The sequence below is a fragment of the Streptomyces sp. Wb2n-11 genome (assembly GCF_001049855.1).
Classification (GTDB): domain Bacteria; phylum Actinomycetota; class Actinomycetes; order Streptomycetales; family Streptomycetaceae; genus Streptomyces; species Streptomyces altiplanensis.
Genome location: NZ_CVPB01000001.1, coordinates 6,788,132 through 7,018,817 on the forward strand (window position 1 = coordinate 6,788,132; position 230,686 = coordinate 7,018,817).

At 71.8% G+C, this 230,686-nt stretch carries 191 protein-coding genes and 12 pseudogenes (2 of these 203 cut by a window edge); 115 read left to right on the forward strand and 88 right to left on the reverse strand.

All coding sequences use genetic code 11. The features are described 5' to 3' along the window. The 3 genes in view from BN1555_RS30990 to BN1555_RS31000 are tightly spaced (each overlapping or abutting the next) and all read right to left on the reverse strand, a layout consistent with a single transcriptional unit that may run on beyond the window. Positions 1-676, reverse strand: partial view of an ATP-grasp domain-containing protein gene (locus tag BN1555_RS30990; RefSeq protein ID WP_093802460.1) — the 5' portion only. Its footprint begins 527 nt before the window's first position; the window shows 676 of its 1,203 coding nt (coding positions 1-676); the start codon lies at positions 674-676; its stop codon lies off the left edge, out of view. Next, entirely contained in the window at positions 673-2,133 is a 1,461-nt protein-coding gene (locus BN1555_RS30995; protein ID WP_093802461.1) for a lyase family protein, read from the reverse strand. The genes BN1555_RS30990 and BN1555_RS30995 overlap by 4 nt, the downstream gene beginning before the upstream one ends. Then, entirely contained in the window at positions 2,130-3,197 is a 1,068-nt protein-coding gene (locus tag BN1555_RS31000) for a cysteine synthase family protein (protein ID WP_093802463.1), read from the reverse strand. The genes BN1555_RS30995 and BN1555_RS31000 overlap by 4 nt, the downstream gene beginning before the upstream one ends. 112 nt (positions 3,198-3,309) lie before the next feature. On the opposite strand from BN1555_RS31000, the gene BN1555_RS39220 reads away from it, so the two are divergent. The 14 genes and pseudogenes from BN1555_RS39220 to BN1555_RS31070 all read left to right on the forward strand — a co-directional run bounded on the left by BN1555_RS39220 (position 3,310) and on the right by BN1555_RS31070 (position 33,072). Then, positions 3,310-3,573, forward strand: coding sequence for an acyl carrier protein (locus BN1555_RS39220; protein ID WP_176710186.1), 264 nt, complete (start codon positions 3,310-3,312; stop codon positions 3,571-3,573). Further along, positions 3,570-4,523: a chlorinating enzyme gene (locus BN1555_RS31010; protein WP_093802465.1), complete on the forward strand. Its 954-nt coding sequence runs from the start codon at positions 3,570-3,572 to the stop codon at positions 4,521-4,523. The genes BN1555_RS39220 and BN1555_RS31010 overlap by 4 nt, the downstream gene beginning before the upstream one ends. A 69-nt stretch (positions 4,524-4,592) precedes the next feature. Beyond that, positions 4,593-5,450 (forward strand): alpha/beta fold hydrolase, encoded by an 858-nt coding sequence (locus BN1555_RS31015; protein WP_093802466.1) that lies wholly within the window; start codon positions 4,593-4,595, stop codon positions 5,448-5,450. 37 nt (positions 5,451-5,487) lie between these two features. Further along, positions 5,488-8,022 (forward strand): annotated as a pseudogene (locus tag BN1555_RS31020) (SDR family NAD(P)-dependent oxidoreductase); the annotation flags it as partial. Positions 8,023-8,024: 2 nt separating this feature from the next. Next, a complete protein-coding gene (locus tag BN1555_RS40825) occupies positions 8,025-9,656 on the forward strand; it encodes a beta-ketoacyl [acyl carrier protein] synthase domain-containing protein (protein ID WP_093802468.1) in 1,632 nt (543 codons plus the stop codon). After that, a complete protein-coding gene (locus tag BN1555_RS40830) occupies positions 9,656-27,220 on the forward strand; it encodes an SDR family NAD(P)-dependent oxidoreductase (protein ID WP_093802469.1) in 17,565 nt (5,854 codons plus the stop codon). Before BN1555_RS40825 ends, BN1555_RS40830 begins: the two co-directional genes overlap by 1 nt. After that, the gene (locus BN1555_RS31035; protein WP_093802470.1) at positions 27,217-28,116 is read left to right on the forward strand and encodes an LnmK family bifunctional acyltransferase/decarboxylase; all 900 of its coding nucleotides are present in this window, start codon (positions 27,217-27,219) and stop codon (positions 28,114-28,116) included. The genes BN1555_RS40830 and BN1555_RS31035 overlap by 4 nt, the downstream gene beginning before the upstream one ends. Beyond that, positions 28,113-28,373 (forward strand): acyl carrier protein, encoded by a 261-nt coding sequence (locus BN1555_RS31040; protein WP_093802471.1) that lies wholly within the window; start codon positions 28,113-28,115, stop codon positions 28,371-28,373. The genes BN1555_RS31035 and BN1555_RS31040 overlap by 4 nt, the downstream gene beginning before the upstream one ends. A gap of 1 nt (position 28,374) precedes the next feature. Then, the gene (locus tag BN1555_RS31045) at positions 28,375-29,595 is read left to right on the forward strand and encodes a hydroxymethylglutaryl-CoA synthase family protein (RefSeq protein WP_093802472.1); all 1,221 of its coding nucleotides are present in this window, start codon (positions 28,375-28,377) and stop codon (positions 29,593-29,595) included. 23 nt (positions 29,596-29,618) lie between these two features. Then, positions 29,619-29,858 (forward strand): phosphopantetheine-binding protein, encoded by a 240-nt coding sequence (locus BN1555_RS31050; protein ID WP_093803772.1) that lies wholly within the window; start codon positions 29,619-29,621, stop codon positions 29,856-29,858. Continuing rightward, positions 29,855-31,114 carry a beta-ketoacyl synthase N-terminal-like domain-containing protein gene (locus BN1555_RS31055; RefSeq protein ID WP_093802473.1) on the forward strand — a complete coding sequence of 420 codons (1,260 nt, stop codon included), beginning with the start codon at positions 29,855-29,857 and terminating at the stop codon, positions 31,112-31,114. The genes BN1555_RS31050 and BN1555_RS31055 overlap by 4 nt, the downstream gene beginning before the upstream one ends. 13 nt (positions 31,115-31,127) lie before the next feature. Then, entirely contained in the window at positions 31,128-31,928 is an 801-nt protein-coding gene (locus BN1555_RS31060) for a thioesterase II family protein (RefSeq protein WP_093802474.1), read from the forward strand. Between the two features lie 41 nt (positions 31,929-31,969). Then, positions 31,970-32,608: a YbhB/YbcL family Raf kinase inhibitor-like protein gene (locus BN1555_RS31065; RefSeq protein WP_093802476.1), complete on the forward strand. Its 639-nt coding sequence runs from the start codon at positions 31,970-31,972 to the stop codon at positions 32,606-32,608. An 80-nt stretch (positions 32,609-32,688) separates the two neighbouring features. Continuing rightward, a complete protein-coding gene (locus tag BN1555_RS31070; protein ID WP_093802477.1) occupies positions 32,689-33,072 on the forward strand; it encodes a DUF3224 domain-containing protein in 384 nt (127 codons plus the stop codon). A gap of 74 nt (positions 33,073-33,146) precedes the next feature. Here BN1555_RS31070 and BN1555_RS31075 read toward each other — a convergent pair whose 3' ends face one another. From BN1555_RS31075 to BN1555_RS31110, 8 genes are all read right to left on the reverse strand, one after another. Beyond that, positions 33,147-33,821, reverse strand: coding sequence for a 4'-phosphopantetheinyl transferase family protein (locus tag BN1555_RS31075; RefSeq protein WP_255306276.1), 675 nt, complete (start codon positions 33,819-33,821; stop codon positions 33,147-33,149). A 31-nt stretch (positions 33,822-33,852) separates the two neighbouring features. Continuing rightward, positions 33,853-34,638, reverse strand: a complete 786-nt coding sequence (locus BN1555_RS31080; RefSeq protein WP_093802478.1) for an enoyl-CoA hydratase-related protein — start codon at positions 34,636-34,638, stop codon at positions 33,853-33,855. 3 nt (positions 34,639-34,641) lie between these two features. Next, entirely contained in the window at positions 34,642-35,874 is a 1,233-nt protein-coding gene (locus BN1555_RS31085) for a hydroxymethylglutaryl-CoA synthase family protein (RefSeq protein ID WP_093802479.1), read from the reverse strand. Positions 35,875-36,113: 239 nt separating this feature from the next. Beyond that, complete coding sequence (locus BN1555_RS31090) at positions 36,114-37,442, reverse strand: cation:proton antiporter (protein WP_093802480.1); 1,329 nt, start codon at positions 37,440-37,442, stop codon at positions 36,114-36,116. Between the two features lie 2 nt (positions 37,443-37,444). Next, positions 37,445-38,161, reverse strand: a complete 717-nt coding sequence (locus BN1555_RS31095; RefSeq protein ID WP_093803775.1) for a Crp/Fnr family transcriptional regulator — start codon at positions 38,159-38,161, stop codon at positions 37,445-37,447. A gap of 517 nt (positions 38,162-38,678) precedes the next feature. After that, complete coding sequence (locus tag BN1555_RS31100) at positions 38,679-39,083, reverse strand: DUF3224 domain-containing protein (RefSeq protein ID WP_093802482.1); 405 nt, start codon at positions 39,081-39,083, stop codon at positions 38,679-38,681. 49 nt (positions 39,084-39,132) lie between these two features. After that, positions 39,133-40,077: a DUF6039 family protein gene (locus tag BN1555_RS31105; RefSeq protein WP_093802483.1), complete on the reverse strand. Its 945-nt coding sequence runs from the start codon at positions 40,075-40,077 to the stop codon at positions 39,133-39,135. Next, a complete protein-coding gene (locus tag BN1555_RS31110) occupies positions 40,074-41,642 on the reverse strand; it encodes a class I adenylate-forming enzyme family protein (RefSeq protein WP_093802484.1) in 1,569 nt (522 codons plus the stop codon). The genes BN1555_RS31105 and BN1555_RS31110 overlap by 4 nt, the downstream gene beginning before the upstream one ends. Before the next feature lie 166 nt (positions 41,643-41,808). On the opposite strand from BN1555_RS31110, the gene BN1555_RS31115 reads away from it, so the two are divergent. Next, positions 41,809-42,519 (forward strand): PIG-L deacetylase family protein, encoded by a 711-nt coding sequence (locus BN1555_RS31115; protein ID WP_093802485.1) that lies wholly within the window; start codon positions 41,809-41,811, stop codon positions 42,517-42,519. Positions 42,520-42,649: 130 nt separating this feature from the next. On the opposite strand, the pseudogene BN1555_RS31120 reads toward BN1555_RS31115, so the two are convergent. The 3 genes and pseudogenes from BN1555_RS31120 to BN1555_RS31130 all read right to left on the reverse strand — a co-directional run. Next, a pseudogene (locus BN1555_RS31120) lies at positions 42,650-43,486 on the reverse strand (DUF6039 family protein); the annotation flags it as partial. Positions 43,487-43,547: 61 nt separating this feature from the next. Beyond that, complete coding sequence (locus BN1555_RS31125) at positions 43,548-43,829, reverse strand: acyl carrier protein (protein WP_093802487.1); 282 nt, start codon at positions 43,827-43,829, stop codon at positions 43,548-43,550. Position 43,830: 1 nt separating this feature from the next. Beyond that, positions 43,831-44,661 (reverse strand): hypothetical protein, encoded by an 831-nt coding sequence (locus BN1555_RS31130; RefSeq protein ID WP_093802488.1) that lies wholly within the window; start codon positions 44,659-44,661, stop codon positions 43,831-43,833. Positions 44,662-44,925: 264 nt separating this feature from the next. Between BN1555_RS31130 and BN1555_RS31135 the strand changes: the two genes are divergently transcribed. From BN1555_RS31135 to BN1555_RS31150, 4 genes are all read left to right on the forward strand, one after another. After that, positions 44,926-46,428, forward strand: coding sequence for a class I adenylate-forming enzyme family protein (locus BN1555_RS31135; RefSeq protein ID WP_093802489.1), 1,503 nt, complete (start codon positions 44,926-44,928; stop codon positions 46,426-46,428). Positions 46,429-46,433: 5 nt separating this feature from the next. After that, positions 46,434-47,837, forward strand: a complete 1,404-nt coding sequence (glyA, locus tag BN1555_RS31140) for a serine hydroxymethyltransferase (RefSeq protein ID WP_255306277.1) — start codon at positions 46,434-46,436, stop codon at positions 47,835-47,837. 193 nt (positions 47,838-48,030) lie between these two features. Continuing rightward, entirely contained in the window at positions 48,031-50,319 is a 2,289-nt protein-coding gene (locus BN1555_RS31145; RefSeq protein WP_093802491.1) for a non-ribosomal peptide synthetase, read from the forward strand. A gap of 52 nt (positions 50,320-50,371) precedes the next feature. Further along, the gene (locus tag BN1555_RS31150) at positions 50,372-50,761 is read left to right on the forward strand and encodes a DUF427 domain-containing protein (RefSeq protein WP_255306278.1); all 390 of its coding nucleotides are present in this window, start codon (positions 50,372-50,374) and stop codon (positions 50,759-50,761) included. 63 nt (positions 50,762-50,824) lie between these two features. Here BN1555_RS31150 and BN1555_RS31155 read toward each other — a convergent pair whose 3' ends face one another. After that, the gene (locus BN1555_RS31155; RefSeq protein ID WP_093802493.1) at positions 50,825-51,919 is read right to left on the reverse strand and encodes a DNA glycosylase AlkZ-like family protein; all 1,095 of its coding nucleotides are present in this window, start codon (positions 51,917-51,919) and stop codon (positions 50,825-50,827) included. Positions 51,920-52,021: 102 nt separating this feature from the next. Further along, positions 52,022-54,952, reverse strand: a complete 2,931-nt coding sequence (locus tag BN1555_RS31160; protein ID WP_093802494.1) for a DHA2 family efflux MFS transporter permease subunit — start codon at positions 54,950-54,952, stop codon at positions 52,022-52,024. 154 nt (positions 54,953-55,106) lie between these two features. Here BN1555_RS31160 and BN1555_RS31165 point away from each other — a divergent pair, with 154 nt between their 5' ends. After that, complete coding sequence (locus tag BN1555_RS31165; RefSeq protein WP_093802495.1) at positions 55,107-56,291, forward strand: NAD(P)/FAD-dependent oxidoreductase; 1,185 nt, start codon at positions 55,107-55,109, stop codon at positions 56,289-56,291. A gap of 119 nt (positions 56,292-56,410) precedes the next feature. Here the strand turns inward: BN1555_RS31165 and BN1555_RS31170 are convergent, their stop codons facing one another. Further along, positions 56,411-57,346 carry an alpha/beta fold hydrolase gene (locus tag BN1555_RS31170; protein ID WP_093802496.1) on the reverse strand — a complete coding sequence of 312 codons (936 nt, stop codon included), beginning with the start codon at positions 57,344-57,346 and terminating at the stop codon, positions 56,411-56,413. Between the two features lie 107 nt (positions 57,347-57,453). Between BN1555_RS31170 and BN1555_RS31175 the strand changes: the two genes are divergently transcribed. The 4 genes and pseudogenes from BN1555_RS31175 (at position 57,454) to BN1555_RS31190 (ending at position 60,880) form a co-directional block, all read left to right on the forward strand. Further along, positions 57,454-58,155 (forward strand): TetR/AcrR family transcriptional regulator, encoded by a 702-nt coding sequence (locus BN1555_RS31175; RefSeq protein WP_093802498.1) that lies wholly within the window; start codon positions 57,454-57,456, stop codon positions 58,153-58,155. A 315-nt stretch (positions 58,156-58,470) separates the two neighbouring features. Continuing rightward, a pseudogene (locus BN1555_RS31180) lies at positions 58,471-59,184 on the forward strand (ATP-binding protein); the annotation flags it as partial. Between the two features lie 210 nt (positions 59,185-59,394). Beyond that, a pseudogene (locus BN1555_RS31185) lies at positions 59,395-60,144 on the forward strand (alginate lyase family protein); the annotation flags it as partial. A 106-nt stretch (positions 60,145-60,250) separates the two neighbouring features. Beyond that, positions 60,251-60,880: a hypothetical protein gene (locus BN1555_RS31190; RefSeq protein WP_093802500.1), complete on the forward strand. Its 630-nt coding sequence runs from the start codon at positions 60,251-60,253 to the stop codon at positions 60,878-60,880. 28 nt (positions 60,881-60,908) lie between these two features. Here BN1555_RS31190 and BN1555_RS31195 read toward each other — a convergent pair whose 3' ends face one another. From BN1555_RS31195 to BN1555_RS31240, 10 genes are all read right to left on the reverse strand, one after another. Next, complete coding sequence (locus BN1555_RS31195; RefSeq protein WP_093802501.1) at positions 60,909-62,165, reverse strand: sulfate adenylyltransferase subunit 1; 1,257 nt, start codon at positions 62,163-62,165, stop codon at positions 60,909-60,911. A 2-nt stretch (positions 62,166-62,167) separates the two neighbouring features. Beyond that, on the reverse strand, positions 62,168-63,106 hold the full coding sequence (gene cysD / locus BN1555_RS31200) for a sulfate adenylyltransferase subunit CysD (protein WP_093798425.1): 939 nt from the start codon (positions 63,104-63,106) through the stop codon (positions 62,168-62,170). Further along, positions 63,106-63,666, reverse strand: coding sequence for an adenylyl-sulfate kinase (cysC, locus tag BN1555_RS31205; protein ID WP_093802502.1), 561 nt, complete (start codon positions 63,664-63,666; stop codon positions 63,106-63,108). The genes cysD and cysC overlap by 1 nt, the downstream gene beginning before the upstream one ends. 52 nt (positions 63,667-63,718) lie before the next feature. Beyond that, positions 63,719-65,083, reverse strand: coding sequence for an MFS transporter (locus BN1555_RS31210; RefSeq protein WP_093802503.1), 1,365 nt, complete (start codon positions 65,081-65,083; stop codon positions 63,719-63,721). 17 nt (positions 65,084-65,100) lie between these two features. Next, positions 65,101-65,895 (reverse strand): class I SAM-dependent methyltransferase, encoded by a 795-nt coding sequence (locus tag BN1555_RS31215; RefSeq protein WP_093802504.1) that lies wholly within the window; start codon positions 65,893-65,895, stop codon positions 65,101-65,103. 122 nt (positions 65,896-66,017) lie between these two features. Then, a complete protein-coding gene (locus tag BN1555_RS31220) occupies positions 66,018-67,166 on the reverse strand; it encodes a hypothetical protein (protein ID WP_093802505.1) in 1,149 nt (382 codons plus the stop codon). A 32-nt stretch (positions 67,167-67,198) separates the two neighbouring features. Then, positions 67,199-67,930 carry an SDR family NAD(P)-dependent oxidoreductase gene (locus tag BN1555_RS31225; RefSeq protein WP_218058214.1) on the reverse strand — a complete coding sequence of 244 codons (732 nt, stop codon included), beginning with the start codon at positions 67,928-67,930 and terminating at the stop codon, positions 67,199-67,201. Beyond that, positions 67,927-68,679, reverse strand: a complete 753-nt coding sequence (locus BN1555_RS31230) for a sulfotransferase-like domain-containing protein (RefSeq protein ID WP_093802506.1) — start codon at positions 68,677-68,679, stop codon at positions 67,927-67,929. The genes BN1555_RS31225 and BN1555_RS31230 overlap by 4 nt, the downstream gene beginning before the upstream one ends. Before the next feature lie 52 nt (positions 68,680-68,731). Further along, positions 68,732-69,958: a transaldolase family protein gene (locus BN1555_RS31235; RefSeq protein WP_093802507.1), complete on the reverse strand. Its 1,227-nt coding sequence runs from the start codon at positions 69,956-69,958 to the stop codon at positions 68,732-68,734. A gap of 48 nt (positions 69,959-70,006) precedes the next feature. After that, the gene (locus BN1555_RS31240) at positions 70,007-70,687 is read right to left on the reverse strand and encodes an HAD-IA family hydrolase (RefSeq protein ID WP_176710187.1); all 681 of its coding nucleotides are present in this window, start codon (positions 70,685-70,687) and stop codon (positions 70,007-70,009) included. Positions 70,688-71,007: 320 nt separating this feature from the next. Here BN1555_RS31240 and BN1555_RS31245 point away from each other — a divergent pair, with 320 nt between their 5' ends. The 6 genes from BN1555_RS31245 (at position 71,008) to BN1555_RS31275 (ending at position 77,843) form a co-directional block, all read left to right on the forward strand. Further along, positions 71,008-71,832: an AfsR/SARP family transcriptional regulator gene (locus tag BN1555_RS31245; protein ID WP_093802509.1), complete on the forward strand. Its 825-nt coding sequence runs from the start codon at positions 71,008-71,010 to the stop codon at positions 71,830-71,832. 37 nt (positions 71,833-71,869) lie between these two features. Further along, positions 71,870-73,258, forward strand: coding sequence for an MFS transporter (locus BN1555_RS31250; protein ID WP_093802510.1), 1,389 nt, complete (start codon positions 71,870-71,872; stop codon positions 73,256-73,258). An 11-nt stretch (positions 73,259-73,269) separates the two neighbouring features. After that, positions 73,270-74,493: a methionine adenosyltransferase gene (gene metK / locus BN1555_RS31255; protein ID WP_093802511.1), complete on the forward strand. Its 1,224-nt coding sequence runs from the start codon at positions 73,270-73,272 to the stop codon at positions 74,491-74,493. A 45-nt stretch (positions 74,494-74,538) separates the two neighbouring features. Next, entirely contained in the window at positions 74,539-75,435 is an 897-nt protein-coding gene (gene metF / locus BN1555_RS31260) for a methylenetetrahydrofolate reductase [NAD(P)H] (RefSeq protein WP_093802512.1), read from the forward strand. Positions 75,436-75,545: 110 nt separating this feature from the next. Then, entirely contained in the window at positions 75,546-76,529 is a 984-nt protein-coding gene (locus BN1555_RS31265) for a carbohydrate kinase family protein (RefSeq protein ID WP_093802513.1), read from the forward strand. Positions 76,530-76,727: 198 nt separating this feature from the next. Beyond that, entirely contained in the window at positions 76,728-77,843 is a 1,116-nt protein-coding gene (locus BN1555_RS31275) for a transaldolase family protein (RefSeq protein ID WP_093802515.1), read from the forward strand. Positions 77,844-77,920: 77 nt separating this feature from the next. Here BN1555_RS31275 and pabB read toward each other — a convergent pair whose 3' ends face one another. Then, on the reverse strand, positions 77,921-80,125 hold the full coding sequence (gene pabB, locus BN1555_RS31280; RefSeq protein WP_093802516.1) for an aminodeoxychorismate synthase component I: 2,205 nt from the start codon (positions 80,123-80,125) through the stop codon (positions 77,921-77,923). A 48-nt stretch (positions 80,126-80,173) separates the two neighbouring features. Then, entirely contained in the window at positions 80,174-81,001 is an 828-nt protein-coding gene (locus tag BN1555_RS31285) for a methyltransferase domain-containing protein (protein ID WP_093802517.1), read from the reverse strand. Positions 81,002-81,285: 284 nt separating this feature from the next. On the opposite strand from BN1555_RS31285, the gene BN1555_RS31290 reads away from it, so the two are divergent. Further along, the gene (locus BN1555_RS31290; RefSeq protein WP_255306279.1) at positions 81,286-83,241 is read left to right on the forward strand and encodes a helix-turn-helix domain-containing protein; all 1,956 of its coding nucleotides are present in this window, start codon (positions 81,286-81,288) and stop codon (positions 83,239-83,241) included. On the opposite strand, the gene BN1555_RS31295 is transcribed toward BN1555_RS31290, so the two are convergent. The 3 genes from BN1555_RS31295 to BN1555_RS31305 all read right to left on the reverse strand — a co-directional run bounded on the left by BN1555_RS31295 (position 83,181) and on the right by BN1555_RS31305 (position 86,361). Beyond that, positions 83,181-84,407 (reverse strand): IS701 family transposase, encoded by a 1,227-nt coding sequence (locus BN1555_RS31295; protein WP_093802518.1) that lies wholly within the window; start codon positions 84,405-84,407, stop codon positions 83,181-83,183. The genes BN1555_RS31290 and BN1555_RS31295 overlap by 61 nt on opposite strands. A 262-nt stretch (positions 84,408-84,669) precedes the next feature. Then, positions 84,670-85,503 carry an alpha/beta fold hydrolase gene (locus BN1555_RS31300; protein ID WP_093802519.1) on the reverse strand — a complete coding sequence of 278 codons (834 nt, stop codon included), beginning with the start codon at positions 85,501-85,503 and terminating at the stop codon, positions 84,670-84,672. Between the two features lie 246 nt (positions 85,504-85,749). Then, positions 85,750-86,361, reverse strand: coding sequence for a CGNR zinc finger domain-containing protein (locus tag BN1555_RS31305; protein WP_255306280.1), 612 nt, complete (start codon positions 86,359-86,361; stop codon positions 85,750-85,752). Between the two features lie 153 nt (positions 86,362-86,514). On the opposite strand from BN1555_RS31305, the gene BN1555_RS31310 reads away from it, so the two are divergent. The 4 genes from BN1555_RS31310 (at position 86,515) to BN1555_RS31325 (ending at position 91,734) form a co-directional block, all read left to right on the forward strand. Then, a complete protein-coding gene (locus BN1555_RS31310; RefSeq protein ID WP_093802521.1) occupies positions 86,515-86,721 on the forward strand; it encodes a hypothetical protein in 207 nt (68 codons plus the stop codon). A 69-nt stretch (positions 86,722-86,790) separates the two neighbouring features. Beyond that, a complete protein-coding gene (locus BN1555_RS31315; protein ID WP_093802522.1) occupies positions 86,791-87,279 on the forward strand; it encodes a hypothetical protein in 489 nt (162 codons plus the stop codon). Positions 87,280-87,656: 377 nt separating this feature from the next. Continuing rightward, on the forward strand, positions 87,657-89,069 hold the full coding sequence (locus BN1555_RS31320; protein ID WP_093802524.1) for a DEAD/DEAH box helicase: 1,413 nt from the start codon (positions 87,657-87,659) through the stop codon (positions 89,067-89,069). A gap of 1,099 nt (positions 89,070-90,168) precedes the next feature. Further along, a complete protein-coding gene (locus tag BN1555_RS31325; RefSeq protein WP_093802525.1) occupies positions 90,169-91,734 on the forward strand; it encodes a pectate lyase family protein in 1,566 nt (521 codons plus the stop codon). Positions 91,735-91,901: 167 nt separating this feature from the next. Here the strand turns inward: BN1555_RS31325 and BN1555_RS31330 are convergent, their stop codons facing one another. Next, positions 91,902-94,301 (reverse strand): ATP-binding cassette domain-containing protein, encoded by a 2,400-nt coding sequence (locus BN1555_RS31330; protein WP_093802526.1) that lies wholly within the window; start codon positions 94,299-94,301, stop codon positions 91,902-91,904. A 271-nt stretch (positions 94,302-94,572) separates the two neighbouring features. Continuing rightward, on the reverse strand, positions 94,573-94,983 hold the full coding sequence (locus BN1555_RS31335; protein ID WP_093802527.1) for a VOC family protein: 411 nt from the start codon (positions 94,981-94,983) through the stop codon (positions 94,573-94,575). Between the two features lie 502 nt (positions 94,984-95,485). Here BN1555_RS31335 and BN1555_RS31340 point away from each other — a divergent pair. The 3 genes from BN1555_RS31340 to BN1555_RS31350 all read left to right on the forward strand — a co-directional run bounded on the left by BN1555_RS31340 (position 95,486) and on the right by BN1555_RS31350 (position 97,074). Further along, positions 95,486-95,743, forward strand: a complete 258-nt coding sequence (locus tag BN1555_RS31340) for a hypothetical protein (RefSeq protein ID WP_141662920.1) — start codon at positions 95,486-95,488, stop codon at positions 95,741-95,743. After that, positions 95,740-96,216: a hypothetical protein gene (locus BN1555_RS31345; protein WP_093802529.1), complete on the forward strand. Its 477-nt coding sequence runs from the start codon at positions 95,740-95,742 to the stop codon at positions 96,214-96,216. Before BN1555_RS31340 ends, BN1555_RS31345 begins: the two co-directional genes overlap by 4 nt. A gap of 93 nt (positions 96,217-96,309) precedes the next feature. Then, complete coding sequence (locus tag BN1555_RS31350) at positions 96,310-97,074, forward strand: hypothetical protein (protein WP_141662921.1); 765 nt, start codon at positions 96,310-96,312, stop codon at positions 97,072-97,074. Here the strand turns inward: BN1555_RS31350 and BN1555_RS31355 are convergent. After that, entirely contained in the window at positions 97,047-98,003 is a 957-nt protein-coding gene (locus tag BN1555_RS31355; protein ID WP_093802531.1) for a GlxA family transcriptional regulator, read from the reverse strand. The two genes, BN1555_RS31350 and BN1555_RS31355, sit on opposite strands and share 28 nt — an antisense overlap. Positions 98,004-98,113: 110 nt before the next feature. Between BN1555_RS31355 and BN1555_RS31360 the strand changes: the two genes are divergently transcribed. Further along, complete coding sequence (locus BN1555_RS31360) at positions 98,114-99,046, forward strand: NADP-dependent oxidoreductase (protein ID WP_093803778.1); 933 nt, start codon at positions 98,114-98,116, stop codon at positions 99,044-99,046. A gap of 230 nt (positions 99,047-99,276) precedes the next feature. Here BN1555_RS31360 and BN1555_RS31365 read toward each other — a convergent pair. Beyond that, a pseudogene (locus BN1555_RS31365) lies at positions 99,277-101,834 on the reverse strand (GH32 C-terminal domain-containing protein). Positions 101,835-101,978: 144 nt separating this feature from the next. After that, positions 101,979-102,941 (reverse strand): carbohydrate kinase family protein, encoded by a 963-nt coding sequence (locus BN1555_RS31370; protein WP_093802532.1) that lies wholly within the window; start codon positions 102,939-102,941, stop codon positions 101,979-101,981. A gap of 279 nt (positions 102,942-103,220) precedes the next feature. Here BN1555_RS31370 and BN1555_RS31375 point away from each other — a divergent pair, with 279 nt between their 5' ends. From BN1555_RS31375 to BN1555_RS31400, 6 genes and pseudogenes are all read left to right on the forward strand, one after another. Further along, positions 103,221-104,234: a sugar ABC transporter substrate-binding protein gene (locus tag BN1555_RS31375; RefSeq protein WP_093802533.1), complete on the forward strand. Its 1,014-nt coding sequence runs from the start codon at positions 103,221-103,223 to the stop codon at positions 104,232-104,234. Between the two features lie 100 nt (positions 104,235-104,334). After that, a complete protein-coding gene (locus tag BN1555_RS31380; protein ID WP_093802534.1) occupies positions 104,335-105,330 on the forward strand; it encodes an ABC transporter permease in 996 nt (331 codons plus the stop codon). Further along, positions 105,327-106,163 (forward strand): ATP-binding cassette domain-containing protein, encoded by an 837-nt coding sequence (locus BN1555_RS31385; RefSeq protein ID WP_093802535.1) that lies wholly within the window; start codon positions 105,327-105,329, stop codon positions 106,161-106,163. The genes BN1555_RS31380 and BN1555_RS31385 overlap by 4 nt, the downstream gene beginning before the upstream one ends. 74 nt (positions 106,164-106,237) lie before the next feature. Then, positions 106,238-107,281, forward strand: a complete 1,044-nt coding sequence (locus BN1555_RS31390) for a LacI family DNA-binding transcriptional regulator (RefSeq protein ID WP_093802536.1) — start codon at positions 106,238-106,240, stop codon at positions 107,279-107,281. Between the two features lie 209 nt (positions 107,282-107,490). Further along, positions 107,491-107,619: pseudogene (locus BN1555_RS40835) on the forward strand (sensor histidine kinase); the annotation flags it as partial. Positions 107,620-107,763: 144 nt separating this feature from the next. Continuing rightward, positions 107,764-108,108, forward strand: a complete 345-nt coding sequence (locus tag BN1555_RS31400) for an STAS domain-containing protein (protein WP_093802538.1) — start codon at positions 107,764-107,766, stop codon at positions 108,106-108,108. A 55-nt stretch (positions 108,109-108,163) separates the two neighbouring features. On the opposite strand, the gene BN1555_RS31405 is transcribed toward BN1555_RS31400, so the two are convergent. Then, complete coding sequence (locus tag BN1555_RS31405) at positions 108,164-109,735, reverse strand: ArnT family glycosyltransferase (protein WP_255306281.1); 1,572 nt, start codon at positions 109,733-109,735, stop codon at positions 108,164-108,166. A gap of 199 nt (positions 109,736-109,934) precedes the next feature. Between BN1555_RS31405 and BN1555_RS31410 the strand changes: the two genes are divergently transcribed. Further along, on the forward strand, positions 109,935-110,780 hold the full coding sequence (locus BN1555_RS31410) for a class I SAM-dependent methyltransferase (RefSeq protein WP_093802539.1): 846 nt from the start codon (positions 109,935-109,937) through the stop codon (positions 110,778-110,780). A gap of 17 nt (positions 110,781-110,797) precedes the next feature. Here the strand turns inward: BN1555_RS31410 and BN1555_RS31415 are convergent, their stop codons facing one another. From BN1555_RS31415 to BN1555_RS31435, 5 genes are all read right to left on the reverse strand, one after another. Continuing rightward, positions 110,798-111,190, reverse strand: coding sequence for an ATP-binding protein (locus tag BN1555_RS31415; protein ID WP_093803779.1), 393 nt, complete (start codon positions 111,188-111,190; stop codon positions 110,798-110,800). Between the two features lie 179 nt (positions 111,191-111,369). After that, positions 111,370-112,248 (reverse strand): RNA polymerase sigma factor SigF, encoded by an 879-nt coding sequence (locus BN1555_RS31420; protein WP_093802540.1) that lies wholly within the window; start codon positions 112,246-112,248, stop codon positions 111,370-111,372. Positions 112,249-112,699: 451 nt separating this feature from the next. Further along, entirely contained in the window at positions 112,700-113,356 is a 657-nt protein-coding gene (locus BN1555_RS31425; protein WP_093802541.1) for a lytic polysaccharide monooxygenase auxiliary activity family 9 protein, read from the reverse strand. Positions 113,357-113,439: 83 nt separating this feature from the next. After that, a complete protein-coding gene (locus tag BN1555_RS31430; RefSeq protein WP_093802542.1) occupies positions 113,440-113,874 on the reverse strand; it encodes a DoxX family protein in 435 nt (144 codons plus the stop codon). Positions 113,875-113,978: 104 nt separating this feature from the next. Continuing rightward, on the reverse strand, positions 113,979-116,327 hold the full coding sequence (locus tag BN1555_RS31435) for a family 49 glycosyl hydrolase (RefSeq protein WP_093802543.1): 2,349 nt from the start codon (positions 116,325-116,327) through the stop codon (positions 113,979-113,981). Between the two features lie 745 nt (positions 116,328-117,072). Between BN1555_RS31435 and BN1555_RS31440 the strand changes: the two genes are divergently transcribed. From BN1555_RS31440 to BN1555_RS31485, 11 genes are all read left to right on the forward strand, one after another. Then, positions 117,073-118,254 carry an ROK family transcriptional regulator gene (locus BN1555_RS31440; RefSeq protein ID WP_093802545.1) on the forward strand — a complete coding sequence of 394 codons (1,182 nt, stop codon included), beginning with the start codon at positions 117,073-117,075 and terminating at the stop codon, positions 118,252-118,254. 55 nt (positions 118,255-118,309) lie between these two features. Beyond that, on the forward strand, positions 118,310-120,046 hold the full coding sequence (locus BN1555_RS31445; RefSeq protein ID WP_093802546.1) for an alpha-glucosidase: 1,737 nt from the start codon (positions 118,310-118,312) through the stop codon (positions 120,044-120,046). A gap of 78 nt (positions 120,047-120,124) precedes the next feature. Further along, complete coding sequence (locus tag BN1555_RS31450; RefSeq protein WP_093802547.1) at positions 120,125-121,441, forward strand: ABC transporter substrate-binding protein; 1,317 nt, start codon at positions 120,125-120,127, stop codon at positions 121,439-121,441. A gap of 86 nt (positions 121,442-121,527) precedes the next feature. Further along, positions 121,528-122,421 carry a carbohydrate ABC transporter permease gene (locus BN1555_RS31455; RefSeq protein WP_255306282.1) on the forward strand — a complete coding sequence of 298 codons (894 nt, stop codon included), beginning with the start codon at positions 121,528-121,530 and terminating at the stop codon, positions 122,419-122,421. A 2-nt stretch (positions 122,422-122,423) separates the two neighbouring features. Next, positions 122,424-123,347, forward strand: a complete 924-nt coding sequence (locus BN1555_RS31460; RefSeq protein WP_093802548.1) for a carbohydrate ABC transporter permease — start codon at positions 122,424-122,426, stop codon at positions 123,345-123,347. Positions 123,348-123,633: 286 nt separating this feature from the next. Further along, positions 123,634-124,014, forward strand: coding sequence for a DUF4234 domain-containing protein (locus tag BN1555_RS31465; RefSeq protein WP_176710190.1), 381 nt, complete (start codon positions 123,634-123,636; stop codon positions 124,012-124,014). Between the two features lie 314 nt (positions 124,015-124,328). Further along, a complete protein-coding gene (locus BN1555_RS31470) occupies positions 124,329-124,919 on the forward strand; it encodes a MerR family transcriptional regulator (protein WP_255306283.1) in 591 nt (196 codons plus the stop codon). Next, a complete protein-coding gene (locus tag BN1555_RS40840; RefSeq protein ID WP_255306284.1) occupies positions 124,916-125,089 on the forward strand; it encodes a hypothetical protein in 174 nt (57 codons plus the stop codon). The genes BN1555_RS31470 and BN1555_RS40840 overlap by 4 nt, the downstream gene beginning before the upstream one ends. A 174-nt stretch (positions 125,090-125,263) precedes the next feature. Next, positions 125,264-125,872 carry a DUF6230 family protein gene (locus BN1555_RS31475; RefSeq protein ID WP_093802550.1) on the forward strand — a complete coding sequence of 203 codons (609 nt, stop codon included), beginning with the start codon at positions 125,264-125,266 and terminating at the stop codon, positions 125,870-125,872. Further along, the gene (locus tag BN1555_RS31480; protein WP_093802551.1) at positions 125,863-126,324 is read left to right on the forward strand and encodes a DUF6114 domain-containing protein; all 462 of its coding nucleotides are present in this window, start codon (positions 125,863-125,865) and stop codon (positions 126,322-126,324) included. The genes BN1555_RS31475 and BN1555_RS31480 overlap by 10 nt, the downstream gene beginning before the upstream one ends. After that, entirely contained in the window at positions 126,321-126,977 is a 657-nt protein-coding gene (locus BN1555_RS31485) for a hypothetical protein (protein WP_093802552.1), read from the forward strand. The genes BN1555_RS31480 and BN1555_RS31485 overlap by 4 nt, the downstream gene beginning before the upstream one ends. Here BN1555_RS31485 and BN1555_RS31490 read toward each other — a convergent pair. Continuing rightward, entirely contained in the window at positions 126,923-127,438 is a 516-nt protein-coding gene (locus BN1555_RS31490) for a hypothetical protein (protein WP_093802553.1), read from the reverse strand. The two genes, BN1555_RS31485 and BN1555_RS31490, sit on opposite strands and share 55 nt — an antisense overlap. A 349-nt stretch (positions 127,439-127,787) precedes the next feature. Here BN1555_RS31490 and BN1555_RS31495 point away from each other — a divergent pair, with 349 nt between their 5' ends. The 4 genes from BN1555_RS31495 (at position 127,788) to BN1555_RS31510 (ending at position 131,844) form a co-directional block, all read left to right on the forward strand. Next, the gene (locus BN1555_RS31495) at positions 127,788-128,981 is read left to right on the forward strand and encodes an amidohydrolase (RefSeq protein WP_093802554.1); all 1,194 of its coding nucleotides are present in this window, start codon (positions 127,788-127,790) and stop codon (positions 128,979-128,981) included. 134 nt (positions 128,982-129,115) lie between these two features. Then, entirely contained in the window at positions 129,116-130,582 is a 1,467-nt protein-coding gene (locus tag BN1555_RS31500; protein ID WP_093802555.1) for an aminotransferase class I/II-fold pyridoxal phosphate-dependent enzyme, read from the forward strand. Positions 130,583-130,718: 136 nt separating this feature from the next. Then, on the forward strand, positions 130,719-131,042 hold the full coding sequence (locus BN1555_RS31505) for a DUF5133 domain-containing protein (RefSeq protein ID WP_255306285.1): 324 nt from the start codon (positions 130,719-130,721) through the stop codon (positions 131,040-131,042). 385 nt (positions 131,043-131,427) lie between these two features. Beyond that, positions 131,428-131,844, forward strand: a complete 417-nt coding sequence (locus BN1555_RS31510) for a CBS domain-containing protein (RefSeq protein WP_093802556.1) — start codon at positions 131,428-131,430, stop codon at positions 131,842-131,844. Between the two features lie 104 nt (positions 131,845-131,948). Here the strand turns inward: BN1555_RS31510 and BN1555_RS31515 are convergent, their stop codons facing one another. Continuing rightward, the gene (locus tag BN1555_RS31515) at positions 131,949-132,449 is read right to left on the reverse strand and encodes a hypothetical protein (RefSeq protein ID WP_176710191.1); all 501 of its coding nucleotides are present in this window, start codon (positions 132,447-132,449) and stop codon (positions 131,949-131,951) included. Between the two features lie 457 nt (positions 132,450-132,906). On the opposite strand from BN1555_RS31515, the gene BN1555_RS31520 reads away from it, so the two are divergent. Further along, positions 132,907-133,968: a class I mannose-6-phosphate isomerase gene (locus BN1555_RS31520; RefSeq protein WP_093802557.1), complete on the forward strand. Its 1,062-nt coding sequence runs from the start codon at positions 132,907-132,909 to the stop codon at positions 133,966-133,968. A gap of 124 nt (positions 133,969-134,092) precedes the next feature. Here the strand turns inward: BN1555_RS31520 and BN1555_RS31525 are convergent. Further along, positions 134,093-135,552, reverse strand: a pseudogene (locus BN1555_RS31525) (aminotransferase class I/II-fold pyridoxal phosphate-dependent enzyme). A 461-nt stretch (positions 135,553-136,013) separates the two neighbouring features. Between BN1555_RS31525 and BN1555_RS31530 the strand changes: the two are divergent. Further along, the gene (locus BN1555_RS31530; RefSeq protein WP_093802558.1) at positions 136,014-136,757 is read left to right on the forward strand and encodes a GAF and ANTAR domain-containing protein; all 744 of its coding nucleotides are present in this window, start codon (positions 136,014-136,016) and stop codon (positions 136,755-136,757) included. Between the two features lie 12 nt (positions 136,758-136,769). Here the strand turns inward: BN1555_RS31530 and BN1555_RS31535 are convergent, their stop codons facing one another. Then, the gene (locus tag BN1555_RS31535; protein WP_093802559.1) at positions 136,770-137,180 is read right to left on the reverse strand and encodes an STAS domain-containing protein; all 411 of its coding nucleotides are present in this window, start codon (positions 137,178-137,180) and stop codon (positions 136,770-136,772) included. A 239-nt stretch (positions 137,181-137,419) separates the two neighbouring features. On the opposite strand from BN1555_RS31535, the gene BN1555_RS31540 reads away from it, so the two are divergent. Beyond that, positions 137,420-139,492, forward strand: coding sequence for a prolyl oligopeptidase family serine peptidase (locus BN1555_RS31540; protein WP_093803784.1), 2,073 nt, complete (start codon positions 137,420-137,422; stop codon positions 139,490-139,492). A gap of 42 nt (positions 139,493-139,534) precedes the next feature. Further along, entirely contained in the window at positions 139,535-140,506 is a 972-nt protein-coding gene (locus BN1555_RS31545) for a pirin family protein (RefSeq protein WP_093802561.1), read from the forward strand. Between the two features lie 539 nt (positions 140,507-141,045). Here the strand turns inward: BN1555_RS31545 and BN1555_RS31550 are convergent. Then, positions 141,046-141,942 (reverse strand): hypothetical protein, encoded by an 897-nt coding sequence (locus BN1555_RS31550; RefSeq protein WP_141662922.1) that lies wholly within the window; start codon positions 141,940-141,942, stop codon positions 141,046-141,048. 596 nt (positions 141,943-142,538) lie between these two features. Between BN1555_RS31550 and BN1555_RS39235 the strand changes: the two genes are divergently transcribed. Further along, positions 142,539-142,682 (forward strand): hypothetical protein, encoded by a 144-nt coding sequence (locus tag BN1555_RS39235; RefSeq protein ID WP_176710192.1) that lies wholly within the window; start codon positions 142,539-142,541, stop codon positions 142,680-142,682. A 582-nt stretch (positions 142,683-143,264) separates the two neighbouring features. After that, a complete protein-coding gene (locus tag BN1555_RS31560; RefSeq protein ID WP_141662923.1) occupies positions 143,265-143,684 on the forward strand; it encodes a helix-turn-helix domain-containing protein in 420 nt (139 codons plus the stop codon). Positions 143,685-144,417: 733 nt separating this feature from the next. Here BN1555_RS31560 and BN1555_RS31565 read toward each other — a convergent pair. From BN1555_RS31565 to BN1555_RS31590, 6 genes and pseudogenes are all read right to left on the reverse strand, one after another. Next, positions 144,418-144,684, reverse strand: a complete 267-nt coding sequence (locus BN1555_RS31565; RefSeq protein WP_093802565.1) for a DUF4235 domain-containing protein — start codon at positions 144,682-144,684, stop codon at positions 144,418-144,420. Next, positions 144,684-145,115: a DUF3618 domain-containing protein gene (locus tag BN1555_RS31570; protein ID WP_093802566.1), complete on the reverse strand. Its 432-nt coding sequence runs from the start codon at positions 145,113-145,115 to the stop codon at positions 144,684-144,686. Before BN1555_RS31570 ends, BN1555_RS31565 begins: the two co-directional genes overlap by 1 nt. Then, positions 145,112-145,525 (reverse strand): phage holin family protein, encoded by a 414-nt coding sequence (locus BN1555_RS31575; protein ID WP_255306286.1) that lies wholly within the window; start codon positions 145,523-145,525, stop codon positions 145,112-145,114. The genes BN1555_RS31570 and BN1555_RS31575 overlap by 4 nt, the downstream gene beginning before the upstream one ends. A 287-nt stretch (positions 145,526-145,812) precedes the next feature. Continuing rightward, the gene (locus BN1555_RS31580; protein ID WP_093803785.1) at positions 145,813-146,358 is read right to left on the reverse strand and encodes a phosphatase PAP2 family protein; all 546 of its coding nucleotides are present in this window, start codon (positions 146,356-146,358) and stop codon (positions 145,813-145,815) included. Between the two features lie 29 nt (positions 146,359-146,387). Then, a pseudogene (locus tag BN1555_RS31585) lies at positions 146,388-147,493 on the reverse strand (YihY/virulence factor BrkB family protein). 821 nt (positions 147,494-148,314) lie between these two features. Beyond that, a complete protein-coding gene (locus BN1555_RS31590) occupies positions 148,315-148,518 on the reverse strand; it encodes a helix-turn-helix domain-containing protein (RefSeq protein WP_255306287.1) in 204 nt (67 codons plus the stop codon). Positions 148,519-148,923: 405 nt separating this feature from the next. Between BN1555_RS31590 and BN1555_RS31595 the strand changes: the two genes are divergently transcribed. After that, a complete protein-coding gene (locus BN1555_RS31595) occupies positions 148,924-149,571 on the forward strand; it encodes a LysE family translocator (RefSeq protein ID WP_093802569.1) in 648 nt (215 codons plus the stop codon). A 168-nt stretch (positions 149,572-149,739) separates the two neighbouring features. Here BN1555_RS31595 and BN1555_RS31600 read toward each other — a convergent pair whose 3' ends face one another. After that, on the reverse strand, positions 149,740-150,120 hold the full coding sequence (locus BN1555_RS31600) for an NAD(P)/FAD-dependent oxidoreductase (RefSeq protein ID WP_093802571.1): 381 nt from the start codon (positions 150,118-150,120) through the stop codon (positions 149,740-149,742). Positions 150,121-150,495: 375 nt separating this feature from the next. On the opposite strand from BN1555_RS31600, the gene BN1555_RS31605 reads away from it, so the two are divergent. Next, positions 150,496-150,708: a DUF4287 domain-containing protein gene (locus BN1555_RS31605; RefSeq protein ID WP_093802573.1), complete on the forward strand. Its 213-nt coding sequence runs from the start codon at positions 150,496-150,498 to the stop codon at positions 150,706-150,708. A 98-nt stretch (positions 150,709-150,806) separates the two neighbouring features. Here BN1555_RS31605 and BN1555_RS31610 read toward each other — a convergent pair whose 3' ends face one another. Both BN1555_RS31610 and BN1555_RS31615 read right to left on the reverse strand, forming a co-directional pair. After that, a complete protein-coding gene (locus BN1555_RS31610; RefSeq protein ID WP_255306288.1) occupies positions 150,807-151,589 on the reverse strand; it encodes an isocitrate lyase/PEP mutase family protein in 783 nt (260 codons plus the stop codon). 135 nt (positions 151,590-151,724) lie between these two features. After that, the gene (locus tag BN1555_RS31615; protein ID WP_093802574.1) at positions 151,725-151,946 is read right to left on the reverse strand and encodes a hypothetical protein; all 222 of its coding nucleotides are present in this window, start codon (positions 151,944-151,946) and stop codon (positions 151,725-151,727) included. 129 nt (positions 151,947-152,075) lie between these two features. On the opposite strand from BN1555_RS31615, the gene BN1555_RS31620 reads away from it, so the two are divergent. Then, a complete protein-coding gene (locus BN1555_RS31620) occupies positions 152,076-152,945 on the forward strand; it encodes a YhjD/YihY/BrkB family envelope integrity protein (RefSeq protein ID WP_093802575.1) in 870 nt (289 codons plus the stop codon). A 71-nt stretch (positions 152,946-153,016) separates the two neighbouring features. After that, on the forward strand, positions 153,017-153,181 hold the full coding sequence (locus tag BN1555_RS39240) for a hypothetical protein (protein ID WP_176710193.1): 165 nt from the start codon (positions 153,017-153,019) through the stop codon (positions 153,179-153,181). A gap of 137 nt (positions 153,182-153,318) precedes the next feature. On the opposite strand, the gene BN1555_RS31625 is transcribed toward BN1555_RS39240, so the two are convergent. Continuing rightward, entirely contained in the window at positions 153,319-153,540 is a 222-nt protein-coding gene (locus tag BN1555_RS31625) for a DUF3072 domain-containing protein (RefSeq protein ID WP_093802577.1), read from the reverse strand. Positions 153,541-153,918: 378 nt separating this feature from the next. On the opposite strand from BN1555_RS31625, the gene BN1555_RS31630 reads away from it, so the two are divergent. The 3 genes from BN1555_RS31630 to BN1555_RS31640 all read left to right on the forward strand — a co-directional run bounded on the left by BN1555_RS31630 (position 153,919) and on the right by BN1555_RS31640 (position 156,611). Then, a complete protein-coding gene (locus BN1555_RS31630) occupies positions 153,919-155,154 on the forward strand; it encodes a benzoate/H(+) symporter BenE family transporter (protein WP_093802578.1) in 1,236 nt (411 codons plus the stop codon). 204 nt (positions 155,155-155,358) lie between these two features. Next, positions 155,359-156,069 (forward strand): 4'-phosphopantetheinyl transferase family protein, encoded by a 711-nt coding sequence (locus BN1555_RS31635; protein ID WP_093803787.1) that lies wholly within the window; start codon positions 155,359-155,361, stop codon positions 156,067-156,069. Positions 156,070-156,272: 203 nt separating this feature from the next. Further along, positions 156,273-156,611, forward strand: a complete 339-nt coding sequence (locus BN1555_RS31640) for a GNAT family N-acetyltransferase (protein ID WP_093802579.1) — start codon at positions 156,273-156,275, stop codon at positions 156,609-156,611. Between the two features lie 263 nt (positions 156,612-156,874). Here BN1555_RS31640 and BN1555_RS31645 read toward each other — a convergent pair whose 3' ends face one another. Beyond that, positions 156,875-157,813 carry a helix-turn-helix domain-containing protein gene (locus BN1555_RS31645; protein WP_093802581.1) on the reverse strand — a complete coding sequence of 313 codons (939 nt, stop codon included), beginning with the start codon at positions 157,811-157,813 and terminating at the stop codon, positions 156,875-156,877. A 90-nt stretch (positions 157,814-157,903) separates the two neighbouring features. Between BN1555_RS31645 and BN1555_RS31650 the strand changes: the two genes are divergently transcribed. Together BN1555_RS31650 and BN1555_RS31655 are read left to right on the forward strand one after the other, a co-directional pair. Continuing rightward, positions 157,904-159,424, forward strand: coding sequence for an alpha/beta hydrolase (locus tag BN1555_RS31650; protein WP_093802582.1), 1,521 nt, complete (start codon positions 157,904-157,906; stop codon positions 159,422-159,424). Between the two features lie 522 nt (positions 159,425-159,946). Then, positions 159,947-160,388 (forward strand): annotated as a pseudogene (locus tag BN1555_RS31655) (alpha/beta hydrolase); the annotation flags it as partial. Positions 160,389-161,011: 623 nt separating this feature from the next. Here the strand turns inward: BN1555_RS31655 and BN1555_RS31660 are convergent. Further along, positions 161,012-162,466: a glyceraldehyde-3-phosphate dehydrogenase gene (locus tag BN1555_RS31660; RefSeq protein ID WP_093802583.1), complete on the reverse strand. Its 1,455-nt coding sequence runs from the start codon at positions 162,464-162,466 to the stop codon at positions 161,012-161,014. A gap of 187 nt (positions 162,467-162,653) precedes the next feature. Here BN1555_RS31660 and BN1555_RS31665 point away from each other — a divergent pair, with 187 nt between their 5' ends. Both BN1555_RS31665 and BN1555_RS31670 read left to right on the forward strand, forming a co-directional pair. Next, complete coding sequence (locus BN1555_RS31665) at positions 162,654-163,085, forward strand: DUF6153 family protein (RefSeq protein WP_093802585.1); 432 nt, start codon at positions 162,654-162,656, stop codon at positions 163,083-163,085. An 85-nt stretch (positions 163,086-163,170) separates the two neighbouring features. Then, positions 163,171-163,800: a DUF305 domain-containing protein gene (locus BN1555_RS31670; protein ID WP_093802586.1), complete on the forward strand. Its 630-nt coding sequence runs from the start codon at positions 163,171-163,173 to the stop codon at positions 163,798-163,800. A 51-nt stretch (positions 163,801-163,851) separates the two neighbouring features. On the opposite strand, the gene BN1555_RS31675 is transcribed toward BN1555_RS31670, so the two are convergent. The 6 genes from BN1555_RS31675 to BN1555_RS31700 form a co-directional block, all read right to left on the reverse strand. Further along, entirely contained in the window at positions 163,852-164,355 is a 504-nt protein-coding gene (locus BN1555_RS31675; RefSeq protein ID WP_093802588.1) for a hypothetical protein, read from the reverse strand. 219 nt (positions 164,356-164,574) lie between these two features. Then, a complete protein-coding gene (locus BN1555_RS31680) occupies positions 164,575-164,757 on the reverse strand; it encodes a hypothetical protein (protein WP_093802589.1) in 183 nt (60 codons plus the stop codon). A 212-nt stretch (positions 164,758-164,969) separates the two neighbouring features. After that, complete coding sequence (locus BN1555_RS31685) at positions 164,970-165,413, reverse strand: ATP-binding protein (RefSeq protein WP_093802590.1); 444 nt, start codon at positions 165,411-165,413, stop codon at positions 164,970-164,972. Between the two features lie 143 nt (positions 165,414-165,556). Then, positions 165,557-166,000, reverse strand: coding sequence for a flavin reductase family protein (locus BN1555_RS31690; RefSeq protein ID WP_093803789.1), 444 nt, complete (start codon positions 165,998-166,000; stop codon positions 165,557-165,559). 153 nt (positions 166,001-166,153) lie between these two features. Next, the gene (locus tag BN1555_RS31695; RefSeq protein WP_093802592.1) at positions 166,154-167,689 is read right to left on the reverse strand and encodes an MFS transporter; all 1,536 of its coding nucleotides are present in this window, start codon (positions 167,687-167,689) and stop codon (positions 166,154-166,156) included. A gap of 493 nt (positions 167,690-168,182) precedes the next feature. After that, positions 168,183-169,085 (reverse strand): EamA family transporter, encoded by a 903-nt coding sequence (locus BN1555_RS31700; protein WP_255306467.1) that lies wholly within the window; start codon positions 169,083-169,085, stop codon positions 168,183-168,185. Between the two features lie 180 nt (positions 169,086-169,265). Here BN1555_RS31700 and BN1555_RS31705 point away from each other — a divergent pair, with 180 nt between their 5' ends. The 3 genes from BN1555_RS31705 (at position 169,266) to BN1555_RS31715 (ending at position 173,860) form a co-directional block, all read left to right on the forward strand. Continuing rightward, the gene (locus BN1555_RS31705; RefSeq protein WP_093802593.1) at positions 169,266-170,123 is read left to right on the forward strand and encodes a LysR family transcriptional regulator; all 858 of its coding nucleotides are present in this window, start codon (positions 169,266-169,268) and stop codon (positions 170,121-170,123) included. 171 nt (positions 170,124-170,294) lie between these two features. Further along, on the forward strand, positions 170,295-173,147 hold the full coding sequence (locus BN1555_RS31710) for a beta-L-arabinofuranosidase domain-containing protein (protein WP_093802595.1): 2,853 nt from the start codon (positions 170,295-170,297) through the stop codon (positions 173,145-173,147). A gap of 107 nt (positions 173,148-173,254) precedes the next feature. Further along, entirely contained in the window at positions 173,255-173,860 is a 606-nt protein-coding gene (locus tag BN1555_RS31715) for a response regulator transcription factor (RefSeq protein WP_093802596.1), read from the forward strand. On the opposite strand, the gene BN1555_RS31720 is transcribed toward BN1555_RS31715, so the two are convergent. The 6 genes and pseudogenes from BN1555_RS31720 to BN1555_RS31735 all read right to left on the reverse strand — a co-directional run bounded on the left by BN1555_RS31720 (position 173,790) and on the right by BN1555_RS31735 (position 182,326). After that, entirely contained in the window at positions 173,790-175,670 is a 1,881-nt protein-coding gene (locus BN1555_RS31720; protein WP_093802597.1) for an ATP-binding cassette domain-containing protein, read from the reverse strand. The two genes, BN1555_RS31715 and BN1555_RS31720, sit on opposite strands and share 71 nt — an antisense overlap. Beyond that, the gene (locus BN1555_RS31725) at positions 175,667-177,409 is read right to left on the reverse strand and encodes an ABC transporter ATP-binding protein (RefSeq protein ID WP_093802598.1); all 1,743 of its coding nucleotides are present in this window, start codon (positions 177,407-177,409) and stop codon (positions 175,667-175,669) included. The genes BN1555_RS31720 and BN1555_RS31725 overlap by 4 nt, the downstream gene beginning before the upstream one ends. Before the next feature lie 63 nt (positions 177,410-177,472). Continuing rightward, positions 177,473-177,601: a SapB/AmfS family lanthipeptide gene (locus BN1555_RS40845; protein ID WP_107081116.1), complete on the reverse strand. Its 129-nt coding sequence runs from the start codon at positions 177,599-177,601 to the stop codon at positions 177,473-177,475. 20 nt (positions 177,602-177,621) lie between these two features. After that, positions 177,622-180,261, reverse strand: a complete 2,640-nt coding sequence (gene lanKC / locus BN1555_RS31730) for a class III lanthionine synthetase LanKC (RefSeq protein WP_093802599.1) — start codon at positions 180,259-180,261, stop codon at positions 177,622-177,624. 352 nt (positions 180,262-180,613) lie between these two features. Beyond that, positions 180,614-180,724: pseudogene (locus BN1555_RS41715) on the reverse strand (endo-1,4-beta-xylanase); the annotation flags it as partial. A gap of 576 nt (positions 180,725-181,300) precedes the next feature. Then, entirely contained in the window at positions 181,301-182,326 is a 1,026-nt protein-coding gene (locus BN1555_RS31735; RefSeq protein WP_176710194.1) for a LacI family DNA-binding transcriptional regulator, read from the reverse strand. Positions 182,327-182,465: 139 nt separating this feature from the next. Between BN1555_RS31735 and BN1555_RS31740 the strand changes: the two genes are divergently transcribed. The 5 genes from BN1555_RS31740 (at position 182,466) to BN1555_RS31760 (ending at position 188,927) form a co-directional block, all read left to right on the forward strand. After that, a complete protein-coding gene (locus BN1555_RS31740) occupies positions 182,466-183,770 on the forward strand; it encodes an ABC transporter substrate-binding protein (protein ID WP_093802600.1) in 1,305 nt (434 codons plus the stop codon). Positions 183,771-183,777: 7 nt separating this feature from the next. Next, positions 183,778-184,734, forward strand: a complete 957-nt coding sequence (locus BN1555_RS31745) for a carbohydrate ABC transporter permease (protein WP_093802601.1) — start codon at positions 183,778-183,780, stop codon at positions 184,732-184,734. Continuing rightward, a complete protein-coding gene (locus tag BN1555_RS31750) occupies positions 184,734-185,552 on the forward strand; it encodes a carbohydrate ABC transporter permease (RefSeq protein WP_093802602.1) in 819 nt (272 codons plus the stop codon). Before BN1555_RS31745 ends, BN1555_RS31750 begins: the two co-directional genes overlap by 1 nt. After that, the gene (locus BN1555_RS31755; RefSeq protein ID WP_093802603.1) at positions 185,549-187,930 is read left to right on the forward strand and encodes a beta-xylosidase/alpha-l-arabinosidase; all 2,382 of its coding nucleotides are present in this window, start codon (positions 185,549-185,551) and stop codon (positions 187,928-187,930) included. Before BN1555_RS31750 ends, BN1555_RS31755 begins: the two co-directional genes overlap by 4 nt. Before the next feature lie 154 nt (positions 187,931-188,084). Beyond that, the gene (locus BN1555_RS31760) at positions 188,085-188,927 is read left to right on the forward strand and encodes an MBL fold metallo-hydrolase (RefSeq protein ID WP_093802605.1); all 843 of its coding nucleotides are present in this window, start codon (positions 188,085-188,087) and stop codon (positions 188,925-188,927) included. A gap of 97 nt (positions 188,928-189,024) precedes the next feature. Here BN1555_RS31760 and grpE read toward each other — a convergent pair whose 3' ends face one another. The 3 genes from grpE to BN1555_RS31775 are packed head-to-tail and all read right to left on the reverse strand — an operon-like array spanning position 189,025 to position 192,026. Next, complete coding sequence (gene grpE, locus BN1555_RS31765) at positions 189,025-189,624, reverse strand: nucleotide exchange factor GrpE (RefSeq protein ID WP_093802606.1); 600 nt, start codon at positions 189,622-189,624, stop codon at positions 189,025-189,027. Beyond that, positions 189,621-191,498 (reverse strand): molecular chaperone DnaK, encoded by a 1,878-nt coding sequence (gene dnaK, locus BN1555_RS31770; RefSeq protein WP_093802608.1) that lies wholly within the window; start codon positions 191,496-191,498, stop codon positions 189,621-189,623. The genes grpE and dnaK overlap by 4 nt, the downstream gene beginning before the upstream one ends. 18 nt (positions 191,499-191,516) lie before the next feature. Further along, a complete protein-coding gene (locus BN1555_RS31775) occupies positions 191,517-192,026 on the reverse strand; it encodes a J domain-containing protein (protein ID WP_093802609.1) in 510 nt (169 codons plus the stop codon). A 299-nt stretch (positions 192,027-192,325) separates the two neighbouring features. On the opposite strand from BN1555_RS31775, the gene BN1555_RS31780 reads away from it, so the two are divergent. Next, a complete protein-coding gene (locus BN1555_RS31780; RefSeq protein ID WP_093802610.1) occupies positions 192,326-193,123 on the forward strand; it encodes an SDR family NAD(P)-dependent oxidoreductase in 798 nt (265 codons plus the stop codon). Between the two features lie 36 nt (positions 193,124-193,159). On the opposite strand, the gene BN1555_RS31785 is transcribed toward BN1555_RS31780, so the two are convergent. Next, on the reverse strand, positions 193,160-194,050 hold the full coding sequence (locus BN1555_RS31785; RefSeq protein ID WP_093803793.1) for an SDR family oxidoreductase: 891 nt from the start codon (positions 194,048-194,050) through the stop codon (positions 193,160-193,162). Between the two features lie 275 nt (positions 194,051-194,325). Between BN1555_RS31785 and BN1555_RS39250 the strand changes: the two genes are divergently transcribed. Then, positions 194,326-194,475, forward strand: coding sequence for a hypothetical protein (locus BN1555_RS39250; protein ID WP_176710195.1), 150 nt, complete (start codon positions 194,326-194,328; stop codon positions 194,473-194,475). A 262-nt stretch (positions 194,476-194,737) separates the two neighbouring features. After that, positions 194,738-195,700 carry a lytic polysaccharide monooxygenase auxiliary activity family 9 protein gene (locus tag BN1555_RS31790; RefSeq protein ID WP_093802611.1) on the forward strand — a complete coding sequence of 321 codons (963 nt, stop codon included), beginning with the start codon at positions 194,738-194,740 and terminating at the stop codon, positions 195,698-195,700. A 73-nt stretch (positions 195,701-195,773) separates the two neighbouring features. Here the strand turns inward: BN1555_RS31790 and BN1555_RS31795 are convergent. After that, positions 195,774-196,909 (reverse strand): annotated as a pseudogene (locus BN1555_RS31795) (cellulose binding domain-containing protein). A gap of 539 nt (positions 196,910-197,448) precedes the next feature. Here BN1555_RS31795 and BN1555_RS31800 point away from each other — a divergent pair. Both BN1555_RS31800 and BN1555_RS31805 read left to right on the forward strand, forming a co-directional pair. Continuing rightward, entirely contained in the window at positions 197,449-198,165 is a 717-nt protein-coding gene (locus tag BN1555_RS31800; protein ID WP_141662924.1) for a hypothetical protein, read from the forward strand. A gap of 83 nt (positions 198,166-198,248) precedes the next feature. Beyond that, complete coding sequence (locus tag BN1555_RS31805; protein WP_093802614.1) at positions 198,249-198,857, forward strand: hypothetical protein; 609 nt, start codon at positions 198,249-198,251, stop codon at positions 198,855-198,857. Here BN1555_RS31805 and BN1555_RS31810 read toward each other — a convergent pair. The 3 genes from BN1555_RS31810 to BN1555_RS31820 all read right to left on the reverse strand — a co-directional run bounded on the left by BN1555_RS31810 (position 198,843) and on the right by BN1555_RS31820 (position 201,025). Beyond that, a complete protein-coding gene (locus BN1555_RS31810; protein WP_141662925.1) occupies positions 198,843-199,298 on the reverse strand; it encodes a hypothetical protein in 456 nt (151 codons plus the stop codon). The two genes, BN1555_RS31805 and BN1555_RS31810, sit on opposite strands and share 15 nt — an antisense overlap. After that, positions 199,277-199,930, reverse strand: coding sequence for a hypothetical protein (locus tag BN1555_RS31815; RefSeq protein WP_218058216.1), 654 nt, complete (start codon positions 199,928-199,930; stop codon positions 199,277-199,279). Before BN1555_RS31815 ends, BN1555_RS31810 begins: the two co-directional genes overlap by 22 nt. A gap of 69 nt (positions 199,931-199,999) precedes the next feature. Further along, positions 200,000-201,025, reverse strand: a complete 1,026-nt coding sequence (locus tag BN1555_RS31820; protein ID WP_093802617.1) for a LacI family DNA-binding transcriptional regulator — start codon at positions 201,023-201,025, stop codon at positions 200,000-200,002. Positions 201,026-201,261: 236 nt separating this feature from the next. Between BN1555_RS31820 and BN1555_RS31825 the strand changes: the two genes are divergently transcribed. Further along, positions 201,262-203,484: an NADP-dependent isocitrate dehydrogenase gene (locus tag BN1555_RS31825; RefSeq protein ID WP_093802618.1), complete on the forward strand. Its 2,223-nt coding sequence runs from the start codon at positions 201,262-201,264 to the stop codon at positions 203,482-203,484. Positions 203,485-203,572: 88 nt separating this feature from the next. Here BN1555_RS31825 and BN1555_RS31830 read toward each other — a convergent pair whose 3' ends face one another. Then, on the reverse strand, positions 203,573-204,553 hold the full coding sequence (locus tag BN1555_RS31830; protein ID WP_093802619.1) for a TIGR03557 family F420-dependent LLM class oxidoreductase: 981 nt from the start codon (positions 204,551-204,553) through the stop codon (positions 203,573-203,575). A gap of 174 nt (positions 204,554-204,727) precedes the next feature. Between BN1555_RS31830 and BN1555_RS31835 the strand changes: the two genes are divergently transcribed. Together BN1555_RS31835 and BN1555_RS31840 are read left to right on the forward strand one after the other, a co-directional pair. Further along, entirely contained in the window at positions 204,728-205,138 is a 411-nt protein-coding gene (locus BN1555_RS31835) for a four-helix bundle copper-binding protein (protein WP_093802620.1), read from the forward strand. A 183-nt stretch (positions 205,139-205,321) separates the two neighbouring features. Beyond that, positions 205,322-205,738 carry a CBS domain-containing protein gene (locus tag BN1555_RS31840; RefSeq protein ID WP_176710196.1) on the forward strand — a complete coding sequence of 139 codons (417 nt, stop codon included), beginning with the start codon at positions 205,322-205,324 and terminating at the stop codon, positions 205,736-205,738. Between the two features lie 584 nt (positions 205,739-206,322). On the opposite strand, the gene BN1555_RS31845 is transcribed toward BN1555_RS31840, so the two are convergent. Beyond that, positions 206,323-206,886 (reverse strand): hemerythrin domain-containing protein, encoded by a 564-nt coding sequence (locus BN1555_RS31845; protein WP_093802623.1) that lies wholly within the window; start codon positions 206,884-206,886, stop codon positions 206,323-206,325. A gap of 229 nt (positions 206,887-207,115) precedes the next feature. On the opposite strand from BN1555_RS31845, the gene BN1555_RS31850 reads away from it, so the two are divergent. Next, positions 207,116-207,643, forward strand: coding sequence for a hypothetical protein (locus BN1555_RS31850; protein ID WP_093802624.1), 528 nt, complete (start codon positions 207,116-207,118; stop codon positions 207,641-207,643). Between the two features lie 76 nt (positions 207,644-207,719). On the opposite strand, the gene BN1555_RS31855 is transcribed toward BN1555_RS31850, so the two are convergent. Further along, the gene (locus BN1555_RS31855; RefSeq protein WP_093802625.1) at positions 207,720-207,911 is read right to left on the reverse strand and encodes a DUF2795 domain-containing protein; all 192 of its coding nucleotides are present in this window, start codon (positions 207,909-207,911) and stop codon (positions 207,720-207,722) included. 85 nt (positions 207,912-207,996) lie between these two features. Beyond that, positions 207,997-208,442 (reverse strand): annotated as a pseudogene (locus tag BN1555_RS31860) (DUF6098 family protein). Between the two features lie 85 nt (positions 208,443-208,527). Here BN1555_RS31860 and BN1555_RS31865 point away from each other — a divergent pair. The 12 genes from BN1555_RS31865 (at position 208,528) to BN1555_RS31920 (ending at position 220,914) form a co-directional block, all read left to right on the forward strand. After that, a complete protein-coding gene (locus BN1555_RS31865) occupies positions 208,528-208,833 on the forward strand; it encodes a hypothetical protein (RefSeq protein ID WP_093802626.1) in 306 nt (101 codons plus the stop codon). Positions 208,834-208,959: 126 nt separating this feature from the next. Beyond that, complete coding sequence (locus tag BN1555_RS31870; RefSeq protein WP_093802627.1) at positions 208,960-209,922, forward strand: NAD-dependent epimerase/dehydratase family protein; 963 nt, start codon at positions 208,960-208,962, stop codon at positions 209,920-209,922. Between the two features lie 78 nt (positions 209,923-210,000). Beyond that, positions 210,001-211,674 (forward strand): carbamoyltransferase family protein, encoded by a 1,674-nt coding sequence (locus BN1555_RS31875; RefSeq protein ID WP_093802629.1) that lies wholly within the window; start codon positions 210,001-210,003, stop codon positions 211,672-211,674. After that, positions 211,671-212,762 carry a glycosyltransferase family 2 protein gene (locus tag BN1555_RS31880; protein WP_093802630.1) on the forward strand — a complete coding sequence of 364 codons (1,092 nt, stop codon included), beginning with the start codon at positions 211,671-211,673 and terminating at the stop codon, positions 212,760-212,762. The genes BN1555_RS31875 and BN1555_RS31880 overlap by 4 nt, the downstream gene beginning before the upstream one ends. A gap of 23 nt (positions 212,763-212,785) precedes the next feature. Further along, positions 212,786-213,433: a D-glycero-alpha-D-manno-heptose-1,7-bisphosphate 7-phosphatase gene (locus tag BN1555_RS31885; RefSeq protein WP_093803794.1), complete on the forward strand. Its 648-nt coding sequence runs from the start codon at positions 212,786-212,788 to the stop codon at positions 213,431-213,433. Continuing rightward, entirely contained in the window at positions 213,430-214,527 is a 1,098-nt protein-coding gene (locus BN1555_RS31890; protein ID WP_093802631.1) for a glycosyltransferase family 9 protein, read from the forward strand. Before BN1555_RS31885 ends, BN1555_RS31890 begins: the two co-directional genes overlap by 4 nt. Beyond that, positions 214,524-215,489, forward strand: a complete 966-nt coding sequence (locus BN1555_RS31895; protein ID WP_093802633.1) for a glycosyltransferase — start codon at positions 214,524-214,526, stop codon at positions 215,487-215,489. The genes BN1555_RS31890 and BN1555_RS31895 overlap by 4 nt, the downstream gene beginning before the upstream one ends. Then, on the forward strand, positions 215,486-216,748 hold the full coding sequence (locus tag BN1555_RS31900; RefSeq protein ID WP_093802634.1) for a glycosyltransferase: 1,263 nt from the start codon (positions 215,486-215,488) through the stop codon (positions 216,746-216,748). Before BN1555_RS31895 ends, BN1555_RS31900 begins: the two co-directional genes overlap by 4 nt. 103 nt (positions 216,749-216,851) lie before the next feature. Next, on the forward strand, positions 216,852-217,496 hold the full coding sequence (locus tag BN1555_RS31905; protein ID WP_093803796.1) for a D-sedoheptulose-7-phosphate isomerase: 645 nt from the start codon (positions 216,852-216,854) through the stop codon (positions 217,494-217,496). Continuing rightward, entirely contained in the window at positions 217,493-218,896 is a 1,404-nt protein-coding gene (rfaE2, locus tag BN1555_RS31910; protein WP_093802635.1) for a D-glycero-beta-D-manno-heptose 1-phosphate adenylyltransferase, read from the forward strand. Before BN1555_RS31905 ends, rfaE2 begins: the two co-directional genes overlap by 4 nt. Before the next feature lie 57 nt (positions 218,897-218,953). Beyond that, on the forward strand, positions 218,954-220,030 hold the full coding sequence (locus BN1555_RS31915) for a glycosyltransferase family 9 protein (RefSeq protein WP_093802636.1): 1,077 nt from the start codon (positions 218,954-218,956) through the stop codon (positions 220,028-220,030). After that, positions 220,027-220,914, forward strand: a complete 888-nt coding sequence (locus tag BN1555_RS31920) for a glycosyltransferase family 2 protein (protein ID WP_093802638.1) — start codon at positions 220,027-220,029, stop codon at positions 220,912-220,914. The genes BN1555_RS31915 and BN1555_RS31920 overlap by 4 nt, the downstream gene beginning before the upstream one ends. Positions 220,915-220,949: 35 nt before the next feature. Here BN1555_RS31920 and BN1555_RS31925 read toward each other — a convergent pair whose 3' ends face one another. Next, complete coding sequence (locus BN1555_RS31925) at positions 220,950-222,218, reverse strand: MFS transporter (RefSeq protein ID WP_255306468.1); 1,269 nt, start codon at positions 222,216-222,218, stop codon at positions 220,950-220,952. A gap of 662 nt (positions 222,219-222,880) precedes the next feature. Here BN1555_RS31925 and BN1555_RS31930 point away from each other — a divergent pair. Both BN1555_RS31930 and BN1555_RS31935 read left to right on the forward strand, forming a co-directional pair. After that, positions 222,881-223,627 carry an SDR family oxidoreductase gene (locus BN1555_RS31930; protein WP_093802641.1) on the forward strand — a complete coding sequence of 249 codons (747 nt, stop codon included), beginning with the start codon at positions 222,881-222,883 and terminating at the stop codon, positions 223,625-223,627. 63 nt (positions 223,628-223,690) lie between these two features. Then, on the forward strand, positions 223,691-224,500 hold the full coding sequence (locus BN1555_RS31935) for an SDR family oxidoreductase (RefSeq protein ID WP_093802642.1): 810 nt from the start codon (positions 223,691-223,693) through the stop codon (positions 224,498-224,500). A gap of 25 nt (positions 224,501-224,525) precedes the next feature. Here BN1555_RS31935 and BN1555_RS31940 read toward each other — a convergent pair whose 3' ends face one another. Both BN1555_RS31940 and BN1555_RS31945 read right to left on the reverse strand, forming a co-directional pair. Then, a complete protein-coding gene (locus tag BN1555_RS31940) occupies positions 224,526-224,753 on the reverse strand; it encodes a DUF6480 family protein (protein WP_093802643.1) in 228 nt (75 codons plus the stop codon). Positions 224,754-224,785: 32 nt separating this feature from the next. Next, on the reverse strand, positions 224,786-225,187 hold the full coding sequence (locus BN1555_RS31945; protein WP_093802644.1) for a ChaB family protein: 402 nt from the start codon (positions 225,185-225,187) through the stop codon (positions 224,786-224,788). Positions 225,188-225,563: 376 nt separating this feature from the next. Between BN1555_RS31945 and BN1555_RS41720 the strand changes: the two genes are divergently transcribed. Then, on the forward strand, positions 225,564-225,764 hold the full coding sequence (locus tag BN1555_RS41720; RefSeq protein WP_369689005.1) for a DUF2795 domain-containing protein: 201 nt from the start codon (positions 225,564-225,566) through the stop codon (positions 225,762-225,764). A 19-nt stretch (positions 225,765-225,783) separates the two neighbouring features. Next, a complete protein-coding gene (locus tag BN1555_RS31955) occupies positions 225,784-226,203 on the forward strand; it encodes a CBS domain-containing protein (protein WP_093803797.1) in 420 nt (139 codons plus the stop codon). A gap of 783 nt (positions 226,204-226,986) precedes the next feature. Here the strand turns inward: BN1555_RS31955 and BN1555_RS31960 are convergent. Next, complete coding sequence (locus BN1555_RS31960; RefSeq protein WP_093802645.1) at positions 226,987-227,571, reverse strand: helix-turn-helix domain-containing protein; 585 nt, start codon at positions 227,569-227,571, stop codon at positions 226,987-226,989. 118 nt (positions 227,572-227,689) lie between these two features. Between BN1555_RS31960 and BN1555_RS31965 the strand changes: the two genes are divergently transcribed. From BN1555_RS31965 to BN1555_RS31980, 4 genes are all read left to right on the forward strand, one after another. Next, positions 227,690-228,526, forward strand: coding sequence for an EamA family transporter (locus BN1555_RS31965; protein ID WP_093802646.1), 837 nt, complete (start codon positions 227,690-227,692; stop codon positions 228,524-228,526). A gap of 50 nt (positions 228,527-228,576) precedes the next feature. After that, a complete protein-coding gene (locus BN1555_RS31970; protein ID WP_093802647.1) occupies positions 228,577-229,224 on the forward strand; it encodes an FMN-binding negative transcriptional regulator in 648 nt (215 codons plus the stop codon). Positions 229,225-229,288: 64 nt separating this feature from the next. Continuing rightward, a complete protein-coding gene (locus tag BN1555_RS31975) occupies positions 229,289-229,996 on the forward strand; it encodes a B3/B4 domain-containing protein (protein WP_093802648.1) in 708 nt (235 codons plus the stop codon). A 105-nt stretch (positions 229,997-230,101) separates the two neighbouring features. Next, positions 230,102-230,686, forward strand: the 5' portion of a protein-coding gene (locus BN1555_RS31980; RefSeq protein WP_093802649.1) for a family 1 glycosylhydrolase. 564 nt of this gene lie beyond the right edge of the window; 585 of the gene's 1,149 nt are visible here — the first part of the coding sequence; it begins with the start codon at positions 230,102-230,104; its stop codon lies off the right edge, out of view.

The following is a 230,686-nucleotide window of genomic DNA, read 5'->3' on the forward strand; positions in this document are numbered from 1 at the left end:
AGTACGGGTGCGGTCCGAGGTGCTTGGCGACCACTCCCACCACGGAGTCGTCGAAGGTCTCCACCGAGAACTCCGCACCGCCGGCGTACTGCTCGACCAGCACCAGCGCGGGCACCGGCCGGCCACGCTCGTCGACCGGGGCGTCGAGCAGCCCCGCCGCGGCCTCGGCCAGCTCCAGCGGCCCGGAGCACAGCCGCACCCCGGTGGAGCCGGAACCGGTGGTCGGTTTCACCACGACGGGGAAACCGATCTCCGCCGCGGCGGCCTGCGCCCCGGCGAGCGATGTGACGGCACGGAACGCCGGCACCGGCACCCCGGCGGCGGCCAGTACGGCGCGTTGCCGGTCCTTGTGGCGACAGCGCGTCAGGGCCTCCGGGTCCGGCGCGGGCAGCCCGAGGGCCCGCGCGGTGTGCGCCGCGGCAGCGACGAAGTACTCGGAGCTGGAGGTGATCCCGGCCAGGCCGTCCCCGTCCGCCAGGCACCGGCAGGCGTCGAGCACCGCGTCGTGGTCGCCGGTGTCGAGCACCAGGTGGTCGACCTCGTCCTCGGCGAGGTACGGGTAGCGCCCGGGCTGCGCCGCCAGGACCACCGGACGCAGACCGCGGTCCCGGGCCGCCCGGCAGAACTGCCGCCCGGAACCGGTCGTGTTGCTCTCGACCAGCGCGAACCACGTCATGGCAGGTCCCCTTCCGGCTCCTTCGCCGCACTCCCGGTGAGCGCGGCCACGGCGGCGGCGAGTTCACCGGCCGCCGCGCCGCGCCGCTCGCGCAGCGACCGCAGCCACTGCGCGTGGTCCGACAGGTCGGCGAGTGCGCTGTCGAAGACCGGGCCGAACTGCCCGGGGCCGCCTCCGAACCGCTGCTCGGCCACCAGCGCGGGCAGCGAGATCTCCGCGTCGTGCAGCTCCTCCGGCAGGTCCTCGGCGCTCAGCTGCCCGGCCCCGCGCTCCACGGCGTGCCGCACCGCCCCGCCCACCAGGGTGTGGGCGGCACGGAACGGCACCCCCTGCCGCACCAGACGGTTGGCCAGGGCGGTGGCCCCGACGAAACCCTCCTCGGCGCGGGCGAGCATCCGCTCCGTCACCGGACGGCCGCCGCCCACCAGCGCACGGGCCAGCACGGTGCCCTCGGCCACCGCGCGCAGGCCCGGCCAGACGGCCGCCACCGCTTCGGTACCGACCTCGATGGAGTTGGTGAACGGCGTCGAGCGCATGGTGGCCGCGGCCGCCGTCCAGGCCCCGATCGCGGTGCCGGCCTTGGCCTTGACGTGTTCGAGCAGGAACGCGTTGCGTTTCTGGGGCATCGCGGAACTGCCCCCGACGAGCCGGTCGGGGAAGGCGACGAAACCGAACTCGGCGCTGCTCCACAGCTGGAGGTCGGTGCCGAGCCTGCTGAGGGTCAGCGCCGCCCCGGCCGCCGCGGCCAGCGCGTGCAGCGCCGTGTCACGGCTGGCCACGGCGTCCACCGCGTGCCGTGCGGGGCCCGCGAAACCCAGCAGCCGGGCGGTGCGGGCGGGGTCCACCGGCAGGTCCGTGCCGGCGACGGCGCTCGCGCCCATCGGACATCGGTCCAGGTCGTCCACGCAGCGCCGCAGCGCCGTGATGTCCCGGCCGAGGGCATGGGCGACGCCCACCAGGCAGTAGCCGTACGTCACCGGAAGCGCGGCCTGGTAATGGGTGTGGATCGGCATGACCGCGTCCCGGTGCGCCCGGGCCCGGGCCAGCAGTACGGCCTGGGTCCGGGCCAGTTCCGAGACCAGGGAGGCCAGTTCGGACCGCAGGCGCAGTGCCGTGGCGGTGGCCTTGAGGTCGTTGCGGGAGCGGCCGGTGTGCAGACGGCCGCCCGTGGACTCACCGAGCTCCCGCGACAGCAGCTGCTCGTAGGCCATGTAGAGACCGCGGGGCGTGGGCACGCCGTGCAGCGCGCGGAAGTCGTCCGCGCGCAGCCGTTCGATCAGCGAGGCCAGTCCGGCGGCGTCGTGGGCGCCGATCAGTTCCCGGTCGGTGAGCATGACGAGATGGGCCAGGTCGATCCGTGTGGTCAGCCGCAGTTCGGCGCTGATCTCGGCCGGTGACGGAGAGCCGTAGACGATGGACTGGATCTGTTTGCCGACGGTGGCGGTGAGACGGCTCATCGGGTTCCCTCCGCGAGAGGACCGGCACCGCCGGAGTGTCCGGCGGTCCGCCGGACCTCGGCGAGGGCGCGGCGGTCCCAGGCGTACCTGCTCCACCGGTCGGACGGCACCGTCGGGTCCGCCACGTCGGCGGGCGCCGCGGGCAGGGCGCCCGTGAGATCGTGGGCGGCCAGCCACGCGTCGTCGTAGACGGTCTCCTGGTAGCGGTATCCCTCGTCGGGCAGCATCACCAGCACCTTCGCGTCCGGGGTGCGTTCCGCCCACCAGCGGGCGGCCAGGTAGGCGGCGCCACTGGTGGGGCCCTGGAACAGCGCGCTCGTGGAGTGCAGCAGGCGGGTGGCGCCGAACGCCTCCGCCGCCGTGCACCAGTGCACCTCGTCGAACGTACGGTGGTCGAGGTTGCCCGGCATCAGGCTGTTGCCCAGACCGCGCAGTGTCCGATGGCCGTCCGGCTGCCCGAACAGCACGCTGTGGTGGCTGTCGACGCCGACGGCGTGCACCCGCCGGCCGCCGGAGCGCAGCGCTCGCGCGATGCCGCACATCGAACCGCCCGAACCCACCGGACCGACCAGGCAGTCCACGGGGCCCAGCGTCCGCTCGATGTGCTCGGCGACGATCGAGTAGGAGGCGGGATTGTCGGGATTCTCGTACTGCTCCGGGCAGAAGCTGTCCGGCTGCTCGGCCCGGATCTCGGCCAGCCGCTTGAGCCGGGCCTCCTGGAACCCGCCGACCTCGGCGGGCTCGGCACAGATCTCCACGCGGGCACCGAGGTCGGTCAGCCGGCGCAGCAGCGGCGGGTCGATCACCGGGTCGCTCACCAGCACCAGCGGACGTTTCATCAGGGCTGCCTGCATCGCCAGCGCCAGGCCGAAGGTGCCGGAAGTGGTCTCCACGACCGTCGTCGCGGGGCCGAGCGCGCCGTCGCGCTCGGCCTTGAGCAGGATGTGCCGGGCCGGCACCAGTTTCATCAGGGTGAAGGCCGCGCCGTACAGGTTGCGACCGAGCCGGATGATCCGGGGCAGCAGCAGCGCCTCGGTCGTTTCGCGGTATGCATTTACAGCCATTGTGCTCCCCTGGGAGGGCTGCCATTCACCGCTCCACCGTCGCCGATGGCGGCCCGTTGGTCTGCTCAACAGTGAACAGACGCCGGTGCCGCACCTGCCTACGTTTGCCGCCATGGAAGCAACGGAGGAGCAGAAGATTCTGGGAATCGTCCGCGAGGTACTCGGCAAACCCGGACTGGGCCCCGACGACGACCTCTTCGATCACGGAGGCACGTCACTGGCCTTCGTGCGGGTGCTCGCGGAAATTGGACAGGAACTGCACGTCAAAGTGCGTGTGGGGGACCTGGGAGGCGTGGCCACGCCGCGGAACATCACGGAGTGCGTCGTCAGGGAACAGGCCGTTGCGGCCGCCAACAGCGAAGGGGATCCGGCATGACGCAGAACGCCAAGGCGGGGGAGTTCTCACTGACGCCGCAAGAGCTCTCGCAGTTCCATAAGAATGGTTTCTTCGGGCCGTTCAAGGTCTACGAGATCGAGGAAATGCGCAAGATTTGGCGCACCGAGCGGCTCGCTTTGATGGACCGCAGCAACGCGATCTACCAGGAGGAGGCCGCGCAGTCGGGAAACACCAACATTTCCAACTACGACCGGCACCTGGACAATGATTTCCTCGCCGATCACGTCTGCAATCCCCGCATCACCGAAAAGGTCGCCGGAGTTCTCGGCCCCGACGTGCTGTGCTGGCGCACCGAGTTCTTCCCCAAGTACCCCGGTGACGAGGGCACGGACTGGCACCAGGCCGACACCTTCGCCAACGCCTCGGGCACCCCGCAGATCGTGTGGGCCGGCGACGAACTCGTCCACTTCGGCGGAACGCTGACCGTGTGGACGGCGTTCACCGAGGCGAACGAGGACACCGGATGCCTGCAGTTCATACCGGGCAGCCACCAGAAGATGATGTACGACGAGACGAAGAAGATGCACTACGACCCCGACCGCATCAACGCGGAGGTGAAGGAGGGCGTCCCGCGCGGCTTCTTCGGCTACGACTACCGCGAACTGCAGATCGACAAGGACTTCGTCCCCGACGAGTCGAAGGCCGTCTCGATGGTCATGCGTCCCGGTGAGGCCATCATGTTCTGGTCGACCCTGATGCACGCCTCGCTGCCGCACAACGGCAGCACGGACGAGATGCGGCTCGGCTTCGCCAACCGCTATGTGCCGACCTCGGTACGGGTCTATCCGGACTCCGACGAGGTCATCGAGTACGGCGGCCGGGTCAGCCTGGAACGCTTCGGTTCCGTCCTGGTGTCCGGCACCAACGAGTACGACCACAACGTGATCGCCACCCACACCACCACGGGACACCCCTTCACCACGCGCTGACCCGCCCCGCCCGGGAGATGCCGCGCCCGGACCCGGTCCGCGCGGCATCGCGACTTCGAGGACGACTGCATGTTCGCAGCCCTGGAACACTTCGCCGGCGCAGGGACGACGCTGCGCGGACACTCTGCGGGAGAGCGCGGCCGCCCCGCCGTGGTGATCGCCTCCGCCTGCGGGATGCCGGCCGCGCTCTGCGAGCCCTGGATGCGGCACCTGGCCGATTCGGGCCACCACGTCGTGACCTGGGAGACCCGCGGTCTCTTCGGCGACGTCGGACCGGGCAGTGCCGCCGCTTTCGACGCGCTCGCCCACGACGTCGGCGCCCAGGCCGGCGACCTGCTCGCCCTGATGGACCATCACGGCATCGCCTCCGCCCACGTGATGGGTCTGTGCGGTGGTGCCGTGATCGCCCTGCGGGCCGCGGCGCGCCGGCCCGACCGGGTCTCCTCGCTCAGCCTCTGGCACGGCGACTTCTCCGGCACGCCCGGTCCCATGACCGGACATCAGCAGAACCTGCGGGCCCTGCTCGCGTTGGCCGCGCAGAGCCGGCAGGACGCCTCGGCGATCAATGCCGCCCTGGCCGACAGCACCCGCGCCGGAGTCCCCGCCGAAGTCGCCGACCTCGTCATGTACCCCTACTCCGGCGACGAACTGTTCTACCGCTACAGCGCGCTGACCCTCGCCACCATGACCGAGGACATCACCCCGGCACTGGACGGCCTGGACATCCCCACGCTGATCGTCACCAGCGAGGACGACCACACCGCCCACCCGGACGGTTCCCACCGCGTCGCGGCCCGGCTGCCCGGTGCCGAACTGCGGGTCGAACCGCACGGCGACCACCTCTCCGTGTTCGCCGCGGGCCGGCGCCTCCAGCAGGTCCTCGCCGACTTCGTCGGCGGCACCTCTGTGCTCACACCCCGGGCCTGAACCCGACCGCATCATCCGTACGAGGGGGGACGACGACATGGCCGCGCACCGGGAACCCGCCGCGCACGAGCAGGACATCGACTGCCGCATCCGGCTGGCGCACGCCGACTTCATCATGGCCAACCACGTGGTCCACGGCGTCCGCGTGATGCCCGGGGTCACCTTCCTGGACATCGTCCTGCGGGTCCTCGTCGCACAGGGGATGGACCACCGGCGACTGGCACTGCGGGACGTCCTGTTCTCGGAGCCGGTCGTCATCCGCGAGGGCCATGAGCGCGAACTGCGCGTCACGGTCGCCGCCGGAGCGGCGGGGACACGGTCCGGGACCGGCGGCACCGGCACCGGCAGTGTGCGCCGTGTGCGGGTGGAGAGCCGGTGGCTGCGCGACGGCACTCCGTGTGCCCCCTGGCGGGAGAACGCGCGCGCCGAACTCGTCGACTGCGACGAGCCGTTGCCCCCGCCGCTCGACATCGCCGCACTGCGGGACACGGCCGACCGCCGGGACATGGAAACGCTGTACGCCCGTACCCGCCGGGAGGGCATCCGCCACGGCGGGCCGATGACCTGCGAGGGCGAGCTCCACCGGAGCGGCGGCGCGTTGCTGGCGTCCCTGAGGCTGCACCCCTCCGGTACCGCCCACGAGGACGGCTTCCACTTCCATCCGGGAAAGGCGGACGCTTCCACCCTGGTCGCGTTCGGCCAGAACGAGGATGTCGGCGAGGAGCCGTTCATCCCCTTCCACATCGGGTGGTTCCGCGCCCCCGAGCCGGTGGGCGAGACCTTCCACGTGCATGTGGCCCACCCCGAGGTCGCGTCCGGCTCCGGCGACCTGGTGCGCAACGACTACACGGTCCACGACGAAGGGGGCCGGCTGCTGGCCGAGTTCCGTGACATGTCGTGCAAGCGCATCCGGCACCCCGAGCTGATCACCCGGCTGCTGGAGGAGGTCGACACGCCCCGCACCGGCCGCGTCCGGGACGCGGAGGCCGGAGGAAGCGGCGGCGCGCCGGCCCCCGGCACGGACGGTGCGGCGCTGTCGGTGGCGACGGCCCGCCTGGTGGAACTGGTCGGGGCGGAGCTGGGGCGCCCGGCCGCCGGGGTCGCGCCGGACACCGGCTTCTACGACCTGGGGCTGGACTCCGTGGCACTGCTGCGCATCGGGGAGCGGCTGGAGGAACTGGTCGGCGCCACCCTCTACCCGACGCTGCTCTTCGAGTACGGCTCCGTCGGCGCCCTGGCGCACCACCTCGCGCAGACCTACCCCGGGGCCCTGACGGCCGCGGGCGCCGTGACCGCCGGCACCGGGTCGGGCGGAAGCGGGCCGGACGGAACCGGTCGGGTGAGCCCCCGGGAGGCGACCGCGGGCGACACCTCGAAGACCACCGTCTGCCGGACCGCCGTATGGACCGACGCCCCGCCCCCCGCCACGGCCGCTCTTCCGCCGGGCTCACTGGTGGTGGTGCTCGGCGCGGGCCCGGACGACGAAGCCGCCGCCGCGCCGTACGCGGGGGACGGCACCGCCCGCCCGGTGGTCGCCGTGGAACCCGGTACGGCGTACGTCCGGCTCGGCTCCGGCGCGTACCGGCTCGACCTCACGGACCGGGAGCAGCTCGGCCGCCTCCTGGCGGACCTCGCCACCGAAGGCGTGCGGCCCGCCGGTTACGTACTGCGCCCGGGGGACAGGCCCGCCGCCGAGCTGTGGGCCCTCTGTGCCGCGCTGGTCGACGCACGGCCCGTCGCCCCGACGCCGGTGCTGGTCCGCACGGTGTCCCCGGCCCCGCCCGAGCACGCCGCGCTCGCCGCGCTCGCCTCCACGGTCACCGCCGAGGTCCCGGTGCTGCGCTGCCGGCTCGTCGAGACCGAGCGGGACGCCCCGGCCGTCCCGGCGGTCGTCGAGAGCGAACTGGCGGACCTGGCGGCCCCGGCCCCGGACGGGCCCACCGACGCCTGGGTGCGGTACGCCGCGGGCCGCCGGCGGGTGCGCCGCTGGGCGGTGACGGAACCGGGCCCCGCCGGTCCCGGCAGCCCGTTCACCGACGGCGGGGTGTACCTGATCACCGGCGGCGCCGGCGGCCTCGCGGCTCTGCTGGCCGAGTACCTGGTCACCGGCCACCGGGCGCGCCTGATGCTGGCGGGCCGGCGTCCGGAGGACGAGGCCGGCTGCACGGAGCGCATGGCCGCCTGGCGCGCGCTGGGCGGTGACGTCCGGTACGTGGCGGCCGACGTCTCGACCCGGGCCGGCGCCGAGGCGGCAGCGTCCGCCGCACGCCGCGCCTTCGGCCGGATCGACGGGGTCCTGCACTGCGCCGGGACCGTCCGCGACGGGCTGTTCTTCCGCAAGCGGCCGGACGAGCTGGCCGCCGTCTGTGCCGCGAAGGTCGGCGGGACGATCCACCTCGACGCGGCCACGGCCGACGACGGCCTCGGCCTCTTCGTGCTCTTCTCCTCGCTCTCCGGTGTGCTGGCCAACCCCGGACAGGCGGACTACGCCTACGCCAACGCCTTCCAGTTCCACTTCGCCGAGCACCGCGCGGCGGCCCGCACCGGCCGCTCCCTCGCGGTGGCCTGGCCGCTGTGGGAGGACGGCGGGATGCGGGCCGACGACGATGCCGTACGGCGGTCCACCGCACGGACCGGGATGGTGCCGCTGCCCGGCGCGGCCGGGCTCGAAGTGCTGCGGCGGGCCGTACGCGGGGAGCACAGCGCTCTCGCGGTGCTGCACGGCGACGTCGGCCGGGTCCCCGCGCTGCTCCCCGCCCCCGCGGCCGCCGAACCCGTGCCCCTGCCCGTGCCCGCGCCCCTGCCCGCGCCCGCGCCCCTGCCCGCGCCCGTGCCCGCGCCCGTGGCTGCCTCGGACGAGGGCCCCACCGCGGTGACGGTCCCCGGGGGAACGCCGCCGGAGACGACGAGGGGGAGGACACCGGGGACGACGAAGGGGCGATCGCCGTCATCGGGCTCGCGGGCCGCTATCCCGGCGCGCCCGACCTCGACACCTTCTGGCGCAGACTCGCCGAGGGCGCCGACAGCATCGTCGAGGTCCCCGCCGACCGCTGGGACCACAGCGCCCACTTCTCGGCGGACCGCGACGCCCAGGGCCGCACGTACAGCCGCTGGGGCGGGTTCCTCGACGGTGTGGACCGCTTCCAGCCCGCCTTCTTCGGGATCTCCCGCAAGGAGGCCGAGCGGATGGACCCGCAGGAGCGGCTGTTCCTCACCGTGAGCTGGCACGCCCTGGAGAACGCCGGCTATCCGGCCCGGACCCCGGCGGTCCGCGGTGCCGGCGTCTTCGCGGGCGTGATGTGGAACCACTACCAGCTCCTCGCCGAGGAGGCGGGCGGAGTCGCCCCCACCGCCATGCACGCCTCCGTGGCCAACCGCGTCTCCTACACCCTGGACCTGCACGGCCCGAGCATGGCCGTCGACACCGCCTGCTCGTCGTCCCTGACCGCGCTGCACCTCGCCTGCGAGAGCATCCGCAGGGGCGAGTGCGGACTGGCACTCGCCGGCGGGGTGAACGTCTCCGTACACCCGCAGAAGTACCTCCAGCTCGCCCAGGGGAAGTTCCTCTCCACCGACGGCCGCTGCCGCAGCTTCGGCGAGGACGCGGACGGGTACGTGCCCGGTGAAGGCGTCGGCGTGGTGGTGCTCAAACCGCTCGGCCGGGCACGGGCCGACGGCGACCACATCCACGGGGTCATCCGGGCGACGGTCCTCAACCACACCGGTCGCACCAGCGGCTTCACCGTGCCCAGCCCCGCCGCGCAGGGCGAACTCGTCCGTGCGGCGCTGGACCGGGCCGGCTGGGACCCGGCCACCGTCGGCTGCGTGGAGGCGCACGGCACCGGCACCGAACTCGGCGACCCGATCGAGGTCGAGGGGCTGCGGAAGGCGTTCGACGGATCCGGCGCGGCCGAGGGCTCGATCGCCCTCGGCTCGGTGAAGTCCAACATCGGACACCTGGAGAGCGCGGCCGGCATCGCCGGACTGACGAAGGTGCTCCTGCAGCTCCGCCGCCGCGAACTGGTGCCGTCGCTCCACTCGGACCGGACCAACCCGCACATCGGGTTCGGCGGCACCCCGTTCCGGGTCCAGCGGGAACGCGGCCCCTGGCCGGCCGTCGGCGACACCCCCGCCGGGCCGGTGTCAGCGCCTTCGGCGCCGGCGGCGCGGGCGCTCACGTCCTGGTCGAAGAGGAGGCCCCTGTAGTGCGGCGACCGACCGAACCGCCCGCGGAGAGCCTTTACGTGCTGTCCGCGCGGACCGCGCCGGAACTGCGCGCGTACGCCCTCGCCCACCTGGAGTTCCTGCCCCCGGCCGGCCGCTCCGTCGAGTGGGTCGTCGAGCGGGCGGCAGCGGTGCTGGGCATTCCCGCGGAGGCCGTCGGGCCGCACGAGCCGCTGTGCGATCTCGGCTTCGACCTGCTGGGGCTGCGCGAACTGGGCGAGGCGACCGGCACCCGGCCCGCACCCGACAGCACCCTCGCGGAACTCGCCGACCCGGACGGCGACGACGACCCGCACCTCCTCACCGACCTGGCGTTCACCTCGCAGGTCGGCAGGACCCCGATGCTCCACCGCCTGGCCGTCGTCGCCTCCGGCATCGGCGAGCTGCGGGCCGCCCTGCGGCGGTACGCCGACGGCGAGCCGCCCGGAGCGCGTGCCTGCTGGACCACACCCGGCGACGCCCCCGAACCACCGCGGGCCGTCGCGGAGGCCGACGTGGTCACCGCCTTCCGGGCGGGGCGGCTCGCCGAGGTGGCGGCCCACTGGGCGGCGGGCGGCGACGTCGACTGGGCGGCGTGCCATGCCGGCGGCAGCGGCGCGAGACGCCGCCCCATGCCGGGATACCCGTTCCAGGAGGAGCCGTTCTGGGTGGGGCGCTGGAAGGGCGCTGAAACCGTTTTGACGGCCGGCTCCGCGACAGCCGGCCCCGGCCCCGGCTCCGACGCCCGTGCCGATGTCTTCGCGGTGCCCCCGCGGCAGGCCGTGGAGACGCTTGTGGAACCGGTCGCGGCAGGCGGCGAAGAGGTCGAACTCCGCGTCCTCGACGAGGGAATCGCGCTGCTCGTCATGCGGGACGCGTCCGGCAGCAACATGTTCACCGACGCGATGACGCGCGGCCTGCAGGACGCCTTCACCCGTATCGAGCACGACGACCGCGTCCGCGCCGTGGTGCTCACGGGTACGGAGACCGTGTTCAGCATGGGAGCCACGCCCGAGGGGCTGCGCACCCTGGCCGGAGGAGGCAGCCGGTTCACGGACGTGCCGTTCGTCTACGAAGGGCTCCTGCGCTGCAGCCGGCCGGTGGTCTGCGCGCTGCGGGGCCACGCCTCGGGCGGCGGGCTGGCCTTCGGCCTCTACGCGGACGTCGTCGTGATGGGCCGCGAAAGCGTCTACAGCGCCAACTTCCTCGCGTACGGCTTCACACCGGGAATGGGCGCGACCCACGTCCTCGGCGAGCGGCTGGGCAGCGCCCTGGCCGCCGAGATGATGTACACCGGCCGGGCCTGCCGCGGTGAGGAGCTGGAACGGCGCGGGGCCGGTGTCGTCTTCGCCGACCGGGCCCAGGTGCTCGCCACCGCCCTCGGGATCGCGCGCTCAATCGCGGACAAGCCGGCGGACGCGGTCCGGGTGCTCAAGCAGGACCTCGCGGACCGTTCCCTGGCCCGTCTCGCCCCCGTCGTCGCACGCGAGGCGGCCATGCACGACCGGGTGTTCGGCAGCGGCTCGGTGGACCGCATCGAGGCCCACTTCCGCAAAGTGGACCGCTTCCGCTCCGGCGGGACGGAGCCCGGACCGGCAGAGGCTTCCCCTCCGGTGCCGGCACCGCTGCCAGTGCCAGTGCCAGTGCCAGTGTCAGTGCCGGCTTCCGTCCCGTTCCAGGCTCCGCCTCCGCCCCAGGCCGCGCCCCGGCCACCGGTCCCGTCCCCGGCACCGGAACCGGCGGAGCTCTCGGCCGGCCGGCCGGCCGACGCGCGGATCACCGCCGTCGTGCAGGACGCGCTGTGCGAGAGCCTCTACATGAACCGCGACGAGATCGACCCGGCCCTCAGCTTCAACGAGATGGGTCTGGACTCGATCGGCGCGGTGGAGCTCGTGCGGGCCGTCAACAAGGAGTTCGGCCTGGACATCGACTCGGTCGCTGTCTACGACCATCCCACGCTGCCGCGCCTCGTCGGCCACGTGGGCCAGGTGATCGAGCGCGACCTGAACCTCCTGGCGTCCGCGACGTCCCCGGCGGAGGAACCTGCGGCCCCGGCCCCCGCCCCGGTCTCCCTCCCCGGGCCGGCCGACGCGTCCCCGCCGGTGCCCACCGCCCTCGCCGGACCGGCCGTCGCGCGCGTGTCGGCCGCCGTGCCCGCGCCGGACGAGCCCGGGGGCGCCCCGGCGCCGTCCGCGCCGTCCGTGTCGGCGGCCGGTGTCGTGACACTGAGCCCGCTCCCGGGCCGCCCCTGCGCCGTGACGCCGCCCTCCGCCGTGACGCCCGTGCCGGAGCCGGCGGCTCCGGACCCGCGGCTCCCGGCCGCACCGGCGGACACCGCGCCCCTGACCGGTACCGCCCCGTCGCCGGGGTCTGTGGACGGGACCGCCGACATCGCGGTGATCGGGATGGCCGGCCGGTTCCCCGACGCGCCTGATCTGGAAGCGTTCTGGGAGAACCTGGCCCAGGGCCGTGACAGCGTCCGGGAGGTGCCGGCCGAGCGGTGGGACCCGGCGAGGTTCTACGACCCCGACCGGCGTGCCCCAGGCCGTACGTACAGCAAGTGGGCCGCGCTGCTGGACGGTGCCGACCGGTTCGACCCGCAGTTCTTCCGGATGTCGCCGCTCGAGGCCGCCGCCATGGACCCGCAGCAGCGGATCTTCCTGCAGACCGCGTGGCAGACCCTGGAGGACGCGGGTCACGCCAAGACCCTGCCGGGCGGCCGGCGCTGGGGCGTGTTCGTCGGGTGCGCCACCGGGGAGTACCTGGACCTGCTGCGCGGCAGCGAGCAGGACGAGACGGCCCACGCTTTCCTGGGCAACTCCGCCTCGGTGCTGGCCGCCCGGATCGCGTACCACCTCGATCTGACCGGACCGACCATGGCGATCGACACCGCGTGCTCCTCGTCGCTGGTCGCCGTGCACCTGGCCTGCGAGAGCATCCGGTCCGGCGAGTGCGACGCGGCGCTGGCGGGAGGCGTGGCCCTGATGCTGACGCCGCGCATGCACATCCTGACCAGCAGGACCGGAATGCTCTCGCCCACCGGGCGCAGCGCCCCGTTCGACGCGTCCGCCGACGGGATCGTGCTCGGTGAGGGGGTGGGCGCCGTACTGCTCAAGCGCCTCGACCGGGCGCTCGCGGACGGGGACCGCATCCACGGGGTGATCCGGGCGAGCGGCGTCAACGGCGACGGGCGCACCAACGGCATCACCGCGCCCAGTGCCGTGTCCCAGTCGGCCCTGATCGAACGGGTGCGGCAGCGGGCCGGCCTCCGCCCCGAGGACGTGACCTACGTCGAGGCCCACGGCACGGGCACCCCGCTCGGCGACCCGATCGAGGTCAAGGCGCTCGAAATCGCGCTGGGCACCGGACCGTCACCGGCGGTCCCCTGCGGACTGGGGTCGGTGAAGGGCAACATCGGGCACACCACGATGGCGGCGGGCATCGCCGGACTGCTCAAGCTGCTGCTCGCCCTGCGGCACCGGCAGCTCCCCCCGTCGGTCAACTACGCGACCGCCAACCCGGAGATCGACTTCTCCCGCACCCGGCTGCGGCCCGTCACCGAGCTGATGCCCTGGCACCCGGGCCCCTCGGGTGAACTCGTCGGCGGCGTCAGCAGTTTCGGGTTCAGCGGCACCAACGCCCATGTGCTGGTCTCGGAACCCCCGGTCCGAGACGACGACACCCCGCCGGAGGCCGCCACCATGATGATCCCGCTCTCGGCACGCAGCCGGCCCGCTCTCGTGCGGACCATGACCGCGCTGGCGGACCACCTGGAGTCCGAGCGGCCCGCGCTGGCGGACGTCGCGGTCACCCTCGGCGCGGGGCGTGCCCACCACGAGATCCGGGTCGCGCTGTTCGCCGCCACCACCGGCGAACTGGTCGAGCAGCTGCGGGCCGAGACCGCCGGCCGGGCGCGAGCGGCCGGCGGCGGTGCCGAGGCGCGGACGGCCGAACGCTATCTGGCGGGCGAGGACATCGACTGGCCGCAGCTGTACGGCGCCCTCGGCGGACGGCACGTCTCCCTGCCCGGCTACCAGTTCGACACCGCCTCGTACGGACCGGCGTCCGCCGTGCCCGCGGCGGGGGTGCCGTCCGGGCCGGAGGCGCCTTCCGCGGGGGAGGCGCCGGCCGGCGTGGTCCGGCCGGTGCCCGACTGGACGGCCGAGGACCATGTGGTCGGCGGCACGCCGCTGCTGCCCGGAGTGGCCCTCTTCGAACTGGTCACCCTCGCCGCCGGCACGGCCGGCCCGGTGCGCATCGGGAACGTGCGGTGGCTGCGGCCCTTCGAACTGACCGTCTCGCGCACCCCGTTCGTCCGGCTCGAAGAGGACCGTTTCACCCTCGCCGGCGGGCCGGACGGCCCGGTCCACGCGCGGGGCCGTATCACCGCCGTGGCGCCGTACGCGGACGAGCGCATCGATCCGCGAGCGATCTCCGCGAGGTGTCCGGACCTCCTCCCCGGCTCCGCCCTGTACGCCGGGTTCGCGGCGGCGGGCATCGCGTACGGCCCCTCGTTCCGGGCGGTCGCAGAGGTACGGCGCGGCGCGGACGAGGCACTGGCGGAACTCCGGGTGCCGCCGGGCCGGGCCGTCGAACTGACCGGGCGGCCCCTGCACCCCGTACCGCTGGACGCCGCGCTCCAGGCCGTCGCCGCGCTGGCCGCGCCTGCCGGCGGCGAGGGCACGCAGGTACCGTTCGCCCTGCGCGAGCTGGAGGTGCTCGGCCCGGTCCCGGCCGTCGGCTGGGCCCACGCCGTACGTGAGGGGGACCGGTTCACCGTCCGCCTCGCGGACCGCGACGGTCGCGTCGCCGTCCGCTTCGGCGGGCTCGCCCTGCGCTCCCTCCGGCCCGGCGGACCGGCCCCCGGGCCGGCTGCCGCCGCCCCGGACCCGGCGGCCACCGGCACGGTGGAGAACCTGGTGCATCTCCCCGAGTGGCGGGACGCCCCGCCGGTTGTTGGCGCACCGGCGGCCAGGCCGTCACGGGTACGGGTCGTCCATGGGCCCGGCACCGCGGACCTGGCCGCCGCGCTGGTGGCGGCGCACCGGGCCGCCGGCGACGAAGTCCTCTCCTCACCGGAGCCGGCCTGCGACGGCGCCTGCGACCTCGTCTACTTCCTCGCCTGCGAGCCGTTCCGCGGCCGCGCTCCGCAGGAGGACCGGGCCCCCCGGGACCTGCTGAGAACGCTCAAGTCCCTGATCGTCACGGCCGCCGGACGGCCCCTCACGCTCAAGGCCGTCGTCGCCGGGGCGGTCGACACCGGCGAAGGCACGGTCCGCCCGCACGCCGCCGGCCTGCTCGGCATGGCCCGCTCGGCGGCCGCCGAGCACCCGGCCTGGACGGTCGGCTGTGTCGACGTGGGCACCGGCCGATGGCGGCCCGACGACCTCGCGGAGCGGCTGCGGCGCGAACCGGCCGCCGAACGGCTGGTCGCTCTGCGCGGGGACCGCCGGCTCGTCCGTACGGTGCGCCCGGCGGCACCTGCCGCTCCCGGCCGGCCCCCGAGCGGCGGCGGGGAAGACCCGCACCCGTACCGGCGGGGCGGTCACTACCTGATTCTCGGCGGCACCGGTGGCATCGGGCGGGAACTCGCACGGCACCTGGCCCGGACGGCCGGCGCCCGGATCACCGTCGTGGGGCGGCGGGCCGCCGACGCGCGGGTCGCGGGGGTGCTCACCGACGTCGAGCGGCTCGGCGGCAAGGCCCTGTACCTGCGGGCCGACGCCACCGAACCGGCCGCGCTGCGGGCGGCGGTACGGGACGCGCGCCGCGCCTTCGGGGCCGTGCACGGGGCGTTCCACGCCGCGATGGTGCTGGGTGACCGCACGCTCGCCAGGATGGACGAGGACGCGCTGGACGAGGTCCTCGCCCCCAAGGTGCCGGGGGCGGTGACGTTCGGCGAGACGCTCCGCACCGAACGGCCGGACTTCCTGGCGTTCTTCTCCTCCGCGGTGTCCTTCACCGACTCGGCCGGCCAGGCCAACTACGCCGCCGCGAGCACGTTCGAGGACGCCTACGCGGCCGAACTGCGCCGCCGCTGCCGGTTCCCGGTCACGGTCGTCAACTGGGGCTACTGGGGAAGCGTCGGCGTCGTGGCCGACGAGCGCTACGCCGAGCGGCTCGCCGGCTTCGGCGTCGGCTCCATCGCTCCGCGGGAAGGCATGGCCGCGCTCGACGCACTGCTGCGCGACGGGGTGCCGCAGGCACTGGTCGTCCGGGCCGGGGCCGACGGACTGGCGCGGCTCGGGGTCGAGTCCGGGACCCGCGGTCCCGCGCCCGCCGCGCACGGGTCACGGGACTCGTCCGCCGCGCGGGGGGCCGCCGGTGGGCACACCACATCGGACCCCGCCGTACCGGCGGACCCGGCAGCCCGTTCCCGGGAAGGCTTCGCCGCCCTGCAACGACTCGCGCCGGCGCTGCTCGACGAGCGCCTGCGCCGCGAACTCGGGCCGCTGGACGGAACCGTGGAACACCTGGCGGCCAGGCTCGGTGTGGACGCGGGCCGGCGGCGTCTCTTCGAGGCGCTGCTGGGGCTGCTGGAGTCCGCCGGACGCGTCCGGCGCACCGGTGGACTGGTCGAATCCGTCCCCGGGCCGCCCGCGGACGTCCACGACCCGACGGACCGGCACCCCGACCTCGCGCCTCATCTGCGGCTGCTTCGCCGCTGCGTCGACGCGGTGCCCGACGTGCTGGCCGGCCGCGTACGCCCCACCGAGGTGCTGTTCCCCGGCGGTTCGGCGGACCTGGTCGAGCAGGTCTACCGGGGCCAGGCCTCCGCGGACTTCTACCACCGCCTGCTCGCGGAGGAGACCGCGGCGGCCGTCGCCAGGGTCCACCACGCCACCGGGCGGACCGTGAGGATCCTGGAAATCGGCGCCGGCACCGGCGCCAGCAGCGCGTTCGTACTGCCGGCCTGCGCCGGCACCGGCCTGCCGGTCGACTACCGGTACACCGACATCTCCACGGCCTTCCTGCGCCGCGGGCAGGACGCGTACGCCGCCGCCCACCCGTTCGTGCGTTTCCAGACGCTGGACATCGAACGGGACCCGGCCGGCCAGGGGTTCGCACCCCACACCTTCGATCTGGTGCTCGCGACCAATGTGCTGCACGCCACCGCCCGGATGGACCGGACCCTGGCCCATGTGCACGACCTGCTCGCACCGGGCGGTGTCCTGCTGGTCAACGAGGTGACCCGGGCGGCGCACTTCCTCACGCTCACCTTCGGCCTCACCCCCGGCTGGTGGCGCTACGAGGACGCCGAGCACCGTCTTCCCCACGCGCCGCTGCTCGGGCCCGCCGCATGGCGCCGGCTGCTCGCCGAGGCGGGTTTCGGCGCGGTGCGGGTGCGTGGCTTCGACGGTACGCCCGCCGACGACCTCGAACAGTGCCTGTTCGTCGCGGGCGAGGCGGGCCCGGTCGCGGGGGAGCCCTCGGGGGAGGAGCTCCCCGCGAAGCGGCTCCCGGCGGCGGAGTACCGCGCTGAGGACCCCCCGGCGGGGCACTCCCCGGCGGGGCACTCCCCGGCGGGGCACTCCACGCGGGCGAACGACGGCCGGGCCGCCGGCCCCGGCGCCGTGCGTGGCTATGTGCGCCGCGTCTTCGCGGAGGTGCTCCGGTTCGCGGAGACGGACCTCGAGGACACGGTGACGTTCGAGAACTACGGTGTCGACTCCCTGGTGAGTCTGGACATCACCGCCCGCTTCGAGCGGGACCTGGGCCCCCTGCCGTCGACCCTGCTCTTCGAGCACCTGACCATCGCCGATCTGGCGGACCACCTCGCGGGCACGCACCCCGAGCACTTCACCGCGGCCCTCCAGGACCCCGGCGGGGAGCAGGCGGGCGGTACCGGACCCGGTCCGTCCGCCCCGCCCGAGCCGCTGCACTCCGCTCCCGAGCAGTGGTCCCCGGCACCCGAGCCACCGCCCCTCGTGCCGGAGCCGCCGCGCCGGCCGTCCGTGGCGGTGGCCGGTTCCGCCGGGCCCGCGCGGCCGGACTCACCGCACCACGACGAGGACATCGCCGTCATCGGAGTCACCGGCCGCTACCCGGGCGCCGAGGACCTGGACGCCTTCTGGGACATGCTGGCGGAAGGCCGCACCGGGATCACCGAGATCCCCGCCGACCGCTGGGACTGGCGCGCGTACTTCGACACGGAGAAGGGGAAGCCGCAGCGGGCGTACAGCCGCTGGGGCGGGTTCCTGGACGGAATCGACCGCTTCGACCCGGCTTTCTTCGGGATCCTGCCCCGGGACGCCGCCGACATCGACCCGCAGGAACGCCTCTTCCTCGAAACCGCCTGGAACCTCCTGGACCGCGCGGGCCAACTCGGCGAGACCACCAGGGAGCGCAGCACCGGTGTCTTCGTCGGCACCATGTACGGCTCCTACGGGCAGCTCGCCGCCACCGGATGGGCCGGGGGAAAGCTCGCCGGCGCCCACTCCGCGTACTGGTCGATCGCCAACCGGGTCTCGTACACGCTGGACCTGAACGGCCCCAGCTTCGCCGTGGACTCGGCCTGCTCGTCCTCGCTGCTCGCCGTCCACCTGGCCTGTGAGAGCATCCGGCGCGGCGAGTGCCGCACCGCGATCGCCGGCGGCGTCAACCTCATCCTGCACCCCGCCCACCACGTGTCGCTCTGCTCGATGAACATGCTGTCCGCCGACGGGCACTGCAAGGTCTTCGACGCCCGCGCCGACGGCTTCGTGCCGGGCGAGGGGGTCGGTGCCGTCCTGCTCAAGCCGCTGCGCCGGGCCGTCGAGGACGGGGACGACATCTGGGGCGTCATCAAGTCGGGGCTGAGCAACGCCGGGGGCAAGACCGGCGGATACACCGTGCCCAACCCGGGTGCGCAGGCCGCGCTGATCGCCGAAGCGGTACGCCGGGCCGGGGTCGCCCCGGCCACCATCGGCTACGTCGAGGCGCACGGCACCGGGACCGAACTGGGCGATCCGATCGAACTGGCCGGCCTGAGCCGCGCTCTCGGCACGGTGGCCGGCGACAGCGGCGTGCGGTGCGCCGTCGGCTCGGTGAAGGCGAACGTCGGCCATCTGGAGGGCGCCGCGGGCATCGCCGGTCTGACCAAGGTCCTGCTCCAGCTCCGGCACGGCCGGATCGCTCCCGTCGCGGGCCTGGGCACCGTCAACCCGAAGATCGGGCTCGACCCGGCCCGGTTCACCCTGCCGACCGAGCTGTCACCCTGGCCGAGCGCCGGCTCCGCCCCGAAGCGGGCCGGTGTCAGTTCCTTCGGCGCGGGCGGTGCCAATGTCCACCTGGTCGTGGAGGAGTTCCGGGACGCCCGGCCCCCGACCCCCGTCCGGCCGGGCGAGCAGCTGTTCGTCCTGAGCGCCCGCACCAGGGGCCAACTGGTGCGTTACGCGGGTCTCGTGGCCGAATTCCTCGGCGGGCCGGGAGCCGGCGCGACGCTCGACGCCGTCTGCTTCACCAGCCAGGTCGGCCGCCGGGAGTTCCCCGAACGGCTCGCGGTACGGGCCGACGACTGCGCCGGACTCGCCGCGAAACTGGCCTCGGTGGCGTCCGGCTCGATACCGGCCGGTGCGCTGGTCGGCACCGCGGGACCCGGCGGGCCGGCGGGCGGCGCCGACGACGGCGAGGACGCGGCCGCACTCTGGGTACGGGGCGCGGCGGTCGACTGGGAGGCCCGCCGCCCGGGCCCCCGGCCCCGCCGGGTCGCGCTGCCCGCCTATCCGTTCGAGCGCTCCCGTCACTGGCTGACCGTCGACGCGACGCCGGCGCCCCCGGCCCCCGCAGCTGCTCCCGCCGGGGCACCCGGCGCGGCGCAGTCACCGGCTCCGGCCCTCGGCGCGGCGGCGTCCCCCGAACCGGTGCCCGTCGCGGAACCGACCCGTACCGTCTACCGCAGGCCCGTGTGGGAGGACGTTCCCGCGGCCGTGCCCGACGCGGCGCCCAGGTCGCTCCTGGTGATGACCGACGAGGACGGACTCGCCGCCGCGTTCCGGCGCGCCCTGGACGGCACCGGCACCCGCTGCACCGTGATCCGGCCGGGAGACACCCCTTCCGTCCTGCCCGACGCGGTCGTCCACACCGGCGGCCTCCACACCTTCGTACAGCTCTGCGCCGATCTGCTGCGTGAGCGCCCCCGCTCCGTGCTCCGCGCCCTCCACACGCACGCCACGGCCGATCCGGAGCAGATCGCCGTCGCCGGAGCGCTGCGCAGCATCGCTCTGGAGCACAGTGGATTCAGCGGCTCGCGCGTGGAGTTCGCCCCGGGCACCGACGCGTCGGCCCGCGCGGCGCTGCTGCTCGCCGAACTCGCCGGCACCGAGCAGGAGGTCAGTCACCAAGGCGCCGTACGGAAAGCCAAGAGGCTTGCCGAATTCACCCCGCCGGAGGCGGACGGGCCGCTGGGGCGGCCCGGTGGCACCTACCTGATCACCGGCGGGGCGGGCGCCCTCGCGCTGCACGTCGCCGAGGAACTCGCCGCACAGGGGCCGGTCCGGCTCGTCCTGGCCGGCCGCTCGGACCCGGGCCCCCGGGCGGCCGCACGCATCGCCGCGCTGAACCGCGCGGGCACCACCGCGGAGTTCCACCGGGCGGACGTGACCCGGAAGGAGGACGTGCGGCGACTGGTGGACGCCGCGGGCGCCCTGACCGGCGTCGTGCACACCGCGGGCGTGACCCGGGACGCGCGCGTCGTGCACAAGACGCCCGGGGAGATCACCGAGGTCCTCGCGCCCAAGGTGACCGGCACCCGGCTGCTCGACGAGATGACCGCCGGACACGAACTCGACTTCTTCGTCCTCTTCTCCTCGGTCGTCGGGCAGACGGGCAACGCGGGGCAGGCCGACTACGCCGCTGCCAACGCCTTCCTGGACGCCTTCGCCGCCGAGCGCGAGGACCGCCGTCGGCGCGGGGAACGCCCGGGCCGCACGGTGTCCGTCGGCTGGCCGCTGTGGGCGGACGGCGGCATGACCGTCGAGGACGGCACCCGGGAGCTGTTCGCCCGCCAGTGGCGCATGGCGCCGCTGCCGACCCGCACCGCCCTGCGGGCGCTGCGGCGCGGCCTCGCCGGCCAGGACCCCTCCTTCCTCGTCGTGGAGACCCTGACGCCGGCCCCGGCCCCGGCGGCCGTCACCGGACCGCCGGGGCCGGACGGTGCGAGGGCCCTGCTGCGCCGGCTCGCCTCCGGCTTCCTCCTGGTGGAGGAGAGCGAGGTCGACCTCGACGACGACCTCATGGACGCCGGGTTCGACTCGATCTCCCTGACGGAACTCATCAACGAGGTCAACGAGGAGTACGGGCTGGACCTGCTGCCCACGGTGCTCTTCGAATGCGCGAGTCTGGAGGCGTTCGCCGGCTTCCTGACGGAGCACCACGGCGCTGCGGTGCCGGAAGCGGCGCCGGAGGTGGTGCCGGAGGTGGTGCCGGAACGCTCCCCTCGGCCCGAGGCGGCGGAAGGGGAACCGCGGCCGGCGTCCGGGGCGGAACCCGCGGCGCGGCCGAGCACCCCGGCCGGGGACGTCGCGGTCGTCGGTGTCGCCGGGACACTGCCCGGGGCGACCGGGCTCACGGACTTCTGGCGGCGGGTGGCCGCGGGGGAGGACCTCGTCGGCCCGGTGCCCGCCGACCGTGCCGACCTGCGCTCGCACCCCGGCACCGCCGGGCTGCGGGGCGGATTCCTCGACGACGTCGCGACCTTCGACGCCGAACTGTTCAGGATCTCCCCGGCCGAGGCGGCGCTCATGGACCCGCAGCAGCGGCTGTTCCTGCAGACCGTCTGGCGGGCCGTGGAGGACAGCGGCCACCGGCCCGACTCGCTCGCCGGCAGCGACACCGGGCTCTTCGTCGGGGTCTCGACCACCGACTACGCCGATCTGCTCCGCGCCCACGGCACCCCGGTCCAGGCGCACACCGCCAGTGGGATCGCGCACTCCATCCTCGCCAACCGGGTCTCCCACGTCCTTGACCTGCGGGGCCCGAGCGAAGCCGTCGACACCGCCTGTTCCAGCTCCCTGGTCGCCCTGCACCGGGCCGTACGGGCCATCGCCGCGGGCGACTGCTCCCTCGCCGTCGCCGGGGGTGTCAACGTCCTGCTCAGCCCCGGTCTCTTCACCGCGTTCCAGCAGTCGGGCATGCTCAGCCCGGACGGCGCCTGCAAGACGTTCGACCGGGACGCCGACGGATACGTCCGCGGCGAAGGCGTGGGCGTGGTCGTGCTCAAGCCGCTCGCGGCCGCAGAGGCCGACGGCGATCACATCTACGCGGTCGTCCGGGGGAGCGCCGTCAACCACGGAGGCCGGTCGGCGTCGCTCACCGCCCCCAACCCGGAGGCCCAGGCCCAGGTGCTGATCCGCGCCTACCGTGAGGCCGGCGTCGATCCGCGGCAGGTGAGCGCCGTGGAGGCCCACGGCACCGGCACCCGCCTCGGCGACCCGGTGGAGGCCGAAGGCCTCAAGAAGGCCTTCGCCGCCCTGTACGAGGAGGCGGGCCTGCCCCCGGCCACGGTCCCGCACATCGCCCTCGGCTCCGTCAAGACGAACATCGGGCACCTGGAGGCGGCGGCCGGTGTCGCCGGTCTGCTGAAGACGGTCCTCGCCATGCGGCACGAACTGCTGCCGCCCAGCATCCACTTCACGCACCCCAACCCGTACCTGCGCCTGGACGGCACACCGTTCTACGTCAACGACCGGGCCAGGCCCTGGACCGGCGACCGGATCGCCGGGGTCAGTTCCTTCGGCTTCGGCGGCACCAACGCGCATGTGGTGCTCGGTTCCCATCACCGAGCGGCGGCCGCCGCCACAGGGGCGGGGGAGCCCCAGCTGCTCGTGCTCTCCGCCCGCTCACCGCAGGCGCTGCGCGGGTACGCGGCGGACGTGGCCGACGCACTGGAGCAGACACCGGAACCAGAACTGCCCCGTGTCGCCTACACCCTCCAGGTGGGCAGGACCCCGTACCCGCACCGGGCGGCGCTGGTCGCCCGCTCGCTGCCGGAGGCGGTTCGCCGGCTGCGCGCGCTGGCCGACGGTGAACCCGGTGGCCAGGCCGGCCGTGCCGCGCCCGGGGCAGCCCCGGTCCCGGACACCGCGGACCTGTCGTTGACGGAGCTGGCCGAACGGTGGGCCGGGGGCGCGGAGGTCGACTGGGCCGCCCGCTGGCTCGGCCGTGAGCCGGGCCGCACCCCGCTGCCGGGCGCGCCGTTCGGCGGTCGCAGGCACTGGTTCGACGAGCGCGCCGTCCGGCATGCCGACGACCCGTACAGGAAGGAAGCAGTCGTGGCCGAGCAGTCCCGCCACCCCCGGGGGAGCGACACCCCGGCGCCTCGCCGCCGGGCCCGGAAAATCGTGCTCGCACCGGTCGGCCCGGCCCCGTCGCCGCCCCCGGCCCCCGCGTCCGCGCGGGCGGCCACGGTGTCCGTACCGGCACAGGCGTCCGCGTCCGCCCCTCTGGGTACTGCCGCCGTGCCCCTGCCGGCGCAGGCACCCGCACCGGCACCCGTCGCGTCCGCCACAGTGCCCGCGCCCGACCCGGCGGCCGCTTCGCGGGCCCGGGAGGAAGCCGCCCCGGCGGTGCCCGGCTCCGTCGACGCCACCGCCGTCGCGCGGGACATCACGGCGCAGATCGCCGACATCCTCGGCATGGAGCCGGAGGCGGTCGGCCCGGAACAGCCCTTCGGCGATCTCGGACTGGACTCCATCTTCCGCATGGACCTGGCCCGGCGGCTGGCCGCCGTCCACGCGGTCGAGCTGCAGGCCGCCGAACTCTACGAGCACGACACCGCCGCCCTCCTCGCGGCCTACGTCGCGAGCGCGACCCCCGCCCCGGCCCCGGTACCCGCCTCCGCCCCGGTACCCGCCCCGGCTTCCGCTCCGGCTCCTGCCCCCACCCCGGCACCCGCCTCCGCCGACGCGCCCGCTCCCGCTTCCGCTTCCGCCGCCGAGGTGATCGAGGGCGGCGCCGAGGTGACGGCCGGTGCCGAGGACTCGCTGGGCCGGCTCGTCGAAGCGGTCACCGGGCGGCCGTTCGACCCGCGCAGGAGCTTCGCCGACAACGGCGTCACCTCATTCGACATGCTGCGTACCGTCAGTGCGCTGGAGCGCCGGTTCGGCTCGCTCCGCAAGACCCTGTTCTTCGATCACCCGACCGTTGCGGCTCTTGCCGCCCACCTGGAGAAGGCGTACGGCGCCGGCCGCGCGGCGGACCTCCTGGCCGAGGTCCTGTCGCTCGGCGCCCCGGTGTCCGGAACGGGCCACGTCGTGCTGCCCGCCTCACCCGCCGACCCCTCGCCCCCGGCGACCGCGCGCGACGCCGCCGGCCCCCTCGTCGTGCGCAAGCGCGAACTGGCGGACCTGCCCGACGTGGCCCGGCTGCTGGCCGGGATAGACCGGGAGCACGCCAAGGAGGGCGGCCTCGCCGGACGGGACATCGCCCCGCTGGCGTTCGTCGGAGCGGGCCGCCGCGCCTACTTCAACTTCTCCCGGCGCGACGACCACCTGTTCGCCTGGAGCTATGCGGGCGCCGAGGCGGACTTCGCCCCCCTCGCCGCGGAGTGGCTGGCCTATGCGGAGAAGCACGGCCTGCGGCCCAACTTCCTCTCCCTGCTGCCCTTGACGGAGGCGGGCGGCACGCCCCTGACAGCCACCCCGTTCGGCGCGGTCCAGCGGCTGGAGGACCTTGCCGGATTCAGCCTCTCCGGCGGCCGGATGAGCAGGCTGCGCAACCTCGTGGCCCGGTTCGAACGCTCCGGACGCGTCTCCACCGACGAGTACACGGTGGGCTCCGACCCGGCGACCGACCGCGAGATCATCGACATGATCGTGCGCTGGGGCGAGCAGAAGCAGATGGTCAACCCCTATGTGGCGGTGGTGCGTGAGGAGTTGGCGAACGGCCGGCTGGACGCGCGGCACCGGATGTTCCTCACCCGCGTGAACGGCGAGCTCGCGAGTGCGGTGATCGTCACCAGGATCCCGTCGGAACCCGGTCATCTCCTGGACCTCGAGTTCTACCCCGCCGACGCGCCGCGCGGCGGGCTCGAGTACGCGATCGTCGAGATCCTCCGGCGGCTGCGCGCGGAGGGCGCGCAGCTGTTCAGCTTCGGCGCCAGCTTCGGCGTCAAACTGACCGACTCGCCGAACGCGTCACCGGAGGTGGCGCAGGGGCTCCGGGAGCTGAGCTCGATCGGCGTGTTCGGCGAGGGCAACTTCCGTTTCAAGAACAAGTTCCGGCCCGTCAACGTGCCGATCTACCTCTGCCAGCGGGCGGACGCGCCGCCTTCACCGGTCTCCGAGGTGATCCTGATGATCGCCGACCCGGACATCGGCGCCGGCGTCCCCGGCCTGCTCGACCCCCGGTCCGCGGCGCCGGCGGTCACGGTGACGGAGGAGCCCGCCGATCCACCCGAGCCCCGTCCCACCGCGCCCGCGCCCGTGGCGGCTTCGCACCCCGCCCCAACCCCGGCCCCCGTGCCCGCTCTCCCCGCGCCGCGCACCCCGGCGGACGAACCGGAGCGGGCCGCCCGGCTGGCCGGGGCCGGGTACAACCCGCTGGCGCTCCCCCGGCGCGACGTCGGCTTCGACCTGGTGACCGACTCGTGGGCGGAGCTGGACGACCCGCTGGTCGCCGCCCGCGCCCGCACCCTCCAGGAGCGGATCGAACGTGAGCAGGGGCCCGCGGACTTCGAGCCGCCGGGCTGGCTGCCCTTCGCCCACGCGCTGCCCACGGCCTCCGGCCGCTCGGCGGAGGCGCTGTTGTGCCGTGCCTGGCCGGGGCCGCGCGGCACGGTCGTCCACAACGAGCTCTTCCCGAGCTGGTCGATGAGCCTGGCCGACGCGGGGTTCACGGCCCGGCAGGTCGCCGCATCGCCCGGCGCCCTCTTCGCGGGCGACCTCGACATGACGGCCCTCGGCGCGGCTCTCGCGGAGGCGGGCCCCGAGGTGTCCTTCGTCGCCGTCGAGCTGACCGGCAATGCGGCGGGGGGCCACCCGGTGTCCGTGGCCGGCCTCCGCGCGGTACGGGCGGCGGCCGACGCCCACGGGGTACCGCTGGTCCTCGACGCGACCCGGGTACTGGAGAACGCCGCCCACGTCGTGGCGCACGAGGACGCGTGGCGCGGTGCCGACCTGTGGAAGGCCGCCGACGCGCTGCTGGCGTCGGCCTCCGCGGCGACCCTCAGCCTCTCCAAGGACTTCGGCGTCGCCTCGGGCGGCCTGGTGGCGACCGGGCTGCCCGAGCTCGCCGACAGCCTGCGCGAGCACGTCGGGACGCGCGGCCACGAAGTGGGCCTGGCCACCCGCAGGCTGCTGGCCCGCGCACTGTCCGAGCAGGACGAGGCCGCGGCCATGGTCGAGGAGCGGATGGAGGCGGTCCGTACGCTGTGGACGGGGCTGCACCGGGCCGGGTGGCCCGTCGTCGAACCGGCGGGCGGCCACTGCGTCCTGCTGGACGTGGACCGGGCGCCCCGGTTCGCGGGCCTGGAGCGGCCCGTCGAGTCCGCCCTCGCATGGATCTACCGGGGCACCGGAGTGCGCGCCGCGCCGCACCTCGCCGGCCGGGGGCGGATCCGGCTGGCCGTCCCGCTCGGCTTCGGCGTGCGGCGTGCCGCGCAGGCCGCGGACCGCCTGGCGGCACTGTGGCGCGACGACGCGCCCGTACCGGACCTGCTGCCGGTCGGCGGCCCGCGGCAGGCGGGCGTCCCGGCGCGGTTCCATCCGGCGGAGACCCTGCCCGAGGACATCGGCGGGGCCATGCGCGAGGGGCACCGGGCACCGGACGACAACGCCGCGGTCCTCGCCGAGTGCGCGCCCGCGGTGGAGCGCCGGCTGATCGACCTGCCCGGGGGGCAGGTGGAGGTGTTCAGCGCCGGTTCAGGACCGGTGCTGCTGATGATGACGCCGTTCAACGTCGGCGCCGGGGTCTTCGCCCGGCAGTACGCGCAACTGGCCGGCCGCTACCGGATGATCACGGTGCACCATCCGGGTGTCGGTGCCACCACCGTGCGCGGCGACCTCACGCTCGACGGGATCGGTGCCCTCTGCCGCACGGTCCTCGACCACCTCGGCGTCACCGGCAGGGTCCATGTCCTCGGATCGTCGTTCGGCGGCCTCGTGGCGCAGAGCTTCGCGCTGCGGCACCCGGAGAGCACCGCCTCGCTGACGCTGGTCGGCAGCTCGTACAAGGTCGGCAACCGCAACGGCGAGGTGAACCGCCTGTCCGTCGTGGCGGCGGAGGACTTCGACCGTATGGAGGGGCACCGCACCATCGCGCCGGGCAGCCGCGCGGGCCTCGAACGGCTGCTGCTGCGCTGCGAGAGCATGGACCCGCAGACCGGACTGAGCTATCTGGACGTTTTCGCCGCGCAGCCCACGCTGTTCGCCCGGCTGCCGGAGATCACCGTGCCGACCCTGGTGCTGTGGGGCCGGCACGACACGGTCATCCCGCTGAAGGCGGCCCACCTGCTGCACGGCGCGATCCCGGACTCCCGGTTCGCCGAGCTGACCGGTGCCGGGCACTTCCCCTGCCTGACCCACCCCGAGGACGTGCACCGGCTGCTGCTGCCCTTCCTCGCGGACAACGAGGCCGGAGGAACGGCATGAGCACCCTGCGGCGCACCGAACGGATCCGGCCCGGCATGTGCGGGCACAACTCGCTCCTGGCGGGCCAGATCGGTGACTGGACGTGGGACGCGGTCTCGAAGACGTGCGGCACCGACGTGCTGCGTGCCGAGGACGCCTCCGGGAACCCCACCTACCTGTCCTTCTACTACTACCGGGTACGCGGCAGCCGGCGGTTCCACCTGCGCAGCCCCGCCTTCGGGGACGAACTGCACATCACCACCCGCCTCTTCGGATTCGGCAGCGAGTCGGTGCTCACCCTGCACCGGATCGGCCGTTCCGCGGCGCAGGCCGCCCGCCCGCTCGACCCCGAGGACTTCTACGCCTTCGGCGACCCGGACTGCCTGTACGTGGAGAACTTCAACCGCTGGGTCGTCCGGGGCCCCGGCGCGGGCAACGGCGGCCTGGTCCGCTCCTCGCCGCCCGACTTCGACCACCGGCACCTGCCGGAGCTGCCCGAGAAGTACTCACCGCGGCACGCGTGCGGCCGGGCCCGCCGCACGCTGACCTTCCTCGAACACGGAGACCGGAGACCGGCGGCGGAACTCGCCGTCGAGTACGAGGTCGACCCGTCGAGGGACCTCAACGGCGCCGGACTGCTCTACTTCGCCGCCTACTTCTCGATCATCGACCGGGCACTGCTGTGCCTGTGGCGTTCTCTGGGCCGCGACGACCGGTCCTTCCTGGACCGTGTGGTCGTCGACCAGCAACTGTGCTACCTCGGCAACGCCGACGCCGGGCAGCCGCTCACCGTCGCCGTGCGGCTCTGGGAGAGGCCCGGGGGCGGCGAAGCCGTCGACGTGGTGCTGCGCGACCGGGACACCGGCCGCGTCCTCGCCGTGTGTTCGCTCCAACTGGAAGGAGAGCAGGACCGATGACCACACCGACCGGTGCCCGGGAACGGATGGCGGAGGTGGTGCGGGAGGTCGTCGGACAGATCCTGCCGGACGTCGCCCCGCACGACATCACCGGAGACCGGCACCTGAAGGATCTCGGCGCGGACTCGGTAGACCGTGTCGAGATCATCCTCGGCATCATGGACCGGCTCGGCCTGGAGGAAAGCATGTCCAGCTTCGGTGAACTGCCGGACATCGACGCCCTGATCGACTTCCTCGCCGCCGCCGGAGGACGCTGACATGGGCTACGGCATCGAGGGGCTCAACGTCTACACCGGCCTGGCACAGATCCCGGTGCCCGAACTCTTCGCCGGCCGGGGGCTCGAGCACGAGCGCCTGGCCAACCTCGCCATGACCCACCGGTCGATCGGCCTGCCCTTCGAGGACCCGGTGACGAACGCGGTCAACGCCGCCAAGCCGCTCGTCGACGCGCTCGACCCGGCCGACCGGGAAGCCGTCGAGGTGCTGATCACCTCCACCGAGTCGGGGCTGGACCTCAGCAAGTCGGTCGCCTCCTACGTCCACGAGTACCTCGGACTGAGCCGCAACTGCCGCGTCTTCGAGGCCAAACAGGCCTGCTACGCGGCGACCGGCGCGCTCCAGCTGGCCACCGGCTACCTCGCCTCCGGTGCCTCGCCGGGTGCCAAGGCCCTCGTCGTCGCCACCGACGTGGCGCTCGTCGATGCCCGGGCCGGCTACGCCGAGCCGGCCACCGGCCACGGCGCGGCGGCCGTCCTGCTGTCCGACCGGCCCACCGTGCTGGAGCTGGACCTCGGTGCCTTCGGGCTCTACAGCTACGAGACCCTCGACTCCGCCCGCCCCACCCCGGAGTTCGACATCGCGGACGTCGACCGTTCGCTCTTCGCCTACCTGGACTGCCTGACCAACAGCTTCGCCGACTACCGCACCCGGGTCGAAGGGGCCGACTTCCCGGGCACGTTCGACCGGCTGGCGATGCACACCCCCTTCAGCGGCCTGGTCAAGGCGGCGCACCGCAAGCTGATGCGCGAGGCCGGCGCGTCGCCGGCGCAGGCGGAGGAGGACTTCGAGCGCCGGGTGCGCCCGTCCCTGGCCTACCCGGCCCAGGTGGGCAACCTCTGCTCGGGCTCGGTCTACCTGGCACTGGCGTCGCTGCTGGCCACGGACCCGGTCGACGCGGCCCTGCGCGTCGGCCTCTACTCCTACGGGTCGGGCTGCTCCGCCGAGTTCTTCAGTGGCGTCGCCGGACCGGCCTCCGCCGCGGCCGTACGCGCCATGGACATCGGCGGACACCTCGCGGGGCGCCGCCGGCTGGCCTTCGACGAGTACACCGCGCTGCTCCCGGAAAACCTGCGGACCCTGGTCCCCGTGGAGAACCGGACGGTCGACGTCGACCGCTACGCACGGTACCTGCCGGGCGACCGGACGCTCCTCGTCCACACCCGCACCAAGGACTACCACCGGATGTACGAGTGGCGGTGAACCGCCGGAAACGGAGCAACACCATGAGTGACGCGGTCCTGACGGCGATCCGCAGCAGTGTGCTGGTGGTCCTCCCCGACATCGAGCCGGAGCGGGTGACGGAGGAGGTGTCGCTGACCGATCTGGGCGCCAACAGCATCGACCGGGTCGACGTCGTCACCATGACCATGGACACGCTGGGGATCAGTCTGTCCGTCACGGAGTTCACCGATGTCCACGACATCGGATCACTGGCCCGGCTGCTGCGCAGGCACACACCGTGAGCGGCCCCTGGATCACCGGCGCCGGTGTGCTGTGCGCCACCGCCGCCGGTGTGGAGGATTTCGCCCGGGCCCTGCGTGCGGGCACCTCCGGCATCGGCCGGCGCGGCGTGGACGGCGACCACCCGGAACTGAGACCGCTGCTCTCCGCCGACCTCTCCGGTTTCGACCTGCGCGGCGCGACCGCGGACCGCGAGGAGCCGCTGCGCCGCGAGGCGTCGCGCGTCGCGGGCCGCTCGCCCCGGTCGGTGCAGGCGTCGGTGGCCGTCGCCCTGGAGGGCTGGGAGCGGGCCGGGCTGCACCGCGCGGGCGTGCCCGGCGGGCGGATCGGGATCGTCGTCGCCGGCCACAACCTCGGCGGCCGGTTCGCCGAGGAGGTGAGGCCCCGGTACCTCAGCAGCCCGGTGCACCTGCCCGCCCGCTACCCCCTGCAGTTCATGGACACCGACCACGTGGGCACGGTGAGCCAGCTGCTCGGCCTGACGGGGGAGGGCTACACCGTCGGCGGGGCTTCCGCCAGCGGCAACGTGGCACTGATCAACGCGGCCCGGCTGGTGGAGAGCGGCGCCGTCGACGTCTGCCTGGTGCTCGGCGCGCTCACGGACCTGTCCGACATGGAACGGCAGGCGTTCTACAACCTCGGCGCGATGGCCGGCGGGCAGGCGACCGAGCCCGAGCAGGCCAGCCGGCCCTTCGACACCGCCCATGGAGGTTTCGTACCCGGTCAGGGAGCAGCCTGCCTGGTGCTGGAGTCCGCCGCCTCCGCCGAGCGGCGCGGCGCCGCCCCCTGGGCCGGGCTCGAGGGCTACGCCATGCGGCTGTCCGGCAACGGCCTCGCCGACCCGAGCGCCGCCGACGAGGCGGATGTGATGTCCCGGGCACTGCGGCACGCCGGGCTCGACCCCGGCCGGATCGACTACGTCAACGCCCACGGCACCGGCTCCCCGCTCGGTGACGAGACGGAACTCACCGCTCTACGGGCCCTCTTCGGCCGCGGCGGGCCGTGGGTCAACTCCACCAAGGGCCTGATCGGGCACTGCCTGTGCGCGGCCGGCGTCGTCGAGGCGGTGGCGACCGTGCTGCAGATGCGCGACGGCTTCGTCCACGCCAACGCCAACCTCGTGACGCCGATCGGTACCGGTGGCCGGCTCGTCGGAACCCGTTCGCGACCCGCTGCCATCGGCCACGCGATGTCCAACGGATTCGGCTTCGGCGGCTTCAACACCAGTGTGGTCATCGGCCGCCCGGACACCTTCTAGGAGACGGAGCACCATGAATCCATCGGTCGCCTCACGCTGGCTCGCGGGCGACGCGGGAACGGCGACGGAAACCGCCGCCGTCCGCCTCTTCTGCTTCGCCCACGCCGGCGGCGGCGGAGCCGCCTACCGGCCCTGGCGGCAGTCGATGGCGCCGGACGTCGACGTACGGCCGGTCGTGCTTCCCGGCCGGGAGGCCCGGATACGGGAGCTGCCCTACCGGCGGGTCGAACAGCTGCTGGACCCGCTGTGCGAGGCACTGGAGCCGTACCTGGACCGCCCGTACGCCCTCTTCGGGCACAGCCTGGGTTCGATCCTGGCCTACGAGGTGGCGCGGCGGTTCTCGGCCGGCCCGCACGGCGGCCCCGCGCTGCTGGTGGTGTCCGGGCGGCGGGCGCCCCGGCTGCCCAGCTCGCGCCGGACGTTCGCGACGATGCCCGACCCGGAGTTCCTCTCCGCGCTGAGTGTCCTCGGCGGCACTCCGCCCGAAGTGCTGGGTGAGCGCCGGCTGCTGGAGATGCTGCTGCCGGCCCTGCGGGCCGACTTCGAGCTCAACGAGTCCTACCGGACGCTGCCCGGCCCCCGGCTGACCTGCCCCGTCGCCGCCTACATGGGCTCCGACGACCCCGAGGTCGACCGGACCGAACTGCTCGCCTGGGGCGGGGAGACCACGGGCGAGTTCTCGATGCGGGTGTTCCGCGGCGGCCACTTCTACGTCAAGGACGAGGCCGGCGACGTACTCGGTGCGGTCCGTCAGGACCTGACGCGGGCCCTGCGCTGCTCAATGTTGGGCGGCAGCGCTCCGGCCACCGTGTGAGCCTGCTGCCTGCAACGAACGAAGCCGAGGAAGGATCCCACGTGCGTTTCAAGAAGCTCACCGTCGCGGTGGTGGCCGCGACCACGGCTCTGGCGGCCACCTTCACCATGACCGGCCCGTCCGCGGAGGCCCACGGCAACCAGAGGCCGGTGACCGTGGCCCAGCGCGCGGCACTTCCCAGGGACCTGCCGAGGATGACGGTCGAACTCCCGGACATCCCGCCGGGCGAGACCTTCGGCGACGAGGAGATGCTCGGCTGGTTCGAGTGCTCCGGCAAGAACAAGTCTCCCGCCGTCAAGTGGCGCGGCGCCCCGGAGGGCACCAAGAGCTTCCTGATCTCGCTCTTCGACGTCGACTCCAAGACCTCCAGCGGCTTCTGGCACTGGTCCGCCTGGAACATCCCGGCGACCACCGGCTCGCTGCCCCAGGGCGCCGGCACGCCCGGCGACCCTGGTCTGCCCGCGCCGTCCGTGCTGGGCCGCACCGACTTCGGCACCACGGGCTACGGCGGCGCCTGCCCGCCCGCCGGAGACCGCCCGCACCGGTACGTCTTCACCGTGGTCGCCCTCGACGTCGCGGACATCAAGGTGCCCCAGGACCTGCCGATGGCCGCCGTCAACGTGGTGATGCAGGAACACGCGCTGGCCGCCGGCTACCGCACGGTCGTCTTCGGCCGCTGACCCGCCGGTCCGCGGGCGAACGTCTCCTTGGTGGCGGAGCACCGCTCCGCCGCCACCCCGGCCACGAAAGGACGCAACGCATGACCACGGTCGCCAAGGGCACACTGGACGTCACGGACTGGGCGGAGGAGGTGACCGCCGAGGCCGAGGGCCAGTGCAAGCAGGCGAACGCACACTGCCGGGCCGACTTCACCGGCGACCTCGAAGGCAGCGGGCGCGCCGACTGGCTCCTCGTCTACACCGGTGGGGGACAGACCCGGTTCGTCGGCACCCACCGTTTCGAGGGCAAGCTCGCCGGCCGCGCCGGCTCCTTCGTGCTGCAGACCCACGGCACGTACGAGGAGTCGGGGGTGGAGGTCTTCTGGGAGGTCGTCGCCGGTTCGGGCTCCGCCGGGCTGGCGGGCCTCTCCGGCAAAGGCGGCTACAAGAACGCCGACTACACGCTGGAGTACTCCTTCGCCTGACACACCGCTTCCGACGGGGGAGAGCCGGGGCCGACGTGTCCGACACGCCGCCCCGGCTCTCCTGTGCCCGCGTGTCACCCCGGGCCGGCCCGGCACACGGCGGACGTCAGCAGCAACCCGTCCACCAGCAGGAACCGGCCCTGGATGGGCGGTACCCGGCGTCCCTCCGGGGCCGCCACCAGCATCCGTGCGCGAAAGGTGCCGCGCTCCGGCTCCAGGCGCACCTCCGCGTGCTCGAACGAGATGGGCATCCCGGTCAGCGGATACCACGCCTTGTAGAGAGCCTCCTTGGCGCTGAACAGGAGCCGGTCCCAGCACACACCGGGCGTACCGGCCGCCAGTTCCCCGATCCGGCGGGCCTCGGACGGCAGGGCGACCACGGCCAGCACGCCGGGGCTCAGACGCTGGTTGGGCTCGGCGTCGATGCCGAGCGAGGCCACGGCGGCGAGGGGCGCCACGGCGCACGACCGGTAGCCGCTGCAGTGGGTGATGCTGCCCGTGACACCACGGGGCCACCGGGGCGCCCCGCGGGCGTCCGGCAGCAGCGGCCCGGGTGCCACCCCGAGGCGGCGCAGGGCGCGCCGGGCGCAGATCCGGGCGGTGGTGAACTCCCTGCGGCGCGGACCCACGGCGTTGCGGATGTGCCACTCCTCTTCCGGGAAGAGGCCGTCCTCCACGGGGTCCCCGTCGGCGAAGTCACCGGAGACCTCGCTCCACCGCGCTTCCGGGGGAAGGATGGATCCGATCACACCGCACCCGCCGGCGGGTGCGCGGCGGGGGTCACCGGGCGGCCTCCCACGGCATCCGCCGTTCCGTGGCGAACCCCGCGATGCGCTCGCGCACCGCGGGGGAGGACATCAGCCGGGTGAACTCGCCGACCGCGGTCTGCTCCGTCCGGTCCGCCGGAAGCCACATCCGTTCGAAGTAGCGTTTGCCGTCGCCGATCACACCCGGGTCGATCTTGGTGAGCCGGGACGCGAGGCGCCGCAGCAACGGCTCAGTGTCGTCGGTGAGTTCGTCGACCAGATGCAGCTGGGCGGCTCGTGCGGCCGGGACCGGCAGGGTGCTCAACGTCATGGCGTACGCGGGCTGGAACCCGACCCGCCGGATCAGGAACGGTGTCACACAGCACGGCAGCAGCCCCCACAGCGCCTCGGGCAGGGCGAAGCTGCTGCGTTCGCTCGCGTACACGAAGTCACTGGCGGCGACCAGGCCGACACCGCCCCCGGTGACCCGCCCGTCGACGACGCAGACCACGATGCGGGGCACGGTGGTGAACCTCTTCAGCAGACCGTAGAACGCCCGGCCGCCCTCACTCGCCAGCGTTCCGTCACCGCCCGAGGCGCTGTCGCGGGCGGCGTCGGCGAAGTCCATGCCCGAGCAGAACACCGGCCCGGCGCCCTCGAGGACGACCATCCGCAGGGACGGGTCGCTCTCCGCGAGGTCCAGAACGGCGTGCAGGTCCCGCATCAGGTCCCCGTTGATGCCGTTGGCCTGTTCGGGGCGGTCGATCACGACCCGCAGTGCGTGCGGCTGCCGACTGACCCTGAGTGTGCGGTGGTCCATGCGTCAGCTCCAGCGGTAGCGGCGGTGGAAGTCGACGACCTTGTCGAGCACCAGCAGGCCCCGTCCGGCGAACTGGCTCTCGTACAGATCGGCGTAGGGGGTGACGTCGTAGGCGTGGTCGCGGACACCGGCCATCCGGTGCAGGGCGAGGTCGCTGACGGTCTCGTACTCGGCGACAGTCAGCGGCCTGCGGTCGGCGATCGCGTCGGCGGTCCGCCGGGCCGCGACCCGCTGCCTGCCGGCCGGGGTGACGACACCGCTGTAGAACTCCGAGGCGCAGCCCGATCCGTAGGAGAACATGCCGAGCCGTTTCGGCGCCGTCACTTCCACGTGGTCGATGAGTGACACCAGCGCCAGGTACAGCGCCGCGGAGTAGACGTTGCCCACCTGGGCGGCGTAGCGCAGGCACGGCTCCACCCGGACGGCGAAGTCCGCGTCGATCACGGCCGGCGGGGCGGGGCTGTCGGACCGCAGCAGCCGGCGGTGGGCGCCCTTGACCATGCCCGCGAACGGCGTGTGGAGGACCAGGTGGTCGAAGGTCGTCGTCACGTCGGCCGAGGGCACCCGTTCGCGGTAGGCGCGGAAGCTGTGCACCAGGCACTCCATGTACGCCATCAGCGACAGGTCGGAGTCGCCCGCCTCCAGATCGGGCCGGGGGCGCAGGGTGTCCATCACCTCGAAGCTGTGGAACCCGTTGGCGCCCGGGTCGAGGGCGAGTACCTGGGCGTCGTCGCCGATCAGCATCGCCACGGAACCGGCGCCCTGCGAGGGCTCCCAGTAGGTGTCCCTGGCGGCGACGCTGGACGCGTCGGCGGCGATCACCAGCGCCTTGGCCCCCGGGACGGGGCTGGCGCCGATGACGGCCGCGGCCGTCTGGAGGGCGGCCGTCCCGCCGTAACAGGCGTGTTTGACCTCGAAGGACCGGCAGCACCTGCCGAGTCCCAGAAGATCCTGCACATAGGTGCTGATCGGCTTCCCGAAGTCGAGGCCGGACTCGGTGCCGACGACGACCAGTTCGATCCGGTTGCGCTCCTGCGGCGTGAGCGCCTCGACGAGCGGCCGGGCCGCGTTGACCGCGTTGGTGACCGGGTCCTCGCACGGCAGGTTGACCGACTTGCGTTCCATCATCAGGTTGTCCATGCGGCGGTCGTCCAGGCCGCGGGCCGCGAAGAGCTCCCGTACTCCGAGGGAGACGCGCCCCACATAGGCGTTGACCGCCTCGATACCCACGGTCATCCGGATCGGCCCGCCCTTCTCACGCGCGGCGCACGGGCCGGGCACGGGGTGCTGGCGGGCGGCCGGACGCTGCCCGGCCGGGGTGGGCGAAGGTGTCTCACGAGACCTCATCTCTCGTCGGCCCTGCCACGGGCGGCAGGGCGGCGGGCGCCGGACACGGCCACTGTGGTTGCTCCCGCGCCGCCGGGCTGCCCGCAATTGAGCAGCACGGGCGGCAGGGGTGGCGGGTGGGCGGCGGCTCAGTCGGGGCGTTCGGCCACCGCCACGGGCGGGGCCGTGCCGGCCTCCCGCAGCAGTTCCTCCGCGGTCTGCTCGATCCGGGCGCCGGCCCGGCGCAGCAGCGGCGGCGCCATCAGCGAGGTGGCGACGGCGATCAGCAGCACGATCGTGTACGTCGCCGTGGTGAGGAGCCCCAGCCGCAGGCCCACGGCGGCCACCACGATCTCCACGGCGCCGCGGGCGTTGAGTCCGGCGCCGATCGCGATGCCCTCCCAGTGACCGAGCCCGCCGCTGCGGGCACCGAGGTAGCCGCCGGCCAGTTTGCCGAGCGAGGCGAGTACGAGCACGACCAGGCCGGTGACGAGCACTGCGGGGTCGGCCAGGGCGGTCAGGTCGATCCGCAGGCCGGCGGTGGCCAGGAACAGCGGGGCGAACACCGCGAGCGTCACGCTGCGCAGCGGGGCGAGCAGACGCCGGTCGACCGCCTGGGAGAGCAGGACGCCGGCTGCGAACGCACCGAACACAGCCTCCAGTTCGAGCGCCTGGCTCGCCGCGGCGCCCAGCAGGACGACGACGGCGGCGGCCGCGGCCACCGGGACGGGGTCGCCGGTCCGGCCGGCCCGCCGCATCACCCAGCGGACCAGCGGCCGGCCCGCGAACGCCGCCGCGGCGACGAAACCGGTGAGCGAGAGCACCGCGAGGGCGATGTCGCCCGGTGCCAGTGTCCCCACCGCCATGGTCGAGACGAGCGACAGCAGGAACCAGCTCACGGCGTCGGTGAGCGCCGCGGAGGCGAGGGTCAACTGCCCCACGTCACGGTGGAGCAGCCGCATGTCGGCGAGCGTCTTGGCGATCACCGGGATGGCGCTCACGCTCAGCGCGACACCGAGGTACAGCGCGAAGACGGGCCGCTGCGCCCCCTCTCCCATCAGCGTGCGCGGTATCAGGAAACCCGCGCCGACGCCCAGCCCCAGCGGGATCAGCAGGCTGCCCAGACTGACCTTGAGCATCACCCCGCGCCGTCGGCGCACCATGCCCAGGTCCAGGTGTGCCCCCGCCACGCCGACGAACATCAGCACGGCGAACTGCGCCACGGCGTCCAGGAGATGGGCCTGCCCCGGCTGGGCCGGCAGCAGCCGGGCGGCCGCCTCGGGGGCCAGCAGCCCGAAGACCGAAGGCCCCAGCAGGATGCCGGTGGACAGCTCTCCCACCACGGCCGGCAGGCCGCAGCGCACCGCCAGCCGGCCGAGGCAGAGGGCCAGCAGCAGCAGTACGCCGAGCTGGAGCAGGAAGAGCTGGACCTGGTGGGCGGTGAGCGGTGGTGCGGTGGCCAGTGCCAGAGCACGCATCGTCAGGCCGCCGTTCTCTCCGTCGGCATCGGCCTGGGGCGCGGTTGGCAGCCTTCGGCGATGAAGCTCTGCAGACGGGGCTCGTGTATGGCCATGAAGCAGTCCCGGCCGCGGTTGACCAGGCCCGCGTTGCGGAAGCGTTTGAGGAAGAACCCCACCCGGGAGCGGGTGGTGCCGACCATCGCCGACAGCTCCTCCTGCGTGATCTTCTCCTGTATCCGCAGCAGATGGGCCTCGCGTCTGCCCAGCTTGCGGCCGAGGTGCAGCAGTACGGACGCCAGCCGGTACTCGCTGTCCTCGGTGACCAGTCCGGCGATGAGCTGCTGCCGCTCGAAGAGCCGTCCCGCCATGTGCCGCACCATCTCGTCGCGCAGTTCCGCGTCCTCCATGGCCTCGACCAGCTGATGGGCGGGTATCCGCTGCAGTACGACGGGTGTCATCGCGGAGATCATCTCGGTCCTCCCGTCACCCACCAGGCACAGCTCACCGAAGACGTCGCCCGCGGAGTAGATGTCCAGGAGACACTCCTTGCCCTCCCTGGAGGGCATGATCGCTTTCACCTGCCCCTGCTCGACGAGATAGATGCTGCGGTCGCGGTCGAGGCAGCCGTAGACCACCTCGCGGCGGGCGACTTCGATGGTCGTCGCGGTCAGTGTCCTTAACCGGATCATCTGGGCGAGCGTCTCGCCGAGCCGTGCCGAGGAAGAGGATGGGATCATCGCCGACAACACCCCCCGGCCGCGGTTGTCCTGCCGGTGCTTTTCCTGGGTTGGCGATTGCTGTTCACAGAACCGTTCACTCCCCCCTCGTTTCGGCTCCACCCGGTCCATTGGTCCGGGGAACGTGCAGCTTCAGCGCGCAGGTGCCGATTCGATAAAACCGGAATTGGGGTGAGGGACTTACCTGGTCCGTCCTGGTCCGCCGCTCCGGCCCAATCGCCTCTGCGTGGAGGATGGCGGGAAAGAAGCCCCCGTTGTCGGCGGCGGGCCAATGCTTCCCCAGCTCCTGGCCCTACCCCCTGAAGTGCCGACAGTCAAATTATGGCCAGAACCTTTCCGTAGAGCAAGAGTGGTGACATCGAATTCTTTGTCGTTCACGGGTATGCCGAGTCGGTCGAAAACATACCTCGACGTGCCATTGACAATCCCTGCTGCAATGCGCTGCAAATTCGCGCGCAAGCCGGCTTGCGGGAAAAGAAAAGGCCGGGACGGCCTGTGCCGTCCCGGCTTTGATGGATCAGGCTGAATCGCCGAGGTCGTATTCCAGCGTGTAGCTGTGGGTCCCGTCGGCGACGACGACGTTCAGCTTGCCGCTGATAGTGCTGAGTTCACCCGTCCCCGAGTCGGGGACGATGACGATGTTGAGGTCGCCCTCCCCGCGCGTGGAGATGGCGCTGTGCTGGAGCACGAAGGTGCCCTTGCGCCCGTGCACGGTGCCCGTCAGCCGCTCCACGGCGACGTAGCCGGCGGAGGTCGGCTCGCTCGTCATCGCCTTGATCAGCTCGGTGACACTCGTGCCCTGGATGTCACCGGTGAAGGTCTTCGTCACGACGACCTTCGAGAGCTGGGTGCCCTCCTCATCGGAGTACGGGGGCTTCTCGTCCCAGACCAGTTCGAAGGTTCCGGCGGCTGTGGTGCTCATCTGGTGCTCTCCCTCATCATCGGTTGACGGTGTGCTGCGACGGGCTGGGTCACTTCGGCGCCTGTGCGGCGTACGTGTCGTGGTGCTGCGGGGTGAGGGCCATGTCCTCGAGCGTGCTCTGGACGAACATCCGCTCCCAGCCCCCGCCCCCCTTCTCGTCCGGTATCCACTGCTTCGTGAAGACCATACGAGCATCGTTGTCCACGCGGGCCCGAAGTCCCATCAGGTGGTAGTAGTCGGTGACGGAGCGCAGATGGATGAACCAGTGGATCCGGTCGGACAGGCCGAACGCCTCCTCGTAGAGGTAGATCGTCGCGTGTCCGGCGAGGCTCTTGTTCCACCCCTCGGCCAGTGCCCGCGCGAACTGCCGCCCCTCGCCACGGAACTCGTAGTTCAGCTCACCGGTCCGGTGCATCAGCAGCCCGCAGTTGGCCGAGTTCAGGACGTCCTGCCCGGACTGGCTGCTCTGGTGAGCGGCGGTCGGGACGAGGAAACGCTCCACCGCCGCACCGTCCACCTCGACCACGGTCTCAGGCTTCTCGTTCGCGGTGCCGTACATGCCGAAGCTGGACGGAATGAGCACGGTTTCCTGCAGGCTGCCATCGGTGAACATGCACTCCCACGAGCCGCCCCCCCGTTCTTCGGGCACGCGATTGCGCATGATGATGTCACGCCACCCCTCGTCCTGTCTGGCCGTTGCGAGGAGCTTCTCGTAAGCGTCGAAGGACTCGAGATGGAACAGCCAGTGCAGCCGGTCCTCGGTGCCGAACGTCTCCTCGTAGATGAAGACACTCGCGATTCCCGCGTACGCCGTGTTGATGTATTCCGCCAGGTCCCTGGCGAACCGGCGCCCCTCGGAACGGAACTCGGCACGCAGTTGGCCCACCCGCTCGACGACCACCCCCGCGTTGCCGGAATGCAGCAGATCCGAGAGCGCGACCGACGTCTGGTGGTGCGCCGCCGGCGGAGCGAACCGGGGGGACTCCTGAGTCATGGGGTGTTCCTGCCCTTCGGGGATCGTGGTGTTCCGGCCGTGGGCGACAGACGCTCACGCAGCCGGTGTTTGAGGACCTTGCCGGTCATGCCGCGGGGGAGGCTGTCCACCACGTGCACCGCCGACGGGATCTGATAGGGGTTCAGGCAGGAGGCGAGATGGCCGCGCAGCCGGTCGGGCAGGCTCCCGCCCGTCTCGTCCGGCCCCGTGCCCGGGCTCCCCGCGACGACCACCGCCGTGACGGAGAGGCCGCCCTCGGGGCCGGGCACACCGAGCACCGCAGCCTCCCGCACCTCCGGGTGGGAGTACAGCGCGTTCTCGACCTCCAGCGTGGAGACGAGCCGGTCACCGACCGGGACCGCGTCCGCCATCCGGTCGAACAGGTACAGGTCGCCGTCGGCGCCGATGCGACCGAGATCCCTGGTGCGGATCCAGCCCCCGCTGCGCAGACCGGCGTCGAGCTCCTCGTCGAGGTAGCGCCGGCGGGCCGCGGGCGAACGCAGCCGGATCTCGCCGGTCGTGCCGTCGGGCACGGGCTCGCCGTCCGGGCCGGCCAGCATCAGCTCGGTACCCGGCGCCGGCCGCCCCAGCGCCAGCGGACGATCGGGGTCGTACGAGCCGAGGACCACCGCCGGCACCGCCTCGCCCTGGGCGTAGGCGGTGTTGACGGCGATGCCCGGCATCATCTTCCGCAGAGCCAGCGCGGTCGGCGCGGGCAGCGGGGCCGAGGCGATCGCCATCGTCGTCACGCTGGTGAGGTCGTACCGTTCACCGAGCTTCGCCGCGACCATCCGCATCGCCGTCCACGGCGTCAGCATCACGGTCGCCACGCCCCGTTCCGCGATCAGCCGGCCCATCGTCTCGATGTCACCGGGACGGCACAGGATCACCGTGGCGGGCGAGTTGAGCGGCATGAGCGAGGCACTCATCGCACTGGACGGGGTGCCCATCGGCATGGGTGCCAGCAGCGGCGCCGAGTTGTCGAACCTGCGCAGCCCGGCAGGACGCCGGCCGTGCAGGAGTGTGCTGTGCGGGTTCGTGTAGGCCTTCGCGGGCCCCGTCGTTCCCGACGTGTAGAGGATGTCGGCCAGATCGTCCGGCGCGGTGGCCACCTCCACCGGCGCGGTGTCCCCGGCGAGTTCGGTCACCGGACGGGTCCAGCCGCCGAGGCGGTCCGGAGGCACCAGGCCGCTGCTGTGCACCACACCCGCCGGTCCGGTCTGCGCGCAGCGTCTGCGCACCTCGGCCGGGGGGATTTCGTCACTCAGGTGGACGGCGGTCCCGCCGGCCTTCAGCACACCGAGGTAGGCGACCGCGTAGTCGATCCAGTCCTGGTCCGAGAAGAGCAGTGCGACCCGGGTTCCGCGGCGGACGCCGGCCGCGATCAGGGCCCGTGCCGCCCCGTTGGAACGTTCCTCCCACTGTCCGAAGGAGAGCGTCGCGGCACCGGCGACGTCGATGGCTGTCTGCTCGGGCTCCCGCTCGGCCCGTCGGCGGAGGAGATCGTGCACGGTCTCCGGGCGGCCGGCCTCGGCAGCCTCTTCACCCGATGGTGGCGATGACATGCCCAGAAGCTAGGCCGACGCCTCCCGGACGCTCAGCTCACAACTGAGCAATTCGGCAGCCGACCCCGGTGCCCCGCACCGGCCGGGGTGCCTGCCCAACAGTGAGCAGACCGGCGACGCCCGGGACACGGACGATGGGAGGCCGACCACTGGAAGGAACGGACAGATGGCAGATCAGCTGCAGCCGATGGTGACCGACTGGACCCGGGCACTGGCCGTGGTGGCCCACCCCGACGACCTGGAGTTCGGCGCGGCCGGAGCGATCGCCGCCTGGACCGCGGAGGGCAAGAGCGTGTCCTACCTGCTGCTCACCCGCGGCGAGGCCGGCATCGACAGCATGCCCCCCGAGCGCGCCGCGGAGGTCCGTGAGGCCGAACAGCGCGCCAGCGCCAAGATCGTGGGCGTGCAGGACGTGGAGTTCCTGGACCACAAGGACGGAGTCGTCGAGTACGGCGTCACCCTGCGCCGCGACATCGCCAGGGCGATCCGGCGGCACCGGCCGGAGCTGATCGTCGGATTCAACCACCACGACACCTTTCCCGGCGGCAAGCGGAACTCGCCCGACCACCGCCACACCGGCCAGGCGCTGTTCGACGCCGTGGGCGACGCCGGCAACCGCTGGATCTTCCCCGATCCGGAACTGGAGCCGTGGGGCGGGGTCAAGCACATCGCCATCGCCCAGTCGCCCCACCCGACCCACGCCGTCGACATCACCGACACGCTCGACGTGGCCATCGCCTCCATCGAGGCGCACGCGGCCTATCTGGAGGGCATCGGCATCAAGGACATCCGGGGGCCCTTCACCGGCATCGCCAACAGCATGGGGGAGCGCTTCGGCAACCGGCCGGCCATCACTCTGGAGGTCGTCACCCGCTGACGGCGGCAGGCCGTCGTCAGCGGGCGGCGGTCGAGGGCAGGCAGGGACCGGGGGCAGACAGAACGGTCCGGTTCCGGTGAGGAGACCGCCTCACCGGAACCGGACCGTTCTGCTTCTTGCGCGCGGCCCGTCAGTCGCGGTGACGGGGGGCCAGCAGCGTCTCGCTCATGGTGCCGTCCACGAACAGGTGCTCCCAGGTGCCCCCGCCCTTGAACCCGGGGATCCACTGCCGGGACAGCAGCTCGCGCATGGCCGGGTCCCGCTCGACGAACTCGTTGAGCTCCAGGTACGCGTCCATCGACGACAGGTGGATCATGGTGTGCAACCGGTCCTGGCGGCCCCACATCTCCTCGAAGAGAAATGCCGTGGCCACACCCGGCAGTGCCGTGTTGACGGCGTTGGCCCACTCGTAGAGGAACACCCGGGCCTCGTCGCGCACCGCGTAACGGGCCTGCACCACGCGGTGCACGGTCAGCGCGGAGTTGGCGGAGTGCAGCAACTGCTCGGCGGGCAGGGACGTCTGGAAACGGGCGGCCGGCTGGAAGGTGCCCCCGTCGCCGTGGTCGCCGTGGCCGATGCCGTGCTGCGGGCAGATCACCGTCTCACTGATGCTGCCCTCGACGAAGATGCGTTCCCAGCCGCCGCCGCCCTTGTGCGGCAGCCGGTCCAGATCGGTGATCTCCCGCCACTTCTTGTCGTGGTCGACCTTGTCGAGCAGACGCCCGTAGTCATTGGGCTGCTTGAGGTGCAGGATCCAGTGGAGCCGGTTGTGCACGCCCAGCAGCTCCTCGTAGAGGAACACCGATACGTACCCCACGTCACCCGGATTGATCAGCTCGACCAGCTCCGAGGCGAACTGCAGCCCCTCGGCCCGGTGCTCATAGGTGATCAGCCCGCTGCGGTGCACGACGAACCCGGCGTTGGCCGTGTGCAGCACCTTCTCCAGCGGCACGCTGCTCTGCAGGTGCGCGGGGCGGAACCGCCGCGGGCCGTCCCGGCGGAGGAGGAGGTCATGTCGTCCGTTCCTTTCACTGCGGGATCACGAGGTCGGTGTCCGCGGCGCGCATCGCCCCGGCGAGCCGCTCGGGGGTGGGCGACTTGAACAGGTCGGCGAGGCGGAGCTTGCAGCCGGTGCTCTCCTCCACCCGGGCCAGCAGGGTGATGCCGAGCAGCGAATGGCCACCGTGTACGAAGAAGTTGGTCCCGGGACCGGCCGGCGCCCCGTCGCCGCTGCCGAGGAACTCGCGCCACAGGCCCACGAGGTACTCGACGAGCTCGTCCGGGGGCGGTGCGTTGTCGGGGTGGTCCACGTCAGCTCTCCTTGTCGTCGGTCAACAGGTCGTCGACGAGGCGCGCCGTCTCCGGGCTGCGCATCAGGTCGGTGTGGGAGACGTCGAGGTACACGGCCCGCCGGAGCAGGCCCGATCTCTCGGCGGCGGTGAAGGACCGCAGGCCGGCGCCCTCGGTGTTGCCGTTGAGGGCGGTGGCGGTGGCCCACCGGCCGCGGGCGGGACACGAGTCGGCGGCGGCGATCCAGTACAAGTAGGACGTGGCCAGACCCACGAACTCGTCGACCCGTGCACCGTGGAGTCCCACCCGTGCGAACGCCGGCTCGACCACCTCCCGTACCAGCGCCGAGAGCCGGTCCGCCAGCGCGGTCAGTCCTCCGGTGGTGTCGTCCGCCGCGCGCCGTCCCTCGCGCAGCGCCGCCTCCGCGTCCGCCGGGGAGAGCACCGAGGCGAACCTCCGGGTGATCAGGGACTCGTAGAAACCGGTCAGCATCGACGCCCGGGCGGGCTCCGGATCCAGCAGGATCAGCCGTGGGCGGCGCTGGCTCCGGGCGATCTCCTCGGCCAGGGCGCCCGCGTACAGGGCCCCGGTGCAGAAGCCGAGCACCGCCCGCACCGGGCCGCGGCCCCGCAGGTCGCCCGCCCAGCGCGCGACGTGCTCCCGGCCGGTCATCCTCACCGCCTCGTCCGGCTCGGGCGGCGCCGTCTCCCACAGCGCGCAGCCGGTCGTCAGCAGTTCCGCGAGTTCGGTGAACGTCGCGACGGGGCGGCCCGCGGCGGAGAAGTCACAGGCCAGAACCAGCCCGGAGCCCTCCGCGGGACGCCGCACGTGCCATGCGGCGGGTGTCGCCATCCTCTCCTCCAGACATGGTCGCGACCCGGATACCCGCCGTCACGATGCCGTCCCCGGCCCGCCCGGTCTGCTCGGTTGTGAGCGTCCGGGCACCGCGGACCCGCCCTGCCGCCGGGGCCCGCCGGCCGGGTCACGCCCTTCCGCTCAATCCTGGGCATCGCTCGGCGCGCACGGTTCGTACCGTCGACGGCGGCCGGGTTTCGCCCGGGAGCCACGACCGTCAGTTCGCCGGCCACCGACCGCCGGCGTGGATTGGGAGCCCCCATGACCGAGCGCGCCTACACGCCGGAGATCACCACCAGCTTCACGGTGCACGACCTACTGCGGCGACGTGCGGAACTGCAGCCGGACCGGATCGCCCTCAACATCGACGACGGCCCGACGATCGGTTACGGGGAGTGGAACCGTCGTTCCAACGCGGTGGCGCGCGGCCTCATCGACGCCGGTGTCCGGCCCGGCGAGATCGTCGGCCTCGTCTTCGACGGCCTGGACTGGATCGACTACGCCGTCGCGTACATGGGGGTGCTGAAGGCCGGTGCCACCGCCACCCACCTCAACCGGAGCGTCGGTGAGGAGGAGATCCTGCGCAGGATGGACTTCTGCTCCGCCGTCGGCATCCTGCACGGCGAGAACGTGCTGCCGCCCGCCGCGTTCACCGGCCTGACCGCGACCGCCGACGGCATCGCGAGCGCCGACAGCAGCGACCCGTTCGTCCCCGTGGCGGTCACCGACATCGCCGACATCCTCTTCACCTCGGGAACCACCGGACCGGCGAAGGGATCGGCCTCACCGCACGGCAACCTCACCTACGGCCGCGGACCCGAGGGGTTCCACCTCTTCGGCGACCCCGAACCCCTGCTGACCCCCATGCCGCTCGGCACCACGGCCAGCGCCACGACCGTCAACTTCTCCATCCACACGCCCTCGACGCTGGTGATCTGCCCCATCGACGCCCCCGGGCGAATGGCGCAGCTGATCGAGAAGCACCGGATCGGCTCCGTCATGATCACTCCCTGGCTGGCGATGCAGCTGGTGCACAGCGGCGCGCTCCGGAACCACGACCTCAGCTGCGTGGAGACCATCGCGAACGCCTCCACCGCGCTGCCGCCCGCCATCGCGCGCAAGTTGCTGGCCGCCATGCCCAACGCACGGCTCAACATGTCGTACGCGGCCTCCGAAGCGGTCCCCGCGTCCATCGGCCACACCTTCGACCCCGCGGTGCCGATGGCCACCGGACGGCCGCTGCGCGGCACCGAACTGCGCGTCGTCGACGAGAACGGCGGCGACGTCCCGGCCGGGGAACTCGGCGAGATCTGGCTGCGCAGCCCCGCCCCGAAGCGCTACTACTTCAACAACCCGGAACTGAACGCCAAGGTCCACACCGACCGCTGGACACGCACCGGCGACCTCGGCAGGGTCGACGAGAACGGCCTGCTGTACTTCTTCGACCGGCGCAACGTCGCCGTGCGCACCGGTGGGAAACTGATCTCCACCATCGAGGTCGAGGCCGCGTTGTACGAGCACCCCGCGATGCGGCAGGCGGCGGTCTTCGGCATGCCGGCCGCCGACGGCGACCAGACGCTGGCAGCCGCCGTCGCGCTCTCCGACCCCGCCGTACTGGACGAGCTCCCCGCCTTCCTCGCGGGCCACCTCGCCCAGGAACAGGTCCCGGTCCGCTGGCAGCTGGTCGACGAGATGCCGCGCAGCGCCAACGGGAAGGTGCTCAAGCACGTCCTGCGCGACCGGCTGACCGGCCTGGCCGGGTGAGCCGCGTGACCCGCACAGCCGGCGGGGCGGGCACCACCCCTCCCTCACCCCACATGGCGCTGCTGCGCGAGGGCGCCGAACGGCTCCGAGCCGCAGACCCGGCACTGGCCGGCCTGCTCGACTCCGAACTCGCCGACCAGTGCTCGACGCTGGCCATGGTGGCCTCCTCCAGCGCCGCCGACCCGTCGGTGCTGGCCGCGGCGGGCGCGGTGCTGTCCAACGTCACCGCCGAGGGGTATCCCGGCGCCCGCTACCACCCCGGCTCCGCGTGCTTCGACGAGGTCGAGCGCCTCGCCGAGGCCCGTGCCCGGACGGTCTTCGGCGCCCGGTACGCCAATGTGCAGCCGCACTCCTGCTCCAGCGCCAACCTGAGCGTCCTGACGAGCCTGCTGCCGCCGGGCGGCGTCCTGCTCGGCCTCGGCCTGGACGAGGGCGGCCATCTCACCCACGGTTCGTCCGCCTCTGTCACCGGCCACCTCTTCCATGCCGTGCACTACGGTCTCGACGAGCACGGCCTGATCGACTACGACGGCGTGCTGCGACTGGCCCGCGAGCACCGCCCCCGGGTGATCGTCGCCGGCGCCAGCGCCTACCCGAGACGGATCGACTTCGCCCGCTTCCGGGCCGTCGCCGACGACGTCGGCGCCTACCTCCTCGCCGACATCTCGCACATCGCCGGACTGGTCGCGTCGGGCGAACACCCCAGCCCCCTCGACCTGGCCCACGTCACGACGACCAGCACCTACAAACAGCTCGGCGGCCCCAGGGGCGGCCTCATCCTCGTCGGCGCCGAGCACCGTACCCCCGGACCCGACGGGCACACCGGACTCGCCGACCTGATGCGCCGGGCCGTCTTCCCACGCTCCCAGGGCACCCCGAACCCGGCGGCGATCGCGGCCAAGGCGCGCGCACTGGGCATGCTGGGCACCGAAGAGGCCCGGTGGACCGCACGGATGATCGTGGAGGACGCCCGCGCCCTGGCCGAGGGGCTGGCCGGCCGCGGCCACCGGCTGCTCACCGGCGGCACCGACAACCACATGGTGGTCGTCGATCTCCGCCCGGCACGGATCAGCGGACTGGTCGCCGAACGCGCCCTCGAGGAGTGCGGCATCCTGGCCAACCGCAACCGCGTCCCGGGGGACAGCCGGCCCCCGGCGGTCGCCGGCGGGCTGCGGCTGGGTACGAACATCCTCGCCCAGCGGGGCATGGGCCCGGCCGAGATGGCCGACTGCGTCGATCTGATCGACCGGATCCTCACCGCCGTGGTCAGCGTCGACGACACCACCTACACCCTCGACCCGCAGCTCTGCCGCAGGGCGCGGGCCGAGGTGCGCGAACTCTGCGGACGCTTCCCGCTGCCCGGCTACCCCGCCGCGACCCTGCGCACAGGCTCGGAGGTCTCCCTGTGAGTACGTCGTCCGAAGCCGCCGCCGACGACCGGGCGGCGAGCGGACCGGCCGCCGGACTGCCGGCCGACCACCCGAGGACCGCGGCACACGTGCCGCGCCCGGCGCACGAACCCGGCGGCGGACACGCGGAGTTCGCCAAGCTCGGCCCCTGGTCCGGGCCGCGGCGGAGCGCACCGGAACCGGCTCGGAGGCGGTGCTGCTGGCCGCGTACGCCGCGGTGCTGGCCCGCTGGACGGCGTGGCCCCGTGTGGCCGTCGGACTGCCGGCGCACGGGCCCGGCCCTGCGGTGCTCGGTGTCGGCACGGCCCCCTCGGTGCCGTTCGCGGAGCTGGTGCGGCAGACGCACGTGCTGCTCGGCCGGGCGCCGGAGCGGACGGCCACGGGGACACCGGAGGCGGGTGCGGGGTTCGTCGTGGACACCGCGCCGGACGTCCCGCCCGCGCCCTACGGGGAGATCTGCCTGCGGGTCGTCGTCGAACACGGCGAACCGGTCCGTCTCGACGCCGCCTACGACGCCGCGCTCTTCACCGCCCGGACCGTCCGCCGCCTGCTGGGCCACTACCGCACCCTCCTCGAAGGTGCCGTGGCCGACCCCGGACTGCCGCTGGGACGGCTCCCGCTGCTGACGGAACCCGAGCTGCGCACGATGCTGGTGGACTGGAACGACACCGCCGTCCGGCTGCCCCTGCACGACGGCACCCTGCACGGCGCCTTCGCCCGGCAGGCCGCCCGGCACCCGGACAGGACCGCCGTCGTCACCGAGGACCGGCGGGTGACCTACGCCGAGGCCGACCGCGCGGCGAACCGGCTCGCTCACCGGCTGCGCGCGCTGGGTGTCCGGAACGAGGCCCGCGTGGGCCTCCTGCTGGACCGTTCACCGGAGTTCCTGGTCTCCGCGCTGGCCGTGATGAAGGCGGGTGGCGCGTTCGTACCGCTCGATCCGGGCTATCCGGCCGAGCGGCTGCGGACGATGCTCGCGGACGCGCGGTGCCACGCCCTCGTCATCCGCGACGGACCGGTCGGGGTGACCGGCCTGCCGGCCGAGCGCGTCGTCCGGCTCGGCACCGGCACCAGCGGGGACACCGGCACGGACACGGACACCGCGGCACCGGAGGGCCCTCCGGAAGGCCACGTCGGAGGGAACGACCTCTGCTACATCATCTTCACCTCGGGCTCGACGGGCCGGCCCAAGGGGATCGCGCTGCGCCACGCGGGAGTGCTCAACAACCTGCTCGACATCAACACCCGCTACCAGGTCGGACCGGGGGACTCGGTACTGGCCCTGTCGTCCCTCGGCTTCGACATGTCGGTGTACGAGTTCCTCGGCTCGACCGTCTCCGGCGCCACCGTGGTCCTCCCGGACCCGGCGCGCCACAAGGACCCCTCCCACTGGGCCGACCTCGTCCGCCGGCACCGCGTCACCGTCTGGAACTCTGCGCCGTCCCTGTTCGAGCTGCTGATCACCCATGCGGAACGGGCCCGGGACACCGACCTGTCGTCACTGCGGCTCTCGCTGTCCGGCGGGGACTGGATCCCCGTGTCCCTCCCCGACCGTGTCCGCGTCCACGCACCGGACCTCCGCTTCATCGCCCTCGGAGGCGCGACGGAGGCCTCCATCCACTCCACCGTCCACGAGGTGTCCCACGGCGAGCGGCACCGTACGAGCATTCCCTACGGCCGGCCGATGGCCAACCAGCGCACCTATGTGCTCGACGCCGAGCGCCGGCCGGTGCCCGTCAACGTGGCCGGCGAGCTGTACCTCGCGGGTGACGGCCTGGCCCGCGGCTACATCGGCGACGAACAGCTCACCGCCGACCGTTTCACCGTCTGGTCCCACGGACCGGTGAGCGGCGAACGTCTCTACCGCACGGGGGACCTCGCCCGCTACGACGACGCGGGACGGCTCGAACTCCTCGGCCGGATCGACCTCCAGGTCAAGATCAGGGGCGTGCGGGTCGAGACGGGGGAGGTGGAGGCCGCCGTCGCCCGGCACCCGGCGGTGAAGTCCTGCGTGGTGGCCGCTCGCGGTGCGGCGGACCGGGACAGGAGCCTGGTGGCCTATGCGGTCGCGCACCCCGGCAGCCGGGTGACCGGCCAGGAACTGCGGGAGCACACGGCCGGCCTGCTGCCCTCCGCCATGGTCCCCGCCCAGGTCGTGCTGCTGGACGCCCTGCCCCTCACCCCGAACGGGAAGGTGGACCGCGCCGCGCTGCCCGCCGTCCCCCGGACAGGCGGCGGCGCGGAAGGCGGCGCGGCCGGGCCGGACGATCCGTGGGAGCGGCGTGTCGCCGACGCGTGGCATGCCGTCCTCGACGCGGAACACGGCCCGGACGACGACTTCTTCACGGTCGGCGGCGACTCGCTGGCCGCGATGCGCATCGTGCAGCTCATCGACCCGCATCTGCCGGTGGCCGAACTCTTCGACCACCCGAGCGTGCACCGGCTGGCCGGACGTCTGCGGGCCCTGGACGGCGAGCGGTGAGAAACAATGGGTTCGGACAGGGGCGGCGATGGCCGTCCCGGAAGGGATTCCCGTGAACGCGCTCCACCGGGTCGAGGCGGCCCCCGTCGCACACCACGTCCGGGTCGAGATCGGGGGAGAGGTCGTCGCCGAGTCCCGGCGGCCGGTCCTGCTGAAGGAGACCGGCCTGCCCGACCGTTACTACATCCCGCCGGCCGACGTGCGCTTCGACCTGCTCGAACCGGCCGACCTGCGGACGACCTGCCCCTTCAAGGGAGAGGCCTCCTACTGGAGCGCCCGCACCGCGGCCGGCGGCCCCGCGCAGGCCACGCGCCCGGCCGTCGCCTGGGCGTACCAGGAACCGATCGGGGAGGTCGCTGTGATCAGGGGTCATCTGGCCTTCTACGACCGGCACGCGCGGGTCACCGTCGTCGCCCGGCCCGACGACGGCGACGTGGTCTGAGCGAGGTGCGCGGCCCCGCCCGGTCCGCGGACCGACGACGGCGCCGCGCGGCCGGCCCGCCCGCTACGCGCCGTCGCCGACGCGCAGCCGGGCCTCGGCCGCGCCACGGGCGGAGGCCACCCGCGCGGCCTCCGCGTCCAGCGCTTCGCGGACCGCGGTCGGCAGCGGACCGAAGGGTGTGACGGTCACGTCGAGCCTGCGGCCGGCGGACTTGGCGTGCCAGGTGCCAGAGATCTCCGAGCCGACGAGCAGGGCCCCGGGACCTCCGATGGCGCGCCAGACCTCCTTCTCACGGGTCTTGTCGGGCACGACCAGCGCACGGTCGCGCGCCTGGAGGAACGGGTCGCCCGGCGGCAGCAGCCGCACCGCCTCGCCGCTTCGCGCGGAGACCAGGGAATCCAGGTCGCCGGCCGGCAGCCACGCCGGCCGGCCGTCCACCGACACCTCGGCGAGGTCCTGCGGCCATACCTTCCTGACCACGGCCGGCTTGGTTCCCAGGTACTTGGCGACTTCGGCGGGCGTGGCCGGACCGAGGAAGCGGAGGTAGGCCTCCACCAGAGCCGCCGTCCCGGTGGCCGACTCCGGAACGGGGAAACGCCGCCTCAGCGGTGAGAGCACCGTCCGGCCGCCCTCCGCGCCGACCCGTACCGATCCGAAGAGCCCCGCCTGCTGGAACAGCAGGCCGGAGACGTGCCGGGCGCCGCACGGCTCGCACCGGTAGGTCAGGGACGGGGGAACGGCGGCGCTGACCGCCGTGCTGACCTCCCCCTTGGCCATCGGCGCGGTCACCGCTTCACGGAACGCGCGGGCCGCGGCTTCGAAAGCCCCGAGGCCGAGCTTGGCACCCTCCTTGATCACGGCGGTGTTGATCCGCGCCGTGGCGTCCGCGTCGTCCACCGGCCACAGGGCGGTGGCCAGCCCCGGCAGATCGGTGGCCCGGTGCAGGTGCGGCGCCCCGCGGAACGACCACACGAGCTCCAGTCCGTCGGCGGTGGCGCCCCTCGCGGCCAGCGCCGTACGCGCGGAACCGCTCGGGGTGTCCTGCACCCCGAGGACCAGCACCCCGGGCGCAGGGGACGAGCGGTCGAAACCGTGGACCGCCACCCGGTGGGCCAGGACCTGCTCCCGTGACACTTCGACGCGGTGCTTGCCGGTCAACTGCTGCCTCCTCCGTGCGCGTTGTCCGAACCGTACAGGCCCCGGCCGCGCCGGCGAGGGCGCTTGAGGGGCCTGTCGGAAGGACACCGGCGGCAGGAGGCGCTACACCTGCCCGACCTCGGACAGTCCGCTGCCGAAGCGCTCCCGCAGTTCCCGCTTCAGCACCTTCCCCATCGGCCCGCGCGGCAGTTCGCCGACCACATGGACCGTCAGCGGCACCTGGTGGGGTTCGAGGCGCTCGGCCGCGAAGGCGCGGAGCACCGCACCGTCCGCGGCCGGGTCGGACGTGCACACCACGGCGACGACGGCCTGGCCGAGTTCGGGGTGGGGCACGGCGACCGCGGCCGCCTCGCGCACGGCCGGGTGGTCGTACAGCACGTTCTCGACCTGGACCGAGGAGACCAGCCGGCCGCCGGTGCGGATGGCATCGTTGCCGCGGTCGAAGAAGTACACCTCCTTCCTCGGCCCGAGGTAGGCCAGGTCACCGGTGCGGGTCCAGCCGTCCACGTGCGTCACCTCGTTGAGCCGCGGGTCCAGATGCAGCCGCTTGGGCGCCCTGGTGCGCAGCCACACCTCACCGACCTCGCCGCGGCGCACCGGCTTCCCCGCCTCGTCGAGCAGCCGCAGCAGGGTCCCCGGCCGGGGCTTGCCCACCCGCGTGGGCCGGCTCGGGTCGTAGTCGGTGCCGATGCTGGCGGGCACCGCTTCCGAACCGCCGCCGTACGCGGTCATGATCTCCGCTTCGGGCATCATGTCCAGCAGCCGCTCCGCGTAGGAGCCGGGCAGCTGCGCGGACGCGATGCCGATGGTGGTCACGCTGCTCAGGTCGTACCGGTCGCCGACCCGTGTGTCGGCCATCTGCATCGCGTTCCAGGGGGTGAGCATCACCGAACCCACCTTGTGACGCTCGATCAGGCCGCCCATGAGCTCCACGTCGTCCGCCGGGCACACCAGGATCGGGGCGGTGGTGGTCAGGGCGAAGATGCCGACGGTTCCGGCGCTGAACACCGTACCGAGCGGCATGGGGGTCAGGATCGGGGCGGAGCTGGTGAAGGTCTCCTGCAGCACCGCGCCGGGCCCCCGGCCGTAACTGAGGTTGCCGTGCGGGTTGGTGAGCGGCTTGGCCGGTCCCGTCGTGCCCGACGTGTAGAGGATGTCGGCCACGTCGGACGAGGCGATCGTGACGTCGACCGGGCCGTACTGCCCGCCGTCCAGCTCATCGACCGTGGTGAGCCACCGCAGCGAGGTGCCCGGCGGGACCGCCGGCGGGGCCGGCATCTCCGCACTGTGGATCATGCCGACCGCCTCGGCGTGGCCGAGCCGCCGGGTCAGTTCCGCCGCCTCCAGCGTGCTGTTGAGATGGGTGGCCGCGGCGCCCGCCTTGAGCACCCCGAAGTAGGCGATGGCATAGCCCGACCAATCGGTGCCTTCGAAGAACAGCGCGACCCGGTCGCCCTTGCGCACGCCTTTCGCGATCAGCCCGTGCGCCACGGCGTTGGACCGCCGGTCCCACTCGGCGTAGCCGACGAAGGTGCCGCCCTCCATCGTGATCGGCACCCGGTCCGGCGAACGCTCGGCCAGGATCCCCAGGAGCTCGGGCGCGAACCGCTGCTTGGGGGCGACCGGCCGCACCAGCAGCACCGCGACGAGCAGCGCCGCGGCCCCGAGTACCGCTCCGCCCAGGAACGCGGTGTCGATCCCCTCGGTCAGGGCGGCGGCGGAGTCCGCCCCGCCATGGGCCCCCGCCGAACCGAACACGGCGACGAGCACCGCGAGCCCGGCCGATCCGCCGATCTGCGTCATGGCGTCGAAGAGGCTGGAGGCCGAACCCGCCTCGTGGTCCTCCACACCCGAGACGGCGATCACCGTCATCGGTACGAACATCAGGCCGTTGCCGATGCCGAAGATCAGCAGCGGCCCGAGCAGCTCGCCCAGGTAGCTGCTCTCCGGCGACAACTGTGCCAGCCAGAGCATGGCCACGGTGTTGAGGGCGATCCCCGCGACGAGCGGCTTCCTCTTGCCGTACCGGGCGAGCAGCACCTGTGCCGTGACCCGGGCGCTGATCAGGATGCAGACCATGACCGGCAGGAAGGCCATACCGGTGCGCAGCGGGCTGTACCCCAGCACCACCTGCATGAACAGGGTCAGGAAGAAGAACATCCCCATGAAGGCGCCGGTCAGCGCGAACGCCACGAAGTAGACGCCGCAGCGGGTACGGTCGACGAACATCCGCAGCGGCACGATCGGCTGCTCCGCACGGGCCTCGACGGCGACGAAGGCGACGAGCAGGAGCAGCGCGGCGGCGAACGAACCGAGCGTCACCGGTTCGCCCCAGCCGTACCGGTGCCCGTTGCTCAGCCCGTACACCAGTGCCGCCATGCCCATCGACGACAGCACCGCGCCGGGCAGATCGAACCGGCCGCGGCGGCGTGGCGTCTCCTTGATCGACAGGACGGCGAGCACCGCCAGCAGGACACCCACCGGGACGTTCACGGCCAGCACCCAGCGCCAGGACAGCCACTCGGTGAGCACACCGCCCGCCAGCAGACCGACGATCGCGCCGGCCGACGACATGCCGCTGAACACCCCGAACGCCTTGTTGCGGCGGCTGCCCTGACGGAAGTTGGTGGTGATGAGCGCCAGGACCGTCGGAGCGATCACCGCGGCGCCGACACCCTGCAACGCCCGTGCCGCCAGCAGCATCGCGGCCGAGTTCGCCAGCGCCCCCAGCAGCGAGGCCGCGGTGAACAGACCCACGCCCGCGAGGAAGACCCGTCTGCGGCCCAGCAGGTCACCGGCGCGGCCGCCCAGGAGCAGGAACCCGCCGAAGGCCAGCACATAGGCGTTGACCACCCAGCTCAGCGCACCGGTCGATATGCCGAGGCTGCGCTGCATGCTCGGCAGTGCGACGTCGACGATGGTGGCGTCCAGCACCACCATCAGCTGCGACAGGGCGATCACGGTCAGCGCAAGCCCCGTGCGCTGTCCGGTCCGGGCGGGCCGCGCTGCCCGAACCCCTTGCTTCACTGCCATGGGCCTGTCACTCCTCCGGAGAGCCGAGTACACCTGCGGCTCCCACTGTCCCGAGTGACGGAACGCGGGGCCGCTCACTCGTGAGCAGAACACACCGGCGGAACGCCTTTAGCGTACTTTCCGAACAGTGGCGCCAAGACGTGGGGATGACGGCATGTTTGACGTGATCGTGGTGGGCGCGCGCTGTGCGGGAGCGCCTGCGGCAATGCAGTTCGCGCGCTCCGGACACCGGGTTCTGATGGTGGACCAGTCGGCGTTCCCCGCCGACAAGCTGTCCACCCTCTACATCCAGCAGAGCGGTGTCCTGCAACTGCAGCGCTGGGGCCTGCTCGACGCGGTCAGGGCGACCGGGTGCCCCCCTCTGGGCCACGTCGTCTACCAACTCGGCGACGACATCAGGGTGGAGGGGTGCGCCGACCCGGTGGACGGTGTCACCGCCGCGTACGCGCCTCGCCGCAGCATCCTCGACCGCATCCTGGTGGAGGCGGCGGTCGACGCCGGGGTGGAGTTCCGCGACGGCTGCGCGGTGACCGGACTCGTCGAGGAGGACGGCCGGGTCCGCGGTGTCCGCCTGGCGGCGGACGGGGTCCAGTCCGTCGAACGGGCCCGCCTGGTGGTGGGCGCGGACGGGATGCGCTCGACGGTCGCCGAACTCACCGGCGCGCCCAAGACAGTGGAGCACCCCAAGCTGACCTGTGCCTATTACACCTTCTGGAAGGGACCGAAGACCCACTTCGAACTGTACGAGGGCCCCACGGGCTGGGTCTCGGCGGTCCCCACCAACGACGCGGTACTGATCTCCGCCTACTACCCGCAGCAGCGTTTCACCGAGGTCAGGACCCGGGCCCAGGAGGCGTACCTGGAGAACATCCGGGACAACGCGCCCGGCCTGTACGCCAAGCTGGAGGACGCCGAGCAGGTCGATCGCCTCTACGGCACCGGTGACCAGCAGAACTTCTTCCGCCAGGCGCACGGGCCGGGCTGGGCCCTCATCGGCGACGCGGGCCACCACAAGGACTCCCTCACCGCCCGCGGTATCGGCGACGCCTTCGCCCAGGCACAGATGCTCGTCGACCGGGTCGGCGACAGCCTCGGTTCCGACGAAGCGCTGGACGTGGCGCTCAAGGACTTCGCCGAGGAGCGCGACCTGACCTTCATGGAGAACTACCGGGCGACGCTGCTGGTCGCAGAGGCTTCGGCGCGCGACAAGCGCCGGATGCTGCTCAAAGCGGTGTCGTCGAGCCCCGACCACGTCCGCCGGTACTTCAACACGGTCGCCGGCCTGCGGCCGGTGTCCGAGCTCTACACCCCGGAACTGCTGGCGCTGCTGAAACCGTGACCGGTCGCCCGCCGCGCGGTGGTTCCGGCCGCAGAAACCACACGGCCGGCCCGCCGCGGACGGCGCCGGGGCGCGCTTCAGGTGGCGGGTGAGCGCCCGTGCCGGCGGGTCCGGGTGCTTCAGCCGGCGGGCCGCGCGGGCGGGTGGCGGGTGGTGTCGGCCAGTCTGCGGATCTCGGTGGCGGCGCTCTCCCACGCGGGCTCGGGAAGCTCGTGACCGACTCCGGGCAGGAGCACCAGGCGCGAGCCGGGTATCCGGGAGGCGATCGCCTTTCCCGCTCCGGGCTTGATGAGGGGGTCGTCTTCCCCGTGGAGCACAAGGGTGGGCCGCGTTATGGCGCCGATCCTCCGGCCGTGCCACTGTGCGCCGATCTGACGGCCCTGCGCCTGCTGGTCCCGCACGCCGCCGTCGATGTTGAGCGCGGCGCCTTCCCGGGCCGCCGTCTCGTCGAAGGGGCGGTTCGGCGAGGCGAGGAGACGGGAGACGGCGACGCCGGCCGCGATGTTCCCCTCGGGGGTGTCGGGGAACTTCAGGCCGGCGAACTTCGCCAGGGTCCTCAGCCGGATGTACCGCATGGTCCGCAGACCCGCGGCGTCTCCGGGGACGGAGGCCATGGACGTGAGCGTCCGGACACGGTCCGGGTGTCGTAGCGCGACGCGCTGTGCGACGGCACCACCGAGTGAGACACCCAGCAGATGCGCCGACGACCACCCCAGGGCGTCCATGACCGCGACGGTGTCATCTGCCATGTCCTCGGCGGTGTACGCCTCTCCGCGCTTCCTGAACAGCGCGGAGATGGGGCCTCGGGGGGCGGTGGGCGGCAGGTGGGTCGACTCCCCGCCGTCGCGCTGGTCGTAACGGGCGACCGCGAAACCGTGCGCCGCCAGCATCCGGCACAGCCCGTCCGGGAACCACTGGCGGTTCGCACCCAGGCCTGTGACCAGCAGGAGTGGATCACCGCCCACCCGCTCGGTCCACCGGTCGAAAGCGAGCCGGACCGTGCCGTTCTCGGCCCAGCGGACCGGACTCCACGGGCCGGCCGATGACGAGGACATGGGGCCTCCCATAATTGCGATCAGCGTTCGCGATTTACTATGGGGGATGCGACACGAGGCCGGCGAGGCCGGATGCCGGACGAGACCGGACGAGAGAGGCCGACGACTTGGCGCAGGAACACGTGACGGTCTGGGCGCGGCCCGAACGCGGCGCCCGCGGCCCCGCGGCTGTGCACAGCCGCGCGGAGCTGACCGCTGTCGCCGTCGAGCTGGCGGACCGGAGCGGCTTGGCGGCCGTGTCCACGCGCCAGGTCGCCAGGGCGCTGGGCACGGGTCAGGCGTCCCTCTACCGCTACATCTCCAGCCGCGACGACCTGCTCGACCTGATGACGGACGCGGTGGTGGGAGAGGTCGGCCTCGACGTCCCGCTGGGCGGTGATCCCGTCGAGGACCTGGTCGCCCTCGCGTCCCGGACCAAGGCGGTCCACCTGCGGCACCCCTGGCTGTCCGACGTTCCGCCGGAACCTCTCCGGCTGGGTCCCCGGGGCCTGGACTACCTGGAATACGCGCTGAGGGCGCTGGCCCCCGCGCCGCTGTCCGGGCGGGTCAGGATGGAGATCGTCGCTCTGATGAACGCCCTTGTCGCCCAGTTCGCCCGGACGGAACTTCGGACGAGCGGCGGACACGCGAGCCGCCAGGCGGCGCAGGCCGCCTATCTGGGCGAAGCGGCCTCCCGGGGCGGGCATCCGCATGTCGCGGCCGCCATGGCCGACCGCACCGGGGCGGACCCGGCACAGGTCCCGCGGGACCTGTTCGAACGGATGATGCGACGGGTGCTCGCCGGGCTCATCGCCCCCGACCCTTCCTGACGGGCGCTTCGTCCGGCGCGTCCCGCCGGCCGGGGCGCCCAGGCGCACCGGACCCGGGCCGGGCCTTCGGCGCAGTGGCGGAGGAGGGCGGTGGGGCCGGGGCGACGCGGCCCCTGATCCCCGGCTCCTGTTCGCGCGGCCTGCCGGCGGAACCGACGGTTCACCCTCTGCGCCAGGGCCCCCGCCACCCGGCGCGCGGACTTGGTCGCCGACCGTACGGCGAAGAGTGCCTCGCACGCGGGCGGCCCCCGGGGTCCGCGGTCCTGATCGGCGCCGGCCTGGCTTGATGCTGCTCCCCGGTGGGATCGTTCCTGTACATATCTGGGGGTGGCGGCCTTCGTACGGCAGCTGACCCCCCAGCACCCCGACCCCTTCGACCAGGACGACGTGTCCCTGGCCGAGGAGCTGGCCGGCCGGGTGGCCGTGTGCGTCGACAACGCGCGCCGGTACACGCGGGAGCGCACCACCGCGCTGACGCTGCAGCGCAGTCTGCTGCCGCGGGCGATGACGGCGCAGGTGGCGGTCGAGTTCGCCTCCCGCTACCTTCCCGCGCGCTCCGAGGCGGGCGTGGGCGGGGACTGGTTCGATGTGATCCCGCTGTCCGGGACCCGGGTGGGGCTGGTCGTCGGGGACGTGGTCGGGCACGGCATCCACGCCTCCGTGACCATGGGGCGGCCGCGTGAGGCAGTACGCCACCGAGCAGCTGACCGACTGGGGACTCGACGAGGCGTCGTTCGTCACGGAACTCGTCGTGAGCGAACTGGTCACCACGCCATCCGCTACGGCGGCGCCCCCATTCAGCTGCGGCTCATCCGCGACCGCTCCCTCATCTGCGAGGTCTCCGACGCGAGCAGCACCTCGCCCCACATGCGCCGCGCCCGTACCTATGACGAGGGCGGCCGCGGACTCCTGCTGGTGGCCCAGCTCACCGACCGCTGGGGGTCCCGGCCCTGCGGCAGCGGCAGGACCATCTGGGCCGAGCGGGCGCTCCCCGTGGAGGAAGCCTCGTTCGAAGGCCTCCTCACCTGAAGCCGCTCGCTGTCTCCGCCGCCGCTGTACGTGAAGAGGCCGCAGGCTTCTCTGTACGACTTTCTTGTTATCCGGGGTCTTTCCCGTACGTCTCCTGAGCGTTTTTGGCCCCCACGCGACAACAGGAGCCCCTTCATGGGTCAGGACAACAAGCACCGCGCGCTGAGCCGCCGCAGCCTCCTCCAGATCGGCGGCGGCCTCACGGTCGCGGGCACCGCGGCGCACGGCGACGCGGCACGCGACATCCTCAACGCCTGGCCGACGACGCTCACCACGGTCACCGGCAACGCCGACCGGTTCCTGGCCGCCGGTATCCACGGCTACCAGTTCGCCAACGCCGCCGATCTGATGCGCGGCTGCCCCGGCTTCGACCTCGCCCGGTTCCGGAAAATGCTGCGCGAGGTCTTCTACCCCCCCAACCACCAGTTCCTCACCCGGCACAACGGTGCCTGCGTCACCAACTACTGGGCCGACTGGAACCTGTGCACCATGGCGTCCGTCATGGCGATCGGCATTCTCTGCGACGACACGGCGAAGTACGACCAGGCCGTGGACTGCTTCAAGAACGGCGCGGGCAACGGCTCGATCAGGAAGGCCGTCCCCTTCCTCCATCCGGGCGGGCTCGGCCAGTGGCAGGAGTCCGGCCGCGACCAGGGCCACACCATGATGGGCATGGGCCGGAGGGGCGCGATCTGCGAGAGGGCGTGGAACCAGGGCGACGACCTGTACGGCTACGGCGGCAACCGCTTCACGAAGGCCGCCCAGTACGTCGCCAGGTACAACCTCGGCCAGGACGTGCCGCTCACCCCGTACACCTGGGGCACCGGCACGAACTGCGTGTACCGCGAACAGACCGTGATCTCCGAGGACGGCCGCGGTCGGATCCGCCCGGTGTGGGACCTCCTCCACCACCACTACGCCCGGCGCCGGCGGCTCTCCGTCCCGTACATCACGGCCATCGCCGGCGTCCGGACCGGTCGTGCCGGCCGAGCGGCTGCTGGCCGGTCTCGCGCTGGTGCCGCGCCCCGTGCCGGGTCTGACCAGCAGCGGCGGCCCGAAGGCGGTGATGGAGCACCGGGGTGACACCGTCACCCTCGGCGGACGCGGCTACGTCCTCGTGCGCCGGCAGTTCGTCCCGGCCGAGCGGCCCGGCGCGGTGGCCATGCCCACCTGGACCGGGCTCGACGGGAAGCTCTTTTACGTCGCCTCCGGCGGCGGGCGCCGGATGGACGACCAGCAGCCCTCGGCGGCCGGCCGGCCGCACACCTGGACGGGCTCCCCGGCCACCGGGTTCGCAGTGCTGCCCGCCGGCGCCCAGCAGATGTGGCAGAACGAGTACTACTACGTCGACGGCTCGGTCACCCTGCACCAGAACGAGCGCGGCGCCGACTGCAACCTCGTCGTCATGCCGGTCGCCCGCGAGGCGGTCACCGAGGACCTGCTGCAACCGCCGGACCCGGCGAAGGCGCCGGCGCGGTACGGGTACGTACGCGACACAGGCACCGAAACCGACACCGCGCCGGTCCCGCAGTACGTCACCCGCGCCGAACCGCCGGACCCGGCGGACGTGCCGCAGCGCTCGCGCGTCCGAGCGTCACGGCGGGCCGGCGCGCCCCGGCACCCCGGCGATCCGTCCGCCGGCAACGCCGCCCCCGCGCACCGCGGACCGGCCCTGGCCGGCCTGCGGGCTCCGTGACCGCGGGGGCCACCCGACGGGGCGGGGCTCACCCGGTGCCGTCGGCCATGCCGGCCGCGAGCGTGGTGCCGTCGGCGGGGTCGATGAGGAGGAAGGAGCCGGTGCGGCGCGAGTCGGCGTACGCGTCGAGCGCGAGCGGCTCCGCGGTGCGGACCACGACCCTGCCGATGTCGTTGGCGACCAGCCGGCCGGGATCCGGGTGGTGGGAGAGGTCGTCCAGCGTGAGCCGGGACGGGATGTCCTGGACGATCGCCTTGACCGTGCGGGCGGTGTGTTTGACCAGCACCCGTTGCCCGGCGGTGAGCGGCCGGTCCGCGACGTGACAGACGAGGGCGCCGAACTCCCGCGAGACCGCGGGCGCGGCGTCGGCCGGGGCGATCAGATCGCCGCGCGAGACGTCGATGTCGTCGAGGAGCCGTACGGTCACCGACTGCGGGGCCCGGGCGGCGTCCACGGCCCGGCCGAGGACGTCGATGGCCTCGATGGTGCTGGTGCGGCCCGACGGCAGCACGGTCACCGGGTCGCCCACCCGGAACGCCCCGGCCGCTATCTGGCCTGCGTAACCCCGGTAGTCGGGGTGCTCGGCGGTCTGCGGCCGGATGACGTACTGCACCGGGAACCGCGCCGGTTCGTCGTCGGGCAGGTGACCGACGGACACGGATTCCAGGTGTTCCAGGACGGTCGGCCCGCCGTACCAGTCCATGTGCGCGGACGGCTCCACCACGTTGTCGCCGGCCAGTGCGGAGATCGGGATGACGGTGATCTCGGGAATCCCCAACGCGGCCGCGTAGGCCGTGAATTCACTGGTTATCGTGGCGAAGACGGGCTCGGCGTAGTCGACGAGGTCCATCTTGTTGACGGCGAGCACCACGTGCGGGACGCGCAGCAGGGCGGCGACGGCGGCGTGCCGGCGGGTCTGCTCGACGACGCCGTTGCGGGCGTCGACCAGGACGACGGCCAGCTCGGCGGTGGAGGCGCCGGTGACCATGTTCCGGGTGTACTGCACGTGGCCGGGGGTGTCGGCCAGGATGAACCGGCGGCGCGTGGTGGCGAAGTAGCGGTAGGCGACGTCGATGGTGATGCCCTGCTCGCGCTCGGCGCGCAGGCCGTCGGTCAGCAGCGCCAGGTCCGGCGCCTCCTGGCCGCGCTTGAGGGACGCCGCCTCGACGGCCTCCAGCTGGTCGGTGAGGATGGACTTCGAGTCGTGCAGCAGCCGGCCGACGAGGGTGGACTTGCCGTCGTCGACGGAGCCGGCCGTCGCGAAGCGCAACGTGTCGATCGTCATGGTTAGAAGTACCCCTCGCGCTTGCGGTCTTCCATGGCGGCCTCGGACATCTTGTCGTCGGCGCGGGTCGCGCCCCGCTCGGTGAGCCGGGAGGCGGCGATCTCGGCGATCACGGCTTCGAGCGTCGTGGCGTCGGAGTCCACGGCGCCGGTGCAGGACATGTCGCCGACCGTGCGGTAGCGGATCAGCCGTGTCTCGACCCGCTCGTGCTCCTTGGGCCCGCCCCACTCGCCCGCGGTCAGCCACATCCCGCCCCGGGCGAAGACCTCGCGCTCGTGGGCGTAGTAGATGCCCGGCAGCTCGATCTTCTCGCGGGCGATGTACTGCCACACGTCCAGCTCGGTCCAGTTGGACAGCGGGAAGACGCGCACGTGCTCGCCGGGCGCGTGGCGGCCGTTGTAGAGCTGCCACAGCTCGGGGCGCTGGCGGCGCGGGTCCCAGGCGGAGAACTCGTCGCGCAGCGAGAACACCCGCTCCTTGGCGCGGGCCTTCTCCTCGTCGCGCCGCCCGCCGCCGAACACCGCGTCGAAGCGGTGCTGCTGGATGGCCTCGGTCAGCGGCACCGTCTGCAGCGGGTTGCGGGTCCCGTCGGGCCGCTCGCGCAGCTTCCCGGCGTCGATGTACTCCTGCACCGAGGCCACGTGCAGCCGCAGCCCGTGCTCGGCGACCGTGCGGTCGCGGTACTCCAGCACCTCGGGGAAGTTGTGCCCGGTGTCGACGTGCAGCAGCGAGAAGGGCACCGGCGCCGGCGCGAACGCCTTCAGCGCCAGGTGCAGCATCACGATGGAGTCCTTGCCGCCGGAGAAGAGGATCACCGGCCGCTCGAACTCGCCCGCCACCTCGCGGAAGATGTGCACCGCCTCGGACTCCAGGGCGTCCAGGTGGCTGAGCGCGTACGGGCTGTCGGTGCCCTCGCCGACGGTTGCGGAGGTCGTCGTCATCAGGCCAGGCCCCTCTCGGTGAGCAGCGCGTGCAGCGCGGCTGCGGACTCCTGCACGGTCTGCCGGTGCGACTCGATGCGCAGGTCGGGCGAGGCGGGCGCCTCGTAGGGGTCGTCGACCCCGGTCAGCCCGGAGATCTCACCGGCCGCCTGCCTGGCGTACAGACCCTTCACATCGCGTACGGAACACACCTCCACCGGCGTGGCGACATGCACCTCCAGATAGGGCGTGTCACTGCCCTGGTGGCGCTTGCGGACGGCCTCACGGCTGTCGGCGTACGGCGCGATCACCGGCACCAGGGCGGTGACGCCGTTGCGGGCGAGTACCTCCGCCACCAGGCCGACGCGCTGGACGTTGGCGTGCCGGTCCTCGCGGCTGAAGCCGAGGCCCGCCGAGAGGAACTCGCGGATCTCGTCGCCGTCCAGCACCTGGACACGGCGGCCCTCGGCCTGCAGCCGTCCGGCCAGCTCGTAGGCGATGGTGGTCTTGCCCGCGCTGGGCAATCCGGTCAGCCACACCGTCGCACCTGGACGGCAGGTGCATATTCGTTGCTGTTCCATCGGGTCCTTTCCGTTGGTGGCCGCGTCGGCCGCGGTCGTGTGCCCGTGATTCTCAGCTGACGGACTGTGCGGCGTCCTTTTCGATACGGGGCGGCGCCGGCTTCTTCCCGATGGCGCTCTCGGCCGATCCCTCGCGGGGCAGTTGGAGGGTCAGGACGCCCAGGATCACGGCGGTCACGGCGACGACGACGTAGTACCACATGAAATCGCCGGTGACGTTCTTCAGGAATCCCGCCGTGTAGTTGCCCACGATTCCCCCGACTCCCTGGGTCACGTTGGTGACGCCGAAGATGACCGTCGCCGCTGCGCCCGAAGCCGACTTCGACACGTACGCCGGCACCAGTCCGTAGATCGGGTAGAAGGCGAGCGCGAAAAGAACGCCCGAGACCATCGGGAGGAAACCGACCGGGGCGACCACCAGCAGGAGAGAGGAGGTGAAGAAGAGCGCGTAGCACATCACCAGTGAGGCGCGTACGCCGATCCGGTCGGAGAGCCAGCCCACCGCGAATCCGGCGAACATCCCGATGACGCCGATGGCCCCCCAGACCTGGGCCGCGAAGTCGATGTCGAATCCCAGACCTTCGCGCAGGTAGGGCGAGAGGTAGTTCTGGAACGGCATGCAGGCGAATCCGTTCAGGAACTTCATCGTCCAGACGATGACCACCCAACGGACCAGCACCATGCGCCAGCCGGCCCGGGCGCTGTTGTTCTCACGTCCGCCGTCGTTCCGCGGTACGCCGTCGTCGTCCGTCGTGCCTGCGGTGCCGGACGCCTCCTCCTCGCGGCGGAAGAGTCCGAGCCGGTGGAAGGTGAAGGCGGCCACCATGGTCACCATCAGCGTTCCGAACCCGACCGAGTACCACAGCCCCCGCCAGTTGTCGTTCTGCACGAAGCCGGGCACCAGGAGGCTGTTGACGAAGACGCCGTAGCTGGTTCCGCTGGACACCAGCCCCAGCACCTTGCCGCGGTGCCGGTAGTCGATGACCCGGCCGACGATCTCGACCAGCGGTACGTACACCGAGGCCGCCGTACCGCCCATGATCGTCAGCAGAATCCCGATGAGGACGATGCTGTCGCTCACCGGCAGCAGCACCAGGCACAGTCCGCACAGCGCGACCGATCCGATGACGACCTGGCCGCCGCCGATCCGGGTCGACAGCCACGTACCGAGCAGGGCGAACAGCAGGAAGCCGAGCTGCCCCGCCGCGGTGATCGTCCCGACCACGGTGTAGTCGAATCCGAGGTCCTTGCGCATGTCGGTGACGAGCTGCGCGAAGAGGTAGAAGCCGAAGCCGTACGTCGCCGCCACGAAACTGGTCAGCAGTACGGTCGCGAGGAAACCGGCGACCGTTTTGGAACGCTTGCTGTCGGCGTTCTTGTCACTCACCACTGGTGTGGGCCTTTCTGACTGCTTCATGACTCGTGCCTCATGGATTACGGCTTCCGGGCGACGTGGATGACGAAATCCACTTCGTCGAGGTCGAAGTTCTCCTGGAAGTCGCCGAAGTTCTGGATCGTGTCGAAGCCGGCGTCGATGAGCAGGGACGAGAGCTCGTCGGAGAGAACGGGATACACCTCCAGGTGGTGTGTGCCACCGTCCGGGAAGTCGTACTGGAATCGGCACAGCCGCTCGTCGATGTGCGCGACGGTGACGGTCGCCCCGGTCCCGCAGTAGTAGTAATTGCCGGTGCTCTGGTACCGGTGCCGGCGGATCGCGTCGAAGTTCCGGTGGTCGACGATGAGGATGCCGCCGGGATTCAGTGCCTCGTAGAACTCCGCGAGCACGGCCCGGCGGTCGGTCTCCTGGAACAGGTGCGGGAACGAACTGCCCAGACAGACGATCGCGTCGTAACGCCCGTCGACGTGCTCCCGCAGGCTGCGCCAGTCGGCCTGGATGACGCGGAAGGACTGTCCGTGCTGCTCGGCGTTGCGCCGGGTCTGTTCGATCATCTGCGCGCTTCCGTCCGCCGCGGTGACGTCGAAGCCGTGCTGGGCGAGGGTGACCGAGTGGTAACCCGTGCCCGCCGCCACGTCGAGCACACGACGGGCCTCGGCACCGTTCAGGAGCTCCATGAAGAAGTCCTGCTCGCTCGCCCGGCGGCGGTCCCAGTCGATCAGCTGGTCCCAGCGGTCCACGAGGGTGGACACGTACTGACCCTCGAAGTCGTCCGGGGTGGTCGCTCCGGTGGCGGGGGCTGTGCCCGCGACCCGGGTTGCGGGTGTGGTCATGATGATCCTCCGGCTCTCTCTGGCGGTGCGAAGACTCCGCGGCCGTACGGGCGGGCCGTACGGCCGCGGGACTGGCGGATGGGCGGACGGCCGGGGCCGGATGCCCCGGCCGGCGCTTCGGTTCAGCTGTACTTCGCCGCGAACGACCGGTATTTCAGGGCGAGTTCATCGGCCCATTCGGAGGCGTCGCCGAGTTTCATGGTCAGGCACTCGTAACCGAGCAGCCGCTTCATGACGGCCATCTCGCGCTCGGTGAAGTGCACCGTCCCGTCGTCGTCGATGCGGTCGATGCCGTCGGCGCGCTGGCACTCCTCGTTGATGCGGACCGCCTTGTCGGGCCCGAGGCCGTCGGGCAGGTCGAGCGTGCCGCCGTCCCGGTGGACCCGGACCGGGTACCCGCCGGGCAGGCCGCCCGGTGCCGGGGCGTGGGCCAGCACCCCGCTGTCGGCCGCCATGCCCTTCAGCACCCGCACGGCGGACGAGGCGGTGAGCAGCTGACCGTCGATGCCACCGATCCGCTTGAGCCGGTCGTCGAGCTGGGCGAAGAGCGCGCCGTGATCCACCTCCACCGTCCCGGGCCGGCCCGCCACCGTCACCGCGAGGTGGTACGCACCCTGCCCGGCGTCTCCGAAGCGCGGCACGTAGTGACTGAAGTAGTGCTGGGCGGTGAGCCGGAGCTCGACCTGGGAGGGGTGCGCGTCCAGCAGGTGTGCGGCGGCCAGGGTGAGCGCGGGGACGATGTTGGCGACATTGCCCACGCCGATCGTCGGTGCCAGGGCGACCTTGCCGAGGACCGGGCCGACCGCGTCGGGGAACGCGGCATTCACGACCTTGGCGTCGATGCCCGAATCCCGTACCGCCTGCATCAACAGGTGGTTGAGTGTCAGGTGCATCGGCAGCCACGGCCCGAACTGCGCCTCGTCGAGCTCCTCGAAGACCTCCTTGGGAAGGGCCGTGATGACCCGCCAGGACTGGAGCGAGCCGCCCATGAAGATGATGTCGGGGCGCACCCTGGCCAGGGTCTCGGCCGTGGCGTCGACGTCACGGAGATCGACATGGACGGTGTCGACCGTGCCGTGCAGGCCGAGGTTGGTGGCGGTGAACAGCGCCAGGTTGCCGCGCCTGCGTATGGCCTCGGTGTCCCGCCCGGCCAGCACGACCCGGTTGGTCGCCGGATCGCTCAGGAGCATGCTGAGCACCTTGGCGCTCAGGTCTCCCATGCCCAGCAGCATGATGAGGGGCTTGTCGGAACCGCCGGTTGAGGAAGTCATGGGTTCGCCTCCAGGACGTACGGAGAGGGGAGTCAGCGCGGGTAGGAGCCGTTGTCGGCGCGCAGCAGGGCGCCGGTCAGCGTCCGGGACCCGTCACTGAGCAGGTACGCGCACACATCGGCCACGTACTCGGGGAGGATGTCGCCGTCGAGCTGCTCCTGGCGCTTGTACTCGGCGTAGCGGTAGTCCGGGATCCGGTCCGCGATGGCCGTGTTGACGATGAGGCCCGGCGACACGACGTTGACGCGGATGTAGGGGGCGAAGTTCATGGCGTTGGACTTGGTGAGACCGATGACGCCGGCCTTGACCGTTCCGTACAGGGCGTCGGAACTTCCGACTTCTCCCGCGACCGAGGCCAGGTTGACGATGGCGCCGCGCCGCTCGGCCGGCAGCAGGTGGCCCGCGAACCGCCGGGACAGCCACACCGGACCCTTGATGTTCACGGCGATGACCCGCTCGATCGTGGCGTCGTCGTACTCCCAGACCGGCTGCCCGAGGTAGAGACCGGCGTTGTTGACCAGGCCGTCCACGTCCGGGTGTGCGGCGATCACCCGGTCCATGAAGGCGTCGCATTCCTGGTGCGAAGCGACGTCGGCGACATGGGTCTCCAGCGCCCGGCCGCGGTGCTCGTCGGCCAGCGACTTCAGGCCCGGCTCGTCGATGTCGCAGGTGATGACGGTTTTGCCGGCGTCCAGGAGCCGGCCCACCAGGGCCCGCCCGACACCGCTGGCGCCACCGGTGACGATGACAGTGCTCACGCTCATGTGGAGGCCTCCTCGGCCGGCTGAAGCCGGTACTGGTCCAGGTGCTCGTAGAAGGGGCGGCAGTGGCGCTCGAACGCGCGCAGGCCGGGCCGCGTCTCGTAGGTGAAGCGGTATGCGCGTTGCGGCCTGCTGAAACCGCTGCTGGCGGCGACGTCCGTGTGCCAGCCGCTCCAGGTGGTCCATTCGGGCTGCTCGCCCGCGGACCACCGCAGCGCTTCGGGGAGGAAGGGGATCCCGACCGCGGCGCAGTAGGCGGCGATGGTGGCCTCGGGGCGGGCGGCGAGGTCCGCCGCGTTGATGACGACGGGCGTGGTGCCCGTCAGCTCCCGCACGAAGTCGAAGAACCGGGCCAGTTGTTCGTACCCCAGCACCTCGCGGGTGAGTTCGGGGTGCACGGTGGCGTGGGAGAGGACGGCTTCCTCGGGGTCCCGGATCAGGAAGGTGTTCACCTGGCCGAGCAGGTAGGCGGAGTCCTCCAGCAGGTGGTCGAGACAGTGGTACGGGAAGTCCTTGTGGAAGACGGGGCGTTCGAGCCGGGCGGCCTCCATCATCCGCTTGATCTCCGGGTAGGTCAGCGGATGGTCCGGGTCCGCGTTCTTGTGCGGAATGGCGGCACGCTCTTCGTGCATGAAGAAGACGTAGGCGAAGGCTTCATGGAACACCTTGAAGTCGCCCCGCTCGATGAACGAGCGCTCCAGCGCGGTCGACATCGACCTGGGATGGCTCCAGAGCGCGATGGACTGGTGCATACGACACCTCCTCGGTGACGGGGGGCTGGGGGGACGCGGGCCGGCAGGCGGCTCAGGTCAGCAGCAGGGGCCGAGCGGAGGCGGTGATGGTCTGGAACTGGTGCGCGACGAAGTCGATCAGCTTCCTCGTGTTCGCCATGACTTCGGCGTACGTCGAGATGAACGGCCCGTAGTGGGCGAACTCCTCGGGGTGCATGCCCGCCGGGTCGTACGCGCGGTGGAACGACGGCAGCCACATCAGCTTCTCCAAGACGTCCGCCGGCACCTCCTGCTCGATGGCACGGGTTCCGAAGACCGGCAGCTCGCTCTCGCGGCGCATCACGTCGGCGATGAACTGGGGCTTGCAGGTGTAGACGACCGCGCCGCCCGCGCTCTCCTCCAGATGCATGCTCAGTGTGCTGCTGCCCTGGGCCGGGTCGTCGACCTCAAGGCTGGAGAGCAGCGGCTTGAGGGGGTGGCCGTTCTCCCGGATGAGCGTGTGGATGCGTTTGAGTACGGCGACTTCGGCCCAGCGCAGGTCGGTCCGGGAGAGTTCGATCTCGCGGATGGCCGCTTCGTAACGGAGGTCGTTGTTGGCGCCGAAGCGCCCGATCATGTGCGTGAAGACCGCACGCCACCGTCCGGTGTCGATTCCCTGGTCGTGCGCCTGCTTCAGCCCGGATTCCACCGCCTCGGCGCAGGCCGTGAACTGCGGAACCGTGTAGGAGAGCGTGGAGTTGACGGAGATGCCGCGGGCCACCAGCTGCCTGACCACCTCGTAGCCCTGCTTGGTGCCCGGCACCTTGACCATGAGGTTGGGGGAGATCCGGGCGATGCGCAGCGCCTGTTCCAGCATGAGGTCGGCACGGAGCATGTGGCGCGGGTCGAGCTGGCCCGACACCCAGCCGAACTCTCCGTCGGTGGCCTGCCACATCGGCAGCATCTCGCGCGCGGCGCGGCGCAGCGCCTCCTCGTAGACGAGGGAGAACGTGCTCTCCACGTCGGGGGCCAGCTGGTAGCGGATGAGCTCCTGGATGTCGTTGCGCCAACTGTCCGGCGAGGCCAGGACGCTCTGCGCGACCAGGGAGGGATTGGTCGTGATGCCGCGGACCAGCGAACGGTCGGGTGTCGCCGGACACAGGAAACGGTCGAGCTGCTCCTGCCAGCGCTCCCTGGTGCCCTGGTCGGGCGCGGTGGCGAGTTGGCGGTCGCGCCACCGGGGGAAGTCGAGCGGCGAGGAATCCCACCAGATCTCCGCCGACCCACCGGCGTGCTGCAGCTCTTCAAGAACACTCGGCATACGAATCGTCCCTTTCCAACTCGTTCTCTCCGGAGGGCAAGGCAGTCGTCATCGGGCAGCGCGGGCGGCCGGGCCCCGAGCTGCCCACCGGTCCAGCAGGGCGGGGAGTTCCCTCATCGAGTCGAAGGCGACCGCTCCCTCGGCCGCCAGGTCCGCCGCCGTCCCGTTCTCCCGCGGCGCGTAGGCGAACACCGACATGCCGGCCGCGAGGCCCGCCCGGACACCGACAAGGCTGTCCTCGACGACTGCGCAGTGCTCGGCGGGCACTTCGAGGTCGGCCGCCGCGTGCAGGAACAGGCCGGGGTCCGGCTTCCACACGCCCACCTCGTACGCGCTGTAGATGCGGTCCTGGAAGTAGGGCAGCAGGCCGGTCAACCCCAGGGTGTCGAGGATCTTCTCGCGCGGTGCGCTGGACGCCGTGCAGAAGGGCAGTTCGAGCCCCTCGATGACCTGCCGCACGTGGGGGACCGGCAGCAGTTCGGTGGCGAACAGGTCCGCTGACCTGCTGCGGAACCGCGGTACGAAGCCGACCGGCAACGCCCTGCCCAGCCGCGCCTCGAGCTGTCCGACCCACTCCGCGACCTTTCGGCCCCGGATGAATTCGAGCGCCTGCTCCGATGAGAAGTCAAGTCCCTCTGTGCCTGCCATCTCCCGCATGACCCGCGAGCTCAGTGTCTCGCTGTCGACAAGAACGCCGTCGCAGTCGAATATGACCAGACGTTTCGTCATGGGAACCCTTTCATCGCTGCGAATGAGCCCCGCAGCAGGCTTCCGAACCTTCAGTCGGCGGGACTTGCACAGCAAAGCAAAGCGTTCTATCGATTCACTCACCGCTCGGTATCCCGGCAAGCAGGAAAGGGGATAAAGGTGCTCAATTCGGGCGCGGATGACAGAGTCGCAGGCACTGCCTGGACCTGTCATTCGGGTGGGACTAGCTTTTACTCGGGACGCGTGGTGATCACCAGATCTCAAGCATCGACATCCCTGGTCTCTGTTGATCGCCTTTTCCGTCGGATTCGTGATCAGGCATCTGCGCGAGAGGGAGTTCAATGAAGTTCGGAGTTCTCGGCCCTCTGTCCCTGACGGACGGAGACGATTCCCTGCTGCCGTCCGCGCCCAAGACGCGTCAGCTCCTGGCGCTCCTCCTGCTGAGTGCGAACTCCGTAGTGACGCTGGACACCTGTGTCCAGGAGTTGTGGGGCGAAGCCGCACCGCGCAGCGCTGTGCAGAGCGTGCACACCCGGGTGTTCCAGATGCGCCAGGCTCTGGCCGGCGGCTCTTCCGGAAGGACGACGGGCGAGAGCAAGCGCATTCTGGAGACGCACCACCAAGGTTATTCGCTGCGGGTCGAGGACGGGGCTCTCGACCTCCACACTCTCGACCAGTACTTGACGGATTTCCGGCGAGCGCAATCGCGCAAGGACGACCTTCTCGTTTCTTCGGCTCTTCGCTCGGCGCTCGGCCTTTGGCGCGGGCACACCCTGCTGGACGTACAGCAGGGGCCATGCATACAGGCGTATGTCACGGGAATAGAGGATCTTCGGATGACTGCGCTGGAGCAGTGCATCGATGCTGAACTGCGACTGGGCATGCACCACCAGCTGCTCTCCGAGCTGAGCACCCTGGTGTCCCGGCATCCGGTGCACGAGAACCTGCACGCTCAATACATGATCGCGCTTTACCGGTCGGGCCGTACCGCGGAATCCCTGGAGGCGTATCACCAGCTCCACAAGAAACTGACCGACGAACTCGGCATCGAACCGTCACATCGGGTCAGGCGGCTGCAAACGGCCGTACTCACCGAAAGCGCGGAACTTGATGTCACCGCGTCGGACAGCATGGGCCTTTCGCTGGGTCTCATGACCACCTGCTAGCAGAAGTCGACCCTACTGACGGAGGAGGAGAGCGTACGTGTCAGCCGTACACGTGCACTCGGTACCCGGCCCTGCCGAGGGCGATGCCCGGCGCGTCCGTCGGTTCGAGACCCGCATCGCCGTATGCGCCGGCGGTGGCGAGGTCTGCGACGGCTGGGTACTGGGAGTGGTCGGCGCCGCACTGCCGCTGGCCCGGGACGACCTTCGGCTCTCGGCGCTGGAAACCGGGCTGGTGGGATCTGCCTCGCTGGTCGGCCTGTTCTTCGGAGGTCTGGTCTTCGGCTGGCTCACCGACAAGATCGGCCGCCAGAAGATGTACCTCATCGACCTGCTGGTCTTCCTTGTCGGCTCTCTGCTCCAACTCGTGGTCCAGGACGCGGCGCAACTGCTGCTCGTACGGCTCGTCATGGGCGCCGCGGTGGGTGCGGACTACGCCATCGCCGGCGCCCTGGTCGCGGAATTCGCGCCGGCGAGGAGAAGGGGGCGGCTGCTGGCCTCCCTCATCGTCTTCTGGTACGTCGGCTACACCCTGGCGACCGCGTTCGGCATCGCCATGACTTCCCTGACCGACGACGGCTCCATATGGCGCTGGATCCTCGCCAGTAGCGCGATCCCGTCCCTCGTGGTGCTGCTGGCGCGGTTGGGCACTCCGGAATCGCCGAGCTGGCTGGCGAGCAAGGGACGGGTGGCGGAGGCGGAGGCGGTCAGTGAACGCTGGCTCGGCCGGAAGCTCGCACGGCCCGAGACCGGCACCGAACAGGTGAAGACGAGCCACCGAGCGCTGTTCTCCCCGCCCTACCTTCGCCGGACCCTGTTCACGAGCCTGTTCTGGCTCTGCCAGGTCACACCGTTCTTCGCGATCTCCACCTTCGCGCCCCAGGTGCTGGGCCTGCTCGGCGCCCCGAACGACGGGATCGGCGAGCTCCTGCTCAACGCCTTCCTGCTGGTGGGATGTCTGACCGGGATGGCCGTCATCAACCGGGTGAGCCGTCGCAACCTCCTGATCTGGCCGTTCGGAGTCACGGCCGGCGCCCTGCTCGTCCTGGGGCTGTGGCCGCACGCCCCCCAAGGGGCCGTAGCCGTCTGCTTCGGCGTCTTCGCCCTGTTCCACGCCGGATCCAGCGTGCTTCAGGCCGTGTATCCCAGCGAGGTGTTTCCTACGGAGATCCGGGCCACCGGAATCGGCTTCGCCGCCGCGGTGAGCCGTATCGGAGCGGCTTTCGGCACCTTTCTCATTCCCCTGGGACTCCAGGCGTGGGGCGTCAGCGCGGTCATGCTGTTCGGCTGCGCGCTCTCCGTGGCAGGCGCGCTGGTGTCGATCGCCTGGGCCCCTGAGACCAGCGGTCTGTCCCTGGCCCGGGTGAGCCGCCCGGACGCCCCGCACGGACCGGCAACCCCTGCCGACGTCCCCCTGAACCAACTGTGATGAGGAGTCCCATGTCCCGCCGTCTGTTCACCTCGGAGTCCGTGACCGAGGGCCACCCCGACAAGATCGCTGACCAGATCAGCGACACGATCCTCGACGCGCTCCTGCGGGAGGACCCGGCCTCCCGGGTCGCCGTGGAGACCCTGATCACCACCGGCCTGGTGCACGTCGCCGGCGAGGTGACCACCAAGGCCTACGCGGACATTCCCACGCTGGTGCGCAACAAGATCCTCGAGATCGGTTACGACTCCTCGAAGAAGGGCTTCGACGGCGCCTCGTGCGGTGTCTCGGTGTCCATCGGCGCGCAGTCCCCGGACATCGCGCAGGGGGTCGACACGGCGTACGAGACCCGGGTCGAGGGGTCCGCCGCAGGTGACGAGGGAGACGAGCTCGACCAGCAGGGCGCGGGCGACCAGGGCCTGATGTTCGGGTACGCGTGCGACGAGACCCCGGAGCTGATGCCGCTGCCGATCCACCTCGCGCACCGGCTGTCCCGCCGTCTGTCGGAGGTGCGCAAGAACGGGACGATCCCCTACCTGCGCCCCGACGGCAAGACCCAGGTCACCATCGAGTACGACGGTGACAAGGCCGTCCGCCTGGACACGGTCGTCGTCTCCTCGCAGCACGCGTCCGACATCGACCTGGACTCGCTGCTCGCCCCCGACATCCGCGAGTTCGTGGTCGAGCACGTACTGAAGGGTCTTCTCGAGGACGGTATCAAGCTGGACACCGAGGGTTACCGTCTGCTGGTCAATCCGACCGGGCGTTTCGAGATCGGCGGCCCGATGGGTGATGCCGGCCTGACCGGCCGAAAGATCATCATTGACACGTACGGGGGCATGGCCCGCCACGGCGGCGGCGCGTTCTCCGGCAAGGACCCGTCCAAGGTCGACCGCTCGGCCGCCTACGCGATGCGCTGGGTCGCCAAGAACGTCGTGGCGGCCGGTCTGGCCGCGCGCTGCGAGGTCCAGGTCGCGTACGCGATCGGCAAGGCCGAGCCGGTCGGTCTCTTCGTCGAGACCTTCGACACCGCCACGGTCGAGGTCGAGAGGATCGAGAACGCCATCGGTGAGGTCTTCGACCTCCGTCCGGCCGCGATCATCCGCGATCTCGACCTGCTGCGTCCGATCTACGCCCAGACCGCGGCGTACGGCCACTTCGGCCGCGAGCTGCCCGACTTCGCCTGGGAGCGCACCGACCGCGTGGACGCCCTGCGCGCGGCTGTGGGGCGGTGAGCTGTGCCGGAGCATCGCGGGCGGTGTGCCGCGGCCGAGGGCACCTTGCCTTTTGCCGCCGGCAGGGGCACGGGCTCCTTCTCCTTCGAGTTCTTTCCGGCGAAGACCGAGACGGGGGACCGTGCGCTCTGGGAGGTGATCCGCCGGGCCGAGGCACTGTCCCCCTCGTTCGTCTCGGTCACCTACGGTGCGGGCGGCTCCTCCAGGGCCCGTACGATCGAGGCCACGCGGCGTATCGCGGCCGAGACCACGCTCCGCCCGGTGGCCCACCTCACCGCCGTCGGCCACTCCGTGGCCGAACTGCGGCGGATCGTCGGGCAGTACGCCGACGCCGGCATCCGGGACATCCTCGTGCTGCGCGGTGATCCGCCCGGCGACCCCACAGGCACGTGGGTCCCGCATCCGCAGGGCCTGACCTATGCGTACGAACTCGTCGAACTCGTGCGCTCCCTGGGCGAGTTCACCGTCGGGGTCGCCGCCTTCCCCGAACGGCACCCGCGCTCGGCCGACTGGGAGAGCGAGATCCGGCACTTCGTCGCCAAGTGCCGGGCGGGCGCCGACTACGCGATCACACAGATGTTCTTCGACGTCGAGGACTACCTGAGGCTGCGCGACCGGGTGGTCGCGGCGGGCTGTGACATCCCGATCATCCCCGAGATCATGCCGGCCACCGACGTCCGTCAGATCAGCCGTTTCGCCGAGCTCAGCGGCGCGGCCTTCCCCGAGGAGCTCGCGCACCGGCTCGAGGCCGTCCGCGATGACCGGGACGCCTCGTACCGCGTCGGTGTCGAGCACGCGACGGCCATGGCGCACCGCCTGCTGGCCGAAGGCGCGCCCGGACTGCACTACATCACGCTCAACCGCTCCTCGGCGGCCTTCGAAACCCACCGCAACGTCCTTGACGCCATCAGCCCGAGGCGCGGCCTGGCCGTCGGCCGCTGATGTCACGGGCCGCACGGGTGCCGCCGAGCGGCCCGCAACCCGAACTCCGCCACTGCCGAAACGCGAAGCGGCCGTCACCGGCCGCCGAGAGCGACTCCTGGGGGGACGCCATGCGTCTTGTCATCACCGGTTCCATTGCCACCGACCATCTGGCGACGTTCCCCGGAAGGTTCGCCGACCAGCTGATACCCGACCAGCTCTCCCACATCTCCCTCTCCTTCCTCGTCGACGACCTGGAAGTGCGGCGCGGGGGAGTCGCCGCGAACATCGCCTTCGGACTCGGCCTGCTGGGGCTGGCCCCGTGCCTGGTCGGGTCGGTGGGACCCGACTTCGACGAGTACCGGGTCTGGCTCAAGGAACACGGTGTCGACACCGAGCACGTGCGGGTGTCCAGCCGGCACCGGACGGCGCGCTTCATGTGCACCACCGATCAGGATCAGAACCAGATCGCCTCCTTCTACGCCGGGGCCATGGCCGAGGCCGCGCGGATCGATCTCTGCGGCGTCGTCGGCGGGACGGGCGGGACGGGCCTGGTGCTGGTGGCCCCCAACGCGCCGGAAGCCATGATCCGGCACACCCGGCAGTGCGCGGAGCTGGGCGTGCCCTTCGCGGCCGATCCCTCCCAGCAGCTCCCCCGGCTGACCCGCGACGAAGTACGACTGCTCGTCTCCGGTGCGCGGTGGCTGTTCACCAACGACTACGAAGCCGCGCTCCTGGCCGAACTCAGCGGCTGGACGCGGCAGGAGATCCTCTCCCGGGTGGGTGCGTGGATCACCACACGGGGCGCCCACGGGGTCACCCTCGCGACCGCCGGCGGTGCGCAGCAGTCCTTCCCCGCCGTGCCGTCGGCGGCCGTGGCGGATCCCACCGGGGTGGGCGACGCCTTCAGGGCCGGCTTCCTCGCGGGTACGAGCTGGGGGCTCCCGGTCGAGGTGGCGATCCCGCTGGGCTGCGCCATGGCCACCAGGGCACTGGAAACGGTGGGTCCGCAGCAGTACACCGTGTCGCCGGCGGACCTGCTGACGCGCGTCGCGGACACGTACGGCGACCAGGTGCGGGACCGCATCGCTCTGTGCCTGGACCTGCCGTCGTGACCGCGGAGGCCGTCGTTCTCCTCTCCCTCGCCGCGTGCGGGACGTACATGAGGCACGTGCGCGGACTTCCCGTCAGCTGGGAGCAGTCCGCGATGACCACGGGCGCGTGGGCGTTTCCGGACCGCAGGGGGGACGCCGAGGAACAGCCGGCCCGTGTCCGACAGACCGAAGAGCGAGCGAGCAGTGCGAGGAACAGGGATGCCCTGTAGGGACACCGTGCTGACGGATCTGGTCCATGAGGGAGTGTCCGTCTGGCTGGGCGGTGTGAGCCGCCGGTCTCTCGCGGACGGAACCCTGAGCCTGCGGACGGCCGACGGGTGTGTCACCGGAGCGGTACTGTCCCTGCGTGAAATGGGACGCGAAGTGCGGGACGGCACCGCGTACCAGGAGCAGATCGGTCTCCTCGCCGCCCAGGGGGTCACCGCGGACGAAGCCGTGCGGGCCCTGCATCTCTACGATGCGCGCTGGGCCTGCGACGTGCTGCGGCAGAGCTTCACCGCGTCGCGGGGCGCCGACGGCTGGGTGTGCGCGGAGCTGGACCCCCGGTTCGCCGACGATGCCCGCGCCTCGGTCGCCGAGGCGCGCACCGTCGCGCTCGCCGTGAACCGGCCCAACCTGCTGATCACCGTGCCCAGCACTCCTGCGGGCATGACGGTGATCAGCGACTGCGTGGCCGAGGGGATCGGCGTGAACGCCGGTCACATCTACTCGGTCCGGCGCTACGGAGAGGTGGTGGAGGCCTACTTCGAGGGCATGGGCCGGGCGCTCGCCGCCGGGCGGGCCGTCACCGCCTGCCTCTCGGTGGCCTCCTTCGAGGCGGCCCGGATGGAGGCAGCGGTGGACGGGTGCCTGGACGAGTTGGAGGACGCCGTCGCCGCGCCGCTGCGCGGCCGGTCGGCGCTGGCCCTCGCCCGGGCGGCCTACCAGCTGTACGAGGAGCGGCTCGGCTCCGGCCGCTGGCGGAAGCTGCGGGCCGCGGGGGCCCGTCCGCAGCGCTTGGCCTGGCCCGGAGCCGGCACACCGGACCCTGCGACGGCGGTCCGCCAGGTGGAGGAACTGGTGGCCTGGAACACCGTCCACACCATGTCGCAGCCGGTCCTTGACGCGGTGGCCCGGCGGGGCCGGCTGCGCGGTGACACCCTGTCCGGGGAGTCCACGGCTTCGAACGAGCTGTTGACGGGCCTGTGGCTCCGGGGTGTCAGCGTCGACCGGACCGCCGAGAAGCTGGCCCGCGCGGAGCTCCGGCGGAGCGTACGCGACCGCTTGGACCTCGTTGGCTCCGTACGTGACACGTGGCGCCGCACACAAGGCTGAAGGGAGGCCGCCGGACGTGTGCTGACCGTTCGGCGCACGTCCGGCGACCGCCCGACTCCGCTTCTCCTCCCGTCCGTTCAGCGTCGGGACGCGCTCCTGGAGACCGCCGTGACCGGCCCCCGCCCCGGGAAGGCGCATCCGGTCAGTCCGAGCAGCGGCTTCGCCTTGACGGCCGTTTCCTCGAACTCGGCCTCCGCGTCCGACAGCGCGGTGATGGCCCCGCCGATTCCGTACCGTACGCGGCCGGGGGTGATGACGGCCGTACGGATGACGATGCTGAGGTCGGCGGCTCCGGTGAGGGAGAAGTAACCGATCGCCCCCGAGTAGATGCCCCGGGGCCCCCCTTCGAGCCGGTCTATGATCCGCATGGTCCGCTCCTTGGGCGCTCCGGTCATGGAGCCGCCGGGGAACGCGGCGCGTACGCAGCCGACGGCGCCGCTGTCGCGGCGCAGGGTCGCGGTGACGGTGCTGACCAGCTGGTGGACGCCCGCGTACGTCTCGACGCGGAAGATGTCGTCGGCCGCGACCGACCCGACCTCCGAGCACCGGCCCAGATCGTTGCGGACCAGGTCGACGATCATCAGATTCTCCGCGCGCTCCTTCTCGTCCGTACGGAGTTCCTCCACCAGAGCGGCGTCCTGCGCGGGTGTCTCCCCGCGTGGCCTGGTCCCCTTGATCGGCCGGGATTCGGCGGTGCCGTCGGAGCCGACCCGCAGGAAGCGCTCCGGCGAACTGCTCAGCACCGACAGCTCGCCGAATCGCAGCAGTGCCGCGAACGGGGCCGGAGCGGTATGGCGCAGATACCGGTAGCTCTGCCACGGGTCGAGATCCGCCCGTGCCTCCGCCATGTTGGTGAGGCAGATCTCGTACGACTCACCGGTCCTGATCTCGTCCTGGCAGGAGTCGATGAGGTCCAGGTACTCCTGACGGCTGTGCCGCAGCTCCACCCGCGCGCCGACGGCGGGCGGGCCGGGAGCGAGGTCCGGCTCCAGTCCCGCCAGGGCATCGAGCCGGCTCGCCGTCCGGGTCAGCCAGGACCGCGCCGCGTCCCCGGCGGCTGCCGCGTCCCCGGCCGCCGCTTCGTGTCCGGCCGGGCCGGCACCCTCCTCCGGAGCCAGGGCGAGGAGGTACGTGATGCCTTCCCGGTGGTCGAAGACCACGGCGCGGTCGGCGAAGAGCATCGCCGCATCCGGCTCCTCCGAGCGGTGCGCCGGGCCGCCACCGGGCGCCGGCCTCAGTTCGTATCCCAGGTAGCCGACCCAGCCGAGCGCGAAGCCGAAGGGCAGTTCCGGTACCTGAGTGGCCATGCCGCGCAGGTCCGCGTCGAGCCAGTCCAGGAATTCGGCGGCGACGATCTCCGTGCCGGTGCGCGACCTGACCTGGACCGTGCCGCTCGACACGTCCGCCGTGGCGATGCGGGCGAGCGGACCGGAGGCGTCACCCATGACGGAGAAGCGGCCGAGGACGCCGTCGGTCCTGCTGCTGTCCAGCCAGAAGGCGTACGAGCCGGCTCCGTACAGGTGCTCGAAGGCGATCTCGTCGCTCCAGCGGGTGCGCAACCGCTCCACGCAGACCTTCAGCCGACGCTGCGGCGCCGGTCCTTGCGACGGGCCGGACACCGGGCTCCTCCCGGGACGGCCGGCGGTCTGCCGCGCAGAACCGTCCCCGGAGCCCGAGGTCCACGCCCGCCTCTTTCCACGGAACTCCTCCACACCGCTCAGTTCCAGGAAATTCCGGAGGAGTCGCATTCCGTGGCCGGTGCCGATCGACTCCGGGTGGAACTGCACACCGTGCAGCGGCCGGTACCGGTGACGCACTCCCATCAGGACGCCGTCGGGGGTCCATGCCGTCGCTTCCAGTTCGTCAGGAAGCCCGGTGACGGCCAGGGAGTGGTACCGGACGGCTTCGAAGGGGGAGGGGAGGCCGGTGAAGACGCCCGCTCCCGTGTGCAGTACGGGCGAGACACGGCCGTGGCTGGGTTCGGGCGCCAGTGTCACACGGCCTCCGCTCGCCAGGGCGATTCCCTGGTGGCCGAGACACACGCCGAGCAGGGGGACCTTCGCGGAACGGATGATGTCCCGGCAGATCCCGAAGTCGGCCGGGCGTGCGGGATCTCCCGGCCCGGGCGAGATGACCACCCGGTCGAAATCCGCGAGGCGGCCGGGCCGCCAGTGGGCGTCGTCATTGGGGACGACGGTCGGCTCGTGCCCGGAAAGCTGTGCCAGGTAGTCGAAGAGGTTGTAGGTGAACGAGTCGTGGTTGTCGACCAGCAGCGTACGCATCGGTGGGTTCGTCCTCCCTCGGGGCCGCGGTGCGTGGATGCGTGATCGTCAGGCGTGCACGGGCCGGTCCTTCTCCGGCCGTACACCCACCCGTTCGCGGTGCGCCCCGCGCCGGGCGCCCGAGGCGGCGGCTCGTGCGCCGGTACGGCTGCCCCGTTCTGCCTCGGTGAGGGGCCCCGGGAGTACTTCGAGCAGGGTGTGCTCGATCGGGTCCTGCCCTTCGAGGACGGTGCGGCGCCGCAGGACGCGCAGTTCGCGGCCGCACTCCCCGGCGATTTTCTCCAGGCCGTCCCTGTCTCCGCGTTCACAGAAGTGCAGCAGCACCGACCCCGTGTCGGTCAGGTGGTGCACTGCTTGCTCCAGATACCTGCGGTGCGTGCGGTATCCGGCATCCACGTACGCGCGTTCATGCACCGACCGGTACGTGTAGTCGGCGGGAGCGAGAACGTAGTTGGAGCTCCAGAAGATCCGGTCGAACCGGGCACCGTCGTCGAGCGCGTCGAACAGATCGCTGTGCAGCGCTGTGACGCGGTCGGCGACAGCGTGGCGCTCGGCGTTCAGCCGGGTGTTCTCCACGGCGTTCTCGTTGATGTCCGCCGCCACGGCCGTCCAGCCGGCAAGCGCCGCCTGGACGGCGATCACCCCGGCTCCGCAGCCGATCTCCAGCAGGGACGGCGAACGGGTCCGGGAGTCCGTTCCGGTGAACCCGAGGAAGTCGAGCGCGATTCCGGTCGACGGGGAGTGGACCGGTGCGAACACCTCGTCCAGCAGATCCCATTCGCGGCCCGCCATGGAGAACGTGCGGGGCCGGCCCGGGTCGGTCAGTGACCGCTTGCTGCGTTCCAGTGACTTGAGGTGGCTTCGCACGTCGGACATGAATCCTCCGGAAAACGGCCGAGTGGTGGTTTCCTGGCCGCCACTCTTCACGGCTCCTGGCCGCCCCGGAAGGTGACCCGGTGACAGACCGGCCCACGCGGATGGTGGCTCGGACACCACCCGCGGCTTGTGATGTACGACACATTCGGCAACATCTCCGCGGCTTGGGGGAGGTGGCACCTGGGCACAGTGGATGGCCAACGGGTAGGAGCGGAGCTCGTGTTCGTCCCGACGGAGAAGGCATGGAATCGATGAACTCGGCCGAACGGTCAGGTATGAGTGAAATGCTCAATATTCTCGAACTGCTTGCCGTGGAGGCTCCGCCGACAGAGATCGAAGCCCTCCTCCGACGTGCCCGTGGGGGCGGTGTGGGAGCCGACGTCGTGCCGCAGCTGGAGCGGGCGGAGCGCATGGCCTTCGAGATCCGTGCCCTGTACTCCCGCCGCCAGCAGCGTGAGGCGGAACTGTCCGCGCTGGTGGACACCGCTCGCGACCTGACCCTTCCGTACGACCTGGACGTCCTGCTGCAGACCATCACCCGGCGCACCCGGACGCTGCTCGGTCTGGACATGTCCTACATAAGCTTCCGCGACACCGGGGCCGGGGACAGCTTCGTGCGCACGGCGGACGGCCACGCGTCGGCGCTCACCGTGGGATACCGCGTCCCGTTCTCCTTCGGTCTCGGCGCCGAGGCGATCAAGGAGTCCGTGCCGATGTGGACTCCGGACTACCTGTCGGACGAGCGGATGCGGCACACCGGGGCGCTGGACGAGGTGGTCCGTGCGGAGGGGCTGCGAGCGATCATCGCCGCCCCGCTGAAGTTCGGCGAGGACGCCTTCGGGGTGCTGTACGCCGCGGACCGGAACGTGAGGCACTTCACCATCGGCGAAGTCTCCCTGATGAGTTCGCTGGGGGACATGGCGGCGGTGGCCATCGAGAAGGCGCGAACGCTGGAGCGCAGCAACGCCGATGTCGCCCTCCTGAAGTCCGGCGCCTCACGGGACGAGTCCCGGCTGGCGGAATTCCGCAGGCTGACGGAGCTCCACACCAGGCTCGTGGACCACGCGCTCGCCGGCGGCAGCCTGGACGCCCTTGTCGCCGAGGTGGCGGAGGAGCTCCCGGGCGCGGTGCTGGTACGGGACATGGAGCATCGCCCGCTCTCGGGCGCCGGCGCGATACCCGCGGTCGACGACGCCGAGGTGCTGGCCGCCTGGCGAACCGCCTCGGCAGGACACAGGCCGACCGTCCTCGCGACGGGCACCTGGATCGTGCCCGTCACGGTGGGGCACGAGGATCTCGCTGTCGCGCTGCTGCACCCGCGCGAACCGCTGGACGACGCCGACGAGCCGCTGCTGCGGCTGGCCGCCCAGTCCATCGCGGTACTGCTCCAGGTGCAGCGTGGCGAAGCGGCCGCGGCAAGCCCGTTTCGCGACGAACTGTTCGAGGACCTGCTGGTGGCTCCGCACCGTCCCGCCAAACAGTTCGTCCAGCGCGCTCGCCGCCTGAACATCGACCTCGAACGGCCGCATGTGGTCGTGGTCATCCGCCCGGAAGGAGGCGCGCAGGGCAGAGCGGCCAGCTGGGCGGCCTCGTACGCCCGCCGGATGAACGGACTCAGAAGCATCCAGAACGGCTGCATAGCGCTGCTGCTGCCGGCTGACAACTCCAGCGTCTCCGCCGGGGCGGTGTCCACCGAGCTCAGCCCTCTGCTCGGGCACCCCGTGACGGTCGGCGCGGCCGGTCCGGTCTCCAGCCCCGATCTGATCCAGCAGACCCATCGAGAGGCACTGCGATGCCTCGACGCGCTGGTCTCGCTCGACAACGTCGGCGCGCACGCTTCCCCCGAGGACCTGGGCTTCCTCGGCGTCCTCCTGTCCGACAACCACGATGCCGCGAGTTTCATCAGCACCACGATCGGGCCGATCCTGGACTACGACGCGCAGCGGACGACGGAGCTCACCAGGACACTCGACGAGTACTTCGCCGCCGGAGGCAGCCCGACGTACGCGGCGGAGGCCCTGCACGTCCACCCCAACACCGTCTCCCGCCGGCTGGAGCGCATCGCCGAACTGCTCGGTGCCGACTGGCTGAAGCCGGAGCGGGCGCTCGAAGTCCAGGTGGCACTCCGACTGCACCGTACGCATGACGTGCTGCGGCAGAAGCGTGAGAGGACGCGGGCTCAGGCGGACAGGCCGGATCCGCTCGCCGGCCGGGCCGACCGCAACGCCGACATGGCGTAGGCACAGGACGCCAGGGTCATGTGGCGGTGCCAGCCCTGGTGGGAGCGGCCCTCGTAGTCCCGCAGGCCTATGGTCTCGCCCCGGGTCCGCCAGCCGTCGCCGACCTCATGGATCAGCCGTGTCGTACGCAGCAGGGAGGGTGTTGACGCCGCGTCAAGGCTGGTGAGCCACAACTCGTCCGGTGGGCACCGGCGTTCGTGCCACACTCCCAGGAGGGTGAGACGGCCGGTCCGTCCAGGGGCGGACGGCTCCACTTCCCGGGAGGAGGGGAGACGCACACCCGCCGTCGCCGTGGCCAGCGGACGTTCCCCCGCCGGTCCGTGACGCTCCTTGCGGGGCAGTACGCAGCGCAGCCGGCGCGCGGGGTCGAGAACGGCGCGCGCCGGAACCACGCGTTCGCTGTGGCCGGCCCTCCGGCCCTCGGGGGCGCCGGTGAGCAGGGTCTGCCCGCTGATGCGCACGGCGACGGGGGAGTCCCGTTCGAACAGTCCGGCGAGGTGCCGCTGTTCGTCGGCTCCTCGGGCGTCCATCATGACCAGGCGCTCGGAGTTCCCCCACCGGCGGACGTCGCCGAGCAGACCCGTGAGGCAGTCCTGGGGGGTGGTGGCGCTGAGCTCGTCGGGGGCCTCCGCCCCGGCCCGCGGCCGGTTGTCCCGAAGCCGGGTGCCGGGCAGGCGGAGGCGCCAACTGACCGGTGCGACCAGCCGCTCCGAGGCGTACCACATGCTGTACGCCCGCTGCCCGCTGACCAGTTGGCCGCCGTCGGGCGAGAAGTGCCGGGACACACCCACCGTGTGCTCACCGGCCTTGGGGATCAACACCGGCATGGCCACCCAGGCCCGGGGGGACTCGTCTTCCTCCAGGAAGGCGGCCAGCGCCTTGCGCACCGGACTCACGGCCCAGCGGGAGCTGCTGACGAAGTGGTGCAGCCGCTGCTCGTCTCCGGGCGTGCCGACCGTCGCCGCGATGTTCGCGATCGACTTGCGGCCTTCGGCGGAGAGCAGGCCGTCCATGTACTGGCGCGCCCGGACGCGCTGGTCGTACCGGCGGAACCCCGCGAACAGGGCGGCACAGAGATCGGTGACGACGTCCTCGGACCCCACGACCGGACGGGGCGCGACGCGCGGATGACGGGTGAGCCTCTTGAGGGATGTGTCGTCGGCCATTGCGGCGCCTCCTGGTGCACGGATGTTCTTCGCCCGCCCACCAGGCTTCCCCCGGCGGCCGCTTCCGGCGAGGTGTGCCGGGCACACCCCGTCGGGGCCGTGAGGTGGCCGGAGCACCGTCAGGGGCCGGAAGCCGGTCGGGAACGGGGACGGGACGGCCGCGGGGTGGTGGTCCCGTCACCACCCCGCGGCGGGCCGTGGTGTCACCCGCGCCCGGGTGTCACGGATCGCGCGCCGCGGATCGCGCGGCTTGGGACGTGCGTTACGGGAGCGCGTGGAGGAAGGTCAGCAGGGCGGAGAGCAGCGCGGCGGGGGCGTCCAGGGGCACGAGATGTCCGGCGTCCGGGATCACGGTGAGCCGCGCTCCGGGAATGACGGAAGCCAGTTCATGGCTTTTGGCCACGGGAATCCAGGTGTCCTCCGCGCCCCAGCACACCATGACCGGAAGGCTGATCTGCGGGTACAGCTCCTGGATATCGTCCGTGTACCGCTGATCGGCCTGCGCGATCTGCCGGTAGAAGGCGGCTTGGCCGTCCTCGTCCGACCAGGGGGCGATCAGTTGTTCGGACACATCGGAACGCAGCCCCTGAAAACTTGCCGAGCTGACGTATTCACGTACCAGTGCACGGTGCAGCGAGAGCGGAAGCTGTTCGAACGTTTCGGTGTTCCGCCCCACCAGGCGGAAGAACGGCGAGCCCCACGGAGCCAGGGCGACGGGATCGACGAGGGCCAGCCCGCGGTAGGCGGCCTTGTGCAGCAGGTGGGCCCTCAGGGCGACGGCGCCGCCGAAGTCGTGCGCGATCACGGCGGGGTCCGACAGCTGCCAGTGCTCCAGCAGTTGGGTGAACACCTCACCCTGTGCGGCCAGGGAGACGTCCTGCCCCCGGCGCTTCTCGGAGGAGCCGTAGCCCGGCATGTCCCAGACGAACACCTGGTACTGCTGCGCGAGCGCCTGCGCGATTTCCCGCCAGACGAACGAGGAGAAGGGCGTGCCGTGCAGCAGTACGACGGGCTTCCCGTTCTCCGGCCCCTGCCGGTCCCACCGGACCGTGCCGGACGTGCTGCGGAAGCTCTCGTTCAACTGCCAGTCGGTCAATGTCCTCATCCCTTCGGTGCGCGGGTCGCCCCGGCGAGTACCTTCTGCGGGACCGCCCGAGTGTCCGCCGCCCGTGAAGCGGAACGGCGACATGGCCGTACAGGGACTTGACCGCTCGGCGGTCCTCGCTCACCCGGTTGATCTCTGCGGGCAAGCCTCTCATCGGGTACCCGCAGGTGCACGCAGGCGTGGATCCCCGGACGGGAGTCGCCGGGCGCCCCGGCGGGGAGGCGGCCGTCCGGTGTTTCAGCGGTTGTGTGTCCGGCGTCCGGCGGCCGGCCCCTCGTCGCTCTGCTGCTGACGGGCGCGGTGGTTGGCGACGTTGAGGCGGTTGCCGCACAGGCCGGGCATGCAGTAACGGCGGCGGCCGGCCTTGCTGGTGTCGACGAACATGCCGTCGCACACCGGTGAGGCGCAGTGCCGGAAGCGGTCATGGCTGAGGGTGTGCAGGACCCCGAGCAGTCCGACGCCCACGAGGACGGCGAGTTCGTCGGCGACGGAGGCGTGGGGCGCGGTGGTGATGTGCCACTGCCAGCGGCCTTCGGCGTCCCGGAGCAGGGCCGGTCCGGTGGCCGCCCGCCCGACGAGCCCGTTGGCCCCGTCGGCGGCCTCGTCCTCGGAGGTGGCCTCCAGCAGGGCGCGGGTCTCCCGGCGGAGGACGTGCACCTGGGCGAGGTCGTCGTCGGTCGGCCGGCCGTCCCGGAACCTGGCGTCGAGGTGGAGGCCGTGTTCGTCGAGGAACTGCGCCAGGGCGGCCGGGTCGGGGAGGGCCTCGCCCGTGCTGACGCGTACCGCGGCCGAGGTGTTGACGAGGTCGGTGGCTACACCCGCCCCCCATGCGTAATCAGAAAAGAGCATCTTCAACCCTTACCTCATGCTACGGTAATTGGAGAACGGCAACTATACCCCTTAGCCCCTCCTGGGGGCGGTGCGAGCGTGGGCCGCGACCGCACCGAGTGACGGAAGCGCGGCCCACCGCTGGCCCCGGCGCCCGGGAAGGAATCGCCGCTCATGCACGCTCTCCTCCGTTACGTACTGCTGATCGTCAAGGACGTGGCATACGGCATCAACGCCGGGCACGCGATCAGGCACGGCCTGGAGCCTCCGGCGCCCGGCCACCGGCCCGCCCGCTCCCACGCACCGAAGACGTCGCGCCGCGAACACACCGCGCGGCCCGTGAAGCTCGCGGCACACGACGTGTCGCGGCAGGGGGCCTGACGACGCCACGGCGGATCGTCGGCTCCGGCCGGCCGCGACCGCCTTCCAGACATCCGAAGGAGAACCCCCATGGACACCGGAGCCTTCCTCGCCTATCTCGACGGGCGTCAGTTGCGCTGGCGGCTCACGCTTGACGAGTGCATCGAGGCGGCGGGCCACGACCCGCGAGCGCGGCTGCTGGCCGTCTTCGACGCGCTCCGTGCATGGGCGCGTTCGCCTTCGGACGGCTTGCGCAGCAGTGCGTTCACCAACGCCCATTTCGAGCTCGCCAAGTCACCGGATCCCGGCCGCACGGTGATCACCCGGCACAAGCGAGCGCTGCGCGGCCGAATGCTCGAACTCGCCGAGACGACCGGTGCGCCCGACCCCGGCCTCCTCGTGGACCAGCTGCTGCTGGTATACGAAGGAGCGGTCGCCAACCACTCCCTGGGCAACGTCGCCGAGCCCGCGGACAAGGCGCACAGCACGGCCCGGCAGCTCATCGCCGCCGCGACACCGCAGCCCATGGACGCCTTCTGGGCCGGCGACGCCGAGAGCAGCGGGGACCGCGGCCCCTGATTCGGCCGCCTCCGGGGCGCGCACCCGCGGGAGGGCAGGAATGCCGAGGGGAGCGCTCCCCATGACCTGGCGAACCCTGTCGAACAGTGCTGACGAGCGCCGTGGCCGGCTGCCGGCATCCGCACCGCCGCGAACGCACACCCGGCCATTTCCCCGCCCCCGTCGGCATGCGGCCGCGGTCCTCGTCCGCCACCGTCGCCCGGGCAGGTGAACAGCGCCCGCCGCGGGGGACGCCGCACGAAGAGGACGAGCTGCCGGGCCGGCGGGCGTCCGGGCGCCCGCTGGTAACCTGGGGGCACGCTTCGACACCGCCGGGGCCCGTACCGAGGGGTACGGGCCCCGGCGCGTTCCGGACGCCAGACCGAGGAAGGTTTCCCATGAACGCGCAGCCGCCGGCTCCCGGACTCCCGCGTGCCGGCAAGCCCCGGCGTGCGACAGCGCCGCAGGGCGAACTCTCGACGCCGCAGACGGTGGTCCCGGGCCTGCCGCCGGTCGAGTCCTTCGACGCACTCGGGCTGCCGCCGGAGCTGACGAAGACGATGACCGGCCTCGGGGTGAAGGAGCCTTTCCCGATCCAGGCGGCCACCCTGCCCAACGCGCTGGCCGGCCGTGACGTCCTCGGCCGCGCGCGGACCGGCTCCGGCAAGACGCTCGCCTTCGGGCTTGCGCTGCTGGTCCGGACGGCCGGCCTGCGAGCGGAGCCGAAGCGGCCGCTCGCCCTGGTCCTGGTGCCGACCCGGGAACTCGCGCAGCAGGTGAGCGACGCGCTGACGCCGTACGCGCAGGCGCTGAACGTGCGCCTGGCGACGGTGGTCGGCGGACTGTCGATCAACCGGCAGGTGGCGCTGCTGCGGACCGGCGCCGACGTGGTCGTCGCGACGCCGGGGCGGCTGGCCGACCTGGTGTCGCGCCGGGACTGTCACCTGAACCAGGTGCGGATCACGGTGCTGGACGAGGCGGACCAGATGTGCGACCTGGGGTTCCTGCCGCAGGTTTCGGAAATCCTGGACCAGGTCCGCCCCGACGGGCAGCGGCTGCTGTTCTCGGCCACGCTCGACCGCAACGTCGACCAGTTGGTACGGAACCACCTGCACGATCCGGTGCTCGCCTCGCTCGACCGGGTGGCGGGCTCGGTCACCACGATGGAGCACCACGTCCTGAACATCCACGCCGCCGACAAGTACGCGACCGCGACCGAAATCGCCGCGCGGGACGGCCGGGTGCTGATGTTCCTGGACACCAAGGCCGGCGTCGACCAGTTCACCCGTCACCTGCAGGCCAGTGGTGTACGGGCCGCCGCCCTGCACAGCGGGAAGTCGCAGCCGCAGCGCACCCACACGCTCGCCAGGTTCAAGGACGGTGAGATCACCGTGCTGGTGGCCACCAATGTCGCGGCGCGGGGCATCCACATCGACGCGCTCGACCTTGTCGTCAACGTCGACCCGCCGGCCGACGCCAAGGACTACCTGCACCGTGGCGGGCGCACGGCACGTGCCGGGGAGTCGGGGAACGTGGTCACCCTGGTCACCCCCAGCCAGCGGCGCGATGTGAACCGGATGATGGCCGACGCCCGCATTCGGCCGACGGTCACCCAGGTGCGTTCCGGCGAGGAGAAGCTGACCGCCATCACCGGGGCGAAGCGCCCACCGGTCGAAGGGAAGACCGGCAACGCCCCCTTCCGCGGCCTCGGCACCCGTCCGGGCCGCCCCGCGAAGGAGTCCCGCAAAGCCGCCGAGGCCCGCAGGACGGCGGAAGCCCGCGCGGCCGCCCGGGTGCGCAAGGGCCGCTGAACCCCGGACCGGCCTGCCGCATCGCCGCCGCGAGTCGTCGCGGGAGGCGGCGGGGCGGGGCGGGAACGCGGCGCCCTGACGGCGTAGCGCAGTCGGGGGCGGCCCGGGTGGGCGCCGCGTGCCGGCTCGTCCGGTTCCGGCCGGTACCACTCCCGGCGCCGTCCCGCTCCCGGGCCGGATCGCGGTGGGTGCCGCGGACGATTCCGCGCGGATGCGGGCAGGCGCCTGCGGAGAAGCAACAGCTCTTTCTGGGTGCCGGAGCTCGTGAGGTGCACCGGGGGCAAGCGTTCCTGACCGGTCCACGGGGAGGCTGTCCGAGACGAGTGCGGAGTCGTCGGGGGTGGCGGCGCGGCTCCGGGGACTGTTTCCGGGCCGCCGCGAGACGCAAGCGCGGGGCGTGGGCCCGTATGGCGGACCTTCGCGAGAGCGAGGGAACGGACGTCGTGGAAGCCGAGGTCGCGTAGGGCCGGGTGAGGCCGAGTGCCAGGTGACGGGCGTCCGATCGGTCGTGCGGCTGCCCGCTCCGGTCCAGGTACCGGGCGAATGCCTCGACCAGCTCCTGGGTGCCGGGCCTCGCCGCGCGCGGCGCCCCGGCCCCCGGCTCCAGCAATGATCGCGAACGGTGACGGTCGCCCGAGCCGTGGTGGAGTGCGTTCCACAACCGGCAGGAACCTTGCCAGCCCAACAGATGCCACCCTATGCTCGCGGACGGAAAGCGCTTTCCCTCCTCGCTGGGACCGTTCCGGTGGGGGCGGTCATCGTGGCGGCTGCCGCGGCTTTGCGTATGGGCCGCTACCGATCCGGGGTGGGGGCTTCACCCAGGGTGCCGACGCGCCATGGAGCGGAGGGCGTACGCCGTGACGAAGAGGTACCGCGCCGTCCGTCGCGGTTTCGACGGCGACGGCTTCTTGTAGCGGGCGGCCGGCCGTACCGCCGGCTCCGGCGGTCGCGGTGACTTCGCGGCCGGCGCCGGCCGCCTCGAAGGTCCGGGCCGGCCGACGACCTGCCAGGCGGCGGGGCGGCGGCCTCGGCGACTGATGTCATGTACATGACACGCAACAGCACTGCCCAGGATTCGAAGACGAAAGGCGAGGCGAGGATGAGACGACCAGTCGCACTGCGACTCTATGCGGCGCTGGCCACGACGGCCCTTGTGGCCGCGACCGGTGTGGTTCTGTCGGTACCCGAGGCGTCGGCGGCGACCGGTGCCGCCACCGGCTACGCGACCCAGAACGGGGGGACCACCGGAGGTGCGGGCGGGCAGACGGTGCGGGCCACCACGGGGACCGCGATCCACGCGGCCCTGTGCGGCCGGGCCAGCAGCAGCACCCCGATCACCATCGAGGTCGAGGGGACCGTCAACCACGGCAACACCAGCAAGGTGTCGGGTGCCAGTTGCAACACCGCCGACGGCGTGATCGAACTCAAACAGATCAGCAACGTCACGATCGTCGGGGTCGGCAGCGGAGCCGTCTTCGACCAGCTGGGCATCCACATCCGCGACGCCAGCAACATCATCATCCAGAACGTGACCGTCCGGAACGTCAAGAAGTCGGGCTCGCCCACGTCCAACGGCGGTGACGCCATCGGCATGGAGAGCAACGTCCGCAACGTCTGGGCCGACCACGTCACCCTGGAGGCGTCGGGCGGGGAGTCGGAGGGCTACGACGGTCTCTTCGACATGAAGGACAACACCCAGTACGTGACCCTGTCCTACAGCATCCTGCGCAACTCCGGCCGCGGCGGCCTCGTCGGGTCCAGTGAGAGCGACCTCTCGAACAGCTTCATCACGTACCACCACAACCTGTACGAGAACATCGACTCCCGCGCGCCCCTGCTGCGTGGCGGTACGGCTCACATCTACAACAACTACTACGTGAGACTCAACGAGTCCGGCATCAACTCCCGAGCCGGGGCCCGCGCCAAGGTGGACAACAACTACTTCAAGGACTCCAAGGACGTCCTGGGCACCTTCTACACCGACGCGGCCGGTTACTGGCAGGTCGGCGGGAACGTCTTCGACAACGTGACCTGGTCCAGCCCCGGTAGCGAGAACAACCCCGCCGGCCCCGATCCGCAGTCCAACACCACGGTCGGCATCCCTTACCCCTACAGCCTCGACGGGGCCGGCTGCGTGCCGGACGTCGTGAGCCGGACGGCGGGCGCCAACAAGGGGTTGCAGGTGTCGAACGGCAACTGCTCGCCGCAGACACCGGCACCGACGCCGACCAGCCCCACGTCACCGCCGGCCACCCCCACACCGGGACCCACCCCCACGCCCGGGCCGACCCAGCCCGGCGGGACCAACCTCAGTATCGGAGCCGGCTCCGACGGCTCCAGCAAGGCCGACGGGACGAGCTACGGCAACGTGCGGGACGGCAGCATGAGCACCTACTGGTCACCGGCCGGCCCGACCGGTTCGCTCTCGATCAAGTGGGGCTCCTCCACCACGGTTTCAAAGATCAATATCCGGGAGGCGTCAGGCTCCGCGGGCAGCATCGGGACCTGGAGGGTCGTCAACGCCGACACCGGCGCCGTCCTGACCTCCGGCAGCGGGGCGGGCGTCATCACCTTCCCCCGGACCTCACTGCACAAGATCACCTTCGAGATCACCGGGTCGACCGGCACGCCGAAGGTCGCCGAGTACGAGACCTACGCCGGGTAGCGGCGACGTACCCGGCATCGAACCCGGAACAGGGGCGGGGGGACGACACCGAGGGGGTCGTCCCCGCCGCCCCGCCGATGTCGCACCGGCGTCATCGGCGGGGCAGGGAGGCAAAGGCGGAGGGCGTGCCGGACCTGACCGCCTCAGGGCGCCCGCGAGGGCCCCGGTCAGGCGCCGACGTAGGCCGCGAGGTGCTCGCCGGTGAGGGTGGAGCGGGCGGCGACGAGGTCGGCGGGTGTGCCCTCGAAGACGATCTCGCCGCCGTCGTGGCCGGCGCCGGGACCGAGGTCGATGATCCAGTCGGCGTGCGCCATCACCGCCTGGTGGTGCTCGACGACGATGACCGACTTGCCGGAGTCGACGAGCCGGTCGAGCAGGCCGAGCAACTGCTCGACGTCGGCGAGGTGCAGGCCGGTGGTCGGCTCGTCGAGGACGTAGACGCCGCCCTTCTCGGCCATGTGCGTGGCCAGCTTGAGCCGCTGCCGCTCGCCGCCGGACAGCGTGGTGAGCGGCTGGCCCAGGCTGAGGTAGCCGAGTCCGACGTCGGCGAGCCGGCCGAGGACGGCGTGCGCGGCCGGCGTGCGCGCCTGGTCGGAGCCGAAGAACTCCTCGGCCTCGCTCACCGACATCGCCAGCACCTCGCTGATGTCGCGGCCGCCGAAGTGGTGGTCCAGCACCGATGCCTGGAACCGCTTCCCCTCGCACTCCTCGCAGGGAGAGGCGACGCCGGCCATCATCGCCAGGTCGGTGTAGATGACGCCGGCGCCGTTGCAAGTGGGGCAAGCCCCCTCCGAGTTGGCGCTGAAGAGCGCCGGCTTCACGCCGTTGGCCCTGGCGAACGCCTTGCGGATCGGGTCGAGCAGCCCGGTGTACGTCGCCGGGTTGCTCCGCCGCGAGCCCCGGATGGCGCTCTGGTCGACCGACACCACACCCGCACCGGCGGCCCCCGTCTGCCGACACAGCGACCCGTGCACGAGCGAGCTCTTGCCGGAGCCGGCGACGCCGGTGACGACGACGAGCACACCGAGCGGGATGTCCACGTCGACGCCGCGCAGATTGTGCGTCGTCGCGCCGCGGATCTCCAGTGCGCCGGTGGGCGTCCGTACCGTCTTCTTGAGGGCGGCCCGGTCGTCGAGGTGGCGGCCGGTGACGGTGCCGCCGGCCCGGAGCCCCTCGACGGTGCCCTCGAAGCAGACGGTGCCGCCCGCCGTACCGGCGCCGGGGCCGAGGTCCACGACATGGTCGGCGATCGCGATCATCTCCGGCTTGTGCTCCACGACGAGCACCGTGTTGCCCTTGTCCCGCAGCCGCAGCAGCAGGTTGTTCATCCGCTGGATGTCGTGCGGGTGCAGGCCCGAGGTGGGCTCGTCGAAGACGTAGGTGACGTCGGTGAGTGACGAGCCGAGATGACGGATCATCTTGACCCGCTGTGCCTCACCGCCCGACAGCGTGCCCGACGGCCGGTCGAGCGCGAGGTAGCCGAGGCCGATCTCCACGAACGAGTCGAGGGTCTGCTGCAGTGCGGCGAGCAGCGGCGCCACCGACGGCTCCTTCAGGCCGCGGACCCATTCGGCCAGATCGCTGATCTGCATCGCGCAGGCGTCGGCGATGCTGATCCGCTTGATCTTCGACGACCGCGCCCCCTCGCTGAGCCGGGTGCCGTCGCACTCGGGACAGGTGGTGAAGGTGACCGCCCGTTCCACGAACGCCCGGATGTGCGGCTGCATCGCCTCCTTGTCCTTGGACAGGAACGACTTCTGGATCTTGGGGATCAGCCCCTCGTAGGTGAGGTTCACGCCCTCGACCTTCACCTTGGTGGGCTGCCGATGGAGGAAGTCCTGCATCTCCCTCTCGGTGAACTCGCGGATCGGCTTGTCCGGGTCGAGGAAGCCCGACTCGGCGTAGGTCCGCACGGTCCAGAAGCTGTCCGACTTCCAGCCGGGGATGGTGAACGCGCCCTCGGCGATCGACTTGGAGTCGTCGTAGAGCTGGGTGAGGTCGATGTCGGAGACCGTGCCCCGGCCTTCGCAGCGCGTACACATGCCGCCGGTGCGGGTAAAGGTGGCTTTCACCGCCTTCTTGGCGCCGCGCTCGACGGTGATGGCACCGCTCGCCCGGACCGAGGGCACGTTGAAGGCGTACGCGCCGGGCGGGCCGATGTGCGGCTGCCCGAGCCGGCTGAAGAGGATGCGCAGCATCGCGTTGGCGTCGGTGGCGGTGCCGACGGTGGAGCGGGGGTCGGCCCCCATCCGCTGCTGGTCGACGATGATCGCGGTCGTCAGCCCGTCGAGTACGTCGACCTCGGGACGCGCCAGCGTCGGCATGAAGCCCTGTACGAAGGTGCTGTAGGTCTCGTTGATCAGCCGCTGCGATTCCGCGGCGATCGTGTTGAACACCAGCGAGCTCTTGCCCGAGCCGGAGACTCCGGTGAACACCGTCAGCCTGCGCTTGGGGATCTCGATGCTGATGTCCTTGAGATTGTTCTCGCGCGCGCCGTGCACGCGGATCAGATCGTGGCTGTCGGCAGCGTGCGGCGCAGGCGACTGCGTGTCCGTCTTCTCGGCCATGCTTATCGTGTCTCCATCTGTCGGGCGGAACCGCTCTCGCGGTCTGCGTCCGCGCCGCCTGGCTCGATCCGACCGGCTTCGAACAGTACGTCCGGTCCCGCTCCGTCGGCGCGGTCGCGGTCGCGGCCACGGTCCGCTGACCGCCCGCTCGACGGTGCCGGCCGGCGCGGCGCGGCGCCCCCGGGCCCCGGCCGTGCGGCGTGCCCGGGGTCGTGCGCGGGCTTTTTCGCGGCGCCGTGGGTGTGGGGCGTGGCTGGAATTGCCGGGTGGTTCAGCGCAGTTCCTGGATGCGGATCAGGTTGCCCGCGGGGTCGCGGAAGGCGCAGTCGCGGATGCCGTACGGCTGCTCGGTGGGTTCCTGGACGACCTCGGCGTCGCCGGCCTGGATCTTCTCGAAGGTGGTGTCGAGGTCCTTGGTGGCCAGCAGGATCCAGCCGTAGGTGCCCTTGGCCATCATCTCGGCGATGGTGCGGCGTTCGGTGTCGGTGATGCCGGGGTCGGTGGCCGGGGGTGCCAGGAGGACGGAGGTGCCGGGCTGTCCGGCGGGGCCGACCGTGATCCAGCGCATCGTGCCGCTTCCGACGTCGTTGCGGACTTCGAAGCCGAGGGTGTCGCGGTAGAAGGCCAGGGAGGCGTCCGGGTCGGTGTGCGGCAGGAAGCTGGTGTGAAGGGTGAGGCCCATGAGGATCAGGCTAGGCGCGGCTCGGTGACCGGTGCTTCTCGATTCCTGACCGGTTCGGGGCACCTGTCCCGCCACCGCCCGAAGCCCGCTGATCCGTACGCGCGACACCCCCGGGCCGCACCCCCGGGGCCGTTGGCCCGCGGCCGCATCCGGCCGCGGTCCCTTTCCGCCGCGCTCCGGCCGCCACCGCCGGCACGCAGACAGCCTGAGTGCCTGTGGGCCGGGGCGCCTGCCGGGCTCGTGACGGGGCGACGGGTGCGCATGATCCACGCGAGCGACTTCTCTCCTGCCCGCCTGCGGGGCAGCCCGCGGGTGCCGACGACTTCGCCGCGGCCCGGAAACAGGTTTCGCCCGTCACGGGACCGGAATGCCACCACAGCCGTGGGGCACCAGCACCAGCATCAGCGCGAGCGGATGCCGGCCGTCGCTCGTGGCCATGGCCACGCAGCAGAGCCCGCAGCCCTCGACGCGCTCTCGAAGGAATTCTGAAGCGGAGGGCGGCATGTTCCGACCTGCTATGCGGTGGTGCGATGCGGAGGGCAGAAGGCTGGATACCGTACCGCTGTCCGATCCACGGGTCGCGGCGGTCGAGGTCCGGGAGGGCGGGGAGCCGTTGACCGATCTGCGTGAGGTCGGCGTGCTGCGGCTGGACCAGCGGCCGGCCCGCCCGGGCGAAGCACCGGCCAGACTGCGGCTCGGCGTCGTCGACCGCCTGGTCACGGCGCGGACGCTGCTCTCCTCCGGCTGCGCCTGCTCGTGATCCGCGGGCACCGCCCGAACCCGCCGGAGGGCCCGCACGCCACCGGCGCCGCCGCCGACCTCACGCTCTGCACCGTCGAGGGCGCCCCGCTGTGGATGGGGTCGGTCCCCGAGGACGCGCAGTCGCCGTACCGCCACACGGCGGACCCCGGCCCGGACCCCGTCGCCGCCTGCAGGGGTGTTGAAGCGGAGTCGAAGCGGCGGCGCGGAGCCTTCTCGGTGAGAGACGACCCCTCACCGGGCCCCCGGCGGGGCCCCTCGGTGGGATCCCTCAGCGAGAAGGACAGCTCCGTGCGCACTCCGCTCGGACGCGTCACCGCCGCCCTCACCTCTCTTCCGGCCCTGGGCAGCCCGGCGGTCGGCACCACCGTGATCTCAGAGGTCGCGGCCCCTTCCACCGCGTACGCCGCGCCGTCGTCCACGGTCGGCGGTTCGATCCCCCGGACCGAGATACTCGACCGGGCCAAGTGGTGAATCGACACCTACGGCGTCATCTACAGCCAGGACCAGGCCGACGCCAAGGCGTCGGTCACCGGCGAGAAGTACCGTCCGGAATGCTCCGGCTTCGTGTCGATGGCCTGGCGCCTCCCCAAGAGCGGTGACTGGGACCGCAACACCGGCAACCTCGACGCCTTCGGGGACACCGCCGACATCTCCCTGGACAGCCTCCAGCCGGGCGACGCCATCCTCGGCTCCGGGCATGTGGCGCTCTTCCACAAGTGGACCGACTCCGGCAAGACCGAGAGGTGGGCGTACGAGGAGTGCAGCACCGGCGACGCGGGTCACCACACGGTCAAGAACAAGGCCAGCTGCAAGGCCAACGGCTACAAGGGCCTGCGCTACGGCAAGGCCACCACCACCCCCGCCCCGGGCAAGGCCGAGTCGGCCACGGCGTACGACCAGGGCGACGGCACCATGCGCATCTACCGCTGGACCTCCACCGGCAGCGGCTTCGACCGCGCCACCGACTACGACTCCGCCGGCTTCCACCTCTCCAACGTCGGCAACCGGGTGGCTTCGGGCGACACGAACGGAGACGGCGAGGACGACATCGTCATGGCCTACCAGTACAACGACGGCACGTGGGGTCTCCACACCTTCCTCAACGGCGTGAACTACGACGGCATCTGGTACACCGGCGGCGCCCACAACCTCGACAGGGTCGGCGGACGCCTCGTCCTCGGCGTCTGGTGGGAACCCCCCTGCGGGGGCGGAGCGCACCCGGACCGTGGGGCCACCGCCCTCGTCGGCGGTGGCCTCCGCCGTCGCTCCGTACGCGGGCGACAGGGCCGCCGGGCCGGGACTCATCCGGCGCGGAATGCCTGGCGGTAAGCCGTCGGGGAGACTCCGATCGTGGCCGACAGGTGCTGACGGAGCGAGACCGCGGTGCCGAAGCCGGCGTGGGCGGCGACCTGGTCCACCGGCAGGTCGGTGGTCTCCAGGAGCCGTCGGGCGTGCTCCACCCGTTGCTGGGCGAGCCACTGACCGGGTGGCATGCCCACCTCGTCGCGGAAGCGCCGGCAGAAGGTCCGCACGCTCATGCGGGCGTGTTCCGCCAGCTCGGCCAGAGCGAGCGGCCGGTGGAGCTGCCCCAGGGCCCAGTCGCGGGTCGGCGCCGTGCCGGCCGTCGAGGGGCGCGGTACCGGCCGCTCGATGTACTGGGCCTGGCCGCCCTCCCGCCACGGGGGCACGACACAGAGCCGGGCCACCCGGTTGGCGACCTCGCTGCCGTGGTCGCGGCGTACCAGATGCAGGCAGAGGTCGACCCCGGCGGCCACACCCGCCGCCGTGAGGACCCGGCCGTCGTCGACGAACAGCACGTTCGCGTCGACCTGGATCTGCGGGAAGGCCCGCTGGAAGCGGTCGGCCTCGTTCCAGTGGGTGGTGGCGGGACGGCCGTCGAGCAGGCCGGCGGCGGCCAGGACGTACGAGGCGGTGCAGATCGAGACGATGCGCGCTCCGGCCGGCAGCAGCGCGAGTGCCTGGGCCAACTCGTCGGAAAGCCACTCCCGGTCCTCGCCGGGGCCGCAGGTGAAGGGCGGGACGACCAGGGTGTCGGCTCCCTCGAGCGCCTCGCTCCCGTGGGCCACGGTGATGGTGAAGTCGGCGCTCGTGGTGACGGGCCCGCCGTCCACACTGCACGTGGAGACCTCGTACAACGGCTCGCCGCCGGGCCCGGCGGCAGTGCCGAAGATCCTTACCGGAATGCTCAGTTCGAAGGGATAGACGCCTTCGAGGGCCAGGACCACAACACGATGCATGGCAAGATTCTTTCATGTAATGGCAGTCTTGCCACTCGTTCCTGTCGCCGGAACGCGGAAACCTTGATCGAAGCGGGCCGGAACCGGCCCCGGTGAACAGGGAGATGACGATGCGTGCGATCGGACAGGACGAATTCGGCGGCCCCGAGGTGCTGAAGATCGTCGAGGCGGAGCGTCCGGAACCCGGGCCGGCCGAGGTGCTGGTACGGGTGCACGCGGCGGGGGTCAACCCGACCGACTCCTGGCATCGGGCCACCGGCGGGCTGGCCGGTGCCGTGATCCGGCTCGGCTGGGACGTCTCGGGCGTGGTCGAGGCAGTCGGCCTCGGGGTGGCCACGCTCGCCCCCGGCGACGAGGTGTTCGGCATGCCGCGCCACCCGCTCCCGGCGGGCACGTACGCGGAGTACGTCACCTCCCCGGCCCGGCACCTGGTCCGCAAGCCCGCCGGCCTCACCCATGTGCAGGCCGCCGCGCTGCCGCTGGCCGCACTCACCGCCTGGCAGGCCCTGGTGGACGTCGCCGAAGTGCGCCCCGGGCACCGGGTGCTGATCCACGCGGCGGCGGGTGGCGTCGGCCACCTCGCCGTACAGATCGCCAAGGCCCGGGGCGCGTACGTCATCGGCACCGCCCGCTCGGCCAAGCACGACTTCCTGCGCGGCCTCGGGGTGGACGAACCGGTCGACTACGCCGAGGCCGATTTCGAGACGGCCGTCGAACCGGTCGACGTCGTGATCGACGCGATCGGCGGCGCGTACGGGCCGCGCTCGTTGCGCACCCTCCGCCCGGGCGGCATACTCGTCGCCCTTGCCTCCCCCGCCGAGGCATACCTGGCGGAGGAGGCCCGCCCGCTCGGCCTGCGCGCCGCCTTCATGGCCGTGGAAGCCGACCAGGCGGGCATGCGGGAGATCGCCGCACTGGCCGGACAGGGGTTGCTGAGGGCCGGGATCGACACGACGTTCCCCCTGGAACACGCGGCCAAGGCCCACGAACTCAGCGACACCCGGCGCACCACTGGCAAGATCGTCCTGTCCGTGGTCGACTGACCACTGCCCCTGGCCACCGGGAACCCCGGGTGGCCGGCTTCGTCCTCCTGCCCGGTGCCCGGCACGGACCTTCGAACCACTCACCCGGCAGCCGTGTGCGGCGCGGGGAGACGGCCCCGATGCGGCTGCCGGGCCGCGTCTGCCGCGCCTGCCGTGCCCGGAGCCGACACGGCGTGAGGCGTGACAGGAACGGGCGGGGGCCTCCCCCGCCCGTTCCGTCGGTGAGCGGGTCAGTCGCGGTAGGAACGCAGCTGCCAGACCTTGAGCTCGTCCACGTCGACAGAGCCGCCTTCCGCGAAGAGCTGGATCCCCTCGCTGTCCGGGTCGGGGAAGATCTGGTCGGTGATCACGGCCTGGCCGTCACCGCCGAACACCTCCACGGAGGACCAGTCGACCAGGATCCGGAGCTCGACCTTGCCGTCCTTGGCCGCCAGCGGTGCGCGCTGGACACCGGGGAAGTGGTCGCTGAAGTCCACCGCGCCCGACCTCGTGCGGTCGACGTACAGCTCCTGGGTCTTCGAGTCGTATCCGATGACGGTCTCCTGCCCCTCGCCGGTGCGGACCTTGAGTCCGAACCGGTCGGCATCGCCGAGGGAGAAGGTGGCCCGAAGGTCGAGCGCCTTTCCGTCGGCCCGTCCGCCGGCCAGGGGCACGGAGCCGTCCCTGACCGTGACGTCGCGGATACCGACGGCCCGCCCCGTGCGCAGCGACTGCACGGAGACCACCGGCTGCTGCGTCAGGCGGATCCGGCCGTCCACGGTGCGCAGCGCCATTTCTCTCGGGATGCTCTGCGCTCCGCGCCAAGGGGACGTGGGGATGTCGTTGCCGTACTGCCAGTTGTTCATCCAGCCGATCATGCGGCGTTTGCCGTCGGGCGCGTCCTCCCAGGAGACGGCCGCGTAGTAGTCCTTGCCGTGGTCGACCCAGTGGGCCCGCTGGATGCTGGAGGTCGCGGGCTCGGCGGCGGCGACGAAGTGGTCGGCCATGATGTGGCCCCAGCCGCCCCTGTTCATGTCGACGATCTGGACGGTGGCCTGTTTGCCCTGGTGGGCGCGGAGGTCGAAGGAGGCCCAGTCCAGGCTCCCGCTGTCCGCACCCGACACGCTCTGGACGACCTTGCCGTCGATGAGGAGGTTGACCGCGGTCTCGGTCGAACGGGGCTGTGCCGGGGTGTCGGAGAGCATGACCTGGTCGAGCAGGATGTGGCCCCAGCCGCCGGTGTTCTCGTCGACGACCTCGATGTGTGCGGTCCGGCCGGCGAGGTCGCCGACATCCCAGGAGGCCCAGTTGAGTGCCTCCGTGTCGGCACCGGTGGCGCTGCGCACGGTCTTGCCGCCGACGACGAGCCGGACGGCGGTGGGCGCTTCGGCTCCCGAGGGGTGTCTGCCGCCTCCGACGAGGAGGTTGATGTGCTTCGCCGTGATGGTGAACTCGGGCGAGGTGAGCGTGCCCGTGGCCGGGTCGCCGCCGAGGAAGCTGTTCACCAGCCGGTCGCCGGTGTGCCCGGACACCTCCTGCTGCCCGGGGAGCGTGCCTGTCGCGGGGCCGTCGCCGAAGGCGGTGCCCGTGGCGGTCCAGGATCCGTAGCCGTTCTGTTCGAAGTCGGCGAGGACCGTGCCCTCCGGTGCCGGTGCGGCACCCAGGACCGACCCGGGGACGTGCGGGTGACGGCCGCCGGCGACCTTGAAGTTGAGATGTGCGCTGTTCACGGTGAAGGGCCGCGAGGTGAGCGTGCCGGTCTCGGTGTCGTCACCGTGGAAGCTGTCGACGAACCCCTTGCCCTCGACGCCGCTGGTGCCCGACGAGCCGGGCGCGGGCGCGGAGGCCGGTCCGCCGCCGAAGGCCGTGCCGGTCGTGGTCCAGCCGCCGTAGTCGCTCGCCTCGAAGTCCTGTACGACCAGGCCGGGCGGGGGAGTGTACGAGCCGTCGTCGTCGGGTGTGAAGCGGGTGCCGTCGAAGTCGCCGACGAAGTACTGGGCCGCCGAACCGCCCTCGATGCCACCGGGGTTGATGTTCACCACCAGCACCCACTTGGTGCGCCCGGTGTCCCCGTCGACGGGCAGCGGGAAGAGGTCGGGACACTCCCATACGCCCCGACGGCCCCCGCCGGGCCGAAGTCGCTCAGATGTGTCCAGCTCTTGAGGTCCTTGGAGGAGTAGAAGCGGACCTTGTGCTCGGTGGACAGGGACACCGTCATCAGCCAGCTCTTCGTCGGCGCGTACCACTGCACCTTCGGGTCGCGGAATTCCTTCGAGCCGATGTCGAGGACCGGATTGCCCTCGTACTTGCTCCAGGTGCGGCCGCGGTCCGTGCTGTACGCCAGCGACTGGGCCTGCCTGCCGTCCTTCTTGTAGGCGCTGGTGTAGACGGCCACCATCGCGGGGCCGTCCTCCGTCCCGAAGCCGCTCGTGTTCTCGTGGTCGACGACCGCGCTGCCGGAGAAGACCATCTCCTCGTCGTCGTGCGGGATGGCGAGCGGAAGCTCCTCCCAGTGCACGAGGTCCCTGCTGACCGCATGGCCCCAGGACATGTTGCCCCAGGTGTTGCCACTGGGGTTGTACTGGTAGAAGAGGTGGTATTCGCCCTTGAAGTACACCAGCCCGTTGGGGTCGTTCATCCAGTTCTTCTCCGGGGAGAAGTGGAACTGGGGCCGGTAGGTCTCGGTGTGGGGCCGGGTGCCGGTCGCCGCGGCCCGGGCGGTTACGGTGGTTGCGGCGAGTACGCATGCCGCGGCTGCCGCGGCGACGAGGCGCAGCCGGGCACGGCGGTACACGGGGCCTGGACTCATGATCTCTCCTGCACTGTGGGCGGCCCGGGACAGCGGATGTCATCGTTGACACATGTCAGCGATGACATCCGCTGGGCAGTGATGATGAGCGCACTCGGGCCGGTCCGTCAATGGCTTCGGCAGAGCCGCCGGGGCGGGAACGGACTACGGCCCCACCGCGGTCACCGGCTGCCGCAACTCGCTCTCCCACGGCGGGTTGGGCCCACTGACCGAGCAGGTGAGCGCCGCCACCCTGGCCGCGAACCCACACGCCTCCGTGACGTCGTCGAGGCGCAGGTCCGTCAGCCGGCCGCCGAGCAGCCCCTGGGTCCCCAGGTGGTGGAGAAGCCCTGCGGTGAAGGAGTCGCCCGCCCCCACCGTGTCGACGACGGCGGTCGGCGGCGCCGGTACCACGGCGCGCTCGCCGTCCAGCGAGGCGAGCGCGCCGCGCTTCCCGAGGGTGACGACGACGAGCCGGACACCTGCCGAGTGCCAGACGTCACAGGCCTGCTCGGCCGGGTGCCCGGGAAGCAGCAGCTCCAGGTCGTCCTCGCTCAGGCGCAGGACGTCGGCGATCGCGCACCAGCGCGGCAGGCGCTCGCGGTAGACCTCGGGCGCCACGAGCAGCGGCCGGACGTTGGGGTCGAGGGAGATCGTGGCCGTGGCCTTGGCGCGGAGCAGGAACTCCTCCACGGCCCGGCCGCCCGGTTCGCGTACGAGGGCCAGCGAGCCCGAGTGCAGGCAGGCGGTGGATGCGAGGTCCGTGGCGGACAGTTCCTCCGCCGTCCACTGCCAGTCTGCGGTGCCCTGGGCGTGGAAGGAGTACGCCGCCTGTCCCTCTGCGTCGAGTTCGGCGACGGCCAGGGTGCTGGGCTCCCGGGCGCGTACGGCCTGGGAGAGGTCGACGCCCGAGGCCTCCAGGCGGGTACGGAAGAGCCGGCCGAACACGTCGTCCGACAGTCTGGCGAGGAAGCGGGCGGGTGTGCCCAGCCGGGCGAGTGCCACGGCCGTGTTCGCCGGGCCGCCGCCCGGCAGGACCCGCAGGGCGAGTTCGCCCGGTGCGGGTTGCTGTGCGGTGAAGGCGTCGGCGACGCATTCACCGAGGACGGTGACCTCGGGCAGGCGCATGGAAGTCTCTCTCCGATCGGGGCGGCACGAGGCGGCCCGGGGGCGAGGCGCCGCGGAGGGGGCCCGGGGGGTGCCGCCGGCGTGCCGCTGTCGCTGCGTTGCGGATTTGTGACGGTGCCAGGGCATTGACGTTGCGGGGAAGCGGAGTCCATCATCCTCCGCAGGCGGTGTCAACGATGACATAAGTCAACGTTGACACCGCCGGGCGTCTCAACTTCCCCGTGCCGCCGCTCCCTTGGGCAACGCGGCCGCTCCCTCCGAATCCCGCAGGAGTCAGCCATGCCCCGTAACCACCACGCGGTTCCCAACCTGGTCAGGATCACTGCCTGTACCGCCGTCGCGACCTTGGCCCTGACGGCTTGCGGATCGGGCTCGCAGGGTGGTCCGGGCGACGGTCCGGTGAAGGTCGGCCTGATCACCAAGACGGACACCAACCCCTTCTTCGTGAAGATGAAGGAGGGTGCGGAGCAGGCCGCAAAGGACAGCGGCGTCGAATTGGTCAGCGCGGCCGGCAAGTTCGACGGGGACAACGCGGGCCAGGTCACCGCGGTCGAGAACATGGTCAACTCCGGCGTGAAAGGCATTCTCATCACGCCCAACGACTCGAAGGCGATCGTGCCCGCCCTCGAGAAGGCCCGCGCCAAGAACGTTCTGGTCATCGCCCTCGACAGTCCGACCGAGCCGCAGGATGCCACCGACGCGCTGTTCGCCACCGACAACGTCAAGGCCGGTGAACTCATCGGCCAGTACGCCAAGGCCGCCATGGCCGGCAGGCGGGCGAAGATCGCCACACTCGACCTGGCACCCGGGGTCGCCGTGGGTCTGCAACGGCACGAGGGGTTCCTCAAGGGCTTCGGCATCCCGGAAGGCGACCCGTCGATCGTGTGCAGCCAGGACACCGGCGGCGACCAGGCCAAGGGCCAGACCGCCATGGAGAACTGCCTCCAGAAGGCCTCCGGCATCAATGTCGTCTACACCGTCAACGAACCGGCCGCACTGGGCGCCTACACGGCTCTGAAAGCCAAGGGCCTGGAGGAGAAGGTGCTGGTCGTCTCCGTCGACGGCGGCTGTACCGGCACGAAGGCCGTCAAGGAAGGCAAGATCGCCGCCACCTCACAGCAGTACCCGCTCAAGATGGCGTCCCTGGGCGTCGAGGCCGTCGCGGACTTCGCCGAGAACGGCAAGAAGGCCTCCGGCTACACCGACACCGGCGTCACCCTGATCACCGACCGGACGCAGAGGGGGGCCGAGGCCGAGGACACGGCGTACGGCCTGGAGAACTGCTGGGGCTGAGCTCCGGAGCCGTCCGGCCGCCACTGCGCCCTTCCGGACAACCGCCTCCGGTAACGACCTCCGGTACCCGCTTCCGGCACGCACCTCGGCAAGGATCCCCATGACTGTCACGACCACGCCCTACGACCAGCTGAAAGGGCCGACCGCGGCCCGCCGGCTGCTCGCCGCACCCACCGCGGGCCCACTGGCCGCACTCCTGCTGGCCTGCGTCTTCTTCTCCCTGACGACCGAGCAGTTCCTGTCCGGCGGCAACTTCTCCCTGATCGTCCAGCAGGTCATGGTCGTGGGCACCCTGGCCATCGGCCAGACCCTCATCATCCTCACCGCCGGCATCGACCTCTCCTGCGGCGCCGTCATGGCGTTCGGCAGCATCGTCATCGCCAAGACGGCCGCCGAGGGAACGCTCTCCCCGTTCGCCGCGATCACCCTCGGACTCGTGGTCTGCGGCGGCTTCGGACTGCTCAACGGCCTGCTCGTACAGATGATTCCGTTGCCGCCCTTCATCGTGACGCTGGGCATGCTGAACGTGGCGTTCGCGCTGACCCACATCTACTCGGCCGAGCAGACGGTGACCAACCTGCCCGGGCCGCTCACCGCCCTCGGCGAGACCTTCCCGCTGGGCCGGACCGACATCACCTACGGCTCCCTCGTCACCATCGCCCTGTTCCTGGCCTTCGCCTACGCGCTCAGCAGCACATCATGGGGCCGTCATGTCTACGCGCTGGGCAACAGCCCGGAAAGCGCGCGGCTGAACGGCATCCGCACCTCCCGGCTGACCATCGGCGTCTACACGCTCGCCGGGCTCGTGTACGGCATAGCGGCACTCCTGCTCATCTCCCGTACCGGCGTGGGCGATCCGCAGGCCGGCCAGACCGACAACCTCGACAGCATCACCGCTGTCGTCCTCGGCGGGACAAGCCTCTTCGGCGGCCGGGGCGCCGTGCTCGGCACCTTCATCGGCGTACTGATCGTCGGTGTCTTCCGCAACGGGCTCCAGCTGATGGGTGTCGCGTCCATCTACCAGACGCTGATCACCGGCATCCTGGTGATCCTCGCCGTGACCGTCGACCAGATCTCCCGGAAGAAGGCGCGATGAGCACCGGCACGTCGACGACACCCGTCCTCCAGGCTCGCGGCCTGGTCAAGAAGTACGGCCAGGTGACCGCGATCGACGGGGCCGACTTCGACCTCATGCCCGGCGAGGTGCTCGCCGTCATCGGGGACAACGGAGCCGGCAAGACCAGCCTGATCAAGGCGCTGACCGGCGCGATCGTCCCCGACCGGGGAGAGATCCGGCTCCAGGGGAGCCCCATCCGCTTCGGCGGCCCGCAGAGCGCACGTGAGCACGGCATCGAGACGGTCTACCAGGACCTCGCCGTCGCAGCCTCCATGGACATCGCCTCCAACATGTTCCTCGGGCGCGAACTGCGCCGCCCGGGCGTTCTCGGCGGTGCGTTCCGCATGCTCGACAAGAAGCGGATGCGGGAGGAAGCCGCCGCCCACATGGCCGATCTGAAGATCGGGCTGCGTTCGCTCACCCAGCCGGTGGAGACCCTCTCGGGCGGCCAGCGTCAGGCCGTGGCCGTCGCCCGCGCCGTGGCCTGGGCCAGGAGCGTCGTCGTGATGGACGAGCCCACCGCGGCGCTGGGCGTAAGGGAGTCGGGACAGGTGCTCGACCTCATCCGCCGGGTTCGCGACAAGGGCATGCCCGTGGTCCTGATCAGTCACAACATGCCGCACGTGTTCGAGATCGCCGACCGGATCCATGTCCACCGGCTCGGGCGGCGCGAGGCTCTGATCAAGCCCTCCGAGCACTCCATGGCCGAGGTGGTCGCCATCATGACCGGGGCGCTCACGGTGAAGAGCGACGGAGGTACCGTCGTCACGGACGCCGACGCCGCCAGGGCGGCAGGCGTGTCAGCCCACTGAGCCGGCAGCTCAGAGAAGACAGCGGGCCCGGCCCACACGGGCCGGGCCCGGCGAACGCACAGGAACGGTGGTACATGGCCGCGACCCGCCGCCCCACTCTGGCCGATGTCGCCCGAGAAGTGGGTGTCAGTGCCAAGACGGTCTCCAGGGTGCTCAACGAGGACGGTCCGAGCTCCCCGCAGACCCGGGAGCGCGTCCTCGCGGCGGTGGCGAAACTGGGGTTCCAGCCCAACCTGATGGCCCGGAACATCCGTGTCGGGGGTCCCGACACCACCGTAGGACTCGTGGTGCCCGACCTGGGCAACCCGTTCTTCGGGACGGTGGCCGGCGGCATAGAGGACGCGGTGAGGGCCCGGGGGCTGACCCTGCTCATGGGCTCGTCCGCCGAAGACCCCGAACGAGAACACGTGCTGACCCGGACCTTCCTGGCCCGCCGGGTCAGCATCCTGATGGTGGTCCCCGCGTTCGGCGCCGACCACGGCTACCTCAAGGCACCACGCGCCGCCGGCCTGCCGGTGGTGTTCCTCGACCGTCCGGGAGTCGGCCTGTCGGCCGACTGCGTCGTCAGCTCGAACAGAGCCGGCGTCCACGAGGGAGTCGCGCATCTCATCGCGCAGGGCCACCGGCGTATCGGTTTCATCGGTGACCTCCCCGCGAAGCTCTACACCCGGCGTGAGCGGCTCGCCGGCTACCGCTCGGCACTCGCGGAGGCGGGCCTGCCCTACGACCGCACGCTCACGACCGGTGCCCACGGCCAGGAGACCGCCGCTGCCGCGACCACCGAACTGCTGGGTCTGCCGGATCCGCCCACCGCCCTGTTCGCGGGCAACAACATCGTGGCCATGGGCGTGGTCGCCCAACTGGCCGGTGCCGCGCGCAAGGACGTCGCTCTGGTCACCTTCGACGACCTTCCGCTGGCCGAGGTGCTGGAACCCGCGCTGACCGTCGTGGCGCAGGATCCGGCAGCCATCGGCGAAGCGGCGGCCAGGACCGCCCTCGCCCGCCTGGACGGCGACCGCTCCCGGTCCCGCACCGTCACCGTCCCCACCCGCCTGGTCGTCCGCGGGTCGAGCCGGCCACTGCGGCGTGCCCGGACTGCCGTGGACATGAGCGGCTGAGCAGGACTGCCGGGGAAACCGAAGGTCTCGCGTGCCGTGCCCCGTGCCGTGCCCCGTGCCGTGCCCCGTGCCGTGCCCCGTGCCGTGCCCCGTGCCGTGCCGGCCCGCCCGTTGCGGCGCTCCCCGTGCTGGTGGGCGAGTCCGGGACGGGTACGCCCCGCCCCTTTCCGGCGGCCCCCGGCCGCAACCCCGGTCGGCTCATCGCCTCGGCCGGGCGCATCCGTCCCACCCACAGCCGGCCCGGCGGCCGTGGACCGTGGCTCGTGCACCAGATCTGGGATCTCGTCGAAATCCGCTCGGCGCCGCAGACCGGTACCACCGTTCGCCTGCACATGGACCGTGCCGCGGACATCGGCCGACCCCGCCGGGCCGCACCCACCGCGGTGCGGCCGGCGCGAGTCCGGAGTGGTCCTCTTCGCGGTCCCGGCGGGAGAATGGAGGCCGGACACACCGTCCGGTCCTGACGCGTTCCAGGAGCTCTCATGGCAGATCACGCACGAGGCCCCCAGGCGGGTGACGAGCGCCGGGTCCGCATCCTGTCCGTCGACGGGCGGCGGGCCGAGCTGGCCCTCTCCGGGGAGGTGACCGGCGTGGCCGCCGCGCAGATCGAGGAGGTCCTGCTCGATCCGGCTCTGCAGGGCGTCATGGAATGGACACTCGATCTGAGCGGGGTCCAGCGGCTGGACACGATCTGCGCGTACGCACTCGTCCGGCCGCTGCTGACGGCTGCGCCACCAGTTGCCGTGCGTGTCCGGGGCGCCTCCAGGCAGGCCCGCCGGGCCCTGCACCAGACCGGTGCCGATCATCTCCTGACCTTCGAGGACTGAGCCCGCCGGCACGCGCGTGGACAGCGTGTCCCGCCACGCGTGCCTGCCCCGCGTTTCAGGGGCGGGTCCGGCGCACCGCGTCGTCGCGCGTCCCGGGCGCCTCCTGGCCGGACGAGCGGGGGACAGGCGACAGATAGGCACGGAAACCGGTCCGGCGGCCCAGGTCGGGGAGCGGGTGGACGCGCCACTCGCGGGCGTACGCAGGGGGGCGCCCCCCGTGGGAGACGAGGACCGCGACGGGCTGCCGGAGCGCCGTGGCGGCGAGGGCCCGGGGCGTGATGCTCTCGTCGTGACCGCCGGGCTGGCGGGAGGCGCAGCCGGTCCGGAACGCGACCCGGATCGCTTCGTCACCGCTGATCACGCACGGCGGGCGCACGCCCTGGGCGCGCAGTTCGGCGGCGATCCGGGTGAGGTCGGCGGTGTCGCGCCGTACCCGGTTCGCCACCCCGTCGACCAGGACGTACTGGATCACCAGGTGGCCGGCGACGGCCACGGCGACGAGCCCGGCCGCGGTACGTCGCCACTGCGACCGGGGGCCGCACGCCCGGACCAGGCACTGCGCCACGGGAAGGGCCAGCAGGGCGTACGCCGGCAGCAGGAAACGTGGCGCCGCGTACCCGACGGTGAACAGGTACGGTGCCGCCACCGCCGCCCCCACCACCGTGGCCAGGACGATCGGCGCGCGGTACCCGGTACGGGCGGTGGCCCGCACACCGCCCGCCGCGAACAGGGGCAGCGCGAAGAACCAGAGGGCCGAGGCCGGGTACCGCCAGGGCACGTCGCAGGGCCGGCACAGCGCACGGCCGCCCAGGGCCCGCACGTGGTCGTCGACGGCGAAGTACCAGCCCAGCCGGCCCTGGATCTCGCTGGCCCGTCGCAGCCGGGCGGTGAGACCGCCGTAGTGGGTGTACGCCTCGACCACCCACTCGGCGCAGCCGAGGGCCACGCCCGCGGCCGCCACGAGGACCAGCAGGCCCCTGCGGCGTGTACGCGGCATCACCAGGGCCGCCACGGCGAGCGACAGGAACAGCCACACCGCGTCGGTCGGACGCATCAGCGCGGCGAACATCACCCCGGTGCCCATGCCGATCAGTGCCCAGTGGTCCCAGGGGTCCCGGGCGGCCCGCAGGAAGCACCCCACGGCGGCGAGGGCCCCGTACGCGACCCAGAGGTTGGGCATCGCCTGCGAGGCGTAGAACATCGTGACCCACAGGCTGGCGAACAGTGCCCCGGCGACCGCGAGCACGGGAGCGGGCAGGAGCCGCCGCCACACCCACAGGGCGAGGAACAGACCACCGCCGGCCAGTACGGCCATGTACACGCGGAGCGCCGCCGTCGAGGTGGTCAGCGCCGTGACCGGAGCGACGAGGTAGGTGATGCCCCGGGCCCGGGGTGCGCTGAAGAAGGCCGCCGGTGCCTGGGGGCTGACCTGACTGACGTACACGCTCTCGTCCCAGCCGAGTCCGAGACCGGGCGCGACCAGGGCGAGGTGGGTGAGGGCGAAGGCGGCGGCGACGGCCACCAGCAGGGGCAGTGGACGCGCGGCCACCCGGCCGGAGAAGCGGCGCTCGCGCACCTCGCGCGGCACACGCTCCGGCGTACTGACGACGAAACGTATTTCCTGCATGGCCTGGCCTCGCTCGGGAAGCGGCGGGTGACGGTTCCCCCGCCCTGTCCTCTCCACGCTGCGGGTGGTGGCGCCGGGCCCACCACGCGGGGCGGGGCACTCGGCTGAACGGTTCTCCCGAAGGAGTGAGGGGGCGCATCCCGGCGCCGGTGGTTAGCATCCGACAAGGGGCGGGCCCATCGATGGCACGGAGGCCGTCATGCAGCAGACACCCGCTTCGCGCCTGTCGGCGAACCGTTCACGTCTCGGTCACAAGGTGCGGTACGCGTTGCGGCACCCGGGACGCGTAGTGCCCTATCTGCGCCGGGCGGGGCGGGACAGCTGGCTGCGGCTGCGGCACCGGGGAAGCCACGTCGCGTACTACCGGGCCGTGATGGCGTCCGACACGGCCCGCAGCCCCGAGGTGGCGGTCGGCGGCGGACCCTCGTACGACCGCTGGCTGGCCATCGGGCAGATGCAGTACGACTACCTGACGGGGCACGGGCTGACGCCGCAGGACCGGATGCTGGAGATCGGCTGCGGCAACCTGCGAGCCGGCTGGCGGTTCATCGAGTACCTGGAGCCCGGCCACTACTACGGGATCGACATCTCGCCGGACATCCTCGTCGAGGCCGAGAAGACGCTGGTCCGCTACGGACTGCAGACCAGACTCCCGTACCTGACCCCCGTCGAGGACCTGAAGCTGGACTTCCTTCCCGACGCCTGGTTCACCGTGGTGCACGCCCACAGTGTCTTCTCGCACTCACCGCTCGAGGTCATCGACGAATGCCTCGCGCACGTCGGACGGGTGCTGGCGCCCGACGGCTTCTTCGACTTCACCTTCGACCGCACGGAGGGAGCCGAGCACCAGGTGCTGGGAGAGGACTTCTACTACCGCACGGAGACACTGACGCGGCTGGCCGCGAAGCACGGCCTCGTCGCACGCTTCATGGACGACTGGGAGCGGCTGCCGCACGGCCAGTCCAAGCTCCGCGTCACCCACCCCGTGGCCGAGCCGGCGCCCGGCCCGGCCGGGGAGGCCGAGGTGCCCGCGGCGGAACTCTGAGCGAGCGCGCTGTGCGATCACCACGGGAGGAAGACGTGCACCGTCTTGCCGCCCGGATCCGGGACGACGATGGTCTGTTCGGCAAGCGTGTTGATGAGATGCCACCCCACCCCGCCACGGCCGGCGAGGTCGAAGGGCCGTGGTCGGGGTGCGGTGGGGTTGGTGTCGGTCAGGGCGACGTGCAGCGTTCCGGTCGTCGTCGCCCGCAAGGTCAGGGTGAAGGGCCCGGGGGCGAAGGCAAACGCGTTCGAAGCCAGTTCGGTGACGACGATCAGTACGTCGTCGTGTGCGTCCGGAGCCGCGGACGGATGGGTGCGAGCAAGGCCGTAGAGGAAATCCGAGGCCCGGTTGCGGGCTTCGCTCACGTCGCTCAGCACACCCTCGAAGTGCCAGCTTTGTTTGATACTCATGGTGGTCAGCAGGCCGGCTTCCGAATGATCACGGTCAGCAGCCACATCTTTCACTCCTTTGTCCCGTCGGAACCTGGAGCCTTACGGGCTGCCCGATCTTCCGGCACTCATGCCGATGTCGCGCATCCGCACCTGACGAGCACAACCGGTGAGGGCGTCGGAACCGGGCACTCGGCATGTCAGGCCAGCATGCCGGTGCGGAGCTTGGCCAGAGTGCGGCTGAGGAGGCGGGAGACCTGCATCTGGGAGACGCCCAGCTCGGCGCCGATCTGGGACTGGGTCATCTCCTCGCCGAAACGCATGGCGATGATGCGGCGCTCCCTCTCGTCGAGACGCGCCAGGAGCGGAGCCAGGGTGCGCAGGTTCTCGATCGTCTCCATGGCGGGGTCCGGTCCGCCCAGCACGTCGGCCAGCGCGCGGGCCTGGCTGGACTGGCCGGCGTCGGGGTCGGCGGGCATGTCCAGGGAGCCGGCGGTGTAGCCGTTGGAGGCCACGAGGCCTTCGACGACCTCGTCCTCAGTGAGCTTGAGGTGGGCGGCGAGTTCCTTGACGGTCGGCTCGCGGTCCAGGCCGGTGGCGAGCTGTTCCTTCGCCTTGGTGATCTCCACGCGCAGTTCCTGCAGACGTCGGGGCACGTGGACGGCCCAGGTGGTGTCGCGGAAGAACCGCTTGATCTCGCCGACGATGTAGGGCACGGCGAACGAGGTGAACTCGACCTCGCGCGAGAGGTCGAACCGGTCGATGGCCTTGATCAGGCCGATGGTGCCGACCTGGACGATGTCCTCCATGTCGCCGCTGCCGCGGTTGCGGAACCGGCCTGCGGCGAACCGCACCAGGGACAGGTTCATCTCGATGAGGGTGTTGCGCGCGTACTGGTACTCGCGTGTGCCCTCTTCCAGGACCTGCAACTGGTCGAAGAACACCTTCGAAAGGGCCCGCGCGTCCTTGGGGGCCACCTTCCCGGCATCCTCGATCCAGGGCAGCTCGCCTGCGCCACCGGGAGCGTCGCCGCCGAATGACGCCGCGGCCTGAGCCTCGACCGTGTCGACCTGACCCATCGCTGTCATGTGTCTGTCCTCCTCCGGCTGGTGCGCTTCCGGGCGGCGTCTTCCCGGCCTGGGGAGGTGTATGCCTGCCGTCCGGCATCTGCCGGGCATCTGCGGGAGGCTGTCCGGGTGGGCACGGCGGTGTGCCGGCCCGCGGCTCGGCGGACCGCTCGGGTACGCGGGACGCCGGCTGGTCTGCCCAGGCGGCCTCCGAGCGGACCTTGCTGCCCCGCGTCGCCTGCCGTGGACAGGGGATGACCGCGCCGCGTCCGCGCGGACTGCCGGCGCTGCTCGCCGGCGACCCGCGGGCCGGGACCCACCGCGCGCTGGTCCGCCTCCGGGCACTCGCCCTGTCCCGGGCCGGGCGACGGGAAGAGGCGGCGGAGGCGGGCTGCCGCGTGCCGGAGACGGTGGTGAGCCCCGCGGGACGCCTGGCGTCCCGCGGGGCCCGGTCAGCGGGAGGTCAGCCGAAGTCGACGTCGCTGCACAGGAAGTACTTCTGGTCCATGTGCGAGGCCTTCCAGACGGTGACGACGACGTGCCTGCCGGTGTAGCCGGAGGTGGTGACGTCCGTGGTGTAGTGCGGCTGGTAGGGGTAGCGGCCGGTCCTCTTCACCAGTTCGAGGTCGCCCCAGCCGATGAGCCGGCTCGTGGGGTCGAAGCCCTGCTCGGTGACGTAGATCTCCAGCCAGTCCGCGCCGTGCCGTGCCTCGTCGTAGACGTCGACGGTGAAGTCGGAGCCGAGGCTGGTCGTCTTCCACGGGCCGGGGCGGTCGAGGGCGCCGTAGTCGGTTTCGCCCTGGCCGCCGGCACTGCAGATCTGGCCGTTGGGGATGGCCTGCTGGTAGTCGTCCCCGGTGTTGTTGGCGTAGACGGCCTTCCACGCGGTGATGGCGTTCGGGTTCTCGTGGTAGGTGCGGTAGCACATGGGGTCCTGGGCCTCGTTCGGCTCGCTGGAGCCCCAGCGCTGCAGGCAGCCGTAGTTGCGGGTCTCGGGGGCGATGACCGTGCCGTGTGCGGAGGCTGTCGGCGCCTGGGCGAGCAGGCCCAGCAGACTGGTGGCCAGTAACGCGGCGCCCAGCGCGGTACGGCGGGAGGGTGTTGCGGGTGTGCGGTCCATGGTGTTCTTCCTCCGTGTGTCGGGGGACCACCGGTCGACGGCGACCAGTGATTTGCGTGTACATGACAGCTCGTGGTGCGGGTTCAGGCGTTGCTGCGGTCGCTCACCCCCCTTCGCCGGCGGGCGGGCAGGTCCAGTAGTCCGGTCAGGGACCACTGGCCGGGGCCGAGGGCGGCGATGAGCAGGAAGGCCCAGCAGAACAGGGCGGCTTGCTCGCCGCCGTTCTCGACGGGGAACAGCCCGTCGCCCTGGTGGTGGATGAAGTAGGCGTAGGCCATGGAGCCCGAGCACAGGAGGGCTGCCGGCCGTGTGCCCAGACCGAGCAGGACGAGTGCGCCGCCGACGAGCTGGATCAGCGCCGCCCACCACCCCGGCCACTGCCCGGGGCTGGGAGGCTGTCCGTGTGCTCCGCCGAGGACACCGAAGAGCGTTGCCGCTCCGTGGCAGGCGAAGAGGAGTCCGAGCACGATCCGGAACAGGCCCAGAACCGGGCCCTGGTACCTGGCAGGTGTCTCCATGATGATGCTCTTTCTCAGCGGGGAGGGGGATGGGCGGATCGGGTGCCGGGTGTACGGGCTGACGGCCGCCGGCGGTGGCGGATCGCCGGCGGCCGCCGGGTGGGTCAGGAGGTGAGGGTCCACTTCTGGCCGGTCCGGGTGCTGCAGTCCCACAGGTGGAGGCGGGCGCCGTCGGCCGAGCTCTGGCCTTCGACGTCCAGGCAGCGGCCGGACTTGAGGTTTTCCAGGGTGCCGTCGGACCGGAAGGCCCACTTCTGGCTGTCCCAGGTTCCGCAGTCCCACAGGTGCGTCTTGGTGCCGTTGGCGGTGGCCCCGCCTTCCACGTCCAGGCACTTGCCGCCGGACTTCAGCTGCTGTCCGTCGAGCGTCCAGGTCATCGAGGGGACGTTCGCGCAGGACCACTGCTGGATCGCGGTGCCGTTGGCGGTGCCGGCTGCGGCCCGGTCGACGCACTTGCCGTTGCCGCCGTTGACGATCCGGCCGCTGCCCGGGACCGGATCGGGGCCTGGCCCTGGGCCGGGGTCGGTGCCGGGTCCCCAGGCGTTCCAGTTGTCCCAGTTCTCGGCGTCGAAGCCGAGCCGGCCGAGCTTGTCCGCTGCCCAGTTGTCACCGGACTTGCTGATGACGGTGTCGCCGACGGTGTAGTTCTCCAGCTTCAGCCCGCGGCTGTCACGCGTTTCGTTGCCGAGGGCGACCTGCTGGCCGACGGAGTTGCTGTGGCGCTTGAGGAGGCTGATCTGGCTGCCGGCGTCGAGGCCGTTCCAGCTGTCGATCTTGAGGTTCTTGACGTGGATGTTCTCGGTGCTGGAGAGGGCGAAGACGCGGATCGCGCAGTTGGTCATGCCCTCGACGGTGATGTTCTCGAACGTCATGTTCTTCACCCAGGTGCCGGGATCCGCCCGGGTGGTCGATGCCGTGTTCTCCCAGTGGGAGGAGGAGTTGAGGATGCAGGTGTTGTACTTGACGTCCTTCCAGTACATCCGGTTGTGGATGACGTGGGTGTTGCTCACCCGGACGTTGTCGATGCTGCGGGGGGTCCAGCCCCACTGGATGACGGGGCCGTTCTCGTTCTTCCAGATGACGGTGTTATCGATGGTGACGTCGCTGTGGTACATCTTCAGCACGTCGTCGTTGGCGTTGAAGAACGTGTTCTTCATGGTGCTGCCGCGGTAGAGCTCGATGCCGTCGGTCTGCCAGTACCACGACCCGACCTGCTTGTAGTTGTCGACCCGCATCCGGAAGGTCTGCTCGTTGCCGTAGACGACGAACGAGTGGTACGGCGGCTCGTTGACGGTCACGCCCTGGAGGTCGAGGTACTGCTGGGCGTTCGCCGACTGGAACTGCAGCATCTTCACGCACGAGGTGTGGCAGTTCGACGCCCCGCTGAGGTGGTCGTAGTTGTTGCTGGTGTCCGCCTCGTACACGTACTGCTCACCGGACAGCACGCCGTACCCGGTCACCTTGTACAGGCCCTGGTTGTCGTGGAAGAAGCGGAATGCGCCCTTCACGTAGGCGCCGGGCGCCAGGTACACCCACTTGACGTTCGCCGGCAGCACCGCGTGGTACTTCGAACCCATCGTGTACGTGCCCGGACGGAAGTAGATGATCTCCTGGCTGACCGAGTTCAGGTTGGTGACCTGGCCGGGCTCGGGGTAGTGGACGCTGCCCGACGCCGCGGTGGGGACGAGCCGTTCCTTCTCCGCACCGGTGGGAGCCGGCTCGGCGAAGATCATCATGGAGTTGCGCGGCTCGGTGTGGACGGCCCGGTTGCCGCCGCCGCCGCTCGTGGTCAGCTTGCCGGCGTCGCTCGCGGGGCCGGACATGTCGTTGTAGGCGGTGTAGAGCTGCGGGTCGAACTCGACGGAGAACCGGTAGCCCTTCGCGTCGTAGGGCACCTTGATGCGGACGGTCTTGCTGTTGACGAGCTTCTTGGCGAAGTCCAGGCTGCTCGGCTTGAGCTTGACCTGGTCGGCCGAGGAGAGGCTCTGGTCGGTGCGCAGCGAGACGTCGACCCACACGTCGGCCGCGTACTGGAAGGACGACCAGCTCATGGTGAGGTTCGCCGAAGAGGCGAACTCGGCCCCGTCCTCCTTGGTGTAGCCGATCTTCCCCTTACCGCTGCGGGGGATGCTCATGTAGGCGAACGAGTCGTACTTCGTCGTCGGCGCGGCCGCAGTGGCGACCTTGACGTCGTAGAAGGACGAGCGCCGCACCTTGTCGCCGGCCACGGGGCTGCTGGTGTTGAACTCGTGGTTGTCGTGCCACCAGGTCTGCAGCTGGTCGCTGTCGGCGGTGGTTCCCTCGGCCACTGCGGCCACCGGCGCGGCCGGGGCCGGGACGGGGGCGGCGGCCGCGGTGCCGGCGGCGGGCACGACGGCACCGGCGAGAGCCAGGGCCAGGCCGGCGGCGATGGCCGCCAGCGGGTTGAGCCGTCGCAGTCTTCCTGCGGGCATAATGATGTCCTCTCCTTCATGAAGCGGGGCGACGCCCCGCAGGGGCGGGCTGTTCGCCGGCGTATGTGCTGTCCTGCTCGCCGGGGAGGCCGCAGGGGCACGTCACCGGGGGTGTGGTGCCGTACGTGGGGTCTGGCTGGAGACCGCACGCACGGCGGCAAGCCCGTGTCGGTAGCGGCTCCTTGCTTCCCGGGGGAGTGGTCCGACGGCGCCCGCAGGCCGAGTGCAGTCCGCGGGGCCGGGGTGTGGGGAGCCCCGTCCCGCAGGCGTGAGGAACCGGTTCCGCGGTCCGATGCGTGACAGGTGCCGTGAACGTCGCGCACGTCCGTGGTCGACGGCCTCGGCGTGTGTCGGTTGCCGGATAACGTCCCGTCATTTCTTCTCCCTGTCAATGAAATGAACGAGATTCACTCCCTTGAGGAGGGAAGCTTGCCTCACTGAAAGGGGTGAATGGGTCATAAGTAGCCATACAGAGCGAGCAGGACGTGCCGTCACGGTTGTGTAACGCCATCTTTTCTTCCTTGACGCATGAAAAGTCTGGGAGACACACTCCCGTCATACGCAGTCGACGGCGAGGCGCACGTATCGCCCGGAACAGAGCGCAGGAGGAACGATGACGATCTCCGCGATGCCGGATGAGCCCCGATCCGCCAGGGGCGGGGACATGCGCCGGCCCCATCGGGTTCGATGGCGGACGAACGGCAACCCCCGGCCCTGACCGACCACCACCAGGAGGCACCGCGTGATGAGCCCGTCCAAGATCCGGTTCTCGGAGCTTGTCAGTGAGCAGACCCGTGCGGAGATCTTCGCGACCGTGCTCACGGCGGGGCCCATCTCGCGCACCCAGCTCGCCCAGCGCCTGGGCCTGGTCCCCTCCTCGGTGACCCGGATGCTGCCGCCCCTCCTCGAGCACGACTACCTGCGCGAGAGCAGTACCTCTCCGCAGGGCAGGGGCCGGCCGCAGAAGATGCTGCACGTCAATCCCGACAAGCACCTGGTCGTGGGCCTGAAGATCGGTCCCGCGCAGGTCTCCGGGGTGGTCACCGACATGGCGGCCAACGTGCTGGTCCGGGCCGAGGAGCCGATCGCCGACTGCACCCCCGAAACCGCCCTGTCCGCCGCCGCTTCCCTGACCGGCAGGCTCCTCGCCGAGGCTCCCGAGGCGGCGGACAGGGTGCTCGGCCTGGGCGTCGGGGTCAGCGGACACGTCGACTCGGCGGCCGGGATCTGCCGTTACTCCGCCCTGCTCGACTGGAGCAAGGTCGACGTCGCCGGTCCCCTGCGGGAGTCGACCGGGCTGCCGGTCGTCGTCAGCAACGACGTCAACACCCTTGTCGTGGCCGAGCGCTGGTTCGGGGCGGGGCGCGACGTCGACTCCTTCGCCGTCGTGACCGTCGGACCCGGCATCGGCTGCGGCCTCCTCCTCGACGGCACCCTCTACTCGGGCGCCACCGGGCTCGCCGGAGAACTCGGCCACCTGCCCCTCGACCCCACCGGCCCCATGTGCAGCTGCGGACGCCGCGGCTGTCTCGAAGCCCTTGCCGGCGACCGGGCCGTCCTGCGTCACCTCCGGGACGCCGGAGTGCCCTGCACCACCATCACCGAAGCCATCGGACTCGCCCGCTCCGCGGGCGGATCGGCCCGGACCGTCGCGCGCTCGGCCTTCGCCGAAGCCGGTACCGCCCTCGGACGGGGGCTGGCCGGGGTGTGCAACCTGCTCAACCTGCAGAAGATCATCATCGCGGGCGAGAGCGCGGTCGCCCATGACCTGTTCGGCCCGGCCATGACAGCGGCCATGGAGGCGCACGCCTTCTCGGACGCCGCCCGCGACTGCCGGATCCATGTCGACCCCGCCCGGCACGACCTGTGGGCCCGAGGCGCGGCCTGCCTGGTCATCCGCGACGCGGTCGGCGCAGCCATCTCCTGATCCGTCCAGCTCGCAGCAGTACACCAAGCAACCGAGACACACGATGAGGTTTGACGTGCCCGAAAACGTGGCCAGCCCCGCCGACTCCTGGTGGAGCGAGGCGGTGGTCTACCAGATCTATCCGCGCAGCTTCGCCGACTCCGACGCGGACGGCATCGGTGACCTGCAAGGCATCGTCGAGCGCCTGGACTACCTCTCCCAGCTCGGCGTCGACGTCCTGTGGCTCTCCCCGGTCTACCCGTCCCCGCACGACGACAACGGCTACGACATCAGCGACTACCAGGGCATCGACCCCCTCTTCGGCACCCTGGCCGACTTCGACCGGCTGCTGGCCGCCGTCCACGAGCGCGGCATGAAGCTGGTCATGGACCTGGTCGTCAACCACACCTCCGACGAGCACCCCTGGTTCACCGCCTCCCGCGACGGCGGCCCGCACGGGGACAAGCGCGACTGGTACGTCTGGCGCCCCGCCCGCGAGGGCATGGAACCCGGCACGCCCGGTGCGGAGCCCAACAACTGGGGTTCCTTCTTCTCCGGCCCCGCGTGGACCTACGACGAGAAGAGCGGCGAGTACTACCTGCACCTGTTCTCCCGCAAGCAGCCCGACCTCAACTGGGAGAACCCCGTCGTCCGCCGGGCGGTCCACACGGTGATGCGCTGGTGGCTCGAGCGAGGGGTCGACGGCTTCCGCATGGACGTCATCAACCTCATCTCCAAGACCCCCGGCCTGCCCGACGGAGCCGTGCACGAGGGCAGCCGCCACGGGGACGGCAGCCCCCACTACATCTGCGGCCCCCGCATCCACGAGTACCTGGCCGAGATGCACCGTGAGGTCTTCGAGGACCACCCGCGCCGGCTCCTGACCGTGGGGGAGATGCCCGGGGTCACCGTCGAGGAGGCAAAGCTCTTCACCGACCCCGCCCGGCGCGAGCTCGACATGGTGTTCCAGTTCGAACACGTCGGCCTCGACCAGGGCCCCGGCGGCAAGTTCGACGTCCGGCCCCTGAGGCTGACCGACCTCAAGGCCAGCCTCGGCCGCTGGCAGACCGGCCTGGGCGACACCGGCTGGAACAGCCTGTACTGGAACAACCACGACCAGCCCCGTGTGGTCTCCCGCTTCGGCGACGACAGCCCCGCCCACCGCGACCGCTCCGCCAAGCTGCTGGCCACCGTCCTGCACCTGCACCGCGGCACCCCGTACGTCTACCAGGGCGAGGAACTGGGCATGGCCAACGCCCCCTTCGCCTCGATCGACGACTTCCGCGACATCGAATCCCTCAACCACTACCGCGAGCAGCTCGCCCTCGGCGTGGACGAGGAGCGGATCCTGACCGGACTGCGCCACCGCGGCCGCGACAACGCCCGCACCCCCATGCAGTGGGACACCACCGAGCACGCCGGCTTCACCGCCGGCACCCCCTGGATCGCGGTCAACCCCGACCACACGGACGTCAACGCCAAGGCCCAGCTCGCCGACCCGGACTCGGTCTTCCACTACTACCGCCGCCTCATCGCCCTGCGGCACACCGAACCCGCCCTGACCCACGGGGACTTCCACATGCTCCACCCGGACCACGAACAGCTCTACGCCTTCACCCGCCACGACGCGGCCTCCGGCACCGAACTGCTGGTCCTGGCCAACTTCGGCGGATCCGATCTCACCGTCGACCTGCCCGACGGCTGGGCGAACAGCGAGACGCTCATCGCCAACGTCCCCGCCACCGCGCCCCTCACCGCCCCGCACACCCTGCGGCCGTGGGAAGCACGCGTCCACCGACGCCGTACCGCCTGATCCCCGCACCACCTCCCCACACACTGCCCGAACACCCACCCCCGCACCGCCCCTCCCGTGCACACTCAAGGAACTCTCATGACGAACACGCGCTTCCGCACGCCACGTCGTGCCCTGCTCGCCGTGGCCGCCCTGGCGCTCGCGGCACCGCTGACCGCCTGCGGCGGCTCAGATGCCGCGGAGGACGACGGCAAGACCCTGCGCCTGTGGCACTACGAGCAGGAGGACGGAGCCCTCAGCAACGCCTGGGACGCCGCCATCGCGGAGTTCAAGAAGACCCACCCCGACGTGAAGGTCGTCTTCGAACGCAAGACGTTCGAGCAGATCCAGCAGAACGCCGGCATGATCCTGAACTCCGACAAGGCGCCCGACGTCATGGAGTACAACAAGGGCAACGCCACCACCGGCCTGCTCGCCAAGCAGGGCCTGCTCACCGACCTCACCGCCACCGCGAAGGAGCGCGGCTGGGACAAGAAGATCAGCGAGAGCGCCTCCGTCACCGCCCGCTACGACGCGGCCAAGGGCGAGATGGGCGGCGACAAGTGGTACGGCATACCCAACTACGGCGAGTTCGTCCTCACCTACTACAACGACGACCTCTTCAAGAAGCACAACATCGCCAAACCCACCGACTTCAAGAGCTTCGAGGCCGCACTCGCCAAGTTCAAGGCCGTCGGCATCACGCCGCTCGCCAACGCCGGCAACGACCACCCCGCCGGGCACTGGCTCTACCTGTTCGCCCTGTCCAAGGCCACGGACACCTGGGTCGACGACTACCAGCTCTACAAGGGCAAGGTCGACTTCCACGGCCCCGAGTGGACCTACGCGGCCGACAAGTACAAGGAATGGCTCGACAAGGGCTACTTCGACAAGAAGGACGTCGGCCTCAAGGGCAGTGACATGACCGAGCAGTTCGTCTCCCAGAAGCGGCCCGTCATGGTCGGTGGCAACTGGTGGTTCGGCGGCCTGTCCACGGACATCACCACCTTCTCGTGGTCCACCGCCCCCTACCCGGGCAGCGAGAAGACCCTCGGCTCCGGCGGCAACCACTGGGTCGTCCCCACCAGGGCGAAGAACAAGAAGCTCGCCGAGGACTTCATCGACATCACCATGTCCGACAAGATCCAGAAGCTCATCGGTGAGGAGGGCAACGTCCCGCTCGCCGCCGAGGCGGAGACGATCGCCAACCCCAAGGCGCGCGAGCTCATCACCGCCTTCAACACCCACCGGAGCAGCAACGGCCTCGCCTTCTACCCCGACTGGCCCGTCACCGGTTACTACGACACATGGCTGGCCGCCACCCAGAACCTCATGAACGGCGGCAAGCCCCACACGGTCCTCGACGAACTCGCGGCTCCCTACGAGAAGCACGCCGCCTCGCGGCGCCGAGGCTGACGCTCCGTATCCGAAAGCCGGCTCTCACTTCCGGGGACGGCGGCCCGCCCGCACTGGTCCGCCGTCCCACCCACCTAGGAGCAACCGTGAAAACCACCCGTCACCCGCGGTCCTCGGGGTACGCCGTCTTCCTCGCACCGGGCCTGCTGCTGAGCCTGCTCTTCCTCGTCGTCCCGCTGGTGATGACCTTCTACTACAGCCTCACCCAATGGCAGGGCATCGGCGCCCCCGTCTGGGTCGGCCCGGACAACTACACCCGTCTCTTCCAGGACGCGGACTTCTGGGCCTCGTTCCGCAACATCGCCTTCGTGATCATCGGCATCGCGGTCGTCCCCACCCTGCTCGGCCTGTTCCTCGCCGCCCTGCTCTTCGACTACATCGGCAAGAAACACGGCGACCGCCTCGTCAGCGCCTTCCGCTCCGGCCTCTACCTGCCCCAGGTCATCCCCGTCGCCGTCACCGGACTGATGTGGGGCTGGATCCTGGCCCCCGAAGGCGCCCTCAACTCCGTCCTCGAGAAGACCGGCCTCGCCTCCCTGGCCGGGAACTGGCTCGGCGACCCCGACCTGGCCCTGTGGGTCGTCCTCGCCGTCCTCGTCTGGATGCAGCTCGGCTACCCCCTCGTCCTGTTCCTGTCCGGACTCCAGCGCATCGACCCCGAGCTCTACGAGGCCGCGTCCCTCGACGGCGCCACCTGGTGGCAGCGCTTCACCCGCATCACCGTGCCCATCCTGCGGCCCGAGGTCTACGTCGTCCTGGTCACCACCACCATCGCCGGCCTGAAGGTCTTCGCCCAGATCTTCGTCCTCACCGGCGGCGGCCCCGGCAACTCGACACTCGTCCCCGCCTACTTCGCCTACCAGAACTTCTTCGAGCGCGCCGACGTCGGCTACGGATCGGCCATCTCCAGCACCATCACCCTGCTCGTGCTGATCATCGCCGGAACGATGCTGACCCGCCAGGCCCGCGAGGACGGATGACCATGACCACCGACACCACCACGCCCGCTCTGCCCCGCACGCCCACGCCGGCGCCTCCCGGTCACGCCGTCCCCCGACCCAAGACGCGCAAAGCCACCGGGAACCGCCGCGGCCCCGGCTCCTACGCCGTCGTGGCCGCGGTCACCGTCTTCGTCCTCGCCTTCCTCGCCCCGTTCGCGATCATCCTGCTCAACTCGTTCAAGACCAGTGCGGACTACCGCACCAACGGCCCGCTGTCCTGGCCCGAGCAGTGGAACTGGGCCGTCATCAGTGACGTCTGGGAACGAGTCGGCTTCACCCAGAAGCTTCTCAACAGCGTCCAGATCAGCCTCGGCGTCGTCCTCATCGCGGTCCTCTTCGCCCTCTTCAACGCGTACGCCATCGGCATCGGCCGCGTACGGTGGCGCACCGCGTTCCTCGTCTTCTTCCTCGGCGTCAACGTCCTGCCGCAGGAGGGCCTCGTCTACCCCATCTACTACCTCTTCAAGGAGATGGGCCTGTACGACGGGAAACTCGGCTACACCGTCCTCGTCGGCATCACCTACAGCGCCTTCGGCACCTACCTGCTCTCCTCGGTATTCAGCGGCTTCCCCCGCGAACTCATCGAAGCCGCCTCCATGGACGGAGCCGGACGCTGGACCATCCTGTGGCGCATCGTCCTGCCCATGAGCTGGCCCACCCTGTCGGTGATGTGTGTGTTCTTCTTCGTCTGGAGCTGGAACGAGTTCCTCTACCCGCTGGTCCTGCTCATCTCCAACGACAACCAGACCGTCCCCCTCGGACTGTCCGTCATGCAGGGCCAGTACACCAGCGACCCCACCGCCATGAGCGCCGCCGCCCTCCTCGGCGTCATCCCCATGATCGTCTTCTTCCTCGTCTTCCAGCGCTCCCTCACCCGTGGTGTCACCGCCGGCGCCGTGAAGTAACGGGCCCGGCCCCCGAGCCGCCCCGGATCCGGTACGCACCGCCCCGCCGCCGGATCCGGGGTTCCCCTTCCGGCACCGGGGGGCCTGGCCGAATCCCCCGGTTTGCGCCTTGTAATGAACTCGTAATGCCCTCACGCGTCCTTGGCGTGCTCAGACCCCTTACGCTTCGTAAGCCCTCGCTCCAGCAGCGCCAACGCGAGGCGGCACACTCATCTCTTCCCTGCTCCCGTGGGGTGGCTCAGCCAGGACGGGCGGCAGGAAGCGCAGCAAGCAAATGGGGAAAACGATGTCCACCGACGTCCGCACGTCCGCGCCCGCCGGCGCTCCTTCCAGCCCGGTCGTCACCTGGCTGCTCACTCTGGTGACCTTCGGTATCTACTGGCTGGTCTGGTACTACAAGGTCAACAAGCAGGTGAAGGCGATCGATCCGACCATCGAGGTCAACCCCGGCATGGCGGTCGTCGCCGTCACCCTCGGCTCGTTCCTGATCGTCCCGCCGTTCGTCTCCATCGTGAAGACCGGCTCTCGCATCGCCCAGGCGCAGCGCGCCGCCGGCGTGACCTCCGACTGCTCCGGCGTCGTCGGCCTGCTGCTCGGCTTCGTCCTCGGCCTGACCCCGCTCTACTACCAGAGCAAGCTGAACACGGTCTGGGCCGACCGCGCCTGATCCGCCGCCACACGTGGCGCCGGCACGCGGGGAGGGGCCGGGAGAGCGAACGCTCTCCCGGCCCTCCCCGTTTTCCGTTCCTCCACCGCCGTCCGCGCTCTGGCGGGGAGTGCGGTGAACGCGCTGGGCGTATCGGTGGCGAGGTCACTGCGGGCGGGAACGCCCGGCCGGCCCACCGGTCGAGCGCGCAGTGGAAGGCGGCGACCGGCAAGTCCAGGGCGGGCCGCGGTCGCCCGCACCTCGCCGCCGATGCGGGCGTGCCACTTTGACGACAACTCCTGGAGCGCGCCCCGTACGGCATTAGGCTCGGGGCCGTGAGCAGCGAGGCGGCGGGGGACGCGGTGACGGCGGGCGGGGCGCGGTACCGCCGGGAGGAAGTGGCCCGGGCGGCCGGTGTGAAAGTCCGCAATCTGCGTTACTACCAGGAGCGCGGGCTGCTGCCCCCACCCCGCCGGGAGGGCCGGATCGCCTGGTACTCCGACGACCACCTGGCCCGGCTGCGGCTCATCGACGACCTGCTCGGCCGCGGTTACACGGTGAACGGCATCGCGGAGCTGCTGACCGCCTGGGAGCAGGGCGGTGGCATCGATCAACTCCTCGGTCTGAAGCGGGAGATGACACGCGACTGGGTGCACGAGGAGCCCGTCACGATGGACCTGGCCGAGCTGCGGGAGCTGTTCGGCCCGGCGGCGACCTCCCAGGACACCCGGCGGGCCGTCGCGCTGGAGTACGTACGGGTCGACGGGGACACCGTCACCTTCCCGAACCGGCGGCTGCTGGAGGCGACGCTGACGCTGCTGCGGCAGGGGTGCCGCTCGCGGAGATCCTGGACGCCGGGGGCTTCGTCCACGCTCAGGCGGCGGCGCTCGCGGACCGGTTCGTCGCCCTGTTCCGGCGGCATGTGATCGGCCCGGAGGGCCTGGAGCAGCTTTCGGCCACGCAGTTGGATCACATCGCGGAGGCGGCAGCGGCGCTGCGCCCGGTGGCGGGTGAGGTCGTGGCCGCGGAGTTCGCGCGGGCGATGGCCCGGAGGGTGGAGGCGGAAGTCGCCGCGCTGCTGCGTACGGAGCAGTAGGACTTGGCCGAAAGGCGGCGTTCGCACAACCTTGCCAACCGTCATTGGCACTCTTACATTCAACTCCACGGTCGTACTGACGAGTAACGACCGCATGCGACCGGGGCGCCCGGACCGCACGGGTTCGTACCGGATCGCGCCGACCCCACCCCACCCACCCAAGGGGAATCTGTCATGGAACACGACTTAGACGAGGGCCGGGTGAGATGGCGGCGCTTCGCCGTCCTGACGGTCCCGGCCGTCGCCGTCACCGCCGGCCTCGGCATCGCCCTCGCCCAAGGGGCGCTCGCCGCCTCCTTCGCCGTATCGGGCCAGCAGTTCAAGGTCTCCGCCAAGAGCCTGACCGGCGAGGGCTTCGCCCAGTACGGCAGCGTGGACGTCAACGCCCGGGAGGAACTCATCCCGGTGGCGGTCACCGCCATCAAGGAGGCCGAGCTCAACAGCCTCTGCCAGTCGGTGGTCACCTCGCTCCCGGTGATCGGCGACATCTCGCTCAACCTGACCGCCGGCCAGAAGACCCCGGTCAAGGCGACGGACCTCTTCGTCGACGCCACCCAGCTGTCCGGCAACGCGACTTTCACGAACATCGAGATCGGCCGCGACGCCTCCACCCTGGACAAGGGCCCGGCCGACGCCCAGGGCATGCAGGACATGTTCGCCCAGCAGGCCGACACCGTCAGCATCACCGATCTGCGGCAGACGGCGTGGGCCACCAACGCCGGCACCTTCAAGCTCTCCGGCCTGAGCATGAAGATCAACAAGGGCAAGAAGGAATGCTTCTGAGCCGGACGCGGTTCCGGCGGTGGCGCCGCAGCCGGCCGTTCTGGGGCGGACTCGCCGCCGTCCTCGCCGGGGCCGAGATCTGTGTCCTGCCGCTCGCTCCGCTGAAGGTCATGCTCACCCAGGGCGTGGCGGGGATCCCGTCCGTCCTGATGGGCCTCGTGATGATCGTCCTCGGTGTCTCCGTCTGGTTCGCCCCGCACTACCGGGCACTCGCCGGAGTGCTCACCACCCTCATCGCCACCGCCGCGCTCGTGCTGTCGAACCTCGGCGGGTTCCTCGTCGGAACCCTGCTGGGCATCCTCGGTGGCGGCCTCATGTTCGCCTGGCAGCCGCGGACCCCCCGTTCCGGCACATCAGCCGGAGCAGGCGGGACCGCGGAATCCGCAGCACCCACACCGCACGCAACTCCCTCCTCCACACCGCTCTCCGATCCCCAAGGAGCACAGCCATGAGCCGCACACGCGTCACCCTCGCCCTCGGGCTCGCCGCCGCCGGCGCACTGACCCTCGGCGCCGCGTCCGCCACCGCCGCACCGTTACCGTTACCGGCGGCCGGCTCGACCACCGTCACCCCGGCCGGCCACGCCTTCAAGGCCACGCTCAGCGGCAAGGCCACCCTCAAGGCAGGCTCGGTCACCGTGACCTGCTCGGTCTCCGTGTCCACCGGCACCGTCCCGGCCGCTCCCGGCAACCACAACCCGGCCGGCCCGGTCTCCTCGCCCATCTCCGCCCCGACGTACAGTTCCTGCACCTCGAGCATGCCGGGCGTGACCCCGACCATCACCACCAGCGGCGACTGGAAGGTGTCCATGCAGAACGGGTCTCCGGTCACGGCCACCATGACCGTCCCCGCGGGCGGCCTCGTGGTCAAGACGACCGGGCTGGCCACCTGTACGGTCGTCACCGCACCCACCGCCGCGGCGAGCGTCCCCGGCTCCTGGACCAACGGCGCCCCGTCCTCGCTGGCCTTCACCAACGCCTCGGTCCCGGTCAAGGTCACCGGCGGGTTCGGCTGTCCGACCAGTGCGACGAGCTCCACCTTCAACGCCGTCTACACGGTGGCGGACACCACCGACCCGGCCCAGCAGATCGCCGTGGCACCGTAGCCCGAAGCCCCTTCGCCCGGAGCGGGGAGATGCCGGGCGCGCCCGTCGCCGGACGGACACCGGTCCGGGTCCGTACGCCGTACGGCCGCCCGGTATCTCCCCGCCGGCACCCCGGCCCGGAACCGGGCGGCCACCACCCGTCCCCTGCACAGGAGACACGGCCGGCCGCAGAGGAGGACGGCCAGGCCGGGGCCGTGCAACGCCAGCGGGCCGGCGGCGGCACGGCCCCGCATCAGGGCCCGGCGCGCAGGGCCGGCCGTACGCCGTGCCCCGACGCCGCCCCGCCCCCAGGCGGTCGCACGGGCCAGTGTTCCCCGTGCTTCGCGCACCCGGCGTTCGGTGGCCGCGTGGGCGTCGTGGAACGGACGCGGGCCGGTCAGCGCCACGCCGGTGTCCTGCCGCAGCCGGTGGGCCGCCCCCGGGAGCCACGCCGCGTGGGCGTGGTCGCCGGTGGCGGCCACCGCCCAGGCCTGCGTTTCCGGCCCCCGGGCCGGCCCCCAGCTGTCACCGATGGCACGCTGCCGCCCCAGGGCCTCCCGCAACGGGCCCGGCGCCAGGGCCGGTTCCCCGTGCCGCAGTTCGGTGAGTCCGGCGCACCACCGGGCCCAGCCGCGGGCCCACTCCGCGCCGCCGGCGAGCGGGGCCCGCTGCGGGCCGTCGGCTCCACCAACTCCCGCTGCCCGTCCAGCAGCTCACCCCGCAGACGGCCCCCGCCCCGACGGCACCGGTCCGTCCGGCCTCACCGGGCCGGCGCACGCGTGCCCGTACATCCTGAGGGCAGACGGCACAGGAGGACATCGAGGAGGCGGCATGGCGAAAACACCCGACGTTCTGTACGCCCGCATCGGACAGGAAGTGGCCGACCGGGCCGAACAGCTGTGGGGGGTGGCCCTGGAGCTGCACCGCTCGCCGGAGCTCGCCTTCCAGGAGCACCGGGCGGTGGAGGTGCTGACCGGGCACTTCGAGCGGGAGGGCTTCCTGGTCGAGCGTGACGTGGCGGGCTTGCCCACGGCGTTCGTCGCCCGGACCGGCGACGGCGCCGGGCCCTGTGTCGCGTTGCTGCTGGAGTACGACGCCCTGCCGGAACTCGGGCACGCCTGCGGGCACAACCTGATCGCTTCGGCGGGACTCGGCGCAGCTCTCGCGCTGCGCGGTGCGCTCGGACACGTGGGCGGCACGCTCCTCGCGATCGGCACCCCCGCCGAGGAGGGCGGCGGCGGCAAAGTCACCCTGACCGACGCGGGAGTCTTCGAAGGCGTCGACGCGGCCCTGATGTTCCACCCGGGCGTGCACACCTGGTCATGGGCGCCATTGACCGCGCAATGCCAGGTGAGAGTGGGTTTCCACGGTCGTGCGGCGCATCCGACGGGGAACCCGGCCGAGGGGATCGACGCGCTGGCGGCACTCATCCAGCTGTTCAACACTCTCGCTGTGCCGAGCCGGCGCCTGCCTCCCGGGTCACACATCCAGGGCGTGGTGACGGACGGTGGCAAGGCCACCAACATCGTGCCCGCGTTCGCCGAGGGCCTGTTCGGACTCCGGGGCGCCACCACGGTGGCGCTGGACGACCTGGTCGCCGAACTGTCCGGCTGTGCCGAAGGGGTCGCGCACTCCACGGGCACCACGGTCGACATCACCCGGGAGACCGCCGGGTACGAGCACTTCCGGAACAACGACGTGCTGTCCAGCCGGTTCGCGGACCACCTCGCACGGGTCGGCGTTCCCGTCCGGGAGCCCGCCCCCGGGGTGTATCTCGGTTCCTCGGACATCGGGAACGTCAGCACGCGCGTCCCGGCCATCCACCCGTTCGTCGCGATCATGGACGAGACCGGTTCCGACCACACCCCGCAGTTCGCCGAGGCCGCCGCCGGCGCCCGCGGGCGAGAAGCCGTGCTCGCCGCGGCGCAGGCCCTGGCCTGCACCGCGGCGGACGTCCTGCTCGTTCCAGGGGTTTCGGAACGTGCCTGGCGATGCCTGCGCGAGAAGGCCGACGCGGGCCTGTAGAACCGCGAAAGCGACTCAGGCGACCGTGGGCTCCGGGAAACCGCCGCCCGCCGCCCCCTTTCCGGCTCCACCCGCACGGCCGCACCTGGAGCGGCGCGCCGTTTTCTCCCGGGAGCCAAGGGCAGGCGCACCGTATGGACCATTCAGAAGCTCCCGTACTCGAAGCTCTGGCCGCCTACCACGCCGAGAAACAAACCCCGTTCACTCCGCCGGGCCACAAGCAGGGGCGCGGCGCCGACCCCCGTGTCCGTGCGGTCCTGGGGGACGCGGTCTTCCTTTCGGACGTACTGGCGACCAGCGGGCTGGACGACCGGACATCGTCCAACGGCGTCCTGGAACACGCGCAGGCCCTCATGGCGGACGCCGTCGGGGCCGAGCACACCTTCTTCTCGACCTGCGGCAGTTCCCTGTCGGTCAAGGCGGCCATGCTGTCGGTGGCAGGGCCGCACGAGAAGCTGCTCGTGGGGCGTGACGCGCACAAATCCGTGGTCTCGGGGCTGATCCTGTCGGGCATCCGGCCCATCTGGGTCACGCCGCAGTGGGACCCGCAGCGTCACCTGGCGCACCCGCCGTCCGCGGAGGCGTTCGAAGCGGCCTTCGCCGAACACCCGGACGCGAAGGGCGCGCTCGTGACCACGCCCACGCCGTACGGCACCTGTTCGGATCTCTCCGCCATCGCGCAGGTCTGCCACAAGCGGGGCAAGCCGCTGATCGTGGACGAGGCATGGGGGGCGCACCTGCCGTTCCACCCCGCGCTGCCGACCTGGGCCATGGACGCCGGGGCCGATGTCTGCGTCACCTCCGTGCACAAGATGGGCTCAGGGCTGGAGCAGGGTTCGGTCTTCCATCTCCAGGGCGATCTGATCGAGCCCGAAGTACTGAAGAGCCGTGAGGAACTCCTCGGCACGACCAGCCCTTCCGTGCTCCTGTACGCCGCCATGGACGGATGGCGGCGCCAGATGGTCGAGCACGGCCACGCCCTCTACGACGACGCGCTCGCCCTCGCCGCGTCCGTACGGGCCCGGGTCGGCGGCATCGACGGCATGCGCGTACACGGGCGGGACGACTTCTGCGGGCCCGGCCGCGCAGCCGACATGGACCCCCTCCAGGTCATCATCGACATCACCTCGCTCGGCACGACCGGTTACCGGGCGGCCGACTGGCTGCGTGAACACCACCAGATCAACCTCCACCTGTCCGACCACCGCCGCATCAGCGCCCAACTGAGCCACGCCGACGACGAACACACCGCACAGACCCTCCTCTCGGCCCTGCGGGGCGTCGCCGCGCACGCGGACGAACTGCGGTCCGCACAGGCGGTCGAGGTCCCGGACCCCCACCGGCTCCAGCTCGAACAAGCGCTGCTTCCGCGCGACGCGTTCTTCGGGCCGACGGAACAGGTGCCGTGGGAGAAGGCGATCGGCCGGGTCACCGCCGAAATGCTGACCCCGTACCCGCCCGGCATTCCCGCCGCGCTGCCCGGCGAGCGCCTCACCACGGGCGTCCTTCGCTATCTGCGCACCGGCATCGACGCAGGCATGGTCGTACCGGACGCAGCCGACACCGAGGTCAAGAGCGTACGCGTCGCCATCGAGGACTGAACCGGACCTCACCCCTCTCCCGCCCTCCCACCACGGCGCGGCGGAAGCGGCCCCGTCTGTCACCGGCGCCGGCCGGCACAGGACTCCGCGCACCGGCCGAACCGGCCGTCCGGAAGATTGTGCTGCATGAGGGCGCATGGGGCGGGAACACGTACAGCACTCAAGAGTGTCTGCGGGAGGGACTGTAGTGGTGTTGAAGCCGGAGCCGCGTCGTGTGAGGACTCTGCTTGCCCGGTACGCGAGCGCGCGCATCGCGCTCGCGGAGAAGGCTGACGAGGCGTGGCAACGAGAGCTGGCAGACGTCACCTACACGCTGTGCGTGGTGACCGGGACCCGCTCGATCACCGATGCGATCGCGGCTGCCGACGAGATCCTGGAAGCGGCCAGGCAGCCCGGAGAGAACCACCCCGAAGAGGACCTTCAGGCACCACTCGCACCGGACACCACCCTCGCGGCCTGAGGCCGCCGCGCCGTTGCCCGCGATCCGCGTTCTCCGCCGTTCTCGAGGGGCGGGTTCCGACCGGAGCGTGTGGACGGGCGAACGCCGCGCACTTCGCCGTCGAAGAGGGCCGGCTGTTTCCGCGGCCGGCCGAGGCGTGCTCCGCCGGGGCCCTGAACGGGCCGGGCGAGAAGACCCGCAGGGCCGTGGGGAGCGACCCGGCCCTGCCGCACCCCGCAGTTCCCGGCGTCCCGTCGGCTCGACGAGATACGAGTCCCGGAACCGGGACGGCCGACCGGGCCCGCGACGTGTCCACCGGTCGCGGCACGCAGCACTGACCGGCGGGCCGTGTCCGTGAGGACCCATCGTGCCCGGGCAACCGCCACACATCAGGAAAGGACATCGCATGACCACCGCACGAGAGATCATGACCGCAGGCACAGAGTGCATCGGCGCGGAGGAGACCGTGCTGCTCGCCGCGCAGAAGATGACCGAGCTGGGTGTCGGCGCCCTGCCGATCTGCGGTACGGACAACAAGCTCAAGGGCATGCTCACCGACCGCGACATCGTCGTGAAGGTACTCGGTGCAGGCAAGGACCCTGCCGACTGCAAGGCCGGCGAACTGGCACAGGGCGAGGCGGTGACCATCGGCGCCGACGACGACGCCGAAGAGATCCTGCGCACCATGACCCGGCACAAGGTGCGCCGCCTGCCGGTCATCGACGGCCACGACCTGGTCGGCATGGTCGCCCAGGCCGACGTGGCCCGGGCCCTGCCCGATCCCAGGACGGGCGACCTCCTTGAGGCGCTGTCCACCGACTGATCCGCAACAGTGGAGGCCCCGGCCCGAGGCCGGGGCCTTGCTCGCGTGGCAAGCACCCGGTGCTCATGCGCTCCAGCCGGGCGACGACGGCCGTCACACGTGCGTCATCCGTTGTCCCGGTCCCCTCCGGAGGCACGCCGCCCCCGTGTCACCGCGAGGACACTTCCCGCGACGGCGATCACGGCGATGGCCAGGGCGATGCTGACCCCGCCCTCGGTGTCCCAGTACACGTCTTCCAGGCTGATCAGCAGCGCCGCCTCGTCGAGGACCAGGGCCAGGCCCACCCCGTAGGCGAGCCCCGTCCAGGCGCGCACCCGTGCCGAGCGTTCGACCAGACCCGCCGCGCCCACGGCCGCGAGCAGCAGGATGCCCCACACGTAGTGGTGGATGTGCACTTCACCGGCCTGTACGTCGCCCATCCCGGCCGCGTCGATGTGGATGAGCCAGGTGAGCAGGCGCATCCCGCCGAAGGTGAGGGCGAACCCCCACCAGGCCAGTACGAAGCCGCGCCGCTCGGGGGAGATGCCGGGCAGCAGGCGCAGCCAGGGCGACGGACGTTCCGTAGGCCGGGACTGCGGACGGCCGGGCGCCTTTGACGGCTTCATACGCGCTCTCCTGCTGTGGATTCCTCGGTCGGCGCGGCCATGGCGTCCGCGCTGCGGCGGGACCCGGCGCGCAGCCCCGGACCCCGGCCGCGCGTTCGTCGCCGGTCGCGCGCGCCAGGCGCCGGGTCCGTGCGCCGTCCCCATGCGTCGGAGACGATGGTGTCACCGGCTTCCCGTACGACGAGTGTTGTCACGTGGGCCCGGGCCGGGTTCCCCTCGAATGACCCGGCGGCCTCCCGCGGGGCGCGGCTCGAGGGAGGCCACGCGTGTGAAGTATCCGAAAACGGCTACAGGACAGAAGGGTTCCCGGACGACACCGCGTCTGCCCACGGGCACCGGTGAAGCACGGACGGCCGGCCCTGTGCGCATCATCGACAGGAGGACAGGATGAGCCGGCCCGTACAGCAGCAGTCGCCGCCCGGAGCCACCGGGCGGACGCGTCTGTGAGGAGTGGCTCGTGGACTGGTACCCCCTGCGGCTGACCACCCCCGTCAAACAGCACGTCTTCGGGGGCCGGGCCATCCCCGACCGCCTGGCGCGCGCCGGGCTCCCCGCCGGGCGGATCGCCGAGACGTGGGAGGTCAGCGATGTCGACGGCGACGGGGCGCACGTACGGGAGGGCCCGCTGGCCGGGACCTCCCTCCGCGAACTGACCGAGAGGGAACCCGACGGGCTGGTGGGCCGGGGCCGGCGGGTACCGCGCTTCCCCCTGCTGACGAAGTTCATCGACGCGGCCGGCCCCCTGCCGGTGCACCTGCACGCCGACGACGAGGCCGCCCGCGGGCAGGGCGAACCCAACGGCAAGACCGAGGCGTGGCACATTCTCGACGCCGAACCCGGAGCCACCGCGCTGGTCGGAGTGGAGCCGGGCGTGGACCGCGAGCGGCTGCGGCTGGCCCTGCTGGAGCAGGACTTCGACGCCGTGATGCGCCGCCTGCCGGTCCGCGCCGGGCTGACGCTGTACGTCCCGGCGGGCACCCTGCACAGCTTCGGCCCCGGCACCCTGGTCTACGAGATCGAGCAGACCTCCGACCTCCAGGAGCACGCCATGCGCCACCGCATGGAGGACGGGGCGGCGCTCGGCGACGCGCAGTGGCACACCAACGTCGACGCGCTCCTGGACCAGTGGAAGCCGGACCCGCGGCCGGAGTTCGTACCCGGCCTGCGGCTGCCGGCCGGCGACGGCGTCGTACGGGTGATCCTGTGCGCCGGTCCCTATTTCGCCCTGGAGCGGTGGCAGGTGCGGGCCGGAGCCCGGCTGGACCACGCCTTCACGACCGCCCTCGTCCTCAGCAACGCGGGAGCTCCGGTCTCCTTCACCTGCGGCGACCGGCCACAGGAGCTGGACCGGGCGCAGACCGTGCTGCTGCCCGCCGCCCTCGGCCGGGTACGGGTCCACGGCCCCGCCGACGTACTCGTCGGCTACCTGCCCGACCTCGAACACGACATCCGCCGTCCCCTGGCCGGCGCCGGTTACGGCCCGGTCGCCCTTTCCGCACTCGGCGAGGGCCTTTCCTGAGCCATGCCGTGCCCCCGCTCCTCGTCGCGCCCGCCGGCTCCGCCGCGGTCCCGGCCGGTGCCGCGGTGCTTCCCCGTTCCTCACGTCACGAGCGAGCACCGCGGCACACCAGGAGGCTTCCGCGCTACTCGGCCGTCACCCGGAAGGTCTCCAGGGACGGGTCCGAAGCGTCGGGAACGAGCATGCCCGCCGCCACGCCGCTGCGCAGGTAGTCCACCACCGCCGAGGTGATGACCTCGCCGGGCGCGACGACCGGCACCCCGGGCGGATAAGGGCTGAGCATCTCCGCGGCGATCCGCCCGACGGCCTTCTCCGCCGGGACGTGCTCGGCCTTGGCGAAGAAGGCGTCGCGGGGAAGCACGGGCTGCTCCAGTTCCAGCTCTCCCGCTCCGGGCAGCAGGACCTGCGGCCGGCGCTCGATGGAGTCGGCGTGATCGACCAGCCGGCGCAGGGAGTCGATGAGCAGGTTCTCCGTGTGGTCGTTGTCCGCGTGGGTGATCTGGCCGCTGATCCGGCAGGTGTCGGAGGATCCGATGTCGATGTGGCAGTGGGCGCGCAGCCATTCGGCCGCCTGCATGCCGCTGATGCCGAGCCCGCGCACGTCGACGGTGATCTTCAGCGGGTCCAGGTCCGCCGTCATGCCCTCACGCACCGCCTCCCGGCCGAGGAGCACCAGCCCGGGCATGCCGGCGACCGCTTCGCGGATGCGGGCGGAGCGGCGCAGCGCCGTCTCCAGCAGGCCGTGCCCCTGCTCGGCCATCTGGCGGCGCCATCCGTCGAGGGTGGCGTACACCAGGGACGACGAACTGGTGGTGCCCAGCAGGTCCTCGCGCTGCTTGAGCACGCCGGGGAGACGCGGTCGCCCTGGAGGTGGAAGACGGAGCTCTGCTCGACGGCACCGCCCATCTTGTGGACGCTGGTGACGACGAGGTCGGCCTCGGCGTCCATGCCCCAGGCCGGCAGGCCGGGGTGGAAGGGCAGGTGCGCTCCCCACGCCTCGTCGACGATCAGCGGGACGTCCCGTTCGTGGCATACCTGCGCGACACCGCGGATGTCGGCGCACGAACCCCAGTCGGTGGGCGTGACCAGCAGCATCCCCTTGGCATCCGGGTGCGCCTCCAGGGCGCTTCGCACGTCATCGGGCTCCGGCGGGTGGGCGAGGTGCCGCTCGGCGTCGAACTTGGGGTGCACCCACACCGGCTGCACACCGTTGACGATCACCGCGGCGATCACCGACTTGTGCGCGTTGCGCGAGAGGAGCAGCTTCTCGCCCGGCCCCGCCACCGCCAGCATCGCCGTCTTCACCGAGAGGGAACTCCCGCAGGTGGAGAAGAACGCCCGCTCCGCGCCGACCGCATCCGCCATCAGCTCTTCCGCCTGTGCAAGCACCCCCTGGGATTCGCGGCGGTCGTCCAGACCGTTGAGGGAGAGGACGTCGGAACGGAACACGCCTTCCCCCACGATGTCCACCACCCGGGGATCGGCGCCCAGCCCCTGCTTGTGCCCCGGGGGCCCGTACACGACATCCCCGCGACGCCGGAACGCCTCCAGCGCTTCGAGAACGGGAACGCGGGAGTGATCCATCAGCTGCCTCCTTGTGTGTCGGTACACGTACCGCCGGCAACCGGACCGGCGGTACACGGAGCCGGCTGCCTCAGCCGGGGGCGAGCCGGGCGGTTGCGGGCTTCCTCAGGACGCGTACGCGTCGGGCCGACCGGTCGGCCGGCCGCATGTTCCTGTACCCGGACGCGCCGATCCCTCACGGCGGCGGCGCTGCTTCGGCCACCGATGGCGGCACGCGCATCACGGCAACCGCTCCCGGAATCGACCGCCGCGCGTCAGAGGGCGGACCCGCTCCGGGCGGTCGAGCCCCTCGTGCGTACCGGAAGCTGCGACAATGGGAGAGCCGTCCGCATCGCCTCCCCGCCGGAGCAGGGCGGACCGCAACGCGCTGGAGGCATCACTCTCGGGTTGGATTCCGTGGCCCCGGCAATCCCTGCTTTCACGGCCGATCACGGGTCAGCCGGCCCGGAACAGGAACGACCATGGTTGACGGACCCCCCTCCGACGTACCGGACCTGGACGTACCGGACCTGACCGGCCTGCTGCTCGACGCCGAAAGCGTCGATGAATTCCTGCAGGCCCTTGTCGACAGTGCTCTGCAACGGAGCCCGGCCGCCGACGGGGCCGGTATCACGCTGGAGCGCCGGGGCCGCCCCCTGACCGTGGCCAGCGTCGGCCCAAGGGCCGGGGACCTGGACGAGAAGCAGTACGGCCAGAACGACGGCCCGTGCCTCCAGTCGCTGCGCACGGCGGGAGAAGTCCTGGTCGGCGACATGATGGGCGAACGGCGCTGGGGCGACTACCCGGCCTATGCCGTGGCGTGCGGTATCCGTTCCTCCGTCTCGCTGCCGATCGCGGCCCACACCCACACAGCCGGTGCCTTGAACCTGTACTTCGCCAAGCCGGACGGGGCGACGGACGTCGACATGGATTTCCTCCGTGCGCTGGCGGCGCAGGCCACCGGAGCGATCACGCTGGCGCAGCGGATCGGCGACGCCCAGGAATTCGCCGACCACCTGCAGACCGCACTGAAGTCCCGCACCGTCATCGACCAGGCCATCGGCGTGATCATGGGACAGCGGCGGTGCACCGCCGAACGCGCCTTCGCGATCCTGCGCAGCGCCTCCCAGCACCGCAACATCAAGCTGCGCGACCTGTGCGCCGACCTCCTGACCAACGTCTCGGGCCGGCCGCCGACCCAGGACGGGCTGCGCCCCCGGCCCTGATTCGCAGGGGGTTCACCGCCCGACGCCCTGGTCCCGCCGCGCCGGCTGCTTCGAGACGGGACGGCATCCGCGCGCGCAGGCTACGGCGCCGGACAACGTGGCGGTCACCAGCAGAAACCGGTAGACACCGGCGATGCGGAACACCTTGCGGGCCAGAGGCCGACGCGCCACCACGGACAGCACGGCTCCTCCGCGGCGGGCGACCTGCCGAACGCGCAGCAGCACGTTGACAGCCGCAGCGGTGACCAGCGGCGTGTGCACGTCGAGAATCACGGTCCGGGCGCCGGAACCCGAGATCAGCGCGCGCAGCCCGCTTTCAGCGGCGTCTTGCTCGCCGAAGTCGATCACCTCGTGGATCTCGATCACGAGACGGTCGGCGCCGAGGCGGTAGTACGGAAACAGCAACGTGGACTCCAGAAGCATGCCTGTCGGAGGGGCCGCTTCCTGACCGCCTCATCCCGTGTGCCCCTGCCGCGGAGGATGATGCGGGAGATCCATGTGGTCCCGCCCGCCCGCGTGCCCCCTCAGCGGCGCCCCCGGGAGGGGGTGGTTTCGACGCCCGCCTCTTCCGCCGCCGCCCCGCGGCGATCCCTCCGGTCTGCCGGGGACGTACGTCAAGGCATTGGCGGATGTGGTCTCGCCGCGCGCTCCGGGCCTGCACAATTCGGATTGTGATCGATGACGACCCGTACCTGTGGCTGGAAGACGTTGAGAGTGGGGCGGCGCTCGAGTGGGTGGCCGGGCGGAACGCCGAGACGGAGGCCGCGCTGGCCGCCGGCGCCGGGTTCGCTTCCCTGAAGGAGCGCCTGCGGGAGGTGCTGGACGCTTCCGACCGCATCCCCTACACCATCCGTCGCGGAGTGTTCCTTTACAACTTCTGGCAGGACGCCGACCACGTGCGTGGTGTGTGGCGGCGTACGACGCTGGAGCAGTACCGCAAGGACGCTCCCGAGTGGGAGGTCCTCCTCGACGTCGACGCGCTCGCCGCCGCGGAGGACGAGAAGTGGGTGTGGGCCGGTGCGCGGGTACGCCGTCCCGACTACGACCGGGCACTGGTGTGCCTGTCGCGCGACGGTGGTGATGCCGTTGTGGTCCGCGAGTTCGACCTCGGCACCCGGACTTTCGTCGCGGGAGGGTTCCAGGTGGGGGAGGCGAAGACGCGGATCGGGTGGGTCGACGCCGACACCGTCTTCGTCGGCACGGACTGCGGGCCCGGCTCGCTGACCGACGCGGGCTATCCGCGTACGGTGCGCAGGTGGCGGCGCGGTACGCCGCTGGAGGAAGCCGCTCTGGTCTTCGAGGCCGGGGCGGAAGACGTGTCGGCCTGGGGCCGGCACGACGCCACACCCGGTTTCGAGCGGGACTTCGTCGGCCGCTCGCTGGACTTCTTCCGCAGCGAGGTGTACCTCCTCGCCCCCGACGCCACGCTCGTGAAGATCGACGTTCCCGACGACGCCCGCGCCTACGCCCATCGCCAGTATCTGATCGTCACCCCGAAGTCCGACTGGCTCGGACACCGGGCGGGCTCCCTGCTGGCGTTCGGCTTCGACGCCTTCCTGGCCGGCGACCGCACCGCCGAGGTGCTGTTCGCACCGGACGAGCGGACGGCTCTGGCCGGGCACTCGTGGACCCGCCGCCATCTGATCCTGGAGACGATGCGCGACGTCAGCACCCACATCGAGGTCCTCACCCCGGTCTCCGGCGGCGGGTGGGCGCGCAAGCCGCTCGCGGACGTCCCGACGCTGTCCGCGGTCACCGTCGTGGACACGGACCCGGACGTCTCCGACGAGTATTTCCTGGATGTGTCGGGATTCTTGCAGCCCTCCACCCTCTACCGCGGGCAGATCGGCGCCGACACCGAGGTCCTCAAGCAGGCTCCGGCCCGCTTCGACACGGACGGTCTGGCGGTGGAGCAGTTCTTCGCGACCTCCCGGGACGGCACGCGGGTGCCGTACTTCGTGATCGGCCCCGACCGCGGCCCCACGGGCCCCGGCCCCGCCCTGCTCTACGGCTACGGCGGCTTCGAGGTCTCCCTCACCCCCTTCTACGGCGCGGTGACGGGCCGGGCGTGGCTGGAGCGCGGCGGCACCTACGTGATCGCGAACATCCGGGGCGGCGGCGAGTACGGGCCGGACTGGCACCAGGCCGCACTCGGCGCGGACCGGCCGCGAGCCTTCGAGGACTTCGCGGCCGTCGCCGCGGACCTCGTCGCGCGGGGCATCACCACCCCGGGCATGCTGGGCGCCGCGGGGGGCAGCAACGGCGGCCTGCTCATGGGCGCGATGCTCACCCGCTGCCCGGAGCTGTTCGGCGCGATCGTCGCCCAGGTACCGCTGCTGGACATGCTCCGCTTCCACAAGCTCCTCGCCGGCGCGTCCTGGATCGCCGAGTACGGCAACCCGGACAACGAAGCCGACCGCCCCCACCTCCGTGCGCTCTCCCCCTACCACCGGCTCACCGCGGACCGGACGTACCCGCCGGTCCTCCTGATGACCTCCACCCGTGACGACCGCGTCCACCCCGGCCATGCCCGCAAAACGGCCGCACGGCTGCGCGAACTCGGCCACCCGGTCCTGCTCCACGAGAACACCGGCGGCGGCCACGCAGGCGCCAGCGACAACGAACAGTCGGCCCACAACAAAGCCCTGGTGCACACCTTCTTGTGGCAGCACCTCGCACCACCGGTCCGGTCGGCCTCCGGCCGGCCGGGCGCGACTCACCTGGACGGTGAGTAATGTTGAACTTGCAACCATTCTTTCGTTGGGAGGCGGTACGCGGTGAGCAACGTCGAAGTGAAGCCCACTGAGTTGCGTTGCGGAGGACCGGAGGGCGATGGCCGGGTGCCGGGGATCGAGGTCCTCTCCCCGCGTGACGTCCCGCTGGGCGGTCCGCGGGCGATGACCGTACGCCGTACGCTGCCACAGCGCGCCCGGACGCTGATCGGCGCCTGGTGCTTCGCCGACCACTACGGCCCCGACAATGTGGCCGAGACGGGCGGCATGGACGTCGCCCCACATCCGCACACCGGCCTGCAGACGGTGAGCTGGCTGTTCAGCGGGGAGATCGAGCACCGCGACAGCCTGGGCAGCCACGCGTTCGTACGGCCGGGCGAGCTGAACCTCATGACGGGCGGGTACGGGATCAGCCATTCGGAGGTCTCGACCGAGCGGACCACCGCCTTGCACGGTGTGCAGTTGTGGGTGGCGCTGCCCGAAGAGCACCGGCACACGGAACCGGACTTCCAGCACTACGTTCCCACCCCTGTGCGGACCGGCGGGGCCGGGATCAGGGTCTTCCTGGGCACGCTCGCGGGAGCGGTCTCCCCGGTGCGGACGTTCACCCCGCTGCTCGGTGCCGAAATCGTCCTCGATCCGGGTGCGACGGCCACGCTCGCCCTGGACCCCGCCTTCGAGCACGGCCTTCTCGTCGACCACGGGAGGATCCGCATGGCCGACACCGTGCTGAACCCGGCCGAACTGGGCTGCCTCCCGACCGGATCCGACCGGCTGACGCTGACGAACGAGTCGGACGACACCGCCCGGACAATCCTGCTCGGCGGAACTCCGTTCGAGGAGGAAATCATCATGTGGTGGAACTTCATCGGCCGTTCCCACGAGGACATCGTGCAGGCCCGGAAGGACTGGATGGAGGGCACCCGCTTCGGCGAGGTGCACGGTTACGCCGGCGACCGCCTGCCCGCGCCCGAACTCCCGACGGTGGCGCTGAAACCGCGCAGGCGGCTGCACTGACCTGTGTTGATGAGCCTGGATGGGCGCGCCTGTAGCGGAGGGGTGTGGCCCGGTAGCCGCGAAGCGGAATCATGGGATCGGCGTCGTTCATGGTTCCTGTGAAAGGTGGTTGGCAGTCCAAGGTGTGGTCGTATGCAGGCGGCTTCGGTAGACCCGATGCTGACTCAATGCCGACTTCGCTGACGGGGTGTCTGGCATATACCGGGGTGGTCGGTGCGGTCGGGGGGCGGCAGCCGTCGCTGTCTCGCCGTCATGACTGACGGCGCCGATGCCGGCAGCGCGGCGATGAGGCCATGCCGGCTTCTGGGCACCGGTGCGCACGAGGGAAACCTAAGGGTGCAATCCCGACAAGATCGGCCCGCGTCGGCATGTGGATCGTCACTCGGGGCGCTGGTGAGGTCCCGGTCCTGACCGCCGACGATCTGACGCATCGGCTTCGGTTCACTTCCGCTCACGCGGGGATGCTCCGGTGCGGGGTTGGAATAAGTCAGTCGTCCCGAAGGCGGTTCGAAGGAGCCCGGCCCGTCCGCCGCGCTATCTCACGGACTCCGGCTCCCTGCGCCTTGAGGAGGTCCCGGCCACAGCTGTGGTCTGACAACATCATCGGGAGGTGTTGTGCGGGTTCTCGCGTGATCGTTTGGCAACTGCTGCGCGACGCAATGGTCTTGGGCCATTGCGGGCGCCTGGGGCGCTCCGGGCGTCTGGGGACTGTGGGTGCCGGTGGCCGTGAGTCGCGGGGAGCTTGGGACACCGGGGGCGTTGAGCCTCCGCCTGCGCCAGCACAGCAGGACGCCGAGCAACGCCAGTGGCACCGGAAGCAGGCGCAGCGCCACCTCGCCTGTGGACAGGGGATCTTCAGGCGGTCCGAGCCCGGCGGCCTGGCGTGGCGTGGGCGTGCCAAGCCACACGGTGTCGTCGCCCCTGGCGGCCGGCGCTTCCAGTGAACGGTCGATGTCCTCGGTGAGGGTGGCTTGCTCGGCCGTGAAGCAGTCGTTCGAGACCTTGCTCATGGCGGTCTTGGAGAGATCGACGCCGCCGTAGGAATACGTACGGACGTAGACACGGCCATCGCCGCGCTGCTCCTCCTCCGTGACTTTGAACTCGCCCCTGGAGTAGGAGTCGGCGTACCGGTCGAAGGTGTCGGTGGGCTTCCCATCGGTCTCGGTCTGCCAGTCGGTGACGTCACCCTTGTCGACAAGGTCGCCGTAGGCCGTGTCCTTGGATCGGCTCAGCCCTCGATACCACTCGGCAGCGACGCGGGCGAGATAGACACGGCGCAGTTCGGCGTATTGCGGTGCGTAGTTGATGGCATGCTTCAGCTTGGGCAAGACCAAAGTGCGAAACAAGTCCTCGTTCCGGTCCTCGGTGGCCTTGTCCGTCCTCGGGTACCCGGCCGCTGCCGCCTTGCCGCGCGCCTCCATGTACGTGGTTTCCATCTGGACATCGAGGGGTGCGTCGAGGATGTAGAGCGCGTCGCCGTCCTGGTGTACGGAGGCCGGGGCGGAGAGGATCCGGGTGCGATCGCAGATCGGCTTCGAGCATGATGCGCCCGGCGTCTGTCTGCCCGGGCCGGTGATCGACGATCCGGTCCGGTGCGTTGGGATTGAGATTGACGCAGAATGAGGTGGGGTTGAGGGTCAGCCAGACGAAGAAGGCGCCTGAAGCCTGGTCGGCGGCGGTCAGGCCGGTGGACGTACACGGGTCGCCCTTCATGAAGTCGCGGTCCGCGCTGAACGAGTACTGCAGTCCGCTGCCGTCGCCGGGGTCGGACAGATAGCGCAACCCCATGCTGGAGAAGTCGATCCCGCCGGACGCGGCCCCGGGGAGCGACAGTGCGTCGACCAGGCCCGTGGACGGGGTGGCCTTGCCTCGATTCGCTTCGTTTCGGCACGGGTTGGCACGGACCGCGGGCATGATCAGGAGCCCTTGCGCATTGGCGCCGGGAGTTTGTGAGCCGGTGCCGCCCTTGCTGCAGCCCTTCTTGGAGGTGTCCTTGGATCCGGCCCCGGGAGCGGTGGAGGGAGGCGCGGCCTTGTCCGCTATTCCCGCGCGCTCCGCCACGGAGCTGGCCGACGCCCTCCGCTCAGGCCTGGGTCTGCGGCAGCGCTGGACCGCGCCCGCCACGGACACCACCCGAACCGCCGAGGCCTGCACGGAACCGGAACCGGTGGCGTAGTCGGGGACCGACGCCGACATGCCCGGCTCCGACATGTCGGTGCCGGACGAACCCGGCCTGGCCACCAGAGACTTCGACGGCTTCGGCATGACCGATCCGGATCCGGCCGGCCCGGACATGACCGCGCTGGACACGAGCGGTGGGCAGCCGGGTCTGGGTGACCCCCGTGCCGGCCCCAGCGGACAGCCGGACGGCGCCCGCGGGCCGATACCCGCTCCCGGGGCGGCACCCGCTCCCATGTCCGCGCGTCCGCCCGTGACCGCCGCGCGAGGCGAGCCGGACTTCCCGGTGCTGTCCGATGACATCGTCGCGGCCGCGAGGCGGAGGAGCGGGATGAGTTCTTTCCAGGTGCCGGTGGTGCCCTCCCGCCCGGTGCGAACGGGGAGGGCACTTGTTCACTCTTCTCCAGTCTCCGGCAGGGGAGTGGTCAGCGGTTCGCGGAGCTGCCGCGAACTACGCAGGAGCGGTTGCTCTCCCAGCCCCAGCCGTCCCCGTCGGGGTCGGAGGAGCTGCCGTCTTCTCCGCGGTGCGGGTCCCATGATGCGCTGGCGACGGCCCGTGCCGCGGGTCGAGTATCCGCCCGTGAACCGGGACCTGCGGCTGAACGGGCGCGGTGTGACGCTCATCCCCACGTACTTCTGCTGGCGCACTCCGAACAGCCTCGCCGATCCGGAACTCCCGCCCGTCCTGTGCTCCCCGGTGCTCCGGCGCGCCGGTACCCCGCCTCCGGACCATCGGCTCGCCGACGAACCGTCCGTACCCCTGACGACGTTCCTCGGGCGGACCCGGGCGGCAGCCCTGTACGCGGCTGCCACCGGGGCGACGACGGGGGAGATCGCCCGAGCGGCAGGGGTCTCCGCGGCGTCCGCCAGCCGGCACGCCACCGCACTGCGTGACGCCGGGCTCATCACCAGCAGCCGGCATGCCACGACAGTGCTGCACACCCTCACCCCCGTGGGCGCCTCGGTGCTCCGCGCGTCCTCGAAGGGGGACGGCCCGTGACCACCAGGCCGCACGTCATGGGCCGATGACCTGCGGCCTGGACGCATGCATGACGCGACCGCAGCACGTGACGAAGGCATCACCGGCCTCGTCCCCGACCGCAACCGCAAATACCGGCCCTGGCCGATAATCGCCACGCGCACCGGGACGGTGCCAGGACAACAGCCGGTCCTGCGCGCCTGGACGTCGACGGACCGGCCCGCCGGCGCCCAGGCGTGCTCAGGAGCAACCGAGGGCTGTTCCTGTGGTGCTGGTGGCTTTCGTGAGACCCTGCCGGAGCCGGCCGGCTCGGGGCGGCACCGGCCAGGTTCTGCGGGATGCGGTAGAGCCGGCAGGCGACCGACGCAGTGGCGCCGGGCTCGGCGAACGGGTCGAGGCCGCCGACGACAATCGTCGGGGGAGCCGCCCGTTGTGCCGGACCGCTCAGCCTCTGCCGGTCTGCCGGTCACCCGGACGATGAAGCCGGTCGGTGCCCACCCAGGCCTTGTCCAGGGCCTGTTCCAGGGCTCGTTGGGCAATCCGCCGCCACCAGGACTTCGGTCTCCGGGTCTCCAGGACCGCGCACCACCGCACCCCGGGGACCGGACCCCCGGGGCAGTACCGAGCAGGATCGGCCGAGGGCGAGTGCGCCCAACTGTATTTACCCGGAGGCCATCCTTGTGGGTGTGCCCGCCGCCCGCTGCCCTTTCGCCCCCGGGCGGCGGGTGCACCCACCTGGAGCCCGGCAGACGGGTCAGCCGGGCCAGGTGCCGGTCAGGCGTCGCACCGCGGTGGCGCCGCCGCGGTCGACGGCCGCTTTCACGGCGGCGAAGATCGCGCCCTGGGCAGTGGCGGCGAGCAGGACCTCCCGCCAGCCGCGATCCTCGTCGGTGGCGTCCGGGGCGTCCTCGTCACGACTGATGACTTTCCAGGCCTGCTTGAAGACGGCACCGGCCACGAGGCCACTGCCGGCGCCGAGCGCCAGGCCGATGGGCTTGTAGGCGATCTTGGACGCTTTCATCAGCGCCCCCTCCTCTTGCGGCGCACCAGGACGAGCACGGCGAGTGCGGCGACTCCGGTGATGAGCAGGCCACGGTTGCCGCGCGTGCTCTCCGCTGCCTGATACGCCTTCTCCAGGACCGGGTCCGGGGCCTTCTCCTGGAACTTGTCTGCCACAGCGGCCGCTGCCTGCGCGATCTGCTCCTTGGCCTGTGCGGCCTTCTCACGGACCGGCTCCGGGGTCCTGTCCTGCGCCAGGTGCAGTGCCTGAGCGGCCTTGTCCTGCACCTGGCTCCTGACCTGCGCCGCCTTCTCTTGTGCCTGGGCTTTGACATCGGCCTTGGCGGCCAGTGCTTCGACGGTCTGACCGAGCTTCTCGCGGGTTCCTTCCACCTGCTCGCGCAGCTCTTCGGGGGTGGGCGTGGAGCCGTTGTCCTGCGGGTTGACGGTCATCGGTGCGCTTTCTCCTTGATCTCAGCGACGTCGGCCTTGACGCCGTCGATGGCCAGCTCAGGGGCGGGCGGGCTCGCCTGGCTGATCTGTTTCTTGCCCACGGCGGCGAGCACCGCGGCCAGTACCGCCAGGACCACGGTCACGGTCAACGCGGAGACCCACAGCGGCCACATCAGGCTCAGCACCACGATCGCGGTGGCGGCAAGAGCCTGTAGGGCGAGGAAGCCGACCGCGCCGGCTCCGCCGAGCAGGCCGCCTCCGATCCCAAAGCGTTTGCCCTTCTGCTGCATCTCGGCCTGGGCGAGGCGCAGTTCCTGCCGCATCAGCTGAGAGACCTGCTCCGACGCCTGCTTGACCAGCTCACTCACCGGCGCCTCGGCCTCGAAGCTCTGACGCGGCGGGGGGTCCATGGACGTGCTCATCGTCCTACCTGCCTTTCCATGCTCAGCCGGGACACGCCGTAGACGCGCTCCGGCATGCCTGCCGGTGGCCGCGCCCAGGGCGTCGGCTTCCTCTGCCGACGCCCTGGGCGACGTCGTGGACGGGCGCGTCGGCGTTGCGTTTCACGGAGTTGATGCCGTTCAGGCGGGCGCGCATGACACCTGACTCTCCGTTCGTATCGGGTACGGGGGGCGTTCTTCGCCGCGTACCCGTGCTCTGTCCAGCCATGCGGGCGCCCGGCAGCCCGTACAAGGGGTTACAGCAGTCTGCGGAGCAGTCGGGGTGCGCGGTGGACCAGCCAGGCACTGGTCAGTCCGATGGCGGCACCGACCGCGACGTCGCTGGGGTAGTGCGCTCCGCTGTGGACACGTTCCACGGCCACCATCGCGGCGGGGACCGAGGCGGCCGCTCCCCACCAGGGGGAGATGAGGGCCACCGTGGCGGTGAAGCCCACGGCGGCCGCGGTGTGCCCGGAGGGGAAGGAAGAGCTGTCCGGCCGGTCTTCGGCGTCGTCGTGCGGAATCATCTCCAGGGGTGGTCTGCGCCGCTCGTACAGCTGCTTGCACCCCGCGTTGCCGATCACCTGTGCGGTGAGCATGCCGGCCAGGCCCGCTGCTGCGGCTCTGCGCTCGGTGTGCCCGCCCGTGGCGGCCATGACCAGGGCGGTGCCCCACCAGAGTTTCGTTTTCTCCGCTGCGGACTCCACCGCCGGCAGGACTTGCCGGGCCCAGGGCGAGTCCCAGGAGGCGGCTCGGCGGGTCAGCTGCCGGTCGAGGGCCTGGAAGTCATGAAGTAGACGCATGATCATCTGCTTCCCCGCCGTCCGCGTTCCTACGCCGGTCCGAGCGGCGCGTGCCGGGGCCCGGTGGAGCCGGGCTGGTCGCCGGCCATTTCCCTGCGGTCGCCGTCGGTCCATGTGCGGGTGTCGCGGGGCTGGACGTACGGCTCCTCGTGTTCGGGGTGGCCGCCGATGATGGCGCGCTCGCGGGCCATCTCCGCGTCGAACTCGAGGCCGAGGAGGACCGCCAGGTTCGTGATCCACAGCCAGACCAGGAAGATGACCACTCCGGCGAGGGTGCCGTACGTCTTGTTGTACGAACCGAAGTTCGCCACGTACAGGGCGAAGCCGGCCGAGGCGATCATCCAGATGACCAGGGCGAGGAAGCTGCCCGGGGTGACCCACGCGAAGCCGCGGCCCCTGACGTTGGGGAGGCCCAGTACAGGAGCGCGATCATGATGGTGACGAGAAGGACCAGTACGGGCCACTTCGCGATCGACCACACCGTCAGCGCGGAGTCTCCTATGCCCAGTGCCGTGCCCACGTGCTGGGCGAGTCCGCCGGTGAACACCACGATGAGTGCGCTGACGCACGCCATGACCATCAGCACCAAGGTGACGCCCACCCGCACCGGCAGTACCTTCCACACCGGCCGGCCCTCCGGCATGTCGTAGACGGCGTTGGAGGAGCGGATGAACGCGGCCACGTAGCCTGACGCCGACCACAGCGCGCCCAGCAGGCCGACGACCGCCAGGACGGATCCGGTGCCGCCGTTGCCCTGCAACTGGGTGACCGCGCTGGAGATGATGTCCCGCGCCGAGCCGGGGGTCATCTGCTTGAGGTTGTCCAGAATGCTCTTGGTCGCCGATTCACCGGCGATGCCCAGCAGTGAGACCAATACCAGCAGGGCGGGGAAAAGTGCCAGCACCCCGTAGTAGGTCAGCGCCGCGGCGCGGTCGGCCAGCTCGTCGTCCTGGAACTCCGCCACCGTCCGCTTGAGCACCGCCCACCACGACTTCGTTCGCATCTCGGTCGGTTGGTCCGGTGCGTCGCGCTCCACCTGCGGGTCCGGGCCGGGCTCCGAGCCGGTACCGGAATCCGGCTCCGTTCCACGGTCTGTCCGCCGGTGCCGCGTATCGTCATGCTTTCGCTGCCTCATCGATGCCATGGCACCCGGGTAACCGGAAACGCCGGGTCCTGAACATCGTTCTCCGCTTGGGGCGTCGCTCCTCGCGACTACGGAGGCAGTCTCGTGCGGGCGCCCCGGGCGCCCCGGGCGCCCCGGCGGCACAGCGATTTCTTCGCCCTCGTCCCCGAGGCCACCATGGTCGAGGAGCACCGTCTCCACGAGCACCACGGCACCGCCTGGGAAGAAGAGTGCCAACAGGCCAACAGGTCTGGCCAGGGCGGCTGGGCTCGCACCGGCACCGATACGGGTACCAGTGCACCTCCGACACCGGAGCGGCCCGCGGCGAGGTCCGCTCCGCGCCCTCCGGTGACGGTGCGATGGCCCGCTCCGAGGAGTGAGTGACTGCACATCGGTACCGAGTGCCGGCAAGCCGGCCGGGTGAGGCCGCGTCAGTACGTGGTCACGGAAGAGCAGCAGGAGCGGCCGGCCGTCGGGACCGAGGCCCGAAACCGTCGCCGGACACGACGACCGCCGACGCCGACCGCACAGCCACGCGCCTTCGTGGTGTGGCGTCCGCCGGTGTGTTTCCGCGCCCGTCCGCCGGCTTGCAGGGCTGTGGGCGGGCGCGGACGTTCTGCCAGGGCCCGGCCCGAGAACGGCAACAGGGGCTCGGCGCAGGGGGCGGGCTTCTGTCTCATCGTCGCGCGTGCCGGGCTCTGCGGGAGTAGCGGTGCCGTCGGGCAGGCAAGGGCGCGAACAGGCGTTCCTCGTATCGGCCCAGCACAAGCACCAAGCAGAGGAAGAGCGCCGGCAGTAGCACCGCGATCACTGTCATGAACACCAGAACGGTGTCAGGCCAGGGCCTTGCCGAGAACCCGGGCCGCGTGAAGGACGTCGGGCAGTGGCAGCCCCAGGGCACCGGCGAGTTCGGCCAGCTCCGGCTCAGTGGGATGGACGGGGCCGCTCGCCCCGTCCTCCACGAACGCCCTGATCCGTGGCGTACGGATTCCGGTTCGCTCCGCGAGGGCCTGTACGGTCAGGCGACGGCGGCGCATGGTTACTTGCAGAATTTCTCCAAGGTCGGCCATTCCACTCGCCTGCCCACAGCAGAGGTACTCAGTCCTCGCACGCGAAGAACTCAGCCGCGCGGTCCGCACCGTCTTCGTCCGAGACCACCTCGCCGGCCCGAGCCGCGCCGGGAGATCCAGCCCCGAGCCGGCCTCGCAAGGGCCTGACACAGGTACGGAGAAACGGTCGCCGCGTCGCAGGTCTCGGCGGCCCGCGGCCCTCACGCGCCGCGGAGTCCGCGGCCTCCCGGCGCAGCAGGCCGCAGGGCCGGCGGATCGGTCGGACGCCGCCCTCCGGACGAGGAACCCCGGCAAGGGACGGAGGGGCTCGGGCAGGCCGTCGAGGCGTGACGGGGGACGGCGGCACCGCACAACACCGGATGAGGCGTTTTCATGGTTGAACTGAGCGGGGTCCTCGGCGTGATGGTGGTGGCCCTCGGCATGGTGCTCACCCCCGGCCCGAACATGATCTACCTGGTCTCCCGCAGCATCACCCAGGGCAGGCGTGCCGGGACGATCTCCCTCGGCGGTGTGGCGCTCGGCTTCATGGTGTACCTGCTCGCCGCGAACCTGGGCCTGTCGGTCGCCTTCACCGCCGTACCCGAGCTGTACTTCGCGGTGAAGTTCGCGGGCGCCGCGTACCTCGCCTACTTGGCCTGGAACGCCCTCAAGCCGGGTGGCGTCTCCGTTTTCACCCCACAGGACGTGCCGCACGACTCACCGGGAAGGCTGTTCACGATGGGGTTGATGACGAACCTGCTCAACCCGAAGATCGCCATCATGTACCTCTCGCTCATTCCCCAGTTCATCGACCTGGGCAAGGGCCACGTCCTCCTCCAGGGCATCGTTCTCGGCTCGGTCCAGATCGTCGTCAGCGTCGCGGTCAACCTCGCCGTCGTCCTGGCGGCCGGCGCGATCGCCGTCTTCCTCGCCCGCCGCCCCTCCTGGCTCAAGGCGCAGCGCTACATGATGGGCACCGTGCTGGGCGCGCTCGCCGTCTCGCTGGCCGCCGACACCTCGGGTCCGTCCAAGGCGAGCTGACGGTAGGGCGGCACGGTAGGGCCGCAGGGATACGCACCGGGGACCCGCGGGCGGCAACGGCCGCGAACCGCTCTGCCGGAAGCCCGTCGGCCCGACTCGTCCGCACCAGCCCTTGCTTGAGGCCGTCCACGCCCACCTGGGGACGTGGACTTCCCCGGCCGACCGTGATCACCGCGGAACGGTCGCGCGGTGATCGGCGACGGCGTGGGAGACCTGCTCGTCCACGAGGTCGTGGTCGAGGGCGAAGGCGACGGCCGTGCCCATGCCGGCGGCGGTGATCACCATCGCGCGCGGGTCGACGACGTTGCCCACCGCCCCCACACCGGGCACGCCGGCGCGGCCCGAGGTGTCAGTGGTCACCCAGCCGTTCTCGGTACGGCAACCCGGGCCGGTCGGCAGCGCGTCGTCGGGCACCACCCGAGGGAAGGCGAACACCACCCTCCGGTCCGCCATCCGGCCGCTCTCCGGCTCGACGCCACGTATCCGGCCGTCGGTCACCACCAGCCGCTCGACCACGCCCCGGACGTCGACGAGGAAGGGGCGGCGCACGACGAACGCGCGGAAGACCGGCAGCCCGCCTTTCCGGCCGCGCCGTTCCCCCGCCTCCGGGCGTTCGGCGGACCGGGAGGGAACGGCAGCCAGGACTACTCGGTGAGCGGGACACCCGTTGTCACCGAGGCCGGCTGCGGGGTGCCCCTCCGCCCGGTCGTCACCGGCGAATGAGCGGGGCGGGTCCGGCTCGACGACCGCGACCGGGGTGGCTTGTCCCCCGGACCGGACTTCTGCGACTGGTACACCGCATGGCTGGAATCCACCGGTTGATCTCCTGGACGCCCGGACGGAACCCGGGCAAGTGCGCGGCTCTCCGAGCGTAATGCTGCGGGAAGTGGACCCGTCCCCGCACGCCAGTGTCAAAATGCACGCATGAACGAGTCTGTGAAGGGTCCCGCCAGCTACTTTCCGTCGATCGAGCAGAAGTACGGTCGTCCGATCACGGAGTGGAAGGGCCTCATCCGATCATCGCCGCTGACCAAGCACATGGAACTGGTCGCCTGGCTCAAGACCGAGCACGGCCTCGGCCACGGCCATGCCAACGCGCTGGTCGCGCACACCCTCGCGGAGGACAGCGGCAAGTGAGCGGTCGTCATCCGGTGCGGCAGGAATCCTGACGCGGCCGGTGCGCCGGTGCGTTCCCTGTGCACCGGCGCACCGGCGGGGAGCCTTTCAGCACCCTTTCAGCGCGTGCTGTGGCGGTGGAGGTTCTCGGTCAGCAGCGCCGCGGCGTCGCTGGCACCGATGCCGCCGCCGTCCTCCGCGGCGGGCAGACACCCGTCAGCGGACCTCGGCCCGGTCATCGCCTCTTCCATCGCGCGGTGCGCGGCGAACAGGCACGGTGTGCTGTAGATCGCCACGCCGACCCCGAGCCCGGCCAGCTCGGTGGGTGACAGGCGTGGTGACTTGCCGCCCGCGATCCGGTTGAAGAGCAGCGGCTTGCCGCCGATGACGTCACGGATCCGGCGGATCGCCCCGACGCTGCGCACCCCGTCGACCAGCACCACGTCCGCGTCGGTCGCCGCCAGGGCTTTGGCGCGGATCAGGAGGTCCTCCTCGTCGGTGGCATCGGTCCGTGCCACGACCAGCAGGTCGGTCCGGCTCGCCAGCACCTGGTTGAGCTTCTCGAGGTGCTCATCGAGCGGCAGTACTTGCTTTCCGTCGGCGTGGCCGCAGCGGTGCGGGCGCCTCTGGTCCTCCGGCACCACCCCCGAAAGGCCCGCCCGCTCCAGGCGCCGCACCACGTGGCAGGCCGGTTCGGGGTCACCGCAACCGTCGTCGATGTCCACGAGCAGGTGATGCCGCGGGAACGCGCCGCGCAGGCGTTCCGCGAACGCCACCATGTCCGGCCAGGCGATGAACCCGATGTCGGGAAGCCCGTAGTACGAGGCGGCGAAGCCGAAACCGGATACGAAGAGACCGTCGCAGTGCCTGGCCGCCAGGGACGCGGAGTACATGTCGTACACGCCGATGAGGCCCGGGCGGGCGTACGCCGATCACGCAGGCTGATCAACGCCGGTTACGCACGCCGGTTGCGGCAGATCACCCCAAAGGTGCCGCGACGCCACTCCTGTTTCTCCCGGCCCGGCCCGGCCGCTCCGCTAGCCATCGAGGTCGTTCGCTCCCGGATCGATCACCTCGTCCAGTACCTTCCGCACCGCCTCGTACGCGGCGGCGAAGACCTCTGCCGCCGGAGCGTCCCGGGAACCGCTCGCCTCGACGGTGTCCGGCCGGGCCCGCCAATGCTCTTCCTGCTGCCCGGCCCAGTCACGAGCCCTGCGCACACGTCGCAGGAGTTCATCCGCGTCCACGACATCGGTCATGTGCGGAACCTACCCACCCGGCGCCCTCGAAGCACCGGTGTTCTTCGGCCACCCGGGCGGACGCGCGGACGGCACCCGTTCGGAGGCACGCTGGAGGCGACGCGGGCGCTTACGGGTACTCGACCGGGCATGCCCCCGAAACCCGGTGAGCCCCACGACGGCCGCCCCGCGCAGCACGGACGTCGGCTCCCGCGACTCCAACGGCGACTGCGGGCCTCGGTCCTCGCGCTCACCTGGGCCCGGGGACGCGAGGTGGAACTCATGCACCGTGCCATGGGTTTCGCGGCACTGAGTTTCCTCACCCTGGTGCCGCTGCTGATCGTCGTCGCCGCGGCCGACCTCGCGAGCGGGCGCGGCTTCGCCCGGTGGATCGTGGCGGGTCTCGGCGTGTCCGAGAGGTCGCAGGAGGAGGTCAAGGAACTGTTCGGCCGGCCGGGCCAGGCACTGCAGCAGACAACGGCGCTCGGCCTCGCGGCGCTGGCCGCTTTCGGGGTGACGTTCGGATCCGCCGTGCAGACCGGGTACGAGCGCGTGTGGGTCCTGCCGACGACGCGGTGGCACACGATGTGGCGTCATGTCGTCTGGCTGGCCGGGCTGGTGGCCGCCCTGCTGCTCTTCGTCATGACGCCCGCCCCCGACGAGTCGCCCGTGGTCGCGACGGTACTGGTCGCCGGCGGTGACCTCATCGGCTTGTTCTTCTTCTTCTGGTGGTCGCAGCGGTTCCTGCTCTGCGGCCGGATCCGCTGGCGCGCGCTCGCGCCGGGGGCCGTGGCGACGGCGGTGGGGCTACTGGGGCTGCGGATCTTCAGCCAGTTCGTCTTCTCGCCGCTGATCGCGTCGAACGCGGTGACGTACGGCCCGATCGGGACCGTGCTGGTTCTGCAGTCCTGGCTGGTGGGAGTGGGATTCGTCGTGTACGGCGGGGCGATGGTCGGGCGGCTGGTCCACGAACGGCGAGTACGGCGCACGCATGCCCCGGGGCCCGGAGAGCCGGTCTGACGGTCCACGCCCCGCGTACGAGGCGCGCGGCGAGGCGGCCCGGGTGAGCCGCCCGGGCCGCCTCCCGGCCCATGGCGGCGGCCGGGTCCCACGTCACGGGCCTGCGCCGGGCGCCGGTCCTCACGGACCTGTGCTTCCACCGGGCGGAGGGCTGGCCGTACGGCGAGGGCTTCGACCACCTCCACTCCGCCGCCGGGGGCCGGGTCGCCGCAGCGGTCCCGCTCACGGGCGGCTGACGGGACCGGTCACGACGGACGGCCGGCGGGACCGGTCACGTCCGCCGAGGAGCCCGACGGACCGCCCCGGCCGCTTGCCGCCGAGCGGGACGGCCGACCGGGCCGGGCCGTCGGTGACCGCCTCCGCCCTCCTGGTCTCATACGCCGCCGCCCTTGTTCCCCTCCGGCCCGGCTGTTCGCGGCGACGCGCGCTGCAAGCGCTCGATCATCCGCGACGCCTCGGCCTTCGTGAGGTCCTGCGGAACGTCCTCGTGCGCCTCGCGGGCCAGGGTGTGCAGGTAGCTCAGCTGCGCGCCGGTGGCCGGCTCGGCACCGGTCACCCACTCCTCGACGTCCTTCTCCGGGTCCTGTTCGCTCATGTCCGGTCCACTACCCCGCATCCCCTGCAGGGCTCCCGCCACGGGCGGCTCCCGCTCCGTACGGCGCAACACGGGTGCCCCGTTCGGCGCAGACCCAGGCCCGGAAGGAGAGGCAGGGGGCTGGTCGCCGGTTTCGTCAACAGGACGACGAGGGGAAGGCAGGAGCCGGTTTCCGTGCCATGCGGTCAGCCGTGTGCGGGGGCTGCGGCGGGTCGATCCCACGACCGAGACGGCGCCGCGCACCGCACCCCGGGTGCCGCCTATGGTGCTGAGGTCTTCTTTCACGGAGGGCTCGGCACCATCGCGGTCGCTCCGGTGCTCTCCCTCATCGGTGCAGCCGCACGGCAGGCCGCGACAGAGCGAGGAAAACGACCGACCATGAAACTGAATCAGGCCATACGCTCCGCCGCGCCGGTCACTGCGGTCGCGGCCGGCTTCCTCGCGACGCTCATCGGGATCACGAGCTCCGTGGCCATCGTCTTCACCGCCGCCAGGGCCGCGGGCGCGGACACCGCCCGACTCGACTCCTGGGTGCTCGCGCTCGGCGTGGGGATGGGCGTCACGTGCATCGGCCTGTCGCTGCGCCACCGCGCGCCGGTGGTCACGGCGTGGTCCACCCCCGGAGCCGCCCTGCTGGCGACCAGCCTGCACGGGGTGACCATGGCGGAGGCCGTGGGCGCGTTCCTCTTCTCGGCCGCCTTGATCACGCTCAGCGGAGTGACCGGCTGGTTCGAGCGGATCATGGACAGGATCCCGGTGGCCCTGGCGTCCGCGCTGCTCGCCGGAGTGCTCGTACAGTTCGGCACCGGCCTGTTCGGTCAGATGGAGGACAACTTCCTCGTCGTCTTCACCATGTTCGCCGTCTATGTGGCAGGCAAGCGGTGGCTCCCGCGGTACGCGGTCCTCGTGGCCCTCGTGGCCGGTGTGACGGCGACCGGCGCGCAGGGATCGTGGAAACTCGGCGGATTCCACGCCTCGCTGGCCGCACCTTCCTTCGTACGCCCGGAATTCTCCTGGCAGGTACTGATCGGCGTGGGCCTTCCCCTCTTCGTGGTCACCATGGCGTCGCAGAACCTGCCGGGCGTCGCCGTACTGCGTAACGCCGGATACGACACCCCCGTCTCGCCCCTGCTCACCTGGACCGGCTGCGTCAACTTCCTGCTGGCCCCCTTCGGCTGCTTCGGGCTCAACCTGGCTGCGATCACCGCGGCGATCTGCACGGGAGAAGAAGCGCACCCGGACCCGCGCAAGCGCTACACGGCCGGTGTCTGGGCCGGCGTCTTCTACCTGTTGATCGGCATATTCGGCGGCGCCGTGGGATGGCTGCTCACCGCCATGCCCCAGGCGCTGGTGCTGGGCATCGCGGGAATCGGTCTCCTCGGCACGATCGGCAGCTCACTCACGTCCTCGCTCGCGGACGTGAACATGCGCGAGCCCGCTGTCGTCACCTTCCTGGCCACGGCCTCCGGGTTCACCCTGCTCGGCATCGGATCCACCTTCTGGGGCCTGTGCGCCGGCGTACTGACCGCGGTGGTGGCCGGCCGACGGCGGAAGCCGGCCGGAGCCGCTCCCGTACAACGGCAGCCGGAGGAGGCAGAGGGAGCCAGGGCGTAGCGGGCCCGTCGGCTCGGTCGGCCCCCGGCGGCGCCCTGCCCGGACGAGCCGGCGAAACCGCAGGTGGTTCCGGCCCGGCCGTTCGGCCGGTGTCCGGCTGCCCGTTGCCATGGAAAGGGAGCGGGCGTCATGGTGTGCGGCCGCGTCCTGTGGGAACGGTCCATCAGCCCTGGGCTGTTGCTCGCGTGCGCCTATCCTGCACACATGACGATCTTGGCGAAGACCGTTCCTCAACCCCTCCGCGGTGAGTGGTGGGAGGAGCCCGTGACACTTCCTCCGGCCGGGGGAGCACCGCAGCTGTGGCTGGTACGGGCGGCCGAGTTCAAGGAAGTCGCGACGGCCCGGGCCGGTGTGCTGGACGCCGCGGAGACGGCCAGGGCGGAGGCGTTCCGCAGGGCCGGGGACCGGGACACGTACGTCGCGGTGCACGTCGCGCTGCGCATGCTGCTCAGCCGCTACCTGGACACCGAGCCCCAGGACATACCGCTGGTCCGGCTGGACTGCCCGTCGTGCGGCGGGCCGCACGGCCGACCGGCCGTGAAGGGGCAGCCGGTGCACTTCTCGCTCTCGCACAGTGCCGGTCTCGGACTGCTGGGGTTCGCCGCGACCCCTGTCGGCGTGGACGTGGAGGAGGTCCCGCGGCCCGGGACCGTCGAGGAGATCGCGGCGATGCTGCACCCGCGGGAGACCGCGGAGCTGGCCGGGTACGAGGACGTCGACCGGCCCCATGCGTTCGCCCGGGCCTGGGCACGCAAGGAGGCGTACCTGAAAGGGCTGGGCACCGGGCTTGCGCGCGGCCTTTCCACCGACTACCTGGGCACGGCGCAGGTCCCCGGCGCCGACCTCCCGGGCTGGCGGATCGGCGACGCCGATGTGGGCGACCACCACGCGGCGGCCGTCGCCGTACGCCACTGACGGCCAAGGGCGCGACGGCCGTCAGGCGAGGCGGGACGCGAGGGCACCGTCCGGATGGGCCGACTGGCGGAACGTCCTCGACCGGTTCAACGCAGTCGACGGGTACGGCGGGGAATACCTCCCCGCACCTGTTTCGCTGAACGCCACCACCAGACCACGCAAGAACCTGCCGTGACCACGGCGCCCAGTTGAAAGGCACTCCCGTGACCCGGCCCGCCGCCACTCCGACCGTCGAGCGCAACGATGCCGAACACCGTTACGAGATCCTGCTCGACGGTACGGTCGCCGGCCTGACCGCATACCGCGACCGCGGCGATCAGCGCGTCTTCCACCACACGGAGATCGACGACGCCTTCGCCGGCCAGGGACTGGCCTCGCACCTCGTGCGGCAGGCGCTCACCGACGTCCGCGCCGCGGGGAAGCGCATAGTGCCGGTCTGCCCCTACGTGGCCAAGTACCTCCAGAAGCACGGCGAGTTCAGCGACATCACCGACTCCGTGACCCCCGACGTGCTGCGGTGGCTCCGCACGGAAATCGGCTGACCGCTCGCCGCGCAAGAACGGCCGCCGGCCGGGCTGGGCCCGGGGGACGCCGCCACGCACGAGCGCGCAGTACACCCATGGCACCTCATTATTTGTATGAGGCAGTCAAACTGAGACAATTCAGGAATGCAGTCGCCCCATGCCGGTCCCGCTCGCCGGGGGGCGGGCATGCCCCCGATCGGCCCTGGCGGGGGAGACCTGCCAGGACCCTTCGTCCGGAGCGGAAAGAAACTCTCCGGGCGATGCGGACTCCGATGAGCCCGCTACGCGGCCGTCTGCGCGTCCAGGGCCTCAAGCAGCCAGTCGTGCGCGACTCCGGGGGTCGGTTCCGGCCGCCCGCCCGGCGGGGTGGCGACCTCGGCCACCAGCTCCCAGTACCGGTCGATGCGGGGGTCGGAGGCAAGCTGCCCGGCCAGCAGGCGGCGGAACTCCGGAGTGTCCCGGGTGCCGTAGACACTCGCGTACGCGGCGACGAAGCAGTCCAGCGCCTCGCCCGGGGCCGGGACCCGGTTCCGCCGCAGCTGCCCGCCCGCGAGCTCGTACGCCTCGGCCAGGCCCGCGTACAGCACGGCCGACCCGCGGCTGCCCGCGGTCTTGTGCGCCTCCGGCTGGCAGCGCTCCACGCTCCCGCACGGGCGGGCCGCCAGCGCGTACAGCCGGGCGAAGGCCAGCACCTGCGCCGGGGACGGGTCGTCGGGCGGTTGCACCACTGCCACCTCCAGGAACGCGGCGGTGGCCCGGGCCGGCATCCGCGGCGGCAGCCAGGCGCGCCAGAACCGGGCCAGTGCCTCGGTGCTCGGCGGGGCGGCCACGGCGCCGATCAGCCGCAGTCGGTCGGCCCGCTCCCCGGGCAGGCACTCCTGCACCAGCCGCAGCCCCGCCTCCCGCCACCGCAGGGCCCTGAGCTGGGAGCCGAGCGTACGCAACTGCCCGGCGACGGCGTCCTCCAGGACCCGGCCCGCCGCGTCCTCCTCGTCGAGGATCCGGTGCACCTCGGGAACCGGCAGGTCGAGGGCGCGCAGCGAACGGATCAGGCGCAGCCGGTCGAGCGCCTCCGGGCCGTAGCGGCGGTGTCCCCCCGCGCTGCGGGAAGCCTCCGGCAGCAGACCGCGGTCGGAGTAGAACCGGACGGTCTTGACGGTGACGCCCGCGTGCTCGGCGAGTTCGCCGATGCTGCACAGGCCGTCGCGCGACGTGAACACTTGAACCTCCCTCAGGGGGAGTTCCTACCGTACCGGCGAGCGCGGACGGCCATCGGGCCAGGCCGCGGACGGCTTACTGAGGAGAGGGTCATGACCGCATTCATCCTGGTGCCGGGCACGTTCACCGGCGCACACGTCTGGGAGGACGCGGCCGCGCGACTGGCCGCGGCGGGCGCCGAGGTCCACACGCCGGACCTCACCGGACTCGGCGCGCGAAGCGGCCCCGCGCGTCCCGGCACGGACCTGGAGACACACATCGAGGACGTGCTGGCGGCGATCGACTCCGTCGACGCCGCGACCGGGCGGGAGATCGTGCTGGTCGGCCACGACTACGGCATCCACCCGGTGCTGGGCGCCGCCGACCGGCGCGCGGAGCGCGTCTCCCGGATCGTCTACCTGGACGCCGGTATGCCGCAGGACGGGGTCCCGGCCCTGGCGGCGGTGCCCGACCAAACCCTGCGCGAACAACTGGCCGAGCGCGCCGCACGGGGCGGAGTGACCGGCGAGCTGCCGCCCCCGGCCCGCGACGAATGGCAGCGCTGGGGCAGCACCGCGGGTGTTCCCGAGGAGGCGCTGGACCGGCTCACCGCCCGCGCCGCGCCGCAGCCGCTGGGCACTCTGCTCCAGCCGCTCCGGCTGACCGGCGCGGTGGCCGCGGTACCCGTCACCGGAGTGCTGTGCACCGGTAACGGCGCGGGCATCGAGATGCTCCAGATACGGGTGAGCTTCGGCGACCCCGCCTTCGAGGCCCTGACCGGTCCCCGCGTGACGTTCTTCGAACTCCCCACCGGCCACTGGCCGATGCTGTCCTGTCCCGAAGAGCTGGCGGAGGTCCTGCTGCGCGCCGCGGCGGGGGAGGGCCACCGGCTGAAGCCGGCCGGGACCACCGAACCGCCGCCGCACCTGCGGCCGTTCCTGCTGGACCTGCCCGAACCCGCCCGTGAGCGGACCGGGAACGTCGACCTGTACCTGCCCGCGGCCGAGGGCCCGTGGTCGGCGGTGGTCTTCGTGCACGGCGGCCCGGTGCCCGCCGAGGCGCGCCCGACCCCGCGGGAGTGGCCGACCCTGACGGGGTACGCCCGGTACGCGGCCGGGCAGGGCGCGGTGGGCGTGACCTTCGACCACCGCCTCCACGACGTCACCGACTACGAGCGCGCCGCCGCGGACACGGCCGCCGCGGTGGAGCTGGTCCGGGCCGATCCGCGGGTCGACCCGGACCGGGTGGCACTGTGGTTCTTCTCGGGCGGCGGTCCGATGGCGGCGGACTGGCTGGAGGCGCCCCCGGCGTGGCTGCGCTGCCTGGCGGCCAGCTACCCGATCATGGCGCCGCTGCCGAACTGGGGACTGCCCGGGGGGCGGTTCCACCCGGCGGACGCGGTGGCGGCCGCGGGCGGTCTGCCCCTCGTGCTCACCCGGGCGGGGCTCGAGATGCCCGAGATCGCCGCCACCGTCGCGGAGTTCCTCGCCGCGGCCGAGGACCACGGGGCCGACGTGGAGGTGATCGACGTGCCGAACGGCCACCACAACTTCGAGGTGCTGGACCCGACCGACGAGTCGCGCGAGGCCGTGCACCGCGCGATGCGTTCGGTGCTGGCACACCTGACGGCCTGAGACGGGCCGCTCCGACCGGCCCGGCCGGGCCCCGCCGCGCACTCGGCGGGGACCGGCCGGGGCCTGTGCGCTCCCCGCCCCGAGGCCCGGACGGGGCTGCGTACAGCACGAGGGCGAGGGACCCGGCCGGAGTGGCGTCGCGCCGACCGGCCCGGACCGCCCGGGCACCGGGAAAACCGCGCGGAGGGGAGGGGCCGGGCCCCCGTGGCAGTGGGCCCGCCTGCGCGGACCGGACCCGCGAGACGGCCGGCGGGAGAGCGACGCCGCGAGGGCGGCCCGGATCCGGACGAAGGACACCCTGCGCGTCGCCCTCCACCGGCGCCTGTGACCCGACGGCACGGCGGGCGGGAGCCGGGCGGGCGCGACCGGTTCCACGGCGCGCCCCCACAGCTGTGCGCCCACGGTCAAGCCGGTGTGCACACGGTGCCGACCAGCACCGTGCGAACGGACGTGGCGTCCCGGTGTGCAGCCTCGCTGACGGCGCAGGGAACGCATCCGTCCACCCAAGGAACAGGCTGAACCATGACTGACCACAGCCCCGCCGACCCCGTCCGGGAACCGGCTGCCGCCGCGTTCGCCGAAGCCGTCTCCCAGCCCTCGTTCCTCTTCCGGACACCACCCGCGGAGGGGCGTGAGGCGGTCGATGATGTGCAGTCCGGTGCGGTGGAGAAGCCGGATGCGGACGAGGAGTGGGCCACTGTTCCTGTCGCGTCCTCGGGTGCGGTCGGGGTGGATCGTCCGGCCGGCGGGTTCCGAGGGTGATCCGCCGGTCATTCTCTGCGTCCATGGGGCGGGGTGGGTGTTCGGCAACGCGCGTACCCATGACCGGCTGGTGCGCGAGCTCGCGGTCGGTGCCGATGCCGCGGTGGTCTTTCCCGAGTACGGGCTCTCGCCCGAGGCGCGTTATCCGGTGGCCGTCGAGCAGAACTGGGCGGTCGCCCGCTGGATCGTGACCGAGGGGGCGGGCGCCGACCTGGCCGGCACCCTCTCCGGTGCGCTCGGCCTGCTGCTGGCCGCGGTCGCGATGTACGCGGCCTTCGCGCTGATGCTGGAGGACATGCGGGGCCGGGAAGTCCTGCCGATCGGCCGCAGCGGGCCCGCACACACCGCCGTCGAGGGCGATCTGACGGTGCGGCTGCGCGACCTCGAACGCCAGGCGGGCGTACGCCGCACCCTCTGACCGCCACCGCCACCGCCACCGCCACCGCCACCGCCACCGCCACCGCCACCGCCACCGCCACCGCCAGTGGCGGGCCGCCCAGAGGATCGCCCCGGAGCGCGCACCGGGGATCTCCGCCCCCTGCCTCGTCCTCCGGGAGCCGCACGAGAACCGCCCGAAGGCCGCCTTTCCCCTGTGGACCGGTCCGCAGGGGAAAGGCGGCCTTCGGCACCGCGTGGCGTCAGTCCTGTCCGCCCCGTGCTCAGGACCCTTGCCCCGGTGAGGACAGGCGTTCCGGCGGACGGGTGCGCATGCGCGGGCGGTGGACGACGGGTGACGGCGGGAGGGCAACCGGACGCCGATCGGGACCGGTTGCCGCCCACCGCAACCCGTCGGCCGGGAGCGCTGGACCGGGCGGTGCGCCGGGATCAGACCGCCGGGGCCGGGTAGGTCGGGTACTCCACGCCGGACACGTGCTGGACGACGCGGATGACCTGGCAGGAGTAGCCGAACTCGTTGTCGTACCACAGGTAGAGGATCGCGTTGTCGCCGTCGACCTTGGTGGCGCCGGCGTCGACGATCGAGGCGTGGCGCGAGCCGATGAAGTCGCTCGAGACCGCGTCGGGAGCGGTGGTGAAGTCGATCTGGCGCTTGAGCGGCGAGGTCAGCGACACGTTGCGGAGGTAGTCGAGGACCTCCTCACGCGTGGTCTCGCGCTCGAGTCGCAGGCTGAGGATCGCGATCGAGACGTCCGGCACCGGCACGCGGATCGAGCTGCCGGTGATCGGCGCCTCGAGCTCGGGCAGTGCCTTGGCGACGGCGGAGGCGGCACCGGTCTCGGTGATCACCATGTTGAGCGGCGCCGAGCGGCCACGGCGGTCGGCCTTGTGGTAATTGTCCAGCAGGTTCTGGTCGTTGGTGAACGAGTGGACGGTCTCCACGTGGCCGCGCAGGACGCCGTACTCGTCGGCCATCGCCTTCAGCGGCGGGACGATCGCGTTGGTGGTGCAGGACGCGCAAGACAGGATCTGGTCGTCCGGCTTGATCGTGTCGTGGTTGACGCCGTGCACGATGTTGGGGACGTCGCCCTTGCCCGGCGCGGTCAGGACGACCTTGTCGATGCCGGGGCGCAGGTGGGTCGACAGGCCCTCGCGGTCGCGCCACTTGCCGGTGTTGTCGATGAGGATGGCGTCCTTGATGCCGTACGCCGTGTAGTCGACCTCCGACGGGTCGCCGGCGTAGATCACCTTGATCTCGTTGCCGTTGGCGACGATCGTGCTGTTCGCCTCGTCGACGGTGATCGTGCCCTGGAACTGACCGTGGATGGAGTCACGGCGCAGCAACGAGGCGCGCTTGACGAGATCCTCGGCGGCCCGGCCACCGCCCGGGCGGACGACGATGGCGCGCAGCCGCAGGCCGTTGCCGGAGCCGGCCTTCTCGATGAGCAGGCGGGCGACGAGGCGGCCGATGCGGCCGAAGCCGTAGAGGACGACGTCGCGCCCCTCGCTGCGCTCGATCTTGTTGGCGCCGGTGGCGCCGGCGACGGCCTCGGCGGTGAACTCCTCGACGGAGAAACCGCGGTCGTCGGCCTTGTACGTGGCGGCGAGCATGCCGATGTCGATCTGGGAAGGGCCGAGATCGAGCGTGGTGAGAGCCTGCAGGAACGGCAGCGTCTCGGTGACCGAGAGCTCTCCGCCGGCGATCTGCCGGGCGAAACGGTGGGTCTTGAGGATGCTGACCACTGACTTGTTCACCAAGGAGCGGCTGTGAAGCAGGACCGTGACATCACGCTCCCGGTGTAGCTTCCCGATGATGGGGATCATCGACTCCGCGATCTCCTCGCGGTTCTTCCAGTTGGTGAACGAGTCGTCATTGACAGTCACAGGTTTATCTTTCGAGCTAGGCGGCGCTCATATGCTAACCCCACCGCTGCTTTGATCATCCAGGTGGTGCCACCTGGGCGGGATGCCGGGCTCGGGCCTATGGCCCGGCCGGGGCGGGGAGTGGCCTGCCGGGTGGCCTGAAGATGCTTGAGCTGGCGGGATCCGGGCCGCTGACTAGGATGCGGGTATGAGACGGCAGGCGTGGCACGAGGCCCGGCCCGGTGGCGGGCTGCGGGTGTACGCGCTCCTTGTGCTGGCCGTGCTGGCGGGTTTGGTGGCCATGCACGGCTTGGGTCCCGCTGTCCCTCCGGTGTCGTCCTCCGCCATGCCGGAGGTCCGCCACGCGGTCATGGCCGCGGCCTCGTCGCACTCCGGCGCGGCCGAGTGCGAGGACTGTGTCCACGCCGGCCGTGACGACGGTGATAACGGCGGACATGCCGAGCACGCCGACGACACGTGCGCTGCCAGTGGTACGAGCGGAGCGCCCGCAGTGCCCGACCCGGCCCTGGCCGGGGCCGTTGCGTGCCCGGCCGCGGACGTACCCGCCCTCGTCCCCGCGGCGACGCCGGGCGGGCGAGCCCCGCCCTCGTTGAGCGAACTGCAACTCCTGCGCATATAGGCCGGCCCGCTGCGCCTGCCCCCGTCGGGCGGTGCCGCCGCCAAGAGCCATGCCCGTTGAGCACACACGCAGGAGTCGCACCACCATGACCGCACACCGTTCCCTGACCCGCCGTGCCGCCGCTGTGGCGGCCGCGGCCACCACAGCCGTCGTACTCGCCGCCTGCGGCGGGGGAAATGGCAGCTCCGCCGGCCACGACGGCCACGAGACCTCCTCGCCCAGCGCGACGGCCTCTGCCCAGCAGGGTGAGCACAACGCCGCCGACGTCGCCTTCGCGAAGGGGATGATCCCGCACCACCGTCAGGCGGTCGAGATGGCCGATCTGGCGCAGTCCCGGGCGCAGTCCGCCGAGGTCGAGAAGCTGGCCGCGGAGATCGAGAAGGCGCAGGACCCGGAGATCAGGACGCTGTCCGGGTGGCTCACCGCCTGGGGCGAGGAAGTCCCCGGGGAGGGCCGGGACGCCGGGCACGGCGGCCACTCCATGTCCGGAATGATGACACCGGAGGAGATGGACGAGCTGGAGAAGGCTTCCGGCACGGCGTTCGACACCGCATTCCTCAAGATGATGATCAAGCACCACGAAGGCGCGGTCGAGATGGCGAAGACCGAGCGGTCCGACGGTGCCTACAAGCCCGCCAGGGACATGGCCGGTGACATCGTCACCTCGCAGAGCGCCGAGATCGCGCGCATGAACGAGCTGCTCGGCGACAACTGACCCCACGGGCCGGCTGCGGGGGCGGCCACCAGCCACCCCCGCAGCGCGAGCTCACAGCTGGCAGGAGACATCCAGCAGCTTGAGGGGCTTCTGCGCGTCCAGGTCGACGTACGCGGTGAAGTGCCGCTTGTCGTTCGCGCCCCAGTGAGTGGTGGCCGTCGCCCAACCGACCCCCGCCGACTGCGCGGTGGTCACCTTGCCGATCGAGATGTTCTGCGGCGTGTTCTGGGCGCACAGCAGCAGGTCGTAGTCGGGGGTGATGGCGGCCCGTTCCTTGAGGTCGGGCGCCACCTGGTGCTCGCGCTGCCAGGGGGACGGGCCGTGCTTGCCGTAGAAGCCGACCAGGAAGCGGTGGATCTCCGCGGCGGTCCAGCGGCTGTCCGGGGTGGGCTCGGCCGTCGGAGCGGTCCGCACGGCCGGGGTGTCGTGGGCGGTCGTGGCGGCCCGGTCCGGCTGGGCGGCGGCCGGAGAGGTCGCGGCCATGGCCAGGGTGAGGCCGACTGCGGCGGCGCACGCGGTGGCGACAGCGGTGGCACGCGAAGCTGCACGGGGCATCAGATGTCCTCGACTTCCGTTTCTACGCGCACTGTCCAGTCTGGCCACTGAGACACACGGATGCGCCGAATGGTTGCGGCCCCCACGCCCGAATCCTCCCCCGGTATCCATTGTGCGGCGGCCGCTGTCCACCGGTTGGCCGTACGGATGACGCCGCAGTGGTGGACTCCGGCGGGCGCACAAGCTCCGTGGAACTCCTCGCCCGCCACGACGGCCCGCCTACCGGGAGGCACCGCCGCCGAGGAGTGCGGTGAGTACCTGCTCGGCGAAGTCCAGACCTGCCTGCTCCCGCGGGGTCAGGGTGGTGGGGGTGACATCGGCGGGCACCGCGGTGGCGGTCCCGGAGGCGAGCAGGACGGCTGCGAGGGAAGCGGTGAGGGCAAGGGCGAAACGACGGCGCATGGTTCTGTCCCTTCGGCGCGTACGAGGATTCCGTCCCATCCTCACCGTGCGACGGGCCCGCTTGTGCGTCCCCGGCCCCGGACAGCTTGTTTTCGCCGGGTACGTCACCCGATACGGTCAGGCGCCTCACCCGTCGGGAGTCACTGTGCCGAGGCCGGAAAGCCTCTCCCGTAACGGCTGGGCCTTCGAACTCCGGCCCCTGCCCGGCCGGGTCAGGGGCGCTGAGGCGCCGCGGGCTCCGCCGGCGCGGACGACGGCTCGGGGCGAGGGGGCTTGAAACAGGCGGTGACCGTCTTGCCGTGCTGCTGCGCATGGGTCTGCCAGCTGTCGGCGAGGGCCTGCACGATGCTGACGCCCCTTCCCGAAACGGCCCCCGGGTCCGGGTTCCTGGGCTTGGGCACGGCGGAGGCCTCGTCGTGGACGTTCACGTGCAGGCAGGTGCTGTCCCAGGTGAGCACCAGCTGGGCGTCACTGCGGGCGTGCAGGTGCGCGTTGGTGAGGAGCTCGGAGACCGCCAGTACGATCTCGTCCACGGTCTCGGGTGCCCCGGCGGCCCAGGGGAGGGTCTCCAGCTGGCTACGCGTCCACTTCCGCCCTTCGCGTACGCCCTTGCCTGCGGGGAACGTGCGGGCCCATCCGGTCGCTTTGACAGCCATGGCATTCTCTCCGGAGTTCTCGTCCAGCAACGACTGCGGAACGTCTACCCTCTGCGGCCCGGATCACCTCGGCGCCGTACATCCGGGCCGAGCGGGGGCGGGGTCCGGGCCCCGTGCGAAGGACGGTGGGGCCGCTGCCCCGATCAGGCGGGGTGGCCCGGCGACAGGTCGGCGACGTCGGTGAGGCCGAGCAGCCGGGCGCGGCCGGGCGGGCGTGGGGACTCGGCCACCGGTGCCAGGAGGAAACCCAGGTGGTCTCCCCCCGCGAAGCGGTCCAGGACACGTCCGACGAACCAGGCACAGACGTCGGTCAGTACCGGCGTGCCACCGTCCTGCGGCTGCCACGCGACGCGCTCGAACTTGTCGACACGGTCACCGGTCCCGCCGCCGAACAGCCCGGCCGGTGCTCTGTCCTCACGACGCAGCAGATGCGCGCCCAGGTGCGAGGCCTGTCGGGCCACGCGGTAGGTGCGATTGGCCGTGGACAGCCACACCATGAACCGGGGCGGACGGATTGAGCACTGGGAGGCGAACCCCACCAGGCATCCCGACCGCTCTCCTGCCGCTGCGGCCGTCACGACATACATCGGATAGTCGAGCAGATCAGTGAACGTGTCGAGCTCCACGAGCCGACCGTACCCGGCCGGCGGCCCCGCGAGGGCGCGTCGGTGACCGCGAGTCCGTGAGAGCGTTCTGCGGAACCGGCGGCCGGGCGGGCCGCCCACGACCGGGAAGGCGGGTCAGCCGGTGAAGGCGCCGGGAGTGCTTCCCTCGCCGTTCTTGCCCCCGTCCGTCCGCCCGCCCGGCGCTCCGCCGCTCACCGGAGTGCTGACGGACAGCGGAGTCGCGATGTCCTCGAGGGACTTGCCCTCCGCCGCGACGGCGAAGAACACCGCCACCACACCCGCGGCCACCATCAGCGACGCGCCGATGCAGAACGCGAGTACGGCGTCTCCCACGACTCCGCTCCCCGTGAGCTCCGCGAACAGCAGCGGCCCGGAAATACCGCCGGCCGCCGTGCCGATGGCGTAGAAGAAGGCGATCGCCATCGCGCGGGTCTCCATCGGGAAGATCTCGCTGACCGTGAGGTAGGCGGAACTCGCGCCGGCGGAGGCGAAGAAGAGGACGACGGCCCAGCACACGGTCATGGTCGTCGCGTCGAGCCAGCCGCTGTTGAAGAACCACGCGGTGACGAAGAGCAGCAGCCCCGAGAGGATGTAGGTGCCGGCGATCATCGGCTTGCGGCCCACCGTGTCGAACAGCCGCCCCAGCAGCAGTGGCCCGAGGAAGTTGCCGAAGGCGATGGCCGCGAAGAAGTACCCCGTCGACCCGCTGGACACGTCGAAGAACTTCACCAGGATCGAGCCGAAACCGAAGGTGATGGCGTTGTACAGGAACGCCTGCCCGATGAAGAGCGCGAAGCCGAGCACCGCGCGCTTGGGGTAGGAGCGGAACAGCGTCCGGCCGATCTCGACGAATCCGATACTGCGCCGCTGCTCGATGGTGATGGCCGTCCCGGGTTCGGGCAGGCGCTTCCCGGTCTCCTCCTCGATCTCGCGTTCCACCCCGGTGACGAGTTCCTCCGCGCCTTCCGGGCGTCCGTGGATGAACATCCAGCGCGGACTCTCCGGCACGTGCCGGCGGACCAGCAGGATCACCAGGCCGAGTACGACACCGAGGGCGAAGGTGAGCCGCCAGCCGATGTCCTTGGGGAAGATGTCGGTGTTGAGGGCAAGGACCGACAGCAGGGCGCCGCCCATCGCACCGAGCCAGTAGCTGCCGTTGATGATGAGGTCCACGCGTCCCCGGTACTTACTGGGGATCAGCTCGTCGATGGCCGAGTTGATGGCCGCGTACTCGCCGCCGATGCCGAAGCCGGTGAGGAAACGGAAAAGGAAGAACCACCACGAGGAGTAGGACAGGGCGGTCATCGCGGTCGCCGCCAGATAGACCGCCAGGGTGATGAGGAACAGCTTCTTGCGGCCGTACCGGTCGGTGAGCCAGCCGAAGAACAGGGCACCGGAACAGGCGCCGGCCACATAGAGGGCGGCGGCGACTCCGGTGACTTGCGCGTCCGTGATCGGCAGCCCGCTGCCCTCCTCCGAGAGGCGGCTCGCGACATTGCCGACGACGGTCACTTCGAGGCCGTCGAGGATCCACACGGTGCCCAGCCCGATCACGATCATCCAGTGCCACCTCGACCACGGGAGGCGGTCGAGTCTGGCCGGGACTTTGGTGGTGATGGTGCCGGTCCCCACGCGTTCGGTCTGACTCATCGTGCGCTTCCTCCTAGCAGCGACTCCATCGGCGCCCAAGGGGCCGGATCCAACTACCCCTGATCAAACTGGGCAAACCGCTCGGTAATCGCTGCCGGGCCCGTCCAGGGACGCGGGCCGGCGGACGACGGACGGGGAAACAAGTGAACATGCCTGCTCTGTTCGTTTCAGGCCCCGGCCGGGACTCCGTCTCCGCCCCGGACCGAACCCCATGACATCGAAGAACCGGCTTCCTCCGAAGCCCGGGAGTGGTTCGGCGAAACGGCTCTTGCGAGCAGTGCCGGCGCCGCCTCTGCGTTGTGCCTGTCCCGCGCTCCCCTGTGCCACAGGCATATGCGGAAGGCCTGCTCCGCTGTCCGGCACACCAGGACCCGGCACTGACCCGGCACCGGCCACCCGACCGGAACAGCCCGCCGGGGGACCGGCGGGCTGTTCCGCGACATCGCGGAGGGGGGCTCCGGTGTGTCTGCGCCCCTGGCGGGTTCCGGTGCGCCTACGGCTCCGGCGGGGTCCTTGTGGCCGCCTGCGTCCGCACCGCCCCCATGCTCGCCGCGACGACCAGCACGATCGCCAGCCCCTCCGCGGGCGAAAGGGCCTGACGCAGTACGAGGAAACCGGCCGTGGCGGCGATCGCCGGCTCCAGGCTCATCAGCACCGCGAACGTCGCAGCGGGCAGCCTGCGCAGTGCCAGCAGTTCCAGCGTGTACGGCAGGACCGACGACATCAGCGCCACCGCGAACCCCAGCCCCAGCGTCGAGGGAACGAACAGCCGGGCCCCCGCCTCCACGAGCCCGAACGGCAGGCTCAGCAGCGCGCCGGCCCCCATCGCCAGCGCCAGCCCGTCCGCCTGCGGAAAGCGCCGTCCGGTACGGGCGCTGAAGACGATGTACGCCGCCCACATGCCGCCCGCCGCCAGGGCGAACGCCGCACCGGCCGGATCGAGCCGGTCGAAGCCCCCTCCGCCGAGCAGTGCCACGCCGCCGAGGGCGAGCCCCGCCCACAGCAGGTTCACCAGCCTGCGCGAGACGAACACCGACAGGGCGAGCGGACCCAGTACCTCCAGGGTGACCGCCGCACCCAGCGGGATACGGTCCACGGCCTGGTAGAAGAGCATGTTCATCCCGCCCATGGCGGCGCCGAAGGCGAGGACGGTGGCCCAGTCGGCGCGGGAGTGCCCGCGCAGCCGAGGCCGGCAGACCGCGAGCAGCACCAGGGCGGCGAGCACCAGCCGCAGCGTGACCACTCCGAGCGCACCGGCCCGCGGCATCAGCAGCACGGCGACGGCCGCCCCGAACTGCACCGAAAGACCGCCCGCGACGACGAGCGCCACAGGCCCCAGGGAACGCCGGGCGACGGAGGGCGGCGCGGCGGCGCCGCCGGACGCCCGTGCCGCCACGCCCGCCGCCTCCGGCAGTACGACCGCCGCGCCCGCCCGCACGCCGGTGCCCGCGTCCGCGGACCGCGTGTCCTTCACTCCAGCCTCCCCGGTCCCTTCGCCCCGTTCCGTCCTCCCCACGCTACGGACCCGGGCGGAACACGTGAAATGCCGTTCTCGCTGCGGTTATGCTCCACACGCATGAGCATCGAGCTGCGTCATCTCCGCTGCTTCCTCGCCATCGCGGAGGAGTCCAACGTGACCAGGGCCGCGGCCCGGCTGGGCCTTACCCAGCCCAGCGTCTCCCGTACACTCGCCTCGCTCGAGAAGCGGATGGGCGTGCGGCTGGTGGACCGCTCCACGCACCACCTCGCCCTCACGGCGGAGGGCCGGGTCTTCCGCGACAAGGCCGCCGCCGCCGTCGCCGCCTTCGACGAGGCGCTCGACGCCGGACGGCTGCCGCACCGGCCCCTGCGGCTCGGACACGCCTGGTCGGCCCTCGGCCCGTACACCACCCCGCTGCTGCGCCGCTGGCAGCGGGAACATCCGGACACCCCGCTCGAACTGCTGAGGATCGACGACCGTACGGCGGGACTCGCCCGCGGCGAGGTCGACGCCGCCGTACTGCGTGGCCCGGTGGACACGCCCGGCCTGGTCACCGAGCTGCTGTTCACGGAGCCCAGGGTCGCGGCCGTACCGTCGGACGACCCGCTCGCGGCGCGGGCGTCGCTGACCCTGGCGGACCTCGCGGCCGGCCCGGTCGTCCTGAACACGGTCTCGGGTCTGACGACGCCGGACCTGTGGCCCGAGGAGATCCGGCCCACGGCGACGGTCACGGTGGCCAACACGGACGACTGGCTCACCGCGATCGCCGCGGGCCGCGGCACGGGGGCGTCGGTGGCCTCCACCGCCCAGATGCACGCGCATCGCGGTGTGACGTACCGGCCGTTGACCGACGCCCCGAGCGCCCCCGTCTTCCTGGCCTGGCGCAGCGCGTCCCCGCATCCGGCCGTCCGTCGGCTGGTGGCCCTGGCGCGGGCGGTGGCCGGAGCGCGCTGACGCGCCTTCGCGTCGACAGGTCCGGCAGGTCCGGCACGGCGGCGACGCTGCTCCCCAGTGATTCCTGTCGCCTTCCGTTGCCGCGGAGGTGTTGACGTGTCTTCGTCACGGCCTTACCGTCCGATCGACTGGTCAGACCACGTTCGACATCTCGGACGAAATGAGGAGTTCATGCCGCCCCTGGACCGACGACGTTTTCTCCGCGGTGCGACGCTCGTCGCGGCGGTGCCACTGGTGTCGTCCCTGCCCGGGGCCCCGGTCACCGCAGCGCCCCGGACCCCGCCCCGCACCGCGCCCGCCGGTGGCGCCGGCGTCGCGCCGCCGGCTCCGTCCGCCTGGAAAGTGCGGCCCTTCGCGCTCAAGGACGTGACGCTCGGCAGCGACGGAGTCTTCGCCGCCAAGCGCGACCTGATGCTCGATCACGGCCGTGGCTACGACGTCGACCGGCTGTTGCAGGTCTTCCGCGCCAACGCCGGGCTCTCCACCCGTGACGCGGTCGCTCCCGGCGGCTGGGAGGGTCTCGACGGCGAGGCGAACGGAAACCTCCGCGGCCACTACACGGGCCACTTCCTCACCATGCTCTCCCAGGCGTACGGGAGCACCGGGGAGGCGGCCTACTCCGACAAGGTCCGCTACATGATCGGCGCCCTGACCGAGGTCCGCGAGGCGCTGCGCCGCGATCCGGCCGTGCTCGGCGTCCCGGGGAGGTTCGGTACGGCCGCCGAGAACGTGCGCGGCTCCCACCAGTACGTCGACCTGCCCGCCGGCGTCCTCGGCGACTCACCCTCCCTCACCCTCTCCGCCTGGGTGAAGCCCACGCACGACGCCGACTGGACCCGCGTCTTCGACTTCGGCGACGACACCACCCGCTACCTCTACCTGGCCGCCCGCAACGCGAACGGCCACCCCCGCTTCGCCCTCACCACCAGCGGTCCCGGCGGCGAGCAGAGCGTCGACGGCACCGCCCCGCTGCCGCTGAACCGGTGGAGCCACCTCGCGGTGACGCTCACCGGCACCACCGCGACGCTCTACGTCAACGGCGCCGCCGTCGGCCGGAACGCCGCGACGACCCTCGGCCCGGCGGCGCTCGGAACCCTCGCCCACCACTGGCTCGGCCGCTCGCACTTCCCCGCCGACCCCGTCTTCGCCGGAGCCTTCGACCGGGTCGACATCTGGTCGCGGGCGCTGACCGCCACCGAGATCGCCGGACTCCAGGACACGCCCGCCGACCGGTCCTCCGCGGGCGCCGGCGACCTGGCCTCGTACCGCTTCGACGAGACGAGCGGCTCCACCTTCGCCGACTCCTCCGGTCGCGGGCTCCACGCCACCCTGCGCCGCACCTGGGGCGCGCCGAGCCACCCCGGTTTCCTCGCGGCGTACCCGGAGACGCAGTTCATCACCCTGGAGTCGATGACCGCCGGCAACTACACCGTGGTGTGGGCGCCGTACTACACCGCCCACAAGATCCTGCGCGGACTCCTCGACGCGTATCTGAGCACCGGTGACCCCCGGGCGCTCGACCTCGCCGAGGGCATGTGCGACTGGATGTACTCCCGGCTGTCCAAGCTGCCCGCCACCACCCTGCAGCGCATGTGGGGGATCTTCTCCAGCGGCGAGTTCGGCGGCATCGTCGAAGCGATCTGCGATCTGTACGCGGTCACCGGGAAGCGCGAACACCTGGCGCTGGCCCGGCTCTTCGACCTCGACCGGCTCATCGACGCCTGTGTCGCGGGCGAGGACATCCTGAACGGCATGCACGCCAACCAGCACATCCCCATCTTCACCGGGCTGGTCCGGCTGTACGACGAGACCGGCGAGGAGCGGTACCTCACCGCGGCGAAGAACTTCTGGGGCATGGTCGTCCCGACCCGGATGTACGGCATCGGCGGCACCAGTACCGCGGAGTTCTGGAAGGCGCCCGGGGCCGTCGCCGCAACGCTCAGCGACACCAACGCCGAGACCTGCTGCGCGTACAACCTGCTCAAGCTGAGCCGGACGCTGTTCTTCCACGAGCAGGACCCGGCGTACATGGACTACTACGAGCGGGCGCTCCACAACCAGATCCTCGGCTCCAGGCAGGACCGGCCGGACGCGGAGAAGCCGCTCGTCACCTACTTCGTCGGGCTGCGGCCCGGACACGTGCGCGACTACACGCCCAAGGCGGGTACGACGTGCTGCGAGGGCACCGGCATGGAGAGCCACACCAAGTACCAGGACTCGGTGTACTTCGCGCGGCCCGACGGCACCGCCCTGTACGTCAACCTCTACAGCCCCACCACGCTCACCTGGGCGGAGAAGGGCGTGACCGTCACCCAGACGACCGACTACCCGAGGGAGCAGGGGTCCACGATCACCGTCCGGGGCCGCCGGGCCGCCTTCGACCTGCTGCTGAGGGTGCCGGCCTGGGCGCGGGACGGCTTCCGGGTGACCGTCAACGGCAGAACGGTGAAGGGGACTCCGGTCCCCGGCAGCTACTTCGCCGTGTCCCGTACCTGGCGTGACGGGGACACCGTGCGCGTGAGGGTCCCCTTCCGGCTGCGGGTGGAGAAGGCCCTGGACGACCCGTCCGTCCAGACCCTGTTCTACGGTCCGGTCAACCTCGTGGGCCGGGACGCCCGCACGGACTACCTCCGCCTCGGGCTCTACCGCAACGCCGCGCTCTCCGGGGACCTGCTGCCCAGCCTCACCCCCGTGACGGGCGAGCCGCTGCACTACATCCTCGACGGTGTCGAGTTCGCGCCCTTCTCCGAGGGGACGGAGGACCCCACCCACGCCTACTTCCGGCGCACCGAGCCGCAGATCGTCTTCGGCACCACGGAGTCCGGCGTCGCCAACCCGGCACGGCCCGACGGCGCCACGCTCCTCGACGAGATCTGGGACGCCGCCCCCTTCGCGGACAAGCCGGCCCTGGTGAGGCGCGTGGAGTCCACGGTGGACACCTGGGTGGCCGCGGGACTGCTCGGCGCGGCCGATGGCCGGAAGGTGGTGGGCACGGCCAAGCGGGCCTCTTACGCGGACAGGTGACGGTGACGTACGGCGCGCGCTCGTGGCTCCGGGGCGCGACGAACGGCATTTACGGACATAAGCGGGGATAATTCGCCGTGAGGCAGGTCCGACAGCAGGGAGCGCCAGTGATCCGTGTTCTTCTCGTGGAGGAAAACGGGCTCCTGCGCGGAGCGCTCGACGCTCTCCTGACGCGCGAAGAGGACATGGAGGTCGTCGCGGAGGCCGGGGGAGACGGGAAGATCCTCGCACGAGCGCTGTCGTACCGCCCCGATGTGGTCGTCATCGACGTCGACTCCCGTCAGGACGAGGCGCTCGCCACGGCGGGTGAGCTGTGCAAGCGTCTTCCCGAGTGCCGGACGCTGCTGGTGGCGGGGGCGCCGACGCTCGAGAGGCTCCGCAGGGTGCTGGCCCTGCGGCCTCCCGGACTCATCGGGAAGGACGGGCCCTCGGACCGGCTCGTCGAGGGCATCCGCAAGGTGGTCGGGGGGCAGCGCTACATCGATCCCGAGCTGGCGCTGCTCGTGCTCGACGCGGTGGAGAACCCCCTGACGCCGCGTGAGCGGGAAGTCCTGCGGCTCGCCGCCGACGGCGCCCCGGGGCCGGAGATCGCCGACCGGCTGTCGCTGTCCGTGGGAACGGTCCGCAACCACCTCTCTGCGATCACTCGTAAGGTCGGAGCACGGAACCGGATCGATGCGATCCGGATCGCCCGGGAGTCGGGCTGGCTGTGACCCCCCAGTGCCCGACGAGGTCCCGGTAGAGGGCGGAGTTCGTCATGAGCGCCCTGTGCGTACCGATGCTGGCCCGCGCACCGTCCAGCACCAGGATGCGGTCGGCCCGCAGCGCCGAGCTGATCCGGTGGGCGCACACGATCAGCGTGCCCGGACGGCGGACGAACGCGTCCTCCGCGCACGCCTCGGCGACCGGGTCGAGATGGCAGGTCGCCTCGTCGAGCAGGATCAACCCCGCGGGCGGCAGGTAGGAGCGGACGAGGGCCACCAGCTGGCGCTCCCCGGCCGACAGCTCCTGCCCGTCGACGGGCGCACCGTAACCGCCCAGGCGTTCCACGAGCGGCCGGGCGCCGACCGCGTCGACCGCCGTGTCCACCGCCGGCACCGTGGCGCCCGGCGCCAGATAGGTGAGGTTTTCCCACAGCGTGCCGGCGAAGACGTACGCCTCCTGCGGGATCAGCACCCGGCGCCGGGCGAGCCCGTCGGTGCCGAGGTCCCGGACCGGTACGCCGTCCAGCCGGATCTGGCCGGCCCGCGGTTCGAGCATCCCGGCCACCAGTGCGGCGAACGTCGACTTTCCCGCCCCGCTCGGCCCCACGACGGCCAGGTGCTCGCCCGGCCGCAGCACGAGGTCGAGCCCGTCGATCACCGGCTCCGCGGACCGGGCGTAGCCGAAGGCGACGCCGTGCAGCTCCACACCCGAGCCGCGCGGCCGCACCGCCGGCCCGCCGTTCACCGCGGTGCCGGTCTCCGCGGCACCGTTCACCGCGGCACTGTTCACCGCGGTGCCGGTCCCCGCAGCTCCGGCCCCCGCCCGCCGGTGCCTCACCGGCCCGCTGCCCGCGGGTCCGGCCGGCGTCCCCTCGGCGGCCTCCGCGATCCTGCCGAGGGTGACCAGCAGCCACAGACCGCTGCCGCCGAGCCCCTGGACGAGCCCCTGCAGCGCGGGCTGGAGCCCCTGCGACACATACGTCACCGCGCCCAGCACCGCCCCCGCCGTCACTCCGCGCTGCACCAGCCACGGCGCCGCGGCCAGGACGAGGACGAGGGGCAGCCAGCCGCCGACGCCCAGCGCCGCGGTCCGTACGGCGGTCATCCGCGCCAGTGCCCGGGTGGCCCGTGCCGTGGCGTCGATCCGGTCACCCGTCTGCTTCCGTACGACCTCCTCGGCGCCGCACGCCACCACGTCCCGCAGCCCGCCGGTCAGCGTGCTCGCGGTATCGGCCAGGCGCTCGTCGGCCAGCACCACGTCCCGCTGCCGCGCGGCCATGGCCCGCAGCGACCCGGCGAACAGCCCGAGCCCGAGGAGGAGGGGCGGCAGTACGAACATCAGGAGGGCGGGGTCCAGGGTCGCCAGGCCGAGCAGCACGCCCACCGCGGTGACGACGAAGCCCTGCACGAACATGACGACCGCTCCGTACGCCTCCCGGGCGATCTCCACGTGTTCGGTGAGGCGTGCCACGCCGCCCGTGTCGGCCGGTCCGCCCGTCCGGGCGGACCGGTGCAGCGTGCCGGACGTCACGAGGGTGACCAGCTCGTCCCGGAGCGGTTCGACGAGCGCCGAGAGGCAGAGCGTGGCATGGTGCGTCGCCCACGCCCCGACCACGACGGAGCCCGCCAGCGCACCGAGCCAGGCGAAGCCCTCCCCGGTCCGGCCGGCGAGAAAGCCGTCGTCGACGGCGCGGGCCACCGCCCACCCGGAGAGGAAGGCGGGCACGGCCTGCACCAGCGACCACCCGGCGAACCGTACGAACTCCCTGCGCCGCCGGCGCAGCGAGGACCGCAGCAGCCCGCCGGCCCGGCCGGTCACACCGGGCTCCTGGCCGCCGCGGCGGCCCCGCGGGGGAGGCCCGCGCCGGACACGACCGGCTGGAACGCGGCCCGGTACCCGGGCTCCGACCAGAGGTCGCGGTGGGTGCCCCGCCCGCGGACACCGCCCCCGTCCAGCCAGACGACGAGGTCCGCCCGGGCGGCGGTGGAGGCCCTGTGGGTGACGACGAGACGGGTACGGCCCGCCAGGGCGCCGGTGAGGACTTGGCTGATGTGGTGCTCGGTCACGGTGTCGAGGCTGGCGGCGACGTCGTCCAGCACCAGCACCCGCCCGGCCTGGACGAACGCCCGCGCCAGCCCCACCCGCTGCGCCTCGCCGCCGGAGACGGGCGCGTCGGCGGGCCGGGTCCCGTACCCCTTCGGCATCCGCCTGATGAACGCGTCCGCCCGCGCCGCGGCGGCCTGCCGCTCCACCTCGTCCGGACCGACGCTCCTCGGCCCGAAGGCGATCGCGTCGGCGAAGGTCTCGCCGAGCAGCACCGGGCGCTCGAATCCGTAGCCCACCGCCTGCCGCAGGGAGGACCGGTCGAGGCGGCGCAGTGGTACGCCGTCCAGCACCACCTCGCCCTCGTCCGGGTCGAGGAGGCGCCCGGCCAGGGCGGCCAGTACGGACTTGCCGGACCCGGAGCGCCCGACGACCGCGACCAGGGCCCCGCCGGGAACCGTCAGCCACAGGTCCTCCAGCACGGCACCGGCCTGCTTCCGCACGGTGACGCCCCGGAACTCCAGCCGGCCGGGTCCGTCGGGGAGGCTCTCGGTGCCGTACGCCACCGGGGGCTCGGCGAGGACCTCGGCGACGCGGCTCGCCGTCGCCCGGGCCATGGCGAGCCGGCTCGCCGACGACACCAGGGAGCTGATGCCGGTGGCCAGCACCACGTACTCGCCGGCCGCGAGGACCTGCCCCGGCGTGATCCGCCCGCGCGCGAGCTCCAGGCCGGCGACCGCGAGCACGGCGACCTCCAGCAGGGGGACGGCCAGCGCCTCCCGCGACGAGACCCGCGCGAGGGCGCGCCACATCCCGGCCCCGTGCCGGCGCAGCTCCGGCAGCGGGCCCAGGACGCGGCCCACCTCGTGGTCCACGGTCCCGGCCGCGGTGATGGTCCGGATGCCGCCCAGGGCGTCGACGAGCCGGGTGGCGACCCGGCCCTGCGCGTCGAAGTAGCGCTCGTTGATGTCGGAGACGTCGCGGACGAAGGTGCGTACCAGGGCCAGTACGACGGGCAGCCCCACCAGGAAGGTGAGGCAGAGCCAGGGGTCGATGAGAGCCAGCGCGACGACCGCGCCGAGCGGGGGCACCAGGTCCGTGACGGCCCAGACCAGGGTCGACGCCACCTGCCCGGTCCGGGCGGAGTTGCCCACCAGCCGGCTCACCAGGTCCCCGGGCGCGAAGCGCCGCACGGCACGGGGGCCCAGGCCCAGGACGTGCCGGAGCAGGGTGTGGCGGACCCATGCGGTGGAACGCGCCTCGGCCAGCTTGCCCACCAGGTCGTCGAGCATGTCGCACACCATGAGCACGAAGATCGCCGCGATGCTCAGGGACAGCCACACAGCGGTGTCGCCGCCACCCCTGAGCACGGCGTCGACCGTGTTCCCCATGAGGGCCGGCAGCACCGTGTAGACACCCGCGAGGAGCAGCGAGGTGGCCATCATGACGACCACCCAGGGCCCGCCCCGCCGCGCTGCCGCCAGCAGCAGCCGGTCTGCGGCGCGTCGGTCCATGGGCATCTCCCGGTACGCATGCGAGGGGGCGGGGACGTGCTGGACGCCCTCGCCCCGGGGAGTTCAGCAGAGCAGCAGACTGAGATAGCTGCCGCCACCACCGCCACCGCAGTAGTTCTTGCTGTGACAGCTGTTCTTCGGCTTGCCGCAGCCGTAGCCCAGCTCCATGCCCTGCAGGTCAAGGATCGTCATGTCGTTTCACCTCCGTTCTTCTACTCCGTGGAAACGGGGACCGGATGGCTTCGGGGGTGTGCCCGGAGCGCCGCCGGGCGTGCCACCGGCGTACGGCGGGCCAGGAACGGCAGGTGCACGGGCGAGTCGTGGAGGGCGGCGCCGAGAGCCAGCAGCACCCCGGCGTTGCCGGTGGCCAGATCCAGGGAGAGCCGCAGCAGTTCCTCGCCCGGGAACACGAGGCGGCCCCGGTGCACCACGGCGTACCGCGCCAGCCGGCGTATCTGGCCGGCGACCACCGGATCCCGTTCGGCCGCCGTGCCGGGCGGATGCGCGCGGCTGAGGTGGAGGATCATTCCGGCCAGGCCGTCGAAAAGTCCCGGCTCCACGTAGAACTGCGCCTCGGCGGCCCTGCGGATCGCGGCCGCGGCCGCTGCGAAGCGGTCGTCCTCGCGGTGGGTGAGGTAGTCGTCGACGACGAGGCCGATGCCCACGCTGCCGTCGGCGAGGTAGGGCATCGTCCGCCAGCCTTCGTTGACCCCCATGTCCCCCTCCTCGCGGACGAGGCACCGGCGCAGGTCCTGCCTCAGGGCCGTCGCGGCGAGGTCGAGGAACTCCGGCTCGCCCGTGTGCTCGTACCAGTGGAGGAAGAGCAGCGCGGGACCCGCCGAGCCGCGCAGCAGGCCGGCGTACGGGTGTCCGCCACCGCTGGTCCCGGGCACGGCGTCGGCCGGGCCCAGCCGGGAGGCCACGGCCTCCACCGCCGTCCTGGCCGCGTCGTGGAAGGCGGGGTCGCCGGTGGCCGAAGCGAAGTGGAGGAGGTTCAGGCCGATGCCCGACAGCCCTCCCCGAAGATCGAGGCCGAGCTCCTTCCAGCGCCGTTCACCCGCGCACTGGTCGAGGACCTTCAGCGCCTCGTGCCGGTGGCCGAGGTGGTCGAGCACGTACGCGACGCCGTGCAGGCCGTCGTAGAAGCCGAGACGGGTTCCCGGCTCCGGGCGCATGGCCCGCCGTATCAGCCATTCCTCGTGCTCGGGGTGGCGGCCGGCGCCGGTCACGTCGAGGGCGTACAGCACCCCGGCCGCGCCGTACGCCACGCCGAGGCCTCCGCCCGGCGCGGCGAACTGCTCGATGTCGCCGGGGAAGAGCCGGTCGTCCCGCTGGGGTGTGGCCTCCGCGAGAATGGCGCCGGCCAGCGATTCACGGGCCTGTGCCCAGCCCTCGCGGTCCGGCCGCAGCCGTGGCTGCGCGTCCGCTCCGGCCGGTGCCCCGCCGTCGCCCGTGAGGGATCGCACCGCCTTGTCGAGGAAGGCGTGGGGGATCGGGAACGTGCGCGCCGCTTCCCGTGCGAGCTGTCCCGCCTTGCCGGGATCCAGGGAGCACAGGGCGGTCAGCGGGAAGAAGAGGGAGAGCTTGAGGCAGGCGAGGGCGTAGTCGTCGACGGCGAGACCGCGCCGCTCCCGGGGCGCGGTGAACCCCTGGGCGCCGAGGACCTGGCGCCGCCCCTCCGCCACGTCCGTCGCGCCCTCGAAGTCAATCAGGACCACGTCGCCGTCGGGGCGGACGATGATGTTCGACGGCTGTACGTCACCGATGACCACACCACGCTCATGGGCCTCGGTGACGGCCCGCTCCACGCGGTCGTACAGGTCCACGGCCCAGGAGGTGTAGTCGGCGAGCGCCGCGTCGTCGCACTGCGGCACGGTGAGGGGATACCGGTCGACGACGAGGTGGTTGAGTTCCGTTCCCTCGACGAACTCCTCGGCCAGGAAGTGGTGGTCCCCCACCACGAAGTGGTCGTGCAGCGCGGGTACGCAGTCGAGGCCGCGCAGGCGTTCGAGGGTCTCCCTCTCGCGGTGCAGCCTGGCGACCGCGTCCCGGCCGTCGGCCGTCAGTCCCGCGTGCGGCCGGGCCTCCTTCAGCACCACGCGCTCCCCGGTCCGCAGGTCCTCACCGGCGTAGATGCCGCCGCCGTTGGAGAAGTGCAGGGCGCTTTCGAAGCGGTACGGCAGGTCAGCCAGCGCGGCGCCGCCCCGCGCGGCCAGGTGGGGGGCGAGGAAACCGGGCAGCTCGACCCAGTCGGGCACCCGGAAGGTCGGCCCCCGGACATCCGGCACCAGCCGGCCGTCGCCGTCCTCGATCGCGAGCTCGACCTCTCCGTCCGGGGAGACGCAGTACCGCTCGGCGTAGGCCCCGTACCGGACGTACAGCGGGCCGTCGCCCCAGCGGAGGTCGCTGAGGATGTACGGCCCGGGCCGTCCGTCGAGGACCGGGCCCAGCTCGGTGAGCACGCGCTCCAGCCCGTCCTCGTCGACCGGGTAGACCGTCACGAACTTTCCGCTCGATCCCCGGTGCGCGTATTTGGCGTTGGACAGCAGAAGTTCCTCCTTGCTGGGGAGGAACTTGAAGGAGATCCGTCGCGGTACGCAGTACTCCCAGACGTCGGTGAGGGCCTGCGCCGCGTTGTCGAGACACGCCGAAACGTGGATCTTCCAGCCCTGGAGGGGAAGCGTGACGCCGTCGGGGCGGAGCACGACCCAGTTGTCCATCTCCGAGCGGGTCCAGGAGGCGGGGGCCGGTCGCCGGGCCTGCGCGAACGCGGTGTTCCCACCGCGGGCGCGAGCCGGCGCGTCGTAGAAGTGGGCGTCCATGAGGCAGTAGGCCTCGTAGCGCTTGTCCACTGGGTCCCTCCCGTCCCGGGCCCCGGCCGGCTCCTGGACCGGACATGCCGCGCGTACGGCGCTGAAGCGAGGAAAGGTCCGCTCCAACAGCGCCGGAGCGACACCTATGTTTGACGATCCCAGAGTTGCCCGGCGCGGAACACCACCGGCTGTCACGCGATGGGCGTGAAAAACGCACGGCCGCACCGTGTGGAGCGCCACGCCCCGGGCCGCTTCTGCCACCGCGGCCCGGGGTGCGGCGGTGCCGGGTGGTCAGGAGACGGTGAAGGAGCCGATGACGGGGCCGAAGCGGTGCCGTTCGTCATGACGGTGGAACCGAAGCTCGTCGACGCCCCGGCCGCCGGGTTCCCGTTGCCGTCTTCTTGTCGTGGTTGCCGTCGAACGGCAGGGGAGTGCCGCTGCTGCGCCGGGAGTGCTTGCCGGTGACGCCCCAGACCGTGATGCCGGTGCGGCGTCGAACGGCGGATGCGTGTCGCGCGGATGAGGGACCGAGCGGTTGAGCGGTACCGAGGCGGTCGGGACGTACCCCGCGAACGCTGTCGCCGCCGGTCGCTTCTCACGAGTGCGGGGGACGAGGCGGAGCCGGCAAGCCATCCGAAAGTTTCGGAAAGTTCTCCGGACAACCGGGGAGGGCCTCGCGGCCGGCTCCCTGGGTATCAACCACTTGCGCAGGGTCCGCCCGGAACGGCTCATGCGCACCGGGCCGCTGTTCCGGCCATCAGTGTGCCGGGGGGCGACATCCGTTTCTGTGGCGGCGGCTGACACCGCGTCGGACTGCTTCCGCGTGACGCGACACCATTCCGAAAGGTATTCGAAAGTTTCGGCGAGAATTTCGAGTCCATGAACGCGCGGTGGCGGCGCAACGCGTCCGGCGACGTCACCGTCACCGCCACCGCGTACGGGAGCGCCGCGGCGGGTGTACGCGTGCCGCGGTTGTGGAGGTGGACCCGGCGGTGGTGCCGCACACGGTGGTGGACGCCGGGGGACTGCGGCCCGGCCGCCCCGGTCCGCCGCGGAGTGCGGTGACCACCGCCGCCCGTCAGGCGTCGCCCGGGGGCGGTGCGGTGCTCTGCCGCACCACCAGCTTGGTGGCGAGCTCGATGCGCAGGGCCGCCGTGTCCGGGTCGTGCGGCCGCAGCAGCATCTGCGCCGCCTCCTGGGCCATCTGACGCAGCGGCTGGTGGACGGTCGTCAGGGCCGGGCTCGACCACTGGGCGAGCGGGACGTCGTCGTAACCCACCACGGACAGGTCCCGCGGAACGCTCAGCCCCTTGAGGCGCGCCGCCTCCAGGACCCCGAGCGCCTGCAGATCGCTGCCGGCGAAGACGGCGGTGGGCCGGTCCGGTGCTTCGAGCAGTTCCATGGCGTGCGAGAAGCCGCCCTGGACGTGGAAGTCTCCGTACCGCACGAGACGGGGGTCGGGTTCAAGGCCCGCCATGGCCATGGCGGAGCGGTAGCCGTCGAGCCGTGCCAGGGAGCACATCATGTCCTCGGGCCCGGTGATGATGGCGATGCGCTCGTGCCCGCGGTCGATGAGATGGCGGGTGGCCGCCATGCCCCCGGACCAGTTGGCCGAGCCGACGGAGGGCACGTCCGGCTCGGGGTCGCCCGCCGGGTCGATGATGACGAACGGGATGGCCCTGGACCTGAGTTGCTTCTTCACCCGGTCGGGCAAGGTGGAGAAGACGAGGACCACGCCGAGCGGACGGCGCCGCAGGACCCCCTCGACCCAGTCCGGGCCGGGTGCGTGACGGGTGCCGCTCTCGGTGAGCACCACACTGGCGTTGTTCTCCTTCGCGACGTTCTCGACGCCGCGGATGAGCTCCATCGCCCAGACGCTCTCCAGCTCGTGGAAGACCAGCTCGATGAGGGGCGCCTGGGACGCTCCGAGCGCACGGCGGCGGTAGCCGTGGGTCTCCAGCAGCCGCTCGACCTTGGTGCGGGTCGGGCGGGAGACGTCGGAACGGCCGTTGAGGACTTTCGAAACTGTCGAGAGGGAGACCCCGGCCTGAGTCGCCACCTCGGCCAGGGTCACCCGGCCGTCCACATCGTCGTCTTCACGCATGCTCGAAGGATAGAGCACGGCTCCCGGTAACGGTTTGGTCGCGCCGCCGCATGCCCGTTGACCCCTGATGAAGCCTCCCCATATTGTCCGGAACTGCGAGAACTTTCGGCACAGTTATCGAAACTTTCGAGAGGCGAAGATGAAGATACGCACGCGGTACGCCCGGATGCTCGCCGGCGGGGTGACGCTGGCCCTGACTCTGAGCCTGTCCGCCTGCGGGGGCGAGGGAGGCGGGGCGTCGTCCGGCGAGGACGAGTTCCACGTCCTCGTCTACGGAGACGCCACCAACAAGGTCGAGAAGCAGCTCGTCGCCACCTTCAACAAGACGTCGAAGGTCAAAGCCGTCCTGGACACCATCCCCGGCGCCGACTACCAGCAGAAGCTGCAGACGATCATCAGTACCCCGCAGGCCCCGGACGTCTTCTTCAACTGGGGCGGCGGCAGCATCCAGCCGTACGTCAAGGCGGACCTGCTGATGCCGCTGGACGACTTCATCAAGGACGACCCCGGCCTGAAGTCCAACTTCCTGCCGTCGGTCTTCGACACCGCCGTGATCGACGGCAAGTCCTACGGCGTCCCGATGCGCGGCACGCAGCCGATCCTGCTGTTCAACAACAAGAAGGTGCTGGCCGACGCGGGCGTGACCGCGCCGAAGACCTGGGACGAGCTGCTCGACGCGGTCAAGGCCCTCAAGGCCCGAGGTGTCACGCCGATCGCCCTGGGCGGCGGCGACATGTGGCCGACGTTGATGTGGTTCGAGTACCTCTACGACCGCGTCGCGGGACCGGAGCTCTTCGAGAAGGCGCTGGGAGGCGACAAGAGCGCCTGGGAGAGCGCGGACAGCAGGAAGGCCCTCGGCATGATCGAGGAGCTGGTCGACGCCGGCGCCTTCGGCACCAACTTCGACTCGGTGAAGTTCACCGACGGCGGTTCGCCCGCGCTCCTGGCCGGCGGCAAGGCGGGCTTCGAACTGATGGGCTCGTGGGCCTACGCCACACAGCAGGACGCCGACCCGGAGTTCGCCGCGAAGGACCTCGGCTACACCGCCTTCCCGAGCGTCGAGGGCGGCAAGGGCGACCCGGCCAACCTCGTCGGCAACACCAACAACTTCTACTCGGTGCTGAAGAAGACGAAGCACCCGGAGGCCGTCGCGGAGTTCCTGAAACTCATGTACTCCGACGAGTTCGTCGAGAAGCAGCTGTCCATCGGCAACCTGCCCACCACGACGAACACCGAGAAGTTCCTCGACACCGCGGCGAACCCCGCGTACTCCAGCTACCAGTTCGACCTGGTCAAGAAGGCCCCCTCGTTCCAGCTGTCGTGGGACCAGGCCTATCCGCCGGCCGCCAACACGCCCATCCGCCAGGCCGTCCAGCAGTTCTTCAACGGACAGATCGACGCGGACGGCTTCATCAAGGCCATGCAGGCCCTCCCCACCGGCTGAACCGGCCATGACCACACAGACGACAGGCCTCCGCCCCTCCACCGCGGCCGGCGGGAGCCGGTTCCGGTCGCGGAGCACGCGCGCCGCCACCGCTCAGGTGGGCCGCCCGGGATTCGCCTGGGCGATCCCCGCCACGGTGTTCTTCACGCTCTTCGCGATCGCCCCGCTGCTCATGGTCGCCGTCCTGTCCTTCACGAGCTGGAGCGGCCTCGGATCGCCCGAGTTCGTGGGTCTGGACAACTGGACCGGGATTCTCGACGACCCAGTCATGATCAAAAGCATCTGGCTGAGCCTCCTGATCACCGGTCTCGGTGTGGCGGTCCAGACGCCGCTGAGCCTCCTGCTCGGCGTCTGGGCGGCGGGGCAGCAGCGCAACCGCGCGGTGCTGTCGGCCATTTACTTCATCCCGCTCCTGCTGTCCTCCACCGCGGTGTCCGTGCTGTGGCGGGCCCTGCTCGACCCGAACTTCGGTGTGCCGTCCGAGGCCACGTGGCTGTTCGGCGACGGAAACCTGTTCGGCGGCCAGGCCACCGCCATCGGCGTGCTGGCCTTCGTGAGCACCTGGCAGTTCACGCCGTTCCACACGCTGCTCTACCAGGGAGCCGCGCGGGCCATTCCCAAGGTGCTCTACCAGGCCGCGGAGATCGACGGCGCCGGACGGTACCGCCAGTTCTTCCACATCACCCTGCCGCAGCTGCGCAACACCGTCATCACCTCGACGATCCTGATGGTCGTCGGCGGACTCACCACCTTCGAAACGGTCCTCATCCTGACCCAGGGAGGGCCGGGGACCGACACCACGATCAGCGCGTACTACATGTACCAAAAAGCCTTCAAGAGCTTCGACTTCGGAGCCGGCGCGGCCGTCGCCCTCGTCCTGGTCGTCGCCGCGACGGTCATCTCGCTGATCGTGGTGCGCGTGTCCGGCTACGACAAGATGCGCAGCGCCATGGAAGGTCTGTGATGAAGCGACGCCCCCATTACCTGGCCGGCGCGGGCTCACTCGTCTGGCTCCTCCTCGTCGGCCTGCCGCTGTACGTGATGCTCGCCGCGACCGTGCAGACCAGGACCGAATACGCCCGGAACGGCCCGCTGGCCCTTCCCGAGAGCTTCACCTTCGACAACTACACCGGGGCCTTCTCCGGCGGGTTCGGGCAGTACCTGGTCAACACGTTCATCGTCACCGCGAGCGTGATCGCGCTGGTGCTGCTGCTGGTGCCGCCGCTGGCGTTCGCCATCGTACGCAGCCGTTCCAGGATCACCTCGGGAGTCTTCCGGCTCTTCCTGCTGGGCCTGGCCATTCCGGCACAGGCCGTGATCGTCCCGATGTTCTACCTCATCAGCAAGGCGGGCCTGTACGACAACCTCATCGGCGTCATCCTGCCCACCGCCGCCTTCTGCCTGCCGATCTCCGCACTGATCCTCAGCGGAGCCATGCGCGACATCTCCCCCGAGCTCTACGAGGCCATGGCCATCGACGGTGCCCCGCCGCGGCAGATCTTCTTCCGGCTCGTGCTCCCGCTCTCCAAGGGAGGGCTGTCGACGATCGTGGTGTTCTCCGCGCTCCAGGCGTGGAACGGCTTCCTGTTCCCCCTCGTCCTGACCCAGTCCGAATCCACCAAGCTGATCACGCTGGGTCTCTACGACTTCCAAACCGAGTACGGCATCAACATCCCCGGGCTGCTGGCCGCCGTGGTGCTGTCCACGGTCCCCGTCCTGCTCGTCTACTTGTTCGCCCGTCGCGCCCTGGTCCAGGGCCTCATGGGCGTCGGAGGAAAGTGACCGCCAACGTGGCAGTTGAGACAACCCCCGTCATTCCCATCTGGAACGACCCCTCCCACGACACCGGCACACGGGTGACCGCCCTGATCGCCGCCATGACCGTCGAAGAGAAGATCGCCCAGCTCTTCGGCGTCTGGGTCGGCGCGTCGGACGAAGGCGGCGAAGTGGCTCCCTACCAGCACGACATGGAGGAATCGGCCGACCTCGACGCCCTCCTGCCGAACGGACTCGGGCAGCTGACGCGCCCGTTCGGCACCGCACCCGTCGACCCCGCTCTCGGCGCGCTCTCCCTCCTGCGTACGCAGGCGCGCATCGTCTCCGCGAACCGCTTCTCCCTCCCGGCCCTGGCCCACGAGGAGTGCCTCGCCGGCTTCGCCACCTGGAAAGCCACCGCGTACCCCGTACCGCTGTCCTGGGGAGCCACCTTCAACCCCGCCCTGATACGCCGCATGGCCGCGGCCATCGGTGCGGACATGCGGTCCGTCGGCGTGCACCAGGGTCTCGCCCCCGTCCTGGACGTGGTGCGGGACGCCCGCTGGGGCCGCGTCGAAGAGACCATCGGCGAGGACCCCTACCTCGTCGGCACCGTCGCCACCGCGTACATCCAGGGCCTCGAATCCGCCGGCATCGTCGCGACCCTCAAGCACTTCGTGGGCTACTCCGCCTCCCGCGCCGGACGCAATCTCGCCCCCGTCTCCATGGGGACCCGTGAGCGCGCCGACGTCATGCTCGCGCCGTTCGAGATGGCGGTGCGCGAGAGCGGGGCCCGGTCGGTCATGGCCGCCTACACCGATGCCGACGGTGTCCCCTCCACGGCCGACGAAGACCTGCTGACCGGACTGCTGCGCGACACCTGGGGCTTCACGGGCACGGTCGTCGCCGACTACTTCGGCATCGCCTTCCTCACCACGCTGCACGGGGTCACGGACGACTGGGCCGAGGCCGCGGGCGCCGCACTGCACGCCGGCGTCGACGTCGAACTGCCCACCGTGAAGACGTTCGGCGAACCACTGCTGGAGGCCGTCTCCGCCGGCCGGATCCCCGAAGTCCTCGTCGACCGGGCCCTGTACCGGGTGCTCGCCCAGAAGGCGCAGCTCGGGCTGCTCGACGCCGGGTGGAGCCCCGTGCCCCCGGCGCTGGCCGGGGCCGACCTCGACGACACGGCGGCGCTGCGCGGCACGGTCGACCTGGACTCGTACGCGAACAGGGAACTGGCACGGGAGGTCGCCGAGCAGGCGATGGTGCTGCTCAGCAACGACGGCACGCTGCCCCTCGCGCAACCGCGCAGGATCGCGCTCGTGGGCCCCAACGCCGACGAACCGACGGCCGTCCTCGGCTGCTACTCCTTCCCGGCCCACGTCGGCGTCCTCCACCCGGAGATCCCGGCCGGGATCAGCCTGCCGACCTTGCGCGAGGCCCTGCGGCTGGAGTTCCCCGGCACGGAGATCGTCACCGCGCGCGGCGCGGAGGTCGACGGCGACGACACGTCCGGCTTCGCCGAGGCCGTCCGACTCGCACAGGACGCCGACGTCGTCGTCGCGGCACTGGGGGACCGGGCCGGACTCTTCGGCCGCGGCACCAGCGGCGAAGGGTGCGACGCCGCCTCCCTCGCGCTGCCCGGCGTGCAGCAGGCGCTGCTCGACGCGCTGCTCGACACCGGCACACCGGTCGTGACCACCCTGTTCGCCGGACGGCCGTACGCACTCGGCCGCGCCGTGGACGAAGCGGCCGCGATCGTGCAGTCCTTCTTCCCCGGCGTGGAGGGCACCACGGCCATGGCGCGGGTGCTCAGCGGGCGGACGAACCCGTCCGGCCGGCTGCCCGTCAGCGTGCCGCGCGGCCCCGGCGCGCAGCCCTCCACCTACCTGGCACCCCGGCTGGGCCAGGCCACCGAGGTGTCGAGCATCGACCCGACCGCTGCCTTCGCCTTCGGACACGGCCTGTCGTACACGTCCTTCTCCTGGAGCGGCCTCATCGTCGAGAACAAGGAGAGCGGTACGGACGGCGCCTTCGTTCTCGCCTTCTCGGTGCGCAACACCGGTGACCGGGAAGGCACCGAAGTCGTGCAGCTGTACCTGCACGATCCCGTGGCCTCGGTCGTGCAACCGGTGCAGCGCCTCATCGGCTACACACGGGTGGAGTTGCGGCCGGACGAGTCGTGCCGGCTGACGGTGACGGTCCCGGCCGACGTCGCCTCGTTCACCGGCCGCGACGGACGGCGCGTCGTCGAGCCGGGACGGCTGGAACTGCGCCTCGCCGCGTCCAGTGCCGACCCCCGCCTCACCACAACGGTCCTGCTCACCGGCGCCCCCCGGCCCGTGGACCACACACGGCAACTCCACGCACGCTTCCGCCGGACTGACGGGCCCGACGCCTGAGGAAACGGTGGCGGAGCGGCTCAGCCCCGGGGCGGAGCCGCTCCGCCTTCCCACGTCTCGACGAGTGCGCCGCGAGCCGTGGGCTCCGAGTCGGCTCCCCGTAGGTGGGTACCGGTCAGCGGTGAACCGGGCGATCCGAAGGGAGAGAGCGGTCATGACACACCCCGACAACGCCCTCCACATCCACTTCGTCGGCAACGCCACTGTCCTGCTGCGCTACGGCGGGCTGACGCTCATCACGGACCCGAACTTCCTGCACCGCGGCCAGTACGCCTACCTCGGATACGGCCTGGCCAGCCGCCGCCTCACCGAACCGGACATCGACGTGCGCCGGCTCCCTCGCCTCGACGGTGTAATCCTGTCCCACCTTCACGGCGACCACTGGGACAGAGTCGCCCGGCGCCATCTGGACCGGTCACTGCCCGTCGTCAGCACACCGCACGCCTGCCGGCGGCTGAAGGGCCTCCACGGATTCCACCACGCCGTCGGACTGCGCGAGTGGCAGGACCACACCCTCACCCGCGGAGACACCCGGGTGCGGGTGACCGCTCTGCCGGGCCGCCATGCCGGCCATCCGCTGCTGCGCCGCCTGCTGCCGCCGGTGATGGGCAGCATGCTGGAGTTCGGGCCCGCCCGGGGACCGGTGCGGCTCAGGCTGTACGTGTCGGGCGACACCCTGCTGTTCGACGGCCTGGACGAGATCGGCCGCCGCTACCCCGACATGGACCTGGCGGTGCTGCACCTCGGCGGCACGCAGCTGCCCGGCGGCCTGGTGGTGACGATGGACGGTGCGCAGGGCGCGGAGCTGGCCCGGCGTCTGCGCCCGCGCCTGATCATGCCGGTGCACTACGGCGACTACACGGTGATGAAGTCGCCGCCGGCCCACTTCCTCGCCGAAGCCGAAGCACGCGGGCTGGCGGACCGGATCGTCCACTGCCACCACGGCCAGCAGGCGGTCATCACCCCGGACGGGGCCCCTCCCACGGTTCTGTCCTGACCGCACAAGCCCCGGGCGCACCCCCCCCGCAGCCTCCGGCAACGCGTACGGAAGCTCGCCGGAAGGTGCCCGTCCCGCTCACTCCAGCGGCGGAGCCTCACGGACCGGCCGGCGGCTCGGCGACCGCCACCTGGGCGGGGCGCAGGAGATGGTCGCCGACCCGGTACCCCGGGCGCAGGATCGCGGCGCAGGTGGAGCGTTCGGCCTTGGCGGTACGGCTGCACAGGACGGCCTCGTGCACGAGCGGGTCGAAGGGGTCGCCCACCGTGCCGAAGCGCTGCAGGCCCAGCGCCGCCAGCTCGGTCTGCAACGCCTGGGAGACACGTTCGAAGCCGCCGGTCACCTCGCCCTGCTCGGCGGCCCCGGCGAGGGCGTCGAGCACGGGCAGGAGCCGGCCGAGCACATTGGCCACGGCGATCTCGCGGACCGCCAGGCGATCACGGCGTACCCGCTTGCGGTAGTTGTCGTACTCGGCCTTCAGCCGTTGCAGGTCGGCCGTGAGTTCACGCAGTTCCGCGCGGAGCTCCTCTTCCCGGGACGGCCGCGGAGCCCCGCTCCCGTCTCCGGCCCGGCCGGTCCGCTCCTCACGGCGGGCGGCGCGGGGCGAAAGCGCGGCCGGGGGGCCGCTGTCCCGGACCTCCCGGACGATCTCCAGCGGCGCACCGGGGCGGCCCCGGATGTCGGTCCGACGGCTCATCCCGCGCCTCCCTGCTGCCTGTCCTCGTCGACGATCTCGGCGTCGACGACGTCGTCGTCCGCCTTGGCCTGCTCGGCGCCGGGAGCGTCGCCGCCCGCGGCCTGAGCGCCCTCGGCGTTGGCGTACATGGCCTGGCCCAGCTTCTGGGAGACGGCCGCGACCTTCTCCGTCGCCGTGCGGATCTCGGCGGTGTTGTCGCCCTCGGCGGACTCGCCCTTGAGCTTGTCCTTCAGCTCGGTGACGGCGGTCTCGACCTCGGTCTTCACGTCACCCGGGACCTTGTCCTCGTTGTCCTTGAGGAACTTCTCCGTCTGGTGGACGAGCTGCTCGGCCTGGTTGCGCGTCTCGGCGGCCTCGCGGCGCCTGTGGTCCTCCTCCGCGTGCTGTTCGGCCTCGCGGACCATCCGGTCGATGTCGTCCTTCGGCAGCGCGGAACCGCCGGTCACGGTCATCCGCTGCTCCTTGCCGGTACCGAGGTCCTTCGCGGTCACGTGCATGATGCCGTTGGCGTCGATGTCGAAGGCGACCTCGATCTGCGGGACGCCGCGCGGGGCCGGCGGCAGACCGGTCAGCTCGAACATGCCGAGCTTCTTGTTGTACGCCGCGATCTCGCGCTCGCCCTGGAAGACCTGGATCTGCACCGACGGCTGGTTGTCCTCGGCCGTCGTGAAGGTCTCGGACCGCTTGGTGGGGATCGTGGTGTTGCGCTCGATGAGCTTGGTCATGATGCCGCCCTTGGTCTCGATACCGAGGGACAGGGGCGTGACGTCGAGCAGGAGGACGTCCTTGACCTCACCCTTGAGGACACCGGCCTGGAGCGAGGCGCCGATGGCGACGACCTCGTCCGGGTTCACACCCTTGTGCGGGTCCTTGCCGGTGAGCTCCTTGACCAGCTCGGTCACGGCGGGCATACGGGTCGAGCCACCGACCATGATCACATGGTCGATGTCGGAGACCTTGATCCTCGCGTCCTTGACCGCGTTGTGGAACGGGGCCTTGCAGCGCTCCAGCAGGTCGGCGGTCAGCTGCTGGAACTGCGAGCGCGTGAGCTTCTCGTCCAGGTGCAGCGGCCCCTCGGCCGACGCCGTGATGTACGGCAGGTTGATGTTGGTCTCGGTCGCGGCCGACAGTTCGATCTTGGCCCGTTCGGCGGCCTCGCGCAGCCGCTGCGTGGCCATCTTGTCCTTGGAGAGGTCCACGCCGTACGCGTTCTTGAACTGCGTGGCCAGGTGTTCCACGATCCGCTGGTCCCAGTCGTCACCGCCCAGGTGCGTGTCGCCGTTGGTGGCCTTCACCTCGACGACGCCCTCGCCGATCTCCAGCAGCGAGACGTCGAAGGTGCCGCCGCCGAGGTCGAAGACGAGGATCGTCTGGTCGTTCTCCTTGTCCAGGCCGTACGCGAGCGCCGCCGCCGTCGGCTCGTTGATGATCCGCAGCACCTTCAGGCCCGCGATCTCGCCGGCCTCCTTCGTCGCGGTGCGCTGGGAGTCGTTGAAGTACGCCGGGACGGTGATGACGGCGTCCGTCACCTCCTCGCCCAGGTACGCCTCGGCGTCGCGCTTGAGCTTCTGCAGAACGCGCGCGGAGATCTCCTGCGCGGTGTAGCGCTTGCCGTCGATGTCCCCGGTGTCGGGGAACCGCCACTGCGCCTCGCCCATGTGGCGCTTGACCGACCGCGCGGTGCGCTCGATGTTGGTCACGGCCTGCCGCTTGGCGATCTCGCCCACCAGCACATCGCCGTTCTTCGCGAAACCGACCACCGAGGGGGTCGTCCGGGCGCCCTCGGTGTTGGTGATGACCGTGGGCTCGCCGCCCTCCAGCACGCAGACCACCGAGTTCGTCGTACCCAGGTCGATACCCACTGCACGTGCCATTGCCTTCTCCTCCTCACCTCACCCTGCGTCCCACTTCCACAGCAGGTCCCAGCCCGTGGGCGGGTACGGACGCGGTGTGCCGGGTCCGTCGTACGGCGCGGCCACTCGGGTGGGCCCCGCCCGTATCAGCGCGTCGCGCCCCGGTGGAGGCGGGTGCACCGTCGCCTCCAGCACCACCACATCCGCCACGCTCGGTGCCGGCGCGCCTCCGGCCCTGATCCTGACCGGGACACGGCAGCGCGGCGGATCCTTCGGAGGGCCCTTCGGACCCCCCGCCCCGAGCCGGGAGTCGTACGCCGCGCGGAGGGCGGGATCGCGCAGCGTGCCGTAGGCGGCCACGACGTCGGCGAACCGGCCGTCCACCGCCGGCTCGCCGGGGCCGGGGGCGGTGCCGGGGTCGGCGTCGGGGTGCAGCGCGCGTACGAGCCTGCGGTAGGCAGAAGTGATCTGCCCGGCCGAAGCGGTCGGCTCCACGCCGAGCACCGCGTAGGGGTCGCGCTGACCGCCAGATGTCTTCCGCCCTGCCACTGCGCTCACCTCCCGACCGCTCTGACCTGCGGATATGGAGGAAACCTCTTCAGGAAACTGAATAGAACGCGCCGACGGAAATGTCAAGGAGTTCCCGTTTCGGCAACGGCGTGCCGCTCCGGCCCGTCCGTGGTGCCGTGCGCGCCGGCCCAGTTCCCGGGCAGCGCCGGACAGGGCCTGCGCGACACCGGGCAGAGCCTGCGCGACGCACACCGTACCGGTCCGCGCAAGGCGAAAGAAGGCATATCGATACGGCGATACACCGATACGGCGCCTCTTGCGGGGGTACCCGCCCGCGCATGAACGGGACCAGGCCTCTGGCCCTCGTCACCGGTGCCTCCAGCGGGATCGGTTTCGAGCTGGCCAAGCAATTCGCCGAAAACGGATTCGACCTCGTACTGGCCGCCGAAGACCTCGGACTCGGCATCGCCGCGGACGAAGTGCGGGCCCACGGAGCCGACGTGCACGTCGTGCGGACCGATCTGACCGCACCGGACGGGGTCGAACGGCTGCTGGGCGCCGTCGCGGCGACCGGGCGTCCCGTCGCCGCCGCCGCGCTCAACGCCGGCGTCGGGCAGGGCGGGGCCTTCCTCGACACGGACCTCGCCGACGAGCTGCGCGTCATCGACCTGAACATCACCTCCACCGTGCGGCTGGCGAAGGGGCTGCTGCCGGACATGGTCGCTCGCGGCGAGGGGAAGCTCCTGTTCATGTCGTCCGTCGCCGCGACGGTGCCCGGCTCGTTCCAGGCCGTGTACAACGCCTCCAAGTCCTTCGTCCAGTCGTTCGCACAGGCGTTGCGGAACGAACTCGAAGACACCGGGGTGACGGTCACATCGGTCATGCCCGGACCGACGGAGACGCACTTCTTCCACCGCGCCGGCATGGAGGACACCCGGATCGGCAGGCAGCGGAAGGACGACCCCGAGCAGGTGGCGAGGCAGGGATTCGAGGCGCTGATGGCCGGCAGGAAGAAGGCCGTGGCGGGCTCGGTGAAGACCAAGGCGCAAGCCGTCGTGAGCAGGGTCGTCCCCGACAGCGTCAAGGCGGCCGCACACCGGAAGGCGGCGGAACCCGGATCCGGCGAAGGGAAGTGAGCGCCGCGGCTCCCGGGTGCGGCTCGCGGGCGCGGTCTACGGCAGGGGCGTTCCACCGGTGGCGTTGACGATCTCGGCCGTGATGTAGCTCGCCTGCGGGGAAGCGAGGAACACGTAGGCCGGGGCCATCTCGGCCGGTTGCGCCGGGCGGCCCAGCGGTGACTGCTTCCCGAACTCCGTGGTGTCCGGCATGGTCGCCGGAATCAGCGGTGTCCAGACCGGGCCGGGGGCGACGGCGTTGACGCGGATGCCGTCGGACGCCACCATCTGCGCCAGTCCCTGGGTGAAGGCGACGATGGCCGACTTCGTCATGGCGTAGTCGAGCAGATGGGGACTGGGCTTGTACGCCTGGACGGAGGCGGAGTTGATGACGGATCCGCCCTCGGGGATGTGGGGGAGGGCCATCTTCGACAGCCAGAACATGCCGTAGAGGTTGGTCTTCATGACCCGGTCGAACTGTTCGGTGGTGATGGATCCGATCCCGTCCGGCTGGGACATCTGGTAGGCGGCGTTGTTCACCAGGATGTTGATCCGGCCGAATTCCGCGACCGCCCGCTCGACGAGCGCACGGCACTGCTCCTCGTCCCGGATGTCACAGCTCACCGCAACGGCCCTGCGGCCCGCCTTCTCGACGAGCCGTGAGGTGCTCGCGGCCTCCTGCTCCTCCTCGGGGAGATACGTGAACAGGACGTCGGCGCCCTCACGGGCGAAGGCCAGACACACCGCCCGGCCGATCCCCGAGTCCCCGCCGGTCACCACCGCCGCCAGGCCCTCCAGGAGCCCGTTTCCCCGGTAGGAGTCCTCGCCGTGGTCGGGCGGGGGGTCCATCGGGCCCGTCCAGCCGGGGTGTGCCTGCTCCTGGTCCGGGAGCTTGGGCTGCGGATGCTTCGTGACGGGGTTCTCGACCTCGCGGCTCTCTTCACTCATGGCGTTCTCCCGGTGGGGGTTGGTTTTGACCATCCTCGCGTTCCCCGAAGCCGGGTTTTCGAACCCTGGGGCAAGGAGCCGAAGGGCGGGGACGAGCGGCCCGGCACCGGCCGGGTGCGGTGCCGGGCCGACAGGCTTGCCATGTCCATCGACATGAGTGCTGCCCGCTGCTTCATTGATGCCGCACCGTGACTGGGAGCGCTCCCATCCCTTTCCGAATGACGTGGAAGCCTTCCCGTCCGCCGCCCCGCACTCTGTTGGCAGGGAGACCGCGCGTGACGCACCGGAGAAGGAAACAAAGGGGACTGGCGGCCAGGGCCGCCATCACCACCGCTGCCGTGCCGCTCGGCGTGGCAGGCATGTTCGGCCCCGGGCCGGCGGTCGCGGCCGGTGCCGTCCCCTCCCGGAAGGCCCTGCCGGCCTGACCGGCGGGCGACTGCCCTCGCCGCCACCCCCCTGATCCCTGTCCGCCCGGCCGGGCGCCGTACCGCCGGACGGACAGGCTCCTGTGCACCGCCCTCCCGGAAGTGCCGGAAGTACCGGAAGTGCCGGAAGGAGAAACACCATGAAAGTCCGATCGCTCCCCGCGGGACGATTACGCCTGCTGTCCCTGGCCAGTCTGCTCGCAGCGCTTCCCCACTGCTCCTGGTCGTACTGGCATCGAGCCCGGCCGTCGCGCACGGGGCGATGATGCAGCCCGGCAGCCGCACCTTCCTGTGCTGGAAGGACGGGCTCACCCCGCAGGGCAACATCGATCCCAGGAATCCCGCGTGCGACGCCGCCGTGACCCAGAGCGGTGACAACTCGCTCTACAACTGGTTCTCGGTGCTCCGCTCCGACGGCGGCGGCCGCACGGAGGGGTTCATCGCGGACGGAAAGCTGTGCAGCGGCGGCAACCCCGTCTACTCCGGCTTCGACCTGCCGCGCGGGGACTGGCCGCTCACCCACCTGACCTCGGGCGGCCGGCTCGACTTCTCGTACAACGCCTGGGCCGCGCACCCGGGCTGGTTCCACCTGTACGTCACCAAGGACGGCTACGACCCCTCCCGGCCGCTGCGCTGGGACGACCTGGAGGACCAGCCGTTCCTGACCGTCGACCACCCGAAGGTCACCGGCCAGGTGGGCACGCTGGAGGGCCAGGACAAGTGGACCGGCGCCCTGCCCGCGAACAAGACCGGCAAGCACGTCATCTACTCGGTGTGGCAGCGCTCGGACAGCCAGGAGACCTTCTACGGCTGCTCGGACGTGGTGTTCGACGGCGGCAACGGTGAGGTGACGGGCGTCGGCGACACCGGTGGCACACCCGGCCCCGGCCCGACGCCCACACCCACCCCGCCCCCTGTCGGGACGTGCAGCGCCACCCAGCGCGTCGTCAATTCCTGGAACGGCGGCTACCAGGCCGAGGTGCCCGTGAAGAACACGGGCACCGGGCCCGTCCCGTCCTGGATGGTCCACGCCACTCTGCCGGACGGCCAGCGCGTCGACACGGTGTGGAACGGCACGCTCGGCGGCAGCGGCACCGCGATCACGGTCTCCAACGCCGCCTGGAACGGTTCCCTCCCGCCCGGAGCCACCACCGCGTACGGCTTCACGGCGACGGGCGGGGCCCCGCCGCACACCCCGCAGATCAGCTGCATGGTGCACCACTAGCCGGTACGAGGAGGCCGCTCCGCCCACTCGGTGGGCGGAGCGGCCTCCGTGCGCGGGTCTTTGCCGCGGCCGGCTAGGCCACGGTGCACGCGGTTCCGTTGAGGCTGAACTGCGTCGGCTCGGTGAACGTCCCCGAGTAGGTGCCCTGGAAGCCGAAGGACTGGCTGCCGCCCGCCGCGATCGGTGCGTTGGAGGCGGTGTTCGTCGCGGTCACCGTCCCGGAGGACGGGGTGACGGCGGCGTTCCAGGCACGGGTGACGCTCTGGCCGGCGGGGAGGCCGAAGGCCACCTTCCAGCCGTTGACGGGTGTCGCACTCGTGTTGGTGACGGTCACCTCGGCGGTGAAGCCGCCCGGCCACGCGTTGGCGCCGTAGGTGACCCGGCAGGCGCCCGGGGTTCCGGGGTCGCCCGGGTCACTGCCATCGCCGTTCACGGTGGAGGAGAAGGACTGGACCTTCAGGCCGGCCCCGTTCTCCCAGGGCTCGAATCCGGCCTGCACGCTGGTGAGGTACCACGACGGCTGGGCCATCCCGCGGGCGACGGTCTGGTCGACGAAGTCCATCACGTCGAAGCTCCAGCCGGCGATCGCCGAGGGCGCCACGAACGAGATGACGTCGTTGGAGCCGTTGTTGCCGGTCCACACGTCCCAGGCACGGCCGCCCACGGTGGCCGTACCGGTCTTCGAACCGATCGGCTGGACCGGGCCCACCCGGTTGAACCAGATCATGATCTCGGTCCTGCTGACGCCGTCCTTCTTGGGTGTCGGGTCCAGCCAGATGTCGTACGAGGCGTTGTAGACCGCGTTGCCGACGTACCCGTAGGAGATGCTGCTCGGCGCGCTGCTGATCGAGCTCACCTGCATCGGCAGGTTGGTCCCGGGGGAGCAGTTCGTGTAGTGGCAGCCGTTGTAGACGGACGGGTACGACTTGGGTGCCCGTTGGTCGGGACGGACCCGTCGGCACGGGTGAGCTCGAACCCGGTCGCGGTCGCGTTGACGCACTGGGCGGCGGTGGTGCCCCAGCGGTTGTTCTGGACCACGTAGCGGCCCTGGATCGTGGTGGAACCGTACTGATCGCATATCAGGGTGTCGGCATGTGCGGGCCCTGCCGTCGTCACGAGAGCGGCCAGTGACGCCAAGGCCACCAGCATCGTTATGAGGGCGGCACGGACGGTACGGACGGACCGGACACAGCGCTGTAGCGGTCTCATATGGACCTTTCGGTGGGGAGGGGCAGCGGTGGGGAGTTGGGAGCGCTCCCGCTACCTGTTCCGGGCTGGACTGTAGGGACCTTCGGGAGTGCTGGCAAGACGTGCCGGGTGCTTGTACCGTGCGCCAAGTCTGCGCCAACGTCCTTTTGCATAGGGGATGTTGAGGGCGGAGGTGGCATGTGGCGGCTCGTGCGTGTAGCACCGCGGTGCTCACCCGACGAGGAGTCATCGGGCCGAACTCCCCGGGGCGGCCGAAGCGGTCCGGGATTCCCTGTCCGGGCGGCTGACCGGCGGCTCCTCGACGGAGCCCCGCGTCGGACGCGCGTCCGGTGCGGAAGAGTGCCCGGCTTCGTGCCTGGTGGGAGGCGTGCGGGAGGCAGGCTCTCTTGGCCTGTTCACGCCATTCCGCATCGATTGACGAGGGCGTGTCAATTCCGCAGAGTGAAGGCGAGGAGCGGCCCGCTTCCCCGTTCCGCATCCCCTTTTGGGAGCGCTCCCGGAACTCCCCACCCGTCCTGCCCGCACAGGAGGAAACCCCCATGCGCAGACCCGCGTTACACCTGACCATGGCCGGCCTGGCCGCGCTCGCACTCGTGCTCGCCACCATCGCCGTCCAGCTGACGACCTCCCGGACGGCCGCCGCCGCCGCTGGTCGGACCACGGCGGTCACCGGTGGCCCGGACAGCTTCACCCAGCAGCTGCCGACCGGCGGAGCCTCGCAGTACACCACTCCGCTCGAACGCTGCCACACCAGCCCCAGCTACCCCTTGTCCGGTACCAACCCGATCCTGAGCGAGCCGCTGACCACGTCCTTCACCTCGAACGTCCCCCTCTCCGTCAGCGTGAAGGCCGACAGCACCACCGGTTACGGCGTGCGGGAGCTGGTCTTCACCAACCGCTCCGACAAGCCGATCCACCTGGACTGCGGCGTCCTGATCTTCCGGGCCCCGTCCGGCTCGGACCAGCACCACTACGGGGCCTCCCAGGCGTTCGGGCACCCGCAGCAGGACTTCCTGGAAGTCAAGCGGGGCGACGGCACCTCCTTCTACATCGCGCGCCTGGGCTTCCACGACGTGTCGCTGCCCCAGCGGGGCATCGACCCGGGCCACACCTGGGTGTACAAGCTCGGTGGGTCGAACCAGGGCGCGGTGTCCCTGGAGACCACACGTGACTCCATCCGCTTCACCGCGGACCTGAGCGTCTCCTCCAACACCGACCTGGTGAAGAAGTACGGCACCGTCCGCTACGCCAACTGATCCCCCGTACCGCGGCGCCGTGAGGACCGGGCAGGCACGCGCCCGGCCCTCGCGGTCCGTGCCGTTTGGAGGGGCATCCGCCCATGGACCGACTCATCCGCCGGCGTACCGCCCGGCACCCCGGCCGTCCGCCGTCCGCCCGGCGCGCGGACCGCGCCCGCCTGCTGCGGCTCTCCGCGGTGATCGCGGCACTGGTCGCGGTGGCCCTGACCGGCCGTGCCCAGGACAGCACCGGCTCACCGGGCGGCGCAGGACAGGCGGTCCGGGCCGGAGCCACGGCGACGCAGGCCGCCCGCTCGGCCGCGCAGACCCACCTCGGACTGCTTTCGGGCGGTGACTGGGCCACGGCCTGGGACGGGTGGAGCGGCGACGCCCAGCGCCACGTGCCACGGGACACCTATGTCCGTACGCACCGGATCTGCCGCCCCCTGCTCGCCGTCCCGCTGGAGACGGTACGGGCGGTCCCGCTGGACCGGCGCACCGTCGAGGTCGGCTGGCGGGGCGGAGGCGCCTCGGGCACCCTGCGCATGGTGTCCGAGGGCGGCGGATGGCGCGTCGCACCGACCCGCGCGCAGCTGAGCCCCTACGCGGACGGACCAGGCGAGGCGGTCGCCGCACTGCGCCGCCGGGGCGAATGCCCACGCCAGGAGGCGGCCGGCCGGGTGCCGGCCGCTTCCTCAGCCGCTGCGTAGGCCGAGCCCGTAGAACTTCACCTCGTACGGGTCCGTCCACTCGCCCTCGCCGCCGAGGACCAGGGAAGGAGGATCACCGAGGTCCGCCGCACGAGCCGTCCTCACGAGAAGCTCCGCGACGGCGGACGCGTCGACCTCTCCGGGGCCGCCTGCGTCGACGCGCCACCGCGGGGCATCGCTGTCCCGCACGAAGTCGTGCGTGTGCGGGAGCGCGGCGGCGGGCTGCCGGCCGAGCGCGGCGGCGTCCATGCCGTCCGGTGCGCAACCCCCGATGTGCAGCCGCCCGTCACACTCCACGTGGAACAGCATGGGCTCACCGGTGGTGCCCTTCGCCGGCCCGCACAAGGGCATCGAGAAGCGCAGGCCGAGCGCGGCCGACTCGGCGGGCAGCGTGCCCAGGAAACCGGCCGGCGCATCGCTCAGCGCCTTCCAGGACCACACCACCCGGGCCTCGGGGAGGTCCTCCTGGGCACGTCCGCGAGGCGGCCCCGGACACCGAAGAAACCGGGAAACCCACGGCCTCGGTAGGTCGGCCATTCGCACCATGAAGTGGCAAGGCCGATGCGCCCGAGCACCAGTTCCGGTCCGGACGCGCCGGCGCGCAGTTCCAGCGCGGCCGGACCGTTCTGCCGACGCGGGTACGGCGTCCCCCAGGACTGCTCCACCACGTCGGTGAACGGGCGCAGCCCGCCGTAGGAGCCCGCGACGGCCGCGGCGTCGAGTGCCCCGGTGACCGCGTCGGCCACCCGCCGGAACGCTGTCGCCTGGGCGAGCGCGTCGGGGGCGGCACGGGCCACGGGCACGGCGAGTTCGGCGTACTCCTGTCCCCGCCTCTCGTTCGGCTCCCCGTCGGCCGGGACCGCGCGGGCGTCCCCGGCCCGCAGTCCGGTCAGCGCGCGGGGCCCCTCGGCCGTGTCCAGCCACGTCCGCCCGAGCTCCTCGGCCAGTGCCCGGACGTCACTCCCGTACCACCTCCCGCCCCACTCCATGCCCTCGCCCAGGGCGAAGAGGCGCCGGGCCAGTGCCCCCGTCTCCGTGGGGTTCATGTGTTCGTCGAGCCCAGCAGTCATCACGTCCCCCAACTGATCGCCCCTCAGCGGGACATCGTGCCCCACGGCTCCGACATCGCCGCGGGTTCCCGCTCAGGCCGACGCGCGCCGCACCAGCTTGGTGCGCAGGATGACGTGACGCCAGGCCGCGCTCGGCGCCTCGATGTCCTCCAGCAGCACCCGTGCCATGGCGCGGCCCATCTCCTCCACCGGCTGGCGCACGGTGGTGAGCTGCGGATCGGTGTGCTGGGCGAGGGGGGAGTCGTCGAACCCCACGACGGCCACGTCCTCGGGCACCCGGCGGCCCGCCGCGCGCAGGGTGTGCAGGGCACCCGCGGCCATGATGTCGGAGGCGGCGAACACCGCGTCGAGGTCCGGGTGGCGGTGCAGGAGCTCGGCCATCGCCCGGCGTCCGCTCTCCTCGGTGAAGTCGCCCTGCGCGATCCACGACGGGTCCACCTCGCCGAAGGACTGCCGCATCGCCTCCTGGTAGCCGCGGAGCCGGCACTGCGCGACGTACATGTCCGGCGGGCCGGTTACCGTGGCGATGGCGCGCCGTCCCGAATCCGCCAGATAGCGCACCGCCGACCGGGCGCCGCCGACGTTGTCGGAGTCGACGTACGACACGGCCTCGTCGCTGGAGCGCCGGCCGCTGAGCACGGTCGGCAGTTCCAGCTCGGCGAGCATGTCGGGGAGCGGGTCGCTGCCGTGCACGGACACCAGCAGCACCCCGTCCACCCGGCCGGCCCGCGCGTACTGCACGAACCGCTGCCGTTCCTTGTCGGTGCGCACCAGCGTGAGGAGCAGCTGGATCTCGGTCTCGGCCAGCCCCGCGCCGACCGCGTGGACGATCTCGGAGAAGAACGGCTCCGCGAAGAAGCGCCGCTCGGTCTCCGTGATCACCAGCGCCACCGCGTCGGTACGGCTGCCGGCCAGCGCACGGGCGGCGTGGTTGGGGACGTAGCCCAGCTCGGCTATCGCCTGCTCGACCACCAGCCGTGTCTCTGTCTTCACCCCGGGCGCGTTGTTGATGACACGGGACACCGTGCCCCGCCCGACGCCCGCGAACGCGGCCACTTCCTCGAGCGTGGGCGGGCCCGTGCGTCCTTTCGCCACCATCGCGCGCGACCTCCAGGAGCGATATTCCGGTCCCCGGGTCACCTGTTGGCAGGGGGACAGGCACATCGAATCACCGGAAGCACTCCCTCCCCAACCAGTTGATCGCATTCGTCGGTGCGTTCCTCGCGAGGTGGCGGGTTTCTGCCCCGATGTCGGGGCAGGGCCCTGTCGAGAGGGGGACGGTCAAGAGATATCTTGATGTCAAGCAATGTTGCAGACGTGGAGCGGAGCACCCGGTGACTGACTCGACCATCATCTACACACACACCGACGAGGCCCCGGCCCTGGCGACGTATTCGTTCTTGCCTGTGGTCGAGGCCTACGCCTCGACGGCCGGGGTCACGGTGGAGAGCCGTGACATCTCGCTGGCGGGGCGCATCATCGCCAGCTTCCCCGAGCACCTCAAGGAGAGCCAGCGCATCGAGGACGCGCTCGCCGAGCTCGGTGAACTGGCCAAGACGCCCGGCGCGAACATCATCAAGCTTCCGAACATCTCGGCCTCGATCCCGCAGCTGAAGGCCGCCATCGCCGAGCTCCAGGAGCAGGGCTACGCGCTGCCGGACTACCCGGACGACCCGAAGACCGACGAGGACAAGGACGTCCGCGCGCGCTACGACAAGGTCAAGGGCAGCGCCGTCAACCCCGTACTGCGCGAGGGCAACTCCGACCGCCGCGCCCCCGCGTCGGTCAAGAACTACGCCAAGGCGCACCCGCACCGCATGGGCGCGTGGACGGCCGACTCGAAGACCAACGTCGCGCACATGGACAACGACGACTTCCGCTCCACCGAGAAGTCCGCCGTCATCTCCGAGGCGGGCTCCCTGCGCATCGAGCTCGTGGGAGACGACGGCACCACGACCGTCCTGCGCGAGTCGGTGCCCGTTCTGGCGGGCGAGGTCGTCGACGCGGCCGTCATGCGCGTCGCGGCCCTGCGCGAGTTCTTCGCGGCGCAGGTCGCCCGCGCCAAGGCCGAGGGCATCCTGTTCTCCGTGCACCTGAAGGCCACGATGATGAAGGTCTCCGACCCGATCATCTTCGGCCACGTGGTGCGCGCCTTCTTCCCGAAGACCTTCGCGCAGTACGGCGAGGCGCTCGCCGCCGCCGGTCTGTCGCCCAACGACGGCCTCGGCGGCATCCTCAAGGGCCTGGACTCCCTGCCGGACGTCGGCGCCGAGATCAAGGCGTCCTTCGAGGCCGAGCTCGCCGAGGGCCCGGCCCTCGCGATGGTCGACTCGGACAAGGGCATCACCAACCTGCACGTACCGAGCGACGTCATCGTCGACGCCTCCATGCCGGCCATGATCCGCACCTCCGGCCACATGTGGGGCCCGGACGGCCAGGAGGCCGACACCCTCGCGGTCCTTCCGGACAGCAGCTACGCCGGCATCTACCAGGTCGTCATCGACGACTGCCGCGCGAACGGCGCGTTCGACCCGTCGACGATGGGCTCGGTGCCGAACGTCGGTCTGATGGCGCAGAAGGCCGAGGAGTACGGCAGCCACGACAAGACCTTCGAGATCCCGGCCACGGGCACGGTCCGGGTCGTCGACGCGGCCGGCAACGCCGTCCTCGAGCAGGCCGTCGGCGCGGGCGACATCTTCCGCATGTGCCAGACCAAGGACCTGCCGATCCAGGACTGGGTCAAGCTCGCCGTCACCCGCGCCCGCGCGACCGGCGTCCCGGCCGTCTTCTGGCTCGACGAGACCCGCGCGCACGACGCGCAGCTGATCGCCAAGGTCCGCACGTACCTCGCCGAGCACGACACCGAGGGCCTCCGGATCGAGATCATGTCCCCGGTCGAGGCGACCGCGTTCTCCCTGGAGCGCATCCGCCGCGGCGAGGACACCATCTCCGTCACCGGCAACGTCCTGCGCGACTACCTGACCGACCTGTTCCCGATCCTCGAGCTCGGCACGAGTGCGAAGATGCTCTCGATCGTCCCGCTCATGAACGGCGGCGGCCTGTTCGAGACCGGCGCCGGCGGCTCCGCGCCCAAGCACGTCCAGCAGCTCGTCAAGGAGAACTACCTGCGCTGGGACAGCCTGGGCGAGTTCCTCGCGCTCGCCGTCAGCTTCGAGCACCTCGCGCAGTCCACGGGCAACGCGCGCGCCCAGGTGCTCGCCGACACCCTCGACCGCGCGACGGCGACCTTCCTGGAGGAGGACAAGTCGCCGAGCCGCCGCCTCGGTGGCATCGACAACCGCGGCAGCCACTTCTACCTGTCGCTGTACTGGGCGCAGGAGCTGGCGAAGCAGACCGAGGACACGCAGCTCGCCGAGGCGTTCGCCGCTCTCGCCAAGACGCTGGCCGAGCAGGAGCGGACCATCGTCGACGAGCTGATCGCGGTGCAGGGCTCGCCGGCCGACATCGGTGGCTACTACCGGCCCGACGCGGCCAAGGCCGAGGCCGTGATGCGTCCGTCGAAGACCTTCAACCAGGCCATCGCGACCCTCGCCTGACGCGACAGCGCCACTGCGGACCGTTCCGGTCCTGTCCCGCCCCGGTCGACGCCCCGCGTCGGCCGGGGCGGCCCTGTCCTCACGGGGCTCAGGCAGGTGAACCGCTGGGCCTGAGCTGCTGGATACGGCTGCCGAGTTCGCGCTGGTAGAAGTCGATGAAGCCGTCGGGATCGGGCCCGGCGTTCTGCATGACCAGCCTGTCGAAGCCCGCGTCGACGAACTGCTGCGCCACCTCGACGTACCGGGCGGGGTCCGTGCCGCACGCGAACTTCCCGAGGATGTCGTCCTCGCGCACGGTCGTGGTCGCCGCGTCGAAATTGACCGGGTTGGGCAGTTCGCTCATGACCTTCCACCCGGTCACGGCCCAGCGCGACGTCTCCAGGGCGGCCTTCGCCGCGGTGCGCTCGTCGGGCGCCCAGGCCATCGGGACCTCCGCGTAGCGCGGGCCGCTGCCGCCCGCGTCCCGGTACTGCTGGACGATCTGCGGTTTGTCCTCGGTGGCGAACAGGCCGTCGCCCAGCTCCGCGGCGATCCGTGTCGACTCCCGCCCGCTCGCGGCGACCGCGATCAGCGGCAGTTCCTCCGGCAGGTCGAACACCCGGGCGTCCTCGAGCCGCAGGTGCTTCCCGTCGTACGACTGGTAACCGCCGCGCCACAGCAGCCGGATGATCTCCAGGGCTTCCCTGAGCATCTCGTGCCGCGTGCTGACGGCGTCCGGGAAGCCCCGGCCGACGACGTGTTCGTTCAGCCGTTCGCCCGAGCCGACGCCGAGGACGAAGCGGCCGTCCGACATCAGGGCGAGGGTGGCGGCGGCCTGGGCGATGATCGCCGGGTGGTAGCGCACGGTCGGACACGTCACGCCGGTCGCCAGCCCGATCCGCGACGTCTTCGCCGCGATGCTGCCCAGCACGGTCCAGGCGAACGGCGAGTGGCCCTGGTTGTCGAGCCAGGGGTGGTAGTGGTCGCTGATCTCGACGAAGTCGAAGCCGGCCTGCTCCGCCAGGACCGCCTGCCGCACCAGTTCCGCCGGGCCGAACGCCTCGGCGGCGAGCTTGTAGCCAATTTTCATGTACTCCCTCTTTTCCGCACGTACCAACCGTTTGTCCGCGCAGAGGTACCCCTCGGTCGGCGGCGTAACGGTTCCAGCGGTTTGAGGGGCCCCACCGGGTGTTACGCGTAGCAGGGCGACGAAGACGGCCGCGCGGAGCGACCGGCACCGCGGGCCTTTCAACGGAGGTGGACGATGAACACAGTGGTCAAGGACATGCTGAGTGCCTACCCGGCCGACCTGGGCGGCGTGGACCGCGACAGACTGACGCGCTGCATCGAGGAGTGCATCGCCTGCGCTCAGGCGTGTACCGCGTGCGCGGACGCCTGCCTGTCGGAGGAGAAGGTCGCCGAGCTGGCCAAGTGCGTCCGCACCGACCTGGACTGCGCCGACATCTGCCAGACCACCGGCCGCGTGCTCTCCCGCCACACCGGTTACGACGCCAACATCACCCGCGCCCAGCTCCAGGCATGCGCGGCGGTGTGCCAGGCGTGCGCCGACGAGTGCGAAAGCCACGCCGGCATGCACGACCACTGCCGCGTCTGCGCCGAGGCCTGTCGCCGCTGCGAGCAGGCCTGCAACGACCTGATCGCCTCCCTGGGCTGACGAGCGGCGTGATCGGCGGCCGCGTGACCGGCGTCAGGAACCGGGCAATCGGATGATGCCGGTGCGGCGACGCCGTGGCGCTTTGGCGGCCGCCCGGGGCGGGCGTAGGAAGTGTGAGGGAGCCGGCCCGGGGTGGCGAAGCCCCGGACGGCTCCCTCCGCGACGAAGACAGGAAGACGAGACGTGACAACTGCCAGAGAGATCATGACTGCCGGTACCGAGTGCATCGGCGCGGACGAGACGGTGCTGACCGCGGCCCGGAAGATGACCGAGCTGGGCGTGGGCGCCCTGCCGATCTGCGGGACCGACAACAAGCTCAAGGGCATGCTGACCGACCGCGACATCGTGGTGAAGGTCCTGGGAGCCGGCAAGGACCCCGCCAAGACCAACGCGGGGGAGCTCGCGCAGGGGGAGGCGGTGACGATCGGTGCCGACGACGACGCCGGTGAGATCCTGCGCACGATGACCTCGCACAAGGTCCGGCGGCTGCCCGTGATCGACGGCCACGACCTCGTCGGCATCGTCGCCCAGGCCGATGTCGCCCGTGCTCTGCCCGACCCGCAGGTCGGCGACCTCCTCGAAGCCCTCTCCACGGACTGACCCGGCGGCTGCCCGGAGGATCCACCTGCTCAAGACCCGAGAGCGGACTCGGTGGGGCCCGGAACCGGCCTCGCTGCGGTTCGGGCGTGCGAACCGGCGTCGTCGACGCCTTCACCGATCGTCCGTTCGCCGGGGACCCGGCGGGTGCGTGTCTCGTGCCCGCCGGGAACCGACCGGTGCTGCGCGCTTCAGCGGCCGCGCGAGCGGTGTCCTCCTCGCGCACACCGGCGAGGAGGGCGGCATCACGCGGTGACCGCCCTGCGACGGCCGCCCTGACGCGCCGGGAGGGCCCGCCTGACGTCATCGTCACCGCTCGTCCTCACCGCTCCGGCGGCCGGGCCGGCCCGGGAGTACGACTTCGTCTCCCGTCCCTTCCCACCGGCGCTGCTTCCCACAGGCCCCAGACCTCTGTGCGTGGCGGCCCGGTCCGTACAGCCGTGCGCGGGTACCGCGTTCATCCCACCGGGAACGCCGCCACGGTGCTGGACGGCACCCCGCACGCCCGGGCCGGCCGCGTCGTCCGTCGGCGTCCGGCCCGGGCGTTCGGGGTGCAGGCGCTTCGGTGGAAGCGCCGGGTGCGGTCTTCAGGACTCCTTGCCCCGGCCGGACAGCGCGTCGCGCATCCGGTCCACGAGCCCGACCCCGGGGGCGAGCAGTTTGTTCGCCGGCGGCTTGTCGGGAGCGGAGGGGTGCGGGCGGGTCGGCGCCGACTTCTTGGCCTGCCGGACCTTGTCGCCCAGGTCGTTCAGCGCCTCGGCGGAGCAGGATTCGCGCAGCCGGGGGAAGAGGTTGTTCTCCTCGTCCATGATGTGCGTCCTGATCTCCGTCATCAGCTTGCCGACCAGCATGTCGAACTGCGGGTCTTCCGCCTCGCAGCTCTCCAGGTCCTTCATGGTGCGCTCCGCGGCGGCGTGGTCCTCCAGCTCCCGGTCCGCGAGTGCGTCACCGTTCGGAACGTGCTCGCGGACCGCCGGGTAGAGGTACGCCTCCTCCGCGACCGAGTGCCGGACCAATTCCATGGTGGCCTGGTCGGCGTACATCTTCCGCCGGCTGTCGCCGGACGGGAGTTCCTCGATATTGGCGAACAGCTCCTCCACTTCCTGATGGTCGGTCATCAATTCCGCGATGACGTCTCCGCCGTGTCCCATGGTGTTGCTCCTCTGTGCGGTTTCCGTAATTTTCCGGTCTTCCGGAAGCCCGTCCGGACGACGGTGAAACTTCTCCGCCACCGCCCGGTGCATTGCCGCCCTTGAGAGCGCGGCGCACCGGTGGTGTGGCGCAGGCCACTGCCTTGCCGTGACCCGCATCATTTCCCCGGAGAAATCCGGCGGGTAGCGTTCCGGAGTCCTCTCCCTCGCGAATTCGGACGGCCCGGCAGTGCCTGCAGATCTCTCCCCGCTGATAGCGGCGACCGCTCAGTGGCTGACCCGCGCCTATCCGTCGGACGGCGGAGTAATGGACTCCGCTCTTTGCGAGGTACAGGCACGGCAGGCCGTGACGGTCGCGGCCTGGCTCCGCTACCCGACGCCGATGGACGCCGCGCTGGTCTCGGTCGCGGGGCCCGGAGGCTCTGCCCGGCTCGACTGGATCACGGGTGCGGACGGTGCCGCGGCCGATGATCCGGACGGTTACGCGTGGCGTACGTGGGTCGACGAGATCGTGGCGAGCTGGGCGGCCTGCCTGCTCAGCGCCCCGGGACTGGCCGAGGCCGCGGTGACCGCGCTCGCCGGGTCCCGGCACACGGAGGGCTCGCCCGTCGAGTTCCGGCGCCTGGTCACGCCCGACGTACGGGACCGGCGGGCCGCCGCGCTCCTGCGCCACCCCGATCTCCTCGCGCCCGTGGCCGAGCTCCACCACGGCCTGCTCCTCGACCGTCTGAAGCCGGGACCGGCGCTGACGGTCTGAGGCCCGGGCCGGCGCCACCGCCTGAAGCCCGGGCCACATGGGCCGGCCGAGGTACCTGGAACCCGGTCCGGCGAGGTCAGGATTCCTTGCTGACTTCCCTGCTGACGGCCGCGGGGGAGTCGTACTCCTTCTCCGGCAGGGCGTCGAGCGCTTTCTTGATCTCCGGGTCGGCGCCGCTCTTCTTCGCCGTTTCGACGATGTCCTTCTTGGAAGCGGGGTAGTTCACGCCGCCGAGGGACTTCTGCATTTCGATCGGGTTCACCTTCATGGGCCGATACATGCCCCCGGTCCCCGCGTGCGCATACCCGGTGCCGAAGCTGTCACCGCGATGGAGCACAGCGCGCGGTATCCGGCTAGGCCTCGCGCCGGAGAGGGCCCCAGACGCCCTCCTGCCGGGCGACTTCCGCGGCAGCCTCTTCGATCACGCGTGCGTCGATCCAGCCGACCGGCTGGACGTCCCGGACCAGCGGCTCGTTGTCCGGCCCCCGGCCCGTCTCCTCCCCGCGCAGCGCCCAGGGACGCACGCCCGGACCCTTCTCGCGCGGCAGATGCGAGTAGTCGTACAGCCGGCGGGCCACCCACACCCTCACCGGCCGGTCCCCCACCACGACTCGACACCCAGGGAGTTCGCGGACAGTCCCGGCATGGGAACACCCGTGAGGTCGTCCCGGCTCGACACCGACTTCAGGTCGATCGCCGGGCCGCGTGACCAGCGTACGTACAGCCGGTCGTTCCGCCCGACGAGATCGGTCAGGTCATCGAGCGTACGCAGAACAGGCAGCTCGTCCGCGGTATTCATGCCAGTGCTCACTCCTCGACACGTGCGCTTTTCACCCACTGAGAACCGTAGGCATTCATGTGCTCAAAGGGGTAACCGGTAATCCATGGCAGCAAGCACACGATATGCAGTTGCGGCTTCCGGACAGTGGGTGGACGAGGAGGACGGCCGTCGGCTCCCCGCCGGTGAGGTGCACGCCTGGGAGCACGGAATGAACCAGACGGTGTGCGGCCTGTCCCTCAGCCGCTCCCGGCTGGGGCGCTTCGCGCACGTCGCCTGGCCCGACATCCTCCCGGAATCCGGAGGCGCAGCGGACCGCGTCCAGCGGGTGTGCCCGCGGTGCGCGTCCGTCGCCGGGCGGCGGGGAAGCGACGCCCGCCCCAAGTGGCACCGGACCAACCCGCGGCCCTGAGGAAACCGCCGGCCGCGGCCCCTCACTGTCCGTACGTCACTCGAATGCTCTACATCACCGTGCCGCTTGCTCCTCTGGGGCTGACTCTGATCGGAGGCCTGATCGCTCAGTCCGGAGGAGATTGAAATGAACACCGCTCTCCCGCGCCGCTGGGAACACGCCGTCGTCACCGGCGGCGCGGGTTTCGTCGGCTCGCACCTGTGCACCGCGCTTCTGGACGCGGGCACCGCCGTCACCTGCGTGGACGATTTCAGTACCGGCCGGCCCGAGAACATGACCGCGCTGCTCGACCGCCCCGGATTCACGCTGGTGCAGGCCAACGTCTCGGATCCGTTCACCGTGGACCGGCCGCCCGACCTCGTACTGCACTTCGCGTCCCCGGCGTCCCCCGCCGACTACCTGCGGCTGCCCCTGCACACGATGGAGGCCGGCAGCCTCGGTACGCGCAACGCCCTGGCACTCGCCCACGGCGCCGGGGCCCGCTTCCTGCTCGCCTCCACCTCCGAGGTCTACGGCGACCCGCAGCAGCACCCGCAGAACGAGCGGTACTGGGGCAACGTGAACCCGGTCGGGCCGCGCAGCGTGTACGACGAGGCGAAGCGCTTCGGCGAGGCGCTGACCACCGCCCAGGCCGACGCCCACGGCACCGACACCGGCATCGTGCGGCTGTTCAACACCTACGGCCCCCGGATGCGCGGCTACGACGGCCGCGCCGTACCGACGTTCATCCGCCAGGCCCTGGCCGGCGAGCCCCTCACCGTCACCGGTGACGGCCTCCAGACACGCTCGCTGTGCTACGTCGACGACACCGTGCGCGGCATCCTCGCGGCGGCGGCCCACGGGATGCGCGGCCCGGTCAACATCGGCAACCCCGCCGAGCTCACCATGCTCGAACTGGCGGGGCTCGTCATCGAGCTCACCGGATCGAGTTCCGAGATCCGCTTCATCGAACGGCCGACGGACGACCCCGCCGTGCGCTGCCCCGACATCACGCTGGCCCAGGACAAGCTCGAATGGGAACCGCGCGTGAGTGCCGAAGAGGGCCTGCGGCGCACCATCGCCTGGTATCGCGCCCACACGGACAGCTGATCCGGCCGAACGCCCTCCCGGCCGCGCCCTCCGGCGCGGCCCGGCTTCGCCCCGATTCGCCGAAAGGCCTGGGACCCCATGCGCATCCTCGGAATCAACGCACTCTTCCACGACCCCGCCGCCGCCCTCGTCATCGACGGCCGGACCGTCGCCGCGGCGGAGGAGGAGCGGTTCTCCCGCCGCAAGCACGGAAAGCGGCCGGTGCCCTTCTCCGCCTGGGAACTGCCCGAGAAAGCCGCCGCCTGGTGCCTGAAGCGGGCGAACCTGCGCCCGCAGGACCTCGACGCGGTGGCGTACTCCTTCGACCCGGAGCTCGCCAGGCCCGCCGAGGAGATGGGCCTGGACGACCCCTGGGACCACCTCCGGCTGACGTACGCCCGTGAGGTCCCCGGCTTCCTCGAGACGGCCCTGCCGGGCCTGGACCCGGGCATCGTCCGCTTCGTACCGCACCACATGGCACACGCCGCTTCGAGCGCGTTCGCCGCCCCCGGCGCGGAGACCTCTTCGGTACTGGTCCTCGACGGCCGCGGGGAACGCGCCTCGCACCTGGCCGCGCGCCGGATCCGGGGACGGCTGGAGGCGCTGTGCGCGCAGGACCTGCCGCATTCGCTGGGGCTGGTCTACGAGGAGCTCACCGAGCACCTCGGGTTCCTGCGTTCCAGTGACGAGTTCAAGGTCATGGCCCTCGCCTCGCACGGCACCCCGCGCATGCTCCCCGAACTGCGCCGCCACGTGTATCCCACCGGTGACGGCGGTTTCCGCGCCGCGGCGGTGCCCTGGCACGAACTCTGCGCGCCCCGGGGCCCGGACGAGGCGTGGACCCAGGACCACGCGGACGTGGCGGCCAGCGCCCAGGCCGCCCTGGAGGAGACCCTGCTGGATCTCGCGCGCTGGCTGCACGGGCAGACGCACGACAGCGTCCTGACCCTGGCCGGCGGCGTCGCGCTCAACTGCGTCGCCAACTCCCGCATCGCCCGCGAAGGACCCTTCTCGCGCGTGTGGGTGCAGCCCGCCGCCGGTGACGCGGGCACCGCGCTGGGCAGCGCCCTGCTGCTCGCCGCGGGCGGCGGGGACGAGCCGGAGCCCATGGCCGGCGCGGACCTCGGCCGGGACTGGTCGGAGGCGGAGCTCGGAGCCTGGCTGAAGACGGCGGCCGTGCCCTTCGACCGGCCGGCGGACATCGCCGCGACCGTGGCCCGGGCCCTGGCGGACAACCAGATCGTGGCCTGGTTCCAGGGACGTTCGGAGTACGGGCCCCGGGCGCTCGGCCACCGCTCGCTGCTGGCCCACCCCGGTCACGCGGGCAATCTGGAACGGCTCAACGACGTCAAGGGCCGCGAGCAGTTCCGGCCGGTCGCGCCCATGGTGCTGGCCGACCGCGCCCCGGAGATCTTCGACGGTCCGATGCCCAGCCCGTACATGCTGTTCGTCCACGACGTCACCGAGACCTGGCGCAGCCGCATCCCGGCCGTCGTCCACGTCGACGGGACCGCCCGCATCCAGACCGTGGACCCGGTGCGCGAGCCGCTGGTCGCCCGGATGCTCGGCGAGTTCGAGCGGCTCACCGGCCTGCCCGTGGTCGTCAACACCAGCCTCAACACGGCGGGCAGGCCCATGGTGGACGACCCGCGCGACGCGCTGGAGTGCTTCGGGTCCTCGCCCGTCGACCTGCTGGCCATCGGCCCGTACGCGATCCGGCGCGGTGCTTTCTTCCACTCGTCGGACACCTACGACGACGGGGCGGCGCGATGACGCCCCACGGACAGGAGGCAGCGGCCGGGCGGGAGAGCGCGCCGCCCGAGTACGCCGTGGTGATTCCCACGCTCGGACGCCCCGGCCTGAGCGTGTGCCTGCGGGCACTGGCCGACGCGGCCGGCCCCCGGCCGGTGCGGGTGGTACTCGTCGACGACCGTCCCGAGCCCGGCGGCACGCCCCTCCCGGTCGACGTTCCGGAGGCTCTGTGGCCCGTGACCACCGTGGTGGCCGGCCACGCGCGGGGGCCGGCCGCGGCGCGCAACCGGGGCTGGCGCGAAGCCGGTCCGGTGCCGTGGGCGGTCTTCCTCGACGACGACGTCGTGCCGGGGCCCACCTGGGCCGACGACCTCGCCGCGGACCTCGCCGCGGCGACCTGCCGGACCGCCGCCGTCACCGCCCGCATCGTGGTGCCGCTCCCCGCGGGCCGCCGTCCCACCGACTGGGAACGCAACACCGCCGGTCTGGCCACCGCCCGGTGGATCACCGCCGACATGGCGTACCGCCGGGAGGCGCTCGAAGCCGTCGGCGGGTTCGACGAACGGTTCCGCCGTGCCTTCCGGGAGGACACCGACCTCGCCCTGCGGGTACTGGCGGCGGGCTGGGCGGTGACCGCCGGAAACCGCGTCACCACGCACCCGGTACGGCCGGCCGGCCGCTGGATCTCCGTACGCCTCCAGGCGGGCAACGCCGACGACGTGCTGATGACCCGGCGGCACGGCCGGGACTGGTGGAACCGGGCGGACGCGCCACGGGGGCGCCTGCCCCGCCACCTCGTGGTGACCGCGGCCGCGGCGGCGGCTCTGGCCTGCGCCGCTCTCGGACGGCGCGGAACGGCAGCGGCCTGCGCCGCCGGATGGCTGGCGGGCACCGCCGAATTCGCCCGGGCGCGGATCGCGCCGGGACCCCGGACCCGGGACGAGATCGTCTCCATGGCGCTGACCAGCGTGCTCATTCCGCCCGCCGCCACCTGGCACTGGCTGCGCGGCCAGGTCACCCACCGCCGGGTGCTGCCGCTCGGCCCGTACGAGGCCGCGGCGCCGCCCAGCGCACCGCGCGAGCCGGTCCAGGAGCGGGTGCGGCCATGACCTGCCATCCCACGGCCCGGCCCATGACGGGCCCTTCGGACCCCGCGGCCGGCCCCTGGCTGTTCGAGGGGCCGGCGGAGGGCCGCCGGGACACGCCGCCGGCACGGAAGGACGCGGGCGGCGCCCTCCCGGAGGCGGTCCTCTTCGACCGCGACGGCACGCTCGTGGCCGACGTGCCCTACAACGGCGACCCGGCGCGGGTCGAGCTCATGCCGTCGGCGCGGGAGGCCGTCGCCGCCGTACGCTCCCTCGGGATCCCGGTGGGCGTGGTCAGCAACCAGTCGGGCGTGGCACGCGGTCTGCTGACGCGACGTCAGGTCGAGGCCGTGCGGCAGCGGGTGGAGACCCTGCTCGGCCCGTTCGCGCTCTGGGCGGTCTGCCCGCACGGGCCGGACGACGGCTGCGGCTGCCGCAAACCCGCGCCCGGCCTGGTGCTGGCCGCCTGCGAACGGCTCGGGGTCCGCGCCGCCCGCACCGTCGTCATCGGGGACATCGGGGCCGATGTGGAGGCCGCTCGCGCGGCCGGCGCGCGCGGGGTGCTGGTGCCGACCCCGGTCACCCGGCCCGAGGAGACCGAGGCGTCCGCCGAGACGGCCGCCGACCTGCTCCAGGCGGTACGGCTGGCGCTGCGCGCCGACGCCGCCGACCGGACGGCGGGAGGCCCGCGATGACTTCTCCCGCTCCCCGGACGCTCGTCGTCCGCCTGGACAGCGCCGGCGACGTACTGCTGGCCGGACCCGCCGTCCGGGCCGTGGCGGCCGGCTCCTCGCACACCGCCCTGCTGTGCGGACCGCTGGGCGCCCAGGCGGCGGGGCTCCTCCCCGGTGTGGACGAGGTGCTGGTGTACGACGCCCCCTGGGTGGGGATCGAACCGGCGCCGGTGACGCGCGGGGCGACCCGTGAACTGCTGAACACCCTGTCCGCCGGCCGGTTCGACCGCGCCCTGGTGCTCGTCTCGTACCACCAGAGCCCGCTCCCGGCCGCGCTGCTGCTGAAACTCGCCGGCGTCGGCTGGACGGCGGCCGACAGCGAGGACTATCCGGGAGCCCTCCTCGACCTGCGCCACCACCGGCTGCCCCACCGCCACGAGGCCCAGGCCGCGCTCGACCTGGCCCAGGACGCCGGCTTCGCGCTGCCGCCAGGCGACGACGGAACGCTGCGCATCTCCCCTCCGCCCGACACCGCGCACCTCACCGGCCCCGGGCCGTACGTCGTACTCCACCCCGGCGCCGCGGTACCGGCCCGCGCCTGGAGCCCCGCACGGGCGGCGCGGGCCGCCGCCGCGCTCTGTGCCGAGGGGTACCGCGTCGTGGTGACCGGCGGCCGGGCGGAGAGGGACCTGACCGCGGAAGTCGCCGGACACCACGCCCTCGACCTCGGCGGGGCCACCGACCTGCACCAGCTGGCGGGAGTCCTGGCCGGGGCACGGGTCGCGGTGGTCGGCAACACCGGGCCCGCACACCTCGCCGCCGCGGTGGGGACGCCGGTCGCCTCACTGTTCGCCCCGGTGGTGCCGGCCGAACGCTGGGGCCCGTACGGCGTACCGCACGTGCTGCTCGGCGACCAGAGCGCGCCCTGCGCCGGAAGCAGGGCCCGGCGTTGCCCGTCCCCGGGACACCCCTGCCTCGACGGGATCGGCGACGCCGAGGTGATCGCCGCCGTGGCCGCGCTCGGCGACCGCACGGGGGCCGGAGCGGGGGCCGAAGCGGACCGCCCGGCCGTACCGGGCGGCGTATCCGAAACGGAACGAGGAGCGAGGGCATGAACATCCTGCTGTGGCACGTACACGGCTCCTGGACCACGGCGTTCGTCCAGGGACCCCACACCTATCTCGTTCCGGTCACACCCGGCCGCGATCCCGACGGGCTCGGCCGGGCCCGTACGTTCTCCTGGCCCGACTCGGTGCGGGAGACGACGCCCGAGGAACTGCGCGGGACGCAGGTCGACCTCGTCGTCCTCCAGCGGCCGCACGAACTCGGACTCGCCGAACGCTGGCTGGGCGGACGCCGGCCCGGCCGTGACGTGCCCGCCGTCTACCTGGAGCACAACGCGCCGGACGGCGACGTCCCGGACACCCGGCACCCGTTCGCGGACCGCGAGGACCTGACGCTCGTCCACGTCACCCACTTCAACCGGCTGTTCTGGGACAACGGCTCCACCCGCACCGAGGTGATCGAGCACGGCATCGTCGACCCGGGGCACCAGTACACCGGCTGGCTCCCGCGCGCGGCCGTCGTGGTCAACGAACCGGTCCGGCGCGGCCGCTACACCGGTACGGACCTGCTGCCCGCCCTGTCCGAGGCGGCGCCGCTGGACGTCTTCGGCATGCGCACCGAGGGGTTGGCGGAGCACCTGGGCATACCCGACGACCGGTGCCACACCGCGGACCTGCCCCAGAGCGAACTGCACGCGGCCCTGGCGGAGCGCCGGATGTACCTGCACCCGGTGCGCTGGACGTCGCTGGGCCTGTCCCTGCTGGAGGCCATGCACCTGGGCATGCCGGTGGTGGCGCTCGCCACCACCGAAGCCGTCGAGGCGGTCCCGCCCGGAGCCGGAACGCTGTCCACCCGGCCCGACGTACTGGCGCGGGCCGCCCGGCGCTACCTGGAGGAGCCGGAGGCCGCCGCGGAGGACGGCGCGCGCGGCCGCCAGGCGGCCCTCGAACGGTACGGGCTCAAGCGCTTCCTGAACGACTGGGAGCGCGTGATGACGGAGGTGCGCTCATGACATCCCTCAGCCCCATCAGCACCGGTGCCGGCAACCCCGCCGCCCTGTCGATCGCCCTCGTGTCGGAGCACGCGAGCCCGCTCGCCGCTCTGGGCGGGGTGGACGCGGGCGGGCAGAACGTCCATGTCGCGCGCCTTGCGGGCGCACTCGCCGACCGAGGTCACAGTGTCACCGTCTACACCCGGCGGGACGCGCGCGACCTGCCGGACCGGGTGCCACTGCGAGCGGGCGTCGAGGTGCACCACGTACCCGCGGGCCCGCCCGAACGGATCCCCAAGGACGAACTCCTGCCGCACATGCTGGCGTTCGGCCGCTACCTGGCCAGGGAGTGGCAGATCCGGCCGCCCGACCTCGTCCACTCGCACTTCTGGATGTCGGGACTCGCCTCGCTCCACGCGACGCGCGAACTGCGGCTGCCGCTCCTGCACACGTACCACGCGCTCGGAACGGTGAAGCGACGCCACCAGAGGCTCGCCGACACCAGCCCGCCGGCGCGGCTCGGCTGCGAGCGGGAGGTGGGCCTGGGCTGCGACCGGATCGTCGCCACCTGCCGTGACGAGGTCCTCGAACTGACCAGGATGGGAATCCCCGCCGGCAAGGTCGCCGTCGTGCCGTGCGGCGTGGACACCGACCAGTTCACCCCGTACGGACCGGCCGCCGACCGGGACGGTGCCCACCGGCACCGGCTGATCCAGGTGGGCCGCATGGTTCCCCGCAAGGGCGCCGCGGTCTCCGTCACCGCGCTGGCCGAACTGCCCGACACGGAACTCCTGGTGGTCGGCGGCCCGACGGCGGCCCGGATCGACGACGACCCCGAGGTGCGCCGGCTGCGCGACATCGCACGCGAGGCCGGAGTGGCCGACCGTGTCCGCTTCACGGGCGGCGTCCCCAGCGAGGACGTGGCGCCGCTGCTGCGGAGCGCCGACGTGGTGCTGTGCCCGGCCGACTACGAGCCGTTCGGCATCGCGCCGCTGGAGGCGATGGCCTGCGGCAGGCCGGTCGTCGCCAGCGCGGTGGGCGGACAGCTGGACACCGTCGCCGACCCGGCCACCGGACGGCTGGTGCCGCCCGGCGACCCCGGGGCCCTCGCCCGCGTCGTCGGCGAACTCCTCGCCGACCCCGCGACGCGCCGGGCGTGCGGGGAGGCCGGGCGCCGCCGTGTCCTGAGCCGTTACGGCTGGCCGCGGATCGCGGCGGCCACCGAGTCCGTGTACGGCGAGGTGCTCACCCCGCAGCCTGTCGTGACGGGAGTGATCTGACGCACCCGCACCACAGCGTTCCCGACCGCCAACCGCGCAGCACCGATGTCCGAAGGAGGTGCGGGTCCGGCCGTCGTCCCCGGACGCGGTACGCCCGACCAGCATGAACGAATCCCAGGTACTCGACGCCGCGCACCGGCACTGCCAGTCGCTGCAGGACGCGCTCGGCCGGCTCCGCCGGCAGGGCCTCGACCGGCTCGCCGCATGGGGAGGCGAGCTCGCCGCCGTACTCCCCGTCGGCGGCCGCCTGCTGGCCGCGGGCAACGGCGGCAGCGCCGCCCAGGCCCAGCACCTGACCGCGGAGCTGGTGGGCCGGTACCGCCAGGAGCGGCCCGCCTACTCGGCCATCGCCCTGCACGCGGAGACCTCCAGCGTGACCGCCATCGGCAACGACTACGGGTTCGACCAGGTGTACGCCCGGCAGGTGTCCGCCCACGGCCGCCCCGGAGACGTCCTCGTCCTCCTGTCCACCTCCGGCCGCAGCGCCAACCTCATCACGGCGGCGGTGACGGGCCGGGCGGCCGGACTGCGCGTATGGGCGCTGACGGGCCCGGGGCCCAACCCGCTGGCCGAGGCGGCCGACGAGGCGCTGTGCGTCGACGCCGCCACCACGGCGACCGTGCAGGAGGCCCACCTCGTCGCCGTGCACCTGCTGTGCGCGTGCTTCGACGCGGCGGGCGGGGCGCCGGCTCCTGCCAGGACGGGGACGGGGACCCGGCCCGTCGCGGCCCGTCGGAGGATGTCATGAGCGCGCGCAAGCCGCTGGTGGTCGTCGGAGACGTCCTGCTGGACGAGGACATCGAAGGCGTCTCCACCCGGCTGGCCCCGGACGCACCGGCCCCCGTCGTCGACGTCACCGGTGACCAGAGCCGTCCCGGCGGCGCCGGACTGGCCGCCGCGCTGGCGGCCCGGTGCGGACGCGACGTGACCCTGGTGACCGCGCTCGGCGACGACCCGGCCAGCGAAGCCGTACGCCGCGCCCTGCGGGGCCGGGTCCGGCTGGTGGAGATCCCGCTGGACGGCACCCTGCCGGTGAAGACGCGGGTACTGGCCGGCGGCCGTCCGCTGGTGCGGATCGACCGCGGCGGCGGCACGCCCGGCGAGCCGGACGAGGCGGTGCGCGAGGCGCTGGCGCAGGCCCACGCCGTGCTCGTCGCCGACTACGGACGGCACACGGCGAGCGCCGTGCGGCCGCACCTGGCGGCCGTGGCCCGCCGCACCCCCCTGGTGTGGGACCCCCACCTCAAGGGCGAGGACCCGGTGCCGGGAGCCAGGATCGTCACCCCGAACGGGGCGGAGGCCTGCGCCCTCAGCCCCGCCGGCGGCGACTCCCTGCGCGCGTACGCCCGGCGCGGAGCCGACCTGGCGGAGCGCTGGCGGGTGGCGGCCGTCGCCGTGACGCTCGGGGAACGCGGCGTCCTGCTGACCCGCCCGGGCGCCGGTACGCCGATGCTCGTCCCGGCACCGTACCGCGCCCAGGGCGACCCGTGCGGCGCGGGCGACTGCTTCGCGGCCGCGACGGCGGCGGCGCTGGCGGACGGCGCCCTGCCGGAGGAGGCCGTGCAGCGGGCCGTCGCCGAGGCCGCCGCGTTCGTGGGCGCCGGCGGTGCGGGCAACCCGGAGCTGTGGCGGACGGAGCCGGCGTCCGGCCCCGAGGGGGAGGCCCCCGAGACGGACCCGTTCGCCCTTGCCGAGGGGATCAGGGCGCGCGGCGGCACGGTGGTCGCGACCGGCGGCTGCTTCGACCTGCTGCACGCCGGCCACGTCGGACTGCTGGAGAGCGCCCGGCGTATCGGCGACTGCCTCATCGTGTGCGTCAACTCCGACGCGTCGCTCGCCCGCCGCAAGGGCCCGGGGCGCCCGCTCAACCCGGTGGCGGACCGGCTCCGCGTCCTCGCGGCGCTCGGCAGCGTCGACGCCGTCGCGGTCTTCGAGGAGGACACGCCGGCGGCGCTGCTCAGCAGACTGCGGCCCGACGTCTGGGTGAAGGGCGGCGACTACTCGGTCGAGGACCTTCCCGAGGCGGAGGTCCTGCGCGCGTGGGGCGGCCAGGCGGTCGTGCTCCCTTACCTCGTCGGCCGTTCCACCACGGAGCTGGCCCACCGGGCGGCGCAGGCCGCCGTACGGCTGCGGCCGTCGTCGCCCTGACGCTGCGCAGCCGTCCGAAGAGACGTGAACCGCGAACGAGGAGAGGCGTCCCCGGAGATGAGTGGTGAGAAGGGAAAACGGCCCGCCGCCCGCGGCCGCGGGACCGGTACGGAGCCCGGGCCGCGGGTGCTGGTGCTGCGGGCCCTCGGGCTGGGCGACCTGCTGACCGCGGTGCCCGCCCTGCGGGCGCTGCGGCGCGAACTGCCCGGACACGAACTGGTGCTGGCGGCGCCCGGGCGGCTGGCCGCCGCGGCGGGCGCGACCGGACTGGTGGACCGGTTGCTGCCCGCGTGCGCCCCCGGGCGCGCGGTACCCGCCGAGCTGGCCTGGGACGGACCGGCGCCCGACCTGGCCGTGGACCTGCACGGCAACGGCCCGCCGAGCCGTCTGCTGCTCCAGCGGCTGAACCCCGGGCGGCTCTTCGCGTACGCCCACCCCGGCATGCCCGGCATCCCCGGCCCCCAGTGGCGGGCCGACGAACACGAGCGGGACCGGTGGTGCCGGCTGGTCGGCTGGTACGGCGTCGCGGCGGACCCCGAGGACCTGCGGATCCCGCCGCCCGCGGTCCCCTCCCCGGCGCCGGGCGCGGTCGTGGTGCACCCCGGCGCGGACGCGGCGGCCCGCCGCTGGCCCGGGGAGAGGTTCGCGGCCGTGGCGGGCGCGCTGCGCCGCGCGGGCCACGAGGTCGTGGTCACCGCGGGCGCGGGGGAGGGGGCACTGGCCCGCCACGTGGCGGCGGGGGCGGGGCTGGCGCCGGACGCGGTACTGGGCGGCGCGGGCGACGTGCCGTTCGACCGGCTCGCCGCGCTCGTCGCGCACGCCCGCTGCGTGGTCGTGGGCGACACCGGGCTCGCCCATCTGGCGACGGCGCTCGGTACACCGTCGGTCGTCCTGTTCGGCCCGGTCGCCCCGCGCCTGTGGGGCCCGCCGGCCCGCGCACGGCACCGGGTGCTGTGGCATCCCGGCGCCGACGGCTCACCGCGCCCCGGCGACGCCCACGGGCACCTGCCGGACGAACGGCTGCTCCGCATCACCGTCGATGAGGTCGTCGACGCGGTACGCGCACTGCCGGATCCGGAGCCGGAGCGCGGCACGGGCGCGGACCGGCCGCTGGTCCCGGAGGGGTCGCGGTGAGCGGGCACCGGGCCCAGCCGGCGGACCACCCGCGCACCGGCGTCGTCGTGATCACCCGCAACCGGCGTACGAGCCTGCTGCGCACCCTGGACCTGCTGGCCGGGCTCCCGGAACGGCCGCCGGTCGCGGTGGTCGACAACGGCTCCACGGACGGCACCGCGGAGGCGGTGCGCGCCGAGCACCCCGGTGTACAACTGCTCACACCCGGACGCAACCTGGCCGCCGCCGGGCGTACGTACGGGGCCGCCGCCCTCGGCACGCCGTACATTGCGTTCAGCGACGACGACTCGTGGTGGGAGCCGGGCGCCCTCGACCGGGCCGCGGACGTGTTCGACGCGCATCCCCGGCTGGGCCTGCTGTCCGCCGCCACGCTCGTGGGCCGCGACGCCGGCCCCGACCCGCTGAACGAGGTGCTGCGCGGCTCACCGCTGGGGCAGGAACCCGATCTGCCCGGCCGTTCCGTACTCGGATTCCTCGCGTGCGCGGCCGTCGTGCGGCGGGCGGCGTTCCTCGAAGCGGGCGGGTTCCATCCGCTGCTGGGGGTCGGCGGCGAGGAGCAACTGCTCGCCATCGACCTGGAGGCGTGCGGCTGGGGGGTGGCGTACTGCCCCGACATCGTCGCCCGGCACGATCCGGAAGGGGAGCCCCGGCCCGGCCGGGTGGCCCGGATGCGGCGCAACACGCTGCTCACGGCGTGGCTGCGACGGCCCCTGCGGCAGGCCCTGGCGCAGTCCGCGCGCCTCGCCCTGGACAGCCGCATGGACCCGCAGGCACGGTCCGCGCTGGCCGAAGCCGCCCGGCTGCTGCCCGCGGCGCTGGCCCGCCGGGACCGGGTGCCGGCCAGGGTGGAGCGCCGCATCCGGCTCCTGGAGGCATCGCCCTGAGCGGACGAGGGGCCCGGTGCCCTGGGCGCCGGTCCTCAGGCGGCGGTGCCCAGGCGCGGCTGCGCGGCCGCCACGCCCTCCTCCGTGCGCAGGACCACGGGCTGCGCGGACCGGCGGTCGCGGAGCACGAAGCCCGCCCCCACCGCACCGGCGATGATCAGCCCACCGGCCACGAGGGCGCCCCGCGCCCCGGCCAGCTCCATCAGCAGGCCGAGCGCCGGCGGTCCCGCGAGACTCCACACGGTACGGACGGTGCCCCAGACGCCGAGGACGCGGCCCCGCATGTGGGCGGGCGGGTCGGTCTGGAGAACGGTCGTCCCGGCGGTGTCGGAAACCGACTCGACCACGGCCATGGGCAGGACGAGCACCAGCAGCACGGCGAGCGACGGCGAGAATCCCGCCACCGCCTGCAGCAGGGCGCCGGCGGCCGCGAGCGTGCCCACGAGCCGTACGGAGGGCTTGCGCAGCCGGGCCCCGAGAACCGCTCCGACGATGCCTCCGACGGCAAGCACCGTGGAGACGGTGCCGAACGCTCCGGCGCCGCCGGCCAGCGGACCCGTGACGAGCACGGCCAGGGTGAGCCCGTAGTTCCGCCCGAAGACCGCGCTGAGCCCGGTGATGCCGGCGAGCGCGACGAGCCGGGGGCGGCGCATGAAGTAGGCGATGCCCTGGCGCACGGTCATGTCGTCGTCGGCGCGGTCGGCGCGGTCGGCGCGGTCGGCGTTCCGCGTGCCGCTCCCGGCGCGCCGGACCACCTTGTGCACCGGACGGAGGAAGGGGATGACCGAGGCGACGAAGAGGAAGGACAGACCGTTGGCGGCGTACGCGGCGGCCGTGCCGAGGAAGCCCACCGTCACACCCGCCAGAGCGGCGCCGGCGAGGCGGCCCGCGTTGTGCACGAGCGAACCCACGCCGATGGCGGAGGGGACGTCCTCCGCGTGGACGAGGTCGTTGCCCAGCAGCGAACAGGCCGGTCCGTCGACGGTGGCGATGAGACCGGTGACGGCGGCCAGCGCCATCAGGACCCCGAGGCCGAGCTGATCCGTCGCCACCAGGACGGCCGTCAGGAAGGCGACGGCGCCGAGGAGCGCCTGGCTGACCGCGGCGGTCAGCTTGCGGGGCCACCGGTCGACGACGGCGCCGCCCGCGAGGCTCATGAGGAGGCCGGGCGCCGCCTGGACGGACATGGACAGCCCCGTCGCGGCTGCCGACCCGGTGATCTGGAGCACCAGCAGGTTCTGGACCGTGAGCTGCATCCAGGTACCGGCGTTGGAGACGAAGTTCGCGACGGACCACCAGCGCATGCTGCGGTACTTCAGGGACCGCCACGGCGAGTGGTCGCCGCCGGGCTTCGCGGTACGGCCGAAGCGCCGCCGGCCGGCGGGCGGCGCGGAAGCGGGGTCCGTGACCGGGGCCGTCATGACGGGCCGGGGGACGGCGGCAGGGACAAGGGCAGGGGCGGGCACGGAGCCGGCGGGAGAAGAAGACACAGTGAGGTACTCGGAGACGAGCCGGGGCTCAGGTGGAGGAACGGCGGAAGCTCGGACACCGGCTGCTCTGCGCGGCCGCTCCACCGGATCTGTCGTGTGCTGTGCCGTGCGCGGGCGGACCGGCCGCCACCTGGGGCGAGGTCCTTCCGGGGCACGGCTGGACCATGGTGGCAGACGGGGCCGGCCGCTGAGGGCGGGAGCGTTCCGCAACGGTGGCCCCCGGGGCGGGAATTCCTTGTGCCGCCAGGGATCCGGTGTCGCTGGTGTGCTTGCTCACAGGGCGTCGGGGGCAGGTGAGCGGCGTGGGCCCGCACCCCGGTGGCGTGACCGCAGCCACACACGGAGGGCGGGTACGGCGGCGTAGTCCGGCGTGCCGGGGACCTCCGTGGAGCTCACAGTGAGATACGGAGCGGTTGCCGAGCGCACACCGCGCCGTCCGGCACGACGAAGGCGCAGGGTGACGGAAAGGCGGAAGCATGGACAGCGGAGTGCGGGTCGACCTCCACGGGAAGTGGGCACTGGTGACCGGCGGGGCGCGGGGCCTGGGGGCATCGATCTCCCGGAGGCTGGCCGGGGCCGGGGCGGCCGTACTGGTGGCGGACCTGCGCAAGGACCTGGCGCGGGACCTCTGCAACGAACTGGGCGAAAGGGGAGGCGACGCGCGCTTCGTGGAGATGGACGTCCGCGACTCCGAGGCGGTCGCGGAGGTCTTCAGGGACCTGGACGGGGAAGGCCGGCCGGTGGACATCCTGGTCAACAACGCGGCCGTGGACGTCTCCAAGCCCATCGAGCACCTGACGGCCGACGAGGTGACGCGGGTCGTCACGACCAACCTGCTGGGGCCGGTGTACCTGTGCCTGGAGACCTACCGCCGCATGGTCGCGCGCGGTGGCGGCCACATCGTCAACATCCTCTCCACGGCGGCGAACCGCACCTGGACCGAGGCCGGTCCGTACGCGGCGGGCAAGTCGGGTCTGCGCGCGTTCACCCACACCCTGTTCAAGGAGGCCCAGCGGGACTGTCCGGGTATCGGCGTCACCGGGATCATCGCGGGCGGCATGGAGACGCCGTTCATCCTCGAACGGTTTCCGGACGCCGACGTCTCCATGCTGCAGAGCCCGGACATCGTGGCCGACACGGTGCTGTACGCCCTGTCGGTCCCGGCCGGCAGCGCGGTGTCCGAGCTGGTCGTCGTACCGCGCAGGGAGCCGTCCTGGCCCTGACCCGTTCTCGCCCCCGTCCCTGCCCCCGCCCGACCGTCCGCCCGGAACACGACAAGGAGCTCCATGACCAGCACCCGGAACGCACACCCGCCAGTCGCCGTCGTCACCGGCGCGGACTCCGGTATCGGGCGCGCCACGGCCGTCCGCCTCGCCGCGCAGGGGATGGACGTCGGCATCACCTTTCACAGCGACCGGGAAGGCGCCGAGGCCACGGCGGAAGAGGTGCGCGGCCACGGCCGCCGCGCGGCCGTCGCCGCCATGGACCTCACCCGGCTGCCCGACGCCGCCGATGTGATCGACCAGCTGGCCCAGGACCTGGGCCGCATCGACGTCCTGGTCAACAACGCGGGAACGGGCACGGCGACCCCGTTCCTCGAAATCGATCTCGCCACGGTCCGCCAGGTCGTCGACGTCGACCTGATCGGCCCGTTCCTGTGCGGCCAGCGCGCCGCGCGCCGCATGATCCGGCAGGGCGACGGAGGCAGGATCGTCAACGTCACCTCGGTCCACGAGACCCAGCCCCGCGTCGGCGCCGCGCCGTACTGCGCGGCCAAGGGCGGTCTCGGCCTGCTGACGCAGGTGATGGCCCTCGAACTCGCCGAGTACGGCATCACGGTCAACGCCGTCGCTCCCGGCGAGATCGCCACGCCCATGACCGGCCAGGAGGACCGGGACGTACGGACCGAGGTGCGCCGTGGCATTCCGCTGAGGCGTCCCGGTGACGCGCGGGAAGTCGCCTCCGTCATCGCCTTCCTCGCCGGCCCGGACGCGTCCTACGTCACCGGAGCGTCCTGGGCGGTCGACGGCGGAATGCTGCGCATGGGCCCCATGGCGGGCTCCCACCTCGACGACGACTCCTGGCGCCGTCCGTGAGACACCGCCCGGGTGCCCGGCCCGGCTAGATGAGCACCGCGTACACCAGGAAGAAGGCCGCGATGAGCAGCACGACCACTCCGATGGCGATCAGCGGTCCCATGGCCCAGCCACGCGGAGGATCGACGCGCGGGCCGGTCTCGGAACCGGTGCTCGCCTCACCGGGAGGGGTTTCGCCGGGAGGCACCGAGCCGCCCGGTTCGAGGCCGGTGGTCCGGTCCGGCTCGGGGTCGGGATTGTGTGGTGTGTTCATGCGGGGCGGGTGCCCGAAAAGTCACGAATTAACTATGACCGGGCTTCGCGGGTCCCCGCGCGGTTCGCCTTGCGGACGGCCTCCAGCAGATCGGGCTTGCTCATCCGCGAGCGCCCCTCGACGCCGAGCCGCTTGGCCAGGTCGTACAGATGCTGTTTCGACGCCTGCTCGTCGACCCCTTCGCCACTGCGCCCGCCCTGCTGCCGCGGACGCGCCGCCTTGGGATCGGACGGGCCCTTGCGCCGGTTCTCCTTGCGTTCCCAGTGGTCGCCGACCTTCTCGTGCGTGTGCTTGAGGGCGCTGTACGCCACCCGGTGCGCCCGCTCTCCTTCGCCGTACTGCTCCACGGCGGAGTCGTGCGCCTTGATCCAGGTGCGCTGCGCCTCCTCGGAGGACCGCTCCAGGGTCGACGGGAGTTCCTGTTCTCCCGGCACGGGACTCACCTCATCTCCGGATCGAACGAATGGTGAGGAAGAAACGGGTGCCCGCCCGCCTCCCGGGGTAACGGCAACGAGGCCCCGACGTAATGGAACCAAGGCTTCCGGTTATGCCGCTCCTGTCGGGGGCACCCGGGAACCGGGAGGGGTGTGAAGGGCACGTGAACAACCGAAGGAGACGCAACACCGAGCGGAGACGGCTGCGGGACGACGAGATCAAGAAGCGGATGCGGGGTGAGCTGAAGGGCGGTCGTTCGACCCGGGTGGAGGAGGAGCGCGAACTCCAGCCGTCCGGCGAGGACCAGCCGTACGCGGACCGCTCGCCGAACGCGGCCACCAGGGGATCGACCCCACCGGGAATGACCCCCAGGACGTGGATCTCCGCACCGAAATGGCCCGGCATCTGGGTCGCGGCCTCTATCCGGCCGACCGCGAGAAGGTGCTGCGGACGCTGCGGGAGGACAACGCGCCGGACCAGACCGTCGACGCGGCGGCTGAGCTGCCGGCCGACGGACAGTACGAGAACGCCCAGGACATCCTCCGTGCACTGGGGCGTGGTACCGGTACTGGGTGAAGAGGCATGGGAGAGCTCGATGGCTCAGCAAGTTCGCGAAATCATGACGAGCGACCCGGTCACCGTCGGTGCGCTCACCGCGGTCAGCGAGGTCGCGCACCGGATGCGCGAGGAGAACATCGGCGCCGTTCTGGTCGCCGAGGGGGACCGGTTGCGCGGGCTGGTCACGGACCGGGACCTCGTGGTGCGCGTGCTCGCCGAGGGGAAGGACCCCGGCGACACGACCGTGCAGGAGGCCTGCAGTCCCGACCTCGTCACCGTCACACCCGACGACGAAGTCGACCGCGCCATTCGGCTGATGCGGGAACATTCCCTGCGGAGGCTGCCCGTGGTCGAAGGCGACACCGCGGTGGGCATCGTCTCCCTGGGCGACCTGGCGATCGAACGTGACCCCGATTCGGCCCTCGGCGACGTGAGCGCCGCCAAGTCCAATCAGTGACCCCCGTCATCCGGCCGGGCGTGGTGGGCGGTGGCCCGAACGGGTGATGCTCCGCCCCTTCGGGATGTGGCTGACGCGACCATCCGCCCGGCGAAGGCAGAATGGGTCCGTTAACTCCAAGCCCCCTCGAAGCGGAGTTGCTGAACCAGGGCCCCCGGTCACCACCGGGGGCCCTGGTTTGTCCGCTGTCCGTGAGTGCCTGCGGTTCCGTGGGCGTCCGCGGTGCAGGTGCGCGGGGACCGGGTTCAGACGGCGGGCTCCGGGGGCGGCACCGGCCCCGGCAGCGGGCCCGGCTGAGGCTGCGGCTCCGGGGACGGGACCGGGGCCGGCGGGTCCGGCTCGGGCCGGGGCGGAGCCGGGGGCACCGGATCGGGCCCGCCGGGCGACGGCACCGGTCCGGGTACGGGCCCTGGAGCCGGCCCGGGACCCGGCGCGGGTGTCGGGGAGGGCGGGACCGGATCGTTCGGAGGCGTGCCCATGAGAAAAACCCCATCACATCTGAAGGAATCCATTCAAGGAATCTGTCTTTCCGGCAGGTGCCCGTGACCGACCGCGACAAACGGCTCCGCCCGCCCGGCGAGGATCCGGGCGTACGGGCGTCGGTGGAGTTCCTGACCGATGGGCGGGCCGCGGCGTACGGACGGTCCGCTGCCCGGACGCCGCCGTGGACGAACCGCGGGCGCTGCCCGCGAGCGAGCGCGGGCACGGCCTGCTGGACCTGGACGAGGGCGTCGCCCGGATCGCCCCGCCCGGGCGTGCCGGCCCCGATGTCCTGGGCGCGGGTCAGGTGGCGGAGGCGGGGCCGGGCGGCAGGTGGACGGTCATGATCAGGCGGCAGGTGCCGGCGCCTGCGCCGCGGTAGGTGTGGGGGGCGTCGCCGTCGAAGGTGGCGGTCTGTCCGGCTTCGACGGCGTGCTCGGTGCCGTCGACGACCAGGGTCATCCGTCCGGCGGTGACGCTGACGGTTTCCACGACACCGGCCTGGTGGGGGTGGCTGGGGTACTCCTCGCCCGGCTGGAGTTCCCAGCGCCAGACCTCGGTCGGGGCCGGGCCGGACGTCGTCAGCATGAGCCGGGCCTCGCCGCCCTGCTCGCCGGTCCACAGCGGCATCACGGTGTCGGCGGACACGACGCGGACGCGGCCCTCGGTCCGCCCCTCCATCAGGGCGGACACGGAGACGCCGAGGGTGTCGGCCAGCCGGACCAGGGTGGCGAAGTTGGGGTTGCCCTGGGCCCTCTCCAGCCCCACCAGAGCCCCCTTGCTGACCTTGGCGCGTCGGCTGAGTTCGTCCAAGGACAGGCCCGCGCGGGTACGGGCCGTCCTGACGTTGCGTGCGAGCGTCCGCAGGGCCGCCTCGGTCTCGGCCATCCGATCACCCTCCTCGTGAATGGGCCACTTTACTGCACCGCGCGGTCATTCGGTTGACACCGGACGGTCGTTTCGTTGTACGGTTTAGTCGTTCCATTGAAACAGTAAGGGATGTACCGTGATCGCTCTGCTTCTGGCCCTGGGCAGCTCACTCGCCTACGGGTGCGCCGACTTCCTCGGCGGCCTCGGCGCCCGTAAGGCCCACGTGCTGCGCACCGTGATGATCGCCGCGCCGGCCTCTCTCGCGGTCGAGCTGCTGCTGTGGCCGTTCCTCGGCGCCTCGTTCAGCGCCGGCGCTCTCGGCTGGGGTGCCGCGTCCGGGGTCGCCTCGGCCGCCGCGTTCGCCCTGCTCTACCGCACCCTGGCGATCGGCCCGATGAACGTGCTCTCGCCCGTGACCGCGCTGGTGTCCGCCATGCTGCCGGTCGGGGTGGGCCTGTTGCAGGGCGAGCACCTGGGCGCCGCCGGGCTCGTGGGGCTGCCGCTCGCGCTGGCGGCGGTGGTGCTGGTCAGCGCCGGACACGGCTCCGGGACGGCGCGTCCCTCGCGTACCGCGCTGCTGCTGGCCCTCGGTGCGGGTGCCGCCATCGCCCTCCAGCTGATCTTCCTCCACCAGACGCCCTCCGACAGCGGCGTGGCCCCGCTGATCGTGGGCCGGGCGGTCTCCTCGGCCGTCACCCTGGCCGCGGCCGGACTGATGTACCGCAAGCTGGGCTCGGAGAAGCCCGCGTACGCGATGTCGGCCGCCGCGGGGGTGCTGGACTCGGTGGCGAACCTGCTGTTCCTGCTCGCCGCCCGCAGCGGGGACCTCGCCGTCGTCGCCGTGATCACCGCCCTCTACCCGGCCGGCACGGTCCTGCTCGCCCGCAGCGTGCTCGCCGAACGCATCCACCGCGGCCAGCTCATCGGCCTGGGCACCGCCGCCGTCGCCGTCAGCCTCCTCGCCCTCACCTGAGCGCCGGCCCCCAAGCCCCCACCACGCCACCGCCCCGCAAGGAGACCGACATGTTCATCCAGCCCTGGGACACCAGCCTGGACGAAGCCGAATGGCAGACCTGGATCGCCGAAGGCCACGACTTCGGGCAGCTCAGCGTCAACGGCCCGCCCGGCCGGGCGCCCGTCGCCGTTCCCACCCATTTCACCGGCGACGGCAACCACCTCCTGATCCACCTCGCCCGGCCCAACCCGGTCTGGAAGGCGATCGAGCACGACCCGAACGTCACCTTCACCGTCATCGGCGACTACGCCTTCATCCCCGGCACCTGGCGCGCCAAGCCCGGCACCCCGCCCACCGACGGCGTCCCCACCAGCTACTACGCGGCCGTGCAGTTCACCTGCCGCGCCCACGTCGTCGACGACCCGGAGGCCAAGGCTGAGCTGCTGCGCCGTCAGCTCGCCCACTTCCAGCCCGAAGGGGGCCACGCCCCCGTCGCGGTCGACCAGCCGCCCTACGGCCGGATGCTGCCCGGCATCCGCGGCCTGCGCCTCGAAGTCACCGAGGTGCGGGCGAAGTTCAAGTACGACGACCACAAGCCCGTCGAACAGCGTGCCGGCATCGCCGACCGCCTCACCGAACGCGGCGAGGGCCTCGACCTGCCCACCGCGCGGCAGCAGCGCCGCCGCCTGGACCGCATCGGCCCCTGGAAGCCCTGATCCCCGTTCACACCCGTTCACACCCGCCCACACCCGTACGCACCAAGGAACGGAGCCCTCGCCCATGACCCTCTTCCGCATCAGCCCCGCCGTCGCCGACGCCTTCCCGCACACCCTCATCGCCCTGGTCACCGCCACCGGCCTGCGCGGCCGTGAACCCTGGCCCGGCACCACCACCGCCCTTCGGGACCTGGAGCAGCAGCTCGCCGACGGCACCTGGCGGCCCGCCGACGAGACCGACCCCCGGATCGAGGCATGGCACACCGCCTACCGGTCCTTCGGCACCAACCCCCGCCGCATCCGCCCCAGCGTCGACGCCCTCGGCCGCCGCCTCGCCAAGAAGGGCGCCCTGCCGCGCATCAACCCGGCCGTCGACTCCTACAACGCCGTCTCCGTACGGCACGGCCTGCCCGCCGGCGCCTTCGACCTGGACCACGTCGCCGGCGACGTCGACATCCGGTACGCCGACGGCAGTGAGGAGTTCACGCCGCTCGGCGAGCCCGGCACCGTGGAGAACCCCAAGCCCGGCGAGATCGTCTACACGGACACCGCCGGTGTCCTGACCCGCCACTGGAACCACCGCGACGCCCACCGCACCCGCGTCACCGAGGACTCCACCCGCGTCGCCTTCGCCCTGGAGACCCTGCACGCCACCCGCGACGGACACCTGCTCGAGGCCGCCGCGCACGAACTGCAGGGGCTGCTCGCCCCGCACGCCGAACAGACCACCGTGCACCACCTCACCCCGGCCCGGCCCGACGCCACCGTCTGACCCCTCGCCCCGGCCCCGGACCCCATGGTGACGCGCGGCGTACCTGCCTGAACCGTTGACAGGTGCCGGTCGCCTTGGCCATGCCCCTCGGGGAGCGCTCTCCCCATGGGCGCCGAGGGCCAGGACCCGGCGGCCGTACCGCTGCACTCGATGTCGTACGCCCTCTACTGCAACAAGAAGATGTTCCAGGAGGCCGGCGTCGAGAAGCCGCCGGCCACCTGGGACGAGATGGCCGAGACGGACAGGAAGCTGTCCAAGGACGGCACGTGGGCGCTCGGAGCCGAAGGCTCGAACCTGTCCAACAGCATCCACCAGGTCTTCGCGCTCAGCCGGCAGCACGGCGGGAACTTCTTCGACGCCTCCGGCAAGCCGGACCTCACCTCGGACGCCGACGTCGCGGCCGTGAAGCAGTACGTCGACCTCATGGGCAAGAACAAGATCATCGCCCCGGGCAACGCCGAGTACGCCCAGATCCAGCCCCTCCAGGACTTCGCCAGGGGCAAGACGGCCATGGTGCTGTGGCAGTCCGCCGCCAGCACGTTCAAGGCCCACGGCATGAAGAACGAGGACCGGGGCGTCGCCCCGGCGCCCGTCCAGTCCGGCACCCTCGCCGCCGCCCGCCGCATGGACGGCCACACCAACCGCTGGTGGCTCGACCCGGTCCACGGCCGGGGCTTCCCCGCCGACATG

Excerpts from the sequence above, each read along its gene's own strand:
- cysD (WP_093798425.1), bottom strand. The coding sequence starts at position 63,106 with ATGACGACGACCTCCGCAACCGTCGGCGAGGGCACCGACAGCCCGTAC.
- BN1555_RS31740 (WP_093802600.1), top strand. The coding sequence starts at position 182,466 with ATGAAGATACGCACGCGGTACGCCCGGATGCTCGCCGGCGGGGTGACG.
- BN1555_RS31935 (WP_093802642.1), top strand. The coding sequence starts at position 223,691 with ATGACCAGCACCCGGAACGCACACCCGCCAGTCGCCGTCGTCACCGGC.
- BN1555_RS31500 (WP_093802555.1), top strand. The coding sequence starts at position 129,116 with ATGGACCATTCAGAAGCTCCCGTACTCGAAGCTCTGGCCGCCTACCAC.
- BN1555_RS31690 (WP_093803789.1), bottom strand. The coding sequence starts at position 166,000 with ATGTATGTCGTGACGGCCGCAGCGGCAGGAGAGCGGTCGGGATGCCTG.
- BN1555_RS31885 (WP_093803794.1), top strand. The coding sequence starts at position 212,786 with ATGACGGGCCCTTCGGACCCCGCGGCCGGCCCCTGGCTGTTCGAGGGG.
- BN1555_RS31465 (WP_176710190.1), top strand. The coding sequence starts at position 123,634 with ATGTCCACCGACGTCCGCACGTCCGCGCCCGCCGGCGCTCCTTCCAGC.
- BN1555_RS39240 (WP_176710193.1), top strand. The coding sequence starts at position 153,017 with ATGGCGGCGGCCGGGTCCCACGTCACGGGCCTGCGCCGGGCGCCGGTC.
- BN1555_RS31970 (WP_093802647.1), top strand. The coding sequence starts at position 228,577 with ATGTTCATCCAGCCCTGGGACACCAGCCTGGACGAAGCCGAATGGCAG.
- BN1555_RS31830 (WP_093802619.1), bottom strand. The coding sequence starts at position 204,553 with ATGAAAATTGGCTACAAGCTCGCCGCCGAGGCGTTCGGCCCGGCGGAA.
- BN1555_RS31780 (WP_093802610.1), top strand. The coding sequence starts at position 192,326 with ATGAACGGGACCAGGCCTCTGGCCCTCGTCACCGGTGCCTCCAGCGGG.
- BN1555_RS31340 (WP_141662920.1), top strand. The coding sequence starts at position 95,486 with ATGTTCCGACCTGCTATGCGGTGGTGCGATGCGGAGGGCAGAAGGCTG.
- BN1555_RS31045 (WP_093802472.1), top strand. The coding sequence starts at position 28,375 with ATGGGCTACGGCATCGAGGGGCTCAACGTCTACACCGGCCTGGCACAG.
- BN1555_RS31440 (WP_093802545.1), top strand. The coding sequence starts at position 117,073 with ATGAGCCCGTCCAAGATCCGGTTCTCGGAGCTTGTCAGTGAGCAGACC.
- BN1555_RS31410 (WP_093802539.1), top strand. The coding sequence starts at position 109,935 with ATGCAGCAGACACCCGCTTCGCGCCTGTCGGCGAACCGTTCACGTCTC.
- pabB (WP_093802516.1), bottom strand. The coding sequence starts at position 80,125 with ATGCGTACGCTGCTGGTCGACAACCACGACTCGTTCACCTACAACCTC.
- BN1555_RS39220 (WP_176710186.1), top strand. The coding sequence starts at position 3,310 with ATGGAAGCAACGGAGGAGCAGAAGATTCTGGGAATCGTCCGCGAGGTA.
- BN1555_RS31060 (WP_093802474.1), top strand. The coding sequence starts at position 31,128 with ATGAATCCATCGGTCGCCTCACGCTGGCTCGCGGGCGACGCGGGAACG.
- BN1555_RS31240 (WP_176710187.1), bottom strand. The coding sequence starts at position 70,687 with ATGACGAAACGTCTGGTCATATTCGACTGCGACGGCGTTCTTGTCGAC.
- BN1555_RS31375 (WP_093802533.1), top strand. The coding sequence starts at position 103,221 with ATGCCCCGTAACCACCACGCGGTTCCCAACCTGGTCAGGATCACTGCC.
- BN1555_RS31195 (WP_093802501.1), bottom strand. The coding sequence starts at position 62,165 with ATGACGATCGACACGTTGCGCTTCGCGACGGCCGGCTCCGTCGACGAC.
- BN1555_RS31535 (WP_093802559.1), bottom strand. The coding sequence starts at position 137,180 with ATGCTTCTGGAGTCCACGTTGCTGTTTCCGTACTACCGCCTCGGCGCC.
- BN1555_RS31510 (WP_093802556.1), top strand. The coding sequence starts at position 131,428 with ATGACCACCGCACGAGAGATCATGACCGCAGGCACAGAGTGCATCGGC.
- BN1555_RS31485 (WP_093802552.1), top strand. The coding sequence starts at position 126,321 with ATGAGCCGCACACGCGTCACCCTCGCCCTCGGGCTCGCCGCCGCCGGC.
- BN1555_RS31010 (WP_093802465.1), top strand. The coding sequence starts at position 3,570 with ATGACGCAGAACGCCAAGGCGGGGGAGTTCTCACTGACGCCGCAAGAG.
- BN1555_RS31845 (WP_093802623.1), bottom strand. The coding sequence starts at position 206,886 with ATGGGACACGGCGGAGACGTCATCGCGGAATTGATGACCGACCATCAG.
- BN1555_RS31355 (WP_093802531.1), bottom strand. The coding sequence starts at position 98,003 with ATGCATCGTGTTGTGGTCCTGGCCCTCGAAGGCGTCTATCCCTTCGAA.
- BN1555_RS31425 (WP_093802541.1), bottom strand. The coding sequence starts at position 113,356 with ATGGACCGCACACCCGCAACACCCTCCCGCCGTACCGCGCTGGGCGCC.
- BN1555_RS31725 (WP_093802598.1), bottom strand. The coding sequence starts at position 177,409 with ATGGACCGACGCGCCGCAGACCGGCTGCTGCTGGCGGCAGCGCGGCGG.
- BN1555_RS31580 (WP_093803785.1), bottom strand. The coding sequence starts at position 146,358 with ATGCGTCTACTTCATGACTTCCAGGCCCTCGACCGGCAGCTGACCCGC.
- BN1555_RS31305 (WP_255306280.1), bottom strand. The coding sequence starts at position 86,361 with ATGCTCTTTTCTGATTACGCATGGGGGGCGGGTGTAGCCACCGACCTC.
- BN1555_RS31865 (WP_093802626.1), top strand. The coding sequence starts at position 208,528 with ATGGCAGCAAGCACACGATATGCAGTTGCGGCTTCCGGACAGTGGGTG.
- BN1555_RS31670 (WP_093802586.1), top strand. The coding sequence starts at position 163,171 with ATGACCGCACACCGTTCCCTGACCCGCCGTGCCGCCGCTGTGGCGGCC.
- BN1555_RS31925 (WP_255306468.1), bottom strand. The coding sequence starts at position 222,218 with ATGCGCTGGTGGTCCGTCGCGAACTTCGTCTCCAACGCCGGTACCTGG.
- BN1555_RS31805 (WP_093802614.1), top strand. The coding sequence starts at position 198,249 with ATGGACCGACTCATCCGCCGGCGTACCGCCCGGCACCCCGGCCGTCCG.
- dnaK (WP_093802608.1), bottom strand. The coding sequence starts at position 191,498 with ATGGCACGTGCAGTGGGTATCGACCTGGGTACGACGAACTCGGTGGTC.
- BN1555_RS31450 (WP_093802547.1), top strand. The coding sequence starts at position 120,125 with ATGACGAACACGCGCTTCCGCACGCCACGTCGTGCCCTGCTCGCCGTG.
- BN1555_RS31665 (WP_093802585.1), top strand. The coding sequence starts at position 162,654 with ATGAGACGGCAGGCGTGGCACGAGGCCCGGCCCGGTGGCGGGCTGCGG.
- BN1555_RS31550 (WP_141662922.1), bottom strand. The coding sequence starts at position 141,942 with ATGGAAACCACGTACATGGAGGCGCGCGGCAAGGCGGCAGCGGCCGGG.
- BN1555_RS31595 (WP_093802569.1), top strand. The coding sequence starts at position 148,924 with ATGGTTGAACTGAGCGGGGTCCTCGGCGTGATGGTGGTGGCCCTCGGC.
- BN1555_RS31530 (WP_093802558.1), top strand. The coding sequence starts at position 136,014 with ATGGTTGACGGACCCCCCTCCGACGTACCGGACCTGGACGTACCGGAC.
- BN1555_RS31015 (WP_093802466.1), top strand. The coding sequence starts at position 4,593 with ATGTTCGCAGCCCTGGAACACTTCGCCGGCGCAGGGACGACGCTGCGC.
- BN1555_RS31420 (WP_093802540.1), bottom strand. The coding sequence starts at position 112,248 with ATGGGTCAGGTCGACACGGTCGAGGCTCAGGCCGCGGCGTCATTCGGC.
- BN1555_RS31685 (WP_093802590.1), bottom strand. The coding sequence starts at position 165,413 with ATGGCTGTCAAAGCGACCGGATGGGCCCGCACGTTCCCCGCAGGCAAG.
- BN1555_RS31900 (WP_093802634.1), top strand. The coding sequence starts at position 215,486 with ATGACATCCCTCAGCCCCATCAGCACCGGTGCCGGCAACCCCGCCGCC.
- BN1555_RS31505 (WP_255306285.1), top strand. The coding sequence starts at position 130,719 with ATGGGGCGGGAACACGTACAGCACTCAAGAGTGTCTGCGGGAGGGACT.
- cysC (WP_093802502.1), bottom strand. The coding sequence starts at position 63,666 with ATGGAACAGCAACGAATATGCACCTGCCGTCCAGGTGCGACGGTGTGG.
- BN1555_RS31085 (WP_093802479.1), bottom strand. The coding sequence starts at position 35,874 with ATGACCGTGGGTATCGAGGCGGTCAACGCCTATGTGGGGCGCGTCTCC.
- BN1555_RS31035 (WP_093802470.1), top strand. The coding sequence starts at position 27,217 with ATGAGCACCCTGCGGCGCACCGAACGGATCCGGCCCGGCATGTGCGGG.
- BN1555_RS31705 (WP_093802593.1), top strand. The coding sequence starts at position 169,266 with ATGAGCATCGAGCTGCGTCATCTCCGCTGCTTCCTCGCCATCGCGGAG.
- BN1555_RS31090 (WP_093802480.1), bottom strand. The coding sequence starts at position 37,442 with ATGCGTGCTCTGGCACTGGCCACCGCACCACCGCTCACCGCCCACCAG.
- BN1555_RS31880 (WP_093802630.1), top strand. The coding sequence starts at position 211,671 with ATGACGCCCCACGGACAGGAGGCAGCGGCCGGGCGGGAGAGCGCGCCG.
- BN1555_RS31275 (WP_093802515.1), top strand. The coding sequence starts at position 76,728 with ATGCCCTGTAGGGACACCGTGCTGACGGATCTGGTCCATGAGGGAGTG.
- rfaE2 (WP_093802635.1), top strand. The coding sequence starts at position 217,493 with ATGAGCGCGCGCAAGCCGCTGGTGGTCGTCGGAGACGTCCTGCTGGAC.
- BN1555_RS31760 (WP_093802605.1), top strand. The coding sequence starts at position 188,085 with ATGACACACCCCGACAACGCCCTCCACATCCACTTCGTCGGCAACGCC.
- BN1555_RS31575 (WP_255306286.1), bottom strand. The coding sequence starts at position 145,525 with ATGGACCCCCCGCCGCGTCAGAGCTTCGAGGCCGAGGCGCCGGTGAGT.
- BN1555_RS31605 (WP_093802573.1), top strand. The coding sequence starts at position 150,496 with ATGAACGAGTCTGTGAAGGGTCCCGCCAGCTACTTTCCGTCGATCGAG.
- BN1555_RS31800 (WP_141662924.1), top strand. The coding sequence starts at position 197,449 with ATGCGCAGACCCGCGTTACACCTGACCATGGCCGGCCTGGCCGCGCTC.
- BN1555_RS31680 (WP_093802589.1), bottom strand. The coding sequence starts at position 164,757 with ATGCGCCGTCGTTTCGCCCTTGCCCTCACCGCTTCCCTCGCAGCCGTC.
- BN1555_RS31265 (WP_093802513.1), top strand. The coding sequence starts at position 75,546 with ATGCGTCTTGTCATCACCGGTTCCATTGCCACCGACCATCTGGCGACG.
- metK (WP_093802511.1), top strand. The coding sequence starts at position 73,270 with ATGTCCCGCCGTCTGTTCACCTCGGAGTCCGTGACCGAGGGCCACCCC.
- BN1555_RS31635 (WP_093803787.1), top strand. The coding sequence starts at position 155,359 with ATGACGATCTTGGCGAAGACCGTTCCTCAACCCCTCCGCGGTGAGTGG.
- BN1555_RS31115 (WP_093802485.1), top strand. The coding sequence starts at position 41,809 with ATGGCAGATCAGCTGCAGCCGATGGTGACCGACTGGACCCGGGCACTG.
- BN1555_RS31855 (WP_093802625.1), bottom strand. The coding sequence starts at position 207,911 with ATGAAGGTGAACCCGATCGAAATGCAGAAGTCCCTCGGCGGCGTGAAC.
- BN1555_RS31225 (WP_218058214.1), bottom strand. The coding sequence starts at position 67,930 with ATGAGCGTGAGCACTGTCATCGTCACCGGTGGCGCCAGCGGTGTCGGG.
- BN1555_RS31385 (WP_093802535.1), top strand. The coding sequence starts at position 105,327 with ATGAGCACCGGCACGTCGACGACACCCGTCCTCCAGGCTCGCGGCCTG.
- BN1555_RS31095 (WP_093803775.1), bottom strand. The coding sequence starts at position 38,161 with ATGATCCCATCCTCTTCCTCGGCACGGCTCGGCGAGACGCTCGCCCAG.
- BN1555_RS31875 (WP_093802629.1), top strand. The coding sequence starts at position 210,001 with ATGCGCATCCTCGGAATCAACGCACTCTTCCACGACCCCGCCGCCGCC.
- grpE (WP_093802606.1), bottom strand. The coding sequence starts at position 189,624 with ATGAGCCGTCGGACCGACATCCGGGGCCGCCCCGGTGCGCCGCTGGAG.
- BN1555_RS31590 (WP_255306287.1), bottom strand. The coding sequence starts at position 148,518 with ATGCGCCGCCGTCGCCTGACCGTACAGGCCCTCGCGGAGCGAACCGGA.
- BN1555_RS31000 (WP_093802463.1), bottom strand. The coding sequence starts at position 3,197 with ATGGCTGTAAATGCATACCGCGAAACGACCGAGGCGCTGCTGCTGCCC.
- BN1555_RS31650 (WP_093802582.1), top strand. The coding sequence starts at position 157,904 with ATGACCGCATTCATCCTGGTGCCGGGCACGTTCACCGGCGCACACGTC.
- BN1555_RS31915 (WP_093802636.1), top strand. The coding sequence starts at position 218,954 with ATGAGTGGTGAGAAGGGAAAACGGCCCGCCGCCCGCGGCCGCGGGACC.
- BN1555_RS31220 (WP_093802505.1), bottom strand. The coding sequence starts at position 67,166 with ATGACTTCCTCAACCGGCGGTTCCGACAAGCCCCTCATCATGCTGCTG.
- BN1555_RS31310 (WP_093802521.1), top strand. The coding sequence starts at position 86,515 with ATGCACGCTCTCCTCCGTTACGTACTGCTGATCGTCAAGGACGTGGCA.
- BN1555_RS31390 (WP_093802536.1), top strand. The coding sequence starts at position 106,238 with ATGGCCGCGACCCGCCGCCCCACTCTGGCCGATGTCGCCCGAGAAGTG.
- BN1555_RS40845 (WP_107081116.1), bottom strand. The coding sequence starts at position 177,601 with ATGACGATCCTTGACCTGCAGGGCATGGAGCTGGGCTACGGCTGCGGC.
- BN1555_RS31430 (WP_093802542.1), bottom strand. The coding sequence starts at position 113,874 with ATGGAGACACCTGCCAGGTACCAGGGCCCGGTTCTGGGCCTGTTCCGG.
- BN1555_RS31050 (WP_093803772.1), top strand. The coding sequence starts at position 29,619 with ATGAGTGACGCGGTCCTGACGGCGATCCGCAGCAGTGTGCTGGTGGTC.
- BN1555_RS31160 (WP_093802494.1), bottom strand. The coding sequence starts at position 54,952 with ATGGCAGTGAAGCAAGGGGTTCGGGCAGCGCGGCCCGCCCGGACCGGA.
- BN1555_RS31890 (WP_093802631.1), top strand. The coding sequence starts at position 213,430 with ATGACTTCTCCCGCTCCCCGGACGCTCGTCGTCCGCCTGGACAGCGCC.
- BN1555_RS31295 (WP_093802518.1), bottom strand. The coding sequence starts at position 84,407 with ATGGCCGACGACACATCCCTCAAGAGGCTCACCCGTCATCCGCGCGTC.
- BN1555_RS31790 (WP_093802611.1), top strand. The coding sequence starts at position 194,738 with ATGATGCAGCCCGGCAGCCGCACCTTCCTGTGCTGGAAGGACGGGCTC.
- BN1555_RS31895 (WP_093802633.1), top strand. The coding sequence starts at position 214,524 with ATGAACATCCTGCTGTGGCACGTACACGGCTCCTGGACCACGGCGTTC.
- BN1555_RS31460 (WP_093802548.1), top strand. The coding sequence starts at position 122,424 with ATGACCACCGACACCACCACGCCCGCTCTGCCCCGCACGCCCACGCCG.
- BN1555_RS31105 (WP_093802483.1), bottom strand. The coding sequence starts at position 40,077 with ATGACTCAGGAGTCCCCCCGGTTCGCTCCGCCGGCGGCGCACCACCAG.
- BN1555_RS31620 (WP_093802575.1), top strand. The coding sequence starts at position 152,076 with ATGCCCCCGAAACCCGGTGAGCCCCACGACGGCCGCCCCGCGCAGCAC.
- BN1555_RS31940 (WP_093802643.1), bottom strand. The coding sequence starts at position 224,753 with ATGAACACACCACACAATCCCGACCCCGAGCCGGACCGGACCACCGGC.
- BN1555_RS31210 (WP_093802503.1), bottom strand. The coding sequence starts at position 65,083 with ATGAAGCAGTCAGAAAGGCCCACACCAGTGGTGAGTGACAAGAACGCC.
- BN1555_RS31190 (WP_093802500.1), top strand. The coding sequence starts at position 60,251 with ATGGAGCACCGGGGTGACACCGTCACCCTCGGCGGACGCGGCTACGTC.
- BN1555_RS31320 (WP_093802524.1), top strand. The coding sequence starts at position 87,657 with ATGAACGCGCAGCCGCCGGCTCCCGGACTCCCGCGTGCCGGCAAGCCC.
- BN1555_RS31130 (WP_093802488.1), bottom strand. The coding sequence starts at position 44,661 with ATGGCGACACCCGCCGCATGGCACGTGCGGCGTCCCGCGGAGGGCTCC.
- BN1555_RS31110 (WP_093802484.1), bottom strand. The coding sequence starts at position 41,642 with ATGTCATCGCCACCATCGGGTGAAGAGGCTGCCGAGGCCGGCCGCCCG.
- BN1555_RS30995 (WP_093802461.1), bottom strand. The coding sequence starts at position 2,133 with ATGAGCCGTCTCACCGCCACCGTCGGCAAACAGATCCAGTCCATCGTC.
- BN1555_RS31290 (WP_255306279.1), top strand. The coding sequence starts at position 81,286 with ATGCTCAATATTCTCGAACTGCTTGCCGTGGAGGCTCCGCCGACAGAG.
- BN1555_RS31930 (WP_093802641.1), top strand. The coding sequence starts at position 222,881 with ATGGACAGCGGAGTGCGGGTCGACCTCCACGGGAAGTGGGCACTGGTG.
- BN1555_RS31360 (WP_093803778.1), top strand. The coding sequence starts at position 98,114 with ATGCGTGCGATCGGACAGGACGAATTCGGCGGCCCCGAGGTGCTGAAG.
- BN1555_RS31735 (WP_176710194.1), bottom strand. The coding sequence starts at position 182,326 with ATGCGTGAAGACGACGATGTGGACGGCCGGGTGACCCTGGCCGAGGTG.
- BN1555_RS31040 (WP_093802471.1), top strand. The coding sequence starts at position 28,113 with ATGACCACACCGACCGGTGCCCGGGAACGGATGGCGGAGGTGGTGCGG.
- BN1555_RS31215 (WP_093802504.1), bottom strand. The coding sequence starts at position 65,895 with ATGACCACACCCGCAACCCGGGTCGCGGGCACAGCCCCCGCCACCGGA.
- BN1555_RS31245 (WP_093802509.1), top strand. The coding sequence starts at position 71,008 with ATGAAGTTCGGAGTTCTCGGCCCTCTGTCCCTGACGGACGGAGACGAT.
- BN1555_RS31100 (WP_093802482.1), bottom strand. The coding sequence starts at position 39,083 with ATGAGCACCACAGCCGCCGGAACCTTCGAACTGGTCTGGGACGAGAAG.
- BN1555_RS31285 (WP_093802517.1), bottom strand. The coding sequence starts at position 81,001 with ATGTCCGACGTGCGAAGCCACCTCAAGTCACTGGAACGCAGCAAGCGG.
- BN1555_RS31960 (WP_093802645.1), bottom strand. The coding sequence starts at position 227,571 with ATGGCCGAGACCGAGGCGGCCCTGCGGACGCTCGCACGCAACGTCAGG.
- BN1555_RS31750 (WP_093802602.1), top strand. The coding sequence starts at position 184,734 with ATGAAGCGACGCCCCCATTACCTGGCCGGCGCGGGCTCACTCGTCTGG.
- BN1555_RS31785 (WP_093803793.1), bottom strand. The coding sequence starts at position 194,050 with ATGAGTGAAGAGAGCCGCGAGGTCGAGAACCCCGTCACGAAGCATCCG.
- BN1555_RS31615 (WP_093802574.1), bottom strand. The coding sequence starts at position 151,946 with ATGACCGATGTCGTGGACGCGGATGAACTCCTGCGACGTGTGCGCAGG.
- BN1555_RS31710 (WP_093802595.1), top strand. The coding sequence starts at position 170,295 with ATGCCGCCCCTGGACCGACGACGTTTTCTCCGCGGTGCGACGCTCGTC.
- BN1555_RS31380 (WP_093802534.1), top strand. The coding sequence starts at position 104,335 with ATGACTGTCACGACCACGCCCTACGACCAGCTGAAAGGGCCGACCGCG.
- BN1555_RS31080 (WP_093802478.1), bottom strand. The coding sequence starts at position 34,638 with ATGGACCACCGCACACTCAGGGTCAGTCGGCAGCCGCACGCACTGCGG.
- BN1555_RS31975 (WP_093802648.1), top strand. The coding sequence starts at position 229,289 with ATGACCCTCTTCCGCATCAGCCCCGCCGTCGCCGACGCCTTCCCGCAC.
- BN1555_RS31675 (WP_093802588.1), bottom strand. The coding sequence starts at position 164,355 with ATGCCCCGTGCAGCTTCGCGTGCCACCGCTGTCGCCACCGCGTGCGCC.
- BN1555_RS31870 (WP_093802627.1), top strand. The coding sequence starts at position 208,960 with ATGAACACCGCTCTCCCGCGCCGCTGGGAACACGCCGTCGTCACCGGC.
- BN1555_RS31570 (WP_093802566.1), bottom strand. The coding sequence starts at position 145,115 with ATGACCGTCAACCCGCAGGACAACGGCTCCACGCCCACCCCCGAAGAG.
- BN1555_RS31370 (WP_093802532.1), bottom strand. The coding sequence starts at position 102,941 with ATGCGCCTGCCCGAGGTCACCGTCCTCGGTGAATGCGTCGCCGACGCC.
- BN1555_RS31415 (WP_093803779.1), bottom strand. The coding sequence starts at position 111,190 with ATGAGTATCAAACAAAGCTGGCACTTCGAGGGTGTGCTGAGCGACGTG.
- BN1555_RS31835 (WP_093802620.1), top strand. The coding sequence starts at position 204,728 with ATGAACACAGTGGTCAAGGACATGCTGAGTGCCTACCCGGCCGACCTG.
- BN1555_RS31475 (WP_093802550.1), top strand. The coding sequence starts at position 125,264 with ATGGAACACGACTTAGACGAGGGCCGGGTGAGATGGCGGCGCTTCGCC.
- BN1555_RS31905 (WP_093803796.1), top strand. The coding sequence starts at position 216,852 with ATGAACGAATCCCAGGTACTCGACGCCGCGCACCGGCACTGCCAGTCG.
- BN1555_RS31135 (WP_093802489.1), top strand. The coding sequence starts at position 44,926 with ATGACCGAGCGCGCCTACACGCCGGAGATCACCACCAGCTTCACGGTG.
- BN1555_RS31630 (WP_093802578.1), top strand. The coding sequence starts at position 153,919 with ATGAAACTGAATCAGGCCATACGCTCCGCCGCGCCGGTCACTGCGGTC.
- BN1555_RS31315 (WP_093802522.1), top strand. The coding sequence starts at position 86,791 with ATGGACACCGGAGCCTTCCTCGCCTATCTCGACGGGCGTCAGTTGCGC.
- BN1555_RS31235 (WP_093802507.1), bottom strand. The coding sequence starts at position 69,958 with ATGCCGAGTGTTCTTGAAGAGCTGCAGCACGCCGGTGGGTCGGCGGAG.
- BN1555_RS31170 (WP_093802496.1), bottom strand. The coding sequence starts at position 57,346 with ATGTCCTCGTCATCGGCCGGCCCGTGGAGTCCGGTCCGCTGGGCCGAG.
- BN1555_RS31695 (WP_093802592.1), bottom strand. The coding sequence starts at position 167,689 with ATGAGTCAGACCGAACGCGTGGGGACCGGCACCATCACCACCAAAGTC.
- BN1555_RS31480 (WP_093802551.1), top strand. The coding sequence starts at position 125,863 with ATGCTTCTGAGCCGGACGCGGTTCCGGCGGTGGCGCCGCAGCCGGCCG.
- BN1555_RS31625 (WP_093802577.1), bottom strand. The coding sequence starts at position 153,540 with ATGAGCGAACAGGACCCGGAGAAGGACGTCGAGGAGTGGGTGACCGGT.
- BN1555_RS31325 (WP_093802525.1), top strand. The coding sequence starts at position 90,169 with ATGAGACGACCAGTCGCACTGCGACTCTATGCGGCGCTGGCCACGACG.
- BN1555_RS31400 (WP_093802538.1), top strand. The coding sequence starts at position 107,764 with ATGGCAGATCACGCACGAGGCCCCCAGGCGGGTGACGAGCGCCGGGTC.
- BN1555_RS31070 (WP_093802477.1), top strand. The coding sequence starts at position 32,689 with ATGACCACGGTCGCCAAGGGCACACTGGACGTCACGGACTGGGCGGAG.
- BN1555_RS31820 (WP_093802617.1), bottom strand. The coding sequence starts at position 201,025 with ATGGTGGCGAAAGGACGCACGGGCCCGCCCACGCTCGAGGAAGTGGCC.
- BN1555_RS31565 (WP_093802565.1), bottom strand. The coding sequence starts at position 144,684 with ATGAAAGCGTCCAAGATCGCCTACAAGCCCATCGGCCTGGCGCTCGGC.
- BN1555_RS31230 (WP_093802506.1), bottom strand. The coding sequence starts at position 68,679 with ATGCACCAGTCCATCGCGCTCTGGAGCCATCCCAGGTCGATGTCGACC.
- BN1555_RS31515 (WP_176710191.1), bottom strand. The coding sequence starts at position 132,449 with ATGAAGCCGTCAAAGGCGCCCGGCCGTCCGCAGTCCCGGCCTACGGAA.
- BN1555_RS31955 (WP_093803797.1), top strand. The coding sequence starts at position 225,784 with ATGGCTCAGCAAGTTCGCGAAATCATGACGAGCGACCCGGTCACCGTC.
- BN1555_RS31435 (WP_093802543.1), bottom strand. The coding sequence starts at position 116,327 with ATGCCCGCAGGAAGACTGCGACGGCTCAACCCGCTGGCGGCCATCGCC.
- BN1555_RS31495 (WP_093802554.1), top strand. The coding sequence starts at position 127,788 with ATGGCGAAAACACCCGACGTTCTGTACGCCCGCATCGGACAGGAAGTG.
- BN1555_RS31405 (WP_255306281.1), bottom strand. The coding sequence starts at position 109,735 with ATGCAGGAAATACGTTTCGTCGTCAGTACGCCGGAGCGTGTGCCGCGC.
- BN1555_RS31165 (WP_093802495.1), top strand. The coding sequence starts at position 55,107 with ATGTTTGACGTGATCGTGGTGGGCGCGCGCTGTGCGGGAGCGCCTGCG.
- BN1555_RS31330 (WP_093802526.1), bottom strand. The coding sequence starts at position 94,301 with ATGGCCGAGAAGACGGACACGCAGTCGCCTGCGCCGCACGCTGCCGAC.
- BN1555_RS31335 (WP_093802527.1), bottom strand. The coding sequence starts at position 94,983 with ATGGGCCTCACCCTTCACACCAGCTTCCTGCCGCACACCGACCCGGAC.
- BN1555_RS31745 (WP_093802601.1), top strand. The coding sequence starts at position 183,778 with ATGACCACACAGACGACAGGCCTCCGCCCCTCCACCGCGGCCGGCGGG.